Raw genomic sequence first — 204200 nt, 5'->3', positions numbered from 1 at the left:
CGCGGCCCCCCGGGCCCGCGCGGGCGCGCCCGCCGCGGCCAAGCCCGCCGCGCCGGCCACACCGAAGCCCGCCGCGCCGCGCGTCGTCGTACCCGTGCCGACACCGGGTGCGCCGCGCCGCGCCGCGCAGCAGGAAGCCGCGCCAGTCTCCTCCAACACACCCGCCGCACGTGCACCGTCGACCGCCGCGTCGCGTAACGGCGGCGGCGACCAGAACGGCTCGTCGGTGCCGCCGTGGGACGACATTCCCCTCGACGATTACGCGCCGCTGTCGCCGGCCGACGAAGGCTATTACGGCTTTCCCGAAGACAACTACGTGCCCGTGTTCGACAGCGGTCCCGACGACGTGCGCGTCACCGCAACCGCGGCATCAGCGCCCGCCGCGCCGCCGCCGGTCGTCGACAAACGCCCGCTGCCGCCGGCCGTGCCGCTCGATCCGCTGGGCTTCACCGGCGACTGGCCGGCGCTCGCGATCGATCTGCCGCTCAAGGGCATTTCGTACCAGTTGGCGTTCAACAGCGAACTGATGGCGCTCGACGGCGCCACGCTGAAACTGAATGTGCCAGTGCCGCAGTACGCGGAAGCCTCGCAGGTCGCTAAACTAAAAATCGCGCTCGCCGAAAAGCTCGGCCGCACTGTCGAGGTGCTGGTCGAAGTCGGCCCGGCGCGCCGCACCGCGGCCGCGCACGACGCCGCGCAGCGCGCGCAGCGTCAGCAGGAAGCGGAGCGCGAGATCGGTGCGGACCCGTTCGTCCAATCGTTGATCCGCGAGTTCGGCGCGAGCATCGTGCCCGGCTCGATTCGCCCGATTACGCAGGACGCGGCCCCAGGCGGCGCGTCGTCCGCTCACTGATTCGTCGCGCCGCAGAGCGCACGATTCCCGAATTTCACGCTATTCAAGAAGGAGCATGTCCATGATGAAAGGTCAACTCGCCGGGCTGATGAAACAAGCCCAGCAGATGCAGGAAAACATGAAGAAGATGCAGGAGCAGCTTGCATTGATCGAAGTCGAAGGGCAGTCGGGCGCCGGTCTCGTGAAAGTGACGATGACCTGCAAGAACGACGTGCGTCGCGTGTCGATCGATCCGAGCCTGCTCGCCGACGACAAGGACATGCTGGAAGACCTCGTCGCCGCCGCATTCAACGACGCCGTGCGCAAGGCCGAAGCGACCGCTCAGGAAAAAATGGGTGGGATGACGTCGGGCCTGCCGTTGCCGCCCGGCTTCAAACTGCCGTTCTGACGAGCGGCGCCGCTGCGGGCGGCCAGAGGCTCACGCCGCGGTTCGCGCCGTGGCTTGAGCCAGGGGAGCTTGTGGCGCGGGTCCGCAACCGGTTCTGTGCCGGGGGTCCGCTGAACGCCTTGCTCACGAGCCTCGCTCAAGTTGTCGATCGGGCCTATGTGCCTGATCTGTAGTCATACTGATAGAACCCACCGCAGCGCTTTCGGAACACGAAGGCGATGGCGGGCACTCCACTCCGACGCCGCCGATTCCGCATGAAACAACCTTCCGCCTTGTCGGCGCTCGTCGAAGCGCTGCGCGCGCTGCCTGGCGTCGGGCCGAAGTCCGCGCAACGCATGGCGTATCACCTGATGCAGCACGACCGCGACGCCGCCGAAAAGCTCGGCCGCTCGCTGCTGTTCGCGACCGAGCATCTGCGGCACTGCGAGAAGTGCAACACATTCACCGAGGCGCAGATCTGCGAGGTCTGCCTCGACGAGGAGCGCGATCCGACGCTGCTGTGCGTCGTCGAGACGCCGGCCGATCAGATCATGCTCGAACAGACGATGACCTACCGTGGTCTCTATTTCGTGCTGATGGGCCGGCTGAGCCCGCTCGACGGGATCGGCCCTAAAGAGATTCATTTCGACCGGCTCGTCAAGCGCGCGTCGGACGGTGTCGTCAAGGAAGTCGTGCTAGCGACCAATTTCACCAACGAAGGCGAAGCGACCGCGCATTACCTCGGGCAAACGCTCAAGGCGCGCGGGCTCGCCGTCACGCGTCTGGCGCGCGGCGTGCCGGTGGGCGGCGAGCTGGAATACGTCGACGCCGGCACGATCGCCCGCGCGATGCTCGACCGGCGTTCGATGTAGCGCCCAGCGCACGGAACGACCAGAACGACTGGAACGACCAGAACACAGAGGAGACACATGAGCGTCAACCCTGACTCCGGCGCAAACGCCACTCAAGCAACGCGCGCAACGTCCACCACCCCCGCCGCACCGCAAACCCAACCCGGCCCGCTCGCCGGCGTCAAGGTCCTCGAACTCGGCACGCTGATCGCGGGCCCGTTTGCCGCGCGCTTTCTCGGCGAGTTCGGCGCGGACGTCATCAAGATCGAAGACCCGAAGGGCGGCGATCCGCTGCGCAAGTGGCGCAAGCTCTATCCGGAAGTCGGCGGCACGTCGCTCTGGTGGGCCGTGCAGGCGCGCAACAAGAAATCCGTCACGATCAATCTGAAGGCGGAAGAGGGCAAGGAGATCGTGCGGCGTCTCGCGAAGGAAGCGGACATCGTCGTCGAAAATTTCCGGCCGGGTTTGCTGGAGAAGCTCGGGCTCGGTTATGACGTGCTGTCCGCGGACAATCCGGGGCTCGTGATGGTCCGCTTGTCCGGCTATGGACAGACCGGCCCGTATCGCGACCGTCCCGGTTTCGGGGCGATCGCCGAATCGATGGGCGGCCTGCGCCACATCACCGGCTATCCGGATTTGCCGCCGCCGCGCATCGGCATTTCGATCGGCGACTCGATCGCCGCGCTGCACGGCGTGATCGGCGCGTTGATGGCGCTGCATCACAAGCAGGTGAACGGCGGCAAGGGGCAGGTCGTCGACGTCGCGCTGTACGAGGCCGTCTTCAACATGATGGAAAGCGTGGTGCCCGAATACGGCGTGTACGGGATGGTGCGCGAGCGCACCGGCGCGTCGCTGCCGGGCATCGTGCCGTCGAACACGTATCCGTGCCGCGACGGCAGCATCGTGATCGGCGGCAACAGCGATCCGATCTTCAAGCGCCTGATGGTGGCCATCGATCGCGACGATCTGGCGAACGATCCGGCGCTCGAGCACAACGACGGCCGCGTGCCGCGCACGGAGGAAATCGACGGCGCGATCGCCGCGTGGCTCGCCCCCCGCACGATCGACGAAGCGCTCGCCGTGCTCAATGCCGCCGACGTGCCGGTCGGCCGCATCTTCAGCGTCGCGGACATGTTCAGCGATCCGCAATACATGGCGCGCCAGATGATCCAGCGTTTCAAGTGGCAGGACGGCCGCGAAATCACGTTGCCGGCGGTCACGCCGAAACTCTCGGCGACGCCCGGCGAAACCCGCTGGCTGGGCCCGGAACTGGGTGAACATACCGATGAAGTCCTGCAATCGCTAGGTTATGATGCAGACCACATCGCAAGGTTGCACGCGCAACAGATCGTGTGAGCGGGCGCTGCGATAACAGACGAAAAGCCGCACACAAGCAGATAAAAGCACGGCGCAAACGCCGGACAACAAAGTTGGAGACTCGAGACCATGCAACGCAGAACCTTCCTCGCCGGTAGCGCCGCGTTCGCGGGCGCCACGCTCGCCGCCACGCCGCTCGTTTTCGCGCAGGGCAAACCTGAAACCGCGAAGGTGTCGGTGGCGGTCGGCGGCAAGAACCTGTTCTATTACCTGCCGCTCACGATCGCCGAGCGTCGCGGTTACTTCAAGGACGAAGGCCTCGACGTCGAGATCTCCGATTTCGCCGGCGGTTCGCAGGCGCTGAAGGCGGCGGTCGGCGGCAGCGCTGACGTCGTGTCCGGCGCGTTCGAGCACACGTTGCTGTTGCAGGCGCAGAAGCAGGCGTTCCGCGAGTTCGTGCTGCAAGGGCGCGCGCCGCAGATCGTGCTCGCGGTGTCGAAGAAGACCATGCCGAACTACAAGTCGATCGCCGATCTGAAGGGCAAGAAAATCGGCGTGACCGCGCCGGGTTCGTCGACGTCGATCATGGCGAGCTTCGTGCTGGCGAAGGCCGGGCTGACCGCGAAAGACGTCGCGTTCATCGGCGTGGGCGCCGGGGCCGGCGCGATCGCGGCGTTGCAGTCGGGGCAGATCGATGCGATCGCGAACCTCGACCCGGTGATGACCAAGCTCGAGCGCACCGGCGAGATTCGCGTCGTGTCGGATACGCGCACGCTCGCCGACACGCGCAGCGTGTTCGGCGGCGACATGCCGGCCGGCTGCCTGTATGCGTCGCAGAGCTTCATCACGAAGAACCCGAACACCACGCAGGCGCTGACCAACGCGATGGTGCGCGCGCTCAAGTGGCTGCAGACGGCCACCGGCAGCGAGCTGATCAATACGGTGCCGGAAGGCTATCTGCTCGGCGACCGCGCGGTGTATCTGGACGCCTGGCAGCACGTGAAGGAAGCGATGTCGCCGGACGGCCTGATGCCGGCCGACGGTCCCGCGACGTCGCTGAAAACCTTGCAGACGTTCGACCCGAACGTGCAGGGCAAGCCGATCGATCTGTCGAAGACGTGGACCAACGACTTCGTGAAGAAAGCGCTCGCAACCGTAAAAGTGTAAGCGCGCAGCGCTGCCGCGTTGGCCGTCGTGGAGAACGTCAGCCTCACCGAAACCGATCTTTCGAAGCGAGTCGAACGATGACCGTTGCCGCCCTGGCGCTCGAGAACATCACCTGTACCTTCGCTGCGCGGGACAACCGCGCGCAGCGCTATACGGCCGTCAAGGACACGACCTTGCGCATCGCGCCGGGCGAATTCGTGTCGGTGGTCGGGCCGACCGGCTGCGGCAAATCCACGTTGCTGAACGTCGGCGCGGGCTTGCTGGGGCCGTCGTCGGGCACGGTCAGCGTGTTCGGCGAGCCGCTCGCCGGCATCAACCGCCGGGCCGGCTATATGTTCCAGGCCGACGCGCTGATGCCGTGGCGCTCCGCGATCGACAACGTGATGGCGGGCCTCGCTTTTCACGGCGTGCCGCCGGCCGAAGCGCGCAGCAAAGCCGACGAGTGGTTGAAGCGGGTCGGCCTCGGCGGTTTCGGCGACCGTTATCCGCATCAACTGTCGGGTGGCATGAGAAAGCGCGTCGCGATGGCGCAGACGCTGATTCTCGATCCGGACATCATCCTGATGGACGAGCCGTTTTCGGCGCTCGATATCCAGACGCGTCAACTGATGGAAAACGAGTTGCTCGATCTGTGGGCCGCGAAGCGCAAAGCGGTGCTGTTCATCACGCACGATCTGGATGAAGCGATCGCGATGTCCGACCGTGTGGTGGTGTTGTCGGCGGGGCCGGGCACGCATCCGATCGGCGAGTTCACGATCGATCTGCCGCGCCCGCGCGACGTGGCCGAGATTCGCGCGCATCCGCGTTTCGTCGAGCTGCATGCGCAGATCTGGAGCGTGCTGCGCGATGAAGTGCTCAAGGGTTACCAGCAGCAGCTCACGGCAGTCTGAGCGCGGCGCCTGTTAGCGCCGCCGGGCATCGATCAATCGTCTAAGGCAAACCGAGTCATGTGGAAGACGTTGCGCCCCAACCGGGCGAACCTGGTGATCTGGCAGTGGCTGCTGCTCGTGTTGTGCTTCGTGCTCTGGTACGTGCTGACGAGCCCGACGCTGCTGCCCGCGTTCTATTTCGACGACCCGAACAAGGCCGCGTTCTTCTTCGGCGAACCGCAGAAAGTGTTGCAGCGGATCTGGGAGTGGTTCACGGGCGGCGAGATCTATCTGCATCTGTGGATCACGCTCGTTGAGACCGTGCTCGCGTTCGTGCTCGGCACGGCGTTCGGTCTCGGCGTCGGCTTGTGGCTCGCGCTGGCGCCGCTCGCGAGCGCGCTGTTCGATCCGTATATCAAAGCCGCCAATTCGATGCCGCGCGTGATTCTCGCGCCGATCTTCGGCGTGTGGTTCGGCCTCGGCATCTGGTCGAAGGTCGCGCTCGGCGTGACGCTGGTGTTTTTCATCGTGTTCTTCAACGTCTATCAGGGCGTGAAGGAAGTCAGTCCGGTCGTGCTCGCCAATGCGCGCATGCTCGGCGCGAATCGCAAGCAATTGCTGCGTTCCGTGTATTTGCCGAGCGCGATGAGCTGGGTGTTTTCGAGCTTGCATACGTCGGTGGGATTGGCGTTCGTCGGCTCGGTGGTCGGCGAATACCTCGGCTCGGCGCGCGGCGTGGGCTATCTGATTCTGCAAGCCGAAGGGACGTTCGACATCAACACGGTGTTCGCCGGGATTCTGGTGTTGACCGCGTTCGCGCTGATTCTCGATGGGATCGTCGGCATCGGCGAGCGGCGTTTGATGAAGTGGCAGCCCAAGACGGGCGACACGGAGAAGCTGTAGTTTGCGAGACCTGAGAGACCTGAGAGGCTCAGCGGAAAACGGCGCGTGGTCTTCAAACCACGCGCCGTTTCCGTTTGGCGTCACCGTTTGGCGCGCGGTTGGCTACGGCACGATCACTACCTTGCCGATCACTCGACGTTCCGCCATATCGCGCAACGCGCGGCCCGTGTCTTCGAGCGCATAGCGTGCCGATACGTAGGGCTTCAGCTTGCCTTCACCGATCCAGCCGGTCATCTGCTGGAACGCCGCGTGATTGCGCTGTGGCTCGCGTTTCGCGAAATCGCCCCAGAATACGCCGACGAGACTCGCGCCTTTGAGCAGCGTCAGATTGAGCGGCAGCTTCGGAATCTCGCCGTTCGCAAAGCCCACCACCAGATAACGCCCGCGCCAGCCGATGCTGCGGAATGCGGGCTCCGCATACACGCCGCCGACCGGATCGTAGATCACGTCCGGACCCCGGCCGTCGGTCAGCGCCTTGATGCGCTCGCGCAGGTCTTCGCGGCTGTAGTTGATGGTGGCGTCCGCGCCGTGCTTGACGCACGTGGCGAGCTTTTCGTCGCTCGACGCCGCCGCGATCACGCGCGCGCCGAGCGCCTTGCCGATTTCGACCGCCGCCAGCCCGACGCCGCCGGCCGCGCCGAGCACCAGCATCGTCTCGCCCGCCTGCAACTGGCCGCGATCGACCACCGCGTGATGCGACGTCCCATACGCGAGCGTGAACGCCGCGGCCAGTTCGAACTCGACGCCGTCCGCGAGCGGCACGCAGGCCGCGGCCGGCGCCACCGCCTGCTCGGCAAAACCGCCCGAGCCGGTGAACGCGACCACGCGCGCGCCCGGTTTGAATTGCGTGACGTCCGCGCCGACCGCGCGCACGACGCCGGCGACTTCCGAGCCGGGCGTGAAGGGCAGAGGCGGTTTGAACTGGTATTTGTTCTCGATGATCAGCACATCGGGAAAGTTGACGGCCGCGGCCTTGACGTCGATGACGACGTGGCCGGGCGGCGGCTCGAGATCCGGCAGGTTGTCGACGACCAGGCTTTCCGGCGGCCCGTATTGATTACAGCGAATCGCGCGCATCGTGTCTCCATATCGATCTGGTTTTTTCAAGGGGCGTGCCGCAAGCGGACTTCCTTCGGGCACAAGCTGTCCGAGTGTAAAGCAATGCGCACGACCGTGCGTTTCTAGTGTCGGCACACGTGCTCGCGTGCGCCCGTCATGCCCGGCCCAAGCCTCGGCGACACGCGCGCCGCGTGCGCTTCGCCTACCGTGCGCGCACCGTCTGCCGTGTCGTTCGCGCGCCTTCTTTCCTCGGTTACAATCGCCGCATGCGAATCCTACTCAGCAACGACGACGGTTATCTGGCGCCTGGTCTGGCCGCGCTTTACGAGGCGCTCAGGCCGATCGCGGACGTTACCGTGATGGCGCCCGAGCAGAACTGCAGCGGCGCGTCCAACTCCCTGACGCTGTCGCGGCCGCTCTCGGTGCTGCGTTCGGCGAACGGCTTTTACTATGTGAACGGCACGCCGACCGATTCCGTGCATATCGCGCTGACCGGCATGCTGGACCATACGCCGGATCTGGTCGTCTCGGGCATCAACAACGGCCAGAACATGGGAGAAGATACGCTCTATTCGGGCACCGTCGCGGCCGCCACCGAGGGCATCATGTTCGGCGTGCCGGCTATCGCGTTCTCGCTGGTCGACAAAGACTGGGTGCATCTCGACGACGCGGTGCGGGTCGCCGCTGAAATCGTCGCGCATTATCTCGAAGAGCCGTTGCCCGGCCATCCGTTGCTGAACGTCAATATTCCGAATCTGCCGTACGAACAACTGCGTGACTGGCAGGTCACGCGGCTCGGCAAGCGGCATCCGTCGCAACCGGTGATCCGCCAGACCAACCCGCGCGGCGAACCGATCTACTGGATCGGACCGTCCGGCAGCGCGCGCGACGCGAGCGAGGGCACCGATTTTCATGCGGTCGCCAACGGGCACGTGTCGATCACCCCGCTGCAACTCGACCTGACCCACACGCAGATGCTGCCCGCCGCGCGCGACTGGGCACGCTCAGGCAGCGGCGCTTCATGACGAGCGAGCGCGCGAAGCGCTTTCCGCTCGGCCTCGAGGACCTGGTGCGCGAACCGCGCCGGCCTGAAGGGCGTCCGGGTGAAATGCGCGCAGCGGCGCTGGCCGCGAGCGCGGCGCTGAACACGCGCAAGCAGGCGCCGAAGGCTGCGCCGCTCGGGTCGACCGGCAAGCCCGCGCAAACTCAGGCGCAAGCGCAAGCGCAAGCGCAAGCGCAAGCGCAGGCGAGGGCGCAAGCCCAGTCGCAGTCGAAGCCCTCGGGCACGACCCAGCCGCAGTCCACGCTGCAAGCGTCAGCCAAATCGCTGACCCAATCGCAAACCAAACCGCAAACCAAACCGCAAACCAAACCGCAAACCAAACCGCCAGCCTCGTCGCCGGCCAAAACGCCGCTTCAGCAAACCAGGGCCGCTGCATCGACAGCCGGCGCGCGCTCCGCACCGAAACCGTCGCAGCCCGGCCATTCCGCGGCGAGATCGAGCGAGCGTGCCGCCGTGCCGAACGTCGCGTTGAACGGCGCATTGGCACTGACTTCGGAACGGGTTCGCGAACGGATGGTCGAACGCCTGCGTGCGAACGGCGTGACCGACCCGCGCGTGCTGAATGCGATGTCGGTGGTGCCGCGCCACATGTTCGTCGACCCGGGCCTCGCCGCCCAGGCTTACGAAGATGCGGCGCTGCCGATCGGCCATCACCAGACGATCTCCAAACCCTCGGTGGTCGCGCGGATGATCGAGCTGGCGGCGGCCGGTCGCACACTGAACACCGTGCTTGAAATCGGTACCGGCTGCGGTTACCAGGCGGCGGTGCTGAGCCAGGTCGCGCGCGACGTGTACTCGATTGAACGCATCAAGCCGCTGTCCGAGCGCGCGAAGACGAACTTGCGGCCACTGCGTATTCCGAACATCCGGCTGCATTACGGCGACGGGCGGCTCGGGCTGCCGTCGGCCGCGCCGTTCGACGCGATCGTGATCGCCGCGGCCGGCCTCGACGTACCGCAGGCATTGCTTGAACAACTCGCGATCGGCGGCCGTCTGGTCGCGCCGGTCGGCTCGCAGGAAGGCCAGAACCAGGTGCTGACGCTGGTCGAACGCGTCGGACCCGCGCAGTGGCGCGAGTCGCGGCTTGATCGCGTTTTCTTTGTACCCTTAAAATCCGGAGTGATTTGACACCGATGAGTATGTTGCGCGCGATGCGAAGAACCACACTGAATGTCCCAATGACCGTAACCCAGCGTAGCGTGTGCGTGCTCGCCTTGTCCCTGTTGATGACGGCCTGTGCGAGCCGGCTCGATCAGGCGCCTGTGGTCGACCGTTCCGGCGGCACGCCGCCGCTCGGCACCGTCGGCGCGCAGCAGCCGGCCGTGCCGCTCGGTCCGCCGCCGCCGGGCTACTACCGTGTGAAACCGGGCGACACGCTGTACCGGATCGCACTCGAGAACGGCCAGAACTACCGCGACATTTCGGCCTGGAACAATCTCACGAACCCGAATCAGATCGAAGTCGACCAGTTGCTGCGTGTCGTGCCGCCGGGTGCGAACACGGCCGGTCTGACGCCGGGTGTCGCGACTGCGCCGATCGGTGGGGGCGCCGCAGTGCAAAGCGCGCCGCTGGGTAGCACGCCGCCGCCCGCTGGCGCGACGGCCGGCAGCGCAGCGCCGCCGATCTACGGCTCCGCCGCGAACAACGCCGTGCCGCCGCCCGCCGCGGGCGCCGCCAGCGATTCGAGCGCGGGCGCCTCGGGCAACATCGCGTTCGCGTGGCCGGTGCGCGGACCGCTGCTCGGCACCTTCAACGATTCGACCAACAAGGGCGTCAATATCGGCGGTGCCGCTGGCGATCCGGTGAAAGCGTCGGCGGATGGGCGCGTGGTTTATGCCGGAAATGGGCTGCGTGGTTACGGCAATCTCATTATCATCAAACATGATGCAACTTATCTCACCGCGTATGCACATAACCGCGCTTTGATGGTAAAAGAGGGGGACGCGGTGACCAAAGGGCAGAAGATCGCCGAGATGGGCAACAGCGATTCCGACCGCGTGATGTTGCATTTCGAAGTTCGCCGGCAGGGTAAACCTGTCGACCCACTGAAGTATTTGCCGCCGCAATAAGCGATACGACCATGCCGAAATCGAAGCGCCGCCTGCCGCAAGCCGAGTCTGAAACGACCAGCCGTGCCACGTCTGCTTCGGTGGACGAAGGCAGCGCTTCTGAAGTGGAAGAAGAGATCGCAGAGGAGCGCGATCTCGACGAACGCCAGAGCGGCGGCGAAGAGCCGGGCGAAGCCCGCGAAAGCGTCGCCGAGCCCGCGCCTGACGCGGACGATTTCCGCGCGCTGCTGCAGGCCGAGCTCACGGCCGACACGATCCAGCACTACCTGAACCGCATCAGCGTGAAACCGCTGCTCACCGTCGAGGAAGAGCAGAAGTACTCGCGCCTCGCGAAGGCGGGCGAGTTCGAAGCCCGGCAGGTGATGATCGAGCGCAATCTGCGGCTCGTGGTCAGCATCGCGAAGGGTTATCTGAACCGCGGCGTGCCGCTGCTCGATCTGATCGAAGAGGGCAACCTCGGCCTGATGCACGCGATCGAGAAGTTCGATCCCACCCGCGGTTTCCGCTTTTCCACTTATGCCACCTGGTGGATCCGCCAAAGCATCGAGCGCGCGATCATGAACCAGGCGCGCACCGTGCGTTTGCCGGTGCACGTGATTCGCGAGCTCAATCAGGTGCTGCGTGCGAAGCGCCACCTGGAAAAGAACTCGATGAATTCGGGCGAAGCCGCCGAGCGCCGCGATGCCAGCATTGACGACATCGCTTATCTGACCGGCAAGACCACCGACGAAGTCACCGACATCCTCGCGCTGAACGAGCACACCGCGTCGCTGGATGCACCGCTCGATCTCGATCCGGCGAGCAGTCTGCTCGATCTGTTGTCCGACGACCAGAGCCAGTCGCCGGATGCCGAGGTGCAGCATCGCGAGCTGGAAACGCTCACGCGCGCATGGCTCGCGCGGCTGTCGGACAAGCATCGTCATGTGATCGAGCGGCGCTTTGGGCTGAACCACATCGAGCCCGCCACGCTCGAAGAGCTCGCCGACGAAATGGGCCTCACGCGCGAGCGTGTGCGCCAGATCCAACAGGAAGCGCTGGTGCGGTTAAAGCGCTTCTTCGCCTCCAACGGTGTTCGCAAGGACGCTGTTCTCTAATCTGATGACACCGATTCTTGTATTCGACATCGAGACGATTCCCGATGTCGCCGGCATTCGCCGTCTCGAAGATTTGCCTGCCACCCTGAGCGACGCCGAAGTCGCCGAGCACGCGTTCGCCGCGCGCCGCGAAAAAACCGGTAGCGACTTCCTGCCGCACCACCTGCAACGGATCGCGGCGATTTCCTGCGTGTTCCGCGACAACAACGGCTTTCGCGTGCGCTCGCTCGGCACACTGGAAGACGGCGAAGCCGCGCTCGTGCAGTCGTTCTACCGGGTGATCGAGAAGTACACGCCGCAGCTCGTGTCATGGAACGGCGGTGGCTTCGACTTGCCGGTGCTGAATTACCGCGCGCTCGTGAACGGCATTCCGGCTTACCGTTTCTGGGATCTCGGCGAGGACGACCGCGAATTCAAGTGGAACAACTACATCAGCCGTTATCACGCGCGTCACACCGACCTGATGGACGTGCTGGCGATGTACCAGGCGCGCGCCAACGCACCGCTCGACGCGCTCGCCAAGATGTGCGGCTTTCCCGGCAAGATGGGCATGGACGGCAGCCAGGTGTGGCACGCTTACCAGGAAGGGCGCATCGAGGAAATCCGCAATTATTGCGAGACCGACGTCGTCAATACGTACTTGTTGTATTGCCGTTTCCAGTTGATTCGCGGCGCTTTTTCGGCCGAAGAGTATGCCGACGAAATCAATCTGGTGAAGAACGCGCTCGCGCAGGAAAGCGCGCCGCAATGGGCCGAGTATCTGGCTGCGTTCGATCAGTAGCCTGAAGTAATCCGGCAGCGGCGCGTACGAACACCGCAGGGCGCCGTCACCGCAAGCCGCCGCGCCAAAGGGTTGGCAACGGCGGCGCTTCGTCTACAATCTCGCCTTTCCCCAAGTTTGTCAGGAAGTCGCAGGTGTCCCGATCCGCCCCCCAACGCCGCTCGCCCAAGCGTCAGAAGGCGCCGCCGCCGGTCAAGGCGCGCGTCATCACCGGCCATGAGCCGGTCGTCGAAATCGTTTCGCTCGATATGGAAGCGCGCGGCGTGGGCCGCCTCGAAGGCGAAGACGGCGCGCCAGGCAAGGTGATCTTCGTCGAAGGCGCGTTGCCGGGCGAACTCGTCAGCTATTCGCCGCTTCGCAGCAAACCCAAATTCGAGCAGGCGGAAGTCGTTCAGGTGTTTCGCGAGAGCGTGATCCGCACCACGCCGAAATGCGTGTATTTCGATATCTGCGGCGGCTGTTCGATGCAGCATCTGGATATCCGCGCACAGATCGCGGTCAAGCAGCGCGTGCTGGAAGACAATCTGCAGCATCTCGCGAAACTGCGCCCCGAAACCGTGTTCCGGCCGATTCATGGGCCGACCTGGGGCTACCGTTATCGCGCGCGTATGGCGGTGCGTTATTTGCCGGAAAAGGGCGGGATGCGCATTGGCTTCTACGAGAAAAAGAGCAGCTATATCGCCGACATGAAGAGCTGCGAGGTGCTGCCGCCGCATGTGTCGGCGCTGCTGATGCCGCTGCGCTTCATGATCCGCAAGCTGTCGATCTACGATCGCATGCCGCAGATCGAGCTGGCGGTCGGCTCGTCGGTGACCGCGCTGGTGCTGCGCAATCTCGAGCCGCTCACGGCCGCCGACGAACAGGTGCTGCGCGATTTCGCCGACGAACACAAGATCCAGTGGTGGCTGCAACCCGGCGGTCCCGACACGGTCGCGCCGTTCTATCCGCTCGACGTCCAACTCGATTACACGTTGCCGGAATTCAACATCCGGATGCCGTTCAAGCCGACCGATTTCACCCAGGTCAATCACCAGATCAACCGCGTGCTGGTGAGCCGCGCGCTGCGCCTGCTCGCGCCAGCGCGCACGGATCGCGTGCTGGATCTGTTCTGCGGAATCGGCAACTTCACGCTGCCGCTCGCGCGGATTTCCCGGGAGGTCGTGGGGATCGAAGGCAGCGAAGTGCTAACCTCGCGCGCGCTCGCCAATGCCGGCCTGAACGGCGTGGCGGGGCATACGTCGTTTGCGTGCCGCAACCTGTTCGAAGTCACCGCCGACGACATCCGCGCGCTCGGCCACTTCGACAAATTCCTGATCGACCCGCCGCGCGAAGGCGCGCTGGCGGTCGCGAAGGCGCTCGCGGAGATCGCGCAAAGCGGCGAAGGGCCGTTGCCGAAGCGCATCGTCTACGTGTCGTGCAATCCGTCGACGCTCGCGCGCGACTCGGGGCTGCTCGTGCATGAAGCCGGCTATCGGCTGGTGGGCGCGGGCGTGGTGAACATGTTCCCGCACACGTCGCACGTGGAATCGATCGCGTTGTTCGAGCGGGATTGAAGAGCGCGCGCCCGGCGCGGCGCTCGATTCAGGCTAAGCCACTTACGCATCAGGCACGCACAAACAGAAACGCCACGAATTGGGTCGTGGCGTTTCTGTTTTGTAGCGAGCTTTTCAGCGCTTCGGACGGCTTAGAACTGCCACCACGATTTTTCCTTACCGGGCCTTGCATGACCCGTGATGTACGGGCTATCCGGGAAGGTGCCGGCCAGCACGCGCTTGGTGTCGTCGGCCAGTTGCGGCTGGTTCAGCTTCTCATACGACAGCATCATGATGTGTAGTGCGTCCTCGATAGCCGGTGCATTCTTGTATTGCGTCAACGCCAGTTGCGCGCGGTTGATCGCGGCGACGTACGCACCGCGGCGGTAGTAATAATCCGCTGCGTGGACTTCGTGCGACGCCAGCGCGTTGACGATATAGCGCATGCGTTGCGCGGCGTCCGGCGCATACTTGCTGTTCGGGTATTTATCGACCACGACCTTGAACGCGTCATACGACTCGCGCAGCGACTTCGGGTCGCGCTCGCTCATGTCCTGGCCGGAGAAGCGGCCGAACAGACCGAGGTCGTCGTTGAAGTGGATCATGCCCTTCAGGTAGTACGCGTAGGCGATGTCCGGGTGATCCGGGTGCAACTGGATGAAGCGGTCGATCGCCTGATCAGCGGCCGCATTTTCGTTGTCTTTCCAGTTGCAGTACGCGACGTTGATCTGCGCCTGCTGGGCGAAGTGGCCGAACGGATCGCGGCCCTCGAGCATTTCGAAGTACTTCGCGCACTTGCCGAAGTCACCGCCGGAGAGAGCGTCGTTCGCCTCCGTATATAATTTGTTGTTGTTCCACGTAGCCGTTTCGTCGGTCTTCTCCGGCAGGCCGTGACAAGCCGCAACAAGAGCAACGGCTGCGGCACACGCAATGTATCCGGCCACTTTCCGGGCCGCCTTCTTGATGGCCGCCAAATTGATCGCCGCTTTAGTGATGGTGTTCAAGGCTCGCATTTTCCAGTCTAGCTTTACGTCCAGGTGACCCAGACTCAATGACCCGCTCAAATACTCCTGATACCGCAACCGGTGCCGGGAATAGCAACAAAGATTATAGCGTAAGCGCTGAACCCTCCGACGCTTTGGACATCGACTCGCTCGACGACGATCTCGGCAGCGACGCGCTCGCCGGCGCCGGCGAGCAACGCCCGGTGCCGACCGTGGCAAGCCCCGTGGCGGACGAATCGCCGCGCAGCGTCGTGGTGCCCGACGAACTGGCGGGCGAACGCCTCGACAAGGTGCTCGCGCGCGTCTTTCCGGAGTTTTCGCGCAATCGCCTGCAAAGCTGGATCGAGGCCGAGCGCGTGCGCATCGACGGCCGCGCGGCGAAGATCCGCCAGCCGGTGCCGCTCGGCGCGACGATCGAGCTCGTGCCCGATCTCTTGCCCGAACAGCTCGCGTTCACGCCGGAGCCGGTGCCGCTCGAGATCGTCTATGAAGACGACACGCTGGTGGTGATCAACAAGCCGGCCGGCATGGTCGTGCATCCGGCGGCCGGCAACTGGACCGGCACGCTGCTGAACGGTCTGCTGTATCGCTACGGCGACGCGGCCGCGGGCCTGCCGCGCGCGGGCATCGTGCATCGGCTCGACAAGGAAACCTCGGGCCTGATGGTGGTCGCGCGCACGCTCGAGGCGCAGACCGACCTCGTGCGGCAATTGCAGGCGCGCACGGTGAAGCGCCGTTATCTCGCGCTGGTGTGGGGCAACATGCCCGAAGAGGGCACCATCGACGCGCCGATCGGCCGCGACCCGCGCGAACGCACCCGCATGGCGGTGGTGACGAGCGCGTCGGGGAAGGCGGCGCGCACGCATTTCCGGCGCGTCGATACGGCGATCTGGCAGCGTCAGCCGGTCACTGCGATTCATTGCGATCTCGAAACCGGCCGCACGCATCAGATTCGCGTGCATTGCGCGCATATCGGGCATCCGCTGCTGGGCGATCCGGTGTATGGGCGCGCGCGCGGCAAGCGCTCGGTTACGCCGCTGCCGGACGGCTTCGCGCGTCAGGCATTGCACGCGTGGCGCCTCGGGCTGATCCATCCGAAAACCGGCCGCACGATGCAATGGCGCGCCGATGCGCCGGAAGACATGCAGGTGTTGTCGGCGGCGCTCGGTCTTGGGCGCGACGAGGCCGGCGAATTCGACGACACGTATTATGAGGAAGACGACTACGACGCGGCGCTGGACGATGACGCCGCTGAAGACGGCGCGCCCGATCATGACGGCGATGAGCACGACGACGACCACGACAATGAGCACGAAGACGACGAGGACGATCGCACATGATGCCCGAACTGGGTTTCGACGATGTCGTGCAACCGGCGTGGAACGTATCGCCGCGCGTGCGTGCGCTGGTCACCACGCGCAACGGCGGCGTGAGTGAGCCGCCGTTCGGCCGCTGGCATGACGGCGCAGATCATTCAGGCGGCCTGAACCTCGGGATGAAAGCCGGCGACGATCCGGCCGCGGTCGCGGTCAATCGCGCGCGTCTTTTGCAACTGACCGGCGCGGGCGAAGCCGCATGGCTCGAGCAGATTCACGGCGCGGGCATCGTACGCGCCGAGGACGCCCTCGCACACGCACAAGCAACCGGGACGCCGATGCGCGCCGACGCGAGCGTCACCGATCGTCCCGGCACGCTGTGCGTCGTGATGATCGCCGATTGCATGCCGGTGCTGCTGTGCGACGAAGCGGGCAGCGCGGTCGGCGCCGCGCATGCGGGGTGGCGCGGGCTGGCGGCAGGCATCGTCGAACAGACCGCGCAGCGTGTCGCGGAACTGGCCGGCGTCGACGCCGCTTCGTTGCATGCGTATCTCGGACCCGCGATCGGACCGGACGCATTCGAGGTCGGCGCAGATGTGCGTGACGCGTTCATGAACGGTGTCGACCTCGCACAACGCGATGCGACGTCGAATGCATTCATTGCGCATCCGCACAACGCGGGTAAGTACCTCGCCGATCTTCCGGCGCTGGCGCGTCTGCGCTTGCAGCAGATCGGCGTGACGAAGATCGTCGGCGGCGATCTCTGCACGGTGACGCAACGCGAGCGTTTCTACTCCTATCGTCGCGATCGCGAGACGGGGCGCATGGCCGCGCTGATCTGGATCGACGAGCAGGCGTAAGCGCTCGTCGGTGCTCGTGACGCGCGCATGAGGGTTTGTTCGGAGGCGGCGCGGCAGGCTTTTTTGCTGCACCGCCAGAAATTATCGGCGGCGCGTCGATACGCCGCGAAAATGCGTGCGGCGCGAACGGATAAACGCACATAAGCCTATGCAAAATGGGAGCTTTTTTCGCTGTTCGTTACGCGCCCTCAGCCCTGTTCCAAAAGCGCGATCTGCTACACAGGGAAAACGATAATTAAAAAACTATCGCACTGCGGCAAAATCGGGAACAAGCATTGACATGCCTTGCGATGGGGAGCAAGAATGTTCCTCACGGCTCCTCGTACAGGGACAGGGCGTGACGAGGTCGCGAGCAATCGCCCACTTGCGCACGAACCTGCCTCTCAACCCGTCCGCAAGGACTTACCGGTCAAAAGCAGGTATGGCAGCATCACATTCCTCAGCTTCCCCCAGCAGCGACTCCTCCACGGAGCACAAGCAGGCCGGTACGAGCGGCGCATCCGTGGCCGCCGGCATGCAACAGTTGTTCGATGCGTGGATGAACGCAATGCGTTTGCCCGGCGCGCCGGCAGGCGGCAACGCCATGCCGTTCGCGATGCCGCAGATTTCACAGTTCCCGCAGTTCGCGCAGTTTCCGCCAACAGGCTTGCCGCCATTTCCGCAGCTCGGTCTGCCGCCAATGCCGTCGTTTCCAGGCATGCCCGATTTCAGCAAACTTGCTGCGGGCGCGTTGCCGTCCTTGCCTTCGTTCGCCGGCCTGAATGTACCGAGCGCGGCGATTCCGTCCGAGCGTCTGCAAAAGCTGCAAGCCGATTATTCGCGCGAGGCGTTGGAGTTGATCCAGCAGGCCACCGGCTCGGCGACCCAGGCACCGGAACTCAAAGATCGCCGCTTCAGTGCGGACGCATGGAGCGCGACGCCGGCCTATGCGTTCACCGCCGCGTGGTATCTGCTGAACGCGCGCTATCTTCAGGAGATGGTCGACGCGCTCGACACGGAACCGAAGGTGCGCGAGCGCATCCGCTTCGCGGTTCAGCAATGGACGGCCGCGGCTTCGCCGAGCAACTTCTTCGCGTTGAATCCTGAAGCGCAAAAGACCTTGCTCGACAGTCAGGGCGAGAGCTTGCGCCAGGGCGTGATGAACCTGCTTGCCGACATGCAGCGCGGCAAAATTTCGCAGACCGACGAGTCGCGTTTCGTGGTCGGCGAAAACCTCGCGAACACCGAAGGCACCGTGGTGTTCGAGAACGATCTGATCCAGTTGATCCAGTACAAGCCGCGCACGGCCACCGTGCGCGAGCGGCCGCTGTTGATCGTGCCGCCTTGCATCAACAAGTTCTACATTCTCGATCTGCAGCCGGAAAATTCGCTGGTCGCGCATGGGCTCGATTCGGGGCACCAGGTGTTCCTGATCTCGTGGCGCAATGCGGATGCGTCGATTGCCCACAAGACGTGGGACGACTACATCGGCGAGGGCGTGCTGAAGGCGATCGAAACGGTCAGCCGGATCAGCGGGCGCGAACAGATCAACACGCTCGGGTTCTGCGTGGGCGGCACGATGCTCGCCACGGCGCTGGCGGTGGCGGCTGCGCGAGGCGAACATCCGGCCGCGTCGATGACGTTGCTCACCGCGATGCTCGATTTCACCGACACCGGCGTGCTCGATATTTTCGTCGACGAAGCCCATGTGCAGATGCGTGAGCAAAGCATCGGCGGCAAGAACGGCGGCAAACCCGGTTTGATGCGGGGCCTCGAATTCGCCAACACGTTTTCGTTCCTGCGGCCGAACGATCTCGTGTGGAACTACGTCGTCGACAATTATTTGAAGGGCCGCACGCCGGTGCCTTTCGATCTGCTCTACTGGAACAGCGATTCGACCAGCTTGCCGGGGCCGATGTACGTCTGGTATCTGCGCAATACGTATCTCGAGAACAAGCTGCGCGAGCCGGGTGCGTTGACCACGTGCGGCGAGTCGATCGATCTGTCCAGGATCGATGTACCGACCTTCATCTACGGCTCACGCGAAGACCATATCGTGCCGTGGGAAACGGCTTATGCGTCGGTGCCGTTGCTGAGCGGGCCGCTCAAGTTCGTGCTCGGCGCGTCAGGGCACATCGCAGGCGTGATCAATCCGCCGGCGAAGAAAAAGCGCAATTACTGGGTGCTGGAAGGCGACCCGAAATCGCTGCCGGAAAAGCCGCAGGAATGGTTCGAGCAGGCGGGCGAAGTCGCCGGCAGCTGGTGGCCCGAATGGACCACCTGGCTCGACCAGTACGGCGGCAAGAAGGTGAAGCCGCGCGCGGAACCGGGCTCTGCCGAATTCCCGCCGATCGAGCCGGCGCCCGGCCGTTATGTGCGCCAGCGCGAATGATGAAGTGCGACGAATCGACCGCCCATTTGAACGTGTGCGGAAGCACGGAGATTTTTTAACTTGACGGGCAGCGGCGCAGCAAGCCGACGTGCCCGGAGGATATGGAAATGACTGATGTTGTGATCGTATCGGCCGCCCGTACGGCAGTAGGCAAATTCGGTGGGTCGCTGGCGAAGGTCGCCGCGCCCGAACTCGGCGCGACGGTGATCCGCGCGGTGCTCGAACGGGCAGGCCTGAAACCCGAGCAGGTCAGTGAAGTGATCCTCGGCCAGGTGCTGACGGCAGGCTCCGGTCAGAACCCGGCGCGTCAGTCGCTGATCAAGGCGGGCGTGCCCAACGCGGTGCCCGGCATGACGATCAACGTGGTGTGCGGCTCGGGGCTGAAGGCCGTGATGCTCGCCGCCAACGCGATCATCGCGGGTGACGCGGATATCGTGGTGGCGGGCGGTCAGGAAAACATGAGCGCCGCACCGCACGTGCTGCCGGGTTCGCGCGACGGCTTCCGGATGGGCGATGCGAAGCTGGTCGACTCGATGATCGTCGACGGTCTGTGGGACGTGTACAACCAGTACCACATGGGCGTGACCGCGGAGAACGTCGCGAAGGAGTACGGGATCACGCGCGAGGCGCAGGACGCATTCGCGGCGCTGTCGCAGAACAAGGCCGAGGCCGCGCAGAAGTCGGGCCGTTTCGACGACGAAATCGTGCCCGTCGAGATTCCGCAGCGCAAGGGCGAGCCGCTGCGTTTCGCCACCGACGAATTCGTGCGTCACGGCGTGACGGCTGAATCGCTTGCGGGCCTGAAGCCGGCTTTCTCGAAGGAAGGCTCGGTCACGGCCGCCAACGCGTCGGGTCTGAACGACGGCGCGGCCGCGGTGCTGGTGATGTCGGCGAAGAAGGCCGAGGCGCTCGGTCTCACGCCGCTCGCGCGCATCAAGGCTTACGCGACCTCCGGTCTCGATCCGAAGGTGATGGGCATGGGCCCGGTGCCGGCGTCGCGCCGCTGTCTCGAGCGCGCAGGCTGGACGGTCGGCGACCTCGACCTGATGGAAATCAACGAGGCGTTCGCCGCGCAGGCGCTCGCCGTGCATCAGCAGATGGGTTGGGACCAGTCGAAGATCAACGTGAACGGCGGCGCGATCGCGATCGGTCACCCGATCGGCGCGTCCGGTTGCCGGATTCTGGTCACGCTGCTGCACGAAATGCAGAAGCGCGACGCGAAGAAGGGTCTGGCGTCGCTGTGTATCGGCGGCGGCATGGGCGTGGCGCTGGCGCTCGAGCGTCTGTAAGCGTGCATGAGCCGAAGGTTGTCGCGCGCCACAGTGCAGCAGGTGGCGCGCGGTGAGGAGTCGCCTCGTCAGCCGGTCGCCCGGCGGCAGCGGAGATGAAGCATAAGGCGAGGAAAGAGGCCGCCGGTCGGCGCCTCGAAAACGAAAAACGGAGTGTAGTTTATGACACAGCGAATTGCGTACGTAACGGGCGGGATGGGCGGCATCGGCACGAGCATTTGCCAGCGGCTGCACAAGGAAGGCTTCAAGGTGGTCGCAGGTTGCGGCCCGAATTCGCCGCGCCGTGTGAAGTGGCTCGAAGAGCAGAAAGCGCTCGGCTATGAGTTCGTCGCGTCGGAAGGCAACGTCGGCGATTGGGAGTCGACCAAAGACGCGTTCGACAAGGTCAAGGCCGAAGTCGGCGAGATCGACGTGCTGGTGAACAACGCGGGTATTACGCGCGACGTCGTGTTCCGCAAGATGACGCATGAAGACTGGACGGCGGTGATCGACACCAACCTGACCAGCCTCTTCAACGTCACCAAGCAGGTGATCGACGGGATGGTCGAGCGCGGTTTCGGCCGGATCATCAATATTTCGTCGGTGAACGGTCAGAAAGGGCAGTTCGGCCAGACCAACTATTCGACGGCGAAGGCCGGCATTCACGGCTTCACGATGGCGCTCGCGCAGGAAGTGGCGACCAAGGGCGTGACGGTCAACACCGTGTCGCCTGGCTACATCGGCACCGATATGGTCAAGTCGATCCGTCCGGACGTGCTGGAAAAGATCGTCGCGACGATTCCGGTGCGCCGTCTCGGTCAGCCGCAGGAAATCGGCTCGATCGTCGCATGGCTCGCATCGGATGAATCGGGTTTCTCCACGGGCGCTGATTTTTCGCTGAACGGCGGTTTGCATATGGGCTGAGCCGGCGCGCGCCGCTCACAAGGCGGCGTGCTTCGGCTCGGATGGTTACGGCGGCGTCTGTCCTGTGCAATACCCGATTGCGCAGCCGGCATGACGCCGTTTCCGCGCTCAACTCGCGCTCAAAGGCGTTACATGACCACTACTACAAAGAAAACAGCCGAACGACTGATCAAGAAATATCCGAATCGTCGGCTCTACGATACCGAGACAAGCACTTACATCACGCTCACGGATGTGAAGCAGCTCGTGCTGGATCAGGAGGATTTCAAGGTCATCGATGCGAAGAGCAACGAGGACCTGACGCGCGCCATTCTGTTGCAGATCATTCTCGAAGAGGAGAGCGGCGGCTTGCCGATGTTCTCGTCGTCGATGTTGTCGCAGATCATCCGTTTCTACGGTCATGCGATGCAGGGCATGATGGGCACGTATCTGGAAAAGAACATCCAGGCCTTCATCGACATCCAGGCGAAGCTCGCCGACCAGTCGAAGAATCTGTACGAAGGCAAGGCGATGAACCCCGAAGTCTGGTCGCAGTTCATGAACATGCAGGCGCCGATGATGCAGGGCATGATGACCAGCTACATCGAGCAGTCGAAGAACATGTTCGTGCAGATGCAGGAGCAGATGCAGAACCAGGCGAAGTCGATGTTCGCGACTTTCCCGTTCGTGCCGGGCGGTCCGGTGAATGCGGCCAATCCTGGCGCACCGGTCAATCCGCAGGGCAATCCGGAGCCGGAGAAGAAGTAAGCGGGCGCCGCTCGGGCGGCGGCTTGCCGGCGCGGTAGAATCGCGGGTTGCGTGCGCGGGGCACGGGTTCGGGCGAGGATCGAAAGGTCCGGTTGCCGGGCCGCCCGGCGCGTGATCCTTCGCGATCCGTTCGATTCTTTGCGTCGCCTTTGTGGTCCTTCTTTGTGGTCCATTTGTGATCGCCACTTTCTGCCGTCGTCATGGCTGTCAGCCCGACAGCGTCAATCTCTATGTCATCCGCATCGCAGCACATTCACCGGACGTCGGCCGCCAGGGCCGCAGAGGCGCCGGTAACCCGATTCAAACGCTTTGATTCCACTCGCGGGCTTCGGCAGAGGCGCGGCGGGGTGGCGTCCGTTGCCGCATGAGCCGGCTGTTTCTCGCCCCGATGGAAGGTCTCGCAGACTACGTGCTGCGCGACGTACTGACCAGTACGGGCGGATTCGACGGGTGTGTGTCCGAGTTCGTGCGGATCACGGGGTCGGTTCTGCCGGAACGGGTCTACGAGCGCGATACGCCCGAGGTACTGCACGGCAGCCGTACGCCCGGCGGTACGCCGATGGTGATTCAACTGCTCGGCAGCGATCCCGGATGGATGGCGCTGAACGCGGCTCACGCGGCTGCGTTGTCGCCGCATGGGGTCGATCTGAACTTCGGCTGCCCGGCCAAGGTCGTCAACCGTCACGGCGGCGGGGCCATGCTGCTGGCTGAGCCCGAACAACTGAACCGGATCGTCGCCGCGGTACGCGCGGCCGTTCCCGCCGGGATTCCCGTGACCGCGAAAATGCGGCTCGGCGTGTCCGATACGTCGCTCGCAATCGACTGCGCGACGGCGCTGGCCGAAGGCGGCGCGGCGTCGCTCGTCGTGCATGCCCGCACGCGCGACGACGGTTACCGGCCGCCGGCGCACTGGGAGTGGATCGCACGCATCGACGCTGCCGTGGGTGTGCCGGTGATCGCCAACGGCGACGTGTGGAGCGCGGCCGACTGGGCGCGCTGCCGGGCGGTGAGCGGTTGTAGCGACGTGATGATCGGGCGCGGCGCCGTGTCGGATCCTTTTCTCGCACTGCGGATCCGGGGAGCGATGGACCCGACGCCATCAGGCGATGAATGGGCCTCCGTGCTCGGCCTGATCGCCGGTTATCTGAAGAAGCTGGAAACGCGGGTCGCGTCGCGGCACGAGCATGGTCGCGTGAAGATGTGGCTCAGCTATCTGAAGCGCACGTGGCCGCAGGCTGCCGAATTGCATGCGGCGATCCGGCGTCTGCATGATTCGCGCGATATTCTCGCGGTGATCGAGTGGGCGCGGGGTGGCGGATCTGCCGCCTGGGCAAAGCGATTGTTGCCTTAGTCCCGAATTGGGACTAAAATGCACGGCATGCGAATCGTTGCCAAGAGAACACTGCCCACTTTCATCGAGAGCCATGCGCGGGCCGAACAAGCGCTGCTTGCGTGGCATCTGGAAGCGTCGAAGGCCAACTGGAAGACTCCACAGGACATCAAGAATCAGTACGCGAGTGCAAGTTTCGTTGGCCGCAACAGAGTGGTGTTCAACATTAAGGGCAACGATTTTCGATTGATTGTTGCGATCGCCTATCAAATCGGTGTCGTCTATGTGAAGTTCGTAGGAACTCACGCCGAATACGACAAGGTAGACGCGGCAACAGTAGAGATGGAGTAACGAAATGGATATTCACCCGATTCGAACCGAGGTAGATTACAAGACCGCCCTGATGACGGTGTCTGCGCTCGTCGATGTTGATCCGGCTCCAGGCACGCCCGACGGTGATCAATTGGAAATTCTGTCGATCCTGATCGAGCGCTACGAAGCTGAGCATTTCCCGTTGAAGGCGCCGAACCCGATCGAGGCGATCAAGTTTCGAATGGAGCAGGCCGGCCTATCGATTCCCGATATGCAACCGTACATCGGAAATAGCAATCGTGTGTACGAGGTGTTGAACGGACGCCGGGCCTTAAGCTTGGCAATGATCCGCCGTCTGCACGAGGGGCTGCATATCCCAGCCGATGTGTTGATCGGATCTGCATAACGAAACACGGCGCAGTGAGGCGCCGTGTTTCGTTTGACCCCCGCGTGCGCCCTATAACCTGTTCAGAGCGCTAAGTGCCAGGATCTCAGCCCATTTAATACCTCGCGCTTTTTGGGAATGTGGATAAGGTAAGGCGATTCGTCGATCGCCAGGCGTCTGCACCGGGCCGACTGCACGATCGCCGGCGCGGTAGAATGCAGGGTTGCGTGCGCGGGACGCTGTCCTGGCTGTGGACAGTATGGCCATTTGCCGTCAGCATCGCCGCGCCGTCCCTAATTGTCGCCATCGTCACCGCTATACGCCGGACCCACCTATGTCGCAGACCATTTCCCCCGCGGTGCCGACTCCTTCGATTCCGAAGGTCGGTTTTGTCAGCCTCGGCTGCCCCAAAGCCCTCGTCGACTCCGAACAGATCATCACGCAACTCCGTGCCGAAGGCTACGAAATCTCCGGCACGTACGACGGCGCGGACCTCGTGGTCGTCAACACCTGCGGTTTCATCGACGAAGCCGTCCAGGAAAGCCTCGACGCAATCGGCGAGGCGCTCAGCGAAAACGGCAAGGTGATCGTCACCGGCTGCCTCGGCGCGAAGAAAAGCGCGAGCGGCTCCGGGCTGATCGAAGAAGTGCATCCGAAGGTGCTGGCCGTGACCGGCCCGCACGCGATCGGCGAGGTGATGCAGCATGTGCACACGCATCTGCCCAAGCCGCACGACCCGTTCGTCGATCTGGTGCCGGCCGCGGGCGTCAAGCTCACGCCGCGTCACTACGCGTATCTGAAGATTTCCGAAGGTTGCAACCACCGTTGCACGTTCTGCATCATCCCGTCGATGCGCGGCGATCTGGTGTCGCGGCCGGTCGCCGAAGTGATGCTAGAAGCAGAAAACCTGTTCAAGTCCGGCGTGAAGGAACTGCTCGTCATTTCGCAGGACACGAGCGCGTACGGCGTCGACGTCAAATATCGCACGGGTTTCTGGAACGGCAAGCCGATCAAGACGCGGATGACCGACCTCGTCGGCGCGCTCGGCGAACTCGCGGCGCAATACGGCGCATGGGTGCGTCTGCATTACGTGTATCCGTATCCGAGCGTCGACGAAATCATTCCGTTGATGGCGGAAGGTCCGTACAAGGGCCACGTGCTGCCGTATCTCGACGTGCCGTTCCAGCACGCGCATCCGGAAGTGCTGAAGCGCATGAAGCGTCCCGCCAATGCCGAGAAGGTGATGGAGCGCGTGAAGGCATGGCGCGAGATGTGCCCGGATCTGACGATCCGCAGCACATTCATCGCCGGCTTCCCGGGCGAGACCGAAGAGCAGTTCGAAACGCTGCTCGATTTCATCCGCGAGGCGGAACTCGACCGCGTGGGCTGCTTTGCGTATTCGCCGGTCGAAGGCGCGACAGCGAACGAACTCGACGGCGCATTGCCCGACGAAGTGCGTGAAGCGCGCCGCGCGCGTTTCATGGAAGTCGCCGAGGAAGTGTCGGCCAAACGCATTGCAAAGAAAGTCGGCAAGACGCTGAAGGTGCTGGTCGACGAGATCAACGCAGACGGCGGCGTCGGTCGTACCGCGGCGGATGCGCCCGAGATCGACGGCGTCGTGTATATCGCGCCGACCACCAAGGCGTCGAAGCGCTATAAGGTCGGCGATTTCGTGTCGGTGAAGATCACCGGCGCCGACGGCCACGATCTGTGGGGCGAGGTTTAAGCGATGGCGGCAAGCTCGGCGTACACGCCGCAAATCCTCGCGCTCGGCGAGGCAATGATCGAATTCAACCAGTCGGCAAAAAATCAGCCGAACTATCTGCAGGGCTTCGGCGGCGATACGTCGAACTTCTGTATCGCCGCGACGCGCCAGGGCGCGCGCACCGGCTTCGTGTCCGCGGTCGGCAGCGACCATTTCGGACGCCTGCTGATCGATCTGTGGGAACGCGAGCAGGTGGATACGTCGTTCGTGCGCATCGATCCGCACGCGTCGAGCGGTGTGTATTTCGTGTCGCACGGTCTTGCTGGCCACGCGTTCGACTATCTGCGCGCCGGCTCGGCCGCGAGCCGCTACGCGCCGCACGACCTGCCGCTCGATGCGATCGCCGCGGCCAAGGTTGTCCATCTGTCGGGCATCAGTCTCGCGATCAGCGCAAGCGCGTGCGACGCGGCGTTCGCCGCGATCGAACATGCGCGCTCGAACGGCGTGCGCGTGAGCTTCGATACGAATCTTCGGTTGAAGCTCTGGCCGCTGGCACGGGCGCGCGCGGTGATGCTCGAAGCGATCCGCCAGACCGACATCTGCCTGCCGAGCTGGGACGACGTCACCGAACTCACCGGCCTGAGCGGCCGCGACGAGATCGTCGATTTCCTGCTGTCGCAGGGTCCGCGCGTGGTCGCGCTGAAGCTCGGCAAGGAAGGCTCGTATATCGCGACGCCCGACGCGCGGCGTATCGTGCCGGGCCATGTCGTCGATGCGGTCGATGCGACCGGCGCGGGCGACTGTTTCGGCGGCGCGTTTATCGCGCGCATCGTCGCGGGCGACGACCCTTTTGCGGCGGCGCGTTACGCGAATGTTGCCGCGGCGCTGTCCACGCAAGGTTACGGCGCGGTCGCGCCGATTCCGTCGCGCGCCGCGGTCGAACAGATTCTGGCGGGCTGACGCAAGGCGCTGCGGCGTCTGGCCGGTTCTGGCCGGCCGCCGGCGCAGAATCATCTTTCTTCAGAGACTACAGAGGAGCGAGCGATGCAACGGGAAGTCGTGGTGGTCAGCGGAGTGCGTACGGCAATCGGCGGATTTGGCGGCAGTCTGAAGGACTTTCCGCCGACCGATCTGGGCGCGCGCGTCGTCCGTGAGGTGCTGTCGCGTGCCGGCGTATCCGGCGACGAAGTCGGGCACGTGGTGTTCGGCAACGTTGTGCATACCGAAGCGAAAGACATGTATCTGGCCCGCGTCGCCGCGATCAACGGCGGCGTGGCGCAGCATGCGCCGGCGTTGACGGTGAACCGCCTGTGCGGCTCGGGCTTGCAGGCCATCGTATCGGCCGCGCAAAGCGTGTTGCTCGGCGACGCCGACATCGCGATCGGCGGCGGCGCGGAAAACATGAGCCGCGCGCCGTATTCGATGCCCGCGGCGCGCTTCGGCCAGCGCATGGGCGACGCGCGTCTCGTCGATATGATGGTCGGCGCGCTCAACGACCCGTTCCAGTCGATCCATATGGGCGTGACCGCCGAGAACGTCGCGCGCAAATACGACATTTCGCGCGAAGCACAAGACGCGCTCGCGCTCGAATCGCATCGCCGCGCGGCGCATGCGATCACGAACGGCTACTTCAAGGAACAGATCCTGCCGATCACGATTCCGTCCCGAAAAGGCGATGTCGTGTTCGACACGGACGAGCACGCACGCCTGAACGCAACGGCTGAAGACTTCTCCAAACTGAAGCCGGTGTTCGCGAAGGAAAACGGTACGGTGACCGCGGGCAATGCGTCGGGTATCAACGACGCTGCGGCGGCCGTCGTGCTGATGGAGCGCAGTGTTGCCGAGCAGCGCGGCGTCAAGCCGTTGGCGCGCCTCGTGTCGTACGCGCATGCGGGCGTCGATCCGGCGTACATGGGCATCGGCCCGGTGCCGGCCACGCAGAAGGCGCTCGAACGGGCCGGTCTGAGCGTCGCCGACCTCGACGTGATCGAGGCGAACGAAGCGTTCGCCGCGCAGGCGTGCGCGGTCAGCAAGGAACTCGGCTTCGATCCCGCCAAGGTCAATCCGAACGGTTCGGGCATTTCGCTCGGGCATCCGATCGGCGCGACCGGCGCGCTGATCACGGTCAAGGCGCTGTACGAACTGCAGCGCATCGGCGGTCGTTACGCGCTGGTGACGATGTGCATCGGCGGCGGCCAGGGCATCGCGGCGATCTTCGAGCGGATCTGACGCGCGGTCGCCGCTCGCATGCAATAGGCACGCAACAAGCACGCAACAAGCACGCAACAAGGAATGGAACGGATGCAGGAATCGATCGACCCCACGGTGCGCCGGCATGGGCACTTCCTTCGCGGTGTGATGAGCGCCGCGGTTTTGCTGTGCGCAAGCGGCGCGGTGCTGCTGCCCGTGCAGGCTTCGGCGCAAAGCGACGCGGTCAAGGCGTTGGCCGCGCCGCCGCCGATCCAGTTGCCGCTCAAGCCGAGCCCCGAGTTCGCCAAATTTCCGCGCTATGCCGGCATGCTGGGTTCGCGGCAGATCGTGCTGCGGCTCGGTGCGAAAACCGACGACCCGGCGGGCGTGCACGGTGAATATCAGTACACCGATACCGGCGAAGTGATTCTGATCGCGGGCGATCGCGACGGCGACACGCTCGAAGTCGAAGAGTCGAACGACGGCACGCATATCACCGGTAACTGGGTCGGCAAGTTTGCCGCTAACGGATCGGTGTCGGGCGAGCGGATGAACGTCGACGATTCCGATCCCCGGGAGTTCGATTTGAAGCCGCTGGCGGCGGGGCAGGCGGTGCCTCCTGCGGCTGCTGCCGGTGGCGTGGGTGGCGTGGGTGGCAGCAATGGCGCCAACGTGCCGCAGCCGTCCGCGAGCGGGGCTGCGGCGCCCGCAGTTGCGTCTGCGGTAAGCACCGGTCACGCGGTGGGCGGCGTCAGCAACCTGCAAACCGGCGAATAAGCGGGCAAGCAGCTGGCAAGTAGCGGGCAAATAAGCAACAGACGCCATCGCACACGCTGCCCGCGTCTTTGCTTCCGTAGGATTTTCACCGACCTTCACCATGACTCAATCCAAACTCAAACGCGGTCTGCAAACTCGTATCGTACGCACCGAAGATCAGCTCACGCCGGGTTTCGAATCGTTCTCGATGCCGGTCACGCGCGCGTCGACGGTGGTGTTCCCCGATCTCGCGACAATGCGCGCGCTCGACTGGAAGAGCGATGCGCAATGGCGCTACGGCCTCCATGCCACGCCCACGTCGCTCGCACTCGCGCAGCGGCTCGCGGTGATTGAAGGCGGTAATCACGCGCTGTTGCAGCCGTCGGGGTTGTCGTCGATTTCGAATGTGTATTTCGGCCTCGTCAAAGCCGGTGACGACGTGCTGATTCCCGACAACGTCTACTCGCCGAATCGCGATCACGGCGACTGGCTCGCGCACGATTTCGGCATCACGGTGCGTTACTACGATCCGATGATCGGCGCGGGGATTGCCGATCTGATCCAGCCGAACACGCGTCTGATCTGGCTCGAGGCGCCGGGCTCGGTAACCATGGAAGTCGCCGACGTGCCCGCGATCACCGCAGTTGCACGCGCGCGCAACGTCGTCACGGCGATCGACAACACGTGGTCCGCGGGACTCGGCTTCCGGCCGTTCGACCACGGCGTCGACATCTCGGTGCAGGCGCTGACCAAATATCAGTCGGGTGCCGGCGACGTGCTGATGGGCGCGACAATTACCGTCGACCGCGAATTGCACCTGAAGCTGAAGACGGCGCGTATGCGCTTGGGTATCGGCGTTTCGTCGGACGACTGTTCGTTGATCCTGCGCAGTCTGCCGACGATGCAATTGCGCTTCAAGGAACATGACCGTGTGGCGCTCGGGCTTGCGCACTGGCTGAAGACGCGGCCGGAAATCGCCGCAGTGCTGCATCCGGCGCTGCCGGATTGTCCGGGGCATGAGTTCTACAAGCGCGACTTCACGGGCGCGGGCGGGCTGTTCTCGGTCGTGTTCGACGAGCGCTACAGCGCGGCGCAGATCGATACGTTCTGCGAGTCGCTGGAACTGTTTTCGATCGGCTGGAGTTGGGGCGGCGCGCACAGCCTCGCGATGCCGTACGACGTCGCGTCGATGCGTACCGCGGGCGACTGGCCGCATCGCGGCACGTTGGTGCGGTTCTACATCGGACTCGAAGAGGAGGCCGATTTGCGGGCGGATATCGAGCAGTGTCTGGTCGCGCTGGGGTGAACGGCGCCTGAGGTTTTCCGATTCGGTTGTTGAGTGCTGAGTGCTGAGTGTTGAGTGTTGCAAGCCCATCGGGATGACGTCCCGGTGGGCTTTTTAATATGGGTGCGCTTCGACGCATACCCTGGCCATCCGGCTGAATGTTCAGACTCGAGTCTCGACCTTACGATGGTGCGCATCCTGTTCAACGGTTGCTGCGCGATGGTGAGTTTCGATGAATCTGTTCTTCTGGATGTTGCTGAATCTTGGCGTGCCGATCTTCGGCCCGATGTTGACGCTCGCGCTCATCGCACCCACGCACGGGTGGCACGTCGCAAAGCGGTTGATCGCCGCGTCGGTGAAAGACGGGCAACTGTTCTGGTGCGCGATCGGTTTGTGTGCGGCTGGGGTGTATGAGGCGATGAGCGCGTTGGAGCAGGGGCGGGGAAGGGTTCCGGTGCTGGAACTGGGGATTGGCATGTACAGTTTTTTTGCGTTTATCTGCTCGACCATTGTGACGTTGATGTCGCTTGCGTCGTATGAGCATCAAACCGGCGGCAGAGCAGATGCAATTCGAAGTGCGCGCCTCGAATCCATGCAGCGCAGGCAAGCCATCTGGTCGATCTACCTGACCGCTGCTGCCACGATTTTATTCGTCGTGCTTCATATCTATCTGATCTGGTTTTGGGATATGGCGCTATTTATAATGGACACTTAACGGAGAGGATGATGAAGAAACTTGCAAAATTTCTTGGATCTGAACGAGGTTTCGACTGTGTGTGCTGGTGGGCCGGCGGAGTGATGACCTCATGTACGGTATTGGGGCTGATCGTGTTCTCTGCCATGTGGCCAAAGAAGTGAATTCAAGGCCTGCGCCGGTCGTCGCGTCAAGCTGGCCGGCGCGGCACCCTGACTTCAGAACAACCGCAACAACCCATCCAGTCCAACATAGTTGAACGCCACGCTGGCGGCTTCGCGCACCACCGGCTTCGCGCGGAACGCCACAGACAATCCCGCGGCCGCCATCATTTTCAGATCGTTCGAACCATCGCCCATTGCGATCGCGCGAGTTGATTCGATACCGAGTTGAGCGCAGGTTTCACGCAACGTACGAGCCTTCACATCGGCGTTGACGATCTCGCCGATAACCTTCCCGGTCAGTTTCCCGTCGACGATTTCAAGTGTGTTCGCACGTGTGAAATCGAGCCCGAGCCGCGCCTTCAACTTCTCGGTGAAGAATGTGAAACCGCCCGACACCAGCAGCGTTTTCAAACCCGCGGCCTTCGCGCCAGCCAGCATCTGCTCGGCACCAGGCGAGAGTTGCAACCGCTCCTCGTATACGCGTTCGAGCGCGCCGGCGTCGAGGCCTTCAAGCAACGCGACGCGGCGCGTCAGGCTTTCGTTGAAGTCCTTGATCTCGCCGCGCATCGAGGCTTCCGTGATCGCCGCCACTTCCGCTTTCAGGCCGCAGAAGTCCGCGATTTCGTCGATACATTCGATCGTGATCAGCGTCGAATCCATGTCCATCGCGACCAGGCCGAAATCGCCCAGGCGGCGGCCGGTGTCGACAAATGCATAGTCCAGCTGGTGCGTGCCGCAGTAGACGTCGAGGTCGGGGCGTTGCGCGACATCGGCATCGGCGATACGGATCGCGTTCGCGTCGAGCGCGGTAGCGTGCGAGCCGCGAGCGAGTGCGACGAGCGTCTTGTGGTGATCGGCGGAAAGGGGCGCGGGACTTTGGATGACGAGGTTCATAAGACGCAAGGACGCGAAATAGGCGGGCGTGAGGGGCGGGCGCGCGGCGCGCGCGGAAAATCCCGCTATTGTAGCGGGTCGATGGCGCACGCCCGCCACGACCTCGTCACCTATCCGATCCAGCAGTGCACACCGTATCTTTTGCCGACATAACGCAAGACTTACAGCCGCTTGCGCCACCGTTGCCGCCATTCCGGCCGGCCGTTGAACGCCCGTCATGCCGGGCAAGCCCGTGGCACGATTGCTGCTCCACCGAAGGTCCTGGGCCTTAGGGAGCGCACGATGGCACACATGATCTGGAAGGGCGCAATCAGCTTTGGCCTCGTCCACGTTCCGGTGCAACTGTATCCGGCGACGCAGTCCGAAAAAGTCGGCTTCAATCTGCTGGACAAGCGCACGATCGATCCGATCGGCTACAAGCAGATCAACAAGCGCACGGGCAAGGACGTGACGCGCGACAACATCGTGCGCGGCTTCGAGTATGAAAAGGACAAGTACGTCGTGCTGTCGGACGACGAGATCCGCTCGGCGAATCCGGAGTCGACGCAGACGGTCGATATCCTTGCGTTCGTCGACGCCCCCGATATTTCCTTCCTGTATCTCGACACGCCCTATTTTCTGACCCCCGACCGCAAAGGCGAAAAGGTCTACGCGTTGTTGCGCGAAGCTATGAAGGAATCGGGCAAGATCGGCGTCGCCAATGTGGTGTTGCACAACAAGCAGCATCTCGCCGCGCTGATTCCGGTCGGACCGATGCTGGCGCTCAACACGCTGCGGTGGTCCGCGGAAGTGCGCGATTTCGACGAATTCAAGGTGCCCGCGGACGGCGTGAAGAAAGCCGGCGTCACCGCTCGCGAACTCGACATGGCGAGAAAGCTGATCGACGACATGAGCGACACGTGGGACCCGTCGAGTTATCACGACACGTTCCGCGACGACATCATGGCGCTGGTCGATCGCAAGATTCGCGCGGGCAAGACCGAGGAAATCACCGACGTCGAAACGCCGCACGAAGCGCGTCAATCCGCGGACATCCTCGATCTGTCCGATCTGCTGAAGCGCAGTCTCGGACGCGGTGGCAAAGCAAAGCCGGCAACCAGCGCGCGCAAGAAGACCGCCGAAGCCGAAGCCGAGGCTGAAGACGACGGAGAGGCCGATGAGCCGGCCGCCACCACGCGCAAGAAGAGCCCGGCGAGTACCGCTGGCACCAAACGGGCCGCACGTTCCACGACCCGTGGCGGCACAAGCGGCACAAGCGGCACCAGCGGCACCAGCGGCAGCGCGGCCAAAACCGCCCCGGCGGCGCGCAAACGCCGCGCGGCCGCCTGAGTCGACGTACTGACATCGCCACTCATCAAACCGCGACGGCCATGAACGAAAGGCTCGATCTCTACAACCGCAAGCGGCGCTTCAACGAAACGCCGGAGCCTTCGGGCGCGGCTGCGGGCAAGAAATCGACCCGAAAAAAAGCGGCGCCCGAGACCTTGTCGTACGTGATTCAGGAGCACGACGCACGGCGTCTTCATTACGACTTCCGGCTCGAGCTGAACGGTGCGTTGTTGTCGTGGGCTGTGCCGAAGGGGCCGAGTCTGGATCCGTCGGTGAAACGGCTCGCGGTGCATGTCGAAGATCATCCGATCGAATACGGTTCGTTCGAAGGCGAGATTCCGCCCGGCAACTACGGTGCGGGCTCGGTGATCGTGTGGGATCGCGGCACATGGGAACCAGCCGGCGGCGCTGTCGAAGCGGCCACAGCGTACAAGGCCGGCAAGCTCAAATTTCACCTCAGCGGCGAGAAACTGCGCGGCGGCTGGACGCTCGTGCGCAGCCACATGCGCGGCAGCGGCGACAAGGAGCAATGGCTGCTGATCAAGGAACGCGACGACGAAGCCCGCGCTGAAAGCGAATACGACGTACTGAAGGCGTTGCCAGGCAGCGTGCTCGCGGGCGGCGCTTCTGCGAGCAAGACTGGCCGGAACAAAAAGCCGCCTGCGAAAAAATCCGCTGCCGGCACAAACGCAGGCACAAACGCCGGCACAAACGCAAACACTACGGCAAGCAAGTCCTCATCGCGCCGCGCCGACCCGAAGAAAACCGACATCGTCGCGACACGCAGCACGCCATCGTTGCGTGAACTGGCGGTATCGCCTTCGATCGAAGGTGCGTCAAAAGCCGCATTGCCGGCCACGTTCAAGCCGCAACTCGCGACGCTCGTCGACGCCGCGCCGCCCGGCGGCGAGTGGTCGTACGAAATCAAGTTCGACGGCTACCGGGTGCTGGTCCGCATCGACCATCAGGCGAAAGGCGACGCGATCGGGATTTTCACGCGGGCCGGCAACGACTGGACCGCGAAGTTCAGCAAACAGGTGAAAGCATTCGATCAACTCGCGATCGAGCGGGCGTGGCTCGATGGCGAAGCGGTGGTGCTCGACGCAAACGGCGTGCCGAATTTCCAGTCGCTGCAAAACGCGTTCGACTCGAACCGTCCGCAGGACATCGTGATCTATCTGTTCGACGTGCCGTTCCTGAACGGCTACGACCTGCGCGACGTGCCGCTCGAACAGCGCCGCGCGCTTCTGCGCGCGCTGCTGGAAGAAGTCGACGACAGCGTGCTGCGCTTCTCGAACGACTTCGCGTTCAGCGCCGACGACCTGCTGAAGAGCGCGTGCGACATGGCGCTCGAAGGCATCATCGGCAAACGGCGCGACAGCGGCTACACGTCGGGGCGCTCGCCGGCTTGGATCAAACTGAAGTGCCGGCGGCGTCAGGAGTTCGTGATCGGCGGCTATTCGGAACCGTCGGGCAGCCGCGCGGCGTTCGGCGCGCTGCTGCTCGGTGTCCATGACGACGACGGTAAATTGCAGTACGCCGGCCGCGTCGGCACCGGTTTTGACGCGGCGCTGCTGCGCTCGGTCAAGAAGGCGCTCGACGCGCGCGCGAGCAAACGTATGCCGTTCGCCGAAGCGCCGCGCGAGCGCAGCCGTACACCCGTGCATTGGGTCGAGCCGACACTCGTCTGCGAATGCAATTTCGCCGAATGGACCGGCGAACGCATCGTGCGGCAAGCGTCGTTCGTGAGTCTGCGCGACGACAAACCCGCGCGACAAATCGTCAAGGAAGCCCCCCGTCAAGGAGCCGACGTGCAACAGCAAACCGACACCCAGGCCGACGCCACGCCGAAGCAACGCGCGACCAGAAAGACCGCGGCAAAAACCGCAACAAAGACCGCAACAAAGACCGCAACAAAGACCGCAACAAAGACCGCAACAAAGACCGCAACAAAGAAAACCTCTGCCGCAACCCAAACCCCCACCGCCAAAACGAAATCCGCCGCCGCGCCGACAGAAATCGCAAGCGTCCGCGTATCCCACCCCGACCGCGTGATCGACAAAAGCAGCGGCACGCGCAAGATCGATCTGGTGCAGTACTACGAATCGGTTGTCGACTGGATGCTGCCGCATTTGCAGGACCGGCCGGTCTCGCTGGTGCGTGCGCCGGAGGACATCGGCGGCGAGCTGTTCTTCCAGAAGCACAGCCAGAAGCTGTCGATTCCGAACGTCACGCAGCATCCCGATCTCGACCCCGGCCATCCGCCGCTGATCACCGTCGATACGCTGAAGGCGCTGGTCGGCGCCGCGCAAATGGGCACCGTGGAATTTCACACGTGGAACGGCGTGGTGTCGAACCTGGAAAAACCCGACCGGATGGTGTTCGATCTCGACCCGGATGCGTCGCTCGGCTGGGAGCGGATGATCGAGGCTGCGCAGCTCACGCGTTCGCTGCTCGATGAACTCGGTCTCAAGTCGTTTTGCAAGACGAGCGGCGGCAAAGGCTTTCATGTGGTCGTGCCGCTCGCCAAACAGGCCGGCTGGGACGAAGTGAAGAATTTCTCGCAGGCGGTCGCGCAGCATATGGCAAGCACGCTGCCCCAATACTTCAGCGCGAAGATGGGCGCGCAGAACCGCAAGCAGAAGATTTTCGTCGACTACCTGCGCAACAACCGCGGCTCCAGCACGGTGGCTGCGTTTTCGGCGCGGGCGCGGCCAGGGCTCGGTGTGTCGGTGCCGCTGACGTGGGACGAGGTCGCGCAAACCACCCGCGGCGATCAATGGAACATCGCGAACCTGCACGAACGTCTCGCGGATCTCAAGCGCGACCCGTGGGCCGATTACGCGAAGACGCGGCAACGCATCACCGCTGCAATGAAAAAACGTCTGGACGAGGCGGGCTGATGCAATGCATGCGCCATCGGCGCTTCGTGCCTCGTGTATCGCACGCGACTCAACGATTCGTATCAATCAGAAGGAGCAAGCCATGAAAACCTCACCGCAATCTTCGGACGGCGACAAGCAAGCCGATCCGCACGCAAAGAAGCATCCGCGCTCGCTGCAGGAGGCTTCCGCGCCCCTGCCGCATGAAGCGGATCAGGACCCCGAGTCGCAACACGAAGACGGCCCGCGCCATGTCGGCAAACAGGCGCATAGCGACATCGAGCGCGGCTTGAAGGACACGGACCGCCGTGGCGGCGACGAGTATCAGCAGAAAACCCAGAACGACGCGCACACGGACGTCAATTCCGACGGCAAAGGGCGTGGCAAGTGACTCAGTGCCAGGTGATTCAGTGCCGAGTTCACCCACGAGCATCGCGCCGATCGGAATCCCAATACGGCGGATCGCCAAAATGGGCCGCAAGAAATTCGATGAACGCGAGCGTTTTCGGCGGCACGAACGCGCGGCTCGGATAGACTGCCCAGATCGCCACGTTCTCGGCGAGCGGATAGCGGTCGAGTACGCTGACGAGCGCGCCGCTGCGCAAGTGCGGCGCGACGTCCCACGTCGATTTCAGTGCGATGCCGAAGCCGGCGAGCAGCGCGTCGCGGATCACCTCGCCGTTATCGGCGACGAGACGTCCGCTCACGCGCACGTCGAGCGTCCCGGCGGGCGTGACGAACGCCCAGTCGCGCTGGCCCGACAGAATCACGCATTCATGCCGGGTCAGTTCGGACGGATGATGCGGCGTGCCGTGCGCATCGAGATACGCGGGCGCGGCGCAGATCACGCGATGGTTCACCGCGAGCCGTCGCGCGACCAGCGACGAATCCTTCAGCACGCCGATACGAATCGCGACGTCGATACCGGCATCGACCAGATCGACGAGTTGATCCGTCAAGCGCAGATCGACGCTCACGCCCGGATAACGGCGCAGAAATTCGCCGATCACGGGCGATACGTGCTGCCGCCCGAACGACGAAGGCATCGACACCCGCAAACGGCCTTGCGGCTCGGCCTGGGCGCGACCGACGCTGGCGCGCGCGGCATCGGCTGCATCGAGCAGGCTCTGCGCGCGCGTCATGAAGACTTCGCCTTCCTGCGTGAGGCTGATGCGGCGGGTGGTCCGGTGCAGCAGCCGCGCGCCGAGCAGCTTTTCCAGTTGTGCGATGCGCGAACTCGCGACCGCCGCGGAGAGACCGAATTCACGACCCGCCGCCGACACGTTGGCGAGCAACGCGGCGCGCACGAACAGCGCGACGTCGAGCAGATCGAGTCGATCCCGTTCGGTGTTCGCCGCGCGGGCGTGGCCGGAGGGAGCCGCAGGCGAGTCGTCGTGATCCGTCATTATTCGGAAATTCAAAAAGATGTTTCAGTCATTATGACGGTTTTAGAAGATGAAGAACCGGCCTACGATGACACCATCCGATGAAACAACCAGGAGCTGTGATGAAAGCCGTAGGTCTCTATCGTTACTTGCCGATCGATCAAGCCGAATCGCTGGTCGACGTCGACATCCCGCAGCCGGAAGCAACCGGCCGTGATCTGCTCGTGAAAGTCGAGGCGATTTCGGTCAATCCGGTGGACACCAAGGTGCGCGCACCGAAAGACACCGTCGAAAAAGCGCCGCGCGTGCTGGGCTGGGACGCGGCCGGCACGGTGGTCGCGGTCGGGCCGGACGTGACGCTGTTCAAGGTCGGCGATCCGGTGTTCTACGCCGGCAGCATCACGCGGCCGGGCGCGAACAGCGAGTTTCATCTGGTCGACGAGCGGATCGTGGGCCGCAAGCCGGCGTCGCTCGATTTCAGCCACGCGGCCGCGTTGCCGCTGACGGCGATCACAGCGTGGGAAGCGCTGTTCGACCGCCTCGGCGTGTCGCCGCAAGGCGCGGACGAAGGCCGCACGGTGCTGATCATCGGCGGCGCGGGCGGGGTTGGGTCGATCGGGATCCAACTGGCGAGGCAACTCGCGAAGCTCAAGGTGATCGCGACCGCATCGCGGCCGGAGTCCGCGAAATGGGCGACCGAGCTGGGCGCGGATCATATCGTCGACCACTTCGGCGACATGCCCGCGCAACTGAAAAAGCTCGGCATCGACCAGGTCGACTACGTGCTGATGTTCAACGACACCGACAAGCATTTCCCCGCGGCCGCCGAAGTGATCAAGCCGCAGGGCGGCATCTGCACGATCGTCGAGAACAGCAAACCGGTGCCGGTCGAATTGTTGAAGGCGAAGAGCGCGGCGTTTCACTGGGAATTCATGTTCACGCGTTCGATGTTCGGTACACCCGACATGATCGAACAGCACAAGCTGCTGACCGAGGTCGCGCGTCTGGTGGATGCCGGCGCGTTGCGTACGACGGTCGGCCAGAACCTCGGCAAGATCAACGCCGAAAATCTGCGTCGTGCGCACGAGTTGCTTGAAGAAGGACGCGCGATCGGCAAGCTGGTGCTGACGGGTTTCTGAGCCGCGCTGGGCCACGCGCAGATTCACGTGCTGGGCCACGGTGGATCGCCTTGGGCCAGATTGGGCCGCGCGTGAGAGCAGAAAACGCTTTGCCGCAAGCGGGTTAACACCCGATGCCGGCAAAGCGCGCGTAGCGCCGCTTGGCGTTAGACTGGCAGGGCAGCATGCTAAAAACAACTGCACGTCTCGTCTTTCGGCGTCTGCCGTCTTGCGGCTCGCCCGGTCGACAGAATCGCCGGGCGGCGCGCAGGCAGTGGCGCTTCGGCGAGCGCGCAGCGGCACAACAAGGAGGTGACAGTATGAGCTCCAGCTTCAAACTCTCCGCCGTTTCCGTTGTTGCTTCTGTCGTCGCTTCACTCGCTTGCGCGCTCTTGCCCGCGGCCCACGCGGCCACGCCGATCACGGTCACGTCGCAGTCCGCGCTCGATGGCCCGATCCGCTACACGGTTCGCGTCACGTCCAAACAGTTTGGCAATTCGCAGGAAACCCGCACGATCCGCTCGGGCGAATCCGACGATTTCACATGGAAGACCGTGCCGCCCGGCGGCCCGGTGCCGGGCACGGATGCCTGCCCGAACTACGCCTCTTTGCCGACCGACACGAATGGCGCGATGATCCGCCAGACGCAGATCCGTTTCGCGCCGGTGGTGGCCGGCGACGGCACGGCGACCGTGCAGATGAGCTTCCAGGCGCAGACGCCGCACGGTGTCAAAACGGTGACGGCCGGCGGCAAATCGCTCAAGTGTCCGAACGACGTGACGGTGAGTCAGATTTTGCGTTTCACGATGCCGGTGAACGGCAGCACGAAAACGCTGACGCTCAACGACGGCACTGAAGTCGCGATCACCGCGAAGCGTTAGGCGTTAACTGGCCCGCTCGACTAGCCGCGCCGACAGAAACCGGTGTTCCGCCGAAAACAGCCGCCGGTAAGTCAGCAGCACGGCGCCGACCGTCCCTAACGCGGACGACGCCGCGATCAGAAACATGATGACGATCTGATAGCGCACCGCCTGCAACGGCGACTGGCCGGCCAGCACCTGGCCTGTCATCATGCCGGGCAGGCTCACCACGCCGACCACGGCCATCTGATTGAGCGTCGGCATCATGCCGGCGCGCACCGCCTGGCGCGCCGGCGCCTGGGCGGCTTCCCAGCGCGTCGCGCCGAGTGCGAGCGCCATGTCGACGCGGTCGCGCCGCGCGGTCAACTCCTCGGTCATCCGTTCGATGCCGAGCGACACCCCGGTGAGCGTATTGCCGAGGATCATCCCGAGAATCGGAATTGCATATTGCGGCTCGTACCACGGATGGATGCGGATCACGACGAACAGCCCGACCGCGCCCACCAGCCACGAACTGACCCAGATCGACAGCACGCTGTCCGCGCGTTGTCCGGCGTAGGTGCGGCTGCCGCGTCCGGCGCCCGCGAAACCGGCGATCAGCGTCATCACGATCATCAGCGGCAGCACGACGAACCAGTGGTCGTAACGGAACACCCAGCCGAGCACGTAACCGATCGCCAGCAATTGCACGACGGTGCGCACCGCCGCCCACGCGAGCTTGCGTTCCAGGTCGAGCTTGAGCGCTACCGACACCACACCGTTCACGACGATCAGTAACGCGGCGATCGCAACGTCCCAGAGACTCAGATTCTGCAAGGTCATCGATCGAACTCCTGACGGGTGGGCACGGCCGCTGTTTCATCGAGCACGCCGGCGCGCATCGTCAGATGACGCTCGCTCATACGCGCGGCCTGGGCCGGATCGTGCGACACCCAAACCGATGCATGGTGACCCGGTTCGGCATCGAACCAGGCGCGCACGAGCGCTTCGATCGCATGCGACGACTCCGGGTCGAGCGACGCGGTCGGCTCGTCGAGCAGCAGCACTTCGGGCGTGAGTTGCAGAACGCGGATCAGCGCGGCGATCTGCGCTTCGCCGCCGGACAGTTCGCTTGCGCGCTGGTCGAGAAAACCGTCGCCGCGGCCGGCCTGTTTCGCGAGACTGGCCGCGCGCGCACGATCGAAACGCACGTCGCGATAAGCGCGTAATCCGAACGGATAACGCAGATTGTCTTCGACGGTGCCGTCGAGCAGTGCCGGCCGCTGCCGGATATACGCGACGTTGCGCCGGTAACGCGGGATCGCCGCGCGTTCGACCGCCGCGCCGTGCCACAGCACGCGGCCGGCATCGAGCGGATCGAGCAGCGCGAGCGCGCGCAGGAGCACGCTCTTGCCGGAGCCGGACGGCCCGGTGACCGCAACGCGGTCGCCCGCATGTAATGCGAAGCGGGTAGGTTGCAGCAAGGTCTGGCGGCGCACAGCATCGCGCCGGACGATGCCGTCAGCGAGAACGATAGGCGTATCGGTCATAGGGTCAGGCATGCAACGTGCTGCCTGAAGCACAACGAAGAACTAAGCACGGAGCCCTCGCAATGGCGGTGTCAAGCACGGTGGGAAGGCGGATCGGGAAAATCATCGCATGGCTGGTGGCGATCATCGTCATTCTGATTGTGGCGCTGGCCATTTTTATTTTGACCTTCGACTGGAATCGCGCGCGGCCCTGGGTCAACGACAAGGTCACGCAGGCAATCGGCCGGCCCTTCGCGATCAACGGCGATCTGAAAGTAGGCTGGCGGCATCCTGTGGGCGAAACCGGCTGGCGCGGCTGGGTGCCCTGGCCGCGATTCTCCGCCGCCAACATCACGGTTGGCAATCCCGACTGGACCCAACGACCGCACTTCGCGACGCTCGACGAGATCGATTTCCAGGTCAAGGTGCTGCCGCTGCTCGCGCACGATATCGTGATTCCCACGATCAACCTCGTGAATCCGTCGGTCGATCTCGAACGCGTGCTGGACGGCCGCAACAACTGGACGTTCAAACTTCAGGCCTCGAGCAGCCCGTCCGAGTGGAAGCTGGATCTGCACGATATCGCCTTCGCGAAGGGCAATGTCGCGCTGTCCGATCAGCAGAAGAAAGTCGATCTGCAAATGGCGATCGATACGCTCGGCCAGCCGATTCCGATCGGCGAAGCGATGAAGCAGCAGGAGACGGCTTCGCGCAGCGCGTCGGCCGAAGCGATCGGCAAAGCGGGCGCGAGCAAGCTGACCGCGCAGGCGAATGCGGCCGCGGCGTCGGAGGCTTCGGCGGCAACGGCTGCGGCTGCTTCCGGCAGCGCGTCGGCGGATGTCAATGCGTCCGGTGCGACGGCGGCCACGGGTGCGTCGGGCGCGCTTACGGCGGGTGGTTCGAAAGGAGCAAGCGAAGCGGGCGCCGCGTCCGTTTCGTCGGCTTCTTCCGCGAGCGATGCGGCGAGCGGCACAACGAGCAGCACGACAGCCGCCGGATCCGGCAAGCAGGACATCCCGCCGTATGCGATCGGCTGGACCGTCAAAGGCACCTACAACAAGACGCCGGTTTCCGGCAGCGGCAAGGTAGGCGGCGTGCTCGCGTTGCAGGATGCGAACCGGCCGTTCCCGGTGCAGGCCGACGTCAAGGCCGGCGATCTGCATGTCGGTCTGGTCGGCACGATTACGGACCCCGCGCATCTGGCCGCCGTCGATCTGCGTCTCTGGCTGCAAGGCAACAGCATGGCGCGACTCTATTCGCTGACCGGCGTGACGTTGCCCGACACGCCGCCGTATGCGACGGAAGGGCGTTTCGTCGGCCAGTTCAAGCAGAGCGGGAGCGTTTTCAAGTATGAAAATTTTACAGGCCGGGTAGGCGGCAGCGATCTGAACGGTTCGTTGACCTATACGGCGCGTGAACCGCGGCCGTTGTTGCAGGGCGAACTGGTGTCGCATCTGCTGCAGTTCTCCGATCTCGCGCCGGTGATCGGCGCGGATTCGAACGCGAGCAAGGCCAAACGCGGCGACGCGACGGCGCAGCCCGGCAACAAGGCGCTGCCGGTCGAAGAATTCCGCACCGACCGCTGGAAGGCGATCGACGCCGACGTGAAGTTCACCGGTCGTCGCATCGTGAAGAGCGCGGATCTGCCGATCACCGACCTGTACACGCACCTCGTGATGAAGGACGGTGTGCTGTCGCTCGAACCGTTGAAGTTCGGCGTGGCGGGCGGCACGCTCGCGTCGGACATTCATCTGGACGGCAGCGCGACGCCGTTGAAGGGACGCTTTGCGACATCGGCGCGGCATCTGAAGCTGAAGCAGTTGTTCCCGAACTTCAAGACGATGCAGAACGCGCTCGGTGAGATCAACGGCGACGCCGCGTTGACCGCGACCGGCAATTCGCCGGCGGCGCTCGCCGCGACGTCGAACGGCGAGGTGAAGGCTCTCGTCACCGACGGCACGGTCAGCCGTCTATTGATGGAAGCAGCGGGGTTGAACGTGGCGAACGTCGTCTACGAAAAGCTGTTCGGCAATCGCGACGTGAAGATCAACTGCGCGGCGGCGGACTTCGTCGCGACCAACGGCGTGCTCGATTCGCGCGTGTTCGCGCTCGACACCGACGACGCGGTGATCAACATCGACGGCAATGTGAACTTGCGCGACGAGACGATGGACCTGGGCGTGCATCCGCATACGAAGGGCTTCCGGGTGTTCTCGTTGCGCTCGCCGCTGTACGTGAAGGGGACGTTCAAGGACCCGCACGTCGGCGTCAATGCGGCGGCCCTGGCGTTGCGCGGCGGCGCGGCGGTCGGCCTCGGCCTGATCAATCCGTTTGCCGCGCTGATTCCGTTACTCGCGCCGAGCAACAACAAGCCGTTGCCGTGCGCGCAATTGCTGGCACAAGTCAGGCAGACGCCGACCGCGCCGCCGCCGGGTGTCAAGCAGCAGCCCAAGTCGGCGATTTCACTCGATGGCGTGCCGGCGAACAAACCGGCGGCCGGTGCTTCGTCGCCGTCCGCGCCGGCTGGCAAGACCGATCGCAAGCCCGCGGCGGTGACGCCCGCGAGCGCCGCGGAATACAAGGGGAGCTGATGTCCAATCTATTGCCGGCAGGATGGATGGAATGGGCGTTCGGCGGTGGCCTTTCGCTGATCTTTCTATGGTCGATCAGCGTTGCGCCGATGCGAGGCACCACCGATGCACTCGATGCCGAAGACACGCCTGCACCGCGGGCGTACAGGAATTAGACGCCGGTATACGGAAGCCTTATCCGCAGCAGCGCTAAACACATCCCACTCGTTTGCTGAACAAAAAACAGAAAGCCGGCGGTGGCAAAAAACCAGCGCCGGCTCCGACAAAAAAACGGGTTTTACCGCAGCGACCTCGGCGTGGCATCGCCGGCGGCATCCTGACGACGTACTCCCCGCCGTGAGCCGACTCTCGTGGCACCGAATTCCGGAAGAATCTTCGCACGCGCACGGCTCGCAAAAACCAGAAAGCCGAAGCCGTCGGCCTCATACCAGTAGCCGCCGTTCTCGAGTCCGTCGAGCGGTTGTTCCAATGCATTGGTGATGGACTCGATACACCGGCGACGCAATTCGGCCGGAGCGGGATACGGAGGTTGGGCGCCGCGCACGCTGCACAGAAGGACATCGAGCCCAGGCAGCACGTGTGCGTACAACACCGGTTCGTCTTGCGCACGAGCGCGCGCAATCTTGGTGTCGAGTTGACCGAACGGTTTGAAATGCCGCAGCACCGCGAGGAACGACTCGTCGCCGTCCACCTTCGCGCGCCTACGCTTTTTCGGGAAGGACATAAAAATTCGCCTGAAAAAGAATTGCAAGAAACGCAGCGTCCTCATGCGACCACTCCCGGCTTCGCGCGCCGCTCGTCGATCTTTTATAGCATACGACAAGGCCGGATTCACGATGATTCGACGTTTTCGCCGCCCACCGCTTCCCGCACGAATCATGCCGAATCGCCTCGCCGCGCGCTTTCGCTTCCCAGCACCATGTGCCCATCATAGACTCAGGCGCCGCCGAAAAAACATCTCGCATCAATAAAAAAGTCATTTTTATGTGGGCGAGCGCATCTTGTTCATGACATTGAAATATCTGACATTCACGTCGATAATGGCCCGTCCGGCCGCATCGCGGCGCATGCCCGACGGGCAGTCTGGCCGGGCGCGACCGGTCCTTCCGTCCAGCCGCGGCTTGAACGACCCTTCGGGCGAACATGAAACTATTCACCAAGGGTCTGCTGCTGATTGCAGTGCCGAGCGCGGTCGAGCTGGCGCTTCTGGGCGTCGTCTTCGATACCCAGCAGCAAACGGCCCAGGCCGCGCAGTGGGTCACCAACAGCAAGCAGATCCTTTATCAATCGTCAGGCATTGTCGAACCGCTGCTGCGTCAGGCCGCGCGCGTACGCACGGGGATGGTCGTCGGCGATCCGGCCTTGATCGACCGGCGCACGGTGTGGGTCGAACTCGGCGACCGGCTGTCGAACCTCGACACGCTGGTGGCCGATACGCCGCAGCAGGCCGAACGCGTGCGCAAGATGCAGAGCGCGATCGACGCCTATCGCACGCAGGCCGCCGCGATTTCGCAGGCGCTGCACGATGGGCGCAATCTGAAGACGTTTGCAGCACTGGAGACCGGCGCGATGCCGCAACAGATCGCGCTGTTTCGCGACGAGTTGAGCGCGTTCAGCGACGAGGCGTCGCGGCTCGACGCCGAGCGCGGTGCGGCGCTCGCGCGGCGCCGCGCGAGCCAGCAGTACGCGCTGATCGCCGCGGTGCTCGGTTCGATGCTGATCTGGGCGGGCACCGCGATGGTGTTCGCGCGCAGCATCGGCCGGCGGCTCGAAGTCCTGACGGATAACGCCGAGCGTCTGGGCAGCGGCCGGCCGCTCGCGGCGCCGTTGTCGGGCAACGACGAAATCGCGTCGCTCGATGCGGTTCTGCATCAAACGGGCGCGCGTCTGCGGGAAGCCGAAGCCGAGCAGGCGATGCTGAAAGGGCGGCTCGAGGCGCGGGCGCGGGAACTGGCCGGCGTCAACGAAGAGTTGCGCCAGGAAACGCAAGACAATGAAATGTTCATCTACAGCGTGTCGCACGATCTGCGCTCGCCGCTGGTGAACCTGCAAGGCTTTTCAAAAGAATTACAGGTGTCGTGCGACGAACTGGATAGTGTCGTCGGCGGTGCGGGATTGCCCGAGGCCGAGCATCGGCGCATGGCGCATATCCTGAACGGCGACGTGCGCGAGTCGCTGCAATATCTGCGCACGGCGGTCACGCGGGCTGCGGCGATCATCGATGCGTTGCTGCGTATTTCGCGTGCCGGCCGGCTCGAATACCAATGGCAGCGCGTGAGCGTCGGCCGGGCGGTGGGGCGCGTAGTCGACGCATTGCAAGGCGCGATCGCGCAGCGCGCGGCGGTTGTCACCGTGCGCGAGTTGCCGCCCGCATGGGGCGACCCGAGCGCGATCGAACAGATTTTCGGCAACCTGATCGGCAATGCGCTCAACTATCTCGACCCGGCTCGCAACGGCCGTATCGAGATCGGCGCGCTCGCGGCCGAACCGGTCGACGAGCGCGAGCCGCGCGCATTGCGCACGCGCACCTATTACGTGCGCGACAACGGCCTCGGTATTCCGGCTGCCTATATGTCGAAAGTGTTTCGTGCGTTCCAGCGTCTGCATGGCGACGTGGCGAACGGCGAGGGCATCGGTCTCGCGGTGGTGCGGCGCATGGTTGAGCGACATGGGGGGCGCATCTGGGTGGAGTCGGCGGAGGGTGCGGGCTCGACCTTTTTTGTGGTGTTGCCGGAGCAGCCTGCGCGTCTTTGAACGGCGCGGGGTTCGGGTGAAAACATCAACGATATGCATAAACGAATCGTTAGCGTGGAGCGCATATGAGTCACGGGGAGACAGTCAGCATCGTGCTGATCGAAGACGACGACGGTCACGCAACGCTCGTCGAGCGGAATCTGCGCCGCGCCGGCGTTTCGAACGGCTTCGTGCGCTTTCACGACGGCCAGCAGGCGCTCGATTACTTCTTCGGTCCGGCGCCGGCGGATCAGGCGGCGAGTCCGTATCCGCCGCGCGAAGATCTGACGAATTTCGTCGTGCTGCTGGATCTGAAGATGCCGCGCGTCGACGGCTTCGAAGTGTTGCGGCGCCTGAAGGAGTCGCCGCAAACCGCCGCGGTGCCGGTGATCGTCCTCACCACGACCGACGACCCGCGTGAAATCTCGCGCTGCTATGAACTCGGCTGTAACGTCTACATTACCAAGCCGGTCGAATACGATGCTTTTATCGAGGCGGTGCGCCGTCTCGGCTTCTTCCTGCAAGTGGTGAAACTGCCGCCGGGGCATCGGCTGGCGAAGCCGTGAAGCTGTCCTGCGCAGAAGCCCGATGACGGGTCCGATCAAGCGCCCGATGAAGGCTCCCGCTGAAGGCGCCCCGAAAGCAGCACATGACAACATAGCCACACCAGACCTAGCCAAAGAAGACTCCGCATGACCGAAGAAGTATCCACGCAACCTGCCGCGTATGTGCTGGTCGTCGATGACGACGAAGGCATCCTGCGGCTCGCGCGCAAGTCGCTCGAGCGGGCCGGCTGCCGGGTGGCGATCTGCAACGGCGTCGAAGCGGCCCGCGAACGGCTGGCCGCCGGCGGCCCCGACCTGCTGGTGCTCGACTATCAGTTGAGCGGCCCGGAGACCGGCCTCGATTTTTTCCGGCGTCTGCGCACGGAAGGCGTGCGGATTCCGGCCATCCTCGTGACCGGTTTTACCGACGAATCGCGCGTGATCGAAGCGTTGCGCGCGGGTGTGTCGGACGTGGTGCCGAAATCCGGCGATTACCTCGACTATCTGCCCGAGGCGGTCGAGCGGGTGTTGTCGCAAGTGCGTTTGCAAAAAGCGTCGGACGAAGCGCTGCTATTGCGCGACCGCGAACAGCATTACCGGACGCTTTCGGAGGCGCTCCCGCATCTGGTGTTGACCTGCAATGCGCAGGGCGATTGCGACTTTCTGTCGAAGCAGTGGTTCGATTACACGGGCCGCCCCGAGCATAGCTCGTACGGTCTCGCGTGGCTCGATGCCGTGCATCCGGACGACCGCGAAGAGATCCGCCAAAGCTGGCTCAAAGCGGTGTCGAGCAGCGCGGGCGACTATCGCCACGAACTGCGGATCCGTCGCCATGACGGCGAATATCGCTGGTTCGACGCCCGTGCCGTTGCAATGCGAGACGCCGACGGCCACGTCACCAAATGGTTCGGCAGTTGCACGGACATCCATCCACAGCGCGAAGCGATTGAAGAGCGCGAACGTCTGCTCGCTTCCGAGCAAGCCGCTCGCCAGACCGCCGAGGACGCGAACCGCGCGAAAGATCGTTTCCTCGCGATGCTGTCGCACGAATTACGCACGCCGCTCACGCCGGTATTGGCCGGCGCCAGCGTGCTCGAGATGATTCCCGGTCTACCCGAGCAGGCGCGTTCGAGCGTGCGCATGATCCGCCGCAATGTCGAGCTGGAAGCGCGGCTGATCGACGATCTGCTCGACCTCACGCGGGTGGCGAACGGCAAGTTGCGGCTGTCGCTGGAAACCGTCGACGTGCACGACGTGATGGACAGCGTGCTCGAACTCTTTCGCAGCGAGATTCAGGTCAAGCAGCAGGACGTGCACATTCAGAAGAACGCACAGCATCATTACGTGCTGGCCGATCGCGCCCGTTTGCAGCAGATGTTGTGGAACCTGATCCGCAACGCCGCCAAATTCACACCGGACGGCGGCCATATCTATGTCCGCACGCGCGACGAACGCATGCATGTGCAGATCTCGATCGAAGACACCGGAATCGGTATCGAGCCCGAGCAGATCGGCAAGCTATTCAATGCGTTCGAGCAGGGCAATCAGAACATGACGCGGCAATTCGGCGGCCTCGGTCTCGGTCTCGCGATCACCAAGGCGCTGACCGACGTGCACGGCGGCACGGTCATCGCGCAAAGCCCCGGCGCGCATTGCGGCGCGACCTTCACGATCACGCTGCCGACCGCCGCGGCGCCGGCCGCCACGCCGGCTGTCGTCGTGCCGGACCCGGTGCATCCGGCGGGTCTGCTGAACATCCTGCTGATCGAAGACCACGAAGACACCGCCGAGGTGATGGCCCAACTGATTCGCACGCTGGGTCACGAGGTGACGGTGGTGGGCCGTGTCGACGATGCGCTGGCCGCCACGCAACTGCAGACCTTCGATCTGGTGATCAGTGATGTCGGTTTGCCCGACGGCACCGGGCTCGATTTCGTCAAGGCGTTCCGCGAACATTCGGACGTGCCCGCGGTGGCGCTCACCGGCTTCGGTACCGACGAAGACGTACGCCGCTGTCTGAGCGCGGGCTTCACTTCGCATCTGACCAAGCCTGTCAATTTCGGACAGCTTGAAACGATGATCGAGAGTGCGGTGAATGTGAAAGCGGAGCGAGACGCGTAGTACGGGTTGCGGTTCAAACACCCTCGGCCTCAAAGAAAAAAGCCTGCTGCAACGACTTGCAGCAGGCTTTTATATTTCTGTAACCGCAGCTATTACGGACGCGGCGAACCCTTCAGCGAATCGCGGATTTCACGCAGCAGCAGGACGTCTTCAGGTGTCGGCGGCGGTTCGGCCGGCGCGGTTTCAGACGGCTTGCGAAGATTGTTGATGAACTTGACCATCAGGAAAATGATGAACGCGAGGATCACGAAGTTAATGGCCACGGTAATGAACGAGCCATAACCGAACACTGCGACGCCTGCCGTTTGCAGGTCTTTATACGATTCAGGACTGCCTTTGAAACTGGCGGGAATATCGCCCAGGCGAATGAACTTGTTGGAGAAGTCGAGGCCGCCGGTTGCAACGCCGACGACCGGCATGATCAGGTCTTTAACAACTGAATTGACGATGGTGGAAAACGCGCCGCCGATAATCACACCGACAGCCAGATCCATCACGTTGCCCTTGAGGGCGAATTCCTTGAATTCCTTGACCATGCTCATAAAGGTTCCTCCCAGAAGTTGATAGCCGAATGATACCAACCTGAGAAGGATAGGCTAGTCTTTTGGCCGGGAAAGTGAGGATTGATTTTCAGGCTGGAAAGTGTGACTCGCTCTGCCGCGCGCGTTCGATATGCGCGGCAAAACTGACCGGGTCGGTATTCGTGCCGCACAGCAACACACCCACGCGTTTGCCTTGCAGCTTTTCGCGCAACGGTCCGAGCAGCGCGGCGGTTGCCGCGGCACACGCGGGCTCGACTGCCAGCTTCAGTTGTCCGAACAGGATCAGCATGGCCGCGCGCAATTGATCGTCGGACACGGTGACGAGCTGGTCGATATGACGGCGGCACAACTCGTAGCTGTATTCCTCGGTGTGCGGCGAGGCCAATGAATCGGCGATGGTGTGCATGTGGCCCATCTTGATCGTGTGATTGGCCGCGAAGCTTTTGCCCATCGCATCCGATCCGTCGGGCTCGACGCCATACACATGCACGTGCGGATTCGCGAGACGCATCGCGGTCGCGACACCGGCCGCAAGACCGCCACCGCCGACCGGCACGATCACCGCTTCGAGATCGGGCGTTTGCGTCGCCCATTCATAACCGAGCGTGGCCGAGCCGAGCACGGTGCGATAGCCGTTGAACGGATGCACGAAATAACGGCCTTCTTCGGCCTCGATACGGCGCACCAGATCGAACGCCTCGGCGATATTCTCCGCGAACACGATATCCGCGCGATATTGCCGGCACAGCGCGACGCGCGCCGGATTGGCGGCACGAAACAGCACGACCTTCGCGCTGATGCCAAGCCGCATCGCCGCATACGCGACCGCCACCGCATGATTGCCGCCCGACACGCACGTGACGCCCGCGCTGCGTTGCGCTTCGTCGAGCGCGAGCAGGTTGGTGAATGCGCCGCGCGCTTTAAAACTGCCGCCTGCCTGCAGCAACTCGAATTTGAAATTCACCACCGTGCCTTCCAGCGACGGAAAGTCGAGCCTGTCGAACACCGGCGTTCGTGCGACCCAAGGTGTCAACGCAAAATGCTGTGTGGCGATGTCGTCCAGTGTGGGGATCGGCTCGCCGTCGATCGTATGGTCGGTGTGTTGCGGTGTGGCGGTTGACATGGTGGTAGGCGTGTGGGAGCGCGTATTGCCTCGGTATGTTTAAGACTCTTTTTCAGGCGCGCAGTTTCAGTGCGCGTGAGCGTCGACCGACATGCTGTGGATGAATTTCTGCAGGAATCGTTCGCATGCGACGAGTTGATCGAGCGCGACGAATTCGTTGGCCTTGTGCGCCTGCTGAATGTCGCCGGGGCCGCATACGATGCTCGGAATGCCGGCGAGCGAGAACAGACCTGCCTCGGTGCCGTACGCCACTTTCCGCTTGTCCTGATCGGCGGTCAGCGCGCGCACGAGCTGCGTGATGGCCGCTTGTTCAGACGAATCCAGACCGGGCGCCGCGGCGATTTTTGTGATCTCGATCGCGGCGGACGGATGCTCGCGCAACATTTTCGGCAGCAGCGTTTCGCGTGCATATTGCTCGATGCGCGCGAAGATCGGTTCCGGATCGAGCGTGGGCAGGTTGCGGAATTCGAACTGGAATTTGCATTCGGCCGGCACCGTGTTGATCGCATTACCGCCGACGATCGTGCTGGTTTGCGCGGTAGTGAAGGGCACGTCGTACAGTTCGTCGAACGGACCTTGCTCGCGGAACTGATCGGCCATATCGCGGATGTAGCAGATCAGGCGCGCCGCGTATTCGATCGCGTTCAGGCCTTTCGGCGTGAGCGACGAATGCGCGGCCTGGCCGCGTACGCAGCACTGATACGCGTTGATGCCTTTGTGCGCCACGATCGGCCGCATGCTGGTCGGTTCGCCGACGATGCAGCCGTCCGGCTTCACGCCGCGTTTCATCAGGTCGGCGATCAGCAGCGGCGCACCGGCGCAGCCCACTTCCTCGTCGAACGACAACGCGAAGTGAATCGGCTTCGCGAGCTTCGTGCGCTGCATGTCCGGTACGAGCGAGAGCGCCGCGCCGATGAAGCCTTTCATGTCGCAGGTGCCGCGGCCATACAGTTTGTCGCCGCGAATTTCAGGCTTGAACGGATCGCTGTCCCATTGCTGGCCGTCTACCGGGACTACATCGGTATGGCCCGACAGCACCACGCCGCCATTGGTTTCGCCGTTATGCGCGGGGATCGTTGCGAACAGATTGGCCCATTTGCCGCTTTCGTCGTGAGTGAGCGTGGCTTCGACGCCGACCGCGCGCAGTTCGTCGCGCACGGTTTCGATCAGGCCGAGATTCGGATTGCGGCTCACCGTGTCCATCGACACGAGACGGGTGACCCAGGGAAGCGAAGCGGGGTTGGCAACAGATGAAGACGAGGCAGAGGCGGACGAGGATGAAGACTGAGCTGATTCAGCGACGTAGGACATGACGGACTCCAGCTTTTAAGTCTTTCGATCATACCCAAAAAAAATGCATCCGTAAGCTGCGATGCGCGTTTGCGCACCGCAGCATGAGCAGAAAACCGCTATACGTATGCCGTTTTTTGACGCGGCGCGATCGTTACCGCGCGGCCGCCGTGGCCGCGGTGCCGCGGCTCGGCGTGCCGAGCGCGCGCAAGGTTTCCTTCACCGTTGCGACGCGCACCGCCAGATCCGGGCTGCGCGTTTCGATGCGCAGCTTGTCCTGACCCGCGAGTTTGATGTGCTTGTGCTTCTGCACCATCTCGATGATCCGCATTGCGTCGATCGGCGGGTTCGGGATGAACTGCAAACCGATCACCGCTTCGCCCGCATCGATCTTCGAAATGCCGAGCGGCTTTGCGGCGAGGCGCAGACGATGCGTTTCCACCAGCGCATGCGCTTGCGGCGGCAACTTGCCGAAGCGGTCGATCAACTCCTCCTGGATACTGTCGATCGAATCGTTGTGTTCACAATTAGCGAGGCGCTTGTAGAGCGACAGACGCTCCTGCACGTCCGCGCAATAGTCGGCGGGGAGAATTGCCGGCGCGTGCAGATTGATCTCGGTGGTCGCGGCGAGCGGCGCGGTGAGGTCGGGCTCCTTGCCCTCCTTGAGCGCCCTGACCGCGTCGTTCAGCATGTCCGTATAGAGCTGGAAACCGATCTCGTGAATTTCACCCGACTGTTTGTCGCCGAGCACTTCACCGGTGCCGCGAATCTCGAGGTCGTGCATTGCCAGATAGAAACCCGAACCGAGTTCTTCCATTTGCTGGATCGCTTCGAGCCGGCGCTGCGCCTGCTTCGTCAAACCTTGCGGATCGTGCACCAGCAGATACGAGTACGCCTGGTGATGCGAGCGGCCGACACGGCCACGCAACTGATGCAATTGCGCGAGGCCGAACTTGTCGGCGCGGTGAATCAGGATCGTGTTGGCGCTCGGCACGTCGATACCGGTTTCGATAATCGTCGTGCACAACAGCACGTTGGCGCGCTGCGCGACGAAGTCACGCATCACACGTTCGAGTTCGCGCTCGTGCATCTGCCCATGCGCGACCGCGATGCGCGCTTCCGGCACCAGCGTTTCGAGCATCTGCCGGCGATTTTCGATCGTCTCGACTTCGTTGTGCAGAAAGTAAACCTGGCCGCCGCGCTTCAACTCGCGCAACATCGCCTCGCGGATCACGCCGTCTTCTTCGCGACGCACGAAAGTCTTGATCGCGAGCCGCTTTTGCGGCGCGGTGGCGATGATCGAAAAATCGCGCAGCCCTTCGAGCGCCATACCGAGCGTACGTGGGATCGGCGTGGCGGTGAGCGTGAGCACGTCCACTTCGGCGCGCAACGCCTTCAGCGCCTCTTTCTGACGCACGCCGAAGCGATGTTCTTCGTCGATGATCACGAGCCCGAGCCGCTTGAACTGCACGTCCGACGAAAGCAGCTTGTGCGTGCCGATCACGATGTCGACAGTGCCTTCGTTGATCTGCTGGATCGCCGCGCTGACTTCCTTCGTCGACTTGAAGCGCGACAGTTCCGCGATCCGCACCGGCCAGTCGGAGAAGCGGTCGGTGAAGGTCTGCGTGTGCTGCTCCGCGAGCAGCGTGGTGGGCGAGAGCAGCGCGACCTGCTTGCCGCCCATCACCGCGATGAACGCCGCGCGCAGCGCCACTTCCGTCTTGCCGAAGCCGACGTCGCCGCACACGAGGCGGTCCATCGGTTTGCCGCTCGTCATGTCGCCGATCACGGCGGCAATCGCCGCGGCCTGGTCCGGCGTTTCCTCGAAGCCGAAGCTCTCGGCGAACTTCACGTAGTCTTTCGGTTCGAGCTTGAACGCGTGGCCCTCGCGCAGCGCGCGACGGGCGTACAGGTTCAGCAGTTCGGCGGCGGTGTCGCGAATCTGTTGCGCGGCCTTGCGTTTGGCCTTTTCCCATTGGCCGGAGCCGAGCGAATGCAGCGGCGCGCTTTCCGGATCGGCGCCGCTATAGCGCGAGATCACGTGTAATTGCGCGACCGGCACGTACAGCTTGCTTTCGCCTGAGTACTCGAGATGCAGGAATTCGGTCTCGCCTTCGCCGAGGTCCATCGTCACGAGGCCCATATAGCGGCCGATTCCGTGCTGCGAATGCACGACCGGATCGCCGACCTTCAGCTCGGACAGATCGCGCACCATCGAATCGACGTTGCTCGCCTGTTCCTGGCGGCGACGCCCGGTGCGGCGCGCGAGCGGGCCGTAGATCTCGGTCTCGGTGATGATCGCGAAGCCGTCCACGGGCACCGCGAAGCCGTTCGCGAGCGGCGCGACGCCGAGCGAAAAACGCGCGTCGCCGGCGAGCCAGTCCTGGAAGCTGTCGCTCGACGAGGGCTTCAGATGATTGTCGGCCAGCAGTTGCAGCAGCGTCTCGCGACGGCCCGCCGATTCGGCCGCGAACAGCACGCGGTTCGGCGTGCTTGCCAGATACGCGCGCAGCGCCGAGATCGGATCGTCCGCGTGACGGTCGATCGCGAGATTGGGCAGCGGGATCGACCAGCCGCCGCCCGCGTTGGCGGGCAGCGCGAGCCGTGCGAACGGCTTCGCGAACGTGAAGAAGTCTTCGTCCGAGAGAAACAGGTGGTGCGGTTCGAGAATCGGCCGGTCGCGATCGTGCGACAGAAAGTTGTGGCGCTGCTTCGTGTCGTTGGTGAAGCGCCGGATCGCCGCGTCCAGATCGCCGACGAACGCCAGTTGCGCGCCTTCGGGCAGATAGTGGAACAGCGTAGCCGTTTCTTCGAAAAACAGCGGCAGATAGTATTCGATGCCCGCCGACGGCACGCCGTTGCCGATGTCCTTATAGATCGACGCGCGGCTCGGGTCGCCCTCGAACGTTTCGCGCCAGCGGCTGCGGAAGGCCGTGCGCGCGGCTTCGTCGAACGGGAATTCGCGGCCCGGCAACAGACGCACGTCTTTCACCGGATAGAGGCTGCGTTGCGTGTCCGGGTCGAATGCGCGGATCGAGTCGACCTGATCGTCGAACAGGTCGATCCGGTACGGCAGCGGCGAGCCCATCGGATACAGATCGAGCAGCGAGCCGCGCACGCAGTATTCGCCGGGGCGGACCACCTGGCTCACGTGTTCGTAGCCGGCGAGCGTCAATTGCGCTTTCAGCTTCGCTTCGTCGAGCCGCTCGCCTTGCGAGAACGAGAACGTGTAGGCCGCCATGAACGACGCCGGCGGCATCCGGTACAGCGCCGTCGTGGCGGGCACGAGCAGGATGTCGCAGCGCCCTTCGCCGAGATCGTGCAGCGTGGCGAGCCGCTCGGACACGAGGTCCTGGTGCGGCGAAAAGGTATCGTAAGGCAGCGTTTCCCAGTCCGGCAGCAAACGCACGCGTGCCTCCGGCGCAAAAAAGCCGATTTCCTGCGACAGGCGCTGCGCGTCGACCGCGCTTTCGCAGACGACCGCCAGCAGCGGCACCTTCTCGCGATAGGCGAGATGGTAGCGGGCGATCAGCAGCGCATCGGACGAGCCATGCGTGCCGTCGAAGGCGAAACGCTGGCCGGCTTTGACGAGCGCGACGGGCGGAGAGTACTGCGATGATGCGGCGATGTCTGGCATAGAAGAGAAAAGCGGCCTCGGGCTCACACGTGAGCGGCAAGTTTACGCGTGTCGGGGCGTGGATGCGAAGGACCTATTATAAAATCCGTCCTTTACTTTGACCTCGCGGCATCCGCACTCGTGACTTCCCGTCTATTTGCCCTGATTCCGTGCGCAGGCACCGGCAGCCGTTCTGGCGCCGCGATGCCCAAACAATACCGTACTGTCGCCGGGCGCGACATGTTGCATTTTTCGCTGGCCGCGTTCGACGCATGCAGCGAGTTCGCGCAAACGCTGGTCGTGATCGCCCCCGACGACCAGCATTTCGACGCGCGCCGCTTCGGCCGCCTGCGCTTCGCGGTGCGCCGCGCGGGCGGGGCGTCGCGTCAGGCGTCGGTGCTGAACGGCCTGCACGGGCTGGCCGAGTTCGGCGCGCACGACGACGATTGGGTGCTGGTGCACGACGCGGCGCGCCCCGGCATTACGCCGGCGCTGATCCGCACGCTGGTCGGCGCGCTGAAGGACGACGCGGTGGGCGGCATCATGGCGTTGCCGGTCGCCGATACGCTCAAGCGGATCGACGCGGCGTCCGCCGACGGCCGGATCGCCCGCACCGAGGCCCGTGACGGCTTATGGCAGGCGCAGACACCGCAGATGTTCCGCATCGGCATGCTGCGCGAGGCAATTCTGCGCGCGCAGGCCGACGGCCACGATCTCACCGACGAAGCGAGCGCGATCGAGTGGCTGGGCCACGCGCCTAAGCTGGTGCAGGGCAGTCTGCGCAACTTCAAGGTCACCTATCCGGAAGACTTCGATCTGGCCGAGGCAATTCTCAGCCGGCCTGCGGGCGCTTCCTGAGCGAATCATCGAGCGATTTATTTTTTAATTGGCGCATTTGATACGGACTTGATGCATATGGATTTCAGAATTGGGCAGGGCTATGACGTGCATGCGCTGGTGCCGGGGCGTCCGTTGATTATCGGCGGCGTGACGATTCCCTACGAGCGCGGCTTGCTCGGACATTCGGATGCGGACGTGCTGTTGCACGCGATCACGGACGCGATTTTCGGCGCGGCGGCAATGGGCGATATCGGCCGCCATTTCTCCGATACCGACGCGAAATTCGCCGGCGCGGATAGCCGCGTATTGCTGCGCGAATGTTTTGCTCGCGTGAAAGCGGCGGGGTTTTCGATCGCGAACGTGGACAGCAGCGTGGTCGCGCAAGCGCCGAAACTCGCGCCGCACATCGACGCCATGCGCGCGAATATCGCCGCGGATCTCGAGTTGCCGCTCGAACGTGTGAACGTGAAGGCGAAAACTAACGAGAAACTCGGTTATCTCGGCAGAGGCGAGGGCATTGAAGCGCAGGCCGCGGTGTTGCTGATCAGGAACTGAGCAGGAACTGAGCGGTTTTTTCGGCGGCGCGGCTTACAGCGTTGCGCCGCCGATTGCGCGACTGGAAGGGCACAGTTCGTCGGTTTGAAGGCCGTCGAGAATCCGCAGCACTTCTTGCGGATTGCGGCCTACGTTCAAGTTGTTCACCGAGACGTGCTGGATCGTGTTGTCGGGGTCGACGATAAACGTCGCGCGCAACGCGACGCCCGCTTCCTGGTCGCGCACGCCGAGCTGATCGATCAGCTCACCCTTCACGTCGCCGAACGAATAGTGGTTCAGGCGGTTCAGGTCCTTGTTCTCGCGGCGCCATGCGAGCTTCACCAATTCGTTATCGACGCTGCCGCCCAGCACCACCGCGTCGCGCTCGTCGAAGTCGTTGACGAGTTTGCTGAACTCGACGATTTCCGTCGGGCATATAGAGCTGAAATCCTTCGGGTAGAAATAGATGATTTTCCATTTGCCCGGGAACGACTGCTCCGTGATTTCTTCGAATGCCGACTCGCCGTTTTCTTCGTGATCGTTGAAGCCCGGCTTGGCCGCGGTGACGGTGAACGCTTCGACTTTATCGCCAACGGTTTTCATGCAAATACTCCTTCGTGAGAGGGAAACAGCATGTTTTTGAGGCCAGCGGCTCGTCTTGACGAGCGCGTTGCGCAGTCAGGCGCCTTTCGCGAGCGGAAACTCGATTGTCACCTCGAGCCCGGGTCCCGGCGTGCGATTGCGCAAGCGCAATGCACCGCGGTAGCGGCCGACCAGCCGTTGCACGATCGCCATGCCGAGGCCCGTGCCGTTCGCCTGAGTGCGCGCCGTGTCGACGCGATAGAACGGCCGCGTGACAAGCGCCAACTGGTCTTCCGGAATGCCCGGGCCGCCATCGACCACCGACAGTTCGACCCGCGAATGCGACACGCGCGTTTCGAGAATCACATGCGGGATGCCGTCGCCGTCGCTCAAACCGTATTTGCGCGCGTTTTCCAGCAGATTGCCTACGACGCGGCGCATGTCGGTTTCATCCGCTTCGATCACCGCCGACGGCGCGAGGCGCGTGATCAGCCGCATGCTGTCTTCGCTCTGCATCCGCGCGGCCAACTCTCCTGCGATCACGGACAGGTCGACAGGTTCAGGCACGCGCTGCACGGGCCGCGCGTAATCGAGGAAGCGGCCGATGATCATGTCCATCTGCTCGATGTCGTCGACCATTGCGTCTTTGGTCGACTGATCGGACGGGCTCATTTCGGTTTCGAGCCGCAGCCGCGCGAGCGGGGTGCGCAGATCGTGCGAGATGCCCGCGAGCATCAGCGCGCGGTCGGCCTCGAGCTGTTCGAGGTCCTGCACCATCTGGTTGAAACTGCGGTTGGTTTCAGCCGCGACACCCATCCCGCGCTCGGGCAACGGCTCCGGCGACTGGCCCGAACCGACCTTGCGCGCGGCCATTGCGAGGCGGGCGAACGGCCGGTTCACGAGACTCGTAATGAATGCCGCGCCGAACAGCGAGAGGCCGAGCGCGAACACGCCCCAGCCGGCCCACTGCAAGCCGGTCGCGTTGTCGAGTTGGTCGCGGTCGAGCGCGACCCAGTAGTCGTCGTCGTCGATCTTGAAGCTGATCCACACGCCAGGGATGTCGTTGACGCTCTGCGCGATCACCGTGTCGTCGCCGAGACGGCCGCGAATGTCGTGCTCGATCAGCCGGTTCAGCATTTCGTCCGGCTGGAGCTTGTACTTGTCGGTCGTTTCGCGTGGGTACACGCGCACCCCTTCATTGCTCTCCAGATCCTGCAGCAGCGCGCGCCGCAGGTCCGGGTCGGAATAGAGGAGTGCGGTGCGCGTGAGCTTGACGATCGCAACCAGTTGCAAAGCCACGCGCTGGGCGCGCGGCTCGCGTTCGATCATCCGGAAACTCTGCGACCACGCAGCGAGACTCACTGCGATCAACAGCGCGATCAGCAGAAAGGTCCGCCAGAAAAGGCCACCGAACGCGAGCGTCAGGAGGCGCCGGTCGATCCGCATGGGCCCTTCTTCTTATCTGAAATCAAAAACTGGAGGGGAGAACAAACTCAGGCTGCACCGTCGGGAATGAACACGTAGCCGAGACCCCAGACGGTCTGAATGAAACGCGGACTGCCCGGATCCGGCTCGATGAGCTTGCGTAGACGCGAAATCTGCACATCCAGACTGCGGTCGAACACTTCGTATTCACGGCCGCGCGCCAGTTCCATCAATTTCTCGCGCGACAGCGGTTGACGGGGATGACGCGCGAACACCTTCAGCACCGAGAACTCGCCGGTGGTCAGCGGGATTTCCTGGCCGGCCTTGGTCAGCGTGCGGGTCGCGAGGTTGAGCGCGAATTCGCCGAACTCGAAGACCTCGGTGGTTTCGGACGGCGCGCCCGGCAACTCCGAAGGCGACTGGCGGCGCAGCACCGCGTGGATTCGCGCGACCAGTTCGCGCGGGTTGAACGGCTTGGGCAGATAGTCGTCAGCGCCCATTTCGAGCCCGACGATACGATCGACGTCTTCACCCTTGGCCGTCAGCATGATGATCGGCGTGCGGTCGTTGCTGCCGCGCAGACGGCGGCAGATCGACAGGCCGTCCTCGCCGGGCAGCATCAGGTCGAGCACCAGCAGGTCGAAACGCTCACGCACCCAGAGCTTGTTCATCGACGGTGCATTTTCGGCAACGTAGACGTTGAAGCCCTGTTCGCCGAGGTAGCGGCGCAGCAGATCGCGCAGGCGTGGGTCGTCGTCGACGACGAGGATTTTCGAAGGGTTTTTGGTTTCCATGGTCGGCATCTTAGCGCGATTAGAAAGGGGTGCGCGTTTGCATCATTTCTTGGGTTACAGTCAGTTACAAAATTTACCCGCAGTGTGGCACGACGTAAAGCACGCGCAGGTAGACTCCTTTACTGAATGCGGCTGTTCGGTGGATACTTCACTCGACTAAAACTCTCGCACCCGGCTCGTTACCGGGGTTTGTATACGCATTTGAGGTAGCCGGTTGCCGCGCCACGAAGGGAACAACATGAAGGGAGGGGTTTGGCCGAATGTGCGCCTGAGCGTCATTGCACTGGCAGTTGCCGGTACGCTCGCAGGCTCACTGGGACCAACGCTCGCCCACGCCCAGCCTTCCGCCGACAGAGCTGCGAGCGAACGCGCGCCGCGCCTGGGTAACGCCAGAGCAAACCGCCACAGCCCGAACGCCGACCATCCCGCATCTGACGTGATTTTGCGCACCGCAGTTCCCCCCGATCTTGATCAACGTCGTCGCGACGGTCATATGACGCCCGACGAACGGCGTCTGTTACGGCAGCATATCGAAGACGCTGTCCGCGAACTCTATAAGCGTTAGCCATTTTTGTGCCTGCTCTTCGCGCACCGCCCCTTTCCGCCGCTTGCGTGAAAGATTTCGTTTCATTTCTCCGTCAACTTTCCCGTCTGCTCTGCCGTTGAATCGCCAGAGCGCTGAGCGCATTGCTTTGCGCCATGTTTTTCCACGATGTCTCGCCAACCCGGATGATCGATGATGAAATGGCCGACAGGTAATCGCGGGCGATGGATGGCAGTCACTGTTACAACGATTGCCGCTGCTACGTGGGGTTCGTCGGTGCTGGCGGCGGCTTCTGCTTCTGCCGTGCAACCGGAAGCGCGCCATGCGGTGCGCGTGAGACATCATGTCGCGGCGTCGGCATCCGGTGCTTTCGCGGACCAACAAGATCTGCTCGACGCCGACGACGCGCGCTTCTTCCTCACTCGCGTCGGCTTTGCGCCGGATAACGCCGAGCTCGCACCTTATGTCGGGCTCACGCGCGAACAGGCCGTCGACAAAGTACTCGCCACTACCCGAACCGAAGCGGTGACGCCGCTGCCGGAATGGGTGCTGGAACCCATCCCTGATCGCGAGATCCGCAAAGGATGGACCGTCGACCAGCGTCGCGACGACCAGCGTCAACGAGGGCAGCGTTACGAAGCATTACGCGCATGGTGGGTGCGTGAGATGCTCGTCACGCCTTCGCCGCTGACCGAGCGCATGACGCTCTTCTGGCACAACCATTTCACGTCCGGGCAGGACAAGGTCGAGTTCCCGCAACTGATGGCGCAGCAGAACATGCTGTTGCGCCGGGACGCGCTCGGCAACTTCGGCGAGTTGCTGCACGATGTCGCCAAAGACCCGGCGATGCTGCATTACCTCGACGGCGCGAGCAATCGCAAGGGCAAGCCGAACGAGAATTTCGCGCGTGAAGTGATGGAGCTGTTCACGCTCGGCGAAGGACATTACACGCAGCAGGACGTTGCGGAAGCCGCGCGTGCCTACACGGGCTGGAGTCTCGATCCGGATACCGACGCGTATGTGTGGCGCGCCAATCAACACGACGACGGCAACAAAACCGTGCTCGGCGAGAGCGGACCGTTCGACGGCGATCAGGTGCTCGACATTCTGCTTGCGCGCCCTGAAACCGCCACCTTCGTTACGACCAAACTGTGGCGCGAGTTCGTCTCCGACACGCCCGATCCCGCCCGCATCGCGCCGATCGCCGCGCAGTTCCGCGCAAGTCATTACGACATCAAGGTCGCGCTGCATGCGCTGTTTCTGAGCGACGCATTCTGGCAGGACGACGATCGCGGCGTACTCGTGAAATCGCCGGCGGAATTCGTGGTCGGCACGTTGCGCGCGTTCGATATCGGCTATGACAACGCCGCGCCGTTTGCCGCGCAGATTCGCACGCTCGGCGAGAACCTGTTCTATCCGCCCAACGTCAAAGGATGGCCCGGCGGCACGACATGGATCAACAGTTCGACGCTGCTCGCCCGCAAGCAATTCGTCGAGCAACTGTTTCGCGCGACGGAAATGGCCGGTCCGAAACGTGTAAGCAACATGATGAGTGGCGCTGCGGCGAGCGTGCCGGCGAGTTCATCGGCGAATTCGCCGCTGCAGCGTGTGGCGGCGCCGCGCGCCGGTCAAACGGGACGGCCCGGCCAGGGTGGCGTACGCTTCGATATCGACTCGTGGCTCACGCATTACAACACCGCGCCGACTGCGAAGCCCGGGCTCTCGGCGGAGCTTCAGATGCAGCATGCGGTTTTGCCGCTCGCGCCCGTCGATGCGATCGACACCGATTCGACCGCCAGCGCCTATCTGCAAGCGTTGCTGATGGACCCGGCTTACCAGCTCAAATGAACCGCCGGGTAAGCGCCCAAACAACAGAACGAGGTGCAGCATGAAACGACGCAACTTCCTTTCGCTCGGCGCGGCTGCCGGCGCGACGCTGTGGCTGCCGCGCGCGTTCGGCGCCGAGATGCTGCAGGCCGCGCATGGGTCGGCGGGGCCGCTCGAGCGGGGCTACGGCAATCTGCTGATTCTCGTCGAATTGAAAGGTGGCAACGACGGCCTGAACACGGTGATTCCGTTTGCCGATCCTGCTTACTATCAGTTGCGCAAGAACATCGGCGTCAAACGCGAACAGGCGATTCAACTCGATGAACGCACGGCGCTGCATCCGTCGTTGCAGCCGCTGATGCCGCTGTGGCAGAGCCGGCAGTTGGCGATCGTGCAGGGCGTGAGCTATGCGCAGCCGAACCTGTCGCATTTCCGCTCGATCGAAATCTGGGACACCGCATCGCGCTCGGATCAATATCTGCGCGAAGGCTGGTTGTCGCGCGCGTTTGCGCAGACGCCGGTGCCCGCTGGTTTCGTCGCGGATGGCGTGGTGATCGGCAGCGCCGAAATTGGACCGCTCGCGAACGGCGCGCGCGCGATTGCGCTCGTCAATCCGGCGCAATTCGTGAAAGCTTCGCGGCTCGTCACACCGGTGTCGTTGCATGAACGCAATCCGGAGCTCGCACATATTCTCGACGTCGAGAACGATATCGTGAAGGCCGCCGATCGCCTGCGTCCCACGCAAGCTGACGCGCAATTGAAGACGGTGTTTCCCGGCGGCGCGTTCGGCACGTCGATCAAAACGGCGATGCAGGTGCTTGCCGCCAGCGACGCGCCGAAGAGCCGCGCATCGGCGGCCGCGCCACGGGCGCAGCCGGACAGCGGGCAGGGCGTCGCGGTGATCCGTCTCACGCTGAACGGTTTCGACACGCATCAGAACCAGTCCGGTCAGCAGGCCGCGTTGCTCAAGCAACTGGCCGAAGGCTTTGCGTCGATGAAGTCGGCGCTCGTCGAGCTTGGCCGCTGGGACGACACGCTGGTGATGACGTACGCCGAATTCGGCCGGCGTCCGCGTGAAAATCAGAGCAATGGCACCGATCACGGCACCGTCGCGCCGCATTTCGTGATGGGCGGGCGAGTGAAAGGCGGCTTGTATGGCGTGCCGCCGGTGCTTGCGCGGCTCGACGGCAATGGCAACTTGCCGGTTGGCGTCGACTTCCGGCAGCTTTATGCGACTGTGCTCGGGCCTTGGTGGGGGCTGGATTCGTCGGCGATTCTGCAGCAGCGCTTCGAGCCTTTGCCGTTGCTGCGTGTGTGACGGGCAGGCCTGCCCGTCGAGGCGAGCGCTGTCTTGCTCATCGCGCGCGCCACGCAATCCACAGCTTGCGAATCGGCGTCAAACCGATTTGTTGGTGCAACACGTGATAGCCATCGCGTTCGATCTCGTCGAGCAGCGCTAACGCAAGCGCGACGTGCGCGATCAACGTGCGTTGCGTGCGACGCTCGTTAGCCGGTATCGCGCCGACTGCTACCGTCAACGCGTCACGTGCGCGCTTCGTTTCGAAGCGCATGAGTTCGGTGAACCCGTCGGTGTATTTGCGGTTGATCAGGTCGGCGGCGGGCACATTGAAGCGCTGCATTTCGTCGACTGGAATATAGATGCGGCCGTGGCGCGCATCGTTGCCGGTTTCGACCACGAACTGCGCGAGCATCAATGCCTCGCCGAGCGGCGCAGCCCAGTTCGACGCCTGCGCTTTGTCTTTCGCGCTCGCGCGAGCCACTAGCCCCGCGAAGGCGCCGCCGACGCTTTGTATATAGCGGCGCAGATTCGGGTAGTCGAGATAGCGCGCCTGGTCCAAGTCCATTTCAAAGCCGCCGAGCAGCGCCTGCAACGCGGGATATTCAGCTTTGACGTCGGGCAGATAGGCGGCCAGCGCGTTGGACACGGGATGCGATGGCGAGCCGCCAGCCAGCGACGCGAGTTCGTTTTGCCACCACGCGAGTTTTGTCCGGCCGATGGCCGGATCGCTCGTTTCCTTGACGGTTTCTTCGAGTTCGCGGCGCAGTGCGAACAGCGCGGTCAACAACGGCTGGCTGGCTGCGGGAGACTGCCGAAGCGCATAGTAAGTGCTCGATCCGGGCGGCGCCGCTTTCTGCTGGCAGTATTCGTCGAAATTCACTGGATGGGTAGACGGGGAAGGGCAGGCGTAGAGGGGCACGGCGAGCGTGCGCTAAGCCAAAAATTGTAGCATCGACGCTCGTCGCGCAGATGCCGGGGAAAATGCCGACAAGCGCAGACAAGCGCGAATCAATCGGTTAGAATCTCGCGCTTACGCTTTCGGGCGCGTGATTTTGACGCGTTTGGAGGCGGACAGGACATCGGGCGAGACGGCGACGGCTGGCCCGGCTGCGAGGGTGGCGAAATTGGTAGACGCACCAGGTTTAGGTCCTGACGCCCGCAAGGGTGTAGGGGTTCGAGTCCCCTCCCTCGCACCAAAATGTCGTTAAGAATCAACGACTTAAGAATAAAATCTGTCAAAAATCTAGCCAGTTTTTGCCCTGTTTACGGCGGAAAAGACAGCAAATTTGCCAGCATTTTCGGCAAACTTTTCGACGGCCCGGTCGCCCGCCAGATCATCGGCGGACGGCATCCAGCGGCCATATACGCGGGCGATCATCGTCCAGTCAGCTTGCCCCATCTGTTTTGCCACCCATATCGGGTGTTCGCCGGCCGACAGCACCATCGAGGCGTAGGTGTGCCGCGTCTGGTATGGATTGCGATATCGCACGCCGGCGCGCTTCAAAGCTACGCGCCAGATCCGATGCGATCCTGAAATCGTTCGTGGGCGGACCTCAGGAATATCGGACCGTCAAGGTCGACAAGGAACGTCAACGGCTTGTGCTCGGCCAGCGCTTTGATGGCCGGCCGCAACAGTCGAGCGTCTCGACGACCGGCGGATGTTTTCGGGTATTCGGCTACGCCCTTGGCTTCGCGCGTCAGAACACTGCGGTATTCCTCGCGACCGACGCGACCGTTGAGCACGATCATGAGGCCGGCGACGCGTGCCAATTCAGAGACCTCTTGCATGGCGATGACCCGCTCGGGAAAGAGCGTGAAGCCGCCGTGCCGAGGCACTATTCTGGACGGCCACAGGGGCCCCGAACTGTGTTTGCAACACCTTCCTGTTTAGATTCGAGCCGATATCGCCGCTGCGCGAAATCTATTAATTTCCGCCGGCGGGTCCAGAACCCGATCGATAGATCAGCTCGCCGACGACTCTGACATACTCGAGTTCGTCGACGGAAATCTCACGATCCGGAAATTTCGTCGAGTTGTATGAGTTCAAGATAAGAGCGCCGCCTGGCCTCTTGAATATCCGTTTGACGAGCGGCTCGTCTTCGAAGTAGACAGCGTAAATTCCACCGTCGCGCACTCGGGTTTTCGTCGCGTCGATCATGAAGACGTCGCGGTTGAAGAGGAACGGCTCCATGCTGTCACCACGCACGACTAGCAGCCTGCAGTCTTTGGGATTCGAGCCCAACGCGCGGAAAAATGATCGATTGAACGGAAGAGCATGCTTCTCTCTCACTTCCCACTGAATCAAACCCGACCCCGCTGAAAATTGATAGTCGTAGCGATCGATCCAGACTCGCTCGGGGTCCTCGGGCAAATCGCTTTCCGCTTCCCAGGCGATAACGTTACCTTTGCCGTCAGGAAGCAAACGCTTAATTAAGTGGTCCCTTTGCTCAATGCTCGCGGCACTATCGTTGGACAAAGTGTGCCTGGACGCCTCGTTGTTATGTTCCGGGTCGCCGAGTGCGCGTATTTTGGCCGCAAGTTCTGGGCTGATGGCATCGCGTGAACTTCCAAGAAGTGTCGCGAATTTGGCCAGAACATCGATGTTCAGCGGAATGGCGCCACGAAGATACTGACTCAACGCGCTTTGCCCGAATCCGAGCAGATGTGCGGCGTCCGTCTGGGATGACGGTTCGCCTTTGCTCTTGCGTTCAGCCTGCCAGTTTTCGAAAAGCGAACGAAGCCGATTGGCGTCGGCCATCTGGTCGCGGGTCAGAGGTTTTGCTGGCATGGGCGAATAATATTAGTGTGCCTAATATTTTGCAAGCAGTATGACTGTTGACCATGATTAGAAGTCGGGCTACTATGGGTGCAACAAAAAAACGGCTCAAGCAAGCCGGGCGGTGGATGAAACAGGCGCAACAGGCTGCCGACGTAAACGCCGGTCGAACGGCCCGCGAATCGGAATGAGTTGAATCGACACATAAACTTCTTGTGAGCCAGGCGTCTTCTATCCTGGTTTGTAGTTCTTATCGGAGTCCATTTGGAAGCGATCACTTATAGCGGTCACGCTGGCCGAAGCGTGGCTGAAATCCAGCAGGACGCTTTTCACGTTTTTACCGTCGTTGACCTGTCAAGCAGGCAGGGCGACGGCTACCGTGTGAAGCTGGAGGTGGCGGCGTGAGCATCAAGATTCAGACGATGGTATGGGATCGCTACCCCGGCGAGGATCACGAGTTGTTGCTCGCGCTGAAGCTTGCCGATTTCTGCGATGACAACGGCGAGCATATCTTCCCGAGCATCGAAACGATGGCCGAGAAAACGCGCCGTTCGACGCGCGCGGTCCAGTACCAGATCCAGAGCATGGTAAAGATCGGCTGGCTGATCAAAGTGGCGAACTCCGGTGGTGGCCGTGGCCGGGCATGTGAATACCGTATTAGCGCTGACTGGATAAACGGTGCACACATTGCGTCTCTTTCTTCTGGCTCAAAGGGCGCAACGAATGCACCTGTTGAAAAGGATGCAACGGCGAGCAAAAAGGATGCAGCGGGCAGCACAATCGATGCAACGGATTTCGCTAAAGGGCGCAGTGGGTTGCACCTGATTCACCAGAAGTCACCAGAAGAACCGTCAGGGAACCATCAACCTGCGAAGCGTACGCCGCGAGTCGCATTGCATGCAGAACTTCTGAACATCGACCTGCCGGATACGATCCCGTTCGCCGTGTGGGATATGTGGTGTGAGCACCGCGAGGCGAAATCGAAAGATGCGCCGTGGACGCGCCCGGCAGCCCGCGTGTCGATCAAGAAGCTCGAGATGCTGGCAGCCGTTGGTCAGAGCCCTGAGGTCAGTGTCGAAGAGGCGGTGATACGCGGTTGGACTGGCCTGTTTCCTGTGAAGGCGCAGTCGCCGATTGCCGGCGGTGCGACCGCCTCGAACTGGCACGTCTCGACGGGCGGTGTTATCGAACGCGGCAAACAGCTCGGCGTAATTCAAAAGGATGGCGAAGTATTCATGCGGTTCAAGGCGCGCGTCGTCAAGGCGGCCGGCCCGGGGAAATGGATGGAGGCGATGTTGCGCGACGCGGCGCGCTTTGGCGATGAGCAATACGACGCCCTGTACAGCTACTTCAACGATATCTCGCGCGAGACAGTAAGCCGGACGGAGGTTGCGTGAACACCTGCCGCATCTGCAAAAACGCGCCCCTGATGTCGGGCCGCCCACGGACGTATTGCCTCGGCAACCGGAATGACGTTCATCCGCGAGATGGGTGCTTCGCACGTCGGCTGATGGCCCGCAATCCAGGTCCGATTCGCGGCGGGAGGTCGACATGACGAGCCGCGCGACTTCGCTGCGCTACCACGGTTGCACGACGACGGTCGGCACGGCACGCGTGCGCGAAGACATGACAGTAGGTCGTAGTTTCGCCGAACGTGAGTTGATGCGCCGAACCGGAAGTGCGCCGCACAGCACCTTTGACGAAGTCGCCGACGGCATTACGGCGGCAGTCGGGACGTCTGTCGCGGCTGCGACGCAGATTGGGCAGCCGACGCTGCGCGGGGTGGCTGTCAAACGTATCCAGAATCAGGGGCCGGAAGGCATCGACGGAGATCGATGAAATGCAGCGGTGCGACAAATATTCAGCCGGAGTGAACATGACGCTGGACCAAAGCCAACAAATCGAAGAAGTGCTGCTGAACTGGTACCGCTGGCAGATCCGCCAGTCGCATGCAGAATTGCTCGCTCACTATTACCGCTCCGAAGACCGCGCATGCCGTGACTATCAAACCCCGCTTGATGAGGACGAATTGACCGCGGAGGCCTACGAATGGGCTGACGACCAGCTCGCTATGCAAGTCGATACGGCCATGGACGACCTGTCGCACCGGGGAACATTGACGTCAGAGATGCGAGCGGCGATCAGCATCAGTCTGCGTAACAAGATGTCCGGCTGCTCTGTGTGGAGCACCTGTCGCTCTGACTCGCAGCACGCGACATATCAGGCCGCAAAAAAGCGCCTTTTGCCGATGTTGGTACTACGTGGCCTTATCAGGGAAGCTGAGACCGCTTCAAGCGTCGATTCGGCGGATTGCCAATAATACTTGCACTCCTAACCAAAATTAGGTAAATTTGTCGACGGGAAAATGCGTCCGAGAAACCCGCTAGTCGAAAGGCTGGCGGGTTTTTTTATGGGCGATCGCAGATCGACAGGAAAAATGCAGCGGGCGATCGATTCTGATTGCTGGCGTGTGTCGCGATAGCAAAACCAATAAATGCGTTTCACCGGAATGGTGACGCAAAGCAAAGCATAACGATTCCACCAACAAGCCGCCTTCGGGCGGCTTTTTTATGCCCAGGGCCCCATGGAAGCCAAAGACATGTTGACGATGCCCGATCCTGAATTTCGCGCACACGTTGTCGAGTACCTGGTTGCGCACGATGCGGCGATTGCAGAAAACACGAGGCTCACTCGAAAGGTTGAAGCGACTGCGGATCAGGTTGCAGAAGACACCGCGTTCATTCGCAACATCCTCGGTGACGTCGCGGCCGGCGCGCGGCTGATGTGTCGTCTCGCGGCCGCCTGGCGATTCTTTCTGAAGCAAATGTTCCTTCCGATCGGAATGCCATTTCTCGCGCTTTATGGCGTCTGGTATTACAGCGAATACCGCCGGTTTCCCGAGTGGCTTGCCGGTAGTTTCAAATTCCTGATGGCGGTGCTATGAATCTCACGCCGCAGATCATCGGCGCCGGCTGCGGCGCGACCCAGCAGCGCGCAGCGCTATGGGTTCAGCCCATCCAGTCGGCCTGCGACAAGTATCAAATCATGGAGCCACTCGACGTCGCCGCTTTCCTTGCAACGATCGGCGCCGAGTCCATGTATCTCGGGTACACGAAAGAGATATGGGGGCCGACGCAGGCGCAACTGTCGTACGAGCCATCATCGAAGAAGGCAACAGAACTCGGCAATACTCAGGCTGGCGATGGTCGTTTGTTTTGCGGCCGTGGCCTGATTCAGATCACCGGTCGGCGCAATTACACGCTCGCCGCAATCGGGCTCGATCTCGACCTGATCAACCATCCCGAGTTGCTCGAGCAACCGGCAAACGCCGCGATGTCGGCGGCCTGGTATTGGTTCAACAAAGACCTGAGCACGCTTGCCATCGCTGGCGATTTCCTCGGCGTATCGCGAGCGGTCAATGTCGGCAGCGCGACGTCGAGAGCGATGCCGAATGGCTGGGTTGGTCGCGTCGCGCTTTACGCATCTGCGAAGAAGGCGTTGGCGGCCGCTTAGCCACCGCGTGGACGCCGACGCTTATTCACGTCGCGAGCACTAGTCCTTAACAGTCCGAAGACTGTTTTTGCCCTTCACATTGGCGAAAAAGTACGGCGAGGAGAGCATTCAGTTCGCCGTCGCCGAAATCGTTCATCACCGGCAATAGGAGATTCCAACGCCGAAAACGAAGGCGCCCCGCAATCCGTTGCGTCGGCGCAGTAACACCTCTCGCCGCGATCGCGGCAACTCCGAAGGAAAAAATCCATGAAGAAGCTATTTGCCGCTTTAGCGGCAGGCGGAGCGCTGCAAGCTCTCTACGCATGCGGCGCGTCGGGCGTACCCGCAATCCAACCCCCTGCGCAGTTGCTGGCTACGCTCCAGGTGAAGGCGCAAAAGGTCTGCGCCGTCGGCGTGCCGCTTGTTGCGACGATGACCGCCATGAATTCGAATTTGTCGGCGCAGGCGCAGCGATACCTGGCCACGGCAGCGGAGACGATGAATGCGTCGTGCGTCACGCTCGCGAGTTCGAGCTCAGCGCCCTTGCCGGAGGCCGACATCATTGCGTTGATCGATGACGGCGTGCCGGCGCTGATCAAAGTGATTGGCGCGTCGAATTGGACGACGGATCAGAAGAGCGCAGCGCAAATCGCATTGACGGCAGCACAACTGGCTGTGTCGACCGCGCTTGCGGACTACGTTGCGACACCTTCGATGCCGCCGCCGTCAGCACCCGATCCCGCGAGTGGGGCAGCCGCATCGTGAGTGCGTTCGAAGACCTTATGAAAGTTTCGCTCGTGAGCGATTCGACGAACAGCGGCCGCGGCACCTGGCGGCTTCTGTCGCCGCTCGTATATCGTTCCGACATCGCCGGCATGACGTTGACGGTTCCGGCCGGCTTCGAGACCGACTTCGCTTCGGTGCCGCGCGTGTTTTTCGCATTCATGCTGGTCGGCGACACGGCCCACGAAGCGAGCGCGCTGCATGACTGGCTCTACACCGAGCACACGGTTTCACGCCAAATGGCGGATGCCGTTCTGCGCGAAGCAGCCCGTGCGTCAGGGGTCCCGGCATGGCGTGCGTGGCTTCTATGGGCAGGAGTACGAATCGGTGGCGGCGGCAAGCATTGGAATGGAGTCGCGGCAATGTAAATACACAAAAATTTCTCATCGCATCGCGTTGCTCACGGCAGATTTCATCTATAGAATACTGTATGGATATACAGTATTTAGAGCCCTGAATTGACGCTGTGATTCGTGGTGATTGATCTGTCTGTCCATACTTTTTGAAACCCTCAAATCGATCCGGGGTCCGGATCATCAAGGTACAAAATGACAACTGCATACATCGCATCAAACGCTGTTCCCATGGCTAAACTGCCCACAACGAATGGGGTTGTGCAAGCCTTTCTGGTCAACCAAAGCAATGTCGGCAATGCGACGTTCGCGCCGGACGGCCTCGCGCCGAGTCCGATTTTTGGCCTCGGCGGTCAGCAACTGCAGGGAAACGAAATCGTGCAGGGCGGTATCGCAACGCTCGTGTCTTATGTTGGTCCGCTGCTCAACTCGGGTGCGTTCTGCTGGGTGCTGGTGAGCTGCGAGGGTGGCGCGCTGCAAGTCGCTCCCGCCGGGCAACCGGATCAGGCTGTGCAACTGCAACAGATCGGCCACGGTCAATGCAGCCTGTCGGTTGCCAGCCCGACTTCGATCGCGCTCACGCCGCTGAACGGCAATAACCTGATCATCGGCGGCGTGCCGCAGCAAATTGCGGACGCTGGTGTGTCGGCTTCGAACAGCGGGCTTGCTGCGTCGACGTTCTATTACGTCTACGCGTCTTTCTCTGAAGGTGCCGTGGCGCTCCAGTTGGCGACCACCGGGTACGTGTTCGCGAAGGGCATCGCGGTGAAGTCCGGCGATTCGTCGCAAACGCTCGTCGGCGCGATTGCAACCGATGCGAGCTCGAACTTCGTGGACTCTGTGGAAAAGCGCTTCTGCCTGAGCTATTTCAATCGCCGCACCAAGAACCTGCTGGCGACGGTCCCGACCGTAACGTTTACCAATGAGACGATGGAAGAGGTGACGACCGCTGCGCGCGTCGAGTTCATCTCGTGGGCGGATGAGGCGGTTCAGACGTCGTCGACGGGGGAGATGTCGGCCAATCAGGACAGTACGTCGATCGTGTATCAGAACGCAATTGACGGCACTTTGCTCGGCGACCTCACGGGTACGTGGTTCCCTGGCGGTAACGCCGGCACTCCGATCGTGTCCACCAATGCTGCGAACGTGGCCGAAGGCAGCGTGCATTACGCTACCTTGCTGGCTACGGTTTCGGTGGGCACCGGTGCAGTGCTGCACGGGTACACGCGTGGTGTAATTCGCGGTTAAGTTATGGGGGCGGCCCGGATGATGCCGTCTGGGCCGCCCTGATATCTGCAGTTATGCGTTGAATGAAGACATACTTCGAAGTGAAGGCTTCACCGCTCTGGACGTGGAGAGTCGAATGTTGGAGGCGGGAATTGCGCGGGGCAAGTCAGCACTTTCGTTTCGCTCAGACGCCGGGCGGTTGCGATTGCGGGTCGTTACCCGGCAACTCGGCTTGCGCGGCGCCTTCGAGAAAGCGGCGGGTCGATTCGAACGCCTGCAGCATCTGATCCGGCCACGGCGTTTGGAGCATCACCGCCTGGTGGTTTTCGAATGCCGATGACAACAGTTTGACCAGCTCGGGTGAGCGCAGATGACGCAATAGCACGCTAACGGCTATTGCTGTCGCCTGGCTCGCGCCGGCGGTCTGGAGTTCCGAAGCGGTGAGGGCCGCTACCTGTTTGTTGATGTCCACTGAAGCTTCCTTGGATCAAAGAGGGGGATTGAAGGCTCGTGGCCGATCCGAATTTTGACATGGTTAACGGGGCAAGGCGCAGGCGACTGCGCTGCGCGAGCACGGGTGGTGTTCGTGCTGCGGGGAGCCCGACGTTCACGCGCATAGTCGCGCAAGATTGTCATGGTATTCTGCGCGCCGATCTTCGCCGTATCGCCAACGCTATATATAGCCGTATCGATCCGTGTTGCCGAACGGATTCTCGCCGACAAGACAATAAAAGAGGGGTGCGATGAGCGTGATATTCGCGGTGCTCGGTGCGGTGATCGGAATGATCTTCGCGCTGTCAAACGCTTTTCCGGTCAGCGTCGGCGCAGTGCTGGGCGCGCTTGCCGGTTTTGCCCTTGCGCAGTTGCGGAAGAAAAAGCCGCAGAACGCGGTGACGGGAATCCCTTCGACGCCTGCTGCAACCGAAGCATCGATAAGGCCCGAGGAGCTTGGCGCGCGCGTCGAGCGGCTGGAGCGCGAGATTGGCGTATTGCGCGATGAGCTTCGTCAGTTGCGCGCGGACGGCTTTGGCGAATCTGCGGCAGTCGGCGCCCACCCCGTCGCTTCCATGGCACCGAACGTTACCGTCGAGTCATTTGGCGCAATCTCGCCGCCGCTTTCCCGCGAATTCCCATCGCCGCGAACGCAGTCCGCGCCGCCTGCATCCCCGCCCCGCGGCCCCAATTTCGCCGAACGTCTGTTCAAAGCAGGCCGTGACTGGCTGGTCGGCGGCAACACGGTTGTGCGGGTCGGCATCGTCGTGCTGTTCTTCGGCATTGCGTTCCTGCTCAAATACGCGGCGGACAACAGTTTGCTGCCGATCGAATTCCGCCTGGCCGGGGTCGCGCTCGCGTCGGCGGCCCTGCTAGCGCTCGGCTGGCGCATCGGCGAGCGCCGCGGCGCGTACGGCCTGATCCTGCAAGGCGGTGGGGTCGGTGCGCTGTACCTGACCGTGTTCGCGGCGACGCGCCTTTACCACCTGCTACCGACCGGCGCGGCGCTCCCGCTGATGATCGCAATCTGCGCATTGAGCGCTTTTCTGGCGGTGCGGCAGAACGCTTCGTCGCTGGCCTTCATGGGCAGCGCGGGCGGATTTCTCGCGCCACTGTTGCTGTCCACAGGCGGCGGCAGTCACGTGATGCTGTTCAGCTACTACGCGTTGCTCAACGCGGGCATTTTCTCGATCGCGTGGTTCAAGGCGTGGCGTCCGCTGAATCTGCTTGGATTCGTGTTCACGTTCTCGATCGGCGCCGTGTGGGGCGTGACAGCCTACCGTCCTGAACTGCTCGCCAGCACCGAACCGTTTCTGATCCTGTTTTTCCTGATGTATGCCGGCATTGCGTTGCTCTATGCGGTGCGCCGCGAACTGGCGCTCAAGCATTACGTCGACGGCACGCTAGTGTTCGGCACGCCGCTCGTCACGATCGGTTTGCAAGCGGCGCTGATGAAGGGTACGGAATTCGGCCTCGCGTGGAGCGCGGTGGCTTTGGCCGCGTTCTACCTCGCGCTCGCTGCGTGGTTGACGCGCCGTCGCGAGCGTCTGGGCATGCTGTTCGAGGCGATGCTGGCGCTCGCCATTATCTTCGCGACGCTCGCCGTGCCGCTCGCCTTCACCGGACCGACGACGAGCGCGACCTGGGCGATCGAAGGCGCAGCCATCGCGTGGCTCGGCGTGCGTCAACGGCGGCTGGTGGCGTGCGGCTTCGGCCTGGTCTTGCAAGTCGCGGCGGCGGGCGCTTTCGTCATCGACACGTTCACGTATTTCGATTACGCCAACGCGTGGCCCGTGCTGAACGGCCCCTATCTCGCGGCGCTGCTGATCGCGTCGGCGGCCATCTTCACGGGATGGCGCCTGCACGGCCGCGGCGAAGCGGGCGAGTGGCACGCATGGCTGCCGCGACTCGGCATCGCCGCCGCCGTGTGGGGACTGCTGTGGTGGCTCGGGAGCGGGCTCAACGAGATCGATGTATTTACGCATGCTCGTCTCGTCGGTAATCACGAGCGCTTCGAGATTGCCGCGGTCGCGCTTTTCGCTCTGCTGTCCGCGTGGCTCGCGCACGGCGCGCGTCGCACGCTGCGCTGGCCGCTCGCGGAACTGCCGGCGTTGGCGCTGGTGCCGAGCCTCGCGCTGCTGACAGCGAACCTGTGCGTGTTGAATGAAGCGCCGCTAAGCGGTTACGGCTGGCTGGTGTGCGCGTTCGTCACGCCAGGCGCTTACATGCTGTTGTGGCGCCAGCAGCGTGATGTCGGCGATCGTGTGCTCGCGCCCTTGCACACGCTGATGTTCTGGACGGCTGCCGCGCTCATCGCGCTGGAGGGCTTCTGGGGCCTGCGCGCCTATGTGCCGGAAGGCGCGTGGAGTTGGAGCGCGTGGGCCTATGGTTACGGCGTACTGCTGCTACTGCTGGCGGGTGCAGGGCAGCGTCTGCGCTGGCCGGTCGCGCGCTTCGTCCACGCATACCAGGTGTGGGCAGCCGCGCCGCTTGCCGTGTTGCTATGGCTATGGAGCATCGCCAGCGTGACGAACGACGGCAGCGCGGCGCCGCTCTTCTGGCTGCCGATCGTGAATCCACTCGACGTCGCGCAAATCCTCGTGTTCGTCGCGTGCGCGGTTTGGCTGCGACGCCTGCGCGCTGTGGGTGTTCGCTGGCCTGCACAGGTGCTCGACTACGCCGTGCCGGCCACGCTTTTCCTGTGGTTCAATGCATTGTTGCTGCGGACGCTGCATCATTGGACCGGCGTGCCGTATCGGCTCGACGCGCTATCGCACTCGATGCTCGTGCAGGCCTCCGTGTCGGTTTTCTGGACGGTCTGCGCGCTCGCCACGATGATCTGGGCGACGCGCCGGGCAGGCCGTTTGGTCTGGTTCGTCGGCGGCGCTCTACTGGGGGTGACCGTCGTCAAACTGTTCCTGTTCGATCTGTCGCATGTGACGGGTATCGAGCGGATCGTGTCATTCATCGGTATCGGTGTGATGTTGCTGCTGATCGGCTACTTCTCGCCGTTGCCGCCCAAAGTTGCAGTTCAGGAAGCCGAGCGATGAAGCGAGTTTTGACAACGGCCGGCTGGTGTATGGCGATTGCGTCGCTTGCACCCGGCTGGGCTGTGCCGGCGTCCGCCGAAACCGATCAGTTCGCGCAGCGCTTCACGCTCGAGGCCGAAGGCGGTGCTGCGTACTACAGCCTTGTACTGCCTTCGGTCGTGTATGCCGCGAGCCAGCGCAGCGATCTCGGCGACGTGCGCGTGTTCAACGGCGCTGGAGAACCCGTGCCGTTCTCGCTCGATACGCCGCGCGAGCCGCCTCGAACCCGGCCGGTGTTGCGCAGCGTGCAATGGTTTCCGCTGCGGCCGGCCGCGCCCGGCACGAACGCGAACGGGAGTGGCACGGCGACCCGCGGCGGGGCGCCGCTCGGCGTGACGATCGCAGCCGACGGCTCGTTGCGCGCCACCGCTGCGCCGCCGGATCGCGAGCAACACGACACGGATCTGATCGATCTGGGGCGCACCGCGCACGGTGCGGATCAGCCCGACGCACTGCTCGTACACATCCGAGACGACAACTATCAGGGCCGCGTCACGCTCGAATCGAGCGACGATTTGCGCACCTGGCAACCGGCCGGCGATTCGCAACTGCTGAAGGTCACCTACAACGGCAGCACGCTGAGCCAGGATCGCATCGCGCTCGACGGCGCGCATGCGCGTTATCTGCGTTTGCGCTGGCTCGACGGCGCGCCGTATATCGGTTCGGTCGAACTGGAAGTGCAGGCCGTCGGCGTCGTGAGTGCGCAACGCGCGGACACGGAGCGGGAATGGCGCGAAGGGATCGTGTCTCACACGGGTCCGAAACCCGGCGAATATTTTTTCTCGACGGGTGCCCCGTATCCCGTCGACCGGTTGCGCCTGAATTTGCCGCAACCGAATACCGTCGCGCCCGCGCTCGTCTATTCGCGCGCGAGTCTCGACGCACCGTGGCGGCAGGTGGCGGCCGCCACGCTGTACCGCCTGCATAACGGTGATGTGGAGCAGAGCAATCCATCGCTCGAACTCGCGGCGGATTCCGATCGCCAATGGCGGGTCGTCGTCGATACGCGTAACGGCGGGTTGGGAAGCGGCGTGCTCACCGTCGCGGCGGGTTGGCGTCCGGCGACGCTGACCTTCGTCGCGCGTGGGGAACCGCCGTTCACGCTGGCGGTGGGGAATGCGGCGGTGGCGTCGACGGCGGTGAGTCGCGACGCGTTGCTGATCGGCGCCTCGACGGTGGCGGCGACCGCGCGTCTCGGCACGGCGCAGGCCGTAGACGAAGACGTCGGTGCGTTGTCGATGACGCGAAACCCCGGCGCGCTGCGTCGCTATCTGTTGTGGGCGGCGCTGCTGTTAGCGGTGGGGTCGCTCGGGGCGATCGCTTGGCGGCTCGCTCGCGGCGCGCGGCCGCATGCCGATGCCGGTGCCGGTGCCGGTGGGGTTGCAGCGGCCGACGTTACCGACAATAACGTTCAAGGCAGCGGCAAGCCTTAACCGAACGGCAAGCCTTAACCGATCTCCCGTTCGCGGCATGTTGCAACCGCCGCGATTATTCGTCGCGCGCGGTCATCGTGTCGATGATCTTGTCGAGCGCGTTGCCGAAAGCGAGCTTTTCCTGCTCGTCGAGACAATCGAACAGATCGCCGTTCCATTTGCGCGCGATCGGCATCACCTTCCGATACAACTCGCGACCTTCCACGGTCAGCGAGACCAGCACGACCCGGCCGTCTTCCGTGCTGGGCTCCCGCTTCACGAGCCCCTGTTTGATCAGCGCTTCGGCGGCGCGGCTCGCCTGACTTTTGTCCAGATTCGCATGACGCGCGAGTTCCATGATCGAGAACGGTCCGAACGAACCTACAGACGCTATCACCCGCGCTTCGGGCAGCGTGATCCCGAGCTTGTCCTGATAGCGTTCGCCGATGCCACGTTCCGCAAGCTTGTTGAGGACATGCAGCCGGTACGTGAGGAACTGCTCGAGCCCTGCTTTGGCGGAGGCCTTCATGGTCTTCCCGTGATAAGTGAACGATCGTGGCGCTGTGATTGTTGCCGCAACCGTTGCCCGGGTCAACGCGCGCCGTATTTCAGGCGCGTGAGTTGTTCGGCTTCATCGGCAAGCAGGCGCGCGGCTTCGCGAATCGCGACTTCGAGCGTGATCGGACCGGGTGCCGGCGAGAAGCAGCCGCTGAAATATTCGGCGAGGCGCGGCAGTGCGGCGGAGTCGACTGCGCCGGACAGCAGTGTGGCCGGCACGCCTGCCGCCTGCGCGTGACGACAGGCGATGAACGGCGCCTTGCCGTGCAGCGTTTGCACGTCCGAACGGCCTTCGCCGGTGATCAGCCAGTTCGCGCCTTCGAGCGCCGCATCCAGCCCGATCTGTCGCGCGACGGTTTCCGCGCCCGGCTCGAACTGCGCGCCCAGCATATGCAACGCGAAGCCGAGGCCGCCCGCCGCGCCCGCGCCCGCCAGATCGCGAGCTGTGCGGCCGAGCGCGGCTTCGAGCAGATCCGCGAAGCGGGCGAGGGCGGCGTCGATCCCGGCGACCTGCTCGGGCTTCACGCCTTTTTGCGGGCCGAACACGGCGGTTGCGCCGTGCTCGCCAGTGAGCGGGTTGTCGACATCGGACATGCCGACAAACGAGGTGTCCGCGAGGCGTGCATCCAGTTGCGACACGTCGACACGGGCGACGCGCGCGAGTTGCTCGGGCGTCGCGTCGAGTTCGTTGTCTTGCGCGTCGAACAGCTTCAAACCCAGGCCGGCGAGCAGGCCGGCGCCGCCGTCGTTCGTGCTGCTGCCGCCGAGCGCGACGAAAAAGCGCCGCACGCCGGCGTCGAGCAATGCGCGGATCGCTTCGCCCATACCGCGCGTGCTGCGCGCTTCGACCGCCACTCCCATGCCGACCGGATCGGTAATGCCGACGATTTCCGCCGTTTCGATGATCGCGCTGCCGTTCGCGAGCAGGCCCGTGAGCGCGTTGCGCACCGGACCCGCCGCGCCGCGCACGCTCAACGTGCGGCGCTCGCCGCCGCTCGTGAGCATTGCGTCGAGTGTGCCTTCGCCGCCGTCGGCCATCGGGCAGATGCGCACCTCGGCGTCAGGCCGCGCACGGCGGATGCCGGCCGCGATCGCCTGTGCGACCTGTTCCGCGCTGAGCGAGCCTTTGAAGGAATCGGGAGCAATGACGACGACGGGCGAGGACGCGGAATTCGGCATAGTGTCTCTGGATAGTTGGAATCGTTGCGAGTGCGTGAAGGCCGGCGGGGAAGGCACGCGCAGCCTTGAACGCGACCGTTAGCTTAACAGCATGGCGGCGTCGGCTGAATATGTCGAACGGCATAGCTGGCATCGTCCGTTCGGCGGCGATCCGCACGGCGAGTGTGCTGACTCAGGCAGTCGGAGGCGTCGACGGATGCACCGGAAAGTGGCATCAATCAGGTCAAAAATTGACAGAAAACGGGACGAAAACGGATCGCAATGCGGTAAATCATCGAATCCCGGCTAAGCGCGCAAATAGTTTGCTAAAATATTCGGCTCTTTGGACTCAACCGTGCTGCCCGGCGGCCTGCAAGCCCGCGGCGCAGGCGCTTTCGATGCGCAGCGATGCAAAGCGACGTAGACGCTACAAGCGCGCAATCGCGCACGACGCATCGAAAAGCGGCACGGAGAAGATAACTGATTCGCTCGAATAATTTTAGGACGATTGAAGCCATGGCTAACGTTGTTGAGAACCTCGGCAAGCTCGAACGCCGCGTCACGATTTCCCTGCCGAAGGACGCCGTGCAGAAGGAAGTGGATTCGCGGATCCGTCAACTCGCAAAGAACGTGCGCATGCCGGGTTTTCGCCCGGGCAAGGTGCCGCTCAAGATGGTGACGCAACAGTACTCGGGCCAGGTGGAAGCCGAAGTGCTGAGCGACAAGGTCGGCAAGGAATTCTTCGACATCAGCCGCGCCGAAAACCTGCGCGTCGCCGGTCAGCCGAGCTTCGCGCCGAAGTCCGACGCTGTTGAAGGCGATTACGCGTTCGACGCGACGTTCGAGGTGTATCCGGAAGTGAAGCTGGGCGACGTCGCCACGGCTGAAATCGAACGCACCACCACCAGCATCAGCGAAGCGGAAATCGACCGCACGCTGGACATCCTGCGCAAGCAACGCGTGCATTTCCACGCACGCGGTGAATCCGGCGAGCACGGTGACGGCGGCGCGGACACCGCGGCGAAAGACGGCGATCGCGTAACGGTCGACTTCGTCGGCAAGATCGAAGGTGAAGTATTCCAGGGCGGCAGCGCAGACGACTTTGCATTCGTGCTCGGCGAAGGCCGCATGCTGCCGGAATTCGAAAAGGCAGCGCTCGGCCTGAAGGTCGGCGAGTCGAAGGAATTCGACCTGGCTTTCCCGGCCGATTACCACGGCAAGGACGTGGCGGGCAAAACGGCGCAGTTCACGATCACGATGAAGAAGATCGAGTGGCCGCACCTGCCGGAAATCGACGCTGACTTCGCGAAGTCGCTCGGTATCGAAGACGGTGATCTGACCAAGATGCGCGCCGAGATCAAAGACAATCTCGAACGCGAAGCCAAGCGCCGCACGCAAGCCATCGTCAAGAATCAGGTGATGGACGCGCTGCTGAAGATTTCGGAACTTGACGTGCCGAACGCGCTGATCGAACAGGATCAGGAGCGCCTCGTCGGGATGGCGCGTCAGGATCTGGAGCAACGCGGCGTGCCGAATGCCAAAGATGCACCGATCCCGGCTGAAATGTTCAAGGAGCAGGCCGAGCGTCGCGTGAAGCTGGGCCTCGTGCTGGCCGAACTGGTCAAGGCCAACGAACTGCAGGCAAAGCCGGAGCAGATCCGTGCGGAAGTCGACGAGTTCGCGAAAAGCTATGAAGACCCGAAGGAAGTCGTCCGCTGGTATTATTCGAACCAGCAACGTCTTGCTGAAATGGAAGCGTACGTCGTTGAAGCGAACGTCGTCGATTTCGTGCTCAGCAAGGCCAAGGTGACGGACAAGGAAGTAAGCTTCGAAGAACTGGCAAGCGCAACGGCGCAAGCGTAAGCGTTGTTGCAACGGCGTGCCGGCTGTCGGAGCGACGGCCCGCACGCCGTTTTTTTGTGCTGCGAATGTGCATGGCGTTTTGCACGATGTTGCACGGCGCCAGTGCACCGATCGCGCACTTGAATACCGGGTCGTCGACCACACCTGTCTAGCATCCAATATTTAGAATATTTCCAGACAAGGATCCATTGCATGACCTTTCGCGCCCAAATGCTGGACACGTTGACCTCCCAGTCGTCCCGGGATCTCGAAGCGCAGGCGCTCGGACTGGTGCCGATCGTCGTGGAAACGAGCGGCCGGGGCGAGCGCTCGTATGACATCTACTCGCGTCTGCTGAAAGAACGCATTGTGTTTCTGGTCGGCGAAGTGAACGACCAGACGGCGAATCTCGTCGTTGCGCAGATGCTGTTCCTCGAAAGCGAAAACCCGGACAAAGACATCAGTTTCTATATCAACAGCCCGGGCGGTTCGGTGTCGGCCGGTATGGCGATCTACGACACGATGCAGTTCATCAAGCCGGACGTCTCCACGCTGTGCATGGGTTTGGCGGCGAGCATGGGCGCGTTCCTGCTGGCGGCCGGTGCGAAGGGCAAGCGTTTTGCGCTGCCGAATTCGCGCGTGATGATTCACCAGCCGCTCGGCGGCGCGCGCGGCCAGGCGTCGGATATCGAAATTCAGGCGCGTGAAATCCTGTACCTGAAGGAGCGGCTGAATCATCTGCTCGCGCACCACACGGGCCAACCGGTCGAGCGTATCGCGCGCGACACCGACCGCGACAATTTCATGTCCGGCGACGACGCGCAAGCGTACGGTCTGGTTGACCAGGTGGCGCACAAGCGTCCTTGATCCGGTGCGGTTTTGCCCTTAAAACAGGGCGAGACCGTCGTCGAATCTGTTGTGAAATAATCAAGACTCGTCCGAGCGCCTGCGGCGAACGCCGTTATCCTGGCTCAAACCCTGCCGCGCCCAAACTGCGGGGCAGGGGCAAACGGCGTATTATGTAATCGAGTGTCCGGAGGCTCACACATCTATGGCGGACAAGAAAGGTTCTAACAGCGAAAAGCTGTTGTATTGCTCGTTTTGCGGCAAGAGCCAGCATGAAGTCAAGAAACTGATTGCCGGCCCGTCGGTGTTCATCTGCGATGAATGTATCGACCTGTGCAACGAAATCATCCGCGATGAAGCTGCAGGTGCGGGCATCGAGGCGGGCTTGTCCAAGTCCGATCTGCCGAGTCCGCAGGAAATCCGTGAAATTCTCGACCAGTATGTGATCGGTCAGGAACGCGCGAAGAAGATTCTCGCTGTCGCGGTGTACAACCACTACAAGCGCCTCAAGCATCTCGACAAGAAGGACGAGATCGAGCTGTCCAAGAGCAACATCCTGCTGATCGGCCCGACCGGTTCGGGCAAGACCTTGCTCGCGCAAACGCTCGCGCGCCTTCTGAACGTCCCGTTCGTGATTGCAGATGCAACCACGTTGACGGAAGCCGGCTATGTCGGTGAAGACGTCGAGAACATCATTCAGAAGCTGCTGCAAAACTGCAATTACGAAGTCGACAAGGCGCAGCGCGGCATTGTCTACATCGACGAAATCGACAAGATCAGCCGCAAGTCAGACAACCCGTCGATCACCCGCGACGTATCGGGCGAAGGCGTGCAGCAGGCGTTGTTGAAACTGGTGGAAGGCACGATGGCGTCGGTGCCCCCGCAAGGCGGTCGTAAGCATCCGAATCAGGACTTCATTCAGGTCGACACCACGAACATTCTGTTCATTTGCGGCGGCGCGTTCGACGGCCTTGAAAAGGTGATCGTCGATCGTACCGAGAAGACCGGCATCGGCTTCGGCGCAAGCGTGAAGAGCAAGCAGGACCGCGACGCGGGCGAAGTACTGCGCGAAGTGGAGCCGGAAGACCTGATCAAGTTCGGTCTGATTCCCGAACTGATCGGCCGTCTGCCGGTGGTGGCTACGCTCGGCAAGCTCGACGAAGTCGCGTTGATGAAGATTCTGGTCGAGCCGAAGAACGCTTTGGTGAAGCAATACCACAAACTGTTCAACATGGAGCGCGTCGAACTCGAGATTCGTCCGGCTGCGCTGCAGGCAGTGGCCCGCAAGGCGATTCGTCGCAAGACCGGCGCGCGCGGTTTGCGCTCCATTCTGGAACAGGCGTTACTCGACGTGATGTACGACTTGCCGCAAATGAAAGGCGTCAGCAAGGTCATCATCGACGACAACGTGATTGACGGCGACGGCAAACCGCTACTGATCTACGAAGACGCGCCGAAAGTCGCGGGTTCGAACTGATCGGCTTCAGGTTCAGCAAAAAAAGCCGTTCATGGCAACGTGAACGGCTTTTTTCGTTTATCGTGTGGTCAATAATGAAGCTTGTTTTCACAATGGAGTCACTGAACCTTCGGAGTCACTGAACTTTTCCCACACGCGGAGGCTTGCAATCTTTTCTGCTGGCCTCACCTATCGAACGAACTGATTCCACTCATGGGGAAATGAAATGTCAGGAACCCAACTCCTTCCGCCGGAACGCATTACGCTCCCGCTGCTCCCGCTGCGTGACGTAGTCGTCTTCCCGCACATGGTGATTCCGCTCTTCGTAGGCCGCCCGAAGTCGATCAAGGCTCTCGAAGCAGCGATGGAAGGCGGCAAGCACATCATGCTCGTCGCCCAGAAAACGGCTGCGAAAGATGAGCCGACCGAAAAGGACATGTACGAAGTAGGGTGTATCGCCAACATCCTGCAAATGCTCAAGCTACCCGACGGCACCGTGAAGGTGCTCGTCGAGGGTTTGCAACGCGCGAAAACGCTTTCCATCGAAGAACAGGAAACGCAGTTCTCGTGCGAAGTCATGCCGCTTGAACCCGACCACGCCGACAGCGCTGAAACCGAAGCGCTGCGCCGCGCGATCGTGTCGCAGTTCGACCAGTATGTGAAGCTGAACAAGAAGATCCCGCCGGAAATCCTGACGTCGCTGTCGGGTATCGACGAGGCTGGCCGTCTGGCTGACACGATCGCGGCGCATCTGCCGCTCAAGCTCGACCAGAAGCAGCACATCCTCGAAATGTTCCCGGTGATCGAGCGTCTCGAGCATCTGCTCGCGCAACTCGAAGCCGAGATCGACATCCTGCAGGTCGAAAAGCGCATCCGTGGGCGTGTCAAACGTCAGATGGAGAAGAGCCAGCGCGAGTACTACCTGAACGAACAGGTCAAGGCGATCCAGAAAGAACTCGGCGAAGGCGAAGAAGGTGCGGATCTCGAAGAACTCGAGAAGCGCATCACGGCTGCTCGCATGCCGAAGGAAGCCAAGAAGAAGGCCGACGCCGAGCTGAAGAAGCTCAAGCTGATGTCGCCGATGTCGGCTGAAGCGACCGTCGTGCGCAACTACATCGATACGCTGATCGGCTTGCCGTGGCGCAAGAAGAGCAAGGTCAACAACGACCTCTCGAATGCGGAACGCGTGCTCGACGAAGACCACTTCGGTCTCGAGAAGGTGAAGGAACGCATTCTCGAGTATCTCGCGGTCCAGCAGCGTGTCGACAAGGTGAAGGCGCCGATCCTGTGCCTGGTTGGGCCTCCGGGTGTCGGTAAGACGTCGCTGGGTCAGTCGATCGCTCGCGCGACGAACCGCAAGTTCGTGCGTATGGCGCTCGGCGGCGTGCGCGATGAAGCCGAGATTCGCGGCCATCGTCGTACGTATATCGGGTCGATGCCCGGCAAGATCCTGCAAAGCCTGACCAAGGTCGGCGTGCGCAATCCGCTCTTCCTGCTCGACGAAGTCGACAAGATGGGCCAGGATTTCCGCGGCGATCCCTCTTCTGCGTTGCTGGAAGTGCTCGATCCGGAACAGAACCATACGTTCGCCGACCACTACGTCGAAGTCGACTTCGATCTGTCGGACGTGATGTTCGTGGCGACGTCGAACTCGCTGAACATTCCGCCGCCGCTGCTCGACCGGATGGAAGTGATCCGTCTGTCGGGTTACACGGAAGACGAAAAAGTCAGCATCGCGCAACGTTATCTTTTGCCCAAGCAGAAGAAGAACAACGGCCTCAAGGAAGGTGAGGTCGATGTGACGGAAACCGCGATCCGCGACATCATTCGTTACTACACGCGTGAAGCGGGCGTACGTTCGCTCGAGCGTGAAATTTCGAAGATCTGCCGCAAGGTCGTGAAGATGCTTCTGCTGAAAAAGGCAGAAGGCGCGGTGAAGGTCGACGGCAGCAATCTCGACACGTTCCTCGGTGTGCGCAAGTACGACTTCGGTCTGGCCGCGAAGGAAAATCAGGTTGGCCAGGTCACGGGTCTCGCGTGGACGGAAGTGGGTGGCGATCTGCTGACCATCGAAGCCGCGGTGATGCCGGGTAAGGGCAACGTGATTCGTACGGGTTCGCTCGGCGATGTGATGAAGGAATCGGTCGAGGCAGCGCGCTCGGTGGTTCGTTCGCGTTCACGTCGTCTGGGTGTCAAGGACGAAGCGTTCGAGAAGCGGGACATTCACATTCACGTGCCGGAAGGCGCGACGCCGAAGGACGGTCCGTCCGCCGGTATCGCGATGACGACCGCGCTGGTGTCGGTGTTGACCGGTATTCCGGTTCGTGCCGATGTCGCGATGACGGGCGAAATCACGTTGCGTGGCGAAGTTCTGCCGATCGGCGGCCTGAAGGAAAAACTGCTGGCGGCGCATCGCGGCGGTATCAAGCTCGTGCTGATCCCGGAAGAAAACGTCAAGGACTTGACGGAGATTCCGGACAACGTGAAGAACGCGATCGAAATCGTGCCGGTCCGCTGGATCGACAAGGTGCTCGAACTCGCGCTCGAACGTGTGCCTCAAGCACTGCCGGAAGAAGAGCCGAAGCCTGCTGCACCGGTGGCGGCAACGGAACCAGGCAAAGACGGCGCCGCTACGGAAGTCGTGAAGCATTAACGCGACTCAGTAGCAAAGCGTTTGTCGAAAAAACCCGCGGCTTCGGCCGCGGGTTTTTTTACGCCTGTGAGATCCGTCGTAGCGCATTGAATCCGGACTATCCCAACTTTTGGACGCGGCGCCTTCGTCGCTCCAAACCGTTTGTGCATGAAGCGATGATTTGCAAGATTTGGTCATCAATGCGGTTTTGGGAGTCGCCTGAATCAGGCGCAACCCCGCTTGACACAAGGGTTTCGGCCCATTCTAATGAGGCGGCTAGGCGTTACCCGCCAGCCGCGTGATGCCAGGCGCCAGGAGCGCCGTCACGATTGCCAAAATATTCTCGGGGGTTGGGATGAATAAAACGGAATTGATCGATCACATTGCACAGCAAGCCGACATTTCGAAGGCTGCAGCGGGGCGTGCACTGGATGCTGTGATCGGTGGCGTCAAGGGTACGTTGAAGAAGGGTGGTTCAGTGACGTTAGTGGGATTCGGCACGTTTGCAGTCGGCAAACGGACAGCGCGTACAGGGCGCAATCCGCGCACAGGTGCTGCTATCAAGATCAAGGCCGCCAAGGTTCCTAAATTTAGGCCTGGCAAAGCTCTGAAGGATGCGCTAAACTAACGGGCTTGCTGCTTGACGAATTGCAGATTGTTCTCGAAATATAGATCGATCTGCAACATCGAATCAGGCGGTGAAAGCAAAAGCACAGAAGCACACTGAATCACGAAACGGGTGCTTAGCTCAGTTGGTAGAGCGGCGCCCTTACAAGGCGTAGGTCGGGAGTTCGAGCCTCTCAGCACCCACCAGTTTCAGATTCGGTTAAGTGTTTCAGCGCAGCGCAATTGTTGTACAAGGAGTGGTAGTTCAGTCGGTTAGAATACCGGCCTGTCACGCCGGGGGTCGCGGGTTCGAGTCCCGTCCACTCCGCCAGTATCCTCGAAAGGCGAACTACGGTTCGCCTTTTTTATTGCCCGCTGTTGTAAGATCGGGCGTTCTGTTTTTGGCACCCCTCACGCATGCTCGATTTTTTCCGTAATCACAAACGCCTGATGATGTTCATGCTCATCCTCGTCATTGTGCCGGGGTTGGGTTTTGTGGGTATTCAAGGCTTCCGCGGCTTCTTTGACGAAAGTGCAAACGTCGCCAGCGTCAACGGCCACAAGATCACCCGCGCAGAGTATGACGACGCGATGCGTCAACAACTCGATCGAGCTCGTCAGATGCTCGGTGCGCAGTTCGACATGAAGTCGTTCGATACGCCGGAGCGCCGCAGCCAGATGCTCGACGGGCTGATCGAACAACGCGTGCTGACCGATGAAACGCAGCGCCTTCATCTGACCGCATCTGACGATGCTGTGCGCCGCGTGCTGCTGAACGATCCGGTGATCTCGTCGCTGAAAAATCCCGACGGCACGATCGACGTCGACCGTTACAAGCAATTGCTCGCAATGCAAGGCATGACGCCCGATCAGTACGACGAGCGGGTACGCTACAGCATCGCCACACAGCAGTTGCCGGCAGCGATCGAGGGCAGCGCGTTCACGTCGAAAACGCTCGCGCAACATTTGACCGAGCTCGCCGAACAGCAGCGTGAAGTGCAGGGCATTGCATTCCATCCGCGCGACTATGCGGCGAAGATCCAGCCGACCGACGCGCAGTTGCAAGCCTATTACGACGCGCATCGCAACGACTTCGCCACGCCTGCTACGGCTACGATCCAGTACCTCGTGCTGTCGCCGGCCACGCTGGCCGCGAGCGTGCAGCCGAGCGACGCCGATCTGAAAAAGTACTACGACGACAACATCGCGCATTACCGCACGGATGGTCAGGTGCGCGCGAGCCACATCCTGATCGCCGCGCCGAAAGACGCGAGCCCGGCCGACAAGGCGAAGGCCAAGCAGAAGGCCGAAGATCTGCTTGCGCAGATCAAGGCGCATCCGGATCAGTTCGCACAGATCGCGCAGCAGAACTCGCAGGATCCGGGTTCGGCGTCGAAGGGCGGCGATCTTGGTTACTTCGGTCGCGGCATGATCGCGGGCGGTCAGGCATTTGACGACGCAGTCTTCGCGCTCAAGAAAGATGAAGTCAGCGGCATCGTGCAGACGGACTTCGGTTTCCACATCGTCAAGGTGACGGACGTGAAGCCGACGGTCACCAGGCCGTTCGACGAAGTGAAGGATCAGATCGCGCAAGACGTGAAGGTCCAGCAGGCGAGCAAGGCATTCACGGACGACTCGGAAGGCTTCACGTCGATCGTCTATGAAAAGGCGAAGAGCCTGCAGCCGGCTGCGGACAAGTACAAGCTGCAAGTACAAACGGCCACGGTTACGCCGCAGCCGAATACGAAGCTGCCGCCCGACAGTCCGTTGAACAACGCAAAGTTCCTCGCCGCCGTGTTCGCCAACGACGCGGTTACCGCGCGCAACAACACGCAGGCAATCGACGCGGGCGGCAACACGTTGATCGCGGCACGCGTGACGGACTACAAGGCTGCGACCGTGCCCGCGCTCGATGCGGTCAAGGACAACGTGCGCCAGAAAGTGATCGCCGCGCAAGCGGACGAGGCCGCGCACAAGGACGGTATCGCGAAGCTGGCCGAGCTCGAAAAGTCGAAGTCGACGGCGGGTTTCTCGTCGCCGCTGAAGGTCTCGCGCAGCGACGCGCAAGGCGTGCCGCCGGCCGCACTGAGCGCAATCTACAAGGCGGATGCACAAAAGTTGCCCGCTTACGTGGGTGTGGATCTCGGCGACGCCGGCTATGCGATCTATCGCGTGAACTCGGTCGCGGCGAGTGCGCCGGTCGATGCGCAACGCCTTGCCGCGGCGCAGCAACAGATCGCGCAGGTCGAGTCGCAGTCCGAGGCGGAAGCTTATGTCAAAGCACTGCGTGCCCGTTCGAAGGTGAAGTTCTACGGCTCGCTCGACAGCAGCAATGCGCAGGCGAGCGGCGATTAAGCCAACGTCCTGAAAGTTTTCGGCGCGCAAGGCCCAAGGCCCACCGCGCCGCACGCAAAAAAGCCCCGCAATCGCGGGGCTTTTTCATCTGAAAGCGTGATGAACACGCTCGTCAGACGGGATACTGCGAACTACTGATCAGATCCGGATCAGAAGCCTTACAGGCAGCCGCTGATTGCGCCGGTGGCATCGCTGCCCGCACCGCCATTCGCGCGGAAGCCGACCCACGTGCCCTTACCGGAATACGACGGACGCACCACAGCGGCAGCGCCGTTAGGCGGTTGCTGACCCGGCACGTAGACATCCATGGCCTGATCGTTAGCCAGCGTGTCTTGCGACACGACCTGTTGCTGCGAACCATCGGCCCATTTTTGCGCGATGCAGGTGGCGACGGCCTTCGGCGCTTGCTGGCTTTCGCCAACGGATTGAACGCCGGCAGGCGGTTGAGCGGCGCAAGCGGCAATTGCCACAGTCAAAGCGATTAACGGTAGGTATTTCACGTTATCTCCTCAGAAGTCGCTCAGGAATCGAGCTGGGGTAACGCGGGATTACAAAGGTGTCGATATTCTTTACCGATCCGCGTCACCCAATTACCGGCAACAGGCTCAAGCGGGCTGTTCAGCGCGTTGAACCTGCTGTGCGAAGGAGTGGCTTGACGGCTGGCCACACGTTATTGAGTAGCACTGGCTGTGCCTGCTGTGTGGGGTGGATCTGATCGGCCTGAAACATCTCCGGTTTGTCGGCGATACCGGCAAGCAGGAACGGCACGAGCGGCACCCGCAATTGCTTCGACAGATCGCCGTACATGCCGTGGAACTTTTGGGTGTAGTCCGGGCCGTAATTAGGCGGCACATACATGCCGACCAGCACGACCTTCGCATGGCCTTGTTGAGCCTGCTCGATGATCGTACGCAGGTTGTCTTCGGTGGTGGAGAGCGGCACGCCGCGCAGCGCATCGTTGCCGCCGAGTTCGACGATCACGATGCTCGGCTTCAGGCGCTGCATCAGCGCGGGCAGGCGAGCCCGTCCACCGCTTGTGGTGTCGCCGCTGATGCTTGCATTGGCGACGCTATAATCGATTCGCTCGTCGGTGAGACGCTGGCGCATCAATGCAACCCAGCCGGTGTCGCGGGGCAGGCCGTATTCGGCGGAGACGCTGTCGCCGAGTACGACGATCACCGGCTTGGCCTCTTCGGGCGGATTGGCGGCATGCGCCGCGAAGGGCAGCAAAAACAGGCTTGCGGCCAGGATGGCCGGGCTTATTGCCGTGGTCCGCGCCATCGCGCGAGGCGTGACGGCGCGCACTTTCAACCTACGCTTCACCATGCTAAACAGAACTGATCCGGTCATTGAAGTGCGGGGTTTGTGCAAGAAGGTTAAGGATGCAACGGGCGAACTGACGATACTCGACGACATCGATCTTGCTATCGATGCCGGCAGCAGTGTGGCGATCGTCGGCGCCTCCGGGTCGGGCAAGTCTACGCTGCTCGGTTTGCTCGCAGGATTGGACAGCGCGAGTTCGGGCTCGGTTCGACTGCTCGGCCGCGAACTGGGCGAACTGAACGAAGACGAGCGTGCGGCATTGCGCAGCGGCTCGGTCGGTTTCGTGTTCCAGTCGTTTCAACTAATGCCGCATTTGACGGCACTCGAGAACGTGACCTTACCGCTCGAATTGCAAGGCGGCATCGGCACCCGTGAGGCCGCCGAGCGCGCGCGCGGTTTGCTCGAGCAGGTGGGGCTCGGCCAACGCACCGCGCATTACCCGAAGCTGTTGTCCGGCGGCGAGCAGCAACGCGTTGCGCTGGCCCGCGCGTTTGTCACGCATCCGGCGATCCTGTTCGCGGACGAACCGACGGGCAGTCTCGATGCGGCCACCGGGCACGCGGTGATCGATCTGATGTTCCAGATGAATCGCGCGAACGGCGCTACGTTGATTCTCGTCACGCATGACATCGAACTTGCGCGCCGTTGCGATACGACGGTGACGATCGAGGCGGGCAGGTTGGCGTAACGTTCAAGCGTACGAAACAAAACGCACAACACAAAGCGCAAAAAACAAAGCGCAAAAAAGCACAAAAGCAAAGCGGGCCGCAAGGACCCGCTTTCCATTTTCGGCTAACGCCTGTTCAAACGCGTTAGCGCGAGCGCATCAAACTCACTTCTTCAACGCCGCCCGCGCGCGGGCGATCAACGCCGACGTCGACGAATCATGTTTCTTTTCATCGACGCTCGCCGCCGTCAGATCGGCCTCGACCACCTTGCCGAGGATCTTGCCCAACTCGACGCCCCACTGATCGAACGGATTGATGTTCCACACCGACGCCTGCACCAGCACCTTATGCTCGTACAGCGCGATCAATGCGCCGAGCGAACGTGCGGTAAGCGCGTCGACGAGCAGCGTGCTGGTCGGACGGTTGCCCGGAAACACCAGGTGCGGTGCAAGTTCGGGCTTGTCCGCGCCCGCAACCTTCTTCGCTTCTTCCAGCGTGCGGCCGAGCATCAGCGCTTCGCTTTGCGCAAAGCAGTTCGCGAGCAGCTTCGGATGATGGCTGACGAGCGGATGCTCCGGCGTCAGCACGGCGATGAAGTCGATCGGTACGATGGTCGGCCCCTGGTGCAGCATCTGGAAGAACGCATGCTGACCGTTCGTACCCGGTTCGCCCCACGTTACCGCGGCGGTCGGGTAATCGACCGTGACGCCGTCCAGACGCGCTGACTTGCCGTTGCTCTCCATTTCGAGCTGTTGCAGGTACGACGGCAGGAAGTGCAGCGCTTCCGAATACGGCGCGACCAGATAGCTTTGCGAGCCGAAGAAGTTGCGATACCAGATGCCGATCATGCCGAGCAGCACTGGCAGATTTTTTTCGAGCGGGGCGTCGCGGAAATGCTGGTCCATTTCGTTCGCGCCGGCCAGCAGTTCGCCGAACTGGTGCGGGCCGACGGCGATCATGATCGACAACCCGACCGCCGACCACAGCGAGTAACGGCCGCCGACCCAGTCCCACATCTCGAACACGTTTTCTTTCGCGATGCCGAACTTGACCACCTCGGCCGGATTGGCCGACACGCCGACGAAGTGTTTCGCGAGCGCGCTTTCCGGGCAGCCTTTCTCGACGAACCAGTCACGCAGCGAGCGCGCGTTGGTCATGGTTTCGAGCGTGGTGAACGTCTTGGAGACGATGATCGCGAGCGTTTCTTCGGGATCGATCTGCTGCATCACGTTGTACAGATCGGCGCCGTCGACGTTCGACACGAAGTGCGTGGTGATCTCCGGCGTGGCGAGGTGATGCAGCGCGTGCACGACCATCTTCGGACCGAGGTCCGAGCCGCCGATGCCGATGTTCACCACGTAGCGGATCCGCTTGCCGGTGTAGCCGGTCCACTCGCCGCTGCGCACTTTGTCGGCGAACGCGGCCATTTTGGCGCGTTCGGCCTGGACTTCCGCGTAGAACGGCGCTTTCGGATCGGTGGCGCGCAGCGCCGTGTGCAACGCGGCGCGGCCTTCGGTCGGGTTGACGACTTCGCCCGCGAACATCGCGTTGCGGCGCTTCTCGACGCCGGCTTCGCGCGCGAGTTGCACGAGCAGTTGCAGGGTTTCGTCGGTGATGCGGTTCTTCGAGAAATCGGCCGCGAGACCGCCGCCCGCGAACGCGAAGCGCTCAGCACGGGTAGGGGCGGGATCGTTCTCGGGGGCGAACCAGTCGCGCAGATGCGCATCGCGAATCTTCTCGTAATGCGTTTGCAGCGAGGACCAGGAGGGGAGCGAGTTCTGCGTCATAGCGTCCGTCTAACGAATGGGCACGAGGGATGGCGCGCGCGTGAAGCGCTGCCGAGGATGATGCAACGATGCTGTTAGCGCAATGCCGCGTGGCCGGGTTCGCCGTGGGTTGCGGCGAGCTTCGCCGGCAACCGGCCTCGTGCCAGGCGAGGCGTGCCGAAGCTCGCGACAACCCGCGACGAACTCGATACACGGCGCGGCCAATCAGTATAGCGGCGTTGCGCGCGACGCGGCAGCGGTTTGGGCATCGTGCGCAAAGTGTGGGATGCAACCAGGATGCAATCAGGATGCAACCGGGCTGCGTCGTCAATTTGTCTCAATCCACGGCCGGATAGAACAGGCGGTTGAGCAGTGTGCGCACCATCGGCGCGAGTTCGCCGGCAGTCAGACCGGCCGGGCCGTGGCCTTGCGCGGTGAGCGTGTCGGCGGCGAGGCCGTGCAGATAGACGCCCGCGAGCGCTGCTTCGTAAGGCGGCAAGTGCTGCGCGAGCAATGCGCCGATAATGCCGCCGAGCACGTCGCCGGTGCCGCCTGTCGCGAGCGCCGCGTTGCCGGTCGGATTGACGGCGAGGCGGCCGTCCGGCGCGGCGACGATCGTGCCGGTGCCTTTCAGCACGATCACGGCGGCAAAGCGTGCGGCCAGCGCACGCGCCGCGGCGAGGCGGTCGCGCTGTACGCCGGGTGCGTCGGTGCCGAGCAGGCGGGCGGCTTCGAGCGGATGCGGCGTCAGCACGCACGGATCGCCCTGCACGCCGCGCGCGGTGACTTCCGCGGCGAGCGACGGGTCCTTCGCGATCAGATTCAGCGCGTCGGCGTCGAACAGCTTGGGCACGTCGAGCGCCAGCACGTCGTGGATCACCTGTGTGGCTCGCTCGCGATGGCCCATCCCGCAGCCGACGGCCAATGCGTCCATCGTATCGAGCGGCAGGTCGTCGATTGCGTGCAGCATCAGTTCGGGATGCGGCGGGTCGTAGGGCGGGGCGCCTTCGCCCAGCAGCGCGACATGCACCTTGCCCGCGCCCGTGTAGAGCGCCGCGCGGGAGGCGAGTATCGGCGCGCCGCACATGCCGGTGTCGCCGCCGACCACCGCAATGCTGCCGAAGCTGCCCTTGTTGGTCGCGAAATCGCGCGGCGGCAGGAAGGACGCGAACAGTTCCGGCGCGTTCAACAGCACCGCCGTGCGCGCACGGCTGTCGATGTCGAGCGGCGCGAGCGTCACCGCGCCGGCGAGATCGCGGCCTTGCGCGGTGAACAGACCGGGTTTGGCGCCGATGAAGGTGATCGTATGAGTGGCTTTGACCGCGTCGCCGTTTTTTTCTCCGACCACGCTGCCGGTGTCGCTATCGAGTCCGCTCGGAATATCCAGCGCGAGGACGCCGCCCTTTCCCGGCCGCGCGTTCGCCCGTTGCGAGAGCTGCCGGGCGACCGTCGCAAAGACGCCTTCCAGCGGCCGCGTCAGACCGATGCCGAACATGCCGTCCACCAGCCATGTGTAGTCGTCGAGCGAGGCGGGCGGCGTCGTCGCGATGGCGACACCTGCGGCGCGCGCCATTTCCAGTGCGCAGCGGGCGTCGTCGGGCTTGACCTCGACGGGCATGCACAGCTCGACCCGAATGCCAGCCTGATGCAGTTGCGTCGCGAGCACCAAGGCGTCGCCGCCGTTATTGCCCGGGCCCGCGATCAGCCACACTTTCTGCTTCGCTTTCCCGATCGACGGGTCACGCGTGATCTGCTCCAGCAGGAAACTGGCGGCGGCCTGTCCTGCGCGCGACATCAGCGTATGCGCGGGCAATGCGGCCGCGCCTTGCGCTTCCAGAATCCGCAGATCGGTGAGCGTCAGCAGCGGGATGGCCCGGTTGCGCGGGTTGATGAGCGTGGGGAGAGCGGAATCGGAAGACGCAGTCATAGCGGCCTGAAATCACCTGGGTACGGTGAAGAAGCTTGAGGAGCCACTATGGTAGTGCCGATGAGGCCGGTGCGCGCGCGGCGCACCGTCGGCGATTACTGGAACCGGTCGGCGCGCAGCGCGGCGAGGGTATCGGCGGGGACGTCAGGCGTGCCGCCCGTGATCAGGTCGGCGATCAGCTTGCCCGAGCCGCACGCGAGGCCCCAGCCGGCCGGTCCGAGCCCGACGTTCACGAAGAGCCGTGGATGCAGCACGTTGCCGATCACCGGCAAACCGTCCGGCGACAGCAGCTTTACGCCTTCCCAAGGCAAGGCTGCCGAGATTCGGGCCGCGCCCGGAATCCAGTCGTGCGTGGCCTGGCCGAGCAGCGCGAGCGCTTCTTTGGTCAAAGCCTCGCCGAGCGGCTTGTCGATCTGGGCGGCGCTCTGCAACACCGCACCGCCCGCAATACGCAGCCGATGGTTCATCCGGCTGATCGCAATCCGTTTGACCGAGTCGACGATCGCCACATGCGGTGCGCATTCCTCATGCGCGATCGGCGCGACCAGGTTGTGCACGCGCAGCGGATGCAGCGGCAGACGCAACCCGAGTCGCTCGAGCAGCGCGAGGCTGCCGTAGCCGCCGGCGACCACGACCGCGTCGGCATGGATCACGTCGACTTCGCGCGAACGGGGGGCGGCGCCCGGGCGCGGCGCCAGTTCCACCGCGGCGCGCTGGCCTTCGAGGCGGATCGCCGACACTTCGCAGCCGAACATGAATTGCACGCTGCCCTCGGTGTCGAGCGTCTGCTTGACCAGCTTCGCGAACAGCGGGCAATTGGCCGTGCGCTCGTGGTCGAACAGCACGCCGCCGGCGAAGGCCGGATCGGTCGGCACGGAATGCTCGAAGGCCGCGCATTCGGCCGGGCTCAGCACGTGGTGCGGCACTTCGTACTGGCGCAGCAGCCCGAGCGCCGGCTGTGTCTGTTCCCATTCCTGCGCGGAGCGCACCAGGTAGAGCAGGCCGTTCGCCTGCTCGTATTCGAGCCCGAAGCGCGCCTCCATGTCGGCCATCGTCTCGCGCGACAGTTCGATCAGCGGTCGCAGCCGCGCGTATTGCCGGCCGAAAGCTTCAGGGTCCTGCAAGGCGGCGAGCTGCTTGACGAACTGGCGCGCAGGCCCATTGAAGCCGGTCTTGCTGATCACGCCGTTTTTCGCGGTGTGGCGGCTCGCCATGAAGGTCGGACCGAACCAGACGTCGAGCGGAGTCGGCAGCACGGTGCCGCCCTGTCCATAGGTCGCGCCCTGCGCGACAGTCGCGTGACGTTCGACGACGCATACCCGATGACCGGCCGCGCGCAGTTGATAAGCGGTGGCGACGCCGACTATCCCGCCGCCAATGACGATGACATCCATGTTCTGATTCGATTTGCCGGCGGGCCGCTGAGATTGCGCGTTCCCCGTCAGGCGTGGCATGCGGCGCGGCGGCCGGTGTGGCCCGGTCCGTTCGCGCCGATCTGGTGAAAGGCCGAATGATAGCAGCGAAAGCCGCCGCGCCGCCACGCGAGCGGCACGGCGCAAAGCTCGCCGGCACGCGCCGCGGCGCGCCGAAACCGCAGCGCGACGCCCGCTGGGGGCGCGTTCCCGGGTTATAATCTCGGACTTCCCTTCCGCCTCACGTCGCCTGCATGCGCGACTCATAGACGCAACGTCAAGTCCATGGCCCACTTCTCGTGTTTCCCCGGCGCTTCGGCCCTTTCCGATTTCCGTCAAACCCGTCTGCTCGACACGCTTACGCGCATCGACGCCAACATTACCGGCGTGCGCGGACAGTATCTGCACTTCGTCAATGCGCACACTCCGCTGTCCGCTGAAGACAACGCCAAAATCGAAGCATTGATGCATTACGGCGATCCGCTCGACGAAACCAGAGAGCGCGGCACGGCCGAAACCTTTCTCGTGGTGCCGCGCTTCGGCACGGTGTCGCCATGGGCCAGCAAGGCTACCGACATCGCGCATCTGTGCGGCCTCACGCAGGTGCGCCGGATCGAGCGCGGCGTCGAGTACACGGTCACGCTGAAAAGCGGTCTGCTGGGCGGCAAGAAGGCGCTCTCCGACGAAGCCCGCGCGGCGGTTGCCGCGGCGCTGCACGACCGCATGACCGAAAGCGTGTCGCCATCGCGCGACCATGCATTGCATCTGTTCGACGAACTGCCGGCCAGGCCGCTGCAAACGGTCGACGTATTGAGCAACGGCCGTGGCGCGCTGGAAGCCGCGAATAGCGAGTTGGGCCTCGCGCTCGCCGACGACGAAATCGAATACCTGGTCGACGCGTTCACCCAACTCGGCCGCAATCCGACCGACGTCGAACTGATGATGTTCGCGCAGGCCAACAGCGAACACTGCCGTCACAAGATCTTCAACGCGGAATGGACGATCGACGGCGAGAAGCAGGACATCTCGCTGTTCAACATGATCCGCAATACCGAAAAGCTGAATCCGCAGGGCACGATCGTCGCGTATTCGGACAACTCCGCGATCATGGCGGGCGGCACGGCAGAGCGCTGGTTCCCGCGCACGCCGGCCGATCTCGGCGCGAATGAATTGCCCGAACACTATCGTCGCAACGTCGAGCTCACGCACACGTTGATGAAAGTGGAAACGCATAACCACCCGACCGCGATCTCGCCGTTCCCGGGCGCGTCGACCGGCGCGGGCGGTGAAATCCGCGACGAAGGCGCAACCGGCCGCGGCGCGCGTCCGAAGGCGGGTCTTGCGGGCTTCACGGTGTCGAATCTGGAGTTGCCGGACGGCGTCGAAGCATGGGAAAACGCGCGCGATGTCGCGCAACCGCTCGCGCACCGCAATCCGAACGACCAGCACGAAGCATATGGCCGTCCGGACCGCATCGCGTCGCCGCTGCAAATCATGATCGACGGCCCGCTCGGCGGCGCCGCGTTCAACAATGAATTCGGCCGGCCGAATCTCGGCGGCTATTTCCGCGCTTACGAACAGAACGTTGCGGGCCTCGTGCGCGGCTATCACAAGCCGATCATGATCGCGGGCGGCATCGGCAATATCTCCGATCAGCACACGCACAAGCGCGATCTGCCGGAAGGCTCGCTGCTGATCCAGATCGGCGGCCCGGGCATGCGGATCGGTATGGGCGGCGGCGCGGCGAGTTCGATGGCGACCGGCACGAACACCGCCGAGCTCGACTTCGATTCGGTGCAGCGCGGCAATCCGGAAATCGAGCGGCGCGCGCAGGAAGTGATCAACGCGTGCTGGCAACTCGGCGAGCAGAACCCGATTCTGAGCATTCATGATGTCGGCGCGGGCGGCTTGTCGAACGCGTTCCCGGAAGTGGTCGACGGCGCAGGCAAGGGCGCGATCTTCGATCTGCGCAAGATCCAGCTGGAAGAGAGCGGTTTGTCGCCGCGCGAAATCTGGTCGAACGAGGCGCAGGAGCGTTACGTTCTGGCGATCGCGCCGGCCGATCTGCCTGCGTTCCAGGCGATGTGCGAGCGCGAGCGTTGCCCGTTCGCGGTGGTCGGCACCGCAACGGCTGAGCGTCAGTTGAAGGTGATCGATTCGGAGTCGGGCGAGAATGCCGCGCACGAACCCGTCGACATGCCGATGGAAGTGCTGCTCGGCAAGGCGCCGCGCATGCATCGCGACGTGAAGCGCGTCGAACGCAAGCTGGAGCCGGTCGATGTCACCGGCATCGCGCTGTCGGACGTGGCGGTGAGCGTGCTGCGTCATCCGACAGTCGCGAGCAAGTCGTTCCTGATTACGATCGGCGACCGTTCGGTCGGCGGCACCACCGCACGCGACCAGATGGTCGGCCCGTGGCAGGTGCCGGTCGCGGACGTCGCGATCACGACAATGGATTACGCCGGTTTCCGCGGCGAAGCGATGACGATGGCCGAGCGCACGCCGCTCGCCGTGATCGACGCGCCGGCGTCGGGCCGCATGGCGGTCGGCGAGGCGGTGACCAACATCGCGGCGGCGCCGATTGCGTCGCTGGATAAGCTGAAGCTGTCGGCGAACTGGATGGCCGCGTGCGGCGCGCCGGGCGAAGACGCCGCGCTGTACGACACGGTCAGGGCGATCGGCATGGAACTGTGCCCGGCGCTCGGGATCAGCATTCCGGTCGGCAAGGATTCGCTGTCGATGCGCACCAAGTGGGCAGACCAGGGTGTCGCGAAGGAAGTGGTCGCGCCGGTCTCGCTGATCATCTCGGCGTTCGCGCCGGTCGAAGACGTGCGCCGCCATCTCACGCCGCAACTGCGCCGCGCGAGCGGCGCGCAAGGCGTGGGCGACACCGTGTTGATCGCGATCGACCTCGGCCGCGGCAAGCATCGTCTGGGCGGCAGCATTCTGGCGCAAGTCACGCAGCAGGTCGGCGACACGGTGCCGGACGTCGACGACGCAGAAGATCTGAAGCGTTTCTTCGCGGCGATCCAGTCGCTCAATAGCGACGGCAAGCTGCTCGCGTACCACGACCGTTCCGACGGCGGCTTGTGGGCGACGGTGTGCGAAATGGCGTTTGCGGGTCACGTCGGGGTGTCGCTGAACGTCGACATGCTGGTGCTCGATCCGCATCACGAATCCGATTACGGCGACGCGAAAGACTGGGCGAAACAGACCAGCGGTCGTCGCGAAGACCGCACGATCCGCGCGCTCTTCAACGAAGAACTCGGTGCGGTCATTCAGGTCCGCGCGGCAGACCGCGACGCGGTGCTGGGCGCGCTGCGCGAACAGGGTCTGTCCACTTGCTCGCACGTGATCGGCAAGATCAACGACCGCGACACGATCGAAATCTATCGCGACGCGAAGAAGATCTACGAAGCGCCGCGTACCGAATTGCATCGTACGTGGAGCGAAGTGAGCTGGCGCATTTCGCGTCTGCGCGACAATCCGGCCTGCGCCGATGCCGAGTACGACGCGTTGTCCGACGCGGCCGATCCGGGCATCTCGCCGGTGTTGACCTTCGATCCTGCTGAAGACGTGGCCGCGCCGTTTATTGGCAAGAGCGCGCGTCCGCGGGTTGCGATCCTGCGTGAGCAGGGCGTGAACTCGCATCTGGAAACCGCGTATGCATTCGACCGCGCCGGCTTCGACGCGCACGATGTGCACATGAGCGACCTGCTGGCCGGCCGCGCGAATCTCGCGGATTTCGCGGGCGCGGTGGCATGTGGCGGCTTCTCGTACGGCGACACGCTCGGTGCGGGCGAGGGCTGGGCGAAGGCGATCCGCTTCAATGCGCAATTGGCCGACATGTTCGCCGCGTTCTTCGGTCGCGACGATACGTTCGCGCTCGGCATCTGCAACGGCTGCCAGATGATGAGCAGTCTGGCCTCGATGATCCCGGGCGCCGAAGCCTGGCCGAAGTTCACGCGCAACAAGTCGGAGAAGTTCGAAGCGCGCTTCTCGCTGGTCGAAGTCGAGGCGTCGCCGTCGATCTTTTTCGCCGGCATGGAAGGTTCGCGCATTCCGGTCGCCATCGCGCACGGCGAAGGTTATGCGGACTTCTCGCAGCAAGGCGATGCGTCGAAGGTGGCGGTGGCGATGCGTTTCGTCGATCACCGTGGCCAGGCGACCGAGCAGTATCCGTTCAACCCGAACGGGTCGCCGAACGGCATTACGTCGGTCACTACCGCGGATGGCCGGTTTACCGTGCTGATGCCGCACACCGAACGCGTGCATCGCGCGGTGCAGATGAGCTGGCATCCGGCAGGGTGGGGCGAGGGTGCGTCGGACGCGAGCCCGTGGCTGCGGGTGTTTCAGAATGCGCGGCGCTGGTTGGGGTGAGTGGCAGCATGTGACGGGGCGCAACACCGCCGGATTCAAGACGGCACCCCCGTTCCTGGGGTGCTGGCAGGTGTGTGACGCACAACGCTTCCACAGCGGCGTCCCGTGACGAAGCTATCCATTATTACTAGCTTACGATTTATGTCCTGTTATTTTGGCGCCCGACCTGCTGATTGGGGCGGTGGAGCGGCCTTGGCGCTCAACTTTATATGCCCCTCACCGTCTAGTTGCACGGCCAGCGCATAAGCTTGCCCTCTTCCCTGCGCTAAATTAGCTGAGTAATCGACCCATTCAACAGCCGCGTTCGTTGCTATATCCGCTGGGGAGCTACCGCGTAGTCCTCCAGAATAGGCAACGAACCCCTGTCTGTATTTTCCGAGCATCTTGCCTAAAGCACGGTTACCGGGCACAACGCCCTTCTCATCGACGAGAATGCCCGTGTCAGAAATTTGTATGTCCTCTATCGGCTCGCCGCCCATCGAGAGATGAGCTTGGTAGATGCCGGCAACGCCTTGTTGACTGGGCTGCCAATTCGGGTTGCTCGCGTCGTACCCAGCGTGGAAAGCGTAAAGATATGATTTCGGACCTTCTCCGGATAGCGCGAATACGATAGTGGACCCCTGAAGTTCACCGCCAGAAATAATCACTGGACGCCCTTCCATTACCTCACGTAGATCAATTCGAATCGCAGAAACCGCAGATTTTTCACCTCTGATTTCGATGATTGAAAAGTCGTCGTTAAGGAAATGCTCGCTTCCCCAGCTTCCCAACCACATGTTATTTTTTTGCGATGTCGTCTTGCGGCCGTTCCATGTATCGATAAATTCGAGGAACTTAGGATTATCAAGGGAAAACTCTTCCGGATTTTGTGAGCTGGTTGTGGTTACTTCAAAATTGACAGGAATCGCACCGGATGAAGTTCTATACAAGAGACCATTTAGTGAGAGGGGTTGATCGTCCGCTGAAATAATCTGGGCAATCGCTGTTCGCGATTTCAAACGAAGCGTCCTTCCTCCAGGATTTGCAATACCACCCGGCTTTGCCTCCAGCCAGGCAGACGCGTGACAACCGGTATCATCAAGTCGGCATTTTCGAAGCGCCACTGTCTGGACCGTCGACACATGGCTGCAAACGTAGCGACCGCCTCGCGTCGTTTTATTGCTTCGGTCGACTCCGGTTCCACCTCGTCAGCGCTCGAGGTAAATCGTGCGCGACGATCCGTCTGGCGAGTATCCGATTCACCGGTTTTCTTCGTGTCATAGATTTTTGACTCGAACATAAAATTCTCCGAATATTTATTGGAGACTGTCTGTGTCGCCTCAAGCGCGTAAATTGTATTTTTAAAAAGAATGAGGTTATTCCGGGCATATCGCCGCAGTATTGTTTTGTTTTTTAAAATTAGCGGCGGCCGTAGATGAGTTGAATCTATTGAGATACCTTGTTTTTGTCAAATAAATTAGTTGGGTTTTATTCGATAAATTAAATGTGCCGATTTTTTATATTATATTATTTCGTTATTTAAAATAATCGGACAAAATCAGTGGCTTGAAACCGCGGGGCTGGTATTTAAACGGCTTCGACATTTCGGCGGTAGGGGGCCCGCCTGAAAGGGCCAGGCCGACATCCGGCCAAAAAAGAAACGCCCCCTCTGACCGTCCTGAAGGGGCGGCCAGAGGGGGCGATCAATGCGGCTAGCGGCTTACTGAATCTTCGCGTTCTTACGCAGACCTTCCTCAAACGCCTGCAGCTTTTCCTGCTGGATCTGCTGCACGATCTGCGGACGTACCTGCTCGAGCGGCGGCGGCGTGATGTTGCGCACGTCGTCCACGCGGATGATGTGCCAGCCGAATTGCGTATGCACCGGCGTGTCGGTCATCTGGCCTTTCTGCAGATGCGTGGCCGCTTCCGCAAATTCAGGCACGTAGGCCTTCGGATCCGACCAGTCGAGATCGCCGCCGTTCTTGCCCGATCCCGGGTCCTTCGAGAACTGCTTGGCGAGATCTTCGAAGCTTGCGCCGGCCTTGATCTTCGCGATCAGATCCTTCGCCTGCTGTTCGTTGTCCACCAGGATGTGGTGCAGGTGATATTCCTTGCCGCCCGCGTCCTTGACGAGCGCGTTGTAGCGCGCGGTGACTTCGGCGTCGGTCGGTGCGTTGTTCTTCACGAAGTCTTCGATCAGCGCGCGCAACACGACGGTTTGCTGGGCGACGGCGATTTGCGCCTTGATGTCCGGCCGATTCGGCAGACCGCGGCGCAGTGCTTCCTGCATCAGGATTTCGCGGTTCACGAGTTCTTCGCGCACGGCCATTTGCAGTTGCGGCGTGTTTTGCTGGCCTTGATGAACCAGTTGATCGACCAGCGCATCGGCGCGCGCTTTCGGAATCGGTGTGCCGTTCACGACGGCGATGTTCTGTGCGAATGCAGGAGCGGCCGCGAACGCAGCCAGCAATACCCAAAGGCGGGTTTTCTTCAAGGTCATCGAAAGGTTTCCTAGCGGGGCAACAAAGCGAATTCTTCGGGCGTGTACGCCGTGATGGCAAGGGCATGAATGCCGCGCTGCATGGCGTCGGCCAGCGCATCATACACCATGCGATGCCGCGCCACGCGGGCCTTGCCGGCGAATGCGGCGGCCACGATCGTGACACTGAAATGACCGCCGGCGGATGCGCCGGCGTGGCCCGCGTGCTGCGCGCTGTCGTCGGTGATCCGGATCGATTCGACCGGCGCGAGCGCCGCGACGAGGCGCGCCTCGATCAGCGCGGCGCGCTCCGCGGTGGTGGCGTGCATGAATACGTCGCTCGTCATGTCATTCTTCCTTCATGTACTTCGAGAGCCACAAACTCTGCCCGACGATGAACACCACGAGGCAACCGGTTGCGCCGAACAGCTTGAAGTTGACCCACTGGTCGGTCGTGTAGTTGTAAGCGACGAACAGATTCACGAGTCCGAGCAGCACGAAGAAGATTGCCCAGATCACATTCAGCTTGCCCCAGATCGCGTGCGGCAGCGTGATCTGCTTGCCCATCATCGCTTCGATCAGGTTCTTGTTGAACGCCAGTTGCGAGACGATCAGCGCGACGGAAAACGCCCAGTACAGCACGGTCGGCTTCCATTTGATGAAGGTGTCGTTGTGCAGCACGAGCGTCGCGCCGCCGAATACGGTGACGACGCCGAGGCTGACCCACAGCATCGGGTCGACCTTGCGGTGGCGGAAGGCTACCCACGCGATCTGCACCAGCGTGGCGACGATCGCCACGGCGGTCGCCGTGAAAATGCCCCAGATCTTGAAGGCGACGAAAAACAGGATGATCGGGAACAGATCGAACAGGAATTTCATTATCTGGTCGGGAATTCGCAAAGTGAAGGGCGCCGCGAGGGCGCCCGGTGGCGTGCGTGCCGGAGAGTCGGTCGCGGCGGCGGGTGGGCCGCCGGACTCGGCGTCGCGTTACTTGGGCTCGAATTGTAACGCAGCCGAATTGATGCAGTAGCGCAGACCGGTGGGCGCCGGTCCGTCTTCGAATACGTGGCCGAGATGCGCGCCGCAGTTCTTGCATTGCACCTCGATGCGCAGCATGCCGTGCGTACGGTCGGTTTTCTCGGCGATCACTTCGCCGTTGATCGGCTTGAAGTAGCTCGGCCAGCCGCAACCGGCATCGAATTTCGTGTCCGATTCGAACAGCGGCGTGCCGCAGCACACGCAGTCATAGATGCCGCGGTCCCAGTGGTCGTGATAGCGGCCGGTGAAGGGGCGTTCGGTGGCCGCGTGGCGCGTGACCTGGTATTCGATGTCGGAAAGCTGCGTGCGCCACTCGGCGTCGTCTTTCTGGACGGCGGGGGCGCCGGTGTTGAGGTCGTCGGGTTGGTTCATGATGGGGATTCCTGTCTCGAGATTGTCTGGGGGACGCGTTAGTTAATGTCACGAAGGGTCGCGAAAGTCACGAAGAGCAACTGACTTCCAGCGAGCTCGCCCAGTCCGGCGGCAATCCCGCATAGGCCTCGTTCTCCGGCTGCTCCTCGAATGGACGGCGCAGCACGGCGGCGAGCCGCTCCACTTCGGAAAAGTCCTTCTCTTTCGCGCGGCGGATCGCCGTTTCCGCCAGATGATTGCGAAGTACGAATTTGGGGTTCACCCGGTTCATTGCAATGGCGCGCGCGGCGTCGTCGCGTGTTTCTTCCGACAGCCGCGCGCGGTAGTCGTTCACCCATGCGTCGAATGCGGCGCGGTCGAGAAACAGATCGCGCGTGGGCGCGTCGCCGCTCGCGTCGTGCTTCGAAATCCGCGCCAGATTGCGGAATGTCAGCGTGAAATCCGCGCGGTTCGCGTGCATCACTTCGAACAGGCGGTTGACCAACGTATCGTCGCCCGAGCGTTCCGTTTCGAGGCCGAGTTTGGCGCGCATGCGCCGCTCCAGCGCCGGCGCGAAACGGTCCTTGAAACCGGCGAGCACGCGCTGCGCGTCTTCGATCGATTTATCGCCGCGCACGCTTTCCTCATGCTTTTCGCCGATCAGCGGAAGCAGCCCTTGCGCGAGGCAAAACAGATTCCAGTACGCGATCTGCGGCTGCATCTTGTACGCGTAGCGACCCTGCGAATCGGAGTGATTGCAGATGTAGCCGGCGTCGAAGCCGTCCATGAAACCGAACGGGCCGTAGTCGATCGTAAGACCGAGGATCGACATGTTGTCGGTATTCATCACGCCGTGGCAAAAGCCGACCGCCTGCCATTCGACCATCAGGTCGGCGCTCGAACGCACCGCTTCGTCGAGCAGCGCGAGATACGGATCGTCGGCGTTGCGGCAATGCGGATAGAAGCGGTCAATCACGTGATCGGCGAGCGAGCGCAACGCGTCGACGCGGTCGTTCGAATAGAAATGTTCGAAGTGGCCGAAGCGCACGAAGCTCGGTGCGACGCGCGTGACGACCGCGGCCGTTTCGACTTCCTCGCGCCGCACCGGCTGATCGGAGCCGATCACGCACAGTGCGCGAGTGGTCGGAATGCCGAGATGGTGCATCGCTTCGGAACATAGATACTCGCGGATCGACGAGCGCAGCACCGCGCGGCCGTCGCCCATCCGCGAGTAGGGCGTGCGGCCCGCGCCCTTCAGTTGCAGCTCGAAGCGCCGGCCGTCGTGTGCGATTTCGCCGAGACCGAGCGCGCGGCCGTCGCCGAGCTGGCCGGCCCACACGCCGAACTGATGCCCCGAATACACGGATGCGTAAGGCATCGCGGCGGCAGGCCATTCGCGCGTCGCATTGCCCGAGAAAAGTTCGGCGAAGCCCGGATCGTTCCCGATGCCCGGCTCCAGGCCGAGCAACGCGGCGGTGTCCGCCGAGAAGCCGACCACGTACGGCGCGCTGAGCGGCGTGGCGGGAAGACGTGTCAGAAACGTGCTGCCGAGTCGCGCGAATGCGGTGTCAGACGAAGTGACGAGTGCGTCGGAAAGAGCCGACAAAGGCCCGGATAACCCTGCAATGCTTGGGGAAAACGACATATTGAGCGCCTCTGGATTAACCGATATTGTAAGTCCGCGCCCGCGGAGATGCTGGCAGGGACTCTGGTGCGACGCTGCCCGTACGCCGGGCGTCTATCGCCAGAGTGCCGTCTGCGTCATCGCGACACATGCTGTGCGGCCGACCTGAAGCGCCGCGCGCCCCCCGGATCCGCAACCGCTAACCCCGCAAACAACGCGAGGAGACCACGCTATATGACGACGCCGCTCTTTGGCCAGATGATGGACGTGCCGCTCACCGTGTCATCGTTGCTCGCCCATGCCGCGCGGCATTTCGGCGACACCGAGATCGTGTCGCGCCGCATCGAAGGCGACGTGCATCGCTACACCTACCGCGATTGCGAAAAGCGCGCGAAGCAACTGGCGCAGGCATTGATCGCGCTCGGCGTCGAGCCCGGCGAGCGCGTCGCGACATTGGCCTGGAACGGCTATCGTCATCTGGAGGCGTATTACGGCACGACCGGCTTCGGCGCGGTGTGCCACACGATCAACCCGCGCCTGTTCCCCGACCAGATCGCCTACATCGTCAATCACGCTGACGACGCCTACGTGCTGTTCGACACCACGTTCGCGCCGCTCGTCGACGTGCTCGCGCCGCAGTGTCCGAAAGTGCGCGGCTGGATCGCGCTTGCCGACGCCGCGCATCTGCCGGACATGCAGACGCCGGTGCTGAGCTACGAGACGCTGGTGCAAGCGCAGGATGGCGCGTACGACTGGCCGTATATCGATGAACGTCAGGCGTCCTACCTGTGCTACACGTCGGGCACCACGGGCAATCCGAAAGGCGCGCTTTACTCGCATCGCTCGACGGTGTTGCATGCGTTCGGCGCGTCGCTGCCGGATGCGATGAGCCTGTCCGCGCGCGACGCGGTGCTGCCGGTCGTGCCGATGTTCCATGTGAATGCATGGGGCATTCCGCACGCCGCGCCGTTGACCGGCGCGAAGCTGGTGTTTCCGGGTAAGGATCTCGACGGCAAGTCGCTGTATGAATTGATGGAAAACGAACGGGTCACGTATTCGGCCGGCGTGCCGACCGTGTGGCTCGGTCTGCTCAACTATCTGCGCGAGGCCGGTGTGCGTTTCTCGTCGCTCGATCGCACGGTGATCGGCGGCTCGGCGTGTCCGCCGGCGATGCTGCGCGCGTTCGAGGACGACTACGGCGTGCAGGTGATCCATGCATGGGGCATGACCGAGATGTCGCCGCTCGGCACGCTGTCGAAGCTCACGTGGGAACAGAGCCAGCGTCCGCTCGACGAGCAACGCAAGCTGCTCGAAAAGCAGGGGCACGTGCTCTATGGCGTGGATATGAAAATTGTCGGCGAAGACGGGCGCGAATTGCCGTGGGACGGTGTCGCGTTCGGCGATCTGCACGTGCGTGGACCGTGGGTGATCGACCGGTATTTCCGCAAGGACGATTCGCCGCTGGTGGACGGCTGGTTCCCGACTGGCGACGTCGCCACGATCGATCGCGACAGCTTCCTGCACATCACGGACCGCTCGAAAGACGTGATCAAATCGGGCGGCGAATGGATCAGCTCGATCGACATCGAGAACGTTGCGATCGCACATCCGGCCGTGGCCGAAGCGGCATGCATTGCGTGCGCGCATCCGAAGTGGACCGAGCGGCCGCTGCTGGTGATCGTCAAACGCCCGGGTTTCGACGTGACGCGCGAGGAACTGCTCGCGTTCTACGACGGCAAGGTCGCCAAATGGTGGATTCCCGACGACGTCGCGTTCGTCGACGAATTGCCGCACACGGCCACCGGCAAGCTGCAAAAACTCAAACTGCGCGATGTGTTCCGCGACCACGTACTGCCGTCCGCGCTCGAGGACGAAAAGGATTGTCCGCTCACGCCGCTTGCCAGGGGAAACCCCGCCTGACGATAAATTGAACGAGCGTGCTTTTTTGTGTATTCTGCCTGCTGACCCCGGGAAAGTCAGACAATGTTCTGACTCGCTGAACCGGGACGAGCGGCGCGTGATGCGCCGCTTCATCGCATGGAGGCAGGCAGATGGCAGTGGACTACTCGACACATGACGGCGTGGCCGTCATCACGCTGAACAATCCCCCCGTAAACGGCCTCGGCCTTTCGACGCGAGCGGGCATCGTCGAAGGCATTGAGCGCGCGCAGAACGATCCCTCGGTCAACGCGATCGTGCTCACGGGCGCGGGCAAGGCCTTTTCGGGCGGCGCCGACATCACCGAATTCAACACGCCGAAAGCCACGCAGGAGCCGACACTCGCCACGGTCATCAACGTGGTCGAGGGAAGTGCGAAGCCGGTGATCGCGGCGATTCACAGCGTGGCGATGGGTGGCGGCCTGGAACTGGCGCTCGGCGCGCATTACCGGATCGCGGCGCCGGGCGCGCAGATCGCGCTGCCGGAAGTGAAGCTCGGCATCCTGCCGGGCGCGGGCGGCACGCAGCGTCTGCCGCGTGCAATCGGACTCGAAGCGGCGCTCAACATGATTGTTTCGGGCACGCCGGTGCTGTCGGAGAAACTCGCCGGCTCGGGCCTGTTCGACGAAGTCGTGGAGGGCGACCTGCTCGCCGCGGCACTCGCGTTCGCTCGCAAGGCCGGTGCGAAGAAAGGCCCGCATCCGAAGGTGCGCGAGCGCAAGATCGAGCATCCGAACGCAGCCGGCTTCATCCAGTTCGCGCGCAATAGCGTCGCGGCCGTCGCCAGGAATTTCCCGGCGCCGCAGAAATGTATCGACGCGGTGGAGGCCGGTGTTCAGAACGGCTTCGACAAGGGCCTCGCGTTCGAACGCGAATGCTTCGTCGCGCTCGTGCAGACGCCGGAAAGCCATGCGCTGCGTCATGCGTTCTTCGGCGAACGCGCAGCGAGCAAGATTCCCGACGTGCCCTCCGATACCCCGGTGCGCGACATCAAACAGGTTGCCGTGATCGGCGCCGGCACGATGGGCGGCGGCATCGCGATGAACTTCATCAATGCGGGCATTCCGGTCACGCTGCTGGAAACGAAACAGGAAGCGCTCGACCGTGGCCTTGCGACAATTCGCAAGAATTACGAAGCAACCGTCAAGAAAGGCAAGCTGAAGCTCGAAGCGCTGGAACAGCGGATGGCGCTGCTCACGCCGACGCTTTCCTACGACGACCTGAAAAGCGCCGACCTGATCGTCGAAGCCGTGTTCGAAGAACTCGGCGTGAAAGAGCAGGTGTTCAAGCGTCTCGACGAAGTGGCGAAGCAAGGCGCGATTCTCGCGTCGAATACGTCCACGCTCGACGTCGACAGGATCGCCGCGTTCACGAAGCGTCCGCAAGACGTGGTCGGCATGCATTTCTTCAGCCCGGCCAACGTGATGAAGCTGCTCGAAGTGGTGCGCGGCAAAGGTACGGCGAAAGACGTGCTCGCCACCGTGATGAAGCTCGCGAAAAAGATCAGGAAAACCGCGGTGGTCTCCGGTGTGTGCGACGGTTTCATCGGCAACCGGATGATCGAGCAATACATCCGCCAGGCGCTCTTCATGCTCGAAGAAGGCGCGCTGCCCGCGCAGGTCGACCGCGCCATCGAGAAGTTCGGCTTCGCGATGGGCCCGTTCCGCATGAGCGACCTGGCCGGCAACGACATCGGCTGGGCGATCCGCAAGCGCCGCTATCAGGAACAGCCTGACATGCACTACTCGAAGATCGCCGATCGCCTCTGCGAAACCGGCCGCTTCGGGCAGAAAACGGGCGGCGGCTGGTATGACTACAAGGCGGGCGACCGCACTGCGTATCCGTCGAAAGTGGTCGACGAGATGATCGCGTCGTATTCGAACGAGGCCGGCACTGAGCGCCGCAAGATCGGCGACGACGAAATCGTCGAGCGTCTGGTGTTCGCGCTCGTCAACGAAGGCGCGAAGATTCTCGAGGAAGGCATCGCGTCGAAGGCGTCGGATATCGACATGGTCTATCTGACCGGTTACGGCTTTCCGCTGTATCGCGGCGGCCCGATGTTGTACGCGGACACGGTTGGCCTCTACAACGTGGAGCGCGCGATTCGCCGCTATGCGTCGCGGCCGAACGGCGACGCGTGGCAACTCGCGCCGAGCATTGCGGAGCGGGCGGCGCAGGGCCGCGGTTTCAACGGCTAAGCGCTGCATCACCAACGTGCGGTTCGAGTGAACGCACTAAGACGATGCGGCCGGGCTGAAAGCCTGCGCATCGCCATCGACATCTGGACGTACCAACTTGTAGGGGACCCGACTAACGCGCCAAAGCGCAAGGTCTGGTCGACAGGGAGACATGCATGACTGACGCCGTAATCGTATCAACTGCCCGTACGGGCCTCGCCAAATCCTGGCGCGGCGGTTTCAACATGACGCACGGCGCGACGCTCGGCGGCCATGTGACGCAGGCCGCCGTCGAGCGCGCGAAGCTCGACCCGGCGCGCGTCGAAGACGTGATCATGGGCTGCGCCAATCCCGAAGGCGCAACCGGTGCGAACATCGCACGGCAAATCGCGCTGCGCGCCGGCTTGCCGGTCAGCGTGCCGGGCATGACGGTCAACCGTTTCTGTTCGTCGGGGCTGCAAACCATCGCGCTCGCCGCGCAACGCGTGATCGCCGGTGAAGGCGACGTGTTCGTCGCGGGCGGCGTGGAATCGATCTCGTGCGTGCAGAACGAGATGAACCGCCACATGCTGGCCGAAGGCTGGCTCAGCCAGAACAAGCCGGAAATCTACTGGTCGATGTTGCAGACCGCGGAGAACGTCGCGAAACGCTATTCGATCTCGAAGGAACGTCAGGACGAGTACGGCACTCGCTCGCAGCAACGCGCCGCGGCCGCGCTCGAAGCAGGCCGGTTCAAAGACGAAATCGTTCCGTTGACCGTGCTGGCCGGCGTCGCCGATAAAGCGACCGGACGTCTCTATACGAAGGAAGTCACTGTCAGCAGCGACGAAGGCATTCGCGCCGACACGACGCTCGAAGGTGTGTCGAAGATTCGCACCGCGCTGCCGGGCGGCGTGATCACCGCGGGCAATGCGAGTCAGTTTTCGGACGGCGCGTCGGCGTGCGTGGTGATGAACGCGAAGGTCGCGGAGCATGAAGGTCTGCAACCGCTCGGCATTTTCCGCGGCTTTGCGGTGGCCGGTTGCGAGCCGGACGAGATGGGCATCGGTCCGGTGTTCGCGGTGCCGAAGCTGCTCAAGCAGGCAGGGCTGAAGGTCGAAGACGTCGATCTGTGGGAGCTGAACGAAGCGTTCGCGGTGCAGGTGCTGTATTGCGCGGACAAGCTCGGGATTCCGCACGACCGTCTGAATGTGAACGGCGGCGCGATCGCGGTGGGCCATCCGTATGGCGTGTCGGGCGCGCGTTTGACCGGCCACGCGCTGATCGAAGGCAAGCGGCGCGGCGCGAAGCTGGTCGTCGTGACGATGTGTATCGGCGGCGGGCAGGGCGCGGCCGGACTATTCGAAGTGGTTTGACGGGTTAGTTTGACGGTTAGTTTGACGGGTTAAGGGCGATTCAAGGCGCGGCCATCCCGAGCGCGGGCAGGCTCAAGGTACCCTGGCTGACGAAGCGCGAGGTACCGGTCAGGCCGCCCGCGAGTTTGCCGCGCAGAATGTACGGAATCTGTCCGGATTGGGCGGCGTCGGCGAACGCGAAGGCCTGGCGAACCGCGGCGAATGCGGGCACGGTCAGCGGCACGTTGACGACGGTTTCACCGAAGCGCGGCACGCTGCCGCTCTGATCGCTGACGCCGCTCGCGAACGGCTTGCCGTTCAGTTCGAGATCGAGCGATACGCCGTCGAAACTCATGGCGGAATCGTTCGGGTTCTGTACGCGCAGTTTTATGTTGAAGCGCATTTCGAGCCCCTGGCCCGCGAGCGGTTCGATACCGGCGACGTTCACGCGCAATGGATCGCCGCCGAACAGGCCGGCGCACCCGCTGAATGTCAACGTGACGATAGCGAGAATCGCGGCCAGACGAGCTGCACGGCCGGACCACAGCGAGCGGAAGAAGGGCATGACCGGCACCTCGTTTGAACGGGTAGGGTCATGCATTGTACCGGGCGGTTTTGCCGCTACAAGGACGTGCCGTAAGGACATACCGCAAGGACGTGCTACAAGGCGCCCCAAGGACGTTTCAGACGGCGCGCCGCAACCGCGTTCTGACGCAACGCGCCAGTTCATGTGCGGCCCGGCTGATCAAGCCGAACGGCGTTGCATCGATGGAGCGCGACTGTACGACGAACACCGCAGCCGCCGTATTCGCCACGCCGATCGACACGATGCCGCGTTGCGGCGTCACATAGCGCTCGCCTTCGTGCAGCGTGATCGACGTGAGCGGAACGCCGTCGCCGAGCCACGCCAGCGAATGGTCGCGGAATTCGAGTTGCAGATCGCCTTCGACGGCTACGATCGACGTGCGGGCGTGCAGATCACGCATCGCAATCTGACCGGCGGCAACGCGCGATGTCGCCGGACGAGGCGGGAGGGCTTGACTAACAGGCATGACCGATTCCTTTAAACCGTTTCGCATGCCATCCAGCTTAGGGAGTCCGTCCACATGAAAACAGGCGCAGCCTTGGGCAATGTGAAGCGGTACAGAAGCCAGCTTTCTTGGGCTGTACCGGTCGGTTTCAAGCCGATGTGTATCTGTCGCGCATGGCGTCTCGCCTGCACCATCGGCTGATGAACTCGTCAATCGCTATGCCGGAAGCACTGGCCGCCGACAACCGGCCGCTCTATCACCAGCTCGCCGACCACTACCGCCGCGCCATCGACAATGGCGCGCTCCGCCCCGGCGATCGCATGCCGTCGATGCGCGCGTTCATGCAGCGGCACGGCGTGAGCCTGTCGACCGCCACAGAGAGCTACCGCGCATTGGAGCGCGACGCGCTGATCGAAGCGCGGCCCCGCGCCGGCTATTTCGTGCGCGCGCGGCTCGCCGCGGTGTTGCCCGCGGCCAGCGAGCCCGACCTCGCGGCCGCACCCGGCGCCGCGCAGTTCGTCGGCATTCACTCGGCGATTTCGGCGATCGTGTCGAAATACCAGCGCTATCCGAACGCGCTGAATCTCGGCGGCGCGACCGCTTCGCCCGATCTTTATCCGACCGACGTGTTGCAGAAAGCCGCACTGCGCGCGCTGCGGCGGCGGCCGACGTTACTGACCGCCGCCGGACACGATCAGGGCGATCCGGCGTTGCGCGCGATCATCGCCCGTCGCGCGCTCGAGGTCGGCATTCAGATCGGCGTCGACGACGTGATCATGACCCACGGCGGCATCGAGGCGGTGAACCTCGCGTTGCGCGCCGTTACGCAGCCGGGCGATACCGTCGCGGTCGAATCGCCGTGTTTTTTCGGCTTGCTGCAAGCACTCGAAAGCCTCGGTTTGCGCGCGCTCGAAATCCCCGCGAGTCCGACCACGGGTCTCGCGATCGAAGCGCTCGCGTTCGCGCTGCAAACGCATCCGGACATCAGGGCGGTGGTGGTCGTGCCCAATCTGCAAAACCCGCTCGGCAGCGTGATGCCCGACGCCCACAAGGCGCGGCTCGTGCAACTGTGCGCGCATGCCGGCATCCCGCTGATCGAAGACGACCCATACCGCGAACTCGTGGACACCCGCCCCGCGCCCAAATCGCTGAAGGCATGGGACACGGACGGCAGCGTGATTCACTGCACGTCGTTCAACAAGACGCTTGCGCCCGGCATGCGGGTCGGCTGGGTCAATGGCGGACGCTGGCATCCGCGTATCGCGATGCTGAAATTCGCGCAGTCGCGGCACAACGAACAGTTGTCGCAAGTGGTGCTCGCCGAGTTTCTGGAGACCCACGCGCATGAACGGCATTTGCGGCGTCTGCGTGAGCAACTGCGGATTCAGCGTGAGCGGATGGCGGCGGCGATCGCTGCGTCGTTTCCCGAGGGCACGCGTTTTACGCCGCCGGCGGGCGGGATGTTTTTCTGGATCGAGTTGCCGCGCGCGGTGTCGTCCGCCGCATTTTTCGATGCCGCGCTGGACGAGGGCATTCGCGTGATGCCGGGCACGGTGTTTTCAAACTCGGCAAGCTTCGACCATTTCATTCGCCTCAGTTGCCCGAGCACGGATCTCGATCGCGCCGACGAAGCGGTGCGCAGGCTAGGGCGGCTGGCGGCGCGGATGGCCGCGCATGCAGCGTGATCTGGGCCGGCATGTATGCGACGCTCATCGATGCAGCAGCGCTATAGCGGTTATCATTTCCTACTTCTTGCGCGCGATATCCGACGCACGTCTGTTCAATCGCAGCGTGCTTGCCGTTGCGCCGCCTCCACGCACCGATCACGAAAACTGCCATGACCGATTCACCCTCAACCCAGGCGAGCAAACCGTCGTTGCCGGAAAGCCCATTCGTCGACCGGCTCGGCGCACAGTTGTTGTCCGCGGCCGATGGCGTCAGCGAAGTCAAGCTGCCGCTCCAGCACGAACACATGAACACGTGGGACATCGCTCACGGCGGCGTCACAATGACACTTGCCGACGTTGCGCTCGCGATGGCCGCGCGCAGTCTCGCGGGCGACGGCGTCGGCGTGGTCACCGTCGAGATGAAGGTCAACTTCATGCAGCCCGGTCGCGGCGAGCTGCACGCTACCGGCCGCGTGCTGCACCGTTCGACCACGATGGCCTATTGCGAAGGCGAGATTCGCGACAGCGAAGGGCACTTCGTCGCCAAAGCGCTCGGCACCTTCAAATACATGCGGCGCCTCGCGGTGGGCCGCGAGGTGACACAACAGCGTCTGCGCAGCGACCCGTCCGCGACACCGGGTCCCAGCGACGGCTAATCATGCAATGGACGGCGCGCGCGGGCTGAGAGCCGCGCACGCTTCGACTCATTGGCCTACTCATTTGCCGACTTATGCGCGAACCCACCCGGCAATCTATGGAGACGAACGTCATGCCCCAGATCAACCGTCAACTCGTGCTTGCTTCGCGTCCGCAAGGCGCGGTGACGCCGGACAATTTCAGGCTCGTCGAAACCCCGCTCGCGCCGCTCGCCGACGGCGAATTGCGCGTGCGCAATCATTTCCTGTCGCTCGATCCGTACATGCGCGGCCGCATGAACGACAGCAAGTCGTACGCACCGCCGCAACCGCTCGACGAGGTGATGATCGGCGGCACGGTGGGCGAAGTGGTCGAGTCGAAGCATCCAAAGTTCGCGGTCGGCGACAAGGTGGTCGCGATGTTCGGCTGGCAGGAGTACGGCACGTCGAACGGCGCGGGCGTGCAGAAGGTCGACGACACGCATGTGCCGTTGTCCGCGTATCTCGGCCCGGTCGGCATGCCGGGCGTCACCGCGTGGTACGGCCTCAACAGGATCATCGCGCCGAAGGCCGGCGAGACCGTGGTGGTCAGCGCGGCGAGCGGCGCGGTGGGCAGCGTGGTTGGTCAACTGGCAAAAGCGGGCGGCGCGCGGGCGGTCGGTATTGCGGGCGGCGCGGACAAATGCCGCTACGTGGTCGAGACGCTCGGCTTCGATGCGTGCGTCGACTACAAGGCCGGCAATCTGTACCAGGACTTGAAGGCGGTGACGCCGGACGGCGTGGACGGCTACTTCGAGAACGTCGGCGGCGAGGTGCTCGACGCGACGCTCGCGCGGATGAACGCGTTCGGCCGCATCGCGTTGTGCGGCTTTATCGCCGGATACGACGGCCAGCCGATACCGCTCAGGCATCCATCGCTGGTGCTCACGCAGCGTCTGCTGGTGCAAGGCTTTATCGTCAGTGAGCATATGGACGTGTGGCCCGAAGCGCTGAAACAGCTCGGCACGCTGGTCGCGCAGAACAAGCTGCAGTATCGCGAGACGATCGCGCAAGGGCTCGATGCCGCGCCCGACGCGTTCATCGGTCTGCTGAAGGGCAAGAACTTCGGCAAGCAGCTCGTCAAACTGATCTGAGCGCGGCGGCCGCGCGACGGCCATTCGAGCGGCTCAGCGCCGCTCGAAGCCGCGCTCGAAGCCGCGTTCAAAGCCGCGCTCAAAGCCGTTCACCCAGTTCGTTCAATTAATTCAATCCGCCAGCGGAGAAAGCAATGTTCCAGTTCGAAGGCAAGGTGGCGGTGATCACCGGTGCGGCAAGCGGTTTTGGTCGTGCGTTCGCGCAGAAGGGGGCGTCGCTCGGCATGAAGCTCGTGCTGGCCGATGTGAATCCGCAAGCGCTCGCGCAAACCGTCGATGAGATGAAAGCCGCCGGCGCCCACGCGATCGGCGTGCCCACGGACGTGTCCGATCCCGCCCAGGTCGAAGCGCTCGCGCAAGCGGCGCTCGAGGCCTTCGGCCGGGTTCATCTGCTTTTCAACAACGCGGGTGTCGGCGCCGGCGGTTTCCTGTGGGAAAGCACGGTCAACGACTGGGCGTGGGTATTCAACGTCAACGTGATGGGCGTTGCACACGGCTTGCGCGTGTTCACGCCGATCATGCTGCGGCAGAACGAGGCCGCGCATATCGTCAATACGGCGTCGGTGGCGGGTTTGCTGTCGCCGCCCGCGATGGGCATTTACAACGCGTCGAAGCACGCGGTGGTGTCGCTCACCGAGACGCTTTATCACGACCTGCAACTGGCCCAGGCCGGCCGCGCGGAAGGCACCGAAGTCGGCTGTTCGTTGTTGTGCCCGGCCTTCGTGCCGACCGGCATCGCGAACGCCGAACGCGCGCGTCCCGATGCGTTGCGCAACGATGCGGCGCCGACCCGCTCGCAGATCGCCGCCGGCAAGCAACTGCAGCGCGCGGTGCAATCGGGCAAGCTGACCGCCGCCGATGTCGCCGACATCACATTCGAAGCGATCGGCGCGCGGCGTTTTTACATCGTCACGCATCCCGGCATCATGGCGACGGTGAAGCTGCGTCACGAGGACATCGAGCATTTACGCAACCCGACCGACCCGATGTCGCTCAAGCCGGAAGTCAGACAGCAGGAGTAAGTTTTTTTCGGATCACGAAGCGGTCTCGACTTTGTCGAAGCTCGTGGGTTCGTCGCGCCTGCGCGAACCCTTTTAAGTGACGGACCATCGCCCGATGTCCGAACCCGTCCGCGCGACACATCTGCACAATTCTCAACAAAGCCGCGCGCTTTTTGCACAGTCACGCGAATCGCGGTGATCTAAGCTTCAGTCCGTTCAAGCATCGATGCGCAATCCGCCTCGGCATATCCGGTTCGGTGAATGGCCCGATAGAAGTTGCACCGGGCCGTCGAATGGGGAGCGCGCATCGAACGAATGCTCCCTCTAATTGTTGGTGTCATCGCATGAATGCAATTGCTTTGCTTGTCTGCCGTTCTAGCCGGGCTTTGCTGGTGACCGCGATGGTCTGTGCACTAGCCGGCTGTGCCGAAGCGCCTGCGCGGATTCTCAGCCGTTCACCTGAGCCGCCGCCCGTGGTGCGTACGTTGACGCCCGACGAGCAGTTGCGGCGCGCCGACCAGATCGACCATCAGGTCATGCAGGAGCAACGTCAGGCGTTACATGACGAGCGCATTACCCGTTATGGCACATTTCAACCCCTATTGTTCGATGACGGCATGTGAAGGCCGCCGGCTACTGAACTGCCCGAGCAACTTTTTTTGGATGCGACCATGAAAATTAGTTTTCCTTTATATATTCTCGTTCTGACGCTTGCCAGCACCTTCGGGTTGCTGGCGTCGGGATGCGCGCTGAATAGTTCTTCCGCCGATGTCTATACGTCGTCACAAGCGCAACGGGAGGAGACGGTGCGCATGGGTGTCGTCGACAGCGTGCGTGAGGTCACGATCAAGGATTCGTCGAGCGGTCTGGGAACCTTGGGCGGTGCGGCGCTCGGCGCGATCGGCGGCAGTGCGATCGGCGGCGGCCGCGGGGCGCTTGCAACCGGTATCGTCGGCGGCCTCGCCGGCGCGCTGCTCGGCAGTTCCGTCGAGAACGCGATGAACAGGAAAAAGGGACTCGAAATCACCGTCAGGCTCGACAACGGCGAATTGCGGGCAATCACCCAGTCGGTGACGGGCGAGCAGTTCGCGGCAGGCCAGCGCGTGAGGCTGCTGACAAGCGGCGGCATCACCCGCGTGACGCTTTAGTCCACGCTTCGCTCGGCTTGCCTGAGCGCATCGAACTTTCCTGTAGTCATCAAAAAATCGTCGGGCTGGTGGTCGTATTGAGTGCGGTGCTGATTGGGCTGATTGGGCTGATTGGGCTGGTGGGGCTGGTGGGGCGCGACTGGGGCGCGGCGGCCTACGCGGCGGCCCGCTTTGCCTGCCTTGACGATGACGATGGTTGAGTGCCGCTCGCCGGCAGTCGCTTCGTGGCATCATACGGCGCTTGTTCCATCCCGACGACGCGTCCGCGCCGCTTGCCCCAACATGCCACTTAATCCGAAAATCGAGCAGGTGCTCGAGATGATCGCGCGCGCCAAACGCCCGCAGTTCCACGAGATGACCGCGCAAGAGGCACGCGCGTCCTACGAAATAAGCGCGCCGATCCTGGAGATTGCGAGTGCGCCGATGTTCTCGGTGGAAGACCTGCGGGTACCCACGCGCGACGGCGCGACGATTCGCGCGCGTCTTTATCAACCGGTCGAACCGAGCTGGGCCGAACCCGCGCCCGCGCTGATTTACTACCACGGCGGCGGCTTCACGGTGGGCAGCGTTGCGACGCACGACGCGCTGTGCCGGATGTTCGCGCGCGACGGCCGCTGCACGGTGCTGTCGGTCGATTACCGGCTTGCACCGGAACATCGATTCCCGACCGCCGTCGACGACGCGTTCGACGCGTTGAGCTGGTTTCACGCACACGCCGCCGAGTACGGCGTGGATGCCGCGCGGCTCGCGGTGGGTGGCGACAGTGCCGGCGGTACGCTGGCGACGGTCTGCGCGGTGCTGGCGCGCGACGCGAACCTCGCGCTCGCGCTGCAATTGCTGATCTATCCGGGCACGACCGGCTATCAGCAGACCGATTCGCGCTCGCGGCTCGCGTCGGGTTTTCTGCTGTCGGGCGAGACGATTCAATGGTTCTGCGAGCAGTACTTGCGCAACGCCGACGATCGCGACGACTGGCGGGTCGGCCCGCTCGACGGCGTCCGCGGCGCACCTGATTTCGGCGGCCTTGCGCCCGCCTGGATCGCGACCGCGGAATACGATCCGTTGAGCGACGAGGGCGAAGCGTACGCGGAGAAATTGCGCGCCGCGGGTAATCAGGTGACGCTCAAGGGCTACCCGGGCATGATCCACGAATTCTTCAAGATGGGCGGTTTCGTGCCGGATGTCGCGCTCGCGCACGCCGATGCCGCGGCGGCTTTGCGCGCGGCGTTCGGCATCGAATGATCGGGTGATGCTTCAGGCGGTTTCGCGGGCGATGTCGAACGCGAAGCTGCGCTCGAAGTCGCCGGGGCGCATGATTCGATGCGAGCCGTTGTCGTCGCTGCGTTCGGCGACGGCCACGCTGATCGCATCGCCATGCGCGATCACGCGCAACGCGGTCGTGCCGCGCGTGCCGTATTCGGGCGTTTCGATGAACGCCGCCGAGAGCGCCCGTTCGCGTTCGAGAGGAATGCCGGTGGACGGCAGTTCGTCGTCGCGAGCGGTGCGCGGATCGCGCATCAGATCGATCAGGTTGTCGAGCGGCGGCATGGGCTCGCGCGCGAGCAGCGCGGCCAGTTCCGCGCGTTTTCGCACCAGCTTCGGCCATGCGGTATCGAGCACCGCGTTCGAGATGCCGTGTGTGCCTGGTGCGAGCAAGGTCGGCGGAGCGTCGGCGCGGTTGCCTCGGTTGCCGGGGTTGCCTCGGTTGCCTCGGTTGCAATACCAGGCGAGCTCCCGGCGCGTCCAGTCGCCGACCAGCAGATTGAAACCGTTGTAGAGGTCGCCGGTTTCGGCGACGTGTTGCAGGTAGGCAAGCGGGGTGTCGGCCGCTCTGGTGCGGGTCGCGCCATTCAGCGACGACCCGTTCAGCCAGTCGCTGACGAGCGTGCCGCGCGTCGGCGCATCCGCGCGCATTTCATGCGGTGCGCGGTAGTTGGTCAGCGCGGCAAACCGGCCGTCGCGCGATATCCCCAGCCATGTGCCGCCGCCAACCAGATCGCGGCCGGCCAGCACGCCCGTCGCGTCATCCCACCAGTGGATCGGTTCGGCCGTGCGGCGAAAGAATTCGTCGCGATTCGCGGCAAGCGTGAAGAGCGGGCCGTCGGCCGCGTCGGGCCGCCAGTCGAAGACGATCAGGCACATGGGGAAATCTCCGGGGGAGGGTGTATTGAGGACGTACCGAAAAAGCGGCGCTAGATCGCGCCTTCCTGGCATCAGCCTCAACCTCACCCCTCGGTCGGCACCCCATACGGCAACGCCAGAAACTTCAACACCGGACCATCCGCCGCGCCCAGGTGCACCGAACCGTTTTCCAGTGCCGCCAGCTTGATCTCCACCAGCACATCGACGCCGCCTTCCGGCGCCGCCGCCGCGTTCACCACCATCCCGCACGGCTGGCCCGGATCGTCGGAATGGAACAGTTCGGCACCGGCCTTCACGCTATCAGGCTCGCCCGCGACATTCGCGAGCGACGTGCGCCGCTTGATCGTGCCGCGATACTGGCTGCGCGCCACCACCTCCTGACCCGGATAGCAGCCTTTGCGGAAATTGACCGCGCCGAGCACGTCGAAATTGACCATCTGCGGGACGAATTGCTCGACCACCGGTTGCGTGATGCGCGGCTCGCCCGCGCGGATGTCGAGCCAGTCCCACACGGCCGGCGACACCCGTTTGAGCTTGCCGTCGAGCGCGGGCAAATGCGCTTCGACCGCGGCCTTCGGCCCGATCCACAGGTAGCGCGGACGTTCGAGCGCGTCCGGCACGCGGATCAACGAGCCCGCCGCACCGTCCACCTTCACGTGCACGCCGTCCGGGAGCGCGTCGAATACGCCGGAAAGCGCAGCGCGGACGTCGCCCGTGAAGCCGACCACAGCCGTTTCACCGCTTGCGTCCGCAAGCTTCGCCTTGGCGCGCAGGATGAACATCGAGAGCCGTTTCTGCACCGCGGGCTGCACGTCTTTCGACAGCAGCAGGCGAATCGTCTCGCCGCTGCGCCACGTCAGGAACGACGCCAGCAGACGACCCTTCGCCGAGCAGTAGCCGGCGAGGCGCGCGACGGCGGCGTCCAGATGCTGGGTGTCGTTGGTCAACTGGCCGTGCAGGAAGCTGGCCGCGTCGTCGCCGGTTGCGTCGATCACGCCGAACTGCGTGAGCGGCATATAGGCGCCGTGCTGGAGCGCGGCGTCGAATTCGTCGGCGGCCGGGCGTGGCAGGACCGGCAGCGCGGCAGCCGGGGCGGCGGCGCTTGCGCCTGAAACGGGAGCCGGGGATGCGCCTGGAGCAGTAGCGAGCGGTGTGTTCATGGATTTCCGGGAACCGTCAGTTCTGATGTGGGCTAAGGCAAACAAGCATTATAGGCAGTCGGCCAAAGCCACGTTTTGCATGTCCTTCAGGAATCCAGGCTTTGCGGAAGGCTGATGCGCCAAGGGTTGCGTGTCGATGCCCAAGGAAAGTTTTCCTGTTATTGCGACGCGATCCCGGATCCGACGCGCACTCTTTTACGCGTCGTCGAGCGCAGAGGCTGAACAGATGGGGCTCGCATCTATACAATACGGAGCGGCGAGGGCCGAAACGGCCACGAACCCGCGCAGTCCCCGCGCAGTCCCCGTGCTCACCGGCGCGAGACCCTGGCGTGTTAGATCAACCGGTTCCGTTCTCAATCCCAAACATTCCCTGTCGTGTCCTTTTTGAAGAAATGTTTCGTCGCCGGCACAATCGTCGTTGTGCTGGCCGCAGCCGCAATCGCCGGCGGATACCATTGGGCGAACAGCCCGCTCGATCTGACGCCCGCGCAACTCGACGTCACCGTCAAGCCGCACAGCAGCCTGCGCAGCGTCACGCTGCAACTGAACCGCGGCGGCGTGCCGGTGGAACCGGAGTTGTTCGTCGCGATGACGCGGCTGCTCGGGCTCCAAAGCGAGCTGAAATCGGGCAACTACGAGTTCAAGACGGGCATCACGCCGTATGAAGTGCTGCAGAAGATCGCGCGCGGCGACGTCAACGAATACGTGGCGACGATCATCGAAGGCTGGACCTTCAAGCGCATGCGCGCGGAGCTGGACGCGAATCCGGCGCTCAAGCACGACACCGCGGGCATGAGCGACGCCGATCTGATGAACGCGATCAACGCGCCGGAAGCGTCGATCGGCAACGGCGAAGGGCTGTTCTTCCCCGACACCTATCTGTTCGACAAGAACACCAGCGATCTCGACGTCTACCGGCGCGCGTACCGCCTGATGCGTCTGCGTCTCGACGAGGCCTGGACCGCACGCGCGCCGAACCTGCCGTACAAGACGCCGTACGACGCGCTGACCATGGCGTCGATCATCGAGAAGGAAACCGGCAAGCCGTCGGACCGGCCGATGGTGGCCGCGGTGTTCGCGAACCGTCTGCGGGTCGGCATGCCGTTGCAGACCGATCCCACCGTGATCTACGGAATGGGCGACAGCTACACCGGCCGCATCAGGAAGAAAGACCTGCAAACCGACACTCCCTACAATACCTACACCCGGATGGGTCTGCCGCCTACGCCCATTTCGCTGCCAGGTGTCGCGTCGCTGCAAGCGGCGCTGAACCCGGCGCAAACCACCGCGTTGTACTTCGTGTCGCGCGGCGACGGCAGCAGCATCTTTTCCGACACTCTCGGCGATCACAACAAGGCCGTAGACAAATACATTCGAGGTCAATGATGGCGCGGGGCAAATTCATCACGTTCGAGGGCATCGACGGTGCCGGCAAAACCACCCATCTTGCGTGGTTCCGCGAGCGCCTCGCGCAGCACGTCGCGGCAAGCGGCCGGTCGGTCGTCATGACGCGCGAGCCGGGCGGCACGCAACTGGGCGAGCAGATTCGCGAGATCGTGCTGCATCAAAAAATGGACCTCGAAACCGAGGCCTTGCTGATGTTCGCGCTGCGTCGTCAGCATCTGGCCGAAATCATCGAGCCGGCGCTCGCGCGCGGCGACTGGGTGCTGTCCGACCGTTTCACCGACGCCACCTTTGCGTACCAGGGCGGCGGCCGCGGGCTGCCGCGCGACAAGCTCGAAACGCTCGAGCGCTGGGTGCAGGGCGGTTTCCAGCCGGACCTGACGGTGCTGTTCGACCTCACGCCCGAAATCGCCAGCGAACGGCGCAGCGCGGCGCGCGATCCGGATCGTTTCGAGAGCGAGTCCGACGCGTTTTTCAACCGCACCCGCGCGGAATATCTGCGGCGCGCGGAAGAGGCGCCTTACCGGTTCGCTATCATCGACTCTTCGCAGAGCATTGCCCGAATTCAGAAGCAACTCGAAGAATTGATTGCAGTGCTTTGATTGGGAAGGGTTTTTCGTATTCTCCCGGCGCTGCCTTGTAACGTTCAACTGTTTGAAAACAAAGAGTCAAGATGATTTATCCGTGGCAAGCCGATGACTGGAACCGCCTGCAACAGCTGCGCGGCCACTGGCCGCACGCATTGCTGCTGCATGGGCAGGCGGGGATCGGCAAGCTGCGATTCGCGCAGCATCTCGCGCAGGGCCTGCTGTGCGAGGCGCAGCAGGCCAACGGCGAGCCGTGCGGCGCGTGCGTCGCGTGCAACTGGTTCACGCAGGGCAATCATCCCGATTACCGGATCGTGGTGCCGGAAGCGCTCGCGGCCGAAGCAGGTCTCGCGACCACCGCCGACGAAAAAGCGGAAAAAGCCGACGCCGACGAAGGCAAGAAGACCCGCGCACCCAGCAAGGAAATCAAGATCGAGCAGATTCGCGGCTTGCTGGATTTCGTCGGCGTGGGTTCGCATCGGGGCGGCGCGCGCGTGGTCGTGCTGTCTCCGGCCGAGGCGCTGAACATCGCCGCGGCCAACGCGCTGCTCAAGACGCTCGAGGAACCGCCGGCCGGCGTCGTGTTCCTGATGGTGTCGGCGCGCATCGACCGGTTGCTGCCCACCATCATCAGCCGCTGCCGCCAATGGCCGATGACGCTGCCGGCGTCGCAAGCAGCCACGCAATGGCTCGCCGCGCAAGGTGTCGCCGACGCTCCCGCGCTGCTCGCCGAAGCCGGTGGCGCGCCGCTCACGGCCCTGGCGCTGGCCAGCGACGAGAACCGCGCGCTGCGCGACTGGACGCTGAAGCAACTTGCCGCCGGCCCGGCTTGCGACGCGTTCGCGTGCGGCGAAGCGCTGCAAAAGCTGCCGGTGCCGCTGGTGCTCGGCTGGTTGCAACGCTGGATGTACGATTTGCTGGCGCAGCGCACGGCCGGTGCGCCGAGGTATTTTCCGCAGGCTTCGTCGGCGCTGACGCGTTGTGCGTCGCAGGCCGACGCCAGCGCGTTCGCGCGTTTCATGCGCACGGTGACGCGGCAGCGCGCCGTCGAGAATCATCCGCTGAACGCACGGCTCGTGTTCGAGGAACTGTTTATCGGCTATCGCGAGTTGTTCGCGTAGGTCCTTGTTCCGACAGGCGGTGCCGCGTTCGGACGGGAGAGCCAAGGCCATGCTTCATTCATGGCCGCCGCCGGACCATCGCCGTGTCGTCTTCCATCTTTCACATTCAAACACCATGAGCCTTTCCTACCGCGATGCCACACTCGACGATCTGCCCACGATCGTCGCCATCTACAATTCGACCGTGCCGTCGCGGCAAGTCACCGCCGATCTGGAGCCGGTCAGCGTCGAGAGCCGTCTCGCGTGGTTTCAGGCGCACGGCCCGCACAAGCGCCCGCTGTGGGTGGTGGAAGACTCGCAGCAGCCCGGCCGTGTGATCGCGTGGCTGAGTTTTTCGGACTTCTACGGCCGGCCGGCCTATCTGCGCACCGCGGAAGTCAGCATCTATCTGGACGAAAGCGCACGCGGCAAGGGGCTCGGCAAGCAGTTGCTGGCGGCCTCGCTGGCGGCCGCGCCGGCGCTCGGCATCGATACGGTGCTGGGTTTCATCTTCGGCCACAATGATGCGAGCCTGCGCCTGTTCCGCAGCTTCGGCTTCGACACGTGGGGTTCGTTGCCGCGCGTCGCGGTGCTGGACGGCGTGGAGCGCGATCTGGTGATTCTCGGCAAGCGCCTCGACGCCGCAGCCTGATCGATCTGGGCTTGAGTGGCTAGAACCCGGGGCCCGCATTCACGGTATTTATCCGCAGGACATCATCATGTTTGTCGACTCGCATTGCCATATCAACTTCGAAGGACTCGCCGACCGCCTGCCGCAGGTGCTCGAGAACATGCGCAGCCATTCGGTCACGCATGCGCTGTGCGTGTCGGTCGATCTGGAAACGCTGCCGTCCGTGCTCGCGATCGCCAGCGAACATGAGAACGTGTACGCGTCGGTCGGCGTGCATCCGGATCACGAAGAGATGCGCGAGCCGAGCCTCGCCGAACTGGTGGAGCTGGCCGAACATCCAAAGGTGGTCGCGATCGGTGAGACCGGGCTCGACTACTACCGCCTCGAAGGCCGCTCGATCGCCGACATGGAATGGCAGCGCGAGCGCTTTCGCACGCACATCCGCGCGGCGCACGCAACGAAGAAGCCGCTGATCATCCACACGCGTTCGTCGTCCGAAGATACGCTGCGCATCATGGCCGAGGAGCGCGCGAGCGAGCCCGGCGGCGTGATGCATTGTTTCACCGAGCCGTGGGCCGTCGCCGAGCGGGCGCTCGCGCAGAATTTTTACATCTCGCTGTCGGGGATCGTCACGTTCAAGAGCGCGATGGATGTGCAGGACGTCGCGCGGCGTGTGCCGCTCGAACGTCTGCTGATCGAAACCGACTCGCCGTATCTCGCGCCGGTGCCGTATCGCGGCAAGCCTAATGAACCTGCGTACGTAAGTTATGTCGGACGGTTTATCGCGCAGCAACGCGAGATGCCGGACACGGCGTTGGCCGCCGCGACGACCCAGAACTTTTTCCGGCTCTTCAAGATTCCCGTGCCGGCTGGCGCGTGACTCTGAAAGACCAGAAATATCAAATGGATAGGAAATTTTCCTAAAGTAAAATATGATGATTATTCGACTATCGATTCCGGCGTTTCCGTTGATCTCAACCACACAAGCGCTGCTCGCGTCGGCACGTCGCCGCACGGCGCGCGTCACGCTGGGCGCGCTCTTCGCGTGCGCGGCGCTGAGTTCGCTGCTCGCCACGCCCGCGCAAGCCGCGCCGATCGACACGCTGATCAAGGCCGTCAAGTTCGACGACATCGACGGCGTCAACAAGCTGCTCGCCAAAGGGATGGACCCGAACAGCGTCGACAACCAGGGCTACCCGCTGCTGGTGATCGCCGCACGCGAGAAGTCGGACAAGGTGGGCGCGGCGCTGGTCGCCAATCCGAAGACCAACATCGAAATCCAGGACAAAGCCGGCGAGAACGCGATGATGATGGCCGCGCTGAACGGCGATCTCGACTTCGTCAACCTGCTGATCGCGAAAGACGCCGAAGTCAACAAAAAGGGCTGGGCGCCGCTGCACTACGCGGCTGCGAATGGCCACGACGACGTCGTCAAGGTGCTGCTCGACCATTCGGCCTATGTCGACGCCGGCTCGCCGAACGGCACCACGCCGCTGATGATGGCGGCGCGCGGCGGTCACGTGTCGACCGTGAAGCTGTTGCTCGACAACGGCGCGGATCTCACGGTGAAGAACCAGATCGGCATGACGGCGCTGGACTTCGCGAAGACGTACAAGGAGCCGGACGTGGTCGAAGGGTTGACGGCGCGTTTGCAGCAGACGCAGCAGAAGTAACGAGCCCGGCGCGGGACAAACCTGCAAGCCGGTGGCCACCGGCTTGCGAGTGTCTTGCGCCTCGCGCACCGGTCAGCCTGGTGCTGGCCGCTGGAAAATGAAGTTAGCGACGGCGGGCATGACTGCCGCTTCGCAAAACAGTGCAGAATGACGAACATTGGCGCGCCGGCCTGGCGTGCCGCCCGGAGCGGCGCAAGACCGCCCGATAAACCACCCTGGAAAGGAACACCATGCTGCGGGCTTTGATTTTCGCCAGCGCGCTTGCCGCACCGCTTTCGGCATTCGCGTTTACGGGTGGCGACCTCAACAAGCTGTGCACGAAAACCGACGTCGCATCGCGTAGCGCCTGCGCGGCCTATATCGAAGGCGCCGCCGACGGCATCTTCAACACCATCGACGCGATCGGCGGCACCACTGGCCCGCGCGTCGGCCAGTACTTCTGCTTGCCGCAAGACGCGCGTTCGTCGCAACTCACCGATGCGGTGCGCAAGTACATCGCGGAAAATCCGATCGTCGCGGGCTATAACGCCAGCACGGCGATCTCGCTGGGACTCGGCAAGGCGTTTCCTTGCCGGAGCGGGAATTGAATCTGCTTGAATCCGCCTGAGTCCGCTGGCCGGATTCGACGTTTTGAGTTCGACGTTTCAAACGGATCGACGGGCAGGCTCGTCGATCCGCTTCTGAATTGCAGAGCGGCCGTGTCCGTTTTGCGCCTGGTTTGCCCGCGTCCACGCGTTCCTCCGACCTGCGGTCGCCGTTCCCACTCCATCCAAGAGGAGAACGTTCCTTCATGCCCACTCTCGACGAACTCAGCCGCATCGCCGACGCCCCGTTGCACAGTTGGCTCGGCACCCTGATCGTCTCCTTCATCGCGGTGCTGCTCGCAATCGGCGTGCATCGCGTCGGCGCGCGGATCGTCAAGCGTATCGCGCGGCCTTATCCGCTGACCAGCGTCGTGCTGCGCTATATCGACAAGCCGTCGCTCTTCGTCCTCGTGATCCTCGCTCTGGAGGCGATCAGCTGGGAGGCGCCCGACACGCTGAACTTCATCACGCCGCTGCGCGACGCCGCCGCGATCGCGCTGATCGGCGCGCTGACATGGCTGTCGGTGCGCTCGGCGGCGGCCATCGGCGAGGCGATCATTCAGGCCCATCCGCTCGATACCGCCGACAACCTGCAAGCGCGCCGCATCCACACGCAGGCTCGCGTGCTCGCGCGTTCGGTGATGCTGGTGATCGTGATCGTCGGCGTGGGCGGCGCGTTGATGACGTTTCCCAATGTGCGGCAGATTGGCGCGAGCTTGCTGGCGTCGGCGGGCGTGGCCGGGCTGGTCGCCGGTATTGCGGCGCGGCCGGTGCTCGGCAATCTGATCGCCGGTTTGCAGATCGCGCTGTCGCAACCGATCCGGCTGGACGACGTCGTCGTGATTCAGGGCGAGTGGGGGCGTATCGAGGAAATCACCGGCACTTATGTGTCGGTGCGTTTGTGGGACCAGCGCCGGCTGATCGTGCCGCTGCAATGGTTCATCGAGAATCCGTTTTCCAACTGGACCCGCAGCAGTTCGCAGATCATCGGCACGGTGTTCCTGTATGTCGATTACCGGATGCCGCTCGCGCCGCTGCGTGAAGAACTCGCGCGCATCGTCGAAGATGCGCCGGAATGGGATCGTCGCGTGCAGGTGCTGCAAGTCACCGACGGCACCGAGCGCTCGATGCAGTTGCGCGCGCTCGTCAGTTCGCTCGATTCGGGTTTGAACTGGGACCTGCGTTGCCGTGTGCGCGAGGGCCTGCTCGACTTCATCCAGCAACACTATCCGCAGTACTTGCCACGGGCGCGCGCCGAGGTGTCGGCGGAACTCGAAAACGTGAAGGGCGAGCCGCTCGCGTGGGTGCCGCGTAGCGCGCAAACGCCGGCCGGCAGCACGGCGGCGCATACTGAAGCCGATCCGGTGGCGAGCCGCGTGGGTCGTCCGCAGACGGCCGATGCCGCGCGTACGGTCAAAGAGAAAGCCTAGCGCAAAACGGGAGCGGGAATCGCTGCAACCGAGCGAACGCTCCGAGCATACCAGGGAGGAAAGACAACATGGGTCGACTGATCGTCGTGTCGAATCGCGTCGCAACGCCGACGGAAACCAAAGGGTCGGCGGGCGGGCTTGCCGTCGGCGTGTTCGGTGCGCTCAAGGATGCCGGCGGCGTGTGGTTCGGCTGGAGCGGCGACGTGGTGAGCGAAACCGTCGCCAATGCCGGCCCCACGCTGGAACAGGACGGCGCGGTGACCTTCGCGACCGTCGGTCTCACGCGCAAGGATTACGACCAGTACTACCGCGGTTTTTCGAACGCGACGTTGTGGCCGGTGTTCCATTACCGCAACGACCTCGCGCGCTACGAGCGCGAAGAGTACGCGGGCTACCGGCGCGTGAACGCATGGCTCGCGCACAAGCTGATCAAGCTGCTCGAACCGGACGACGTGATCTGGATTCACGACTACCACCTGATCCCGTTCGCCGAAGCGCTGCGCAACGAAGGCATCACGAACCGCATCGGCTTCTTCCTGCATATTCCGTTTCCCGCGCCGCAGATTCTGCTCAACATTCCGCCGCACGAAGAACTGGTGAAGTCGCTGTCCTGCTACGACCTGCTGGGTTTCCAGACCGCGACCGACGAAGAGGCTTTTCACGACTACGTGGTGCGTCACGCGCGCGGCACGGTCACCGAGGGCAACCATGTCGAAGCGTTCGGCCGCAAGCTGCGCACGGGTGTCTACCGGATCGGCGTGTTCCCGGACGAAATCGCCGAACAGGCCAGGCGCTACGAAAGCCGTCAGCACGTGCTCGATCTGAAGCAGAGCCTGGAAGGCCGCAAGCTGATCATGAGCGTCGATCGGCTCGATTATTCGAAGGGGCTGGTCGAACGGTTTCGCGCGTTCGAGCAACTGCTGGAGCGCTCGCCGGAGTGGCGCGGCAACGTCACGCTGGTGCAGATCGCGCCGCCCACGCGTTCGGACGTCGCCACTTATCAGAAGATCCGTCAGGACCTCGAATACGAAGCAGGGCGCATCAACGGCCGGTATTCAGGCCTCGACTACACGCCGATCCGCTATCTGAACCAGCAATACGACCGCTGGAAGCTGATGTCGCTGTTTCGCGAATCGCAGATCGGTTTCGTCACGCCGCTGCACGACGGGATGAACCTCGTCGCGAAAGAGTACGTGGCCGCGCAGAATCCCGACGATCCGGGCGTGCTGGTGCTGTCGATGTTCGCCGGCGCGGCGGCCGAGCTGAGCGGCGCGCTGCTGGTCAATCCGCACGACGCGATCGGCATGTGCGAGGCACTGCAACGCGCGTTGCAGATGCCGCTCGACGCGCGCCAGCGGCGTCACGAGATCAACATGGCGGCGCTGCGCAAGAACGACCTCGGCGTGTGGCGCGACAGCTTCCTGCGCGATCTGCGCAGCGTGCCGATGCAGAAGCCGGGCAAGGGCGGTGGGCATCGCTGATGATGAGGTTTCCGAAGCAGATGACGATGCGCGGGTTCGTCCGCCAGGTGGCCGCATGCTGAGCACGCTTGCAATCGCCGGATACCGGTCGCTGCGCGATCTGATCGTGCCGCTCGGCAAGCTGAATGTGATCACCGGCGCGAACGGCAGCGGCAAGTCGAGCGTGTATCGCGCGTTGCGCCTGCTCGCGGAGACCGCGCGGGGTGGCGTGATCGTGTCGCTGGCGCGCGAGGGCGGCTTGCAGTCCACTTTATGGGCCGGCCCCGAGCGCTTTTCGCGCGCGGTGCTGGCGGGCGAGCATCCGGTCGAACCGCTGCGCCGCAAGGAGCCTGTGAGCCTGCGGCTCGGCTTTTCCGGCGACAGCTTCGGCTACGCGATCGATCTCGGTTTGCCGCCGCTCGATCGCGTGACGCGTTTCCCGCTCGATCCGACGATCAAGCGCGAATGCATCTGGAGCGGGCCGGTGTTGCGGCCGTCGGCGTTGCTGGTCGATCGTCACGGCGCGGTGCTGCGCACGCGTGACGAAGGAGGCGACTGGCAAACCATCGCGCAGCCGGTGGCGAGCTTCGACAGCATGATGACGGAGTTCTCCGACCCGCGCACCGCGCCGGAGATGATCACGGTGCGCGAGCAGATCCGCTCGTGGCGCTTCTACGACCATTTCCGGACCGACGCCGAAGCGGCCGCGCGTCTGCCGCAGATCGGCACGCACACGCCGGTGCTGTCCAACGACGGCGCGGATCTCGCCGCCGCGTTGCAAACCATCCGCGAAATCGGCGACCCGGCCGCGCTCGATGCTGCTATCGACGACGCATTCCCCGGCTCGCGCATCGACGTCGGGACGCAGGACGGCCGCTTCGAAGTGACGATGCAGCAGCATGGGCTGCTGCGGCCGCTGAAGGGCGCGGAGCTATCGGACGGCACATTGCGCTATCTGCTGCTGGTCGCCGCGCTGCTGACGCCGCGGCCGCCCGCGCTGCTGGTGCTGAACGAGCCGGAAACCAGCCTTCATCCCGATTTGCTGCCGGCGCTCGCCCGTCTGATCGCGCGCGCGGCCGCGCATTCGCAGGTGCTGGTGGTGTCGCACGCGGCGCGTTTGATTGCGGCGCTGGAGCGCGACGAAGGCAGCCAGTCGATCGTGCTGGAGAAACATTTCGGCGCCACGCGTATTGCCGATGCCGACGACCTCGACCTGCCTGCGTGGAAATGGCCGGCGCGCTAGAAGCAGTGGTGCGGCGGTGGTGCGGCGGTGGTGCGGCGCGCTGCACGTTGCGTGTATGTAAGCTGAATGTAACAGCAGGCAGGAATTGCAAGGCCAGCGGCTTTTGCTGGCCTGCTGGGGAATAATGCTTCGATGTGCCTGGTGGTTTCTGCACGGGCGCACCGCGTCGCAGGCCGTGCGTTTGCTGGAATGAAAGGGCGCTGTCATACTCAGCCCCGCTGACGCGCAGCGCCTTGGGCGCAAGCCGTCAGACTATGGAGACAGATATGAAGATTGCGCAGATCGCCCCGTTGACCGAATCGGTGCCGCCCAAGCTTTATGGCGGCACGGAGCGCGTCGTCTCGTACATCACCGAAGCGCTGGTGGATCTCGGCCACGACGTGACCCTGTTCGCAAGCGGCGACTCGGTCACCAGCGCGAAGCTGGAGGCGGTGTGGCCGCGCGCGCTGCGTCTGGACCCCGGGATTCGCGACCGCGTGGCGCCTCATATGCTGTTGATGGAACTGGTGCGGCGCCGCGCGGAAGAATTCGACGTGCTGCATTTCCACCTCGACTATTATTCGTTCTCGGTTTTCAAGCGCCAGGACACGCCGTTCGTCACGACGATGCACGGCCGCCTCGATTTGCCCGAACAGCAGCCGGTGTTCGACACGTTCAATACCGCGCCGGTGATCTCGATCTCGAATGCGCAGCGTCATCCGCTGCCGCAGGCGCGGTGGCTCACCACCGTGTATCACGGGTTGCCGGAGCAGCTTTACACACCGCAACCGGTCGAGCAGCGATATCTTGCGTTCCTCGGCCGCATCTCGCCGGAAAAACGCGTCGACACCGCGATCCGGATCGCCGGACGTTGCGGTATGCCGATCCGGATCGCCGCCAAAGTCGATGCCGCCGACCGCGAGTACTTCGAGCGCGAAATCCGGCCGTTGCTGGACCTGCCGCATGTGGAATTCATCGGCGAAATCGCGGACAACCAGAAGGCCGAGTTTCTGTCCGGCGCGCACGCGCTGCTGTTTCCGATCGACTGGCCGGAGCCGTTCGGTCTCGTGATGATCGAAGCGATGGCCTGCGGCACGCCAGTGATCGCGTTCAATCGCGGCTCGGTGCCCGAAGTGCTGGAAGACGGCCTGACGGGTTATATCGTCGAAGACGAAATCGGCGCGGTGGCGGCGGTGAATCGCCTGCACAAGATGCCGCGTGCCGCGGTGCGCCAACGCTTCGAAGAGCGCTTCACCTCGCACCGAATGGCGCAGCAGTATGTGGATGCGTATCAGTCGGTGATTCGTGCGCAGAAGCGGGCGCGTTTCAAGGTGATCGATACGTCGTCGGGAAGCTGAGCCAGGCGTTTCCGGCTTCCGCAAAAAAGAACGGCGATGCGTGATGCGCATCGCCGTTTTTCGTTGTGCCTACGCTACTTCAGGCGCCCGCTAGAGACAGGCTGCGCCTAGATCTTCAGGCGCGACACCTTGGTGCCGTTGATCGAGATGTCGCCCATCAGGCCGGCATTGGTCAGCACGAATACTTCGACCGGGGCCGTTGCCGTGGTGGTATCGATCGCGCCGTTCGCGCCCATCTTGACCAGCGCGACAGAGGCGTCGCCGCCTGCCGACCAGCCGTCCGCGTTGCGGAATTTGTCGAGCGCATCCTGCGTCATGAACAGGAAGATGATGGCCTTCGACTGCGCGCCCGCCTGCAGGCCGAACGAACCGGAAATCGTGCTGTAGTAGCCGACAGTGCCGCCGCCCACGCGCAGCGAACCTTCGCCGTACTGACCGCCGACGATGAAGCCGGCTTGCAGAACGGACGGGAATACGAGTACGCCGCGCGCCTTGGATACCAGCTCGCGCGAGCCCTTCACGGTGGTGAACAGGCGGGACAGCGTGCCGTCGACGCTGGCGTCGATCGACTGGCGTTTCGATGCATCAGTGGAGGGCGTGTCGTGGTTGCTGCCGTTGGTCGTACAACCGGCGAGTGCAAGGCCTCCGAAAGCGAGCGCAGCGGTGGTCTTCAACATGAAGTTTCGTCTTTGCATCGTTTTTCTCCATCGTGGTTCCTGGGCGCAACCTCAAGTGGTGTTGCCGGGCTGCTCCTGAGTTATATCACAGGCGCGTCTAAAACGCGCCCCCGAACGTTCCGCCAAAAGCCTTGTGCGACGGGGCTTTGAGCTAAATCGTAAATTCCATATCGGTAATTTTGACTGGTTTCGGGGAAGCGTTTGGCGCCGCGGAGACGGCGCTTTCGAGTGGGTTTTTGCCGCATGGCCTCCGGTGCGGGAGCGTGCTGTGACGGCGGTCGGGCTGCTGTTTCGATCTGCCGTTTTTACCGATTTTGAAGTCGTATCGAGCGCGCTGAAATCGGATTGAAAGTGTTGTCTGAATGCCGCATACCGTTGCAGCGGTGCAAGGCACGAAGCGCGAGCGAGCCCGTCGCAACTGGCGGCTTCATCCGTTGTTCGCAGGGCTTTTCACCGACGGCGGCCGCCGCAATGCGCGCCGCACCATGCCGATCACGAGGCCGATCAGAAACAGCGCGATCGCCGGCACAACCCAGTAGCCGACGAATGCGTGCCAGAGGTAGGCCATCAGCGTGGAACGGCGCACGCTGTATTCATTGCGGGCGTCCTGCTGACGCGGCGCGTTGGCGGCCAGCACATCGGGCGGGCAGCCGGCGGCCTGTGCTTCGTCGGGTTTGCCGTGGCAGCGCGCGGGCGCGCCGGCGGCGCGTTGGGCGTCGGTGAATGTCCAGGTAGTCAGTGCGCGATCGAGGTCGACGGCGTTGTACGCCATTTCCTCGCGGATCTCGTTGACCGCGACGATCGCGACGGGCACCGCCCAGAATACGATGACGACCAGCCACCGCCTCAGCCAGCGGTTTTTATGCTTCGATACCATCCTTGCCTCCGATGGGTGCTGTGCAGCACCAACGACAAGATGGCGGCCCGTCTAATGTTTGTGTATGGGGGTGGGCCGTCTCCGCAGCCATCATAGAAGAAAAACGGCGCGTTCGGGCAGATGGGGGGGCCGCGCGGTGAAGCGTAGTGCAGCGCAGTGAAGGCTGAAGGGTTAAAACACAAAGCCGCGCGGAATGTCCACGCGGCTTTGTTCGGGCGTCAGGCGGCGATGTACAGGGCAGCGGGGCGCGCGCCGGGGTGAGAACCGCGGCGCACGTTCGATTGCATGCATCGCTGCCGCCTCGTTGTCGCCTCGTTGTCGCCTAGTTGGCCGGCGACGACGACAGGCACGACTTCATGAATGCCTTGCGATCGTCGCCCTTCTTGCCGGTAGCCTGCGTGTTGCACGCCTTCATCTTGTCCTGCTGGCTCATCGGCGCGGCGGCGGCCGGTTTGGCGGACAGACAGGTCTTCATGAAAGCCTTGCGGTCGTCGCCTTTCTTGTCGGCCGCCTGCTTGTTACAGTCGGCCATTTTGGTCTGCTGGCTATTCTGCGCGAATGCCGGCGAAACGAGGACAGCGCCCAACACCAGTGCAGCGATTGCGGATTGGATTTTCATGTGACACTCCATCGGTGGTGAAAACGTTTTTGGTCGTTCATGCGCGTGGGCGTCAACGGCATCCAGGGCCCCCCGGCACGTCCATTATGGCAAATGCTGTCTGCCAGAACGGACAAAGAGCCATTCCCGTTGACAGGCGCCCACGCTCGTTTTCCCTGGCACGGCGAGCTGGAGGGCGTGCCTCCGCCGTTAAAAACAGCGATTACGACTGCGCCGAAATATGCTATGCATTCCAGATTAATTTCGCTGATGAATTCAGTGAATGACATCGAAGCATTTCGGGAATGATTGAGAAAAAATATGCGATGCAATCGGCATCCACGGAGATTCAATTCAATAGAAATTCGGCACAAAATTCCGTCAATACGAATGCCAGTAATATTGACTACGACAGATGTCGTGCAGTGTCGTCGAATGCGCGGTCTGTCGGTGTCATCACCCCAGCCAGAGGAGACTCGCCATGCATTACCTGTTGATCTATGACCTCGTACCCGACTACCTCGAACGGCGCGCGGCGTATCGCGATGCGCATCTGAAGCTCGCGTGGGCAGCGGCTGCGCGCGGTGAATTGCAGCTTGGCGGCGCGCTCGCCGACCCAACGGACACGGCTGTGCTGCTCTTCGAAGGGGATTCGCCGGCAGCCGCCGAAGCCTTTGCGAACGCCGATCCGTATGTGACGTCCGGCCTCGTGGCGCGCTGGCAAGTGCGCGCATGGACGACCGTGGTGGGCGAGCGTGCAGCGAAGCCGGTGCGCTAGCAGCAGCGCCTTCTGGCAGGCAAAAATTCGCGCAAAACGCATGCAGATGAATTAGCGTTCAAGCACCGAATTCGTATTGGCCATTCAGTGTCGATCGCTTGCCGCTTTGCTGCCCAATAGCCTCTTTCGGCACCGAAGCCGACAGCACTTCTGTTACGGCAATAAGAGAAATGATGCGACAAAAATCACAAGATTGTTTCTATCCGTAACACTTGTCTCAACGATATTCACGCAAACCCTGGTGATGGTATGCTTCGTGCACAAATTCTCCCATGCACGAGTGAGACCACGTTCTGTGCTTCGCAATAGGGACAAACCGCACTAAGCCAGTGCGATATCGGCCCGCTAACAGAACGTACAAAACATATTTGTGCAACCGCGGGCTGCACACGGATCGTGAAAGTTGAATCCGTGGCAGTCCAAAGCCGCGGCCCGGCCAGGCTGCGTGGAGAACTCCAGATGTTTTTCGATGAGCTAAGCAATGACGAATGGGCGCTGCTGGCAGCGCTTGTCTCCGATGAGCCGGCCGTTCGTCTGAACCGACGCGGCCGGCCCCGCGCCGAACCCCGCATCGTGGCGAACGCCGTGCTGTGGATCATGACAACCGGTGAACCCTGGTCGAAGCTGCCGGGCCGCTATCCGTCGGGTCCCACTTGCCGGCGCCGTTTCGAAGAGTGGCAAATGAACGGCACGCTGCTCGACATGGTTCGGCTGCTGTCCGGAACCGGGCGCACGTTCGCGTATGTCCCGCAACCGGCGCCGCCTGTCACCGCCAAACCCGCCGCGCCTGTCGCGCCCACGCCCAGCGTGCGCGAGGAATTCGTGCGCGGGGTGTCCTGGAAGAGCCCGGAATCGTGGCAGGCGCCCGGTGCGTCGAGCCGCCTGAGCAGTTGGCGCTCGGCCGACCCGATCGCGGATATCACGCGTCAGCTTTCCGGACTTGCCAACGTGCCGCCGCCGGTGTCTCGCACGCCCGCGCCGCGGCCGTCGATGCGCGCGCCCATGACCGACATGCGGCCCGACATGAGCGAGGCGGGCGCTGTCGGCGTGGCGATGTACGAGTTGAACGCCGCGATCGCCAGCGCGCGTTATTCGCAAGATCAATCGGAGATGCAGGGGCAGCACTCGCGTAGCGCGCTGTCGATGAGTCTCGCGCCGCGCGGCACGCAGATCGCCGACCAGCACGGCTATGCGATCTACGTCGCGGCCGAGCGGGTGCCCAACGCGATGTATCGCGCGTGGGCGGAAATCATGAAGGACGGCAAGCGCGTGGAGCGTTCCGGTCTGGTCGGCCCGCGCTTCGCGCAGGCGGACGAGGCGGAGCAGTACGCGCTCGAATGGGCGCAGCAGTGGATCGATCGTGAGTGCCTCACGCTCGCCGCGGGCAGCGCTCATCAGCAGGCGGCGCATGCATCCCATCCGCAGGCAGCCGGGGCGGTACAAGCCACCACGCAGGCCACCGCACAAGCCACGACACCACCGGTCGCGCGTCCCTTGCCGGCGATGCGTCATGTGCCGGAGCCGGTCGTGGTGAATCACAGCGGGCCGCTGCATGGTCCGATCAACGCGTTTCGCGGACCGCTGCGCCGTTATCCGAGCGAACCCGCGGCGCCCGGCAATACAGCATCGGAAAGCAGTGCATCAGATCGTTATCCGTCGTATCCCGAACTCATCTCCCACGCGGGGTGAGCGCCGGCGGCTAGCATCGCAGTTCCCCGCGGCCGTCAGGAGCAACAGCCGCAGGTTCCCGCTTCATCCGTGGTGAATCACCCTGCTGTCATTGGCGGCCATACGTGTCGTCGAAACGTACGATGTCGTCTTCGCCGAGATACGAACCGGACTGCACCTCGATCATTTCGAGCGGCATCTTGCCGGGGTTCTCGAGACGATGCGTGACGCCGAGCGGAATATAAGCCGATTCGTTTTCGGAGACGATAAAGCGCTCTTCACCGCGCGTGACGAGCGCCGTGCCGCGCACCACGATCCAGTGTTCCGCGCGGTGATGATGCATTTGCAGCGACAGCCGCGCACCCGGTTTCACGACGATGCGTTTGACCTGGAAGCGCTCGCCGGTATCGACGGAATCGTAGTTGCCCCACGGGCGATGCACCTTGCGATGGTTGGCCGCTTCGAGGCCGCCATCGTTGCGAATCCGTCCGACGATCTTCTTGACGTCCTGGACGCGTGATTTATCGGCGACCAGAATCGCGTCGGCGGTTTCGACCACCACGAGATCCTGGGTGCCCACGCAGGCGATCAGGCGTCCTTCCGAATGCGCGAAGGTCGAGTTCGAGCCTTCGAACATCACGCGACCGCGGCCGACGTTGTCGTCGCTGTCTTTCTCCGAGATGTCCCAGATCGCGTCCCACGATCCGACGTCGGACCAGCCGGCTTCGAGCGGCACGACGACACCGGACGCCGCGCTCTGATCGTTGCCGAGTTGTTCCATCACCGCATAGTCGATCGAATTCGACGGCGACGCGCCGAACGCTTCGCGATGCAGGCGGAAGAAGTCGCCGTCCGCCTTGCCGCCGGCCACCGCCGCCTCGCAGGCGTCGAGAATCGCCGGCTGGAAGTGGCGAATCGCTTTCAGCCACGTCGACGCGCGCATGATGAAAATGCCGCTATTCCACCAGTATTCCTGCGATTCGATATAGCGCTGCGCCAGTTCGAGGTGCGGCTTCTCGACGAAGCGATCGAGCTTGTGCGCGGCGATCTTGCCGGTCTCGTCCTGAGCGGAGTCGTCAGGTGTACCAGGCGTGGCGCTCAAAGCCGCGCCGATACGAATGTAGCCATAGCCTGTTTCGGCACGCGTCGGCACGATACCCATCGTGACGATGTGGCCGGCCGCGGCATGTTGGACACCGGCGGCCACGGCCGTGTGAAAACCGTCGAGGTCGGTCACCGCGTGATCGGCGGGCATCACTACCATCACGCCGTCTTCGTTGTCGGCCGCGATCGCGAGCGCCGCCACTGTGAGCGCCGGCGCGGTGTCGCGGCCGATCGGCTCGAGAATCAGCCGGCTTTGCTTGCCGCTCGTGCGCAACTGCTCGGCGGTCGTGAAGCGATGTTCTTCATTGGCCACCACCACGAGTTGCTCGGCGAGCGGATAGCCGGCTTCGAGCGTGTCGAGACGGCGCGTGGTGGATTGCAGCAGCGAATCGTCGCCGAGCAGGCCGATCAACTGCTTCGGATACTGCTCGCGCGACATCGGCCACAACCGGGTGCCGGAGCCGCCCGCCAGAATCACGGGATGAACCTTGAGCTTGACGTTCAGGGGCGTAGCTTGCGTTGACCGGGTGTCGGCGGGCGTGGCCGTAACCGGAGCTGTCATGATGAACTCCTCGAGGCTGGGTGAGTGCGACGATTTTTATCACGAACCCGCTAATCAATAAAAGCGCGTTAAATAGATTCGAATATAAAAAACGCGAATAAAATTAAGCGATTCGATGAAGAAAAAATGTCCGGCCGTTATTTAAAAAAGAAAAATTACCCGAAAAAAACCGGCATCGATTTTTTTGCAGAGAACAATAAAGCGGAATTCGGCTGGATAACAACACGTAAGCTTTCTCGGGCAATCGCAAGAAAGCTGCCTCACGCTTGGCGGAAGAGGGTTCGAAGTCATGCTGAAACGCTAAATCCGGCAAAAATTGCCGAACAAAAATCAGAAAAAATGCTGAAATTCTGACCGATACAATTTGAGATATTTTGCTGTCTTGCAGCGCGAATTTTAATGTCGCTTTATCTATACCTGTACAAGGGTATTCACTCATTCCGACCCACGTTTTCCGGTCCGGCTTTTTGCAGCCGGATTCGAGACCGGAAAGCGGCAGAGCAATTAGCACCGGACCCATCAGATTCGCGTCGCGCATTTACTTTTGCCTGACGCGGATACCGGCGTTTGTGTGTGGACGATCACGACGCGTGTGAACGAAATTCAATCAACCGACGGATGGCACTTGACTGACGAATTGAGGTGCAGCGCATGCTGAGCGTTCTATCGAGAATCATCGACATTGCGATGGTCGCGCTCGGCGCCGCCATCGCCGCGGCGGTGCATAACGGCAAGCTGGTGTGGCTGGACGACGTTCAGAGCGTCTCGCTCGCGTTCGACTGCCTGCTCGTGGTGGTGTTCTTCCCCGCGCTCGGCATCTATCAGTCATGGCGCGGCAAGCCGCTCTACGACCTGCTGTGCCGCGTCGCGGGCGGCTGGGTGATGGTGGAGGTCACCGGCATCCTGATCAGCTTCAGCCTGCACCGCGCGGACAGCCTGTCGCGCCTGTGGCTGCTGTATTGGGCCGTGGCGACCATCGTGCTGCTGATCGTCACCAAGGTGATCGTCTATTCGATCCTGCGCGGCTTGCGGCGCGAAGGTTTCAATCAGCGCGCGGTGGCGATCGTCGGCGGCGCGCCGTACGGGCGCTTTCTGATCCAGCAGATGCGCGGCCGCCCGGAAGCGGGCTTCAGTCCGATCGTGGTGTTCGACGAAGACGGCACGATCAATCCGTACGAAGACCCCGATACGAGCGACGCGATCGAAGGCGTGCCGGTCGAACGCGATTACGCGCGGATGCTGCAACTGCTGCGTCAGCGCGCGATCCGCGAGTTGTGGCTCGCGCTGCCGATTTCGAAGGAGAAGGAGATTCATCGCTTCGTGATGGATCTGCGCAACGACTTCGTGAACATCCGTTTCATTCCGGACGTGCGCAGTCTCACGCTGTTCAATCAGCCGATGGTCGATCTGCTCGGCGTGCCGGCGATCAACCTCGCGGCCTCGCCGATCACCGATCTGCGCGTGCTGCCCAAGCGCATCTTCGACCGGCTGTTCGCGCTCGGTGCATTGACGGCGCTCGCGCCGCTGATGATCGCGATCGCGGTGATGGTGAAGCTCAGCTCGCCGGGCCCGGTGTTTTTCCGTCAGAAGAGAAAAGGCATCGACGGCAACCAGTTCGAGATCTACAAATTCCGCTCGATGAAGATGCACAAGGAAGAAGCCGGCAAGATCACCCAGGCCACGCGCCGCGACCCGCGCATCACTGCGGTCGGCGCGTTCCTGCGGCGCACCAGCCTCGACGAGCTGCCGCAATTCATCAACGTGTTGCGCGGCGAGATGTCGGTGGTCGGCCCGCGTCCACATGCGCTCGAACACGACGACATCTACAAGGATCTGGTGAAGGGCTACATGCACCGTTACCGGATCAAGCCGGGTATCACCGGGTGGGCGCAGATCAACGGCTATCGCGGCGAAACCGACCGCATCGAAAAGATGATGGGCCGCGTGAAGCTCGATCTGTACTACATGCAGCACTGGACCTTCTGGCTCGACATCAAGATCGTCGTGCTGACGCTGTGGAAGGGCTTCGTGGGCAGCAACGCTTACTGAAACGAAGTCATGCGCCGCAGCGCGGCGCATGACCGCTCTTCCGAATCAACTCCCTTTTGCGAGGTGTAATACATGAACCTGACGATCATCGGTAGCGGCTACGTAGGCCTCGTGACCGGCGCATGTCTGGCCGACATCGGTCACGACGTGTTCTGTCTCGACGTCGATCAGCGCAAGATCGACGTGCTCAACAACGGCGGCGTGCCGATTCACGAACCGGGTCTGCAGGAGATCATCGCGCGCAATCGCAAGGCGGGGCGCCTGAAGTTCTCGACCGATATCGAAGCCGCGGTCGCGCACGGCGACATCCAGTTCATCGCGGTGGGCACGCCGTCCGACGAAGACGGTTCCGCCGACCTGCAATACGTGCTGGCCGCCGCGCGCAATATCGGCCGGCATATGACGGGCTTCAAGGTGATCGTCGACAAATCGACGGTGCCGGTGGGCACGGCTTCGCGCGTGCGCGACGTGATCGCCGCGGAACTGGCCGCGCGCAACGCGAGCCACATGTTCTCGGTGGTGTCGAATCCCGAGTTCCTGAAGGAAGGCGCGGCCGTCGAAGATTTCACGCGCCCCGATCGCATCGTGCTCGGTTGCGACGAGGACGTGCCCGGCGAAAAGGCGCGCGAACTGATGAAGCGCCTGTACGCGCCGTTCAACCGCAACCGCGAACGCACGCTGTACATGGATGTGCGCTCGGCCGAATTCACCAAGTACGCGGCCAACGCGATGCTCGCGACGCGCATCTCGTACATGAACGAACTGGCGAATCTCGCCGACCGCGTGGGCGCCGATATCGAAGCGGTGCGCCGCGGCATCGGCTCCGATCCGCGAATCGGCTACGACTTCCTGTACGCCGGCTGCGGCTACGGCGGCTCGTGCTTCCCGAAAGACGTGCAAGCGTTGATCCGCACGGCCGCGGACCACAAGGCCAATCTGCGCATTCTCGAAGCGGTGGAAGCCGTCAACGACACGCAGAAAAGGATCCTCGCGCAGAAGATCGTCGCGCGTCTGGGCGAAGACCTGTCGGACCGCACGTTCGGCGTCTGGGGGCTCGCCTTCAAGCCGAATACCGACGACATGCGCGAAGCGCCGAGCCGGCCGCTGATCGCCGAGCTGCTGCGCCGTGGCGCGCGCGTGAAGGCCTACGACCCGGTCGCGATCGACGAATCGAAGCGCGTGTTCGCGCTCGATCTGAAGGACGTGCCGCAACAGCACGCGCGGCTCGAATTCGTGAAGGAAGAAATGGAAGCGGCCGAAGACGCCGACGCGCTGGTGATCCTCACCGAATGGAAGGTGTTCAAGAGCCCGGACTTCGGTTCGCTGAAAGAGATGCTGAAGACGCCGCTGATTTTCGACGGCCGCAATCTGTACGAACCGGATGCGCTGCTCGAACTCGGTATCGAGTATCACGCGATCGGCCGTCAGCACGCGCTGCGCAATGCGCCGGCGCGCGTCGGCGCGAACGGTCTGCCGCTCGAGGCCGGTTCGGCCACGGCGGAACTGGCCGACGCGGCACGCTGAGCCTGCTGGAAACCGTTTTAAGTCCGCCGCTTTCGACCCGTTCCACACGCACAAGGAGCCCGCGATGTTCGCCAACGTTCTGATCGTCTGCCACGCCAACGTGTGCCGTTCGCCTGCCGCAGAAATGCTGTTCAAGGCCCGGCAGCGTGCCGCGTCGCGGTCGTCCTCAGCGCCGATCGCGTTTCATTCGGCGGGTATCCGCGCAATGAACGGCCACGGGATGGACCCGGTGATGCAACGTCTGCTCGCCGAGCAGGGCGTGGCCTCCGGCATCCACTATTCGCGGCGGCTCGACCGCCAGATCGTGCGTGAAGCCGATCTGGTGCTGGTCAGCGAGCGCGCGCAGGTGGGCGCGGTCGAAGCGCTCGATCCCGCCGCGCGCGGCAAGGTCTATCCGCTCGGCAAATGGGAAGACGACTCCGATGTCGCCGACCCGCACGGCGGCGCGGAAGCCGACTATCGCGAGAGTCTCGTGCTCATCGAACATCTGGTCATGGGATGGCTGAAGAAAATATGCTGATGAAAAAACTCACTGCACACGCATTCGCGAACTGCCGATCGACGTTCGCCGCCACGCTTTTGCTGACGTCCTTTCTGTCGGCCTGCGCTACCGCACCTGGCAATTACCTCGATACGTCGCGTCTGAAAGACGACGGCCAGCATCAAAGCCAGACCGCCGACGAGACCTATCCGGTTCATCTCATCGACGGCCCGCTGGTTGCGGCTCTGGCTCAGGAGCAAGCCGCCGCCGCCGCGCAGCAGACGCTGCCGGGCGCGCGTATCAGCGATCCGTCGCAGTACGTCTATCGGCTGTCGCCGCAGGACATCCTCGGCATCACCGTGTGGGATCACCCGGAATTGACGACGCCGCAGGGCAGCACGTTGTCGGCGGGCGGCAACACCACGCAGTCGATCGGCGGCGCGTTGCAGCAGCCGTACACGGCCGCGTTGCCGGGGCAGGCCGATCCGTACGGCCAGACCATCGCGGCCGACGGCACGATCTTTTTCCCGTTCGTCGGCCGCATCCGAGCCGCGGGCAAGACGGTCGGCGAAGTGCGCGATCAGCTTTCGAGCGGTCTCGTGCGCTACATCCGCAATCCGCAGGTCGACGTGCGCGTGCTGTCGTATCGCGGCCAGAAGATCCAGGTGACCGGCGAAGTGAAAACGCCGGGCCCGCTCGCGGTCAGCGACGTGCCGCTCACGCTGGTCGACGCGATCACACGCTCGGGCGGCACCACGAGCGACGCCGACATCCAGCGTGTGCGTTTGACGCGCAACAAGCAGCTCTATGTGCTCGACGCGAACCGCATGCTCGACCAGGGCGACACCACGCAGGACGTGATGCTGCAAGGCGGCGACGTGATCAACATTCCGGATCGCAGCGACAGCCGCATCTTCGTGATGGGCGAAGTGAAGACGCCGATCCAGGTGCCGATGCTGAAGGGGCGTCTGACGATCGCCGACGCGCTCACGCAGTCGGGCGGCATTCTCGATACCGACGCCAATCCGCGTCAGATCTTCGTGATGCGTGGGATGAAAAATCATCCGACCACGCCGGACGTGTACCGCCTCGACATGACGCAGCCGGACGCGATCATGCTGTCCTCGCAGTTCCAGTTGCAGCCGCTCGACGTCGTGTATGTGGGCACCGCCGCGTCGACCACCTTCAACCGTGTGTTGCAGCAGGTGTTGCCGAGCGTGCAGACGCTGTTCTACCTCAAGCAGCTGACGCGCTAGACGCTAACGCAACCGTTACGGGAACGAATTGTGAACAATCAAATTTCTCCGCACATGGTCGCACCGGCCAGGACCGAAGAAGAGGACGTCGTCCTCGGCCAACTGGTGCAGGTGATTCTCGACGACATCTGGTGGCTGGTCGCGATCGCCGCTGTGATCGTCGGCATCGCGGGCGCGTACTGCTTCCTCGCCAAGCCGATCTATTCGGCCGACGCGCACGTGCGCGTCGAGCAGTCCGACAACACGTCGCAGGCGCTCACGCAGACGCAAACCGGCGCGGCGATCACCACCGGTTCGACTTCGCTGCCGACCGACGCCGAAATCGAAATCATCAAGAGCCGCGGCGTAGTGGGCCCGGTGGTGCAGCAACTGAAGCTGAACTTCAGCGTCGCGCCGAAAACCATCCCGCTGCTCGGCAGCATCGCCGCGCGCTTCGCGACGCCGGGCCAGCCGGCGCGGCCCTGGCTCGGGTTGTCGTCGTATGCGTGGGGCGGTGAAGAGGTCGACGTCGATTCGATCGACGTGGTGCCCGCGCTCGAAGGCCAGAAGCTCACGATGAAAGTGCTCGACGACCAGCACTACGAACTGTATGCCGACAACGGCGCGCTGCTGCTGCGCGGCCAGGTCGGCCAGCAGGAGCAGGGCGGCGGCGTGACGATGCTGGTCGCCAAACTGGTCGCGCGGCCAGGCGAGCAGTTCACGGTGGTGCGCTCGAACGATCTCGACGCGATCGCCGCGTTCCAGTCGGCGATTACCGTGCAGGAGCAGGGCAAGCAGACCGGCGTGATCCAGATCTCGCTGGACGACAAGAGCCCGGCGCACGCGGCGGAAGTCGCCAATGCGCTCGCGCAGTCGTATGTGCGCCAGCACGTGCTGAGCAAGCAGGCCGACGCGAGCAAGATGCTCGACTTCCTGAAGAGCGAAGAGCCGCGCCTGAAGAGCGATCTCGAACGCGCCGAAGCGGCATTGACCGCGTATCAGCGCCAGTCCGGATCGATCAACGCGAGCGACGAAGCGAAGGTCTACCTCGAAGGCAGCGTGCAGTACGAGCAGCAGATCGCCGGCCTGCGTTTGCAGATGGCCTCGATGACCGAGCGCTACGGCGACGATCATCCGATACTCAAGGCCGCGCGTGAACAGATGGCCGAGTTGCAGGCGCAACGCGCCAAATACGCGGACCGTTTCCGCGATCTGCCGGCCACCGAAGTGAAGGCCGTGCAGTTGCAGCGCGACGCAAAGGTCGCGGAAGACATCTATGTGCTGCTGCTCAACCGCGTGCAGGAACTGTCCGTGCAGAAGGCGGGCACCGGCGGCAACGTGCATATCGTCGACGAGGCGATGCGCCCGGGCGCGCCGGTCAAGCCGAAGAAGGTGCTGATCCTGTCGGCGGCCGTGATTCTCGGGCTGATCGCGGGCACCGGCTTCGTGTTCCTGCGCCGCAATATGTTCAAGGGCATCGACGACCCCGATCACATCGAGCGCGCGTTCCATCTGCCGGTGTTCGGCCTCGTGCCGCTGAGCGCCGAGCAGGCGCTGCTCGAAAGCGGCTTCGAGCGCGGCGGCAACCGTCTGCGCTCGGTGCTGGCGAGCGCGCGTCCGAAAGACGTCACGATCGAAAGCCTGCGCAGTCTGCGCACCTCGATGCAGTTCACGATCATGGACGCGAAGAACCGCATCGTGATGCTGACCGGCCCGATGGCAGGCGTCGGCAAGAGCTTTCTGACGGTCAATCTGGCGGTGCTGCTCGCGCATTCGGGCAAGCGCGTGCTGATGATCGACGGCGACATGCGCCGCGGCGCGCTCGAGCGTTATATCGGCGGCGTGCAGGACAACGGTCTGTCGGAATTGCTGAGCGGCCAGATCTCGCTCGAGGAAGCGATTCGCGGCTCGGCCGTGGACGGCCTGAACTTCATCTCGTGCGGCCACCGTCCGCCGAATCCGTCGGAACTGCTGATGTCGCCGCGTCTGCCGCAATACCTCGAAGGCCTCGCCAAACGCTACGACGTGATTCTGATCGACACGCCGCCGGTGCTGGCGGTGACCGATGCGTCGATCATCGGCGCGTATGCCGGCTCGACGTTCTTCGTGATGCGCTCGGGCGTGCATAGCGAAGGCGAAATCGCCGATGCGCTCAAGCGTCTGCGAGCGGCCGGTGTGCACGTGCAGGGCGGCATCTTCAACGGCATGCCGGCGCGCTCGCGCGGCGGCTACGACCGCAGCTATGCGGCGGTCCAGGAATATCTGAGCACGTGAGCGTTGCGAAGAACAGCACACGAACAGGACATGAGGACATCACGATGAAAGTGACGGTACTGGTTCCGACTTACCGCCGCCCGGCCGATCTGGCGCGCTGCCTCGCGGCGCTGCAACGGCAGTCGCGCGCGCCCGACGAAGTGGTGGTGGTCGCGCGCGCCGACGACGCAGCGACCCACGCGTGCCTGCGCGATCCGGCGGTGCCGGGCGCGTTGCCGCTGTCGGTCGCGCTGGTCGAGGCGCCCGGCCAGGTCGCGGCGCTCAATCGCGGGCTGGATGCCGCGAGCGGCGACGTGATCGCGATCACCGACGACGACGCCGCGCCGCACGCCGACTGGGTCGAGCGTATCGCGGCCGCGTTCGAAGGCGATGCGCGCCTCGGCGCGCTCGGCGGCCGCGACTGGGTCCACGAAAAAGGCCGCGTGCTGGACGGCGCGCGGCCGCTGGTCGGCAAGGTGACGGCGCACGGCAAGATCATCGGCAATCATCATCTCGGCGTGGGCGGCGCGCGCGAAGTCGACATCCTGAAGGGCGCGAACATGAGCTACAGGCGCGACGCGGTGCGCACGATCCGCTTCGATCAGCGGCTGCGCGGCGCGGGCGCGCAAGTGCACAACGACATGGCGTTCAGCCTCGCGGTGAAGAACGCCGGCTGGAAACTGATGTACGACCCGCGCGTCGCGGTCGATCACTTCCCGGCCGAGCGTTTCGACGACGACCGGCGCGACGCGCAAACCATGGCCGCGTTGCGTAACGCCGCGTTCAATTTCCATCTGATCCTGCGCGACCAGTTGCCGCCGCTGCGCCGCGAAACCGCGTGGTGGTGGTGGACGCTGGTCGGCACGCGCGTCTATCCGGGGCTCACGCATGCGGCGCTCGCGCTCGTCTCGAAGCAGGCGGGGCTGAAGCTGACGCGCTGGCGCGCGGTGCGCACGGGTGCGCATGAGGCGCGCCGCGCGCTGTCGCGCACCGCGTGAGCTGCAGCGTGACCCGCATGTTCTTGCAGCGGCCCGCGCCTCAGTGCGCAAGCGTCGCTGCTCCTTTCCACCGGCAGAGCGGAGTGTCTGCATGAGTACGAAAGTTCACGTTCATCTGTTTTACGGCGCCGACCCGCGCTTTTACCGGCCTGGCGACGATATCGGTTGCCTGTACGGCTATCACCACGCCGAGTCGGATGCATTCAAGCTCACTTACTCGCAGGACGCACGCGAAAGCAAACCGGTGCGCCTGTTGCGTCGCGCGCTGAAAGCGGCGCTCGGTTTCGACTTCATCCACACGTGGCGCAACCGCGCCGAGATGCTGCGCTCGGACGTGATCTGGACGCACACCGAGCAGGAATGGCTTTCCACGTCGTTAATGCTGCTTTTAAGCGGCCGTAGATCGGGCGACGACGACGGGCCGCTGCTGCTCGCGCAAAGCGTGTGGCTGCTCGATAAATGGCCTTCGTACGGCATGCTGCGCAGCTGGCTGTATCGCAAGCTGATCGGCCGCGCCGACCAGCTCACCACGCTCGCGAGCGAAAACGCCGAGCTGTGCAAACGCTATTTCCAGCGCGAAGCGAAGCCGCTGTACTACGGGCTGAACACGCGCGATTTCCCGGTCAATGCGCCGTCCGAATGGACGCCGCACACGCCGCTGCGCATCGCGGCGATCGGCAACGACCGCGACCGCGACTGGGAGACGCTGATTCGCGCGTTCGGCAACGACGCGCGCTACACGGTGAAGCTTGCGACGCGGCGGCGGATTCCGGCCTCGCTGCGCGCATCGAATGTCGAGATCGCGTTGTTCTCGGGCATCGTCAAGCAGCGCGAACTGTACGACTGGGCCGACGTGATCGTCGTGCCGTTGCGGCCGAATTCGCACGCGTCGGGTATCACGGTGATGCTCGAGGCGGCGGCGGTCGGCAAGCCGATGGTCGCGACCAACGTCGGCGCATTGCAGGACTATTTCCTCGCGGACGAAGCGGCCTACGTGCCGCCGTTCGATCCGCAAGCGTTGCGCGATGCGGTGAATCGACTCGTCGTCGAGCCGGACGAAGCGTTGCGCCAGGCGCAGGCCGCGGCGAACGGCTTGCTGACACGCGACCTGACCACCCAGCACTACGCGCTGCAGCACGTGCGCATCACGCAGGAGATGCTGCGGGCGAGGGCGGCTTCGCGCGTGCGGTCGGCGGCCGGCATGGCGACCGCCGCGGGCGTGTCCGAGTCCGAGCGGCCGGCGCGCCAGTCACGCGGAGGTCTCTGAACGATGTCGACGATTGCGCAAAGCGCCGCCAGCGCGAACGGTGCCGGACGGAGGCCGTCCAGGGGCCGTAAGGAGTGGCTGCCGGAGGCTTTGCTGTGGCTCGTCACCGCCATGATGATCGGCGCGCATCAGGGCACCGTGCTCACGCTCGCGTTTCCGATGCTGGCGATCCTCACCGGCCTGTGGCTCTATTTCCGCAGTCCCGCGCGCTACATCGGCTTCATGTGGTGGCTGTGGTTCCTGAGCCCCGAAGTGCGGCGTCTCGCCGACTGGACCAAGGGATCGTTCACGCCGACCAGCCTGATCCAGGTCGCGCCGCTCGCGGTGACGATGATCAGCGCGTTGTCGCTGTTGCGCTACTACAAGCTGCTGTCGCAGCGGCGCGGCTTGCCGGTGCTGCTCGTGCTGATGGGGCTCGCGTACGCGTTCCTGATCGGCGTGATGTCGAGCGGGCCGCTCGCCGCCACCTACGACCTCGCAAACTGGCTCTATCCGATCCTGATCGGCTTTCACATCATGGCGCACACGCGCGAGTACCCGAAGTACCGCGACACGATCGTCAATACGTTCATCTGGGGCATGCTGGTGATGGGCGCGTACGGTCTCGTGCAGTTCTTCATCATGCCGCAGTGGGACGCGCTATGGATGCTCGGCTCGCAGATGAATTCGCAAGGCGACCCGGTGCCGATGGGCGTGCGCGTGTTCAGCACGATGAATTCGTCCGGACCGTTCGCGTTCGCGATGATGGGCGCGATGGTGTTCGTGATGGCGGCGACCCACCGGGTGCGCTGGATCGCGGCGGCGCTCGGTTTCTTCTCGTTCGCGCTGAGCCTCGTACGCTCGACGTGGGGCGGCTGGGTGATCGCGTTGCTGATCCAGCTCGTCAAGTCGAACAACAAGGTGCGCTTGCGGATCGTCGCGAGCGCGGTGTTGCTGGCGGGGCTGTGCGTGCCGCTGCTGGCGGTGGGGCCGGTGGCCGACCGGATGCAGGCGCGCCTCACCACCATCGTCAATCTCAGCGACGACCAGAGCTACGCCGCGCGCAACGAGTTCTACGCGACCTTCGCGAAAACCGCATTCACCGATGTTTCCGGCGAAGGGATGGGTGCGACCGGCACGTCGACGAAACTGTCGAACGACGGCGGCCAGCTCGGCCAGTACGGCAACTTCGACAGCGGCGTGATGAACATCCCGTTCGTGCTCGGCTGGCCCGGCACGCTGCTCTACATGTCGGGCATCGTGTGGCTGGTGGTGCGCGCGGTGCTCGCGTCGTTCAAATTGCGTAACGACAAATTCGTGTCCGCGTGCCTGAGCCTGAGCCTCGCGACTTTCGCGATGCTGGTGTTCACCAATTCGCTGGTCGGCACCGGCGGACTGCTGCTTTTCATGAGTGTTTTCTCGATTCTTTCCGCGGTGCATTACGAAAAAATGCAGCGCACGAGGACGCGATTCCACACGCCATTTCAACACGGAGGCACTGATTGAGAGTCGCCATTGTCACGCACGTCGTGCGCCATAACGACGGCCAGGGCCGCGTCAACCACGAGATCGCGCGCGCCGCGCTCGACGAGAACATCGGCGTGACGCTGATCGCGTCGCACGTCGCGCCCGATCTGCTCGCTCATCCGGATGTCCGCTGGGTGCCGGTGAAAATCGGCAAATGGTGGCCCACCAATCTGCTGCGCCAGCAGGTGTTCGCGTTCAAAAGCGCCATGTGGCTGCGCGCGCATCGGCGCGAATTCGACGTGCTGCATGTGAACGGTTTCATCACGTGGATGCCCGCGGACGTCAACACCTCGCACTTCGTGCATAGCGGCTGGTTCGGCAGCAAGTACTACCCGTTCGGGCTCACCAAGGGCGTGTGGTCCGCGTATCAGTCGGTGTATACGCGCTGCAATGCGTTGCTCGAGCGCTGGGCTTACCGGCGCTCGAAGGTGATCACCGCGGTGTCGCAGAAGGTCGCCGACGAAATCCGCGCGATCGGTCTCACGCCGGATAACCGCGTGGAGGTGATTTACAACGGCGTCGATACAGCGGGTTTTGCCGCCGCTTCCGGCGACCGCGCGAAATTCGGCCTGCCCGCCGACGCGTTCCTGCTGCTGTTCGTCGGCGATCTGCGCACGCCGCGCAAGAACCTCGGCACGGTGCTGAAGGCGCTCAAGCATCTGCCCGAGCATGTGCAGATCGCGGTGGCCGGCTATTTGCCGGGCAGCCCGTATCCGGAAGAAGCGAAGGCGCTGGGCATCGCGCATCGCGTGCATTTTCTCGGGCTGGTGAAGGAGATGCCGGTGCTGATGCATTCGGTCGACGCATTCGCGTTTCCGTCGCGCTATGAAGCGATGAGTCTGTCGCTGCTCGAAGCGATGGCCGCTGGCTTGCCGGTGGTCACTGCGCGCACCGCGGGCGGCGCGGAGATCATCACGCCCGAATGCGGAATCGTGCTCGACGATCCGGACGATCCCAAGGCGCTGGCCGGCGCGGTCGCGCGTCTTGCCGGCAACGACGACGCGCGCCGCGCGATGGGCGTCGCCGCGAACGAACTCGCGACCGGCTTCGGCTGGGCACGCATGGCCGCGCAATACATCGCGCTGTACCGGCAACTTGCGGGCGAGCACAAGCATCGCCGGCGCAGCGAAGCGGAGGCCGCGGTGAGCGCGAAGACCGACGCGCTGACGCTCAACACGCTGGCCGGACACAAGGGCGCGGAATGACCGGTTTCGTCCGGAGCGACGCGCTACTTCACACACAACTCTCAGCACGCACAGGGGCAACAACCATGACGACGAGTTCAATCAAATCGCTGCAGATCGGCATGCACTGGTTTCCGGAGCGCGCGGGCGGCCTCGACCGCATGTACTACTCGCTGGTCGGCGCGCTGCCAGGCGCTGGCGTCGCGGTGCGCGGCGTGGTGGCCGGCTCGCCGAAAGTCGCCGAGGACACCGGCGGCGCGATCAACGGTTTCGGCTCCGCCGCGCAATCGCTGCCGCTGCGTTTGATGGCCGCGCGTCGCGCGCTGCGTCACGAGATCGGCCGGTCGCGTCCCGACGTGATTTCGTCGCACTTCGCGCTATACACGTTTCCGGCGCTCGACGTGACGCGCGGCATTCCGCAGGTGTCGCATTTTCAGGGACCATGGGCCGACGAGAGCCACGTGGAAGGCGCCGATTCGCTCGGCCAGCGCGCGAAGCGTTATCTGGAGCAATCGGTGTATGCGCGCTCGTCGCGGCTGATCGTGTTGTCGGATGCGTTCGGCAAGATTCTGACGTCGCGTTACCGGATCTCGCCGGAGCGGGTGCGGGTGGTGCCGGGTTGTGTCGACGTCGAGCAGTTCAATCTGCCGATCACGCCGGCCGAGGCGCGTCTGAAGCTGCAACTGCCGCAAGACCGGCCGATCGTGCTGGCGGTGCGGCGGCTGGTTCGCCGGATGGGTCTCGAAGATCTGATCGACGCAGTGAAGCTGTTAAAGCGCAGCCAGCCCGACGTGCTGCTGCTGATCGCGGGCAAGGGGCGCCTCGAAGGCGAGTTGCAGGCGCGGATTGCCGAGGCCGGTCTGGAGCACAACGTGAAGCTGCTCGGCTTCGTGCCCGATCAGCATCTGGCGGCGCTGTATCGCGCGGCGAACATCAGCGTGGTGCCGACAGTCGCACTGGAAGGCTTCGGGCTGATTACCGTCGAATCGCTGGCTTCGGGCACGCCGGTGCTGGTGACGCCGGTGGGTGGTTTGCCGGAAGCGGTGGCGGGTTTGTCGCCGAATCTGGTGCTGCCGGAGACGGGGGCGAAGGCGATTGCGGATGGGTTGGCGGGGGCGTTGAACGGCACGTTGAAGCTGCCTGATTCGGACGCGTGCCGTGCTTATGCGCGCGCGAATTTTGATAACTCGGTGATCGCGAAACGGGTGGCGTCGGTGTATGCGGAGGCGATTGCGGCGGGTGGGGTGCACTGACCGCTGTCCGAAGATTCAAAATAACGAGGCCTGAATCATGACGATCAGGCCTCGTTTTTTTGCCATTCAAAATGGCGCAAGCCGTCCTTAAGCGACCGCTCACGCGGCCGCCCGCGACCGGTTCAAAACGTCTCGTGATGCTCGTTGCGCCCGAGATCCGCATGAACCATCATGTGGCACAACTGTTCCAGCGTGGTCTCCGGCTTCCAGCCCAGCTTCTCATGGGCCTTGTCCGCACAGCCGATCAGCAGATCCACTTCCGCCGGCCGGTAGAACTTCGGATTCACGCGCACCAGGGTCTTGCCGGTCGCGACGTCGATCCCCGTTTCACGCTCTTCCTTACCCGACCACTCGATCTGATAGCCCGCGGCGCCGAACGCCATCCGCACGAAATCGCGCACGGTCTCCGTACGCCCCGTGGCAAGCACGAAAGTATCCGGTTCGTCGGCCTGCAACATGCGCCACATCCCCTCCACGTACTCGAGCGCGAAACCCCAGTCGCGCTTCGCGCCGAGGTTGCCCAGCTCCAGCACGTCCTGCTTGCCGAGCTTGATCTTCGCGACCGTGTCGGTGATCTTGCGCGTGACGAATTCGCGGCCACGCAGCGGCGATTCGTGATTGAACAGAATCCCGCTGCTCGCGAACAGACCATACGACTCGCGATAGTTGATCGTCGACCAGTGCGCGAACAGCTTGGCGACGCCGTACGGGCTGCGCGGATAGAACGGCGTGTCCTCGCGCTGCGGCACCGCCTGCACGAGGCCGAACATTTCCGACGTCGATGCCTGGTAGTAACGGGTCTTCGGATTCAGAATGCGGATGCCTTCCAGCAGATTCAGCGCGCCGATGCCGGTCACTTCGGCGGTCGTCACGGGCTGGTCGAAGGACACGCCGACGAAACTCTGCGCGGCGAGGTTGTACAGTTCATCGGCTTGTGCGCCTTCGAGCAGGCGCAGCGTCGAGCCGAGGTCGGTCAGGTCGTGTTCGACCAGACGCAGGTTCGGATGATCGAGCACACCGAGCTCACGAATGCGCCAGAAGTTGACCGAACTCGTGCGCCGGTAAGTACCGGTCACCTGATAGCCCTTGTCGAGCAGCAGTTTGGTCAGGTAGGCGCCGTCCTGTCCGGATACGCCGGTGATGATCGCTTTGCGTGGTTGGCTCATGGCTTGCCTTCGATATTGTTAAAAGAAAAAAGAAAAAGCACTCGCGCCAGACGGCGCATTGCATCGGCACATTCGAAAAGCCCATCTCCGAAGCGCGTTTCGCCACGCTTTCCAGCAGCGAACGAAGCAGGCTTCAAAAAGCGCTTCAAGGTGTGCCGCTCAACAGTCGCCGCACCAGCGGATCGACCACTCGAAAATCCTGTTCGGCCTTGAGCCGGTACAAGTCCGGCTTCGGATGCGCGCCGTCGGACATCAGCGTCTTCCAGTCCGGCAGGTTGCTGATGTACGCAAACTGATCGACGAGCGGCACCTGCTGTTCGGCGGCCACACGGCGCGTCATCGCGACCATCGCGGCGAGCCGCGCGTTGAGCCGGTTGTCGGGCATCGGATTCGATGTTTGTAAAACCGGCTGCTTGCCTTGCGCGCGGGCGGTCTTCACCAGCGTCGTCTCGGCCGCGTAGAACTGTTCGGGCGTCTGGTTCTGCATCACTTCGTTGATGCCGTAATTGATCAGCACGATCTGCGCGGACGACGCCGCCAGCCGCTCCTGCCAGGGCAGCCCAGCGGTCGGCCCGGCGCGGCGATTGCCGGTGCCGTCGCGCAACTGCGTGGCCATCGTGCCGCCCACGCCGTAGTTCGTGACCTGCACGCGCTGGCCGTAGTGGGCTTGCAGTTCGTCGCGCAAACCGGTCACCGCGTTCTGCGCCTGCGGGCCGCAGTGGCCGTCGCTGCACGTGATGCCGAGCGTGGTCGAATCGCCGTACGCGTCGATCAGAATCTGCGCGGGCGGCTGACCGGCGGCCCACGCATTCGGTGCGAAAGGACCCAGCGCCGCCGCCGCGCCGGTCAGACTCAGGACGAGCCACGCGCGGCGCTTCATGCACGGCCTTGCGCTTGCGGCGCTTGTGGTGATTGCGAAGCTTGCGAGGCGGCTGCATTGACACCGGCATTTGCCGAAGCCTTCGCGTTACCCGCAGCCGGCCCGTGAATCAGACGCCGCTCGAACGCGAACCACGTGATGCTCGCGTAGGCCAGCGTGATCGCGAGGGCGAGGGCGGCGCTCAGATAACGGTTCAGATGCAGCGGCCACAGCGTGTACAGCACGCTCAGGTGAATCAGATAGATCGTGTAGCTGATGGTGCCGATATAGACGAGCACCGGATTGCACAGCAGCCGTTTGACGATGCCCTTGCTTTGCAGGGCGATGACCACGACGGACGTACAAAGCACCAACGAAACGCTGTAAAGCCCGGCATTCGAAAGCGGCGTATTGGCCGCGCGAAAGCGCGGGTAATGCAGATGCAGCCACGCGAGCACCGCGAGCGCAGCGAAAAAGCCGAGCACGGCCAGACCCTTGAACGGCTCGAGCGCATTGCGATCGCGCCGCACGGCGACCGCGAGCAACGCGCCGGCCGCGAGCAGATCCATACGGAACGGCGTCAGGTAGTAGATCGGCCAGAACGAATCGAACCAGGGCGTTGCGACCGCGCGCAGCACCGGCACGAGCACGATCAACGCGGCGGCCACGTAGCCGAGCACACGCTCGGGCACCAGCAGGATCACGAACGGCCAGAAGATATAGAACTGCTCTTCGACGGCGAGCGACCACAGTACGTTCAGGCTGTCGTGACCGCTCTGGTTGAGCGCGTCGCCGATATTGGTCGCGAAGAACGCATACCACTGCCAGTGCTGCGCCCAGCCGAAACCGAACAGGATCGACGACACCACCATCAGCAGCACATACGGCGGCAGAATGCGGCGCGCGCGGCGCGCATAAAAGTAGCCGAAATAGGACTGCCGACGCGACTTGCGTTCGAGCAGGATGCCGCTGATCAGAAAACCGCTCAGAACGAAAAACAGATCGACGCCCATCCATAGCGGCGCCTTCAGCGCGTGCTGTGCGAATACCGCGAGCACGGCGATGGCGCGCAAACCGTCGAGCTGCACGATGCGGCGGGAGTGAGAAGGCGCTAATGGCGGCGCTGGCAGGGCGCTGGCAGTCATGAACCATCCATGGTGAGAGCGGGTGGGCCGCGGCGAAGGGCCGGGCGGAAGGTTCGCGCCCATAGCGGGACGAACGGCCGCGGCCGCTTCACGTCGTAACGGAAGTGCAATCGATTCTAGGGAAAAGAAAATCGTGAAAAAACGGGAATGAATTGGATAAATGAATCAGATTGCAACAGGGTGTTTCGTTATCCATTCGAAATGGATTTTTATGGTTGGATTGGAGCGCAGAGGCAGTCTGTAAGAAGTGCGGCATACGCCGGCGCGCATCGGTAAAGATGAATGGAAACGCGTTGTAAGACCCGATCCATCCATGCCTGCACCAGGCTGGTTTCGCATTAATCCATTTTTAAATCGATTTCTTTCGCCTGGCTTAAAGCGCTGAATATTTTTGAATTATTTTCGATTTTCGTTGCGGCGTTTTTTCCGCTTAATGTGAGCTGTGCGGATGGTCTCGGTTCGCCGCACGTTCTTGCGCCGCTGCTTCCGGCGGTCCCTGTCGCTCTCTCAATGCAGATTTCGCTGCGCGAGTCGCTTCGCGCAGGCGTTCTGTCTGAACGCGCAGCAACCCGAAGCAATCGTAAGCACCCCGGATTGGAGGAAATACCTTGTCCCGTTTCACGTTCAGAAGCTGGCTCGCTGTGCTGGCATCTGCTGCCGGATTGACCGCCGGGCTGGCTGCCGGATCGGTCAGTCTCGCCGCGCGCGCCGAGACCACGTTGAACGCGAAAACCTCATGGATCGGCAATACCTTCGGTTTCGGCGACGGCACCTGGGCGCAGATCAACATCACCGCGATCGCGGTGGCGCCGGACGGCAAGGTCTATACGAACGCGCCGTGGGACGAAAGCGGCGCCGAAGCAAGCGTGTATCAGAACGGCAAGATGCTCGGCTTCGCGGGCGGCACGCACGGTTGGGGCAATGGCGGCGGCAATGCGGTCGCGATCAATCGCAAGTACGTGTTCGTCGCGATCGCGGTCGGCAACGAGAAAGGGCATCTGGTCGAGCAGGGCGTGTGGCCCGAGAAGGGCAAGCAATGGTTCGGCATTTCGCGGCGGCAGATCACCGATCCGAAACGCGCGGCGCCGTTCCAGCCGGCCGCGAAAGCCGCCGACCCGCACGCGCAACTGGCCGCCGGCTTCCTGATGATGAACGAAGTGCCGACCGGCACGAGCGCCGAGATCGGCGGCCTCGCCGCGAACGACACGACGCTGTTCGCGGCGAACACCGCGCGCGATCGCATCGAGGTGTACGACGCCGAATCGATGCAGCAGAAAACCACATGGAGTGTGCGCGAGCCTGGCCACATCGCGCTCGCGCCGGACGGCACGCTGTGGGTGCTTGCCGGCACGCGCAACGATAAAGCGCCGCATGTCGAGCATTACACGATCACCGGACAGCGCATCGATGAAACCGTCGCGCTGCCAGCCGACACGGTCGCGGTCGATCTTGCCGTGGACGCGCAAGGCCGCGTGCTGATCGCCGACAACGGGCCGCGTCAGCAGGTGCTGTTTTTCCGCAAAAGCAATGGACGTTACGCACAATCGGCGACGCTCGGCGAGCGCGGCGGCATTTTCAGCGGCACGCCCGGCAAGCCGGGTCCGCAGCGTTTCAATGGCCTGACCGGCGTCGGCGTAGACGCGCGCGGCAACGTGTATGTGTCGACCAACGGGATCGGCCCGCGCTACGAGCCGATCGGCGCGGGGCTCGGCGCGACGCTCGAGAGCTACGCGCCGGACGGCAAACAGAACTGGCAGGTGCAGGGGCTGTTGTTTGTCGACGGCGCGTGGATCGATCCGGCGCGGCCCAACAGCGTTTATACCGGCAACAAGCGCTTCGAACTCGATCTGTCGAAGCCTGCGGGGCAGGACTGGAAATACGTAGGTTTCCTGTCGAACCGCTTCAAGTATCCGGACGATCCGGTATTTCACGTCGATCAGTATCCGGGCCTGCCGATCGCCCGCAAGCTGAAGGGTCGCACGTTCCTGTATCTCACGGACATGTACGCGGATCACCTGAAGATCTATCGCTTCGATCCGCAGCACGACGGCGAGACGGCGATTCCTTCCGGCTTCATCGCCGGTCGTGAACGCGCGGTGGCAAGGGTGCCGAATGCGCCGCCGGGCGGCGACTGGATCTGGCGCGACGCGAACGGCGACGGCAAATTCGACGCCGACGAATTCGCGCTCAACACGAGCGGCACGAAGCTCGCGGGCGGCTGGGGCTGGTGGGTCGATACCGCCGGCGACATCTGGCGCACGCGCGACAACAAGGGCATTTACCGCTTCCGGTTCGGCGGGCTGGATCCGAAGGGCAATCCGGTCTACTCGTATTCGAACCTGACGCAGTACCCGGTGCCGCAACCGTTCACCGAACTGCATCGCGCGATCTACGAGCCGGATACCGACACGATGTACGTGACCGGCTACACGCCCGATACGCCGCCCGATCGCGGCTTCTGGAAGGAAGTGGGCCGCGTGCTGGTGCGCTACGACAAATGGTCGAGCGGCAAGCCGGTGCAGCGCTATGCGATCGCGTTGCCGTGGACCACGCAGACCAAACCGATCGCGACGATCATCGGCCTCACCGTCGAAGGGCAGTACCTGTTCGGCGTCGAACCGGTCGGCGCGGTGCATGTGTGGGACAAGGACAGCGGTAAGGAGCTCGGCGTGATCCGGCCCGGCCCGGAAGTGGGCAACGCGTCGGGTTGGGTCGACGTGCCCAACGGGATCAGCGCGGCCAGACTCGGCAACGGCGAGTACCTCGTGTTCGTCGAGGAAGATGCGCGCGGCAAGGTGATGATGTACCGCTGGAAACCGTGATGGAACACGCGGCGTAGCGGTTGTTTCGCAAATGTAGGCAAACCCAGGGCATCCGATGGACAAAGGCATTCTCAAGAACGTAGCGATCAATTTCTTCGGGCTGGTACTGCCGACTTTCGTCTCGCTCGTGACCGTGCCGTCGTATATCAAGCTGCTCGGCGTAGAGCGCTATGGCGTGATCAGTCTCGTGTGGACGCTGATCGGCTACTTCGGGATTCTCGATCTCGGCATGAGCATGGCCGCGCAGAATCACATCTCTAAGGCGCGCGCGTCCGGCGACAAGGACGAGAGCGCGCGCGTGTTCTGGAGCGCCACGTGGCTCAATCTCGCGACCGGCGTGGTCGGCGGATTGATCATCTATTTCGGCGCGTTTCTGTACACCGCGTACTTCACCAAGGTGTCGCCCGAGTTGCAGCACGAGGTGTATATGGCGCTGCCGTGGCTCGCGGTGGCGATTCCGATTGCGAACGTGTCGTGGGTGTTCGCGGGTGCGATCAACGGCGCGGAGCGCTTCGGCGTCTACAACACCAATCAGACGATCGGCACGTTTCTGTTCCAGTTGCTGCCGCTCGGCGCCGCGCTGTGGATGGGCGCGACGTTGCAGAACGTGCTTGCCGCAGCGGTGTTCGCGCGCATTATCGCTGCGATTCTGTTGGGCCGGTCCGCGCTGAAAGTGCTGGAAATCCGCAGCATTCTGCCGCCGCAACTGGGTGTGGCGAAGGGCCTGTTCAATTTCGGCGGCTGGATGCTGATCGCGAGCGTCACCAACATGATCGCCGAGTCGCTCGACCGCGTGATGCTCGGCACCAGCCTCGGCGCGCGTTTCGTCACGTACTACACGGTGCCGCAAAACCTCGTGACGCGGCTGAACATCGTGCCGACCGCGATGGTGCGCACGCTGTTTCCGCGGCTCTCCGCCGTGAGCCGCGCGGATGCCGACACGATCACGCAGCAGTCGCTCGAATTTCTGAACGGCGTGTTCACGCCGGTCGCGCTCGTCGCGATGCTGGTACTCGAACCGTTCCTGCATCTGTGGGTGGGCAACGAAATCGCAACCGTCGCAGCACCCGTGGGGCGAATCATGATCGTCGCCGTGTGGCTCGTCGGCCAGGCGAACGTCACGCGAATTCTGATCCAGTCGCAGGTCAATCCGGCGACCGCCGCGCGCGTCGGCCTGTTCGAACTGCCGCTGTTTGCGGCGGCTTTGTGGTTCGGCATCGGCCATTTCGGTTTGACCGGCGCGGCGATCGCGGTGGCCGGCCGCGCGCTGTTCGACTACGCGGTGCTGTTGCGTCTGTCGGCGATTCGCGCGCGGCAGATCGCGCTCGACATGCTCGCCCACCTCGCTTTTCTGCTGGCGAGCCTCTGGCTTTCCAGCTTCCTGCCGAGTCTCGCTGTGGCGATCGTCGCCGGTGTGTTGATGGTCGGCGCGAACGTCGCCTGGTCGATCACCATGACGCCCGCCTTGCGCGATCTTGCGCGCTCACTGCTGCTACGACTTAATCCGAGGAAAAGCGCATGACTAACGAAGTCCTTGAAAAAGCCGTGCTGCAACGTACGACGAAGAGCGCACTGGCCGAACTGACCACTGTTCCCGGCGTGCAGGCGCCGCCGCGCCGCGTTGCGTTGCGCAGCGGAAAAGCGGTGCGCGTTGCGATCGTGCACGACTGGCTCGTCACCTATGCGGGGGCGGAGAAAGTGCTGGAGCAGATCGTTGCGTGCTTTCCGGACGCGGACCTGTTCAGCCTCGTCGATTTTCTCGACGACCGCAGCTTCCTGCGCGGCAAACCGGTGACCACGTCGTTCATCCAGAAGCTGCCGCTTGCGCGCACCAAATACCGCACCTATCTGCCGCTGATGCCGCTCGCGATCGAGCAGCTCGACGTGTCGGCCTACGACGTGGTGATCTCCAGCAGCCACGCGGTCGCGAAGGGGATTCTGACCGGCCCGGACCAGGTGCATATCAGCTATGTGCATTCGCCGATCCGTTACGCGTGGGATTTGCAGCATCAATACCTGCAGCAGTCGAAGCTGACCGCCGGTCCTAAATCGGCCATGGCGCGGCTGATTCTGCACTACATCCGCAACTGGGATATCCGCACGTCGAATTCGGTGGACGGCTTCGTCGCGAACTCCGATTTCATCGCGCGACGCATCAAGAAGGTTTATCAGCGCGACGCGCAGGTGATCTTTCCGCCGGTCGACGTCGAAGCGTTTTCGCTCTCCACCGACAAGGACGATTTCTATCTGACCGCGTCGCGAATGGTGCCGTACAAGAAGATCGACCTGATCGTCGAAGCATTCGCGAAGATGCCCGAGCGTAAGCTGGTGGTGATCGGCGACGGCCCCGACATGCAGAAGATCCGTGCGAAGGCGGGGCCGAACGTCGAGATCATGGGCTATCAGCCGTTCAAGGTGCTCAAGGAAAAGATGAGCCGCGCGAAGGCTTTCGTATTCGCGGCGGAAGAGGACTTCGGCATCTCGGTGGTCGAGGCGCAGGCTTGCGGCACGCCGGTGATCGCGTATGGGAAGGGCGGCGCGCTCGAAACCGTGCGCGATCTGTCGGAGCCGCGGCCTACCGGCATGTTCTTCGACGAACAGAACACCGAGTCGATCGTCGCCGCGGTGGAGCGTTTCGACGAGCATCGCGCGCGCTTCTCGCCGGTGGATTGCCGCGCGAATGCCGAACAGTTCTCCGCGGCGAATTTCCGCGAACGTTTCTTTGCCCACGTGCGCGCCGCGGTGCCCGCACTGCGTACGGCGACGTTGCCGCCGTACGTGCCTTACAAGGCCGATCCGGCGGCGGCGAACGCGCCGCGTATTCTCGCGGTCGACCAGAGCGGCGTGCTGGGCGGCGCCGAACTGTCGCTGCTGGAAATCGTCAAGGCGCTGCGCGCGCGGATCGAGGTCGTGCTGTTCGACGACGGCCCGTTTCGCACCGAGCTCGCGAAAACCGGCGTGACCGTCAACGTGCTGGATGCCGGTGCGTTGCGCCACGTGCGCAAACAGGGCGGCTCGCTGCCGAAGGGGCAAGCGCTCAAGGGCCTGCTGTCGCTCGTGCGCGCCACCGCGAAACGCGCGCGCAACGCCGACGTGATCTACGCGAACACGCAGCGCGCGATGGTGATCGGCGCGATCGCGGGCAAGCTCGCGAGGAAGCCGGTGGTGTGGCATCTGCGCGATATCGTCAGCCCCGAGCATTTCGGCGGCAAGCAACTGGCGATCATCAAATGGTGCGCGCGCATGGGGCTTTCGCATGTGATCGCCAACTCGGCGGCCTCCGCGCGCGCTTTCGCCGAGCTCACGCAGTTCGACGCGAAGCGCGTGGACGTGGTGTTCAACGGCATTTCCGCCACGCCTTTCGACGCGCTGCGCACGGTGCCGCAAGCTACTTTGCGTTATCACCTGAACCTGCCGCAGGACGCGTTTCTGGTCGGCTCGTTCAGCCGCCTCGCGCGCTGGAAGGGGCAGCACGTGCTGCTCGAAGCAATGGTGCTCAATCCGCACATGCACGCGGTGCTGGTGGGCGCGCCGCTGTTCGGCGAGGATCAGTACGAGATCGAACTGCACGCGTTCGTCGCCGCGCACAACCTCGGCGGCCGGGTGCATTTCCTCGGTTTTCAGCACGATATTCCGGCCTGCATGTGCGCGGTCGATGCGGTCGTCCATACATCGATCACGCCCGAGCCGTTCGGCCGGGTGATCGTCGAAGGGATGCTCGCGCAGCGGCCGGTGGTCGCGGCGCGCGCGGGCGGCGTGCTGGAGATCGTCGACGATCAGGAGAACGGCATGCTGTGCACGCCGGGCGACGCGCATGCGCTCGCCGACACGCTGGCCGAACTGCGCTCGAACGACGAACTGCGCAGAAGACTCGTCAGAAACGGCTATGAGACGGCGCTCAGCCGGTTCGGTACCGAAGCCTATGTCGCGGGTGTCGAGCGGATTCTGAAGCGCGTAGCGGGGCGTTGAAGCGGTTTGGAGCGGAGAGGGTAAGCGGGGGCTTCGACCGGCCCCTGTAGTTAGCGTTCTAGTTAACACTGTGGAGCGATCGTCGTTGCGACGTTCGCTCCTTTTTTTGCGCCGGAGTCAGGGTCGCTCCGGCGTTTCAACCACACCAGTTTCGACCACACGTTATCGCGCGCCTTTCGGCTTGAAACTGGCCGACCACTTCATCGCCGGCAATTCGACCAGCCGGTAAAACACGTAAGCGACCGGCACGGCGACCAGCATGTAGCCGAACGACGGCCAGATCGACATCTGCAGCGACGAGCGGTACAGCAACGACGACAGCAGCACGAAAATCGGCAAATGGATCAGATACAGCGAGAAGCTGAAATCGCCGAAGCGCGACAGCAGCCTTATGCCAGGCGTATCGGCATTGCGCCGCTCCAGCGCCTTGTACAGATAGAACGCAAAGCCGATCGCCCACAACTGGAACGCGCCGTACTGGCCGAAATGGAACGCGGCGCAGCCGAGCGCGATGAAACCGGCCGCCAGCACGTACAGCCATACCGACGAACGCGCATCCGGCGCGCGCTGCGCTCTTCTATCGGCGATCCACGCGCCGAGCATCCACGAAAACCAGTACGACGTGAAGAACTGGATATCGTGGCGCTCGAGCACGTATGCCGACACCACATTGATCGCCGCGACGATCGCCAGCACCGAGTTCATGCCGAGCCGGCGGCGCAATGCGAACAGCAACGGATAGATCGCGTAGAACTGCACTTCGAGCGACAACGTCCACAGCGCGCCGTTCGACCCATACGTTTTGCCCGCCACGCCTTGCAGCGAGAACAGGTTGACGAGAAACGCCTGCAGACCGATCTCGCGAATCTTGTGATTGACCGGCGGCAATTGCAGGCTATACCAGTCGAGCGCGAGCGTGAGCAGCAGCGCCGCCAGCAGCACCGGATAAATGCGCGCGAAGCGGCGCACCCAGAAATTGCCGGCATCGAGCCGGTAGTCGGGATTTTTTGCGAGGCGCAACGCACCGCCGCGATGAATGCAGTACCCGCTGATCACGAAAAAAATCGGCACGCCGGCCGAGCCCCACGCAATCGGGAAGGTCAGATACGCGGCGATCGCATTCAGATTGAACGCATGCCCCATGCTCTGGTGAAACGCCTGCATCCCGACCCACTCGACCTGGCGGCAATGGAAATACGCAACCAGCAGCGCGGCGAAACCCCGCATCGCGTCGATGACATGTTCCTTGCCGGCGCTGTCGGCGCGCGCTTCGCTCTGCGCGCGTCGCGGGTTCGTCGCTCGTGATGGGGAAAGGGGCAGGGATGAGCCGGCGGCATCCAGTGCTGAGTCGCTCATGCGCGGTCCTTATTCTGGGAAAGAAAATGCTTATTCCCGGGGCGCCGTGCGCGCCCGCGGTGCATCACATGCTAGAGCACCGCGGCAGCAAAAAATGGATAAAAAAATGGCAAAACAAATCGTATTGAATGTCTATTTTGTGACGAATTGTAATTGAGTATAACGAGGCGAGACAGCGAATTATTTGCCGCTTTTGTTGTGATAATTTAACTGACGGATTCTCTTGACCCGAGGTGAAGTCATGAACCTGCATCTACTGGCCGGCATTGCCGTGCTGCTGATCCTTGTTGCCGCCTCCGCGTATCGGGAGGCGCTGCGCAACGAGCCGATCCGTCGTTTTCGCATCCATCAGGGCAAGCTGCCGCAGCTCGACGAGAACGAATGACACGAGCCGGCAGGGTCCGGGCGCGGTGCGTGAACCGGCTCCGTCCACTGCGGCTCCGTCTGGAACGGCCCGTAATTTTTTCGTAATTCAGGAAAAATAATTCGATTTGGATACGTAAATGTTGCCTGTTCGGATTTTAATCCGGCATATCTAAAGAGAATGACTTTATTTATTCAAATCCAGAAATATTTCATGCGGGAACTGGCCTGCTCGTCTGGTCGGCTTTGTGCCGACATCGATGGGCTGTCAGCCCTGTGAACACTTAATTTCCAACTATCGGGATTGCCTACCATGCTGAAAGTCACCAAAGCCGTGTTTCCCGTAGCGGGCCTCGGGACACGCTTCCTGCCGGCTACCAAAGCAAGCCCCAAGGAGATGCTGCCGATCGTCGACAAGCCGCTGATTCAATATGCGGTTGAAGAAGCGATCGCAGCCGGCATTACCGAAATGATCTTCGTGACGGGCCGCAGCAAGCGCGCGATTGAAGATCACTTCGACAAATCGTATGAGATCGAAGCCGAACTCGAAGCGCGCAACAAGCAGAAGCTGCTCGACCTCGTGCGCAGCATCAAGCCGGCGAATGTCGACTGTTTCTACGTGCGCCAGGCGGAGGCGCTCGGTCTGGGCCACGCGGTGCTGTGCGCCGAGAAGCTGGTGGGCGACAGCCCGTTCGCGGTGATTCTCGCCGACGATTTGCTGCACAGCTCGAAGCCGGTGATGAGCCAGCTTGTCGATACCTTCAATCACTATCACAGCTCGGTGATCGGCGTTGAAACGATCGATCGCGAAGACAGCCGTTCGTACGGTGTCGTGGATGGCCGCGAGTGGGAAGACAACGTGATCAAGCTGTCGGGTATTGTCGAGAAGCCTGCGCCGGAGAACGCGCCGTCGAACCTCGGCGTGGTGGGCCGTTATGTGTTGATGCCGACCATCTTCAAGCACATCCGCGCGCTGAAGCCGGGCGCGGGCGGCGAATTGCAACTGACCGATGCGGTGCAATCGCTGCTGACCGAAGAGCAGGTGCTCGCATATCGGTACTTCGGCACGCGCTTCGATTGCGGCAGCAAGCTCGGTTATCTGAAGGCGACGGTGGAATTCGCGCTGCGTCATCCGGAAGTGAAGGCGGATTTCGAAGCGTATCTGCAAACGTATTTGCAGGCCAATTTGCAGGCTAGTGTGCCGGCGCAGTATGCGGCTGAGGCGGCTTGAAACGCATAGCGCTTTGGGTACCGGATACTCGAACGAGTGACCGGGGCGCTTTGCGGTGGTCTGACGATTGGTTTGGGCGGTAGACCTCGAGGCGCTGCGGTAGTGGAGTTTTTTGCCCGACGCAGGTTAGCGATATTCGTCAATATCGATCTGGCCGCCGAGCGATTCCATCAGTTGCTGAATGTCGTCCGGCACATCGGGCGCGCGTTGGCCCGATGGGTTGAACCAGAAGCAGGAGAGCCGGACTTGAGCGCCGGCCTCTTGCACGAGTTCTCGAAGTCCGTCGCGGGGAAGGGCAAGGCGAGTGACAAGATACTGAAAATGCGGGGTCAGTTGGTCGCTTTCTACTGCACGCTCACTGCTGAATCTCCATAAGCCTGTGATTCCCAAAGATTGGCTGGTTCTGCCCGACGGCAGGATGAACGGACGACCTTTGACGATGGACATACTCGGAGCCACACCGAAATATTCCGTCCAGAATTCCGGCAATACGGTGTCGCCGGTGATCAGGAGCGAGGCAAAGGCTCCGGCGTTTGGGTTTGTTGGTGTGGGTGGGTTAGGGTGCATAGTCGTGAATACTGTCCTGAAAGATCCGCCCGTTAAATTCCACGTCGCCATTATCGTGAAAAATGCTGTTGTCCGACGGCCTAAGGCCGTTGGCATCCTTGAACTTGTGCAGCATCGTTCCGAATGTTTTGTAGTCGTAGCCGAGCATTCTCGCTGCGAATCGCGGATTGTTCGTGCTGGCCGCCAGTTCTTCCACGTCGGCGCTTATCGCTGCTGGCGTGTAGTGGAAGGGCTTTGCAGCCGCGAGCGAGGTACGCCGATACAGACTGGACGGCGTAACTGTCGCGGACCGAGGGCATGGTGATTCTTGCGCGTTCGGGTTAGAACCGCTCTGGTGAGGCTCGACTTTATCGCCCGGCATAGCGATGACATGGCCATCGCGCACAACCTCGTGTAGGAATCGGATAACTTCTGCGGCGGTTTCAGAACCACATACTCTGCGCAACCCGACTATGCACTGTTGAAGAAAACTGCGCAGACGCCCGACCAGATACGTGTCCGATTGCCACCGATAGTGGCTGCTCATAATAACGATAAGAAACTCTCTGTTGTACTCTGCTACCTTTTGCCCGTCTTCCTTCGGGAAGCGGCATTCATAATCGAATTTATGACATAGGGTGTACGCGCGTCGGGTTCCATCGGCCGCGCGAACGACTAAAACGCCGCGAAGAAACATGCTTAAGTGCATACGCGCCTGCGGCGATCGACCGGGAGTGATAGCGGGTTCCCCAGGTGCATAGTCGTATTCTGCTGTATGGTCACCACTCACCTCCGCTAATTGATCGGAGGCTATCTTAATGACGGGACTCTACCAATCTGTAAAATTTTGTTGTTCTGTTCGAATGTCGTCGCGAGCCTTTCAGGATAAGTCTGGAAATGCGTCACGCAAAGGTATCTATCAACTTCGAGGTCTCCCCAAAGCGCTGCGGACCTAAAGCCCCCGCAAATTAAAAAACGGGCGCCGCGTGATACACGCGGCGCCCGTTTTTCTAACAATCCCCGACTCTCAACCCGAGCCGGCACTCACTCCCACCTCAGCCCTTCTTCACTTCCAACCGGAACTTATGCAGCAGCGGTTCCGTATACCCGCTCGGCTGCTCGCGTCCTTCGAACACCAGCGCTTGCGCGGCCTTGAACGCGATCGTATCGAAGCCCGGTGCCATCGGCTTGTAATGCGGATCGCCGGCGTTCTGCTCGTCGACCACCTTCGCCATGCGCCGGAAAGTTTCTTCGACCAACTCGCGCGCGACCACGCCGTGATACAGCCAGTTGGCGATGTGCTGACTGGAAATGCGCAGCGTCGCGCGGTCTTCCATCAAGCCGACGTTGTGGATGTCCGGCACCTTCGAGCACCCCACGCCCTGATCGATCCAGCGCACCACGTAGCCGAGAATGCCTTGTGCGTTGTTGTCGATCTCGCTGCGGATCTCGTCGTCGTTCCACTTTGCTTCGGCGACCACCGGAATCGTCAGCAGCCCGTCGAGCAGTTCGTCGCGCACCGACGCGTAATCCGTGCGTTCGAGTTCCTGCTGAACCGCCTGCACGTCGATCTGATGGTAGTGCAGCGCATGCAAGGTCGCGGCGGTCGGCGAGGGCACCCACGCGGTGTTCGCGCCGGCCTTCGGATGCGCGATCTTCTGTTCGAGCATCGCGTGCATCAGGTCCGGCATCGCCCACATGCCCTTGCCGATCTGCGAGCGGCCGCGCAAGCCCGCGCTCAAACCGGCCAGCACGTTGCTGCGCTCGTACGCGGCAATCCACGCGCTCGACTTCATGTCGCCCTTGCGCATCATCGGGCCGGCTTGCATCGCCGAGTGCATTTCGTCGCCGGTGCGGTCGAGGAAGCCGGTGTTGATGAACGCGACACGTTCCTTCGCTTCGCCGATACACGCAAGCAGGTTGACGGACGTGCGGCGCTCCTCGTCCATGATGCCCATCTTGATCGTGTTGCGCGGCAGCTTCAGCAGGTCTTCGACACGCGCGAACAGTTCGCTCGCGAACGCGACTTCGGCCGGCCCGTGCATTTTCGGCTTCACGATATAGATCGAGCCGGTGCGCGAATTCAGCTTGTGCTTGCGATCGTGCAATGCGCACAGCGTGGTGATCACGCCGTCGAGAATGCCTTCCGGAATCTCGTGGCCGTCTTTTGTGAGCACGGCCGGGTTCGTCATCAAGTGACCGACGTTGCGGATGAACAGCAGCGAGCGGCCATGCAGCACGACCGGCGCGGTGCCGTTCGCGGCGACATAGGCACGGTCTTCGTTCAGACGGCGCGTGAAGGTCTTGCCGTTCTTCGTGACCTCTTCGGTCAGCGTGCCGTTCATCAGGCCGAGCCAGTTGCGATAGAGCTGGACCTTGTCGTCGGCATCCACGGCCGCCACCGAGTCTTCGCAATCGATGATCGTGCTCACCGCGGCTTCCATCAGCACGTCTTTCACATGCGCGGAATCGGTCTTGCCGATCGAATCGTTCGCATCGATCTGGATCTCGAAGTGCAGGCCGTTGTGCTTGAGCAGCACCGCCGACGGCGCACCCGCGTCACCCTGATAGCCGATGAATTGCGCCGGTGTCGTCAGTTCGCTCTTGCCGTTCTTCAGCGTGACGACCAGCTTGCCGCTGTCGACGCTATACAGCGTTGCATCGACATGCGAGCCGTTCGCAAGCGGCGCGGCCTGATCGAGAAACTTGCGCGCATACGCGATCACCGCGGCGCCGCGCACCGGATTGAAGGCCTTCTGCTTTTCCGCGCCGTTGCTGTCGGGAATCGCGTCGGTGCCGTACAGCGCGTCGTACAGGCTGCCCCAGCGCGCGTTCGCCGCGTTCAGCGCATAACGCTGATTCGACAGCGGCACCACGAGTTGCGGGCCGGCCTGTTCGGCGATTTCGGTGTCCACGTGGTCGGTCGTGGCCTGGACGCTCGCGGGCGCCGGCACGATGTAACCGATCCCTTCGAGGAACGCGCGGTACGCGTGCAGGTCGCGCACCGGACCCGGATTGGCGCGATGCCAGTTGTCGAGTTCGGTTTGCAGGCGGTCGCGCTCGGCGAGCAGCGCACGGTTCTTTGGCGCCAGCTCGTGCACGAGGGCGTCGAAACCCGACCAGAAAGCCGCGCTGTCGAGTCCGGTGCCGGGCAGGGCTTCGGTTTCGACGAACTGGTCGAGATTGGCGGCGACTTGCAGTCCACCGCGCGTGTTCATCTGAGTCATCGACTGCTCCATCTGAATGGGGCCGATGAGGGGGCATCGGCCCGTGGGTGCTATTGAATAGCGTCGTTGTTTTAATGCCGGCGCTCGGGGCGCGCTAGCAGCACTCGTGAGCTTCGTCAGCGCTTGCTGCCCGCTGTGGCTTGCTTATGACCTTTAAGCGGCAACTGCCTGAACACCCGCCTTGGCGACCTGAGCATCCTGATCCGGCTTGACGCCCGAGACGCCGACCGCGCCGACCACCTGGCCGTCGACGATCACCGGCACGCCGCCTTCCAGCGTACCTTGCAGCGGCGCGCTCAGAAACGCGGTGCGGCCGTTGTTGATCATGTCTTCATAGGCCTTGGTTTCGCGGCGGCCGAGCGCCGAAGTACGGGCTTTTTCCGTCGCGATGATCGCGCTGGCCGGGGCGCTGCCGTCCAGACGCAGCATGCCGAGCTGATGACCGCCGTCGTCGACCACCACGATGGCGACGGCCCATTGGTTCTTTTCGGCCTCCGCGCGGGCGGCATCGATGATTCGGGTCGTTTCGGCAACGGTCAGCACGGATTTGCTCAGCATAATGAATTTCCTGTTTCGATTAAGGTAAGGATGCTTCTACCGGACGCTTGCCCGAGGATTTTACGTCCAAGCGAGGCAGGAGGACACGATCGCGTCGCATGGCGGTGTCCGGCGCCGCGCCACGCGATGCCACGCGGGGCCTGTCGCGACCTCTCGCGCTACATCGCGCCATTCGATGACGCGCCGTACAATTGACCTCTCCGATAAAACCCGCGTGCCGCCGCCATCATGCCGACCATCAGCGAACTCTTCGTGTATCCGATCAAATCGTGCGCCGGTATTGCGCTGCGCGAAGCGCGCCTGCTCGCCACCGGCCTCGAATACGACCGTTGCTGGATGGTCACCGATCCGCTCGGTGCGATGCTCACGCAACGTGTCTATCCGCGCATGGCGCTGATCAGGGTGACGCTCGGCGAGCGCGAACTCGTGATCGACGCGCCGGGCATGAGCGAGCTGCGCACGCCGCTCGATGCAGCCGAGCTCGTCGCGCCGGCAAAAGTGGCCACGCAGGTCTGGCGCGATGCCGCTTATGGGCTCGACACGGGCGCTGAATCTGCCGCGTGGTTTTCGGCGTATCTCGGGGTGGAGGCACGTCTGTTGCGCTTCGATCCGCAGCGCGACCGTATCGTCGATCCGGACTACACGGCAGGCCGCGACGTGACCACGCATTTCGCGGACGGTTTTCCGCTGCTGGTGATCGGCCAGGCGTCGCTCGACGATCTGAACGTGCGGCTGAACGGCAAGGGCGCGCCGTCGATTCCGATCGACCGGTTCCGTCCGAACGTCGTCGTGACAGGGCTCGACGCGTATGAGGAAGACTACGTCGAGACGCTGAGCGTGCAGGACGCGAGCGCCGGGGGCGTGCAATTGGTGCAGTTGCAGCTGGTCAAACCGTGCTCGCGCTGTCCGATGCCGACCGTCGACCAGGCGAAAGGCGCGCCCGATCCCGACTGGCCGAACGAGCCGACGGACACGATGAGCGGCTACCGCGCCAATCCGCAGCGCGACGGTGCAGTGACGTTCGGCAACAATGCGATCGTCGCGAGCGGCGCGGGGACCTGGCTGCGCGTCGGGCAGGAACTCGACGCGGAACTGGCTTTCGGCGACTGAACCCCGTGCTAGTGCCTGACGCGGCGGGTCAGCGCCGCGAGGATGATCGGCATCGCAACCGGCTTGACGAAATGATCGTCGAAGCCGGAGCGCAGCGATTCATGGCGCTCCTCGATACGCGCAAGCCCTGTAACGGCCACCAGAGTCGGCGCGGGCGTATCGGCGACATAACGGATGCGGCGCGCCAGCGCGCGGCCGTCGAGGCGCGGCATCTCCACATCGAGCAGTGCGGCGTCGGGATGCCATGCGCAGTATTGTGCGAACGCGTCGAGCCCATTACGGGCGGTGCGGATCTCGAACCCCTGCGCGCTGAAATACAGCACATAGGCTGCGAGCAGATCCGGATCGTCGTCCGCAATCAGCAGGCGTGCAGTATCGTGTGTGGACATCCGGCTTCCCCTGGTTGCGTACCTGATAGTGAGCAAGGAGGGGTCCCGATACAATGTGACACGGATTTTTCGAAATCCGGCATGCGCGCCACACGGGGTTCGTGCTTTTTTACCCGCGCTTTTTTCTCACGCGCATGTCCGGCCGCGCGCTCGTGGTCCGCAGCAGACATCTGGCACCGCTTTATATGAACCATCGAACTGGGCGGAACGACGAATCACCCGACCTCGCGCGCGATCTCGCGATGGTGAGCCGCATCGAGGCCGTGCCGTCGATCCTGCGCCTGATCTGCAAGAACACCGGAATGGGCTTCGCGGCAGTCGCCCGCGTGACCGATCGCACGTGGACCGCCTGCGCGGTGGAAGATCATCTGAACTTCGGGCTGCTGCCCGGCGGCCAGCTCGAACTGGAGACCACGCTGTGCTTCGAATCGCGCGCGGCGCGCGCGCCGATCGTCATCGACAACTTCAGCAACGATCCTGTCTATCGCGGCCATCACACAGCGCGTATCTACAATCTGGGCAGTTATATTTCCGTTCCGATCGTTTTGCCCGACGGCAGCTATTTCGGCAATTTGTGCGCAATCGATCCGCATCCGGTGGAGTTGTCGGGTGCGCGCACGGTCGGCATGTTCGAGGTCTTCGCCGATCTGATCGCAATCCAGATCGTCACCGAAGGCAGGCAGAAAGCCGTCGAGGACGCATTGCAGCGCGAACGCGAGATCTCCAGCCTGCGTGAACAGTTCATCGCGGTGCTCGGCCACGATCTGCGCAATCCGCTGTCGGCGGTTAGCGCGACTGCCGAACTGCTCGCGTTGCGCAAGAACGAGCCCGATCTCGTCAAAATCGGCCAGCGCCTGAAAACCACCACGTTGCGCATGGCGCGTCTGATCGACGACGTGCTGGACTTCGCGCGCGGCCGGCTCGGCTCGGGCATCGGCGTATCGATCGACGACGTCGACGATCTGGGCGCGGCGTTGCGGGTGGTGGTGGCGGAAGTGCGCGAGGCCAATCCGGACCGCGTGCTGGCAGACGATCTGGCCATCGGCACGCGGGTGCGATGCGATCGCACACGGGTCCAGCAGTTGCTGTCGAATCTGCTCGGCAATGCGGTGACCCACGGTTCGGCGGCGTTGCCGGTGATCGTGCAGGCTCGCGTGGAGAACGGCGAATTCGTGCTCAGCGTGTCGAACGGCGGCAACCCCATCGCGCCCGAGGTGTTGGGCCGCGTGTTCGAACCGTACTGGCGGCCGCCCACCAGCAAGCCGGGCGGCGGCCTCGGACTCGGGCTTTATATCTGCAAGCAGATCGTGAGCGCGCATAGCGGCACGCTCGAAGTGCGCTCGTCCGACACCGACGGCACCTGCTTCGTCGCGAGGTTGCCGGTCGGGGTTTGAGCCTCACGCGGCGCGGGCGATCGTTCCGGCCGCTGTGCGTTCAGCAGTTTCTGTCGCGGGTCGCTCCGCGTTCCACTCGTTCATGCGTTCGATGCTTTCGCGGCCGGCAGACTCTTCAGCAACGCGCCGGCAACGCTGTCGATGCGCCGCATCCCCATATAGATCGCAAGCGTGGTGCGAGTCGCCGCGAGCCGCTCGCCAATCCGTATTGCACGTCGGCTCACAGCGAATCGCGGCACGCATTCCGCGTGAGCCGGCCGCACGCGCACAGTGCTGCGTCGCACCATCCCTGTGCCTCGCTGCATCAAATTGCGCCGTGCCGGAGATCGGCCGCACGAGCGTGCCATTCATCGCGAATGCCCGCCAGGCGCAGCACCCGCGCTGAATCTACGCACCTGGCATAGCCTTTGCGTTTAAGGCGGTCGACGGATCAACGTGGATTCGTCGCGAGTGCAACAACAAGGCGCTCGCCGCAGTACAGGTCAGGACAACGGCGTCCCCCGGATTCAGTCATCGACTGGGTTCGCGGGACGCCGTTTTTATTTCGGGAATCGCTTTCGTGCAGCAGCCTGGCAACAGCCGGCCGCGGCGATGCGAGCCCAGCACTTCGAAGGAAACCGCGGTCATGAAAATCATCGTTATCGGTCACGGGATGGTCGGCCACAAGCTGGTGGAAAGCCTCGCGCAGGATGCCGCGCACGGCCTCGACATCACGGTGCTGTGCGAAGAGTCGCGGCCCGCGTACGACCGCGTGCATCTGTCCGAATTCTTTGCGGGCAAGACCGCGGACGATCTGTCGCTGGTCGAAGCGGGTTTCTTCGAGCGCCAGAATGTGCTCCTCAAGCTGAACGCGAAAGCGGTGGCGGTCGATCGCGAAGCGCGCACCGTGAGCGTGTCGACGGGCGAGACGTTGCCGTACGACAAGCTCGTGTTCGCGACCGGCTCGTATCCGTTCGTGCCGCCGGTGCAAGGCCGCGAGCGCGCCGACTGCTTCGTGTACCGCACTATCGACGACCTCGAGGCGATGCAGGAATGCGGCGCGCGCTCGAAGACGGGCACGGTGGTGGGCGGCGGTCTGCTCGGGCTGGAATGCGCGAAGGCGTTGCGCGACATGGGGCTGCAAACGCACGTGGTCGAATTCGCGCCGCGCCTGATGGCCGTGCAGGTCGACGAGGGCGGCGGCCGCGTGCTGCGCAGCAAGATCGAGGCGCTCGGCGTCAGCGTGCATACGCAGAAGAACACCACGGCGATCGTGGACGGCGAGAACGGCACGCACCGCATGCAATTCGCCGACGGCAGTTTCCTCGACACCGACATGATCGTGTTCTCCGCGGGCATCCGTCCGCGCGACGACCTCGCGCGCGACTGCGGCCTGACGCTCGGCGCACGCGGCGGCATCGTGATCGACGACGCGTGCCGCACCAGCGATCCGCACATCTACGCGATCGGCGAATGCGCGCTGTGGAACGGCCAGTTGTTCGGGCTCGTCGCGCCCGGCTACGAGATGGCGCGCGCGGTCGCGAAGCAACTGCTGGGCGGCGCCGCCGAATTCACCGGCGCCGACATGAGCACCAAGCTGAAGCTGATGGGCGTGGACGTCGCGAGTATCGGCGACGCGCACGGCGCCACGCCGGGCAGCCGCGCGTATCAGTTCAGCGACGAACGCAAGCAGGTCTACAAGAAGCTGGTGGTGTCCGAGTGCGGCAAGTATCTGCTCGGCGGCGTGATGGTCGGCGATGCGAGCGAATACGGCACCTTGCTGCAGATGATGCTCAACCGCATCGAATTGCCGGAAGCGCCGGAGTTCCTGATCCTGCCCGCTGCCGACGGCAACGCGAAACCCGCGCTCGGCGTCGAAGCATTGCCGGCGTCCGCGCAGATCTGTTCATGCAACAACGTGTCGAAGGGCGAACTGTGCGCCGCCGTATGCGCAGGCGCGACCGACATCGCCGCGCTGAAAGGCGCGACGACCGCCGGCACGTCGTGCGGCGGCTGCGTGCCGCTCGTCACGCAGGTGATGAAGGCCGAGATGAAGAAGCAGGGCATGGCCGTCAACAACCACGTGTGCGAGCACTTCCCGTATTCGCGCCAGGAGCTGTATCACCTGGTGCGCGTGGAAGGCGTGCGCAGCTTCGGCGAATTGCTCGCGAAGCACGGCCGCGGACTCGGCTGCGATATCTGCAAGCCGGTGGCGGCCAGCATTCTCGCGTCGTGCTGGAACGAGTTCGTGCTGAAGAAAGAGCATGCGTCGCTACAGGACACCAACGACTACTACCTCGCGAACATTCAACGCGACGGCACCTATTCGGTCGTGCCGCGCATGGCCGGCGGCGAAGTGACGCCCGACGGTTTGATCGCGGTCGGCCAGGTCGCGAAGAAATACGGTCTGTACACGAAGATCACCGGCGGCCAGCGGGTCGATCTGTTCGGCGCGCGCGTCGAACAGTTGCCGCTCATCTGGGAAGAGCTGATCGCCGCTGGTTTCGAATCGGGCCACGCGTACGGCAAGTCGCTGCGCACGGTGAAGTCGTGTGTCGGGTCGACGTGGTGCCGTTACGGTGTCGGCGATTCGGTCGGCCTCGCGGTCGAAATGGAAAACCGCTACAAGGGCTTGCGCACGCCGCACAAGATCAAGTTCGGCGTGTCCGGCTGCACCCGCGAATGCGCGGAAGCGCAGGGCAAGGACGTCGGCATCATCGCGACCGAGAAGGGCTGGAATCTGTACGTGTGCGGCAACGGCGGGATGAAGCCGCGCCATGCCGAACTGCTCGCGTCCGACCTCGACAAGGACACGCTGGTGCGCTACATCGACCGCTTCCTGATGTTCTACGTGCGCACCGCCGACCGTCTGCAACGCACCAGCGTGTGGCGCGACAACCTCGAAGGCGGTCTCCAGTATCTGATCGACGTGGTGGTCGACGATCGCCTCGGTGTGGCCGCCGAACTCGAAACGGAAATGCAGCACGTGGTGGACACGTACGAATGCGAGTGGAAGAAGGCGGTCACCGATCCGCAGACCCGCAAGCGCTTCCGTCACTTCGTCAACAGCAGCGAAGCCGACAGCAACGTCACGTTCGTCGAAGAGCGTGGGCAGATCCGGCCCGCGACGGCGGCTGAACGTCTGTCGAAGATCGCCGGGATTCCGGTGGTCGTCGAGACCGTCTGATCCGTTGCGACGTTTTATCAGCCCGTATTTTTTATCGTTTTCGCCGAGGACTTTCGCCATGAACACCGACCGCCTGCCGCAATCCTGGACGCCGGTTTGCCCGCTCGACGAGATCGTGCCGAACACGGGCGTCTGTGCGCTCGTCAACGGCGAACAGATCGCCGTCTTTCACGTGCATGGCGACGACGCGAACACCACGGTCTATGCGATCGAAAACTTCGATCCGGGCTCGCAGGCGGCGGTGCTGTCGCGCGGGCTGATCGGCAGCTTCGGCGAACGCATCGTGGTGGCCTCGCCGATCTACAAGCATCACTTCGATCTGCGCACCGGCGAATGCCTCGAAACTCCCGCGTATTCCGTCAGCGCGTTTCCCGCGCGCGTGGAAGACGGCCGGGTGTGGGTCGCGGTTTGATTACCTCGATTTCTCCACTCATTGCGTAAGCCGTCGCGTTTGTCATGACCTCGAAAAACGTCAAAACCGTGTGTCCTTACTGCGGCGTCGGCTGTGGAATGGTGCTGCACGTGGACGACGGCCAGGTCGTGAAGATTTCCGGCGACAAGGAACATCCGGCGAACTTCGGGCGGCTCTGCACGAAGGGGCAGTCGGCGCATGTCGCGTTGCGCAAGTCGGGCCGGCTCGAAGGCGCGTTCGTGCGCCATGAGCGCGACCAGGACCCGGCACCGTTGCCGATGGCGCAGGCGATCAGCACGACGGCCGCGCGCCTGCGCGGTCTGCTCGATGAACATGGACCGGATGCGTTGTCGTTCTACGTGTCGGGCCAGATGTCGATCGAGGCGCAGTATCTCGTCAACAAGCTCGCGAAAGGCTTTGTCGGCACCAACAACATCGAATCGAATTCGCGGCTGTGCATGGCGAGCGCGGGCAGCGGCTACAAACTTTCGCTCGGCGCGGACGGCCCGCCAGGATCCTACGACGACATCGATCACGCCGACCTGTTCTTCGTGATCGGCGCGAATATGGCCGACTGTCACCCGATTCTGTTTCTGCGCATGATGGACCGCGTGAAGGCGGGCGCGAAACTGATCGTCGTCGATCCGCGCCGCAATACGACCGCGGAGAAAGCCGACCTGTTCCTGCAGATCAAGCCGGGCACCGACCTCGCGTTGCTCAACGGGCTCCTGCATCTGCTGCACGAAAACGGCGCGACGGATGCCGCTTTCATCGGCGAGTTCACCGAAGGCTGGGACGGCATGCCGGCGTTTCTCGCGGACTACACGCCGGAGCATGTCGCGCGAATCACGGGGCTCGCCGCCGACGACATCCGCCGCGCCGCGCAACTGATCGGCGCCGCGCCCGAGTGGATCAGTTGCTGGACGATGGGCCTGAATCAAAGCACGCACGGCACGTGGCATACCAACGCGCTGTGCAATCTGCATCTGGCGACCGGCAAGATCTGCCGCCGCGGTAGCGGGCCGTTCTCGCTGACTGGTCAACCCAATGCGATGGGCGGCCGCGAAATGGGCTACATGGGGCCTGGTTTGCCGGGCCAGCGTTCGGTGCTGGTCGAAGAAGACCGCGCATTTGTCGAACACCTGTGGGGCATTCCGACAGGCACGCTGAAGACCGCAGTGGGCAACGGCACCATCGACATGTTCACGCGGATGGCAGCCGGCGAGATCAAGGCGTGCTGGATCATCTGCACGAATCCGGTGGCAAGCGTCGCGAATCGGCAGAACGCGATCGCGGGGCTGCGGGCCGCCGAACTCGTGATCGCGCAGGACGCGTTCCTCGATACCGAGACCAATCGTTACGCCGACGTGCTGTTGCCCGGCGCGCTGTGGGCTGAAGCCGAAGGCGTGATGATCAACTCCGAGCGCAATCTCACGTTGATGCAAAAGGGCATCGAACCGCCCGGCGCCGCGTTGCCGGACTGGCAGATCATTGCGCGCGTCGCGTGTGAAATGGGTTTCGCCGACGCGTTCAGCTACACGAGTGCCGAAGAAGTTTTCGCGGAGATCACGCGCGCGTCGAATCCGAAAACCGGCTACGACCTGCGTGGCGCGAGCCATCGCCGGCTGAAGGATGCGTCGCTGCAATGGCCGCTCGCGCCGCTCGCCGCCGACGCTGCCGCCGAACGCAATCCAGTTCGCTATCTGAACGACGGCATCAGCCAGACGCTGAAGGAACGCGCCGACGGTTCGCGTCCGCGCCTCGTGTTTCCGACTGCTTCGGGCAAGGCGATGTTTTTCGCGCGCGCGTTTGCGGCGCCGGCCGAATTGCCCGACGGCGAATTCCCGATCGTGTTGAACACGGGCCGCTTGCAGCATCAATGGCACACGATGACCAAGACCGGCAAGGTCGCGATGCTCAACAAGCTGAACCCCGGGCCGTTCGTCGAGCTTCATCCCGAAGACGCCGCGACGCTCGGCATCAAGGCCCGCGATCCCGTGGAGATCCGCTCGCGCCGTGGCCGCGCGGTGTTGCCGGCGGTCGTCACCGATCGCGTGCAGGCCGGCAATTGCTTTGCGCCGATGCATTGGAACGATGTATTCGGCGACGACCTGTGCATCAACGCGCTCACCAGCGATGCGATCGATCCCGTTTCGCAGCAACCCGAACTTAAATTTTGCGCGGTGTCGTTGAGCCGGGCGTCGGTCGCGATCATCGAACCGATTGCGCCGGCCGACGATACGGCGCTCGATGAAACGCCTGCGGTGGCAAACGTAGCGACGCCGATCGGCGCAGAGGAACTGGATATGCCCCGTATCGAAGCACTCACGAATCTGTTGCAGCTTGCGCCGGTTCCCGCGTTGACGCTCACCGATGCCGAACGCGCGTACCTTGCCGGTTTCGTCGGCGGCTTGCGTTCGGCGGAGGCGCAAGGTGTCGCGGGCGTGCCGGTGTTGCCGGTGTCGGCGCCGGTCGAACCGGCTAACCGCTTGTACGTCGACGGTTTGCTCGCGGGACTTTATAGCCGCAGCGGTACGCATGCGCCTGCATCGAATGGCGCGCTCGCCACGCAGAGCGTGCTGGCCGCCGACTCCGCGCAGGCAAGCGGCGTGCGCATCGTGCGCGCGCGTCCGAAGGTCACGCTGCTGTGGGCCTCGCAAACCGGCAACACCGAATCGCTGACGGAACGTTACGCGACGCGTCTGATGGAATCCGGCTTTGAAATCCGCACGACGTGCATGGCCGACTATCAGATTCCGGCGCTCGCCAAAGCGCAATACGTGCTGCTGATGTCGAGCACGTTCGGCGACGGCGATGCACCGGACAACGCACAAAGCTTCTGGACCCAGCTTGCCGCCGACACCGCTGCGCGTCTCGACAACGTGCGCTACGCGGTGCTCGCGCTCGGCGATCGCAACTACGATCAGTTCTGCGGACATGGCCGCCGTCTCGACGAACGTTTCGCGGCGCTCGGCGCGCTGCGGCTGCTCGATCGCACGGATTGCGACAGCGAGTTTCAGGAGAGTGCGGACGCATGGCTCGAACGGATCATCGCGCGCATCAAGGAAGAAGACGCCGCGTTGCACAGCGTGCCGCCCGGCGGGATGATCAACGCCGTGGTGCCGGGCACCGTGCCGACCAAAACGCAGCCGGCCGCGTCGCGCCTCGTCAAGAATCTGCAACTGAACAAGCAGGGCGCCGCGAAAGATACGCGCTACTTCTCGCTGAGCACCGGCGACCCGGCGCTCGAATACGAAGCCGGCGATGCGCTCGGCGTGTGGCCGAGCAACTGCCCGGAGCTCGTCGACGAATTGATCGGCCTGAGCGGTTTGACGGCGGACGCACCGGTGAGCGTGTCCGGCGCGGGCGAGATGCGGCTCGCCGACGCACTCGGCAAGCACTACGAGATCGCGCGACCGAACCCGGACGCGTTGGCGTTCATCGCCGCGCGCACTCGCAGTGGCGCGTTGCGCGATCTGCTCGTGGCGGAACGCAAGGCGGACCTCAAGCAATGGCTATGGGGACAACAGCTTGCCGACGTGCTGCATGAGTTTCCCGTCGAGCTGAGCGCCGCGGAATTGACGGGAATGCTCAAGCGCTTGCAACCGCGTCTGTATTCGATCGCGTCGAGCCCGAAAGCGCATCCGGGCGAAGTACATCTGACGGTTTCCGCTGTGCGTTACAGCAATGGACGGCGACATCGCAAAGGCGTGTCGTCGACGTTTCTTGCCGATCGCGCGGGCGATGTGAACGTGCCGGTCTTCGTGCAGAAGTCCGCACACTTTCGTCCCCCTCGTGTTGCCGGCACGCCGATCGTCATGGTCGGTCCCGGCACCGGCGTTGCACCGTTTCGCGGCTTCCTGCACGAGCGGCGTGCACGCGGCGATACGGGACGCAACTGGCTCTTCTTCGGCGAGCAGCACGCGGCCACCGATTTCTACTATCGCGACGAACTTGAGGCGATGCGCGACAGCGGTCTGCTGACTCGCCTCGATGTCGCGTTCTCGCGCGATCAGACGGAAAAGATCTATGTGCAGGACCGGATGCGCGAGCAGGGTGCGCAACTGTGGTCGTGGCTCGAAGAAGGTGCGCACTTTTATGTCTGCGGCGACGCCAGCCGGATGGCAAAGGATGTCGACGCGACGCTCAAACAGGTGGTCGCTCAACACGGCGGGATGAACGACGAAAAGGCCGCCGACTATGTGAGCCGTCTTGCGCAGGAAAAGCGCTATGTACGCGACGTTTATTGACGATATGACGCGGCCGCAACGGGCGCGACGAAACGGTTTTGAAGAGCAGGCATTGAAGTTTGTAGAGAGGGTCCCGGATGGCATGGAGGTTGCATAAGCAGACCGGTATTCAACCTCGTGACCATTCCAGTGCGTGATTGCCAAACGGGACGCCAACCCCGTCGACCACGCGGTGTGCGGAACACGCGAAAAAACAGTATTTGTGAGGATGTCTGATGAAAAACGTGATGAGTTCCTTGAAGACCGGAGACTGGCGCGCGCTGGTCGCCTGTTTCCTCTATTTCGACACCGGCTTCACCGTGTGGGTGCTGTACGGACCGCTCGCGCCGTTCATCAGCAAAAGCATTGCGATGACGCCGGGGCAGCAGGGCTTGCTGGTCGCGGTACCGGTGCTGTCGGCGGCGATTCTGCGCGTGACGCTCGGCAACCTCTATCAATCGGCGCACGGCAAACGCATCGCGTTGATGGGCGTGTTGCTGTCGGCGGTGCCGACGATCGTGCTGCCGCTGATGCCGTCGGTGCCTTCGTACACGGTGCTGCTGGTGCTCGGCGTGTTCCTCGGTGTGGGCGGTGCGAGCTTCGCAGTCGCGTTGCCGATGGCGGGCAGCAACTATCCGCCGAAGGTGCAGGGCCTCGTGCTGGGTCTGGCCGCGGCCGGCAACATCGGCGCGGTGCTCGACGGCTTCCTGTTTCCGCAACTGGCCACGCATTACGGCTGGCAACTGGCGGCCGGCGGCGCGCTGCCTTTGCTGGCGATCGCGGCGATCACGCTGTACTTCTGGGCCAACGACGCGGGCATCAAATCCGGTAGCGTCGCGCGCGCATTCGGCAGTTTCGCGGTGACGCTGGTCGGTCTGATCGTGCTGGTGTTGATGGTCGAAGCGGGGCTGTTCGGTTCGGGTAAAACCGGCGTGCTGCTGTTGCCGGTGATCGGCGCGCTGCTGGCGATCGCGGTGCTGCCGTCGCGTTATCGCGCGGTGCTGGCCGAACGTGACACGTGGGTCATCATGCTCGTGTACAGCATCACGTTCGGCGGGTTTGTCGGCATGTCGTCGTATGTGACGCTGCTGCTCACCAATCTCTATCAACTGTCGAAGATCGACGCGGGGCTCTTCATGGCACTGCTCGCCGCGACCGGCGCGATGGTGCGCCCGCTCGGCGGCCTGATCGCCGACAAGGTGTCCGGCGTGCGCGCGCTGACCGTGCTGCTCGCGATCATCTCGCTCGCCGACCTCGTGTTCGCCGCGGTCATGCCGACGCTTGCCGGCGGCATCGCGTTGCTGCTGGTGCTGTACGTCGCGTTCGGTCTCGGCAATGGCGCGACGTTCCAGCTCGTGCCGCATCGCTGGGCCGGCCGCACCGGTCTGATGTCGGGCATCGTGGGCGCTGCCGGCGGGATCGGCGGTTTCTATCTGCCGGTCGTGATGGGCATCGCGAAGGAAAGCACGGGCAGCTATCAGATGGGCTTCGCAACGTTCGGCGCGCTGGCCGCCTGCGCGTTTGTCGCGATCGTCGCGCTGCGTCGTCCTTGGATGGCGTGGTCGATGAACGCCGGCGTGATTCACGCGCATGCGACGGAATAACGCCGCTGGGCATTCGCGCCTATCGCTGCGTTCGGGTGTGTGTGCTGAAAACGCAGCGGGTCGGGGCGAAGGCCGGTTGGGGCGACGGGGTTAATCGGAATATAAGAGCTTCACATGAGCATCACGAAAGAGCGGGTTCAAGCCCCGCCGTCCGCAGCGATCGAAGTGGATGTGTCCAGCGAGGTGTTGAGTTCGTTGATCAATATGGCGGGGCGTCAGCGGATGCTGTCGCAACGTATCGTGCTGAAAGCGATTCTGGCCTCGCAGCAGTTCGACGGCGCGCTGGCGATCGCGCGCGACACGCTGCGCACGTTCGCCGACAGTCACGCGGTGCTGGTCGAAGGACGCAACGGCATGCCGGGGCTTTTTTCGGCGGCGTTGCGTCAGGCGTTCAACGGTGCGGATAACGTCGCGCAGCAGATTGCCGGGTTCATCGCGCTGGCGTCCGTTGCGCTCGACGCGATCGAGCATGGGTTGCCGCGCGCGCAGGAAGCCTTGCACGAATTGATCGACGCGGTCGATCCGCTACTCGCGCATTTGCATCGGGTGACCGCTGTCTACGAGGACGAAAGCCGGCGGATCGCGCAGTCGCAGAAAAAGGGCCAGCGGGATCTGATCGAGCGGATCAAGTCGATCGCGAAAGAAGCGCATATCGTGTCGTTCAACGGACAGATCGTCGCGAGCCGACCCGACGTAAGCGGTCGCGAGTTCGCGGTGATCGCCGGTGTGATGACCAACATCACGCGCGAACTGGAAAACGTGGTGAGCGCGTTCGTGAAGAAAACGGCGATTTGATGACGGCGGTCTGGCATCGCGCAGGCCGGTCGACGTAAAGATGCAGGGCTTCCCCTGGTGCGATTGTTTTGGCGCGACGCGCGCGAATCGCACATTCCACCGTTATGCTTGGCGTTTTGGAACGTCAGGTAACCGTAATGGACAACGTGTGGCAGGTCGTTTGGGCAACTTTCAAGGCGGAATTCTCCGACCTCGGCAGTGTTGCCGACGTCACTCAGGTGCTGATGCGCCTCGGCCTTGCGCTCATTCTGGGCGGGGTTATCGGTTTCGAGCGGGAGATGTCGCAGCGCGACGCCGGCATGCGCACGCACATGATGGTGGCGGTCGGCGCGGCGTTGTTCGTGGTCGTGCCGCTTCAGGCCGGCTTCTCACAGGACAACATGAGCCGGGTGCTGCAAGGGCTGGTGTCCGGTATCGGCTTTCTCGGCGCGGGCGCAATCATCAAGCTCAATGCGGAACGCGAAGTGCGCGGGCTGACGACCGCCGCGAGCCTGTGGCTCAGCGCGGGTGTGGGTGTGGCAGCGGGACTCGGGCGCGAGGCTACTGCGATTCTGAGCGTGGTGATTGCGCTTGCGATTCTGTCTAGCGCGCGTTTGTTCAAGGCTAGGGGTGGGGTGGAGAAGTAGGAGGGTGACCCGCTAGCCGGCTGCGACGAATCCGTCGCGAAAGGCGTTGAAGGCGGATTCGATGAATGCGGGTGTTGGCTCGAAGAGTCTCGCGTGGTGGCCCATCATGTGTTCCAGAATGCGCGGATAGTCCTTCCCTAAAGCGAGAACCTCGGTGATCAGCTTGCGTGTTTCCGCCGAAGCCAGCGCCGCAGTATCGCGGCCGAGCAGAGCGGCGCCAGCGAGTTCCAACTGGTGCTCGTAACGCTCGACGAGTTCATAAGCGTCGCCATACAGGCGCTCGTGATTGCCGGCGGCAGCGTAGTTGCCGAGCAGAAAAAGCAGATCGACCGCGTCCTTTCTATCCGTCGCGTGACGATCGTGCCACGCGACGATTTTCAACATTGCCTGGCCGGGCAGCGAGGCAACGGGCACCACGAGATCCGCGGCGACACGCACGATAACAGCGTGCGTTAGCGCTTCGGCAAAACCGGCGACGTTCATCCGTATCGCGTGATCCGGCGGCCACGCGATTTCGCTCGCGCCGGCAGTGCCGGCTGGTTGCGCGGCACTGCCAATATCGCCTTCAACACCGCCGAACGGCACGATGTCCAGCCACATCAATTCGCCGCTTGCGGGATCGCGATAGTACAAACGATGCGCTTCACCGCGTTGCTCGAAGACGCCGCTTGCGACGAGAGCCTGTTTGAGCGCGGTATGCCCGGTCCAGCTTTCCACGTTCACGCCGATATCGACGTCAGCGGTGGCGCGGGTGACCTCGATGCCGTGGACGTGCGTGAGCATGATGTCGCGCGCGGTGGCGCCACCGACGAACCAGTCGACCCGCGCGGCGTGCGCGGTCGCAGCGACGTGCCGCAACAATTCGACGACGAGCGTAGGCAGCGGCCGGTTCGGGATCGGATCAAGCGGCAAGGAACTGGTCACGGAGCATTCGCGCGGTTTCGATATTGCGGGAGTCGCCGGTGGCGATCAGGTCGGCATAAACCAGCACCGGATGAGCGACCGAGGGCGGCACGCCCGGCGTTTCGACCGGCAGCGCCGGCGCCGTCAGGAATTCTACGTCGCCCTGCGGATCGAGTCGCAGACGGGCGTCGATCATCCACTGGCGTGGCACGTTTTTCTGACAATAAAGCGTGACGATAACCGGCTTCAGATAGCCAGTGAGCAGCGCGGCGGCGACTTCGCCGCCGAATTGGCAATGTTCGCTAGCGGGATCGATATCGCGCCACCATGACGGATCGGCGGCGCGGTAGCGGTTCAGCAACAGCTGGCTGCGCAGGCGGGAAGGGTATAAGGCGGCCCACTCGTCGAGCAGGCGGCCTGAATCGGCAAAGACGAAACCGTCTTTGCGCGCGACGATGTCGCCGCGCTCGACTAGGTCGCGAAATGTCGACTGCGCGGTGCCGAGACTGACATTGGCGCGTTGGGCGATCGCGCGTTGGCCCGCATTGATCAGCGCCCTATCGCACAGCAACGCGAATACGACTTTCATCCCCTTGGCGGTCCACGCGCGTTCCTTGATCCGGCTGGCCGCGCTATGGCGCTTTTCCCCCGAAATCATGATCAGGTTGCCGTTGCTCTGTACGACGGCATTGCCCGACATATCGAGCGCGTCGAGCCCCAACTCACGGCAATGCTGCAGCAGACCGGGCGACAGGTAGGGGGTGACGATCACGAACGGATCGTCGGCGCGGATATCGGCCGTCGATTTGATCGTGGCAAGCGTGGCGAAGCGGTCGATATTGTCGACCAGCAACACAGGTCGCGCCCATTTTTCACCAGCGGCGCCCTGGAACTGGATCTTCGCGGGATAGTGGGCGCGTTGCGGCGGCCGCAATATCCGGGTAGATATACCGGTAGCGGCAGAAAATGCGTCGGCAGCGGCCTGAATGGTCGGATCCGGCACGAACGGCGGCGGAGTCTGGCGTGGCATGGGCCTACCCTTGTTCAATTTTTACGAGTGTATACGGAACGTGAACAGCTTGCAAAATTGAACAGCGGTGACCTTTGAGGTAGCTCTTTCGAAACCGTGAACCAAAGAACCGTTCAGAAAATCCGTCTGTTTACGGAACGTGAACATCGAAAAAAGTTGAACAGACGCGGCGGCGCGCTACGGCCTGAATCCTTTCACACCGCGCTCCACGGGGCGGGTTGACCCCACCCCGTGAGACCCTCAACCTCAGTGAGTCAACACGATCGACGACGCAACCGCCCGCTGCGTCGGATTCGCCGGTGCGCTGTCGGACGGGTGGCCCACGTCCGAGCCGTTCACGATCAACGCGCTCGATCCGCCGCCGTCGAGATTGATTGCCTTGGTCGCGCCGAGCCATTGCATGATGTTCGCCGTCTCCTGGATCGATGTGCCTATCGCAAGGCCGGGTTGCCGGCCGTCGGTTTCGACCAGCAAAATCGTGCCGTCGGCGGCCGTGCCGATCATCGTGCGGGGATTGCGCGCCATGAACCAGCCCCAATACCAGCTAGCGGTTCGGTCGATGCTGCCGAACGTCGGGGAAAAGCCTTCCGCGACAGCCGATTGCTGAACGGTTGCAGCAGGCAACAGCGTCGGTCCGGCGGCGGCCAGCGACATGCCCGCGGCGAGCGAAACGGGTGCTCCGTTCGACTGAACATTCTGCGCGACCGTCAGGACCGTACCCACCGTGGCGTTCTGCTGGAGCCAACTCGCGCTCGTGCCGAGGCCTTGCAACACGTAGCCGCCGGGCGGAGGCGGCGCGCCCAGCACCGTACTTCCCGACACCACCGTGCCGCTGCCGTTGACGAGCACCTCATAGGTCGAGCCCGAGTAATTGGGGTCCACCGAGGTGGACGACGTCAGGCCGCCGTTGAAGTTGCCGTCGTACATCACCAGGTCGTTGTAGTTGGTGCACGTATAGTCGAGCGCCGGGCCGACATTGGGCGACGCGCCCGGGCTTCCGCAACTGAATATCTGCCCGAGAATCGAACTGTTCTGAGCGTAGATCGGCGTACTTGCGCCTTGCGCGTTGGTCACCGTCGCTGAGGTCGATACGTTCGGCAGGAACGATATCGACGGCGAACCGTTGGTTTGCGTGAACGACACCCCCGGCTGCCCGTTGACGGCCATCCCCTCGAGCTTGCCATTCGAGACGATGGCACTCGCCGTGCCTTTCAATTCGGTGCCGGCTGCATTCGCGTTGGTGGACCAGAAGCCCGCGTTGATCGCCGCAATGCCGCCGAGTCGCGCGGCCGTCGCCTGAGGCGTTTCGCCGCCCACGCCCAGGATACCGCCGACACCGGCTTCGTTGCCTCCGGCGATCACGTTCTGCAGATTGCCCTTGAAGCCCGGCGAAATCGCGATGACGTTCACGAGCCACGGGCCGGTCGAGGTCGCGTTGCCGTCGAGCCCGGTATTGCGGACCGTGGGTTTATAGGCATTGCTGGTCTGCTGAGCGATGGTCGTCGCGACAGCCTGGGCGGCCGCCTGCGTTGCATATTGGCCAATCGACACATTGAAGCCGAGCGGCGACCCGTCCGGGCCTGTACCGGCCGAGTCGTAGCGGACCTGATAACCTGCCGCCGTCATCGCCGCGACCGCGGTCGCCGCGGCTGCCTGCGTCTTCGCGAGCTGGACTGTGACCGTCCAGAAATCGGTACTGGCCGTCTGGCCGCGAGTGATCTGATAGTACGTGACGCCCGGACTCACCTGAGTGGTCGTGCGTGCTTCCTGTAACCCCGACGGCCCGAGCGGTATCTCCGCCGCCGGTAATTGCCACGCGGCAACGGCAGACTGACCGGCGTTGCTGGAGACCGTGTTGTTGCCGCATCCGAGCAACAGAACCGACACAGCCGCAGCGACCGCCACGCTCGCAACGGTTTTCCGCACAATGGGCCACGGCGATGGGATAAGGTTCCTTGACGATTTCGTTCGATTCATATTTCAGATTCCTAACTAAACTGGTTTTAAAGTTTTATGTGAATCGACACTGCTGCCATATCAGGAACGCAAACCCATACCCGGCAAGGACCTCAAGCGGCGTATGTCGTTAGTTTGCAAAGCCCCGGATGATAAGTCCTCTAAATGAAGTCTACGTGTCAGACACCGTGACGCGCGTTGCCGCAGAAAAGCCGCCGCAACGCGCTTCGCTCCTCGCGACCTAGAACTTATGCCGCAACGCCACCCGCACCGCGACCTGATTGCCCGTCGACGAAGGGGCCTGCACACCGGGAATAAATGCGTCGTCGAGAATCGACTGGGTCTTGTCGCCCGCCACCTTCTGATATTCGCCTTGCACGTACACGTCCGTGCGCTTCGACAGGTTGTAATCCGCCATCAATCCGACCGAATGAATCTTCGGCTTCACGCTGCCGGTCGACGCATCGTAGTTCTCCATCGTGTACACATACTGCGCGCCGATAAAGAACGCGGGCGTGAACTGGTATTTACCGTTCAATTCGAAGTTCTGGTACTTCAGCGTATTCAACGTGACGCCAGCCGCCGCCAGCGGAATGCCGATGTAGCCATTGCCGGTCGGATTTTTGTAGTTCGAGTTCGTGTACGCGAAGCCCGCGGTGGCCGAACCGAACGTGTAGTTGATCCCGCCGCCGAACACGCGCATGCGGCCGGCGATGAAACTCGCGTCGTTCGCAGTGATCGCGCCGGTGGAGCCCACGCCGGGGTTGTCCGCCTGCATGTACGCGGCCGCGATCAGCAGGCCGCCGTTCGCATATTGGCCGCCGAAGCTATACGCACGGTTGTTCGCGAAGTTCGTGTCGTTGCTGAAGCTGTACACGCCGCCGAACTGGAAGCCCGCGAATTCCGGGCTCGCGTACTTCACGCTATTGCCGAGGCGGAACGAGTTGTCGGTGTTGTCGTTGTCGTACGGGTGGGCGAACAGATAGCCGGCCCAATTGCCGTTGGCCGTGGTCTGCGCGAGGTAGTCGACCACGGAGTCGTACTGGCGGCCGAGCGTGACCGTGCCGAAACGTTCGCTACTCAGACCCACATAGGCCTGGCGCCCGAACATGCGGCCGCCCTGGCCGAGCCGCCCGGAACTCACGTCGAAGCCGTTTTCCAACTGGAACACCGCTTTCATGGCGCCGCCAAGATCTTCCGATCCCTTCAGACCCCAGCGGCTGCCTTGCGCATAGCCGCTCGCCATTTCCCAGACCGCGCCGCGCCCGGCGTTGTTGGTGTAGTCGATCCCTTCGTCGAGGACGCCGTACAGCGTCACGCTGCTTTGCGCGAATGCGGACGACGACGAGACGGCGAAGGAAGCCAGTGCGCTGAGCGCGGCGGCGGCGAGGACATGCTTTTTCATTGAAGACTCCAGACGTTGGTAATGAGCGGCCCGCCTGTTTTCGACAGGCTTTGGGAAAGACCGCTGCTTTTTGGCAAAGCCCGGATTCTGCTATTCGGCAACGAAAACGCGTATGAGGCACATCCCTGGATAAACGTGAGTTTTTCGAATCTTTGTCGCGCGAATTATTCGCTTGTGGCCCGCGGTGACGCGGAGAAAAATTCCGCTCATGCAGCTTCGGCATGAAAGTCATAGCCGAACGCCATGCACCCCGTGCACGACGCCATTCAGGAGACGACCATGCGACTCGATCGTAATTTTGCCAACGGCCGCTTTATCGACGCGGCAAGCGACGAGCGCATCGCCGTCACCAATCCCGCCAACGGCACCGTCATTGCCCACGTGACGGGCGCGAGCGCGGCTGAAGCTGCCGCTGCGGTCGACGCGGCCGCCGTCGCGCAGAAAGCATGGCGAAAGCTGCCGTCGGCCGAGCGCGCGGCTTACATGCAGAAGCTCGCCGATGCGCTGACCGACTGTGCGCCCGCAATCGGCGCGGCGTTGGCGCTGGAGTCGGGCAAGAGCGTCGACGACGCCACCAACGAAGCCATCTACGCCGGCCAGATCACGCGCTATCACGCCGAATGGGCACGCCGCATCGAAGGCGAGGTGATTCCGAGCGACACGCCCGACGAAAACCTCGTGCTGCACCGTGAGCCGATCGGCGTGGTCGCGTGCCTGATTCCGTTCAACTATCCGGTCTACACGTTCATGCGCAAGGTGGCGCCCGCGCTGATCGCCGGCAATACCGTGGTGGTGCGGCCGAGCAACAACACGCCGACTTCCGCCTTCGAAATCGCGAAAGCGGTCGAGAAAGCCGGTTTGCCCGCGGGCGTCGTGAACATTCTCGCGATGAATCACGCGACAGCCGAAGCGCTCTGCACACACCCGAAGGTCGCCATGATCACGTTGACGGGCAGCGTCGGCGCGGGGCGCAAAGTACTCGACTACTGCAAGGCGAATATCGCCAAACCGTCGCTGGAACTGGGCGGCAAGACGCCTGCGATCATCGAGGCGGATGCCGATCTCGAGAAAGCGGCGCGCGATCTGGTCGCGTCCAAAACCACGCATTGCGGGCAACTGTGCACGGCGATCGAACGCGTGTACGTGCAGGAAAGCGTGCATGACCGCTTCGTCGCGCTGCTCAGGAAGCACATGAGCGCGGTGGAGATCGGCGATCGCAGCGAACAGCCTTCGCTGATGGGACCGCTTGTGAACGAAGCGTCGCGCCAGTCGATTCACGCGATGGTCGAGCGCGCGGTAGCCGCCGGCGCCACGCTCGAAACCGGTGGCAAAGTGCCGGCGGGCAAGGGCTTCTTCTATCCGCCCACGTTACTGACGAACTGCCGTCAGGACATGGAGATCATTCAGGAAGAAACGTTTGGTCCGATCATGCCGGTGGTCAAATACCGCACGCTCGACGAAGCACTGGAGATGGCCAACGATCACCAGTTCGGTTTGTCGTCGGTACTTTATACGGAGAACTACCGAGGCGCGATGAAGATCGCCAACGGCATCGAAGCGGGCGAGTTGTACGTGAACCGTACGCCGGCCGACCCGTATCAAGGTTTTCACGCCGGCTGGAAGCGTTCCGGCCTCGGCGGCGACGACGGCAAGCACGGCATGCTCGAATTCACGCAGACCCGTCTCGTCGTCATGAAGTACTGAAGCAGTAATGAAGAAGCACTGAAGCATTACCGAAGCAATACCGCGCGCCGGGCAATTCAAACCCGCTGCGCGCGGCTTTCCTGAAACCGCAAGACCAGACCGCAGCCAACGCTGCATATCCATAACAAAACATATTGGAGACCCGGCAATCCGCTGGATTGCCGATGCGTCTCTGAGGAGCGCTCACGTGTCATCGCAACCCGTTCAACCCGATGCATCGCTCGCGTTAAGCGAAGCAGCCGCGCTGCAAAGCAGCAAGACCCAGCGCTATATCCAGCTCATGTTGCTGGTGGTGGCCGCCGGCGCGATTTATCCGATTCTGTATCTGCGGCAGGTCTATCAGCCGACGATGCTGGAAGTGTTTCACATCACCGATAGTCAACTCGGTTATCTGTATTCATCGCTCGGCACGATTTTTCTGCTGAGCTATCTGCCGAGCGGCTGGCTCGCCGACCGCATCGCGCCGCGTCTTTTGATCTGCTTTTCGCTGATCGCAACCGGCGCGCTCGGTTTGCTGTATTCGACCGCGCCGTCGTTTCAGGTGCTGATGCTGATTTTCGGCGGCTGGGGTTTGTCCACGGGTCTGACGTTCTGGGCCGCCGTGATCAAACGCGTGACGATGATTGCCGGCACGCACGAGCAGGGCCGCTTCTTCGGTTTGCTCGACGGCGGCCGTGGGCTGATCGAAGCGATGCTCGCGACGATCGCGATCACACTGTTCGCATGGTTCACGCAGACGAAGGGCGAGCCGCTCGCGGCGGGTTTCAAGCTCGTGGTCTACATGTACGCGTTTTTGTGCATCGCGCTCGGCGTGCTGCTCGCGCTGGTCAAAGACCCGCAAGGCGCTGAAGACGCCGCCGCGAATCGCGCCGCGCGCAAACGCAGCAACGTGCTGGTCGATCTGAAAACGCTCGCGGCGATTCCCGAGTTGTGGCTGGTCGCCGCAATCGTGTTCTGCGGCTATCAGGTGTTCTGGGCCACCTACAGTTTCTCCGCGTATCTGCATGAAGGCGAGATCGGCTTGACAGTGGTGATGGCCGGCACGATCACCACGCTCAAACTGTGGATGCGGCCGATCGGCGGCATTGGCGGCGGTTTTCTCGGCGACCGTTATTCGAAGGTGTCGGTGCTGGTGATCGCGCTCTTTCTCGCCGCGCTGTCGCTGCTCGGCCTGCTCGCGGCGCCGCGTATTTCGAGCCACGTGCTGCTGGTGTTCCTCGTGCTGTTCATCGGCATTCTGACTTACGCGATTCGCGGGCTGTACTGGTCGTTGCTGGATCGCTGCAATATCCCGGTCGAAACGATGGGCCTCGCGATCGGTCTGATCTCGGTGATCGGTTATTCGCCGGACGTGTTCCTGCCGCTGATCAACGGCTATCTGACGCAGAACTTCCCGGGCGTCGCGGGTTATCAGATGTACTTCGGCTATGTGGCCGGAATGGCGGCGCTCGGCGGCTTCGCCGGCCTTGCGCTGAGAAACATGCTTAAAAGGAAAGGGGTTGCGTAAATGAAAGTTGTCTCGCTCGAAACGCATATCGTCGCCGTACCGCCGCCGCATCTGGGCGGCATGTACTGGATCTTCGTCAAGCTGAAGACGGATTGCGGTATCGAGGGCGTCGGCGAAATCTATTCGGCGACGTTCCATCCGAACGCGATGACCCACATCATCGACGATGTATTCAGCCGTTATCTGCTCGATCGCGACCCGCACCATATCGAGCGATTGTGGCGCGAAGCGTATTCGAGCGGTTTCACGCAGCGCCCCGATCTGACGATGATGGGTGTGGTGAGCGGTCTGGAAATGGCGTGTTGGGACATCATCGGCAAGGCGGCGAACAAACCGGTGTACGAGTTGCTCGGCGGGATGGTGAACCAGCGTCTGCGTTCGTACACGTATCTGTATCCGAAGAACAGCCGCGGCGAATACGACTACGACGATCCGGATCTCGCGGCCGAATGCGCGCTCGAAAACGTGAAGCGCGGCTTTACCGCGGTGAAGTTCGATCCGGCCGGCCCGTATACCGCTTACTCGGGTCATCAACTGTCGATGGAAGTACTCGACCGTTGCGAGACGTTCTGCCGTCGCGTGCGTGAAGCGGTGGGCAGCAAGGCCGATCTGTTGTTCGGCACGCATGGGCAGATGGTGCCGTCTTCCGCGATCCGTCTTGCGAAACGCCTCGAAAAATACGATCCGCTGTGGTTCGAAGAGCCGGTGCCGCCGGGCCAGGAAGGCGCGATGGCGCAGGTCGCGCAGCACACCAGCATTCCGATCGCTGCGGGTGAGCGTCTGACCACCAAGTACGAGTTTTTCAAGCTGCTCGAAGCGGGCGCGGCGTCGATTCTGCAATTGAACGTGGCGCGCGTGGGCGGCTTGCTGGAGGCGAAGAAAGTCGCGGCGATCGCCGAGGTCTATTACGCGCAGATCGCGCCGCATCTGTACAACGGGCCGGTCGGCGCGGCAGCGAGCATTCAGCTCGCCGCATGCACGCCGAACTTCCTGATTCAGGAAAGCATCGGCACGTGGGACGGTTTCCACGCGGCCGTGCTGAAGAAGCCGATTCAATGGGAAGACGGCTACATCATTCCGTCGTCGGAACCGGGTTTGGGCATCGAGCTGAACATGGACGTCGTCACGCAGCACACGCCGTACACCGGCGAGCGTCTGCATCTGCAAATGGCTTCTCAACCCGCCGACGTGAAAGATCTCGCGCCGGCCAGGGGTTGAACAGGTTTTCCGCATTCATTGCGTATTCACTGGATCGAGCGCCTGCGGGCGACATAAAGCATGAATTACGATTACATCATCGTCGGCGCGGGGTCGGCGGGCTGCATCCTCGCGAATCGTCTGTCGGCATCGGGCCAGCATTCGGTGCTGCTGCTCGAAGCGGGCGGCAAGGACAGTTCGTTCTGGTTCAGGATTCCGGTGGGTTTCACCAAGACGTACTACAACGAAACCTACAACTGGATGTACTACAGCGAGCCGGAAAAGGAACTCGACAACCGGCCGATCTACTGCCCGCGCGGCAAGGTGCAGGGCGGTTCCGGCTCGATCAACGCAATGATCTATGTGCGCGGCCAGCCGCACGATTTCGACGACTGGGCGGCGGCGGGCAACAAGGGCTGGGCGTTTCGCGACGTGCTGCCGTATTTCCGCAAGCTCGAATCGCATCCGCTCGGCAACACCGAGTATCACGGCGCGGACGGCCCGATCCGCATCTCGCCGATGAAAGACGCGGTGCATCCGATCTGTCACGTGTTCCTGAAAGGCTGCGATCAAGCCGGGTACAAACGCAGCGACGACTTCAACGGCGCGCAGTTCGAAGGCGCCGGGATCTACGACGTGAACACGCGTAACGGTCAGCGTTCTTCGAGCAGCTTCGAGTATCTGCATCCGGTGCTGAACCGCGCGAACCTGACGGTCGAGCGCGACGTGCTGGTCAGCCGCGTGCTGTTCGACGGCAATCAGCGCGCGATCGGCGTGAGCGTTCAGCAGAACGGTGCCACGCGTCAATTCATGGCGACCCGCGAGGTGATTCTGGCGGCGGGCGCGGTGGATACGCCCAAGCTGCTGCAACTCTCCGGTGTGGGCGATAGTGCGTTGCTCGCGAAACATCGCATCGCGCTCGTGAAGGAACTGCCGGCGGTCGGGCAGAATCTGCAAGACCATCTGTGCGTGAGTTTCTACTATCGGGCGAATATCCGGACATTGAACGACGAGATGCGTCCGTTGCTCGGCAAGCTCAAGCTCGGTTTGCAGTATCTGTTCACACGCAAGGGGCCGCTTGCCATGAGCGTGAATCAGTCAGGCGGCTTTTTCAGGGGGCGCGACGACGAAGCACAACCGAATCTGCAGTTGTACTTCAATCCGCTGTCGTACCGGATTCCGAAGAGCAATAAGGCGAACCTGGAACCCGAACCGTATTCGGGCTTTCTGCTGGCATTCAATCCATGCCGTCCGACGAGCCGCGGTTCGATCGAGATTGCGTCGAACCGGGTGGAAGACGCCGCGAAAATCCGCATCAACGCGCTGACCACCGAGAAAGATATCGACGAAGTGATTCAGGGCTGCGAACTGGTGCGCGAGGTGATGTCGGCGCCTGCGCTGAAGGAGATCACGGTCGAGGAAATCTCGCCGGGGCCGCAGGTGAATACGCGCGAAGGCTTTTTGCAGTACTTCCGCGAGCAGTCCGGCTCGATCTATCACCTGTGCGGCTCGTGCGCGATGGGCGACGATCCGAGCACGTCGGTGGTCGACGCGCGCTTGCGCGTGCATGGGCTCTCGGCGCTGCGTGTGGTCGACGCGTCGATCTTTCCGAACATCACGTCCGGTAACATCAATGCGCCGACGATGATGGTCGCGGAAAAGGGCGCCGATATGATTCTCGAAGACGCCGCCGCTGACACCGAGTCCAGGTTTGAGACCGAGGAGTTCGCTGCCGCTGTCTGAAGCGTGGTGGCTGGGCGCCTGTCTGGGCTCTCAGCCTTCTTCACCGAACTGCACCGGTGCCGACGAATCGACTGCCCGCCCGGTCAGCCAGATTTCCTGCTGCAGCCAGTCGCGAAATAGTGCGACGTGCGGCGCCTCGTCCTGTTCCTCGCGTGTGACGAGCCAGTAAGACTGGTGGCCGTCGACGTGCACATTGAGCACCTGCACCAGTTGCCCGTCGGCCAACTCGCGCCCAATCATGTGCCGATCGGCAATGGTCACGCCGAGGCCGTCGATCGCGGCGCGGATCGCGTGATCGAGCAGATCGAACTCATAGCCGCCGCGCGTATCGACATTATCGATGCCGGCCGCTTTCAACCAGTGCTGCCACGTCAGATAGCGCTGATCGGCGCTTGCCAGCACATGCAGCAGTGTGAACTGATTCAGGTCGATGTCCGCGCGGCCCGTTTGGCGGGTGAGCAACGCGGGCGCACAAACAGCGATGTGCCGCTCGTTCATCAGCAGACGATTGTCGAAGCCTTCCCACTCGCCGTTGCCGAAACGGATCGCGCAATCGAGCACGCTGGATTCGGCGAGGTCGTCGTCGACGCGCGTGGACAGGCTCAGTTCGAGATGCGGATGCGCGTCGCGCAGACGCCCGAGGCGCGGCATCAGCCAGCGGCTGGTGAAGGTGGGCGGCGCATTGATACGCAAGCGATTGCGGTGGGTCTTGTCCTGCAGGCCGCGCACGGTGAGTTCGATCCGGTCGAACGATTGCTGCAGCGCTTGCAGCAGCACGCGGCCGGCCGCCGAGAGTTCGAGGTGGTGATGGTGGCGCTGCAACAGCGTCTCGCCGAGTTGCGCTTCGAGCTGACGAACCTGGCGGCTGACCGCGCTTTGCGTGACGTTCAGCAGTTCGGCCGCGCGCGTGAAACTGCCCGTGCGGCCAGCGACCTCGAAGGCTTTGAGCGCATTCAGCGCGGGCATTTTGCGTTTCAAGATGGTCGACCGGGAAGTGGCGCGCGGCTAGCGCGAATCCCCGGTATTTTACTGGTTCGGCTATGTGGCGCGAATGCATACAACGCGACGCGCCGCGACAGGCGACACCGCAGATCTCAATCCGCCACGCGCTTATCGGCAAGCGCGTTCTGACAATCCGCGAGAACCTGTTTCACCAGCCGTGCTTGCGGGTCCAGTTCGTCGGTATCGAGAATTTCCTCGACGGCGTCGCGCGCCCATTCCGTATCGACGAAACTCGCGTGCCGCCGCGCGATTTCCACTGCCATAGCAGTCAGTTTGGCGACGCTCAGCCAGTCCGCTTCGCGCATCCGGCGGTCGAGCCATTTATGCGCGGCCTGCACATGGAAGGTCGCGTCGGGCCATTCCTCATTCAGGTAATAAGCGCCCAGGCTTCCGCAGGTGAGCCAGCACAACAACTCGAGGCGGTCACGGGGACTCAGATGGTGGCGTACATCACTCATAGCGACGCTCGCTGCTGAAGATTGCGTTCGGGTGTGAACGGCGGGCGGCCGTTCTCCGCTCCGGTTAAACAATATCACGCGATATTCAGCAGCGGCAATTCCTGACACGCCTGAGTCCCGGCCGCAACCGGAACTCCACGCCGGCGCGCCGTCCGGGCGAGTCCAACCTAGCGTGTGGCGACCACGAAGAGCCGCGGAAACGGCAGCAACACGGTACCGTCAGCCAGAGCCGGATACGCGCGCGCCACCGCGTCCCGATAGCGTTGCAGGAAGGCGGCCTGCTCGGTTTCGTCGAGTTTGGCGAGAAACGGCCGCAGCGCACTGCCTTTGAACCACTCCACGACCGCATCCGCGCCGCCGGCGAGCGGGTGGTGGTAGACGGTGCGCCACACGTCGACCTGTGCGCACAGCGGCGCGAGCAGCCCGTAATACCAGTCGGCGCCGTGGCGCGCGGTGCGTGCCGCGCCCTTGAGTTTGTGCGCCCATGCCGCGTCGGCGGCGATTTCGCGCATCAGGCAATGCGACGGTTCGTCGAGGTTGTCGGGCATCTGCACGGCGAGGCTGCCGCCGGGCGCGAGTTTTTTCACGAGCGACGGCACCAGTTCTTCGTGATTCGGCACCCATTGCAGCACGGCGTTCCCGAGAATCAAGTCGTATGGCTGCGCGGCGTTCCATGTCGACAGATCGGCAACGTCGAACTGGAATTGCGGCAGACGTCGGCGGGCCGCTTCGATCATGTCGGGCGAACTGTCGAAGCCGCTGACCGCGGCGCCCGGAAATTGCGCCGCGAGCGTTTCGGTCGAGTTGCCGGGGCCGCAGCCGATGTCCACCGCGAACCGCACGTCGGTTGTCGGCACCGCCGCGAGCAGATCCCGAACCGGGCGAGTGCGTTCGTTTTCGAACTTCACATATTGCTTCGCCTGCCAGTCGGTCGATGATGTCATCTCATGCTCCTTCTTTTCTGATTGTGGGGGACGGTTTCTGTGCTGAACCGATGCACCCATTCTGTACGCCGCCCGAGGCGGAGTAAAATGAATTTATTCTTCCGATTCCTTCATTTTTCTAATGAAAATCGACACACTCGGCGTACAGGCTTTTGTCGCGATCGCGGATCGCGGCAGCTTCCAGAGCGCGGCGGATTCGTTGCATGTCACGCAAACGGCGATCACGCAGCGTCTGCGCAAACTCGAAACGTATCTCGGTGTCACGCTGATCGAGCGAACCACGCGTTCGATGGCGCTCACCGAAATCGGCCTTAGTTTTCTGCCGCAGGCGCGGCGTCTGCTCGGCGAACTGGCCGACGCGCTCGTCGAAATCCGCGAGACCGGGGTGGCGCGGCGCGGCGACGTGTCGATCGCGTGCGTCCCGACGGTGGGCGTGCAGTACCTGCCGCGGATTTTGCAGGCCTATTCCGCGCATTATCCGCACAACCGCATCAGGATTCTCGATCACGCGTCGTCCGCGGTGGAGGCGGCGGTGTTGCGGCGGGAGGTGGAATTCGGCATCAACATCGCCGGAGATCGTCATCCCGAACTGGACAGCGTGCCGCTCACCGAAGACCGTTACGTATTGATCTGCCATCAGGATCATCCATTGGCGAAGCGGCGGCGCATCGCGTGGCAGCAACTGCAATCCTATCCGCTGATTTTTGCCGGCGAGGTGAGCGGCAATCGCGTATTGCTCGACGTCGCACTCGAAACAAGCGGACTCGCGTTGCGCTCCTTCTATGAAGTGCAGCGTAGTTCGACCGCGGTGGGTCTCGTCGCGCAAGGGGTGGGCGCGGCGGTGGTGCCGGCGCTCGCGTTGCAGAAGGGCGCGTATCCGACGGTGCGCACGATCGAACTCACGCAACCGGTGGTGTCGCGCACGCTGGTGCTGGTCGCGCGCAAGACGGCGCAGTTGTCGCCGGCGGCGCAGGCGCTTTACGACATGATCCGCGAACAGGCTACGCTCAGAACCTGACGTGGAGGTCCCATCCGCGCTTGCGTGTGGTTCTGAACGCACTGTCGTGCGGCTCCACGCCGTATCAACGTTGGCGTTTATGCAAAATCCGTCGAACGCGACAACGTCTCCCACGCGTCGATCTCAACGCCGAGCGCGGCGAGCTTCGCTTTCACCAACTCCAGCGCGTCGCTGCCGAGCAGCAGATGCACGGGCGGATTGCCGGCCTCGACGATCTTCAGCAGCGCCTGCGCCGCCTTGTCCGGATCGCCGGCCTGTTTGCCGCTTTTGGCTTCGCGCGCCGCGCGGATCGGGTCGAAGAGCGTGTCGTAGTCGGCGATGCTGCGGCCCGCGCGGACCATCGAACGGCCCGCCCAATCGGTGCGAAACGAGCCGGGCGCCACGGCCGTGACCTTGATGCCGAAGCCCGCGAGCTCTTTCGACAACGTCTCGGAGATGCCTTCCAGCGCGAACTTGCTGCCGCAGTAGTAGGCGATGCCCGGCATCGTGATGAAGCCGCCCATCGACGTGATGTTGACGATGTGCCCCGTGCGGCGCTCGCGCATCGACGGCAGCACCGCTTTGATCATGGCCACCGCGCCGAACACGTTGACGTCGAATTGACGGCGCATGTCGTCGAGCGGCGACTCCTCGAGCGTGCCTTCGTGGCCGTAGCCCGCGTTGTTGACCAGCACGTCGACGGGTCCGGTCTTCGCGATGATCGCGGCGACGGCCGGCGTGAGCGCGGCGAAGTCCGTGACGTCGAGAACCAGCGCGTGGGCCCGCGCATCGTCCAGCGCTTCGAATTCGTGTCGCGCCGCATCGTTGCGCACGGTGCCGATCACGGTATGGCCCGCATCGAGCGCGGCGCGTGCGAACGCGCGGCCGAAGCCGGAACTGACGCCGGTAATCAGAAAATTTTTGCTCATGATGTGTCGCTCCTCGGGATGGTCGGTTGCTGGACGGCTTGTACATAAGCGCGTCCGACAGGAGTCATGGTAGGAGCGATGATCCGGCGCGCGAATGCCGGTTCGTCTGCGGTGATTGCCTAATCCTATGAATGCGTGGATTTTGTCGTGTGACGGTGGCACAGTGCAGTCTGGCCAATGAACGTTAACGGTCCCCCAATGACGCGAATTCACACCGACCCCAGCGCGCGGCGGCGCATAGTGAGCTTGCTCAAAACGCTGGCCCCGGTGGAAGGCTACAACCTCACCGCATTGCCCGACGTGCGCTTTCTGCGCTCGAACCGGCCGCTGGGCCGCACGCCGGTGCTGTACGACCCGGGGATCGTGATCGTGTGTCAGGGAAGGAAGCGCGGCTTCCTCGGCGACACGGTGTACGTCTACGACGCGCAGCACTATCTGGCCGTTTCCGTGCCGGTGCCGTTTTCTATGGAAACCGAAGCGAGCGAGGCCGAGCCTTTGCTCGCGATCTATTTCCGGCTCGATTTCAACGTGGCTGCCGATCTGATGTTGCAGATCGACGAACACGCCGGTAGTGCGCCGGCCGCGCCGCGCGGGATGATGTCGACGCCGCTCGACGCGCGGCTCGGCGGGTCCGTGTTGCGTTTTCTCGAAGCGATGAGCGTGCCGCTCGAAGCCGGGCTGCTCGGTCCTGCGCTCGTACGCGAGATCTACTTTCACGTGCTGACCGGCGAGCAGGGCGGCTCGATGCGCGCGGCGCTCACCGCGCAGGGGCAGTTTGCGAGAATCGCGCGGGTCATCCGCAAGATCCACGCGTGTTATCGCGAACCGCTCGACGTCGAACAACTCGCGCTGGAAGCGAATATGAGCTTGCCGTCGTTCCATTCGCATTTCAAGTCGGTCACGCAGACTTCGCCGATGCAATATCTGAAGTCGACGCGGCTTCACCAGGCGCGTCTGCTGATGGTCCGAAACGAAGTGACCGCGGCGGTAGCCTGCGTGCAGGTCGGGTATGAGAGCGCGTCGCAATTCAGCCGCGAATTCAGGCGGCTATTCGGACGCACGCCGGTCGAGGAAGCAGAGCGCATGCGCAGAAGCTTCGCCGTGCCGCCGCCCGCGCCGGATTCGATCTTTGTTGCGTCGCATTGAGGCGCATTGACTCGCGTTGAGTTGCATTGTGCAGGCGCCGGCGTCATCGCGAACTGGCCCACCCCGACGCGTGCAAACTGTCCCTGTCCATCGGAGAACGCGTTCGATACGCTACGTTTCGAGCCTGACCGTGCGTTCATTTTAGCGGCGATCCCATGCTACACATCCTCGGCAAGATCACTTCCATCAACGTGCGCAAAGTCCTGTGGACCTGCGCCGAACTCGGGCTGCCGTTCGAGCAGCAGGACTGGGGATCGGGCTTCAGATCGACCGACGTGCCGGAGTTTCTCGCGCTCAATCCCAACGCGATGGTGCCCGTGATCCGCGACGGCGACTTCGTGCTGTGGGAGTCCAATTCGATCATTCGCTATCTGGCGGGGCGCTACGACGATACTGAGCGTCTTTATCCGCGCGATCCGGTCGCACGGGCGAAATGCGATCAATGGATTGACTGGCAGGCAAGCGAGTTGAACCGTTCGTGGAGCTATGCGTTTCTCGCGCTGGTGCGGCAATCGCCCGCGCATCAGGACCCTCAGGCGATTGCGCAATCGGCCGCGAACTGGTCGCGTCACATGGCGATGATCGAACGTCAGCTGGACAAGACCGGCGGCTTCATCGCGGACCGGGATTTTTCGCTCGCCGATATTCCGATTGCGCTATCGATCAACCGTTGGCTCGAAACGCCGTTCGAGCACGAGGATTTTCCGGCGGTGGCCGCGTATATGGAACGCCTTGCCGCGCGCGAAGGCTATCGCCAGTATTGCCGCAACGGCACGCCATGAGCGGCATGCGTGTGAAATTACAAATTGCCTCGCGTCATGCTTACGAATTTATGGGTGCATCGGCTTCTGCGCATCGCGCCGCGACTCGCCTACAATGGCCGCTTTCGCGACACCGATTGAAGGTTTGACGATGCGGGTATTACGACTTGCGCTGACTTTGCTGGCAGCCTGTTTCACTTTGAACGCACACGCGGAGATGACGGCCGCGCAATACAAACAATGGGCGCACGCCGACAATAACTCGATCTACGCGGCCTACATCACCGGCGCGATCAACGAACTGGGTTGGGTGAACGGCGACCTCGTATCGAAGAAGCGTCCGCAACTGTTCTGCCCGCCGAAGGATCTCGCGATCGGCAATCAGAATGTCTATCCGTTGCTCGATCAGTTTTTCACCAACCATCCGGGCATTTCCGACGACTTCCCGGTCGGCCTCGCGATTCTGCGTACGCTTCAGGCTGCGTTTCCTTGCTGAGATGGGGGACGCCGTGTAGCGCGGAACGCCGGGTTTTGCCGGCGGTTCTGCTGAAACGCGCCGGTTGATTTAGCCGGGCGCGTTTCTCCGTTTCCCCTCACGCGGCTTCGCGTTCATCGTTGCGTCCGTAAGCGTTCAGCACGCCCGGCAGAATCTCGACGATCTCGAAGAAGCGATCCCAGAACGGTGTATCGCGCAACGCTTCGACAACCTGTTGATAAGCGCGATGGCTCGTGGCTTCCCACATCCAGATATCCGTCACGCGCGCCGAATAGAACTCGATATCGTAGAAACGCGTCGCGACCTCGTCGGCATGGGCTTCGAGGACCGGCTCCACGTGTTCGCGCAGCATGCGAAAGCGTTCGTCGGCGGGAAGGCCGAGCCACGCGGGCGTCGACTTGACGAGCATGAAGACGGTCAGGACGGGCTCTTTCACGGATGAGGTCATGAGTTCGATTCCAGTTGGATGCTGAGTGGTTGAGGTGTGTCGCGCGAACAGGGTTAGAATACGAGCGATCGCTCACATTTGAAACTCGCGTTTCGACCATGCCCAAAGCCACTGCCGCACAACGTCTGAAGCCCCGTAAACAGCCGCTGCAACGGCGCTCGGTGCAAACCGTCGAGGCCGTGCTGGAGGCCGCCGCTCGCATTCTGGAGACCCACGGACTCGCCGGATACACGACCAACGCGGTCGCGGAGCGCGCGGGCGTCAGCATCGGCTCGCTGTATCAATACTTTCCTAATCGCGATGCGTTGACAGTCGCACTGGTCGAGCGCGAAACCGCGCAATTGACCGCGGATATGCAAGCGGCGAGGCTGCTGGACGGTTCACGCGAGGTCGTGCAGGCGATGGTGCGCGCGTCGGTTGCGCATCAGATGCGCAGGCCGGTGCTGGCGCGGCTGATCGATATCGAAGAACGCAGATTGCCGCTTGGCGAGCGTAATGAGCGGGTGGTCGAGATGATTCACGCGGTGCTTCTGGAAGCGCTGAGCGTCAAAGCCGAGGCGCCGGATTTACCGGATGCGGATCTGGTCGCGCGGGATCTGCTCGCGATCGTGCGCGGCATGGTCGACGATGCGGGCGAGCGGGGCGAACAGGACGCCGCGGCGCTGGAAGTGCGGGTGATGCGCGCCGTGGATGGATATGTGGCGCAGTCGAGGCGCGAGCGGGATAAGAAGGGCGGTGCCTGATACAGGCGGGCGGGGCACGAACGGCCCCGCCGCGTGATCAGGCGTTACGGCAGACTTAAAGCTGCACGAGATTCGGAATCTGCACGTCCGGATTCGTATCGGCTTCGTAATCCACGCCGGCGATTTCAAAGCCGAAGAGCCGCAGGAAGTCGGTCTTGTAGCCGGTGAAGTCGGTGAGTTCGTAGATGTTGTCGTTGGTGACCTGATTCCAGAGTTGCTGGACGCGTTGCTGGACTTCGGGGTCGAGTTCCTTGTAGTCGGCGCGCAGGCGGCCTTCTTCGTCGACGTGGGGCGCCGAGCCGTAGAGGCTGTCCTTGTACAGACCGTAGACCTGTTCGATGCAGCCTTCGTGCGTGCCTTTTTCCTTCATGACCTTGAAGAGCAGCGACAGGTAGAGCGGCATCATCGGGATGGCGGAGCTGGCTTGCGTGACGACGGCTTTCAGCACCGAGACGCGCGCATCGCCGCCTTGGGCGGCGAGTTTTTCGCGGATGCCGAGCACTTTCTGGTCGAGGTCTTTCTTGGCTGCGCCGATCGAGCCGTTCCAGTAGATGTCGTGGGTGATCTTTTCGCCGAGGTACGTGAAGGCGGTGGTTTTCGCGCCTTCGGCGAGCACGCCGGCGTCCAGCAGCGCGTCGATCCACATTTGCCAGTCTTCGCCGCCCATCACGGCGACCGTGTGATCGATTTCGGCTTGCGTGGCCGGTTCGAGGACGGTTTCCTTGACGACTTCCTTGTCGGTGTCGATGCCGCGCAGGTTGACGGCTTTGCCGATCGGCTTGAGCGTGGACGTGAAGACTTCGCCGGTTTTCGGATGCGTGCGTTTGGGGGCGGCGAGGCTGTAGACGACGAGGTCGACCTGGCCGAGATCGCGTTTGATGATTTCGATGGTGCGTTGTTTGACTTCGTCGGAGAAGGCGTCGCCGTTGATGCTGGTGGCGTACAGGCCTTGCTGCGTGGCGAATTTCTCGAAGGCGGCGGTGTTGTACCAGCCTGCGGTGCCGGCTTTGGTTTCGCTGCCGGCGCGTTCGAAGAAGACGCCGAGGGTGGCCGCGTCCGAGCCGAACGCGGCGCTGATGCGGGCGGCGAGGCCGTAGCCGGTGGATGCGCCGATCACGAGCACCTTCTTGGGGCCGTTGGCGATGGGGCCGCGTGCCTTGACGTAGTCGATCTGTTCCTTGACGTTGGCTTCGCAGCCGGTCGGATGAGTAGAAACGCAGATGAAGCCACGCACGCGCGGTTTGATGATCATGAAGGACCTCTTGACGGAATTGTGGGCATTATAAATTGGTTCGGGGGGTGGCCTGCCCGGCGGGGTTTCGTTTCGTTCTGGTTCTGGTTTTGTTTCTGTTTCTGGTTCTGGTTTGCCTACGGCGTTTGCGGGTTTCCTCA

182 protein-coding genes, 3 tRNA genes and 1 pseudogene are annotated in these 204200 nt (G+C 63.1%); 123 read left to right on the top strand and 63 right to left on the bottom strand.

Annotation, left to right across the window (positions count from 1 at the left end):
- The 7 genes from PQQ51_RS15460 to PQQ51_RS15430 all read left to right on the top strand — a co-directional run.
- A partial coding sequence (locus tag PQQ51_RS15460; protein WP_408497654.1) for a DNA polymerase III subunit gamma/tau C-terminal domain-containing protein occupies positions 1-853 on the top strand: 853 nt, incomplete at its 5' end.
- Between the two features lie 61 nt (positions 854-914).
- Positions 915-1241, top strand: a complete 327-nt coding sequence (locus tag PQQ51_RS15455; protein ID WP_007182071.1) for a YbaB/EbfC family nucleoid-associated protein — start codon at positions 915-917, stop codon at positions 1239-1241.
- Between the two features lie 254 nt (positions 1242-1495).
- On the top strand, positions 1496-2092 hold the full coding sequence (recR, locus tag PQQ51_RS15450) for a recombination mediator RecR (RefSeq protein WP_408497653.1): 597 nt from the start codon (positions 1496-1498) through the stop codon (positions 2090-2092).
- Between the two features lie 57 nt (positions 2093-2149).
- The gene (locus tag PQQ51_RS15445) at positions 2150-3427 is read left to right on the top strand and encodes a CaiB/BaiF CoA transferase family protein (RefSeq protein ID WP_408497652.1); all 1278 of its coding nucleotides are present in this window, start codon (positions 2150-2152) and stop codon (positions 3425-3427) included.
- A gap of 90 nt (positions 3428-3517) precedes the next feature.
- On the top strand, positions 3518-4555 hold the full coding sequence (locus PQQ51_RS15440) for an ABC transporter substrate-binding protein (protein ID WP_408497651.1): 1038 nt from the start codon (positions 3518-3520) through the stop codon (positions 4553-4555).
- A 77-nt stretch (positions 4556-4632) separates the two neighbouring features.
- On the top strand, positions 4633-5445 hold the full coding sequence (locus PQQ51_RS15435) for an ABC transporter ATP-binding protein (protein WP_408497650.1): 813 nt from the start codon (positions 4633-4635) through the stop codon (positions 5443-5445).
- A gap of 57 nt (positions 5446-5502) precedes the next feature.
- Positions 5503-6327: an ABC transporter permease gene (locus PQQ51_RS15430; protein ID WP_408497649.1), complete on the top strand. Its 825-nt coding sequence runs from the start codon at positions 5503-5505 to the stop codon at positions 6325-6327.
- Between the two features lie 102 nt (positions 6328-6429).
- Here PQQ51_RS15430 and PQQ51_RS15425 read toward each other — a convergent pair whose 3' ends face one another.
- Positions 6430-7404, bottom strand: a complete 975-nt coding sequence (locus PQQ51_RS15425; protein ID WP_408497648.1) for an NADPH:quinone oxidoreductase family protein — start codon at positions 7402-7404, stop codon at positions 6430-6432.
- A 248-nt stretch (positions 7405-7652) separates the two neighbouring features.
- Between PQQ51_RS15425 and surE the strand changes: the two genes are divergently transcribed.
- The 6 genes from surE (at position 7653) to rlmD (ending at position 13946) form a co-directional block, all read left to right on the top strand.
- Entirely contained in the window at positions 7653-8411 is a 759-nt protein-coding gene (gene surE / locus PQQ51_RS15420; RefSeq protein ID WP_408497647.1) for a 5'/3'-nucleotidase SurE, read from the top strand.
- A complete protein-coding gene (locus PQQ51_RS15415) occupies positions 8408-9577 on the top strand; it encodes a protein-L-isoaspartate(D-aspartate) O-methyltransferase (protein ID WP_408497646.1) in 1170 nt (389 codons plus the stop codon). Before surE ends, PQQ51_RS15415 begins: the two co-directional genes overlap by 4 nt.
- Before the next feature lie 5 nt (positions 9578-9582).
- Positions 9583-10518: a peptidoglycan DD-metalloendopeptidase family protein gene (locus tag PQQ51_RS15410; protein ID WP_408497645.1), complete on the top strand. Its 936-nt coding sequence runs from the start codon at positions 9583-9585 to the stop codon at positions 10516-10518.
- A gap of 11 nt (positions 10519-10529) precedes the next feature.
- A complete protein-coding gene (rpoS, locus tag PQQ51_RS15405) occupies positions 10530-11612 on the top strand; it encodes an RNA polymerase sigma factor RpoS (protein ID WP_408497644.1) in 1083 nt (360 codons plus the stop codon).
- 4 nt (positions 11613-11616) lie between these two features.
- Positions 11617-12393, top strand: coding sequence for a 3'-5' exonuclease (locus PQQ51_RS15400; protein WP_408497643.1), 777 nt, complete (start codon positions 11617-11619; stop codon positions 12391-12393).
- A gap of 134 nt (positions 12394-12527) precedes the next feature.
- Positions 12528-13946 carry a 23S rRNA (uracil(1939)-C(5))-methyltransferase RlmD gene (gene rlmD / locus PQQ51_RS15395; RefSeq protein WP_408497642.1) on the top strand — a complete coding sequence of 473 codons (1419 nt, stop codon included), beginning with the start codon at positions 12528-12530 and terminating at the stop codon, positions 13944-13946.
- Positions 13947-14077: 131 nt separating this feature from the next.
- Here the strand turns inward: rlmD and bamD are convergent, their stop codons facing one another.
- The gene (bamD, locus tag PQQ51_RS15390; RefSeq protein WP_408497641.1) at positions 14078-14938 is read right to left on the bottom strand and encodes an outer membrane protein assembly factor BamD; all 861 of its coding nucleotides are present in this window, start codon (positions 14936-14938) and stop codon (positions 14078-14080) included.
- 38 nt (positions 14939-14976) lie between these two features.
- Between bamD and PQQ51_RS15385 the strand changes: the two genes are divergently transcribed.
- From PQQ51_RS15385 to PQQ51_RS15315, 15 genes are all read left to right on the top strand, one after another.
- A complete protein-coding gene (locus PQQ51_RS15385) occupies positions 14977-16269 on the top strand; it encodes an RluA family pseudouridine synthase (protein ID WP_408497640.1) in 1293 nt (430 codons plus the stop codon).
- Positions 16266-17105 (top strand): peptidoglycan editing factor PgeF, encoded by an 840-nt coding sequence (pgeF, locus tag PQQ51_RS15380; RefSeq protein ID WP_408497639.1) that lies wholly within the window; start codon positions 16266-16268, stop codon positions 17103-17105. The genes PQQ51_RS15385 and pgeF overlap by 4 nt, the downstream gene beginning before the upstream one ends.
- A gap of 514 nt (positions 17106-17619) precedes the next feature.
- Positions 17620-19476, top strand: coding sequence for a class I poly(R)-hydroxyalkanoic acid synthase (gene phaC, locus PQQ51_RS15375; protein WP_408497659.1), 1857 nt, complete (start codon positions 17620-17622; stop codon positions 19474-19476).
- Positions 19477-19583: 107 nt separating this feature from the next.
- Positions 19584-20765 carry an acetyl-CoA C-acetyltransferase gene (locus PQQ51_RS15370; RefSeq protein WP_408497638.1) on the top strand — a complete coding sequence of 394 codons (1182 nt, stop codon included), beginning with the start codon at positions 19584-19586 and terminating at the stop codon, positions 20763-20765.
- Between the two features lie 162 nt (positions 20766-20927).
- Positions 20928-21668 carry a 3-ketoacyl-ACP reductase gene (locus tag PQQ51_RS15365; RefSeq protein ID WP_408497637.1) on the top strand — a complete coding sequence of 247 codons (741 nt, stop codon included), beginning with the start codon at positions 20928-20930 and terminating at the stop codon, positions 21666-21668.
- 132 nt (positions 21669-21800) lie between these two features.
- A complete protein-coding gene (gene phaR, locus PQQ51_RS15360) occupies positions 21801-22415 on the top strand; it encodes a polyhydroxyalkanoate synthesis repressor PhaR (protein ID WP_408497636.1) in 615 nt (204 codons plus the stop codon).
- A gap of 364 nt (positions 22416-22779) precedes the next feature.
- Positions 22780-23766: a tRNA dihydrouridine synthase gene (locus PQQ51_RS15355; protein WP_408497635.1), complete on the top strand. Its 987-nt coding sequence runs from the start codon at positions 22780-22782 to the stop codon at positions 23764-23766.
- Between the two features lie 27 nt (positions 23767-23793).
- Complete coding sequence (locus tag PQQ51_RS15350; RefSeq protein WP_408497634.1) at positions 23794-24096, top strand: type II toxin-antitoxin system HigB family toxin; 303 nt, start codon at positions 23794-23796, stop codon at positions 24094-24096.
- Positions 24097-24100: 4 nt separating this feature from the next.
- Positions 24101-24463, top strand: a complete 363-nt coding sequence (locus PQQ51_RS15345) for a helix-turn-helix domain-containing protein (RefSeq protein WP_408497633.1) — start codon at positions 24101-24103, stop codon at positions 24461-24463.
- A gap of 313 nt (positions 24464-24776) precedes the next feature.
- Positions 24777-26168: a 30S ribosomal protein S12 methylthiotransferase RimO gene (rimO, locus tag PQQ51_RS15340; RefSeq protein ID WP_408497632.1), complete on the top strand. Its 1392-nt coding sequence runs from the start codon at positions 24777-24779 to the stop codon at positions 26166-26168.
- A 3-nt stretch (positions 26169-26171) separates the two neighbouring features.
- Positions 26172-27107, top strand: a complete 936-nt coding sequence (locus tag PQQ51_RS15335) for a sugar kinase (protein ID WP_408497631.1) — start codon at positions 26172-26174, stop codon at positions 27105-27107.
- An 84-nt stretch (positions 27108-27191) separates the two neighbouring features.
- On the top strand, positions 27192-28376 hold the full coding sequence (gene bktB / locus PQQ51_RS15330; protein ID WP_408497630.1) for a beta-ketothiolase BktB: 1185 nt from the start codon (positions 27192-27194) through the stop codon (positions 28374-28376).
- A gap of 72 nt (positions 28377-28448) precedes the next feature.
- Entirely contained in the window at positions 28449-29114 is a 666-nt protein-coding gene (locus PQQ51_RS15325) for a hypothetical protein (RefSeq protein ID WP_408497629.1), read from the top strand.
- Positions 29115-29214: 100 nt separating this feature from the next.
- Entirely contained in the window at positions 29215-30399 is a 1185-nt protein-coding gene (locus PQQ51_RS15320) for a cystathionine beta-lyase (RefSeq protein ID WP_408497628.1), read from the top strand.
- A gap of 211 nt (positions 30400-30610) precedes the next feature.
- Complete coding sequence (locus tag PQQ51_RS15315) at positions 30611-31093, top strand: hypothetical protein (RefSeq protein ID WP_408497627.1); 483 nt, start codon at positions 30611-30613, stop codon at positions 31091-31093.
- A gap of 197 nt (positions 31094-31290) precedes the next feature.
- Here PQQ51_RS15315 and serB read toward each other — a convergent pair whose 3' ends face one another.
- Positions 31291-32130, bottom strand: a complete 840-nt coding sequence (gene serB / locus PQQ51_RS15310; protein WP_408497625.1) for a phosphoserine phosphatase SerB — start codon at positions 32128-32130, stop codon at positions 31291-31293.
- 282 nt (positions 32131-32412) lie between these two features.
- Between serB and ku the strand changes: the two genes are divergently transcribed.
- From ku to PQQ51_RS15295, 3 genes are all read left to right on the top strand, one after another.
- Positions 32413-33459 (top strand): non-homologous end joining protein Ku, encoded by a 1047-nt coding sequence (gene ku / locus PQQ51_RS15305; RefSeq protein WP_408497624.1) that lies wholly within the window; start codon positions 32413-32415, stop codon positions 33457-33459.
- A gap of 41 nt (positions 33460-33500) precedes the next feature.
- A complete protein-coding gene (ligD, locus tag PQQ51_RS15300; protein WP_408497623.1) occupies positions 33501-36362 on the top strand; it encodes a DNA ligase D in 2862 nt (953 codons plus the stop codon).
- Between the two features lie 82 nt (positions 36363-36444).
- Positions 36445-36732 carry a hypothetical protein gene (locus PQQ51_RS15295; protein WP_408497621.1) on the top strand — a complete coding sequence of 96 codons (288 nt, stop codon included), beginning with the start codon at positions 36445-36447 and terminating at the stop codon, positions 36730-36732.
- Positions 36733-36760: 28 nt separating this feature from the next.
- On the opposite strand, the gene PQQ51_RS15290 is transcribed toward PQQ51_RS15295, so the two are convergent.
- Positions 36761-37747, bottom strand: coding sequence for a LysR family transcriptional regulator (locus PQQ51_RS15290; RefSeq protein WP_408497620.1), 987 nt, complete (start codon positions 37745-37747; stop codon positions 36761-36763).
- 101 nt (positions 37748-37848) lie between these two features.
- Between PQQ51_RS15290 and PQQ51_RS15285 the strand changes: the two genes are divergently transcribed.
- Both PQQ51_RS15285 and PQQ51_RS15280 read left to right on the top strand, forming a co-directional pair.
- Positions 37849-38865: a zinc-binding alcohol dehydrogenase family protein gene (locus PQQ51_RS15285; RefSeq protein ID WP_408497619.1), complete on the top strand. Its 1017-nt coding sequence runs from the start codon at positions 37849-37851 to the stop codon at positions 38863-38865.
- A 299-nt stretch (positions 38866-39164) separates the two neighbouring features.
- Positions 39165-39725 carry a DUF6013 family protein gene (locus PQQ51_RS15280; RefSeq protein ID WP_408497618.1) on the top strand — a complete coding sequence of 187 codons (561 nt, stop codon included), beginning with the start codon at positions 39165-39167 and terminating at the stop codon, positions 39723-39725.
- Positions 39726-39728: 3 nt separating this feature from the next.
- Here the strand turns inward: PQQ51_RS15280 and PQQ51_RS15275 are convergent, their stop codons facing one another.
- Together PQQ51_RS15275 and PQQ51_RS15270 are read right to left on the bottom strand one after the other, a co-directional pair.
- A complete protein-coding gene (locus tag PQQ51_RS15275; RefSeq protein WP_408497617.1) occupies positions 39729-40526 on the bottom strand; it encodes an ABC transporter permease in 798 nt (265 codons plus the stop codon).
- A complete protein-coding gene (locus PQQ51_RS15270) occupies positions 40523-41233 on the bottom strand; it encodes an ABC transporter ATP-binding protein (protein ID WP_408497658.1) in 711 nt (236 codons plus the stop codon). The genes PQQ51_RS15275 and PQQ51_RS15270 overlap by 4 nt, the downstream gene beginning before the upstream one ends.
- A gap of 62 nt (positions 41234-41295) precedes the next feature.
- On the opposite strand from PQQ51_RS15270, the gene PQQ51_RS15265 reads away from it, so the two are divergent.
- Both PQQ51_RS15265 and PQQ51_RS15260 read left to right on the top strand, forming a co-directional pair.
- On the top strand, positions 41296-43803 hold the full coding sequence (locus PQQ51_RS15265; RefSeq protein ID WP_408497616.1) for an AsmA family protein: 2508 nt from the start codon (positions 41296-41298) through the stop codon (positions 43801-43803).
- A complete protein-coding gene (locus PQQ51_RS15260; RefSeq protein ID WP_408497615.1) occupies positions 43803-43958 on the top strand; it encodes a hypothetical protein in 156 nt (51 codons plus the stop codon). Before PQQ51_RS15265 ends, PQQ51_RS15260 begins: the two co-directional genes overlap by 1 nt.
- Before the next feature lie 122 nt (positions 43959-44080).
- Here PQQ51_RS15260 and PQQ51_RS15255 read toward each other — a convergent pair whose 3' ends face one another.
- On the bottom strand, positions 44081-44572 hold the full coding sequence (locus PQQ51_RS15255; protein WP_408497614.1) for a hypothetical protein: 492 nt from the start codon (positions 44570-44572) through the stop codon (positions 44081-44083).
- Between the two features lie 374 nt (positions 44573-44946).
- Here PQQ51_RS15255 and PQQ51_RS15250 point away from each other — a divergent pair, with 374 nt between their 5' ends.
- The 3 genes from PQQ51_RS15250 (at position 44947) to PQQ51_RS15240 (ending at position 49202) form a co-directional block, all read left to right on the top strand.
- A complete protein-coding gene (locus PQQ51_RS15250; protein ID WP_408497613.1) occupies positions 44947-46557 on the top strand; it encodes a sensor histidine kinase in 1611 nt (536 codons plus the stop codon).
- Between the two features lie 65 nt (positions 46558-46622).
- Complete coding sequence (locus tag PQQ51_RS15245) at positions 46623-47102, top strand: response regulator (RefSeq protein WP_408497612.1); 480 nt, start codon at positions 46623-46625, stop codon at positions 47100-47102.
- A gap of 126 nt (positions 47103-47228) precedes the next feature.
- Positions 47229-49202 (top strand): hybrid sensor histidine kinase/response regulator, encoded by a 1974-nt coding sequence (locus PQQ51_RS15240; protein ID WP_408497611.1) that lies wholly within the window; start codon positions 47229-47231, stop codon positions 49200-49202.
- Between the two features lie 92 nt (positions 49203-49294).
- Here PQQ51_RS15240 and mscL read toward each other — a convergent pair whose 3' ends face one another.
- The 4 genes from mscL to mfd all read right to left on the bottom strand — a co-directional run bounded on the left by mscL (position 49295) and on the right by mfd (position 55794).
- Positions 49295-49744, bottom strand: coding sequence for a large conductance mechanosensitive channel protein MscL (gene mscL / locus PQQ51_RS15235; RefSeq protein WP_408497610.1), 450 nt, complete (start codon positions 49742-49744; stop codon positions 49295-49297).
- An 88-nt stretch (positions 49745-49832) separates the two neighbouring features.
- Positions 49833-50867 (bottom strand): pyridoxal-phosphate dependent enzyme, encoded by a 1035-nt coding sequence (locus tag PQQ51_RS15230; RefSeq protein WP_408497609.1) that lies wholly within the window; start codon positions 50865-50867, stop codon positions 49833-49835.
- A 66-nt stretch (positions 50868-50933) separates the two neighbouring features.
- Positions 50934-52178, bottom strand: a complete 1245-nt coding sequence (gene argE / locus PQQ51_RS15225) for an acetylornithine deacetylase (RefSeq protein ID WP_408497608.1) — start codon at positions 52176-52178, stop codon at positions 50934-50936.
- A 133-nt stretch (positions 52179-52311) separates the two neighbouring features.
- The gene (gene mfd, locus PQQ51_RS15220; protein ID WP_408497607.1) at positions 52312-55794 is read right to left on the bottom strand and encodes a transcription-repair coupling factor; all 3483 of its coding nucleotides are present in this window, start codon (positions 55792-55794) and stop codon (positions 52312-52314) included.
- A gap of 120 nt (positions 55795-55914) precedes the next feature.
- On the opposite strand from mfd, the gene ispD reads away from it, so the two are divergent.
- Both ispD and ispF read left to right on the top strand, forming a co-directional pair.
- Positions 55915-56631 carry a 2-C-methyl-D-erythritol 4-phosphate cytidylyltransferase gene (gene ispD / locus PQQ51_RS15215; protein WP_408497606.1) on the top strand — a complete coding sequence of 239 codons (717 nt, stop codon included), beginning with the start codon at positions 55915-55917 and terminating at the stop codon, positions 56629-56631.
- Positions 56632-56688: 57 nt separating this feature from the next.
- Positions 56689-57168: a 2-C-methyl-D-erythritol 2,4-cyclodiphosphate synthase gene (ispF, locus tag PQQ51_RS15210; RefSeq protein ID WP_408497605.1), complete on the top strand. Its 480-nt coding sequence runs from the start codon at positions 56689-56691 to the stop codon at positions 57166-57168.
- A gap of 33 nt (positions 57169-57201) precedes the next feature.
- On the opposite strand, the gene PQQ51_RS15205 is transcribed toward ispF, so the two are convergent.
- The 3 genes from PQQ51_RS15205 to gluR form a co-directional block, all read right to left on the bottom strand.
- A complete protein-coding gene (locus PQQ51_RS15205) occupies positions 57202-57750 on the bottom strand; it encodes a peroxiredoxin (RefSeq protein ID WP_408497604.1) in 549 nt (182 codons plus the stop codon).
- Positions 57751-57825: 75 nt separating this feature from the next.
- Positions 57826-59175, bottom strand: coding sequence for a two-component system sensor histidine kinase GluS (gene gluS / locus PQQ51_RS15200; RefSeq protein ID WP_408497603.1), 1350 nt, complete (start codon positions 59173-59175; stop codon positions 57826-57828).
- Positions 59176-59222: 47 nt separating this feature from the next.
- Complete coding sequence (gene gluR / locus PQQ51_RS15195; protein ID WP_006048917.1) at positions 59223-59957, bottom strand: two-component system response regulator GluR; 735 nt, start codon at positions 59955-59957, stop codon at positions 59223-59225.
- Positions 59958-60186: 229 nt separating this feature from the next.
- Here gluR and PQQ51_RS15190 point away from each other — a divergent pair, with 229 nt between their 5' ends.
- Complete coding sequence (locus PQQ51_RS15190) at positions 60187-60513, top strand: hypothetical protein (RefSeq protein ID WP_408497602.1); 327 nt, start codon at positions 60187-60189, stop codon at positions 60511-60513.
- Here the strand turns inward: PQQ51_RS15190 and PQQ51_RS15185 are convergent.
- The gene (locus PQQ51_RS15185; RefSeq protein WP_408497660.1) at positions 60466-60636 is read right to left on the bottom strand and encodes a hypothetical protein; all 171 of its coding nucleotides are present in this window, start codon (positions 60634-60636) and stop codon (positions 60466-60468) included. The two genes, PQQ51_RS15190 and PQQ51_RS15185, sit on opposite strands and share 48 nt — an antisense overlap.
- 84 nt (positions 60637-60720) lie before the next feature.
- On the opposite strand from PQQ51_RS15185, the gene PQQ51_RS15180 reads away from it, so the two are divergent.
- Both PQQ51_RS15180 and PQQ51_RS15175 read left to right on the top strand, forming a co-directional pair.
- Complete coding sequence (locus tag PQQ51_RS15180; RefSeq protein WP_408497601.1) at positions 60721-62340, top strand: DUF1800 domain-containing protein; 1620 nt, start codon at positions 60721-60723, stop codon at positions 62338-62340.
- 40 nt (positions 62341-62380) lie between these two features.
- Positions 62381-63637 (top strand): DUF1501 domain-containing protein, encoded by a 1257-nt coding sequence (locus PQQ51_RS15175; protein WP_408497600.1) that lies wholly within the window; start codon positions 62381-62383, stop codon positions 63635-63637.
- A 37-nt stretch (positions 63638-63674) separates the two neighbouring features.
- Here PQQ51_RS15175 and PQQ51_RS15170 read toward each other — a convergent pair whose 3' ends face one another.
- Positions 63675-64499 carry a squalene/phytoene synthase family protein gene (locus PQQ51_RS15170; protein WP_408497599.1) on the bottom strand — a complete coding sequence of 275 codons (825 nt, stop codon included), beginning with the start codon at positions 64497-64499 and terminating at the stop codon, positions 63675-63677.
- Between the two features lie 229 nt (positions 64500-64728).
- Between PQQ51_RS15170 and PQQ51_RS15165 the strand changes: the two genes are divergently transcribed.
- A tRNA-Leu gene (locus tag PQQ51_RS15165) sits at positions 64729-64815 on the top strand.
- A gap of 47 nt (positions 64816-64862) precedes the next feature.
- Here PQQ51_RS15165 and PQQ51_RS15160 read toward each other — a convergent pair.
- The 3 genes from PQQ51_RS15160 to PQQ51_RS15150 form a co-directional block, all read right to left on the bottom strand.
- On the bottom strand, positions 64863-65123 hold the full coding sequence (locus PQQ51_RS15160; RefSeq protein ID WP_408497598.1) for a site-specific integrase: 261 nt from the start codon (positions 65121-65123) through the stop codon (positions 64863-64865).
- Positions 65124-65125: 2 nt separating this feature from the next.
- Positions 65126-65407 carry a hypothetical protein gene (locus tag PQQ51_RS15155; protein WP_408497597.1) on the bottom strand — a complete coding sequence of 94 codons (282 nt, stop codon included), beginning with the start codon at positions 65405-65407 and terminating at the stop codon, positions 65126-65128.
- Positions 65408-65543: 136 nt separating this feature from the next.
- Entirely contained in the window at positions 65544-66377 is an 834-nt protein-coding gene (locus PQQ51_RS15150; protein ID WP_408497596.1) for a LexA family transcriptional regulator, read from the bottom strand.
- A gap of 282 nt (positions 66378-66659) precedes the next feature.
- On the opposite strand from PQQ51_RS15150, the gene PQQ51_RS15145 reads away from it, so the two are divergent.
- The 9 genes from PQQ51_RS15145 (at position 66660) to PQQ51_RS15105 (ending at position 72271) form a co-directional block, all read left to right on the top strand.
- Positions 66660-66800: a hypothetical protein gene (locus PQQ51_RS15145; protein WP_408497595.1), complete on the top strand. Its 141-nt coding sequence runs from the start codon at positions 66660-66662 to the stop codon at positions 66798-66800.
- Positions 66797-67792, top strand: a complete 996-nt coding sequence (locus PQQ51_RS15140; protein WP_408497594.1) for a phage replication initiator YdaU family protein — start codon at positions 66797-66799, stop codon at positions 67790-67792. The genes PQQ51_RS15145 and PQQ51_RS15140 overlap by 4 nt, the downstream gene beginning before the upstream one ends.
- Before the next feature lie 154 nt (positions 67793-67946).
- On the top strand, positions 67947-68234 hold the full coding sequence (locus tag PQQ51_RS15135) for a hypothetical protein (RefSeq protein WP_408497593.1): 288 nt from the start codon (positions 67947-67949) through the stop codon (positions 68232-68234).
- 37 nt (positions 68235-68271) lie between these two features.
- Positions 68272-68715: a hypothetical protein gene (locus PQQ51_RS15130; protein WP_408497592.1), complete on the top strand. Its 444-nt coding sequence runs from the start codon at positions 68272-68274 to the stop codon at positions 68713-68715.
- Between the two features lie 264 nt (positions 68716-68979).
- Complete coding sequence (locus tag PQQ51_RS15125; RefSeq protein ID WP_408497591.1) at positions 68980-69339, top strand: hypothetical protein; 360 nt, start codon at positions 68980-68982, stop codon at positions 69337-69339.
- Positions 69336-69908, top strand: a complete 573-nt coding sequence (locus PQQ51_RS15120) for a glycoside hydrolase family 19 protein (protein WP_408497590.1) — start codon at positions 69336-69338, stop codon at positions 69906-69908. Before PQQ51_RS15125 ends, PQQ51_RS15120 begins: the two co-directional genes overlap by 4 nt.
- Before the next feature lie 246 nt (positions 69909-70154).
- Positions 70155-70652 (top strand): hypothetical protein, encoded by a 498-nt coding sequence (locus PQQ51_RS15115; RefSeq protein ID WP_408497589.1) that lies wholly within the window; start codon positions 70155-70157, stop codon positions 70650-70652.
- Positions 70653-70669: 17 nt separating this feature from the next.
- Positions 70670-71038: a DUF1353 domain-containing protein gene (locus PQQ51_RS15110; protein ID WP_408497588.1), complete on the top strand. Its 369-nt coding sequence runs from the start codon at positions 70670-70672 to the stop codon at positions 71036-71038.
- 216 nt (positions 71039-71254) lie between these two features.
- On the top strand, positions 71255-72271 hold the full coding sequence (locus tag PQQ51_RS15105) for a hypothetical protein (protein ID WP_408497587.1): 1017 nt from the start codon (positions 71255-71257) through the stop codon (positions 72269-72271).
- A gap of 163 nt (positions 72272-72434) precedes the next feature.
- Here PQQ51_RS15105 and PQQ51_RS15100 read toward each other — a convergent pair whose 3' ends face one another.
- Positions 72435-72722, bottom strand: coding sequence for a hypothetical protein (locus tag PQQ51_RS15100; protein WP_408497586.1), 288 nt, complete (start codon positions 72720-72722; stop codon positions 72435-72437).
- A gap of 271 nt (positions 72723-72993) precedes the next feature.
- Between PQQ51_RS15100 and PQQ51_RS15095 the strand changes: the two genes are divergently transcribed.
- Together PQQ51_RS15095 and PQQ51_RS15090 are read left to right on the top strand one after the other, a co-directional pair.
- A complete protein-coding gene (locus PQQ51_RS15095; RefSeq protein ID WP_408497585.1) occupies positions 72994-75792 on the top strand; it encodes a DUF2339 domain-containing protein in 2799 nt (932 codons plus the stop codon).
- Positions 75789-77264, top strand: coding sequence for a DUF3999 domain-containing protein (locus PQQ51_RS15090; RefSeq protein WP_408497584.1), 1476 nt, complete (start codon positions 75789-75791; stop codon positions 77262-77264). The genes PQQ51_RS15095 and PQQ51_RS15090 overlap by 4 nt, the downstream gene beginning before the upstream one ends.
- Before the next feature lie 55 nt (positions 77265-77319).
- Here PQQ51_RS15090 and PQQ51_RS15085 read toward each other — a convergent pair whose 3' ends face one another.
- Complete coding sequence (locus PQQ51_RS15085) at positions 77320-77772, bottom strand: MarR family winged helix-turn-helix transcriptional regulator (protein WP_408497583.1); 453 nt, start codon at positions 77770-77772, stop codon at positions 77320-77322.
- Between the two features lie 62 nt (positions 77773-77834).
- Complete coding sequence (locus tag PQQ51_RS15080) at positions 77835-78980, bottom strand: glycerate kinase (protein WP_408497582.1); 1146 nt, start codon at positions 78978-78980, stop codon at positions 77835-77837.
- A 65-nt stretch (positions 78981-79045) separates the two neighbouring features.
- On the opposite strand from PQQ51_RS15080, the gene PQQ51_RS15075 reads away from it, so the two are divergent.
- The 9 genes from PQQ51_RS15075 (at position 79046) to PQQ51_RS15035 (ending at position 88696) form a co-directional block, all read left to right on the top strand.
- Entirely contained in the window at positions 79046-79456 is a 411-nt protein-coding gene (locus PQQ51_RS15075; RefSeq protein ID WP_408497581.1) for a hypothetical protein, read from the top strand.
- A 19-nt stretch (positions 79457-79475) separates the two neighbouring features.
- Entirely contained in the window at positions 79476-80822 is a 1347-nt protein-coding gene (gene tig / locus PQQ51_RS15070; RefSeq protein ID WP_408497580.1) for a trigger factor, read from the top strand.
- A 192-nt stretch (positions 80823-81014) separates the two neighbouring features.
- Complete coding sequence (gene clpP, locus PQQ51_RS15065) at positions 81015-81668, top strand: ATP-dependent Clp endopeptidase proteolytic subunit ClpP (RefSeq protein ID WP_007182010.1); 654 nt, start codon at positions 81015-81017, stop codon at positions 81666-81668.
- Between the two features lie 184 nt (positions 81669-81852).
- The gene (gene clpX / locus PQQ51_RS15060) at positions 81853-83124 is read left to right on the top strand and encodes an ATP-dependent Clp protease ATP-binding subunit ClpX (protein WP_007182009.1); all 1272 of its coding nucleotides are present in this window, start codon (positions 81853-81855) and stop codon (positions 83122-83124) included.
- A gap of 205 nt (positions 83125-83329) precedes the next feature.
- On the top strand, positions 83330-85756 hold the full coding sequence (gene lon / locus PQQ51_RS15055) for an endopeptidase La (RefSeq protein ID WP_408497579.1): 2427 nt from the start codon (positions 83330-83332) through the stop codon (positions 85754-85756).
- A gap of 280 nt (positions 85757-86036) precedes the next feature.
- Entirely contained in the window at positions 86037-86363 is a 327-nt protein-coding gene (locus PQQ51_RS15050) for an HU family DNA-binding protein (protein ID WP_408497578.1), read from the top strand.
- Between the two features lie 109 nt (positions 86364-86472).
- Positions 86473-86548, top strand: a tRNA-Val gene (locus PQQ51_RS15045).
- A 47-nt stretch (positions 86549-86595) separates the two neighbouring features.
- Positions 86596-86672 (top strand) — tRNA-Asp (locus PQQ51_RS15040).
- 86 nt (positions 86673-86758) lie between these two features.
- Positions 86759-88696: a SurA N-terminal domain-containing protein gene (locus PQQ51_RS15035; RefSeq protein ID WP_408497577.1), complete on the top strand. Its 1938-nt coding sequence runs from the start codon at positions 86759-86761 to the stop codon at positions 88694-88696.
- Between the two features lie 158 nt (positions 88697-88854).
- On the opposite strand, the gene PQQ51_RS15030 is transcribed toward PQQ51_RS15035, so the two are convergent.
- On the bottom strand, positions 88855-89196 hold the full coding sequence (locus tag PQQ51_RS15030) for a hypothetical protein (RefSeq protein WP_408497576.1): 342 nt from the start codon (positions 89194-89196) through the stop codon (positions 88855-88857).
- Between the two features lie 118 nt (positions 89197-89314).
- Complete coding sequence (locus tag PQQ51_RS15025; protein ID WP_408497575.1) at positions 89315-90022, bottom strand: arylesterase; 708 nt, start codon at positions 90020-90022, stop codon at positions 89315-89317.
- Here PQQ51_RS15025 and PQQ51_RS15020 point away from each other — a divergent pair.
- A complete protein-coding gene (locus PQQ51_RS15020; protein ID WP_408497574.1) occupies positions 90021-90707 on the top strand; it encodes an ABC transporter ATP-binding protein in 687 nt (228 codons plus the stop codon). The genes PQQ51_RS15025 and PQQ51_RS15020 overlap by 2 nt on opposite strands.
- A 144-nt stretch (positions 90708-90851) precedes the next feature.
- On the opposite strand, the gene pgi is transcribed toward PQQ51_RS15020, so the two are convergent.
- The 3 genes from pgi to PQQ51_RS15005 form a co-directional block, all read right to left on the bottom strand.
- The gene (gene pgi / locus PQQ51_RS15015; protein ID WP_408497573.1) at positions 90852-92474 is read right to left on the bottom strand and encodes a glucose-6-phosphate isomerase; all 1623 of its coding nucleotides are present in this window, start codon (positions 92472-92474) and stop codon (positions 90852-90854) included.
- Between the two features lie 316 nt (positions 92475-92790).
- Positions 92791-94380: an NAD(P)H-hydrate dehydratase gene (locus PQQ51_RS15010; RefSeq protein ID WP_408497572.1), complete on the bottom strand. Its 1590-nt coding sequence runs from the start codon at positions 94378-94380 to the stop codon at positions 92791-92793.
- 95 nt (positions 94381-94475) lie between these two features.
- Complete coding sequence (locus tag PQQ51_RS15005; RefSeq protein WP_408497571.1) at positions 94476-95774, bottom strand: FAD-dependent oxidoreductase; 1299 nt, start codon at positions 95772-95774, stop codon at positions 94476-94478.
- Positions 95775-96077: 303 nt separating this feature from the next.
- Between PQQ51_RS15005 and purL the strand changes: the two genes are divergently transcribed.
- Complete coding sequence (purL, locus tag PQQ51_RS15000) at positions 96078-100172, top strand: phosphoribosylformylglycinamidine synthase (protein WP_408497570.1); 4095 nt, start codon at positions 96078-96080, stop codon at positions 100170-100172.
- 149 nt (positions 100173-100321) lie between these two features.
- Here the strand turns inward: purL and PQQ51_RS14995 are convergent, their stop codons facing one another.
- From PQQ51_RS14995 to PQQ51_RS14965, 7 genes are all read right to left on the bottom strand, one after another.
- Entirely contained in the window at positions 100322-101170 is an 849-nt protein-coding gene (locus PQQ51_RS14995) for a cytotoxic necrotizing factor Rho-activating domain-containing protein (RefSeq protein ID WP_408497569.1), read from the bottom strand.
- A complete protein-coding gene (locus tag PQQ51_RS14990) occupies positions 101167-101451 on the bottom strand; it encodes a hypothetical protein (RefSeq protein ID WP_408497568.1) in 285 nt (94 codons plus the stop codon). The genes PQQ51_RS14995 and PQQ51_RS14990 overlap by 4 nt, the downstream gene beginning before the upstream one ends.
- A 420-nt stretch (positions 101452-101871) precedes the next feature.
- Positions 101872-102651: a peptidylprolyl isomerase gene (locus PQQ51_RS14985; protein ID WP_408497567.1), complete on the bottom strand. Its 780-nt coding sequence runs from the start codon at positions 102649-102651 to the stop codon at positions 101872-101874.
- Between the two features lie 11 nt (positions 102652-102662).
- The gene (locus PQQ51_RS14980; protein WP_408497566.1) at positions 102663-102977 is read right to left on the bottom strand and encodes a BolA family protein; all 315 of its coding nucleotides are present in this window, start codon (positions 102975-102977) and stop codon (positions 102663-102665) included.
- Position 102978: 1 nt separating this feature from the next.
- Complete coding sequence (locus tag PQQ51_RS14975) at positions 102979-103509, bottom strand: septation protein A (RefSeq protein ID WP_408497565.1); 531 nt, start codon at positions 103507-103509, stop codon at positions 102979-102981.
- A gap of 108 nt (positions 103510-103617) precedes the next feature.
- Complete coding sequence (msrB, locus tag PQQ51_RS14970) at positions 103618-104040, bottom strand: peptide-methionine (R)-S-oxide reductase MsrB (RefSeq protein ID WP_408497564.1); 423 nt, start codon at positions 104038-104040, stop codon at positions 103618-103620.
- A 67-nt stretch (positions 104041-104107) separates the two neighbouring features.
- Entirely contained in the window at positions 104108-105664 is a 1557-nt protein-coding gene (locus tag PQQ51_RS14965; protein WP_408497563.1) for a protein adenylyltransferase SelO, read from the bottom strand.
- Positions 105665-105877: 213 nt separating this feature from the next.
- Between PQQ51_RS14965 and PQQ51_RS14960 the strand changes: the two genes are divergently transcribed.
- The 3 genes from PQQ51_RS14960 to PQQ51_RS14950 all read left to right on the top strand — a co-directional run bounded on the left by PQQ51_RS14960 (position 105878) and on the right by PQQ51_RS14950 (position 111113).
- Entirely contained in the window at positions 105878-107563 is a 1686-nt protein-coding gene (locus PQQ51_RS14960) for a 3-(methylthio)propionyl-CoA ligase (RefSeq protein ID WP_408497562.1), read from the top strand.
- A 131-nt stretch (positions 107564-107694) separates the two neighbouring features.
- The gene (locus PQQ51_RS14955; protein WP_408497561.1) at positions 107695-109779 is read left to right on the top strand and encodes a 3-hydroxyacyl-CoA dehydrogenase NAD-binding domain-containing protein; all 2085 of its coding nucleotides are present in this window, start codon (positions 107695-107697) and stop codon (positions 109777-109779) included.
- Positions 109780-109934: 155 nt separating this feature from the next.
- Positions 109935-111113, top strand: a complete 1179-nt coding sequence (locus PQQ51_RS14950; RefSeq protein WP_408497560.1) for an acetyl-CoA C-acyltransferase — start codon at positions 109935-109937, stop codon at positions 111111-111113.
- Positions 111114-111153: 40 nt separating this feature from the next.
- Here PQQ51_RS14950 and PQQ51_RS14945 read toward each other — a convergent pair whose 3' ends face one another.
- Together PQQ51_RS14945 and PQQ51_RS14940 are read right to left on the bottom strand one after the other, a co-directional pair.
- Positions 111154-111657, bottom strand: a complete 504-nt coding sequence (locus PQQ51_RS14945; protein WP_408497559.1) for an LEA/WHy family protein — start codon at positions 111655-111657, stop codon at positions 111154-111156.
- A gap of 118 nt (positions 111658-111775) precedes the next feature.
- A complete protein-coding gene (locus PQQ51_RS14940; RefSeq protein WP_408497558.1) occupies positions 111776-112144 on the bottom strand; it encodes a hypothetical protein in 369 nt (122 codons plus the stop codon).
- 179 nt (positions 112145-112323) lie between these two features.
- On the opposite strand from PQQ51_RS14940, the gene PQQ51_RS14935 reads away from it, so the two are divergent.
- The 8 genes from PQQ51_RS14935 to PQQ51_RS14900 all read left to right on the top strand — a co-directional run bounded on the left by PQQ51_RS14935 (position 112324) and on the right by PQQ51_RS14900 (position 118949).
- Positions 112324-113808: an aminotransferase-like domain-containing protein gene (locus PQQ51_RS14935; RefSeq protein ID WP_408497557.1), complete on the top strand. Its 1485-nt coding sequence runs from the start codon at positions 112324-112326 to the stop codon at positions 113806-113808.
- A gap of 152 nt (positions 113809-113960) precedes the next feature.
- On the top strand, positions 113961-114446 hold the full coding sequence (locus tag PQQ51_RS14930; RefSeq protein ID WP_408497556.1) for a PaaI family thioesterase: 486 nt from the start codon (positions 113961-113963) through the stop codon (positions 114444-114446).
- Between the two features lie 113 nt (positions 114447-114559).
- Positions 114560-115558, top strand: coding sequence for an NADP-dependent oxidoreductase (locus tag PQQ51_RS14925; protein ID WP_408497555.1), 999 nt, complete (start codon positions 114560-114562; stop codon positions 115556-115558).
- Positions 115559-115692: 134 nt separating this feature from the next.
- On the top strand, positions 115693-116580 hold the full coding sequence (locus PQQ51_RS14920) for an SDR family oxidoreductase (protein ID WP_408497554.1): 888 nt from the start codon (positions 115693-115695) through the stop codon (positions 116578-116580).
- 323 nt (positions 116581-116903) lie between these two features.
- Entirely contained in the window at positions 116904-117182 is a 279-nt protein-coding gene (locus PQQ51_RS14915) for a hypothetical protein (protein WP_408497553.1), read from the top strand.
- A 48-nt stretch (positions 117183-117230) separates the two neighbouring features.
- Positions 117231-117707, top strand: a complete 477-nt coding sequence (locus PQQ51_RS14910) for an outer membrane lipoprotein (RefSeq protein WP_408497552.1) — start codon at positions 117231-117233, stop codon at positions 117705-117707.
- 17 nt (positions 117708-117724) lie between these two features.
- Positions 117725-117907 (top strand): hypothetical protein, encoded by a 183-nt coding sequence (locus tag PQQ51_RS14905; protein WP_408497551.1) that lies wholly within the window; start codon positions 117725-117727, stop codon positions 117905-117907.
- An 82-nt stretch (positions 117908-117989) separates the two neighbouring features.
- Positions 117990-118949, top strand: a complete 960-nt coding sequence (locus PQQ51_RS14900) for an alpha/beta hydrolase (protein WP_408497550.1) — start codon at positions 117990-117992, stop codon at positions 118947-118949.
- Between the two features lie 12 nt (positions 118950-118961).
- Here the strand turns inward: PQQ51_RS14900 and PQQ51_RS14895 are convergent, their stop codons facing one another.
- Positions 118962-119849, bottom strand: coding sequence for an NRDE family protein (locus PQQ51_RS14895; RefSeq protein WP_408497549.1), 888 nt, complete (start codon positions 119847-119849; stop codon positions 118962-118964).
- Between the two features lie 83 nt (positions 119850-119932).
- Entirely contained in the window at positions 119933-121009 is a 1077-nt protein-coding gene (ygfZ, locus tag PQQ51_RS14890) for a CAF17-like 4Fe-4S cluster assembly/insertion protein YgfZ (RefSeq protein WP_408497548.1), read from the bottom strand.
- Positions 121010-121384: 375 nt separating this feature from the next.
- On the opposite strand from ygfZ, the gene mltG reads away from it, so the two are divergent.
- The 11 genes from mltG to PQQ51_RS14835 all read left to right on the top strand — a co-directional run bounded on the left by mltG (position 121385) and on the right by PQQ51_RS14835 (position 132458).
- Complete coding sequence (gene mltG, locus PQQ51_RS14885; RefSeq protein WP_408497547.1) at positions 121385-122395, top strand: endolytic transglycosylase MltG; 1011 nt, start codon at positions 121385-121387, stop codon at positions 122393-122395.
- On the top strand, positions 122395-123015 hold the full coding sequence (gene tmk / locus PQQ51_RS14880) for a dTMP kinase (protein WP_408497546.1): 621 nt from the start codon (positions 122395-122397) through the stop codon (positions 123013-123015). The genes mltG and tmk overlap by 1 nt, the downstream gene beginning before the upstream one ends.
- A 71-nt stretch (positions 123016-123086) precedes the next feature.
- Complete coding sequence (locus PQQ51_RS14875; RefSeq protein WP_408497545.1) at positions 123087-124121, top strand: DNA polymerase III subunit delta'; 1035 nt, start codon at positions 123087-123089, stop codon at positions 124119-124121.
- Positions 124122-124236: 115 nt separating this feature from the next.
- Entirely contained in the window at positions 124237-124752 is a 516-nt protein-coding gene (locus PQQ51_RS14870; protein ID WP_408497544.1) for a GNAT family N-acetyltransferase, read from the top strand.
- A gap of 67 nt (positions 124753-124819) precedes the next feature.
- Entirely contained in the window at positions 124820-125611 is a 792-nt protein-coding gene (locus PQQ51_RS14865; RefSeq protein WP_408497543.1) for a TatD family hydrolase, read from the top strand.
- Between the two features lie 52 nt (positions 125612-125663).
- Complete coding sequence (locus PQQ51_RS14860) at positions 125664-126404, top strand: ankyrin repeat domain-containing protein (RefSeq protein WP_408497542.1); 741 nt, start codon at positions 125664-125666, stop codon at positions 126402-126404.
- A 230-nt stretch (positions 126405-126634) separates the two neighbouring features.
- Positions 126635-126991, top strand: a complete 357-nt coding sequence (locus tag PQQ51_RS14855) for a Rap1a/Tai family immunity protein (protein WP_408497541.1) — start codon at positions 126635-126637, stop codon at positions 126989-126991.
- Between the two features lie 203 nt (positions 126992-127194).
- Positions 127195-128418 (top strand): mechanosensitive ion channel family protein, encoded by a 1224-nt coding sequence (locus PQQ51_RS14850; protein ID WP_408497540.1) that lies wholly within the window; start codon positions 127195-127197, stop codon positions 128416-128418.
- Positions 128419-128486: 68 nt separating this feature from the next.
- Positions 128487-129899: an alpha,alpha-trehalose-phosphate synthase (UDP-forming) gene (otsA, locus tag PQQ51_RS14845; protein ID WP_408497539.1), complete on the top strand. Its 1413-nt coding sequence runs from the start codon at positions 128487-128489 to the stop codon at positions 129897-129899.
- A 55-nt stretch (positions 129900-129954) separates the two neighbouring features.
- Positions 129955-131121: an AAA family ATPase gene (locus PQQ51_RS14840; RefSeq protein WP_408497538.1), complete on the top strand. Its 1167-nt coding sequence runs from the start codon at positions 129955-129957 to the stop codon at positions 131119-131121.
- Positions 131122-131387: 266 nt separating this feature from the next.
- The gene (locus PQQ51_RS14835) at positions 131388-132458 is read left to right on the top strand and encodes a glycosyltransferase family 4 protein (protein ID WP_408497537.1); all 1071 of its coding nucleotides are present in this window, start codon (positions 131388-131390) and stop codon (positions 132456-132458) included.
- Positions 132459-132565: 107 nt separating this feature from the next.
- Here the strand turns inward: PQQ51_RS14835 and PQQ51_RS14830 are convergent, their stop codons facing one another.
- The 3 genes from PQQ51_RS14830 to PQQ51_RS14820 all read right to left on the bottom strand — a co-directional run bounded on the left by PQQ51_RS14830 (position 132566) and on the right by PQQ51_RS14820 (position 134631).
- Complete coding sequence (locus PQQ51_RS14830; RefSeq protein WP_408497536.1) at positions 132566-133153, bottom strand: BPSL1445 family SYLF domain-containing lipoprotein; 588 nt, start codon at positions 133151-133153, stop codon at positions 132566-132568.
- A 409-nt stretch (positions 133154-133562) separates the two neighbouring features.
- The gene (locus PQQ51_RS14825; RefSeq protein ID WP_408497535.1) at positions 133563-134012 is read right to left on the bottom strand and encodes a hypothetical protein; all 450 of its coding nucleotides are present in this window, start codon (positions 134010-134012) and stop codon (positions 133563-133565) included.
- A 322-nt stretch (positions 134013-134334) separates the two neighbouring features.
- Positions 134335-134631, bottom strand: coding sequence for a PsiF family protein (locus PQQ51_RS14820; protein WP_408497534.1), 297 nt, complete (start codon positions 134629-134631; stop codon positions 134335-134337).
- Between the two features lie 460 nt (positions 134632-135091).
- Between PQQ51_RS14820 and PQQ51_RS14815 the strand changes: the two genes are divergently transcribed.
- On the top strand, positions 135092-135388 hold the full coding sequence (locus PQQ51_RS14815; protein ID WP_408497533.1) for a YciI-like protein: 297 nt from the start codon (positions 135092-135094) through the stop codon (positions 135386-135388).
- Positions 135389-135847: 459 nt separating this feature from the next.
- A complete protein-coding gene (locus PQQ51_RS14810) occupies positions 135848-137077 on the top strand; it encodes a DUF6566 family protein (protein WP_408497532.1) in 1230 nt (409 codons plus the stop codon).
- An 88-nt stretch (positions 137078-137165) separates the two neighbouring features.
- Here PQQ51_RS14810 and PQQ51_RS14805 read toward each other — a convergent pair whose 3' ends face one another.
- Positions 137166-138722, bottom strand: a complete 1557-nt coding sequence (locus PQQ51_RS14805; protein WP_408497531.1) for a mannose-1-phosphate guanylyltransferase/mannose-6-phosphate isomerase — start codon at positions 138720-138722, stop codon at positions 137166-137168.
- A 126-nt stretch (positions 138723-138848) separates the two neighbouring features.
- On the opposite strand from PQQ51_RS14805, the gene PQQ51_RS14800 reads away from it, so the two are divergent.
- The 11 genes from PQQ51_RS14800 to PQQ51_RS14750 all read left to right on the top strand — a co-directional run bounded on the left by PQQ51_RS14800 (position 138849) and on the right by PQQ51_RS14750 (position 152472).
- Complete coding sequence (locus tag PQQ51_RS14800) at positions 138849-139076, top strand: hypothetical protein (RefSeq protein WP_408497530.1); 228 nt, start codon at positions 138849-138851, stop codon at positions 139074-139076.
- A gap of 297 nt (positions 139077-139373) precedes the next feature.
- Positions 139374-140771, top strand: coding sequence for an undecaprenyl-phosphate glucose phosphotransferase (locus PQQ51_RS14795; protein ID WP_408497529.1), 1398 nt, complete (start codon positions 139374-139376; stop codon positions 140769-140771).
- A 72-nt stretch (positions 140772-140843) separates the two neighbouring features.
- Positions 140844-142295: a UDP-glucose dehydrogenase family protein gene (locus PQQ51_RS14790; RefSeq protein WP_408497528.1), complete on the top strand. Its 1452-nt coding sequence runs from the start codon at positions 140844-140846 to the stop codon at positions 142293-142295.
- A 64-nt stretch (positions 142296-142359) separates the two neighbouring features.
- On the top strand, positions 142360-142815 hold the full coding sequence (locus PQQ51_RS14785) for an arsenate reductase/protein-tyrosine-phosphatase family protein (protein ID WP_408497527.1): 456 nt from the start codon (positions 142360-142362) through the stop codon (positions 142813-142815).
- On the top strand, positions 142809-144032 hold the full coding sequence (locus PQQ51_RS14780; RefSeq protein WP_408497657.1) for a polysaccharide biosynthesis/export family protein: 1224 nt from the start codon (positions 142809-142811) through the stop codon (positions 144030-144032). The genes PQQ51_RS14785 and PQQ51_RS14780 overlap by 7 nt, the downstream gene beginning before the upstream one ends.
- Before the next feature lie 54 nt (positions 144033-144086).
- Positions 144087-146285 carry a polysaccharide biosynthesis tyrosine autokinase gene (locus PQQ51_RS14775; RefSeq protein ID WP_408497656.1) on the top strand — a complete coding sequence of 733 codons (2199 nt, stop codon included), beginning with the start codon at positions 144087-144089 and terminating at the stop codon, positions 146283-146285.
- A 44-nt stretch (positions 146286-146329) separates the two neighbouring features.
- Positions 146330-147262 carry a glycosyltransferase family 2 protein gene (locus PQQ51_RS14770; protein WP_408497526.1) on the top strand — a complete coding sequence of 311 codons (933 nt, stop codon included), beginning with the start codon at positions 146330-146332 and terminating at the stop codon, positions 147260-147262.
- A gap of 91 nt (positions 147263-147353) precedes the next feature.
- Positions 147354-148529, top strand: a complete 1176-nt coding sequence (locus PQQ51_RS14765) for a glycosyltransferase family 4 protein (RefSeq protein ID WP_408497525.1) — start codon at positions 147354-147356, stop codon at positions 148527-148529.
- A gap of 3 nt (positions 148530-148532) precedes the next feature.
- The gene (locus tag PQQ51_RS14760; protein WP_408497524.1) at positions 148533-150014 is read left to right on the top strand and encodes a glucose-6-phosphate isomerase; all 1482 of its coding nucleotides are present in this window, start codon (positions 148533-148535) and stop codon (positions 150012-150014) included.
- Complete coding sequence (locus tag PQQ51_RS14755; RefSeq protein ID WP_408497523.1) at positions 150011-151240, top strand: glycosyltransferase family 4 protein; 1230 nt, start codon at positions 150011-150013, stop codon at positions 151238-151240. Before PQQ51_RS14760 ends, PQQ51_RS14755 begins: the two co-directional genes overlap by 4 nt.
- Before the next feature lie 65 nt (positions 151241-151305).
- On the top strand, positions 151306-152472 hold the full coding sequence (locus tag PQQ51_RS14750) for a glycosyltransferase family 4 protein (protein ID WP_408497522.1): 1167 nt from the start codon (positions 151306-151308) through the stop codon (positions 152470-152472).
- Positions 152473-152594: 122 nt separating this feature from the next.
- On the opposite strand, the gene gmd is transcribed toward PQQ51_RS14750, so the two are convergent.
- The 4 genes from gmd to PQQ51_RS14730 are packed head-to-tail and all read right to left on the bottom strand — an operon-like array spanning position 152595 to position 155642.
- Positions 152595-153638: a GDP-mannose 4,6-dehydratase gene (gene gmd / locus PQQ51_RS14745; RefSeq protein ID WP_408497521.1), complete on the bottom strand. Its 1044-nt coding sequence runs from the start codon at positions 153636-153638 to the stop codon at positions 152595-152597.
- Entirely contained in the window at positions 153635-153787 is a 153-nt protein-coding gene (locus PQQ51_RS14740) for a hypothetical protein (RefSeq protein ID WP_408497520.1), read from the bottom strand. The genes gmd and PQQ51_RS14740 overlap by 4 nt, the downstream gene beginning before the upstream one ends.
- The gene (locus PQQ51_RS14735) at positions 153784-154518 is read right to left on the bottom strand and encodes an SGNH/GDSL hydrolase family protein (RefSeq protein WP_408497519.1); all 735 of its coding nucleotides are present in this window, start codon (positions 154516-154518) and stop codon (positions 153784-153786) included. Before PQQ51_RS14735 ends, PQQ51_RS14740 begins: the two co-directional genes overlap by 4 nt.
- Positions 154515-155642 carry an acyltransferase family protein gene (locus PQQ51_RS14730; RefSeq protein ID WP_408497518.1) on the bottom strand — a complete coding sequence of 376 codons (1128 nt, stop codon included), beginning with the start codon at positions 155640-155642 and terminating at the stop codon, positions 154515-154517. The genes PQQ51_RS14735 and PQQ51_RS14730 overlap by 4 nt, the downstream gene beginning before the upstream one ends.
- A gap of 608 nt (positions 155643-156250) precedes the next feature.
- Here PQQ51_RS14730 and PQQ51_RS14725 point away from each other — a divergent pair.
- The 3 genes from PQQ51_RS14725 to PQQ51_RS14715 are packed head-to-tail and all read left to right on the top strand — an operon-like array spanning position 156251 to position 162433.
- Positions 156251-158464: an NHL repeat-containing protein gene (locus tag PQQ51_RS14725; RefSeq protein ID WP_408497517.1), complete on the top strand. Its 2214-nt coding sequence runs from the start codon at positions 156251-156253 to the stop codon at positions 158462-158464.
- 55 nt (positions 158465-158519) lie between these two features.
- On the top strand, positions 158520-159986 hold the full coding sequence (locus PQQ51_RS14720) for a flippase (RefSeq protein WP_408497516.1): 1467 nt from the start codon (positions 158520-158522) through the stop codon (positions 159984-159986).
- Entirely contained in the window at positions 159983-162433 is a 2451-nt protein-coding gene (locus tag PQQ51_RS14715; protein WP_408497515.1) for a glycosyltransferase family 4 protein, read from the top strand. Before PQQ51_RS14720 ends, PQQ51_RS14715 begins: the two co-directional genes overlap by 4 nt.
- Positions 162434-162595: 162 nt before the next feature.
- On the opposite strand, the gene PQQ51_RS14710 is transcribed toward PQQ51_RS14715, so the two are convergent.
- Positions 162596-163789: an acyltransferase family protein gene (locus PQQ51_RS14710; RefSeq protein WP_408497514.1), complete on the bottom strand. Its 1194-nt coding sequence runs from the start codon at positions 163787-163789 to the stop codon at positions 162596-162598.
- A gap of 241 nt (positions 163790-164030) precedes the next feature.
- Here PQQ51_RS14710 and PQQ51_RS14705 point away from each other — a divergent pair, with 241 nt between their 5' ends.
- Both PQQ51_RS14705 and galU read left to right on the top strand, forming a co-directional pair.
- Positions 164031-164174 (top strand): hypothetical protein, encoded by a 144-nt coding sequence (locus PQQ51_RS14705; RefSeq protein WP_408497513.1) that lies wholly within the window; start codon positions 164031-164033, stop codon positions 164172-164174.
- Positions 164175-164465: 291 nt separating this feature from the next.
- Positions 164466-165383, top strand: coding sequence for a UTP--glucose-1-phosphate uridylyltransferase GalU (galU, locus tag PQQ51_RS14700; protein ID WP_408497512.1), 918 nt, complete (start codon positions 164466-164468; stop codon positions 165381-165383).
- Between the two features lie 126 nt (positions 165384-165509).
- On the opposite strand, the gene PQQ51_RS14695 is transcribed toward galU, so the two are convergent.
- The 4 genes from PQQ51_RS14695 to PQQ51_RS14680 all read right to left on the bottom strand — a co-directional run bounded on the left by PQQ51_RS14695 (position 165510) and on the right by PQQ51_RS14680 (position 169714).
- On the bottom strand, positions 165510-165950 hold the full coding sequence (locus PQQ51_RS14695) for a DUF4279 domain-containing protein (protein WP_408497511.1): 441 nt from the start codon (positions 165948-165950) through the stop codon (positions 165510-165512).
- Entirely contained in the window at positions 165940-166626 is a 687-nt protein-coding gene (locus PQQ51_RS14690) for a hypothetical protein (protein WP_408497510.1), read from the bottom strand. The genes PQQ51_RS14695 and PQQ51_RS14690 overlap by 11 nt, the downstream gene beginning before the upstream one ends.
- Before the next feature lie 358 nt (positions 166627-166984).
- On the bottom strand, positions 166985-169156 hold the full coding sequence (locus tag PQQ51_RS14685; RefSeq protein ID WP_408497509.1) for a malate synthase G: 2172 nt from the start codon (positions 169154-169156) through the stop codon (positions 166985-166987).
- Positions 169157-169309: 153 nt separating this feature from the next.
- The gene (locus tag PQQ51_RS14680; protein WP_408497508.1) at positions 169310-169714 is read right to left on the bottom strand and encodes a heme-binding protein; all 405 of its coding nucleotides are present in this window, start codon (positions 169712-169714) and stop codon (positions 169310-169312) included.
- A gap of 228 nt (positions 169715-169942) precedes the next feature.
- On the opposite strand from PQQ51_RS14680, the gene PQQ51_RS14675 reads away from it, so the two are divergent.
- Complete coding sequence (locus PQQ51_RS14675) at positions 169943-170824, top strand: MOSC domain-containing protein (protein WP_408497507.1); 882 nt, start codon at positions 169943-169945, stop codon at positions 170822-170824.
- Positions 170825-170832: 8 nt separating this feature from the next.
- Here the strand turns inward: PQQ51_RS14675 and PQQ51_RS14670 are convergent, their stop codons facing one another.
- Positions 170833-171213 (bottom strand): response regulator transcription factor, encoded by a 381-nt coding sequence (locus PQQ51_RS14670; protein WP_408497506.1) that lies wholly within the window; start codon positions 171211-171213, stop codon positions 170833-170835.
- A gap of 185 nt (positions 171214-171398) precedes the next feature.
- Between PQQ51_RS14670 and PQQ51_RS14665 the strand changes: the two genes are divergently transcribed.
- Entirely contained in the window at positions 171399-172607 is a 1209-nt protein-coding gene (locus PQQ51_RS14665; RefSeq protein ID WP_408497505.1) for a GAF domain-containing sensor histidine kinase, read from the top strand.
- Positions 172608-172708: 101 nt separating this feature from the next.
- On the opposite strand, the pseudogene PQQ51_RS14660 reads toward PQQ51_RS14665, so the two are convergent.
- Positions 172709-172798 (bottom strand): annotated as a pseudogene (locus tag PQQ51_RS14660) (uroporphyrinogen-III C-methyltransferase); the annotation flags it as partial.
- A 434-nt stretch (positions 172799-173232) separates the two neighbouring features.
- On the opposite strand from PQQ51_RS14660, the gene nirB reads away from it, so the two are divergent.
- The 6 genes from nirB to PQQ51_RS14630 all read left to right on the top strand — a co-directional run bounded on the left by nirB (position 173233) and on the right by PQQ51_RS14630 (position 183439).
- Positions 173233-175773: a nitrite reductase large subunit NirB gene (nirB, locus tag PQQ51_RS14655; RefSeq protein WP_408497504.1), complete on the top strand. Its 2541-nt coding sequence runs from the start codon at positions 173233-173235 to the stop codon at positions 175771-175773.
- Between the two features lie 58 nt (positions 175774-175831).
- The gene (gene nirD, locus PQQ51_RS14650; protein WP_408497503.1) at positions 175832-176185 is read left to right on the top strand and encodes a nitrite reductase small subunit NirD; all 354 of its coding nucleotides are present in this window, start codon (positions 175832-175834) and stop codon (positions 176183-176185) included.
- 44 nt (positions 176186-176229) lie between these two features.
- Positions 176230-180435, top strand: a complete 4206-nt coding sequence (locus PQQ51_RS14645) for a bifunctional nitrate reductase/sulfite reductase flavoprotein subunit alpha (protein WP_408497502.1) — start codon at positions 176230-176232, stop codon at positions 180433-180435.
- 215 nt (positions 180436-180650) lie between these two features.
- Positions 180651-182018, top strand: a complete 1368-nt coding sequence (locus tag PQQ51_RS14640; protein WP_408497501.1) for an MFS transporter — start codon at positions 180651-180653, stop codon at positions 182016-182018.
- Positions 182019-182132: 114 nt separating this feature from the next.
- Positions 182133-182813 carry a type IV pili methyl-accepting chemotaxis transducer N-terminal domain-containing protein gene (locus PQQ51_RS14635; RefSeq protein ID WP_408497500.1) on the top strand — a complete coding sequence of 227 codons (681 nt, stop codon included), beginning with the start codon at positions 182133-182135 and terminating at the stop codon, positions 182811-182813.
- Positions 182814-182950: 137 nt separating this feature from the next.
- Positions 182951-183439, top strand: a complete 489-nt coding sequence (locus tag PQQ51_RS14630) for an MgtC/SapB family protein (protein WP_408497499.1) — start codon at positions 182951-182953, stop codon at positions 183437-183439.
- A gap of 12 nt (positions 183440-183451) precedes the next feature.
- Here PQQ51_RS14630 and PQQ51_RS14625 read toward each other — a convergent pair whose 3' ends face one another.
- The 4 genes from PQQ51_RS14625 to PQQ51_RS14610 all read right to left on the bottom strand — a co-directional run bounded on the left by PQQ51_RS14625 (position 183452) and on the right by PQQ51_RS14610 (position 188733).
- Positions 183452-184363, bottom strand: a complete 912-nt coding sequence (locus PQQ51_RS14625) for a nucleotidyl transferase AbiEii/AbiGii toxin family protein (RefSeq protein WP_408497498.1) — start codon at positions 184361-184363, stop codon at positions 183452-183454.
- On the bottom strand, positions 184341-185372 hold the full coding sequence (locus PQQ51_RS14620) for a type IV toxin-antitoxin system AbiEi family antitoxin (RefSeq protein WP_408497497.1): 1032 nt from the start codon (positions 185370-185372) through the stop codon (positions 184341-184343). Before PQQ51_RS14620 ends, PQQ51_RS14625 begins: the two co-directional genes overlap by 23 nt.
- A gap of 246 nt (positions 185373-185618) precedes the next feature.
- On the bottom strand, positions 185619-187298 hold the full coding sequence (locus tag PQQ51_RS14615) for a phosphodiester glycosidase family protein (protein WP_408497496.1): 1680 nt from the start codon (positions 187296-187298) through the stop codon (positions 185619-185621).
- A gap of 271 nt (positions 187299-187569) precedes the next feature.
- Positions 187570-188733 carry a porin gene (locus tag PQQ51_RS14610; protein ID WP_408497495.1) on the bottom strand — a complete coding sequence of 388 codons (1164 nt, stop codon included), beginning with the start codon at positions 188731-188733 and terminating at the stop codon, positions 187570-187572.
- A 279-nt stretch (positions 188734-189012) separates the two neighbouring features.
- Here PQQ51_RS14610 and aldA point away from each other — a divergent pair, with 279 nt between their 5' ends.
- From aldA to PQQ51_RS14590, 4 genes are all read left to right on the top strand, one after another.
- A complete protein-coding gene (aldA, locus tag PQQ51_RS14605) occupies positions 189013-190437 on the top strand; it encodes an aldehyde dehydrogenase (protein ID WP_408497494.1) in 1425 nt (474 codons plus the stop codon).
- Between the two features lie 187 nt (positions 190438-190624).
- Positions 190625-191944: an MFS transporter gene (locus PQQ51_RS14600; RefSeq protein ID WP_408497493.1), complete on the top strand. Its 1320-nt coding sequence runs from the start codon at positions 190625-190627 to the stop codon at positions 191942-191944.
- On the top strand, positions 191945-193162 hold the full coding sequence (locus tag PQQ51_RS14595; RefSeq protein ID WP_408497492.1) for a mandelate racemase/muconate lactonizing enzyme family protein: 1218 nt from the start codon (positions 191945-191947) through the stop codon (positions 193160-193162). It begins immediately after the preceding gene.
- A 60-nt stretch (positions 193163-193222) separates the two neighbouring features.
- The gene (locus tag PQQ51_RS14590; RefSeq protein ID WP_408497491.1) at positions 193223-194884 is read left to right on the top strand and encodes a GMC family oxidoreductase; all 1662 of its coding nucleotides are present in this window, start codon (positions 193223-193225) and stop codon (positions 194882-194884) included.
- 30 nt (positions 194885-194914) lie between these two features.
- Here PQQ51_RS14590 and PQQ51_RS14585 read toward each other — a convergent pair whose 3' ends face one another.
- From PQQ51_RS14585 to tam, 3 genes are all read right to left on the bottom strand, one after another.
- Entirely contained in the window at positions 194915-195850 is a 936-nt protein-coding gene (locus PQQ51_RS14585; protein ID WP_408497490.1) for a LysR substrate-binding domain-containing protein, read from the bottom strand.
- A gap of 128 nt (positions 195851-195978) precedes the next feature.
- Complete coding sequence (locus tag PQQ51_RS14580) at positions 195979-196344, bottom strand: hypothetical protein (RefSeq protein WP_408497489.1); 366 nt, start codon at positions 196342-196344, stop codon at positions 195979-195981.
- Positions 196345-196511: 167 nt separating this feature from the next.
- Positions 196512-197288 (bottom strand): trans-aconitate 2-methyltransferase, encoded by a 777-nt coding sequence (tam, locus tag PQQ51_RS14575; protein ID WP_408497488.1) that lies wholly within the window; start codon positions 197286-197288, stop codon positions 196512-196514.
- 121 nt (positions 197289-197409) lie between these two features.
- Between tam and PQQ51_RS14570 the strand changes: the two genes are divergently transcribed.
- Positions 197410-198306: a LysR family transcriptional regulator gene (locus tag PQQ51_RS14570; RefSeq protein WP_408497487.1), complete on the top strand. Its 897-nt coding sequence runs from the start codon at positions 197410-197412 to the stop codon at positions 198304-198306.
- 77 nt (positions 198307-198383) lie between these two features.
- Here the strand turns inward: PQQ51_RS14570 and PQQ51_RS14565 are convergent, their stop codons facing one another.
- Positions 198384-199214, bottom strand: coding sequence for an oxidoreductase (locus tag PQQ51_RS14565; protein WP_408497486.1), 831 nt, complete (start codon positions 199212-199214; stop codon positions 198384-198386).
- 198 nt (positions 199215-199412) lie between these two features.
- Here PQQ51_RS14565 and PQQ51_RS14560 point away from each other — a divergent pair, with 198 nt between their 5' ends.
- The 3 genes from PQQ51_RS14560 (at position 199413) to PQQ51_RS14550 (ending at position 201617) form a co-directional block, all read left to right on the top strand.
- A complete protein-coding gene (locus PQQ51_RS14560; protein ID WP_408497485.1) occupies positions 199413-200360 on the top strand; it encodes an AraC family transcriptional regulator in 948 nt (315 codons plus the stop codon).
- Positions 200361-200515: 155 nt separating this feature from the next.
- On the top strand, positions 200516-201142 hold the full coding sequence (locus tag PQQ51_RS14555; RefSeq protein ID WP_408497484.1) for a glutathione S-transferase family protein: 627 nt from the start codon (positions 200516-200518) through the stop codon (positions 201140-201142).
- A gap of 130 nt (positions 201143-201272) precedes the next feature.
- Complete coding sequence (locus PQQ51_RS14550) at positions 201273-201617, top strand: hypothetical protein (RefSeq protein ID WP_408497483.1); 345 nt, start codon at positions 201273-201275, stop codon at positions 201615-201617.
- Positions 201618-201714: 97 nt separating this feature from the next.
- Here PQQ51_RS14550 and PQQ51_RS14545 read toward each other — a convergent pair whose 3' ends face one another.
- A complete protein-coding gene (locus PQQ51_RS14545; RefSeq protein WP_408497482.1) occupies positions 201715-202065 on the bottom strand; it encodes a darcynin family protein in 351 nt (116 codons plus the stop codon).
- A gap of 98 nt (positions 202066-202163) precedes the next feature.
- Between PQQ51_RS14545 and PQQ51_RS14540 the strand changes: the two genes are divergently transcribed.
- The gene (locus PQQ51_RS14540; protein ID WP_408497481.1) at positions 202164-202808 is read left to right on the top strand and encodes a TetR/AcrR family transcriptional regulator; all 645 of its coding nucleotides are present in this window, start codon (positions 202164-202166) and stop codon (positions 202806-202808) included.
- A gap of 55 nt (positions 202809-202863) precedes the next feature.
- On the opposite strand, the gene fabV is transcribed toward PQQ51_RS14540, so the two are convergent.
- Positions 202864-204060 (bottom strand): enoyl-ACP reductase FabV, encoded by a 1197-nt coding sequence (gene fabV, locus PQQ51_RS14535; protein ID WP_408497480.1) that lies wholly within the window; start codon positions 204058-204060, stop codon positions 202864-202866.
- Positions 204061-204200: the final 140 nt, after the last annotated feature.

The organism is Paraburkholderia xenovorans, assembly GCF_046030735.1.
Lineage (GTDB): Bacteria > Pseudomonadota > Gammaproteobacteria > Burkholderiales > Burkholderiaceae > Paraburkholderia > Paraburkholderia xenovorans_A.
The sequence above is the reverse complement of the archived record's forward strand: the minus strand, read 5'-3'. Positions and strand labels throughout refer to the sequence as shown.

Excerpts from the sequence above, each read along its gene's own strand:
- PQQ51_RS15455 (WP_007182071.1), top strand. The coding sequence starts at position 915 with ATGATGAAAGGTCAACTCGCCGGGCTGATGAAACAAGCCCAGCAGATG.
- recR (WP_408497653.1), top strand. The coding sequence starts at position 1,496 with ATGAAACAACCTTCCGCCTTGTCGGCGCTCGTCGAAGCGCTGCGCGCG.
- PQQ51_RS15445 (WP_408497652.1), top strand. The coding sequence starts at position 2,150 with ATGAGCGTCAACCCTGACTCCGGCGCAAACGCCACTCAAGCAACGCGC.
- PQQ51_RS15440 (WP_408497651.1), top strand. The coding sequence starts at position 3,518 with ATGCAACGCAGAACCTTCCTCGCCGGTAGCGCCGCGTTCGCGGGCGCC.
- PQQ51_RS15435 (WP_408497650.1), top strand. The coding sequence starts at position 4,633 with ATGACCGTTGCCGCCCTGGCGCTCGAGAACATCACCTGTACCTTCGCT.
- PQQ51_RS15430 (WP_408497649.1), top strand. The coding sequence starts at position 5,503 with ATGTGGAAGACGTTGCGCCCCAACCGGGCGAACCTGGTGATCTGGCAG.
- PQQ51_RS15425 (WP_408497648.1), bottom strand. The coding sequence starts at position 7,404 with ATGCGCGCGATTCGCTGTAATCAATACGGGCCGCCGGAAAGCCTGGTC.
- surE (WP_408497647.1), top strand. The coding sequence starts at position 7,653 with ATGCGAATCCTACTCAGCAACGACGACGGTTATCTGGCGCCTGGTCTG.
- PQQ51_RS15415 (WP_408497646.1), top strand. The coding sequence starts at position 8,408 with ATGACGAGCGAGCGCGCGAAGCGCTTTCCGCTCGGCCTCGAGGACCTG.
- PQQ51_RS15410 (WP_408497645.1), top strand. The coding sequence starts at position 9,583 with ATGAGTATGTTGCGCGCGATGCGAAGAACCACACTGAATGTCCCAATG.
- rpoS (WP_408497644.1), top strand. The coding sequence starts at position 10,530 with ATGCCGAAATCGAAGCGCCGCCTGCCGCAAGCCGAGTCTGAAACGACC.
- PQQ51_RS15400 (WP_408497643.1), top strand. The coding sequence starts at position 11,617 with ATGACACCGATTCTTGTATTCGACATCGAGACGATTCCCGATGTCGCC.
- bamD (WP_408497641.1), bottom strand. The coding sequence starts at position 14,938 with ATGCGAGCCTTGAACACCATCACTAAAGCGGCGATCAATTTGGCGGCC.
- PQQ51_RS15385 (WP_408497640.1), top strand. The coding sequence starts at position 14,977 with ATGACCCGCTCAAATACTCCTGATACCGCAACCGGTGCCGGGAATAGC.
- pgeF (WP_408497639.1), top strand. The coding sequence starts at position 16,266 with ATGATGCCCGAACTGGGTTTCGACGATGTCGTGCAACCGGCGTGGAAC.
- phaC (WP_408497659.1), top strand. The coding sequence starts at position 17,620 with ATGCAACAGTTGTTCGATGCGTGGATGAACGCAATGCGTTTGCCCGGC.
- PQQ51_RS15370 (WP_408497638.1), top strand. The coding sequence starts at position 19,584 with ATGACTGATGTTGTGATCGTATCGGCCGCCCGTACGGCAGTAGGCAAA.
- PQQ51_RS15365 (WP_408497637.1), top strand. The coding sequence starts at position 20,928 with ATGACACAGCGAATTGCGTACGTAACGGGCGGGATGGGCGGCATCGGC.
- phaR (WP_408497636.1), top strand. The coding sequence starts at position 21,801 with ATGACCACTACTACAAAGAAAACAGCCGAACGACTGATCAAGAAATAT.
- PQQ51_RS15355 (WP_408497635.1), top strand. The coding sequence starts at position 22,780 with ATGAGCCGGCTGTTTCTCGCCCCGATGGAAGGTCTCGCAGACTACGTG.
- PQQ51_RS15350 (WP_408497634.1), top strand. The coding sequence starts at position 23,794 with ATGCGAATCGTTGCCAAGAGAACACTGCCCACTTTCATCGAGAGCCAT.
- PQQ51_RS15345 (WP_408497633.1), top strand. The coding sequence starts at position 24,101 with ATGGATATTCACCCGATTCGAACCGAGGTAGATTACAAGACCGCCCTG.
- rimO (WP_408497632.1), top strand. The coding sequence starts at position 24,777 with ATGTCGCAGACCATTTCCCCCGCGGTGCCGACTCCTTCGATTCCGAAG.
- PQQ51_RS15335 (WP_408497631.1), top strand. The coding sequence starts at position 26,172 with ATGGCGGCAAGCTCGGCGTACACGCCGCAAATCCTCGCGCTCGGCGAG.
- bktB (WP_408497630.1), top strand. The coding sequence starts at position 27,192 with ATGCAACGGGAAGTCGTGGTGGTCAGCGGAGTGCGTACGGCAATCGGC.
- PQQ51_RS15325 (WP_408497629.1), top strand. The coding sequence starts at position 28,449 with ATGCAGGAATCGATCGACCCCACGGTGCGCCGGCATGGGCACTTCCTT.
- PQQ51_RS15320 (WP_408497628.1), top strand. The coding sequence starts at position 29,215 with ATGACTCAATCCAAACTCAAACGCGGTCTGCAAACTCGTATCGTACGC.
- PQQ51_RS15315 (WP_408497627.1), top strand. The coding sequence starts at position 30,611 with ATGAATCTGTTCTTCTGGATGTTGCTGAATCTTGGCGTGCCGATCTTC.
- serB (WP_408497625.1), bottom strand. The coding sequence starts at position 32,130 with ATGAACCTCGTCATCCAAAGTCCCGCGCCCCTTTCCGCCGATCACCAC.
- ku (WP_408497624.1), top strand. The coding sequence starts at position 32,413 with ATGGCACACATGATCTGGAAGGGCGCAATCAGCTTTGGCCTCGTCCAC.
- ligD (WP_408497623.1), top strand. The coding sequence starts at position 33,501 with ATGAACGAAAGGCTCGATCTCTACAACCGCAAGCGGCGCTTCAACGAA.
- PQQ51_RS15295 (WP_408497621.1), top strand. The coding sequence starts at position 36,445 with ATGAAAACCTCACCGCAATCTTCGGACGGCGACAAGCAAGCCGATCCG.
- PQQ51_RS15290 (WP_408497620.1), bottom strand. The coding sequence starts at position 37,747 with ATGACGGATCACGACGACTCGCCTGCGGCTCCCTCCGGCCACGCCCGC.
- PQQ51_RS15285 (WP_408497619.1), top strand. The coding sequence starts at position 37,849 with ATGAAAGCCGTAGGTCTCTATCGTTACTTGCCGATCGATCAAGCCGAA.
- PQQ51_RS15280 (WP_408497618.1), top strand. The coding sequence starts at position 39,165 with ATGAGCTCCAGCTTCAAACTCTCCGCCGTTTCCGTTGTTGCTTCTGTC.
- PQQ51_RS15275 (WP_408497617.1), bottom strand. The coding sequence starts at position 40,526 with ATGACCTTGCAGAATCTGAGTCTCTGGGACGTTGCGATCGCCGCGTTA.
- PQQ51_RS15270 (WP_408497658.1), bottom strand. The coding sequence starts at position 41,233 with ATGACCGATACGCCTATCGTTCTCGCTGACGGCATCGTCCGGCGCGAT.
- PQQ51_RS15265 (WP_408497616.1), top strand. The coding sequence starts at position 41,296 with ATGGCGGTGTCAAGCACGGTGGGAAGGCGGATCGGGAAAATCATCGCA.
- PQQ51_RS15260 (WP_408497615.1), top strand. The coding sequence starts at position 43,803 with ATGTCCAATCTATTGCCGGCAGGATGGATGGAATGGGCGTTCGGCGGT.
- PQQ51_RS15255 (WP_408497614.1), bottom strand. The coding sequence starts at position 44,572 with ATGAGGACGCTGCGTTTCTTGCAATTCTTTTTCAGGCGAATTTTTATG.
- PQQ51_RS15250 (WP_408497613.1), top strand. The coding sequence starts at position 44,947 with ATGAAACTATTCACCAAGGGTCTGCTGCTGATTGCAGTGCCGAGCGCG.
- PQQ51_RS15245 (WP_408497612.1), top strand. The coding sequence starts at position 46,623 with ATGAGTCACGGGGAGACAGTCAGCATCGTGCTGATCGAAGACGACGAC.
- PQQ51_RS15240 (WP_408497611.1), top strand. The coding sequence starts at position 47,229 with ATGACCGAAGAAGTATCCACGCAACCTGCCGCGTATGTGCTGGTCGTC.
- mscL (WP_408497610.1), bottom strand. The coding sequence starts at position 49,744 with ATGAGCATGGTCAAGGAATTCAAGGAATTCGCCCTCAAGGGCAACGTG.
- PQQ51_RS15230 (WP_408497609.1), bottom strand. The coding sequence starts at position 50,867 with ATGTCAACCGCCACACCGCAACACACCGACCATACGATCGACGGCGAG.
- argE (WP_408497608.1), bottom strand. The coding sequence starts at position 52,178 with ATGTCCTACGTCGCTGAATCAGCTCAGTCTTCATCCTCGTCCGCCTCT.
- mfd (WP_408497607.1), bottom strand. The coding sequence starts at position 55,794 with ATGCCAGACATCGCCGCATCATCGCAGTACTCTCCGCCCGTCGCGCTC.
- ispF (WP_408497605.1), top strand. The coding sequence starts at position 56,689 with ATGGATTTCAGAATTGGGCAGGGCTATGACGTGCATGCGCTGGTGCCG.
- PQQ51_RS15205 (WP_408497604.1), bottom strand. The coding sequence starts at position 57,750 with ATGAAAACCGTTGGCGATAAAGTCGAAGCGTTCACCGTCACCGCGGCC.
- gluS (WP_408497603.1), bottom strand. The coding sequence starts at position 59,175 with ATGCGGATCGACCGGCGCCTCCTGACGCTCGCGTTCGGTGGCCTTTTC.
- gluR (WP_006048917.1), bottom strand. The coding sequence starts at position 59,957 with ATGCCGACCATGGAAACCAAAAACCCTTCGAAAATCCTCGTCGTCGAC.
- PQQ51_RS15190 (WP_408497602.1), top strand. The coding sequence starts at position 60,187 with ATGAAGGGAGGGGTTTGGCCGAATGTGCGCCTGAGCGTCATTGCACTG.
- PQQ51_RS15185 (WP_408497660.1), bottom strand. The coding sequence starts at position 60,636 with ATGCGCTCAGCGCTCTGGCGATTCAACGGCAGAGCAGACGGGAAAGTT.
- PQQ51_RS15180 (WP_408497601.1), top strand. The coding sequence starts at position 60,721 with ATGGCAGTCACTGTTACAACGATTGCCGCTGCTACGTGGGGTTCGTCG.
- PQQ51_RS15175 (WP_408497600.1), top strand. The coding sequence starts at position 62,381 with ATGAAACGACGCAACTTCCTTTCGCTCGGCGCGGCTGCCGGCGCGACG.
- PQQ51_RS15155 (WP_408497597.1), bottom strand. The coding sequence starts at position 65,407 with ATGCAAGAGGTCTCTGAATTGGCACGCGTCGCCGGCCTCATGATCGTG.
- PQQ51_RS15150 (WP_408497596.1), bottom strand. The coding sequence starts at position 66,377 with ATGGCCGACGCCAATCGGCTTCGTTCGCTTTTCGAAAACTGGCAGGCT.
- PQQ51_RS15135 (WP_408497593.1), top strand. The coding sequence starts at position 67,947 with ATGACGAGCCGCGCGACTTCGCTGCGCTACCACGGTTGCACGACGACG.
- PQQ51_RS15130 (WP_408497592.1), top strand. The coding sequence starts at position 68,272 with ATGACGCTGGACCAAAGCCAACAAATCGAAGAAGTGCTGCTGAACTGG.
- PQQ51_RS15125 (WP_408497591.1), top strand. The coding sequence starts at position 68,980 with ATGGAAGCCAAAGACATGTTGACGATGCCCGATCCTGAATTTCGCGCA.
- PQQ51_RS15120 (WP_408497590.1), top strand. The coding sequence starts at position 69,336 with ATGAATCTCACGCCGCAGATCATCGGCGCCGGCTGCGGCGCGACCCAG.
- PQQ51_RS15115 (WP_408497589.1), top strand. The coding sequence starts at position 70,155 with ATGAAGAAGCTATTTGCCGCTTTAGCGGCAGGCGGAGCGCTGCAAGCT.
- PQQ51_RS15110 (WP_408497588.1), top strand. The coding sequence starts at position 70,670 with ATGAAAGTTTCGCTCGTGAGCGATTCGACGAACAGCGGCCGCGGCACC.
- PQQ51_RS15105 (WP_408497587.1), top strand. The coding sequence starts at position 71,255 with ATGGCTAAACTGCCCACAACGAATGGGGTTGTGCAAGCCTTTCTGGTC.
- PQQ51_RS15095 (WP_408497585.1), top strand. The coding sequence starts at position 72,994 with ATGAGCGTGATATTCGCGGTGCTCGGTGCGGTGATCGGAATGATCTTC.
- PQQ51_RS15090 (WP_408497584.1), top strand. The coding sequence starts at position 75,789 with ATGAAGCGAGTTTTGACAACGGCCGGCTGGTGTATGGCGATTGCGTCG.
- PQQ51_RS15085 (WP_408497583.1), bottom strand. The coding sequence starts at position 77,772 with ATGAAGGCCTCCGCCAAAGCAGGGCTCGAGCAGTTCCTCACGTACCGG.
- PQQ51_RS15080 (WP_408497582.1), bottom strand. The coding sequence starts at position 78,980 with ATGCCGAATTCCGCGTCCTCGCCCGTCGTCGTCATTGCTCCCGATTCC.
- tig (WP_408497580.1), top strand. The coding sequence starts at position 79,476 with ATGGCTAACGTTGTTGAGAACCTCGGCAAGCTCGAACGCCGCGTCACG.
- clpP (WP_007182010.1), top strand. The coding sequence starts at position 81,015 with ATGACCTTTCGCGCCCAAATGCTGGACACGTTGACCTCCCAGTCGTCC.
- clpX (WP_007182009.1), top strand. The coding sequence starts at position 81,853 with ATGGCGGACAAGAAAGGTTCTAACAGCGAAAAGCTGTTGTATTGCTCG.
- lon (WP_408497579.1), top strand. The coding sequence starts at position 83,330 with ATGTCAGGAACCCAACTCCTTCCGCCGGAACGCATTACGCTCCCGCTG.
- PQQ51_RS15050 (WP_408497578.1), top strand. The coding sequence starts at position 86,037 with ATGCCAGGCGCCAGGAGCGCCGTCACGATTGCCAAAATATTCTCGGGG.
- PQQ51_RS15035 (WP_408497577.1), top strand. The coding sequence starts at position 86,759 with ATGCTCGATTTTTTCCGTAATCACAAACGCCTGATGATGTTCATGCTC.
- PQQ51_RS15020 (WP_408497574.1), top strand. The coding sequence starts at position 90,021 with ATGCTAAACAGAACTGATCCGGTCATTGAAGTGCGGGGTTTGTGCAAG.
- PQQ51_RS15025 (WP_408497575.1), bottom strand. The coding sequence starts at position 90,022 with ATGGTGAAGCGTAGGTTGAAAGTGCGCGCCGTCACGCCTCGCGCGATG.
- pgi (WP_408497573.1), bottom strand. The coding sequence starts at position 92,474 with ATGACGCAGAACTCGCTCCCCTCCTGGTCCTCGCTGCAAACGCATTAC.
- PQQ51_RS15010 (WP_408497572.1), bottom strand. The coding sequence starts at position 94,380 with ATGACTGCGTCTTCCGATTCCGCTCTCCCCACGCTCATCAACCCGCGC.
- PQQ51_RS15005 (WP_408497571.1), bottom strand. The coding sequence starts at position 95,774 with ATGGATGTCATCGTCATTGGCGGCGGGATAGTCGGCGTCGCCACCGCT.
- purL (WP_408497570.1), top strand. The coding sequence starts at position 96,078 with ATGGCCCACTTCTCGTGTTTCCCCGGCGCTTCGGCCCTTTCCGATTTC.
- PQQ51_RS14990 (WP_408497568.1), bottom strand. The coding sequence starts at position 101,451 with ATGTTCGAGTCAAAAATCTATGACACGAAGAAAACCGGTGAATCGGAT.
- PQQ51_RS14985 (WP_408497567.1), bottom strand. The coding sequence starts at position 102,651 with ATGACCTTGAAGAAAACCCGCCTTTGGGTATTGCTGGCTGCGTTCGCG.
- PQQ51_RS14980 (WP_408497566.1), bottom strand. The coding sequence starts at position 102,977 with ATGACGAGCGACGTATTCATGCACGCCACCACCGCGGAGCGCGCCGCG.
- PQQ51_RS14975 (WP_408497565.1), bottom strand. The coding sequence starts at position 103,509 with ATGAAATTCCTGTTCGATCTGTTCCCGATCATCCTGTTTTTCGTCGCC.
- msrB (WP_408497564.1), bottom strand. The coding sequence starts at position 104,040 with ATGAACCAACCCGACGACCTCAACACCGGCGCCCCCGCCGTCCAGAAA.
- PQQ51_RS14965 (WP_408497563.1), bottom strand. The coding sequence starts at position 105,664 with ATGTCGTTTTCCCCAAGCATTGCAGGGTTATCCGGGCCTTTGTCGGCT.
- PQQ51_RS14960 (WP_408497562.1), top strand. The coding sequence starts at position 105,878 with ATGACGACGCCGCTCTTTGGCCAGATGATGGACGTGCCGCTCACCGTG.
- PQQ51_RS14955 (WP_408497561.1), top strand. The coding sequence starts at position 107,695 with ATGGCAGTGGACTACTCGACACATGACGGCGTGGCCGTCATCACGCTG.
- PQQ51_RS14950 (WP_408497560.1), top strand. The coding sequence starts at position 109,935 with ATGACTGACGCCGTAATCGTATCAACTGCCCGTACGGGCCTCGCCAAA.
- PQQ51_RS14945 (WP_408497559.1), bottom strand. The coding sequence starts at position 111,657 with ATGCCCTTCTTCCGCTCGCTGTGGTCCGGCCGTGCAGCTCGTCTGGCC.
- PQQ51_RS14940 (WP_408497558.1), bottom strand. The coding sequence starts at position 112,144 with ATGCCTGTTAGTCAAGCCCTCCCGCCTCGTCCGGCGACATCGCGCGTT.
- PQQ51_RS14935 (WP_408497557.1), top strand. The coding sequence starts at position 112,324 with ATGAACTCGTCAATCGCTATGCCGGAAGCACTGGCCGCCGACAACCGG.
- PQQ51_RS14930 (WP_408497556.1), top strand. The coding sequence starts at position 113,961 with ATGACCGATTCACCCTCAACCCAGGCGAGCAAACCGTCGTTGCCGGAA.
- PQQ51_RS14925 (WP_408497555.1), top strand. The coding sequence starts at position 114,560 with ATGCCCCAGATCAACCGTCAACTCGTGCTTGCTTCGCGTCCGCAAGGC.
- PQQ51_RS14920 (WP_408497554.1), top strand. The coding sequence starts at position 115,693 with ATGTTCCAGTTCGAAGGCAAGGTGGCGGTGATCACCGGTGCGGCAAGC.
- PQQ51_RS14915 (WP_408497553.1), top strand. The coding sequence starts at position 116,904 with ATGAATGCAATTGCTTTGCTTGTCTGCCGTTCTAGCCGGGCTTTGCTG.
- PQQ51_RS14910 (WP_408497552.1), top strand. The coding sequence starts at position 117,231 with ATGAAAATTAGTTTTCCTTTATATATTCTCGTTCTGACGCTTGCCAGC.
- PQQ51_RS14900 (WP_408497550.1), top strand. The coding sequence starts at position 117,990 with ATGCCACTTAATCCGAAAATCGAGCAGGTGCTCGAGATGATCGCGCGC.
- PQQ51_RS14895 (WP_408497549.1), bottom strand. The coding sequence starts at position 119,849 with ATGTGCCTGATCGTCTTCGACTGGCGGCCCGACGCGGCCGACGGCCCG.
- ygfZ (WP_408497548.1), bottom strand. The coding sequence starts at position 121,009 with ATGAACACACCGCTCGCTACTGCTCCAGGCGCATCCCCGGCTCCCGTT.
- tmk (WP_408497546.1), top strand. The coding sequence starts at position 122,395 with ATGGCGCGGGGCAAATTCATCACGTTCGAGGGCATCGACGGTGCCGGC.
- PQQ51_RS14875 (WP_408497545.1), top strand. The coding sequence starts at position 123,087 with ATGATTTATCCGTGGCAAGCCGATGACTGGAACCGCCTGCAACAGCTG.
- PQQ51_RS14870 (WP_408497544.1), top strand. The coding sequence starts at position 124,237 with ATGAGCCTTTCCTACCGCGATGCCACACTCGACGATCTGCCCACGATC.
- PQQ51_RS14865 (WP_408497543.1), top strand. The coding sequence starts at position 124,820 with ATGTTTGTCGACTCGCATTGCCATATCAACTTCGAAGGACTCGCCGAC.
- PQQ51_RS14860 (WP_408497542.1), top strand. The coding sequence starts at position 125,664 with ATGATGATTATTCGACTATCGATTCCGGCGTTTCCGTTGATCTCAACC.
- PQQ51_RS14855 (WP_408497541.1), top strand. The coding sequence starts at position 126,635 with ATGCTGCGGGCTTTGATTTTCGCCAGCGCGCTTGCCGCACCGCTTTCG.
- PQQ51_RS14850 (WP_408497540.1), top strand. The coding sequence starts at position 127,195 with ATGCCCACTCTCGACGAACTCAGCCGCATCGCCGACGCCCCGTTGCAC.
- otsA (WP_408497539.1), top strand. The coding sequence starts at position 128,487 with ATGGGTCGACTGATCGTCGTGTCGAATCGCGTCGCAACGCCGACGGAA.
- PQQ51_RS14840 (WP_408497538.1), top strand. The coding sequence starts at position 129,955 with ATGCTGAGCACGCTTGCAATCGCCGGATACCGGTCGCTGCGCGATCTG.
- PQQ51_RS14835 (WP_408497537.1), top strand. The coding sequence starts at position 131,388 with ATGAAGATTGCGCAGATCGCCCCGTTGACCGAATCGGTGCCGCCCAAG.
- PQQ51_RS14830 (WP_408497536.1), bottom strand. The coding sequence starts at position 133,153 with ATGCAAAGACGAAACTTCATGTTGAAGACCACCGCTGCGCTCGCTTTC.
- PQQ51_RS14825 (WP_408497535.1), bottom strand. The coding sequence starts at position 134,012 with ATGGTATCGAAGCATAAAAACCGCTGGCTGAGGCGGTGGCTGGTCGTC.
- PQQ51_RS14820 (WP_408497534.1), bottom strand. The coding sequence starts at position 134,631 with ATGAAAATCCAATCCGCAATCGCTGCACTGGTGTTGGGCGCTGTCCTC.
- PQQ51_RS14815 (WP_408497533.1), top strand. The coding sequence starts at position 135,092 with ATGCATTACCTGTTGATCTATGACCTCGTACCCGACTACCTCGAACGG.
- PQQ51_RS14810 (WP_408497532.1), top strand. The coding sequence starts at position 135,848 with ATGTTTTTCGATGAGCTAAGCAATGACGAATGGGCGCTGCTGGCAGCG.
- PQQ51_RS14805 (WP_408497531.1), bottom strand. The coding sequence starts at position 138,722 with ATGACAGCTCCGGTTACGGCCACGCCCGCCGACACCCGGTCAACGCAA.
- PQQ51_RS14800 (WP_408497530.1), top strand. The coding sequence starts at position 138,849 with ATGTCCGGCCGTTATTTAAAAAAGAAAAATTACCCGAAAAAAACCGGC.
- PQQ51_RS14795 (WP_408497529.1), top strand. The coding sequence starts at position 139,374 with ATGCTGAGCGTTCTATCGAGAATCATCGACATTGCGATGGTCGCGCTC.
- PQQ51_RS14790 (WP_408497528.1), top strand. The coding sequence starts at position 140,844 with ATGAACCTGACGATCATCGGTAGCGGCTACGTAGGCCTCGTGACCGGC.
- PQQ51_RS14785 (WP_408497527.1), top strand. The coding sequence starts at position 142,360 with ATGTTCGCCAACGTTCTGATCGTCTGCCACGCCAACGTGTGCCGTTCG.
- PQQ51_RS14780 (WP_408497657.1), top strand. The coding sequence starts at position 142,809 with ATGCTGATGAAAAAACTCACTGCACACGCATTCGCGAACTGCCGATCG.
- PQQ51_RS14775 (WP_408497656.1), top strand. The coding sequence starts at position 144,087 with ATGGTCGCACCGGCCAGGACCGAAGAAGAGGACGTCGTCCTCGGCCAA.
- PQQ51_RS14770 (WP_408497526.1), top strand. The coding sequence starts at position 146,330 with ATGAAAGTGACGGTACTGGTTCCGACTTACCGCCGCCCGGCCGATCTG.
- PQQ51_RS14765 (WP_408497525.1), top strand. The coding sequence starts at position 147,354 with ATGAGTACGAAAGTTCACGTTCATCTGTTTTACGGCGCCGACCCGCGC.
- PQQ51_RS14760 (WP_408497524.1), top strand. The coding sequence starts at position 148,533 with ATGTCGACGATTGCGCAAAGCGCCGCCAGCGCGAACGGTGCCGGACGG.
- PQQ51_RS14750 (WP_408497522.1), top strand. The coding sequence starts at position 151,306 with ATGACGACGAGTTCAATCAAATCGCTGCAGATCGGCATGCACTGGTTT.
- gmd (WP_408497521.1), bottom strand. The coding sequence starts at position 153,638 with ATGAGCCAACCACGCAAAGCGATCATCACCGGCGTATCCGGACAGGAC.
- PQQ51_RS14735 (WP_408497519.1), bottom strand. The coding sequence starts at position 154,518 with ATGAAGCGCCGCGCGTGGCTCGTCCTGAGTCTGACCGGCGCGGCGGCG.
- PQQ51_RS14730 (WP_408497518.1), bottom strand. The coding sequence starts at position 155,642 with ATGACTGCCAGCGCCCTGCCAGCGCCGCCATTAGCGCCTTCTCACTCC.
- PQQ51_RS14720 (WP_408497516.1), top strand. The coding sequence starts at position 158,520 with ATGGACAAAGGCATTCTCAAGAACGTAGCGATCAATTTCTTCGGGCTG.
- PQQ51_RS14715 (WP_408497515.1), top strand. The coding sequence starts at position 159,983 with ATGACTAACGAAGTCCTTGAAAAAGCCGTGCTGCAACGTACGACGAAG.
- PQQ51_RS14710 (WP_408497514.1), bottom strand. The coding sequence starts at position 163,789 with ATGAGCGACTCAGCACTGGATGCCGCCGGCTCATCCCTGCCCCTTTCC.
- PQQ51_RS14705 (WP_408497513.1), top strand. The coding sequence starts at position 164,031 with ATGAACCTGCATCTACTGGCCGGCATTGCCGTGCTGCTGATCCTTGTT.
- galU (WP_408497512.1), top strand. The coding sequence starts at position 164,466 with ATGCTGAAAGTCACCAAAGCCGTGTTTCCCGTAGCGGGCCTCGGGACA.
- PQQ51_RS14695 (WP_408497511.1), bottom strand. The coding sequence starts at position 165,950 with ATGCACCCTAACCCACCCACACCAACAAACCCAAACGCCGGAGCCTTT.
- PQQ51_RS14690 (WP_408497510.1), bottom strand. The coding sequence starts at position 166,626 with ATGTTTCTTCGCGGCGTTTTAGTCGTTCGCGCGGCCGATGGAACCCGA.
- PQQ51_RS14685 (WP_408497509.1), bottom strand. The coding sequence starts at position 169,156 with ATGACTCAGATGAACACGCGCGGTGGACTGCAAGTCGCCGCCAATCTC.
- PQQ51_RS14680 (WP_408497508.1), bottom strand. The coding sequence starts at position 169,714 with ATGCTGAGCAAATCCGTGCTGACCGTTGCCGAAACGACCCGAATCATC.
- PQQ51_RS14675 (WP_408497507.1), top strand. The coding sequence starts at position 169,943 with ATGCCGACCATCAGCGAACTCTTCGTGTATCCGATCAAATCGTGCGCC.
- PQQ51_RS14670 (WP_408497506.1), bottom strand. The coding sequence starts at position 171,213 with ATGTCCACACACGATACTGCACGCCTGCTGATTGCGGACGACGATCCG.
- PQQ51_RS14665 (WP_408497505.1), top strand. The coding sequence starts at position 171,399 with ATGAACCATCGAACTGGGCGGAACGACGAATCACCCGACCTCGCGCGC.
- nirB (WP_408497504.1), top strand. The coding sequence starts at position 173,233 with ATGAAAATCATCGTTATCGGTCACGGGATGGTCGGCCACAAGCTGGTG.
- nirD (WP_408497503.1), top strand. The coding sequence starts at position 175,832 with ATGAACACCGACCGCCTGCCGCAATCCTGGACGCCGGTTTGCCCGCTC.
- PQQ51_RS14645 (WP_408497502.1), top strand. The coding sequence starts at position 176,230 with ATGACCTCGAAAAACGTCAAAACCGTGTGTCCTTACTGCGGCGTCGGC.
- PQQ51_RS14640 (WP_408497501.1), top strand. The coding sequence starts at position 180,651 with ATGAAAAACGTGATGAGTTCCTTGAAGACCGGAGACTGGCGCGCGCTG.
- PQQ51_RS14635 (WP_408497500.1), top strand. The coding sequence starts at position 182,133 with ATGAGCATCACGAAAGAGCGGGTTCAAGCCCCGCCGTCCGCAGCGATC.
- PQQ51_RS14630 (WP_408497499.1), top strand. The coding sequence starts at position 182,951 with ATGGACAACGTGTGGCAGGTCGTTTGGGCAACTTTCAAGGCGGAATTC.
- PQQ51_RS14620 (WP_408497497.1), bottom strand. The coding sequence starts at position 185,372 with ATGCCACGCCAGACTCCGCCGCCGTTCGTGCCGGATCCGACCATTCAG.
- PQQ51_RS14610 (WP_408497495.1), bottom strand. The coding sequence starts at position 188,733 with ATGAAAAAGCATGTCCTCGCCGCCGCCGCGCTCAGCGCACTGGCTTCC.
- aldA (WP_408497494.1), top strand. The coding sequence starts at position 189,013 with ATGCGACTCGATCGTAATTTTGCCAACGGCCGCTTTATCGACGCGGCA.
- PQQ51_RS14595 (WP_408497492.1), top strand. The coding sequence starts at position 191,945 with ATGAAAGTTGTCTCGCTCGAAACGCATATCGTCGCCGTACCGCCGCCG.
- PQQ51_RS14590 (WP_408497491.1), top strand. The coding sequence starts at position 193,223 with ATGAATTACGATTACATCATCGTCGGCGCGGGGTCGGCGGGCTGCATC.
- PQQ51_RS14585 (WP_408497490.1), bottom strand. The coding sequence starts at position 195,850 with ATGCCCGCGCTGAATGCGCTCAAAGCCTTCGAGGTCGCTGGCCGCACG.
- PQQ51_RS14580 (WP_408497489.1), bottom strand. The coding sequence starts at position 196,344 with ATGAGTGATGTACGCCACCATCTGAGTCCCCGTGACCGCCTCGAGTTG.
- tam (WP_408497488.1), bottom strand. The coding sequence starts at position 197,288 with ATGACATCATCGACCGACTGGCAGGCGAAGCAATATGTGAAGTTCGAA.
- PQQ51_RS14570 (WP_408497487.1), top strand. The coding sequence starts at position 197,410 with ATGAAAATCGACACACTCGGCGTACAGGCTTTTGTCGCGATCGCGGAT.
- PQQ51_RS14565 (WP_408497486.1), bottom strand. The coding sequence starts at position 199,214 with ATGAGCAAAAATTTTCTGATTACCGGCGTCAGTTCCGGCTTCGGCCGC.
- PQQ51_RS14560 (WP_408497485.1), top strand. The coding sequence starts at position 199,413 with ATGACGCGAATTCACACCGACCCCAGCGCGCGGCGGCGCATAGTGAGC.
- PQQ51_RS14555 (WP_408497484.1), top strand. The coding sequence starts at position 200,516 with ATGCTACACATCCTCGGCAAGATCACTTCCATCAACGTGCGCAAAGTC.
- PQQ51_RS14550 (WP_408497483.1), top strand. The coding sequence starts at position 201,273 with ATGCGGGTATTACGACTTGCGCTGACTTTGCTGGCAGCCTGTTTCACT.
- PQQ51_RS14545 (WP_408497482.1), bottom strand. The coding sequence starts at position 202,065 with ATGACCTCATCCGTGAAAGAGCCCGTCCTGACCGTCTTCATGCTCGTC.
- PQQ51_RS14540 (WP_408497481.1), top strand. The coding sequence starts at position 202,164 with ATGCCCAAAGCCACTGCCGCACAACGTCTGAAGCCCCGTAAACAGCCG.
- fabV (WP_408497480.1), bottom strand. The coding sequence starts at position 204,060 with ATGATCATCAAACCGCGCGTGCGTGGCTTCATCTGCGTTTCTACTCAT.